Origin of the sequence: Streptomyces griseobrunneus (genome assembly GCF_046713465.1) — a bacterium.
Taxonomy (GTDB): Bacteria; Actinomycetota; Actinomycetes; order Streptomycetales; family Streptomycetaceae; genus Streptomyces; species Streptomyces microflavus.
Map to the genome: position 1 here is coordinate 6,304,983 of NZ_CP177080.1, position 225,902 is coordinate 6,530,884.

Below are 225,902 nucleotides of genomic sequence, written 5' to 3' on the forward strand. Positions count from 1 at the left end.
GACGGAGGCCAGCACGGTCCGGCCCGCGTCCAGCAGCGCGGGGATCGCGTCCACCTCCAGGTGCCGGTGGACCGCGGCCTCACGCCCGTACACCTCGCTGACGTACTCCGCGAAGGGCGCGTAGACCAGGCCCCGGATCGTGCCGTCCCCGTCCTCCGTGTATGCCCCGTACTCCAGCGCCCCGTCCCGCAGCTCGAACAGCGAGGGGGCGTCGGCGCCGAGCGCCATGCGCAGGCAGGTCATACCGCACAGATGACCTGCCCAGCGCGCGTACTCGGCGGGCGAACCCGCTCCCGACTCCGCCCAGCCGGGGTCGTCGGCCGGGTCGAGCCCGCCCTCCACGATCGCCCCCACCAGCTCGGCCGTGGCGAATTGGGTGTGGACGGGGACCGGGCAGAGGGCACAGGTCACTGGCGGTATCCGTTCAGGAAGCGGCCGATGCGGCTGATCGCCGCGTCGAGGTCGTCGGCGTACGGGAGGGTCAGGATGCGGAAGTGGTCCGGGCGCGGCCAGCTGAAGCCGGTGCCCTGCACCACCTGGATCTTCTCCCGCAGCAGCAGGTCCAGCACGAACTTCTCGTCGTCGACGATCGGGTGCACCTTCGGATCGATGCGCGGGAACGCGTACAGCGCGCCCTTCGGCTTCACGCACGAGACCCCGGGGATCTCGTTCAGCCGCTCCCAGGCCCGGTCCCGCTGCTCGTGCAGCCTGCCGCCCGGCGCCACCAGCTCCCGGATGGACTGCCGCCCGCCGAGCGCGGCCTGAATGGCGTACTGCGCGGGGGCGTTGGGGCACAGCCGCATGGAGGCCAGCATGGTGAGGCCCTCCAGATAGTTGCGGGCGTGCTGCTGCGGACCGGACACCACCAGCCAGCCGGAGCGGAACCCGGCCACCCGGTACGTCTTCGAGAGCCCGCTGAAGGTGAGGCAGACCAGGTCCGGGGCGAGGACGGCGGCGCTGTGGTGCTCGGCTCCGTCGTACAGGATCTGGTCGTAGATCTCGTCGGCGAAGACCATCAGCCCGTGCCGGCGCGCCAGGTCCAGAATTCCTTCGAGGATCTCGCGCGGATAGACCGCGCCGGTGGGGTTGTTCGGGTTGATGATCACGACGGCCCTGGTCCGGTCGGTGATCTTCGAGGCCATGTCGGCGAGGTCCGGGTTCCAGTCGGATTCCTCGTCGCAGATGTAGTGCACGGCCTTGCCGCCCGCGAGCGTGGTGACGGCTGTCCAGAGCGGGAAGTCCGGGGCCGGGATCAGCACCTCGTCGCCGTCCTCCAGCAGCGCCTGCACGGCCATGGAGATCAGCTCGGAGACCCCGTTGCCGAGGAAGATGTCGTCCACGCCGACCTCGGTGAGCCCCATGGCCTGATAGCGCTGCGCCACCGCCCGCCGCGCGGAGAGGATGCCGCGCGAATCGGTGTAGCCGTGGGCCTGGGGCAGCATCCGGATCATGTCCTGGACGATCTCCTCCGGCGCCTCGAAGCCGAAGAGCGCCGGGTTGCCCGTGTTGAGCCGGAGCACGCTGTGGCCCGCCTCCTCCAGGGCGTTGGCGTGCTCGATGACCGGGCCCCGGATCTCGTAACAGACCTCGTTGAGCTTGCTGGACTGCCGGAACTCCATGCGGTGCCTCCCCGAGCCGAACTGCGATACTTGGTTTTACCAAGCTTGAGCTTGGAAAGTCCAACAACATGTCTAGACTGCGTCGCATGCCACGTCAGCAGTCCGCCGCCCCACGCCCCGTCAGACGCCGGAGCTACGACCAGTTCTGCGCCACCGCCCGCGCCCTCGACTCCGTCGGCGACCGGTGGACACTGCTGATCGTCCGCGAACTGCTGGCCGGACCCCGCCGCTACACCGACCTCCACGCCGACCTGCCCGGCGTCTCCACCGACGTCCTGGCCTCCCGCCTCAAGGACATGGAACAGGGCGGCCTCGCCGTACGCCGCAAGCTCCCGCCCCCGGCCCCCGCCTCGGTCTACGAGCTGACCGAGCGCGGCCACGGCCTGCTCCCCGTCCTGGCCGCCCTCGCCGAGTGGGGAGCCCCCGCACTCACCGAACGCCGCCCCACCGACGCCGTGCGCGCCCACTGGTTCGCCCTGCCGCTGCTCCGCGCGCTGGCCGGGCTCACGCATGAGGGCGTCCTCGAAGTCCGGCTGGACGAGGGCGTGTTCCATGTCCGTACGGGAGGGGGAGCGGCGGCGGAGTTCGAGGGCGAGCCGTACGGGTTCGGGCCGGCGCCCCGGGCCGACGCCCGCATCACCCTCGACGCCGAACTGTGCCTGGAGCTGGGGCGCGGCGGCGTCACCCTCGCGGAGGCGGTCAAGGTCGGCCGGATCGAGGTGTCGGGCGACGGACCGCTCGCCGCCGAGCTGCGGGGCGAGTGACGCGGGGCCGCGGCTGCCGGGATGGATGATGGAGGCGTGCGACTCGAAGCGATCACCTGGGAACGGCTGGCCGACGAGCTGGCCCGGCACAGCGACGGCCTCTCCGCCGCCGACGGATCACCCCGGCTCACCCTCGGCATCGACGGCGCCCCGGCCGCCCGCACCGGCGACCTGGCCGAACGGGTGGCCCAGGAGCTGAGGTTGCGCGGCCGTTCGGTGCTGGTCGTCCCGATGGAGGGCTTCCTGCGCCCGGCGAGCCTGCGCTTCGAGTACGGCAAGGAGGACCCCGACTCGTACGCCGACAGCTGGTTCGACACCGGGGCGCTCTGGCGCGAGGTGTTCGGGCCGCTGGAGGCGGGCGGCTCCGGGCGCGTGCTGCCCGACCTGTGGGACCCGGTGACCGACCGGGCCACCCGTACGCCGTACCACCCGCTGCCGGAGGGCGGCGTGGTGATCGTGCACGGGCCGATGCTGCTCGGCCGCTGGTTCCCGTTCGCGCTGAGCGTCCATGTGCGGCTCTCGCCGGGGGCGTTGCGGCGGCGCACGGCGGAGGCGGAGCGGTGGGCGCTGCCTGCTTTCGCCCGGTACGAGGACGAGGTGGCGCCCGCCGACACGGCGGACGTGGTCGTGCGCGCGGACGACCCGCTCCACCCGGCGTGGTCGGGGCTGGGCGGTGGCCTCTAGGGGCGGTCTTCGGCGGCCTCTGAGTGCGAGGGCGGTCTTACGTGCGCGGGCGTCCGCCCACCGTCGCCACCGCCTCGGCCCCCGCCCGGCAGCCCTCCGCCGCGGCGGCCCGGTCGTCCGCCCCCGCCAGCAGCGCCGCGAGGAACCCGCCGGTGAACGCGTCACCCGCGCCCGTCGAGTCGACCGGGTCCCGGACCGGCCGGGCGCCGACCCGCCCCGTCACCACACCCCCGGCGGCCACCACCGCACCCCGCTCGCCCAGGGTGACGACGACCCGGGGGAAGAGACGGCTCAACTCGGCAGCCGCGTCCGCCGGTTCGGGCAGCCCCGTCAGCAGCCGCGCCTCGTCCGCGTTCGGCAGCAGCAGCTCGGCCCCCTCGGCGAACCCCAGGAACCGCTTCGGGCCCAGCTCCGCCAGAAACCCCGCCGACGCCGGATCCACGCTCACCGGAACGCCCCGCTCCCGGGCCGTACGTAGCGCGAGCCGTGCCGTGGCGCGGCTCGTCGCGGCGAACAGGAGATAGCCGGAGAGGTGCAGCCACCCCATGCCGTCGAGCATGGAGGGCGCGAAGTCCTCGGTGGCGAGCCGCAGCACGGCCCCGCTGTCGGTGAGGAACGTCCGCTCGGCGGTGGCGTCCACCAGGGAGATGACGGTCGCGGTCGCCACCTCCTCGTCCACCGCCAGCAGCGCCCGCACCCCCGCCCGCTCCAGCGCGTCCCGGTGCCAGTCGGCGGACTCCATCCCGGCCCTGGCCAGCAGCGCCACCTCCCGGCACCCCGAACGCACCGCCCAGCAAGCGACGTTGGCCCCCGCGCCGCCCGGCACGCTCCTGATCCGGGCCGGGGTGTCCGTGCCGTGGGCGAGCGGGGAGCCGTGGAGCGCCACGACATCGGTGACCACGTCCCCCACCACGAGTAGCCCGCTCCCCGCCGCCGGGAGGCTCACCGTACGGCTGCCGCTGCGGCGATCCGTGCCGCGAGCCGCACGTTCCCCCGTACCGCCGCCAGATTCGCCTCCAGCGACGCGCCCTCGGTCCGCCGCATCAGCTGGTCCAGCAGGAACGGGGTGACGCCCTGCCCGGTGATCCCGCGCTCGCGGCACGCGTCGAGCGCCTCCGCGAGCACCCGGTCGTGCAGCGTGGGATCCAACTGGTCCGCTTCCGGTACGGGGTTGGCGACGATCAGCGCGGCCGCAGGGCCGCCCAGCGCCTCCTTCGCCCGGACCACCTCCACCACCTCCTCGGGGCTGTGCACGGTCCAGTCGACCGGCTGCCCGGAGCTGCTCAGATAGAAGCCGGGGAAGTGGTCGGTGCCGTAACCGAGGATGCCCACCCCCAGGGTCTCCAGGCGCTGGAGTGTCGCCGGGACGTCGAGGATCGACTTCACGCCCGCGCAGACCACCGTGATCCCGGTGCGGGCCAGGAGCCGCAGATCGGCCGACTCGTCCTGGCTGTCGGCCCACTCCCGGTGTACGCCCCCGAGCCCGCCGGTGGCGAAGAAGCGCAGGCCCGCCCGCGCCGCCAGGAACGCGGTCGCGGAGACCGTCGTCGCTCCGCTCGCCCCGAGCGCGAGGGCGGGGGCGAGATCGCGGTGGCCCAGCTTCCGGACCGCCGGATCCCCGGCCACCCGCTCCAACTGGTCCTTCTCCAGGCCCACATGGGCCTGCCCGTCCAGGACGGCGATGGTGGCCGGGACCGCACCGGCGGACCGGACGATCCCTTCCAGTTCGACGGCGACGCGGAGGTTGCGGGGGCGCGGCAGCCCGTGCGCGATGATCGTCGACTCCAGGGCCACGACGGGCAGCCCGCCGGCCAGGGCCGCGCGTACCTCGGCGGAGAGGACCGGCTCGTAGGAGGTGTCGGTGTTCTGTGGCATGTCCCCATCCCTGTCGCGGGCAGGAGGGCCGCAAACCATGGGGGGACGGGTTCCGGCCGGTCCTGGTGACGGGTCGGCCGGAAGTGGTCGCTAGGGTGACCGGCCATGACGACAAATGACCAGGCCCCCGCCTCCTTCGCCGTGCACATCCCGGACGCCGAGCTCGAACCGGAACCTCTGGATCCGGCACAGATCCTCTCGGGCGAGCCCGTGGTGACGGGCAAGGTGCTGTGGGAGTCCGCCGACGGCACACAGGTGCGCGGGATCTGGCAGATCACTCCGGGAGTGGTCACCGACACCGAGGCGAACGAGCTGTTCGTGGTCGTCAGCGGGCGGGCGACCGTCGCGGTCGAGGGCGGCGCGACGCTGGAGATCGGGCCGGGGGACGCCTGCGTACTGCGCGAGGGCGACCGGACGACCTGGACGGTGCACGAGACGCTCCGCAAGGCGTACCACATCAGCCTCTGAGACTCGTGGGTCCACCGGGGTCTACGAGGTCTCCTGGGCCTGTGGGTCCGTGGGGCCCTTGAGATCCGCGGTGGGCCTCAGGCTCCGGCGCAGGGCGAGGGCGGCCACCGGCAGCAGCAGGGCGGCACCGACCGCGTTCAGTGGGCCGTACCCCCACTGGGCGACGATCACCCCGGCCGTCGCTCCGCCGATGCCTGCCGCCGCGTTCATGGTCAGGTCCGACAGACCCTGCACGGCTGCCCGGGCCTCCTGCGGTACGGAGTCGGTGAGCAGCGCCGAACCGGCGATCATCCCCGCCGACCAGCCGAGGCCGAGCACGAACAGGCCCAGGGCGGTCTGGCCGTGCCGGGGCCCCGCGGTGCCCGCGAGCAGCGCGGCGGAGCTCAGCAGACCGACCGCCAGGCCGATCACGGAGAGCCGCCCGAACCGGTCGGCCAGCCACCCCATCACCGGCGAGAACGCGTACATGCCCGCGATGTGCCCGCTGATGACCAGCCCGATCAGCTGGAGGTCCGCACCGTGCCCGCCCAGATGGACCGGGGTCATGACCATGATCGACACCATCGCGGTGTGCGACACGGTGACGGCCACCAGGGCCAGCTTGGCCATCGGCGACTCCCGGACGGCCGCGATCCCGGCGCGCAGGGACCTCTTCCGCTCGCCCTGGGGGCTCTGCGGGGCCAGGGCGCGGGCCGTGAGCAGCGGGTCGGGCCGCAGGAGTACGGCCACGACCACTCCGGCGAGCAGGAAGGCGGCGGCCGACCAGAGGTAGGGGCCCGCGGTCTCCGGCACCGGCGTCCCGCGGAACACCCGGCCCGCCGGGGCCGCGATGTTGGGGCCCACCACCGAGCCGATGGTGGTGGCCCAGATGACGGTCGAGATCGCCCGGCCCCGCCGCTCCGGCCCGACCAGGTCGGCCGCCGCGAACCTGGCCTGGAGATTGGCGGAGGACCCGGCGCCGAACGCGGCCATCCCGAGCAGCAGCAACGGGAAGCTGCGCACCACCGTGCCGAGGACGACCAGAGCGCCGCCGAGCGCACCGATCAGATAGGCGAGCACCAGACCGGGGCGGCGGCCGCGCGAGGTCATCAGGGCGGCCAGCGGCAGCGACAGCAGCGCCGTACCGGCGACGGAAGCGGTCGGGGCCAGACCGGACAGGGCCTCGGAACCGGTCACCTCGGTGGCCAGCATCGGAGCCAGGGCGATGCCGATGGCCACACCGAGGCCGCCGAGTATCTGGCTGACGACGAGCACGGCCGATGTCCGGCGCTGGAGGGCGGGCAGCCCGGCGGCCGTGACCGGCGGGACGGCGGAGCGGGGGAGGGGTGGCGTCACCGGCGAAGTGTGCCATCAGATGAACGGCGTGTTGCACCCGTACGGGTGAACCGGCCGCCGAAGCGTCCGGGAATCGCACCAGCCGCTCAGGACGCCCCCTAGAACAGCGGCTGCGGAAGCACTCCCTCCAGCGCCAGCAGCTGCCGCTTCGTCTCCAGTCCGCCCCCGAACCCCCCGAGGCCGCCGTCGCTCTCCACCACCCGGTGGCAGGGCACCACCACCGGCAGGGGGTTGGCCCCCATCGCCGCCCCCACCGCCTGTGCCCCCTCCGGCCGGCCGACCCGTGCGGCCAGCTCCCCGTACCCGACGACCGTCCCGTAGGGCACCCCGGATGCCAGCTCGCGGAGCACCTCGCGGTGGAACCCGGCCGTCAGCGACCAGTCCAGCTCAAGGCCGAAGTCCTGCCGCTCACCCGCGAAGTACGCCGAGAGCCTGCGTATCGGCTCGGCCAGCCGCACCGAGCCGGGCGCCTCCACCGGCTCCGCGCCGAGCCGGGTCCGCAGCTGTGCGAGCGCCGCGTCCCGGACGTCGGGGCGGGCATGGAAGGCCACGCTCACCAGACCGGCGGAGGTCGCGGCGAGCAGCAGCGGCCCGATACCGCTCTCCACGACGGACCACTCGACGGTCGGCTCGCCACCGAGCCCGTAGTTGTTCATGCCGACCACCGTACGACCGGCCACTGACAACGGCCCCGTTCCCTGCTCCGCCGCCCCCCACCCCACCGCGTCAGCGCGTGGCGTCGCGCACCACGTCGGGATAGTTGGTGATGATGCCGTCGACGCCGTAGGCGCGGGCCTTCGCCGCTTTCGCCGCGTCGTTGACCGTCCAGGTGTTGACCCTCAGCCGCTTGCCGTGCGGCCCCTTGAGCCGCTGCACGGCCGCCACGTACTCGGCGCCGATCGTCGCGTACGAGGGATTGATCTGGTCGGCGAACGCCGCGTACGAAGGGAGGTCCGCCACCGCCGGGGTGCCCAGGAAGCCGGTGATGATGTCGGGCCGCAGGGCGTGCACCTCCTTGATGCTGCCGGCGCCGAAGCTCTGGATGACCAGCCGGTCCCTTACGTGCGCGCGGTCCAGCCACCCCTCCTTGCGCAGTACGCGCAGGATGTCCCGCTCGATGCCCGGATAGGTGGACGGGCTCTTGATCTCCAGAAGGAGCTTCTGCCGGTTGCGCTCCAGGCGGTTCACGAACTGGGTGAGCGTCGGCACCCGGGCCCCGGCGAACTGCTTCCCGAACCAGCTTCCCGCGTCCAGCTTCGCCACCTCCGCGGCGGTGAAGTCCTTGACGGCCCACGGCGCGCGGCCGGGGAAGACCTCCTCGACGTCCGTCGTGCGCTTCAGGTCGGTGTCGTGCAGCACGACCAGCACGCCGTCCTTGGTGCGCTGGACGTCGTTCTCCACCCAGTCGACGCCGAGCGCCTTCGCGGCGTCCACGGCGGCGAGCGTGTTCTCCGGTGCGTAACCAGAGGCGCCCCGGTGGGCCACGACGACGGGGCTCGTCTGCCGGTCCGGGGTACGGGCGGCCGTCTCCTGCGGCTGGGCGGCGGGCAGCAGCAGGGCGCCGGCGCCGAGTACGGCCGCGGCGGCGGTGGAGGCGGTAGCGGTGCGTACGAACACGTGGACTCCTCGTATCGGAGTGTGCGGACACGACGAGACTGGCAGCGGCCCACCAACGCCGGGCGGGGCGGCGATGGCCACGGAATGAACGGAATCCGCGCCACCGGAGTGGCCCGGGATACACACCAGGAGGCCGGGAGCACGGTCCCGTGCCGATAAAATGTGTTCCTTACATATGCCTGTCGGACCCCGGGGGATCCCCCTCGAACCCGGGCTTTCTCGAAGGGCGTGCAGGCATGCAGGGAACGGTCGACGGATTCACCCATGGCCCGGTGATCCCGGTCCTGGCTTTCCTCGTGGCCTGTCTGGGGGCCGCCTTCGGACTCCGCTTCACCATCAGGTCTCCCCGCACGGCACGCTCCTTCAGGACCGGCCGGCTGGCACTGGGTGCGCTGTCCATCGGCTCCGGCATCTGGGCCATGCATTTCGTCGCGATGACGGGCTTCACCGTCGTGGAGGCACCGCTCTCCCACGACAAGCCCCACATCCTCGCCGGTCTGGTCGTGGCCGTCGTGATGGCCGGTGTCGGCCTCTTCATTGTCGGGTACCGGGGCGCGACCCGCATGGCGCTGATCACGGGCGGCACCCTCACCGGCCTCGGTATCGCCTCCACCCACTACCTGGGTATGGCGGGCATCCGCTTCCCGGGGCACTTCACGTACGAGACACCCCTCGTCGTCCTCTCGGTCCTGATCGCCGCGGCCGCCGCCACGGCCGCGCTCCGGTTCGCCCTGTCCTCCCGCGCCTTCCTCTCCGGCCTGGGGGCGGCCGTCATGATGGCCGCCGCGGTGACCGGGATGCACTACACCGGCATGGCCGCGCTCGGGGTGCAGCTGCACCCCGCCGTGCCCGGCCTCACCTCCCACCACCACCCGCCGGACTGACCGTCCCGCCCCCGCCCACCGCTCTTCCCGCCCGCCCCTCCGCCGGGGCGCCGGGCCGCCCGGTGACGCCGATCCGAGGCCGTTGTCAGTGGGGGGCCGTACGGTGGTTGCATGCGGCCCGTTTCCAAGATCGAACGTTCGGTGGCGCCCTTCGAGGTCGTCAGTCCCTACCAGCCCAGCGGCGACCAGCCGGCGGCCATCGCCGAGCTGGAGCGGCGCATCCGCGCAGGTGAGAAGGATGTCGTCCTGCTCGGCGCGACCGGCACCGGCAAGTCGGCGACCACCGCCTGGATGATCGAGAAGCTGCAGCGCCCCACCCTGGTGATGGCGCCGAACAAGACGCTCGCCGCCCAGCTGGCCAACGAGTTCCGCGAGCTCCTGCCGAACAACGCGGTGGAGTACTTCGTCTCGTACTACGACTACTACCAGCCCGAGGCGTACGTCCCGCAGTCGGACACCTACATCGAGAAGGACTCCTCCATCAACGAGGAGGTCGAGCGGCTGCGCCACTCGGCGACGAATTCGCTGCTCACCCGGCGCGACGTCATCGTGGTCGCCTCCGTCTCCTGCATCTACGGCCTCGGCACGCCCCAGGAGTACGTGGACCGCATGGTCCAGCTCAAGGTCGGCGAGGAGATCGACCGGGACCAGTTGCTGCGCCGGTTCGTGGAGATGCAGTACACGCGCAACGACGTCGCGTTCACCCGCGGCACCTTCCGGGTCCGCGGCGACACCATCGAGATCTTCCCGGTCTACGAGGAGCTCGCCGTCCGCATCGAGATGTTCGGCGACGAGATCGAGGCGCTCTCCACCCTCCACCCGCTGACCGGAGAGGTCATCAGCGAGGACCGGTCGCTGCACGTCTTCCCCGCCAGCCACTACGTGGCCGGACCCGAGCGGTTGCAGAAGGCCGTCCGGGGCATCGAGGAGGAGCTCCAGGAGCGGCTGGCCGAGCTGGAGAAGCAGGGCAAGATGCTGGAGGCCCAGCGGCTGCGCATGCGCACGACGTACGACATCGAGATGCTCCACCAGATCGGCAGCTGCTCCGGCGTCGAGAACTACTCGATGCACTTCGACGAGCGCGCCCCCGGCACCGCCCCCAACACCCTCCTCGACTACTTCCCCGAGGACTTCCTGCTCGTCCTCGACGAGTCGCACGTCACGGTCCCGCAGATCGGCGCTATGTACGAGGGCGACGCCTCCCGCAAGCGGACGCTCGTCGACCACGGCTTCCGGCTGCCGTCCGCCATGGACAACCGCCCGCTGAAGTGGGAGGAGTTCCTGAAGCGGATCGACCAGACGGTCTACCTCTCCGCCACCCCGGGGAAGTACGAGCTCTCGCGCGGCGACGGCTTCGTCGAGCAGATCATCCGCCCCACCGGCCTGGTCGACCCCGAGATCGTCGTCAAGCCCACCGAGGGGCAGATCGACGACCTGGTGCACGAGATCCGCAAGCGCACCGAGCGCGACGAGCGGGTCCTGGTCACCACCCTCACCAAGAAGATGTCGGAGGACCTCACCGACTACTTCCTGGAGCTCGGCATCCAGGTCAGGTATCTGCACAGCGACGTCGACACCCTGCGCCGCATCGAGCTGCTGCGCGAGCTGCGCTCCGGCGAGTACGACGTCCTGGTCGGCATCAACCTGCTGCGTGAGGGCCTCGACCTCCCCGAGGTGTCCCTCGTGGCCATCCTCGACGCCGACAAGCAGGGCTTCCTGCGCTCCGGCACCTCCCTCATCCAGACCATCGGACGCGCCGCCCGTAACGTGTCCGGCCAGGTCCACATGTACGCGGACAAGATCACCCCGGCGATGGCGCAGGCCATCGACGAGACGAACCGCCGCCGCGAGAAGCAGATCGCCTACAACACCGAGCGCGGCCTGGACCCGCAGCCGCTGCGCAAGAAGATCAACGACATCGTCGCGACCATCGCCCGCGAGGAGATCGACACCGAGCAGCTCCTCGGCAGCGGCTACCGGCAGGGCAAAGAGGCCAGGACCCCGGTGCCGACGCTCGGCGCCAAGACGGCCAAGGGCGGCGCGAAGGGCCGGGGCGCGTCGGCCGGTGCGGTCGTCAGCGACCGTCCCGCCACCGAACTGGCCGGGATCATCGAGGAGATGACCGACCGGATGCGGGCCGCCGCCGCCGACCTGCAGTTCGAGGTGGCCGCCCGGCTGCGCGACGAGGTGGGCGAGTTGAAGAAGGAGCTGCGCCAGATGAAGGAGGCGGGCCTCGCCTGACGCGACGGGCGGCGCCCGACAGGGACCACACCGGGGGCCGTCGCCCCCCGGTGTGTTGCAAGACCGACACAAAAACGGACCGAACCTGCTGCCGTCCCGGGGGGAATGCGTAGGGTGCGGGAAACCGCACACGGATGGTTGCGGGGCAATGCCGAGAGGGGACAGCGCGTGACGGTCAATATGACCAAGGGTCAGGCCATCAGCCTGCAGAAGAGCGACGGGGGGACCCTGACCGCGGTACGGATGGGGCTCGGCTGGCAGGCGGCTCCGCGCCGCGGTCTGTTCGGCTCGCGCACCCGGGAGATCGACCTCGACGCCTCGGCGGTGCTCTTCGCCGACAAGCAGCCGGTCGACGTCGTGTTCTTCCGTCACCTCGTCAGCGACGACGGCTCGGTCAAGCACACCGGTGACAACCTCGTCGGCGGTGCCGGCTCCGGCGGCGACGACGAGGCGATCCTCGTCGACCTCCAGCGCGTCCCGGTCCACATCGACCAGATCGTCTTCACGGTGAACTCCTTCACCGGACAGACGTTCCAGGAGGTCCGGCACGCCTTCTGCCGCATCGTCGACGAGACCAACGGCCAGGAGCTCGCCCGGTACACGCTGGACGGCGGCGGCCAGTACACCGCACAGATCATGGCGAAGGTGCACCGTGCGGGCAGCGGATGGCAGATGACGGCCCTCGGAAACCCGGCCAACGGCCGCACCTTCCAGGACCTGATGCCGTTCATCCTGCCCCACCTGTAGGCGGACCGGACCGGATCAGAGGCCGGCACCGGCACGTGCAGCTCCCGGAGGCATCGGCCACCGGGAGCTGCACCGCGCGGAGCCCGGCGCAGCACACATCGTCGAGGGGGACAGCGCAATGACGGCCGAACTGGTCCGGGGGCAGAACCACACCTTGCCCCAGACCCGTCTGGAGATCCGGGTGTCGGCGGGCTCACCCGTCGTGGCCGGAGCCACCCTCGGCGACCAGAACGGCACGGTGCGCGGCGTCGAGTGGATCGCCCACCCCGGTGCCCACCGGCTTCCCGGACTGGAGGTCTCCCGCCAGGCCGCGGCCGGCCACCGTCTCGCCGTCGACCTGGAGGCCCTGCCCGACGAGGTGCACCGGGTCACCGTTCTGCTCGCCCTGCCGACGGGCGTCGGCGGGCCGACCCGGTTCGGCGCCACCGCCGCGCCGTTCGTCGCCGTCACCGGGCTCGACGGCACCGAGATCGCCACCTTCACGCTCACCGGCCTGGACGCCGAGTCGGCGGTCAGCGCCCTGGAGCTCTACCGCCGCCAGGGCGCCTGGAAGGTCCGGGCCGTCGGACAGGGGTACGCGGCCGGGCTGGCCGAGATGCTCGCCGACCAGGGCCTGGCCGGGGCGGCCGAGCTGGCCGCGTCCATCCAGGAGGCGGTCGCCCGGTCCCTGGCCCGCTCGGTGGCCCCACCGCCGCCCCGCACCCCCGAGGGCGACCGCGTACGGCACGCCTCCGGACCGTCGGACCCGCACCCACCGGCCGTGCCCCAGCCCCAGCCGACAGTTCACCCACCCGCCGCGCCCCAGTCGGCAACGCAAGCCCACCCTCCGGCCGTGCCCCAGCCCCAGCCGCCCGCACACCCGTCGGCCGTGCCACAGCCCGCCGCGCCCGCACACCCGCCGACCGGCCCCGGCGCCTCCGCCACCCCCGCGGCCGGTGGCCCCATCAACTACGCGCACCCGCGCCGGCAGCACGCCGCCCCGCCGCCGCCCCCGCCCGCCGCGCCCCCCGCCGAGCCCGGACAGGCCCCGCAGCCGGTCGCCGGGGACGCGACCGGCTGGTCGATGGACGAGCGGCTCTACAACCAGATCTGGGGCATGTTCGAGGACCTGGCACGGGCCGCCGCGGCCTACCGCAGCGCCGTGGACTTCGCCGAGTCGCGGATGGGCCAGGAGCTCGACCGGTCCCTGTCCGACCCGCGCAACCGGATCGGCGGTACGGGCGACCGCGCCCGCGAGGAGGCCCGCGCCAAGCGCGACGAGCTGACCGCCCGGGCCCGTGAGGTCCTCGACCGCGACCTCGCCCAGCTGGCCGCCGAGGCGGCCGTCGTCGAGCCCGCGCTCCCCGCCGCGTACGCCGGCTGGGACAACCCCGTCTGGCACGCCCACCGCATCCCGATGGAGCTGCCGATGGCCCTGCGCATCGGTGATCTCCATCTGCCCGAGCGCACCGACCTGCGCATCCCGCTGCTCGTCCGGCTGCCGCTGGAGCGGGGGATATGGGTGGACAGCGGGCGTACGGCATCCGAGGCCGCCGCCCTCATGGACACCGACCGGCTCCGCCGCCTCGCGGTGGAGACCGCCGTCCTGCACGCGGCCCGGCTGCTCGCGGTGTACCCGCCCGGTGAGTTCTCGGTCCATGTCATCGACCCGGCGGGCTCGGCGGCCGGGTCGATGGCGCCGCTGGTCGACGCGGGCGTCCTCGCCGGGCCGCCCGCCCCCGGGCCCGGGGGAGTGGCCTCGGTCCTCGCCCACCTCACCCGGCGCGTGGACCTGGTGCAGATGGCCGTGCGGGCCGGTGCGGCCGACGCGCTCCCGCCCGACCTGGACACAGGCGAGCAGCTCCTGGTGGTCAACGACTTCCCGCACGGCTTCGACGACCGGGCCGTCACCCAGCTCCGCTACCTCGCCGACGAGGGCCCCTCGGTCGGCGTGCATCTGCTGATGGTCGCGGACCGGGAGGACGCGAGTGCGTACGGGCCGGTCCTCGACCCGCTGTGGCGTTCGCTGCTGCGGATCACCCCGGTCGCCGACAACCACCTCGCCGACCCCTGGGTCGGTCACGCCTGGACATACGAGCCGCCGGCGACACCACCGGGCAGCCGCGTCCTGGCGCAGGTCCTCGCGGCGGTCACGGCCGCTCGCAGAGCCGCCGGCCGCTGACCGTACAACGGCCCCGACCTCCTGTTTTTACGATCTCTTTATGGTTTTCTTTACCTATCCTTGGTGTACCTGTACTGTTCGGTGCACGGAGGGGAGTACTCCTTACGCGACGTTCCCGTCAGTACGGACCGTGACCGGTCCCGGGGCGTCGGCCCGGCACGCATCCCGTGTGCCAGGGTGGAAGAGACCTCCGGCAGCGACGACGCTGATCAGTAGCCGTAGCGAACTGCCGGAGGCGCAGTGGACGTTTCATGGACCCTTTGGGCTCTGACCATCTTTGGTCTGTCAGCCCTGATCGCCGTCGACTTCTTCATCGGGCGCAAGCCCCATGACGTGTCGACCAAGGAAGCCGGGATCTGGACGGTCGTCTGGATCGCCCTGGCCATCCTCTTCGGACTCGGCCTCATGGTCTTCGGCGAGAGCCAGGCCTCCGGTGAGTTCTTCGCCGGATTCATCACCGAGAAGTCGCTGAGCGTCGACAACCTCTTCGTCTTCGTCCTGATCATGGCGAAGTTCTCGGTGCCCTCGCACCTCCAGCAGCGGGTGCTGCTCATCGGTGTGCTGATCGCCCTGGTGCTCCGGGCGATCTTCATCGCCGCCGGTGCCGCCGTGATCGCGAACTTCTCGTGGGTGTTCTACATCTTCGGCGCGTTCCTGATCTACACCGCCTGGAAGCTCATCCAGGAAGCGCGGGCCGACGAGGAGGACGAGGAGTTCGAGGAGAACCGTCTCCTCAAGAAGATCGAGCAGCGCTTCGGCGTCGCCGACCAGTACCACGGCACGAAGCTCTTCATCCAGAAGAACGGCAAGCGCATCCTGACCCCGCTGATGGTGGTCATGCTCGCCATCGGTATGACGGATGTGCTGTTCGCACTGGACTCGATCCCGGCGATCTTCGGACTGACCCAGGACCCGTACATCGTCTTCACGGCCAACGCGTTCGCGCTGATGGGCCTGCGCCAGCTGTACTTCCTCATCGGCGGTCTGCTGAAGAAGCTGGTCCACCTCAGCTACGGCCTGTCGGTGATCCTCGGCTTCATCGGTGTCAAGCTGGTGCTGCACGCCCTGCACGAGTCCGGGGTGCACGTGCCCGAGATCTCCATCCCGTTCTCGCTCACCGTCATCTGCGGCGTCCTGGTGATCACCACGATCACCAGCCTGATCGCCAACAAGAAGCAGGAGGCGGCCGAGGCCGAGGCGGCCGCGAAGGCCAAGAGCGTCGACGCGGCCGACGAGGAGACCGAGAGCGTCAGCAGCTGATCCCGGGCCGCCGAGCGCGGCACAGGGACCCACCGGCAGCGGCCGGGGCGGAACGGCACAAGCCGTCCACCCCGGCCGCTGTCCGTTCACGGGAGGCGAGCCGGCCCGGGGTCACCAGCCCCGCGCACGCCACTCGGGCAGCTGCGGCCGCTCGTCGCCGAGGGTCGTGTCGTTGCCGTGGCCCGGGTAGACCCAGGTCTCGTCCGGCAGCCGGTCGAACAGCTTCGTCTCGACGTCGTGCAGCAGGCTCGCGAACGCCTCGGGGTCCTTGTGCGTGTTGCCGACCCCGCCGGGGAAGAGGCAGTCCCCGGTGAACAGGTGCGGGGCCCCGTGCGGGTCGTCGTAGACCAGTGCGATCGAGCCCGGCGTGTGGCCGGTCAGATGGCGGGCGGTCAGCTCCACCCTGCCCACGGTGATGATGTCGCCGTCCTCCACGAGCACGTCCGTGGCGACCGGGATGCCCTCGGCGTCGTACCGCCCCGCGTACGTCCGGGCGCCGGTGGCCGCGACCACCTCGGCCAGCGCCTGCCAGTGGTCGCCGTGCCGGTGGGTGGTGACGACGGACGCGATGGAGTCGTCACCGATCAGCGCCAGCAGGGTCGCGGGCTCGGCCGCCGCGTCGATCAGTAGCTGCTCGCCGGTGGCCCGGCAGCGCAGCAGATAGGCGTTGTTGTTCATTCCGCCGACGGCGGCCTTCGAGATCATCAGATCCGTCAGTTCGTGCACGCTCGCCGGTCCGCCGACCTTCACCGCTCCGCTGTACGTCATGCGGCTCACCCTAATCCGTCCCCGCCGGGGCCAGGTGGTCTCCCTGGCCCCGGCGGGCACGGGCGCCTACAGCGGCGGCAGGGCCGGCAGGCCGCCCCCGGTCACCGTCAGGGCGGAACCGTCACGGCGGCCGGCGAGCCAGCCCAGCAGACCGGCCGCCGTACCCCGCACCGACACCGGGGCGCCGTCCGACCCGCCGCCCGTGGTCCAGGTGCGGCCGGCCTCGTCGGTCAGGGTGGTGGCGGGAACCTCCGGGTGGCCGGTGAAGCGTTCGGTGAGGAAGACGATCTCCCGCTCCGTGAACCCCTCAGGCAGGTCCTCCAGCTCGTAGCCGACGCCCAGGTCGACGTGGTGGATCTCCAGCTCGATCAGCCGGCGGAAGGGGACCCGGGACGCGGAGTCCGTCACACCGTTGCGCAGGGTGACCGTACGGGACCAGTCGGCCGGTTCGGCCGCCACCGCATCGAAGCGGCCCGCGCTCTCCTCGAAGTCGGCCAGCTGCTCGGCCAGGGAGCGGGAGGCGCCGGTGGCGATGTCGGCGTCCCGGGTTTCGCTGCTCGCGTACATCGGGAGACCCCGGAGAACATTTCCGAGCGCGTCGGCGTTACGTGACAGGTGGGCCAGAACATGGCCCCGACTCCATCCGGGCAGCCGTGACGGCTCGGCGAGAGCGGTGTTGTCCCACTTGCCCGCTTCGCTGAGCAGCCGATCGGTCGCTTCGCGTACAGCTCCCAGGTCGTGCACATGATCAATCATGCGGCCGAGCCTAGCTCCGCCACTCATTCGGGTGAAGGAGTCCGAGGGCGACCGTAAATCGAATGTGCGTGCTATACGCTCGGAGGAGACAGACCTTCCCACATCGCTGTGGCGCCCCCCATAACCTGGACCGGGGGCTCAGTTCCCCCCCGTTTCCCTCTAGAAAGGTGCGGACCGGCGTGGCCGACCGTCTCATCGTCCGTGGCGCGCGCGAGCACAACCTGAAGAACGTCTCGCTCGATCTCCCCCGTGACTCCCTCATCGTCTTCACCGGGCTCTCCGGGTCGGGCAAGTCGTCCCTCGCGTTCGACACGATCTTCGCCGAGGGCCAGCGGCGCTATGTGGAGTCCCTCTCTTCGTACGCCCGGCAGTTCCTCGGCCAGATGGACAAGCCGGACGTCGATTTCATCGAGGGTCTCTCCCCTGCCGTCTCCATCGACCAGAAGTCGACCTCGCGCAACCCGCGCTCGACGGTCGGCACCATCACGGAGGTCTACGACTACCTCCGGCTGCTCTTCGCCCGGATCGGCAAGCCGCACTGTCCCGAGTGCGGCCGCCCCATCGCCCGCCAGTCGCCGCAGGCCATCGTGGACAAGGTCCTCGGCCTGCCCGAGGGCAGCCGCTTCCAGGTGCTCTCGCCGCTGGTGCGCGAGCGCAAGGGCGAGTTCGTCGACCTCTTCGCCGATCTCCAGACCAAGGGGTACAGCCGGGCCAGGGTCGACGGCACCACCATCCAGCTCTCCGAGCCGCCCACGCTCAAGAAGCAGGAGAAGCACACCATCGAGGTGGTCATCGACCGCCTCACCGTCAAGGACAGCGCCAAGCGCCGTCTCACCGACTCGGTCGAGACCGCCCTCGGCCTCTCCGGCGGCATGGTCGTGCTCGACTTCGTCGACCTCCCCGAGGACGACCCCGAGCGCGAGCGGATGTATTCGGAGCACCTCTACTGCGCGTACGACGACCTCTCCTTCGAGGAGCTGGAGCCGCGCTCCTTCTCCTTCAACTCGCCCTTCGGCGCCTGCCCCGACTGCACGGGCATCGGTACGCGCATGGAGGTAGACCCGGAGCTGATCGTTCCGGACGAGGAGAAGTCGCTCGACGAGGGGGCGATCCACCCCTGGTCGCACGGCCACACCAAGGAGTACTTCGGCCGGCTGATCGGCGCGCTCTCCGAGGCGCTCGGCTTCCGCACGGACATCCCCTGGGCCGGACTGCCGCAGCGGGCCAAGAAGGCCCTGCTGTACGGCCACAAGATCCAGACCGAGGTCCGCTACCGCAACCGTTACGGGCGCGAGCGCGCCTACACGACCCCCGCCTTCGAGGGCGCGGTCCAGTTCGTCAAGCGGCGCCACACCGAGGCCGAGAGCGACTCCAGCCGGGAGCGCTTCGAGGGCTACATGCGCGAGGTGCCCTGCCCCACCTGTGAGGGCACCCGGCTCAAGCCGATCGTGCTGGCGGTGACGGTGATGGAGAAGTCCATCGCCGAGGTCGCCGCGATGTCGATCAGCGAGTGCGCCGAGTTCCTCGGCCGCCTCAAGCTGAACGCCCGGGACAAGAAGATCGCCGAGCGGGTCCTCAAGGAGGTCAACGAGCGGCTCAAGTTCCTGGTCGACGTCGGCCTGGACTACCTCTCGCTGAACCGCGCGGCCGGCACCCTCTCCGGCGGCGAGGCCCAGCGCATCCGGCTCGCCACCCAGATCGGCTCCGGCCTGGTCGGCGTGCTGTACGTCCTGGACGAGCCGTCCATCGGCCTGCACCAGCGCGACAACCACCGCCTGATCGAGACCCTGGTCCGGCTCCGCGACATGGGCAACACGCTCATCGTCGTCGAGCACGACGAGGACACCATCAAGGTCGCCGACTGGGTCGTCGACATCGGCCCCGGCGCCGGTGAGCACGGCGGCAAGGTCGTCCACTCCGGCTCGCTCAAGGAACTGCTGGCCAACAAGGAGTCGATCACCGGCCAGTACCTGTCCGGCAAGCGGTCCATCCCGACACCGGACATCCGCCGCCCGGTCGACCCGGCCCGCAGCCTCACCGTGCACGGTGCACGGGAGAACAACCTCCACGACATCGACGTCTCCTTCCCGCTCGGTGTGCTCACCGCGGTCACCGGCGTCTCCGGTTCCGGTAAGTCGACCCTGGTCAACGACATCCTCTACACCCACCTGGCCCGCGAGCTGAACGGCGCCAAGTCGGTCCCCGGCCGCCACACCCGGGTCGACGGCGACGACCTCGTCGACAAGGTGGTCCACGTCGACCAGTCGCCGATCGGCCGGACGCCCCGGTCCAACCCGGCGACGTACACCGGAGTCTTCGACCACGTCCGCAGGCTCTTCGCCGAGACGATGGAGGCGAAGGTGCGCGGCTATCTGCCGGGCCGCTTCTCCTTCAACGTCAAGGGCGGCCGCTGCGAGAACTGCTCCGGCGACGGCACGATCAAGATCGAGATGAACTTCCTTCCCGATGTGTACGTCCCGTGCGAGGTCTGCCACGGTGCGCGCTACAACCGGGAGACCCTGGAGGTCCACTACAAGGGCAAGTCCATCGCCGAGGTCCTGGACATGCCGATCGAGGAGGGTCTGGAGTTCTTCGAGGCCGTCCCGACGATCGCCCGCCACCTCCGTACGCTCAACGAGGTGGGCCTCGGCTATGTGCGGCTCGGGCAGTCCGCGCCGACCCTCTCCGGCGGCGAGGCGCAGCGCGTCAAGCTGGCGAGCGAGCTCCAGAAGCGCTCCACCGGCCGCACGGTCTACGTCCTGGACGAACCGACCACCGGTCTCCACTTCGAGGACATCAGCAAGCTGATCACGGTCCTCTCCGGCCTGGTCGACAAGGGCAACTCGGTGATCGTCATCGAGCACAACCTTGACGTCATCAAGACCGCCGACTGGGTCATCGACATGGGCCCCGAGGGCGGCAACGGCGGCGGTCTGGTCGTCGCCGAGGGCACCCCGGAGCAGGTCGCCTCGGTCCCCGCCAGCCACACCGGGAAGTTCCTCCAGGGCATCCTGGACGCCGACCGGATCAGCGAGGCCGCGGTGCCGTCGGGGCGGGGGACGGCCCGTAAGGCCGCCGCCCGGAAGACGACCACGGCGAAGAAGGCCGTAGCGGCCAAGAAGGCGACGGCCACGAAGACGGCCGTCACCAAGGCCACGGCGGCCAAGAAGGCGACGGCCACCAAGGCCACCGCGAAGAAGGCGACGCGCGCCCGCAAGGCCTGAGCCGACGACGGTGGCCCCTTCCCGCCCGGGAGGGGGCCACCGTCGTGACCGGCCCGGCCGCAGGCCGTCCGTTCCCCGCCGGTATCGTCGGTTCCGTCACCGGCAAGGAACGGTTTTCACCGCTTCCCGGACTGCCCGGCGACGCCTGCCCCGCCCCGAACAACGATCCGTGGAGTCCGCATGCCCGGCCTGCCCGCCGCCCGCCGTACCGTGCTGAAGGGCGCCGCGCTCGCCGGTGCCGCCGGGCTGGGAGCGGCCGCCTGCTCGACCGAATCCAAGCTCGGTCACGCCAAGCAGCCCACCCCCACCGCCCCCGTCGACCTCGGTGCGGCCTCCGAGGTGCCCGTCGGCGGCGCCAAGCTCTACCGCGAGCAGCGCCTGGTCGTCAGCTGCCCGGCGAAGGGCGAGTACAAGGCGTTCAGCGCCCAGTGCACCCACGGCGGCTGCGTCCTGACCAAGGTCGAGGGCACCGAGGGCCACTGCGCCTGCCACGGCAGCCGCTTCGACACGACCACCGGCAAGGTCGTCCAGGGCCCCGCCACCGTCCCCCTGCCCGCCGTCCCGGTCACGGCCGAGGGCGGAAAGCTCGTCGCGGGCCCGGGCGCCTGACACCACCACGCGACGCCGGGGTCAGTCCCAGTCCCAGTCGATGCCGACGAGCCCCGGCCGCACCCCTTCCTCCACCACGTGGACCGTCCGGTGGCGGCCGGTGAGCGTGAGGTCCCTGCGGGCGGCGCGCGCCGCCCCGGCCGAGGCCTGCTCGAAGCGGCGGCACCGGACCGGCAGCGCGGCCTCGTCGAAGCCGACCTGGAGCACGTACTGCCCGCCGCCGAAGGTGAAGCCGCGCACGTACTCGCCGCTCGCCCCGCCCGTACCGTCCTCGAAGCCGTAGCCGAAGAGGTACGTCTCGCCCGACCGCAGCCGGGTGTCGAAGAGCAGCTCCGCGACGAGCACCCCGGCCTCCCCGTCCCAGCGCACCCGCCCGGTGCGGCAGTTATCCCCGGCCCGTACGGCGATCCGCGACGGGTCGCACCCCGGATCGCCGCGGTGGATCGCCAGATAGCGGTCGATCCCGTCCCGGTGCGCCCGTACGACATGGAGCGAGGTACGGGCCGCCAGCTCGCGCCGCGCCCCGATCCGTACCCGCTCCTGGTGGTCCACGGTGTGCAGCCCGCCGTCCACCGGTGACTCCATCGCCGCCAGCAGCCGTTCCACCGCCCCCGAGGACTCCAGCAGCGAGCGGTACGAGCGCGCCGCCGGGCGCTCCCCGTCGCCACCGGAACCGTCGCCCCGCAGCAGCCGCAGCAGCGAGTCGTCCGGCAGCGCGAGCACGTCCTCCAGGGCGCGGACGGCCCGCAGCGACTCGGGGCGGCGGGGCCGGCGTACGCCCTGCTGCCAGTAACTCAGGCTGGTCACCCCGAGCTTGACGCCCCGGTGCGCGAGGTGGTGCTGCACCCGGTGGAGCGGCAGCCCGCGCACCGACAGGGCCGTGCGCAGGGCCAGATGGAAGGGGCCGGTGTGCAGCACCCGGTCCAGTTCTCTCTCGGTGTGCCGCATGGGGGCCTCCGGTGAACGTTCACGTGGGGGAGAGGGGACACCGCCCCCGGGGGATGCGGGGGAGCAGGTGACCGGGCTGCGCCGTTCACACGGGCGTCGCGCCGTTCACACCGTGATGTCACTCCGCATTGAAGCCTGTTGACCTGCTCCGGACAACGGTCGATGCTCCTCATCAGCGTCCGGACGCGCTCCTCCGATCCCCGCCCCCCCCGCCTTGGGAGGAACGCCATGCGCAACCGAAGAATCCGGCCCCGAAGGTTCTCGTTCACAGCCCTTCTGGCCGCCGCCCTCCTCGCTGTCCCCGCGGCCACCGCCACCGCGGCCCAGTCCGCGTCCCCGTCCCAGTCCCCGTCCCAGGACGGCGGAGTCACCGTCGCCGCCGCCCAGCGCCTCAACATCACCATGCAGGCCCAGCAGAAGACCAACTGGTGCTGGGCGGCCGGCGGCAACACCATCGCCGCCTGGTTCGGCCGCAACTACTCCCAGAACCAGTTCTGCAACGCCTCCTTCAACCGCTCCCAGAACTCCGAGTGCCCCAACTCGCAGGCCACCCTCGGCAACGTCCAGACCGGACTGTCCTGGACCGGCGTCCGCCCCGGCAGCTACGTCACCGGCTGGCTGCGCTACCCGACCGTCCAGACCGAGATAGCGGCCCAACGGCCCATCGAGACCCGCATCCAGTGGTCGTCCGGCGGCGGGCACATGCACGTCATCTACGGCTACGACGACGCCAACAGCTGGGTCTACTGGGGCGACCCGTGGCCCTCCAGCGACCGCTACAACTGGGCCTCGCACTCCTGGTACGTGAACAACAACCAGTTCTCCTGGACCCACTCGCTCTACCGGATCGGGGCGTGAGGACATGACCGCGACCAGCCGGCGCCTCGCCGTCGCCACCGCACTCACCGCCACCGCCCTGTGCACCGCCGCGCTCCCGGCCACCGCCGACGAGGGGCCCGCCGCACCGCCGAAGCTGACCGCCGCCACCCTCGAAGCCGCCCACGAGGCGGCCTCCGCTCCGGCGACCCTGGACACCCTGGCCCGGTTCTTCGCGAGGGAGGGAGCGGTGGCGCGTACGGCGGCCGCACCGCGCATCGAGGCGAAGACCGTCCCCGTACGCACGCTCTCCGCGGAGTTCGTCGCCGGGAGGGCGGGGGCCGCACCGAGCACCCTGGACTACCTCGCCGCCACCGCCGTCTCCTCCGACGGACAGAAGGCCTCCCTGTGGACCGTCCCCGGGGCCGCCGGCAGCGGAAAGTGGCGGGTGGTGAACATCGCCACCGGCGACGACGAGGCCCGCTACACCGCTCAGGGGGCCCGCGCGCTCCCCGGCGGCACGGTGTTCCGCGAACCGCAGATCGACGCCTGGTACGTCCACGACGCCTCCCGGGTGCTCCCCCTGGACGAGGACGCCACGGCGGCCGTGGGCGCGAAGGGCACCAGCCTGAACGCCTACCGGGCCCGGGTGAAGGAGGCGTACGGCGACAAGCTGCAGGGCTCCGGATACGCGAAGTCCGGGAAGGCCGGAGGCTATGGCCCAGGGGCTGCCGACACCGGAGCGGCACCGGCCCCGGCACCCGCTCCCGGCGCCGACCGGGCACCGCAGGCCGCACCGGGCCCCGCGCTCGCCGACGCGACGGGTACGGGCACCCCGGACACCGCCCTGACGACCGTCTCCACGGTGGCCGGGGCCGGGGCCCTGCTCGCCCTGGCCCTCGGCGGCGCCGCCGCCGTTCGCCACCGGACCCGCACCCGGCAGAACCCCGCGCCGGACGCCTGAGCGGAGCGCTCCGGGGCCCGCACGCCCCGGAGCGACCGTCCGTGAGGCCGCGCTCCGGGGCCCGGCACCCCGGAGCGCACCGGTCACACTGAGGACGACGCGGTGTCACACCCCGCAAGTAGGGTGTGAGACATGGCAGACCCCTCCAGCTACCGCCCCAGCCCGGGGCAGATCCCCGACTCCCCGGGGGTCTACAAGTTCCGCGACGAGCACCGCCGGGTGATCTACGTCGGGAAGGCCAAGAACCTCCGCCAGCGCGTGGCCAACTACTTCCAGGACCTGGCCAATCTCCACCCGCGTACGCGCACGATGGTCACGACCGCCGCATCCGTCGAGTGGACGGTCGTCTCCACCGAGGTCGAGGCGCTCCAGCTGGAGTACACCTGGATCAAGGAGTTCGACCCCCGGTTCAACGTCAAGTACCGGGACGACAAGAGCTATCCCTACCTCGCCGTCACGCTGAACGAGGAGTTCCCCCGCGTCCAGGTGATGCGCGGCGCCAAGAAGAAGGGCGTGCGCTACTTCGGTCCGTACGGGCACGCCTGGGCGATCCGCGAGACGGTCGACCTGATGCTCCGCGTCTTCCCCGTCCGCACCTGCTCCGCCGGGGTCTTCAAGAACGCCGCCCGCACCGGCCGCCCCTGCCTGCTGGGCTACATCGACAAGTGCTCCGCCCCCTGCGTCGGCCGGGTCAGCCCCGAGGAACACCGGGAGCTGGCCGAGGACTTCTGCGACTTCATGGCCGGGCGCACGGGCACCTACATCCGCCGCCTGGAGAAGGACATGATGCAGGCGGCCGAGGAGATGGAGTACGAGCGCGCTGCCCGGCTCCGGGACGACGCCGAGGCGCTCAAGCGGGCCATGGAGAAGAGCGCCGTCGTCCTCGCGGACGCCACCGACGCCGACCTCATCGCCGTCGCCGAGGACGAGCTGGAGGCCGCCCTCCAGATCTTCCACGTGCGCGGCGGCCGGGTCCGCGGCCAGCGCGGCTGGGTCACCGACAAGGTCGAGGCGGTCGACACCTCCGGCCTCGTCGAGCACGCCCTCCAGCAGCTGTACGGGGAGGAGCGCGGCGACGCCGTCCCCAAGGAGGTCCTGGTCCCCGCCCTGCCCGAGGACACCGAGGCGGTCTCCCAGTGGCTCGCCGAGCGCCGGGGCTCCCAGGTCAGCCTGCGCATCCCGCAGCGCGGCGACAAGAAGGACCTCATGGCGACGGTCCAGCGCAACGCCCAGCAGGCGCTCGGCCTGCACAAGACCAAGCGCGCCTCCGACCTGACCACCCGCTCCCGCGCCCTGGAGGAGATCGCGGAGGCGCTCGGCCTGGACACGGCCCCGCTGCGCATCGAGTGCTACGACATCTCCCACCTCCAGGGGGACGACGTGGTGGCCTCCATGGTGGTCTTCGAGGACGGACTCGCCCGCAAGAGCGAGTACCGCCGCTTCCAGATCAAGGGCTTCGAGGGCCAGGACGACGTCCGCTCGATGCACGAGGTGATCGGCCGCCGCTTCAAGCGCTACCTCCAGGAGAAGGAGCGCACGGGGGAGTGGGAGGAGGCCCAGGAAACCGCTCCCGGGGTCACCGGCCCCGTGCCCGCCACCCCCGGAGCCCCCGGCCCCGGCCTCGTCCCCGCCACACCCGGGGTCACCGGCCCCGTCCCGGCCCCCGTGCTCACCGCCGCCTCCCCGGCCGACGAGATCGAGCCCCGGGAGGACGACGGCCGCCCCAAGCGGTTCGCCTACCCGCCGCAGCTCGTCGTGGTCGACGGCGGACAGCCCCAGGTCGCCGCCGCCAAGCGGGCCCTGGACGAGCTGGGCATCGACGACATCGCCGTCTGCGGCCTGGCCAAGCGCCTGGAGGAGGTCTGGCTCCCCGATGACGACGACCCCGTCGTCCTGCCCCGCTCCAGCGAGGGCCTCTACCTCCTCCAGCGCGTCCGCGACGAAGCACACCGCTTCGCCATCACCTACCAGCGCGCCAAGCGGGCCAAGCGCGTCCGCTCCAGCCCCCTGGACGACGTGGCGGGCCTCGGCGAGACCCGCAAGCAGGCCCTGATCAAGCATTTCGGCTCCGTGAAGAAGCTCCGGCAGGCGACAATCGAGGAGATCTGCGAGGTTCCCGGGATAGGGCGCAGGACGGCGGAATCGGTGGCGGCCGCCCTCGCCTCGACCGCTCCCGCGGCCCCTGCCGTGAACACGGCCACAGGAGAGATCATGGAAGAGGACGACGGGGGCGCGTCATGACCGGGCCCGCCCGCCGGGCCGACCGCGCGGGCGACGACGCCGGCGCGGGCCCCGACGACCAGCAGCACGCACGAACAGACCGAGCAGACGGAGCAGACGTGAGTACGAACACCACGAACGAGACGGGCGAGGCAGCGGTGCCGGCCATCCCCGAGCTGGTGATCATCTCCGGCATGTCCGGCGCCGGGCGCAGCACCGCCGCCAAGTGTCTGGAGGACCTCGGCTGGTTCGTCGTCGACAACCTGCCCCCCGCGCTGATCCCCACCATGGTGGAGCTGGGCGCCCGCTCGCAGGGCAACGTGGCGCGGATCGCCGTCGTCGTCGACGTACGCGGCCGGCGCTTCTTCGACAACCTCCGCGAATCCCTCGCGGACCTGGAGGCCAAGCACGTCACCCGGCGGATCGTCTTCCTGGAGTCCTCCGACGACGCCCTGGTGCGCCGCTTCGAGTCCGTCCGCCGCCCCCACCCCCTCCAGGGCGACGGCCGCATCGTCGACGGCATCGCGGCCGAGCGCGACCTGCTGCGCGAGCTGCGCGGCGACGCCGACCTGGTCATCGACACCTCCAGCCTCAATGTGCACGAGCTGCGGGCCAAGATGGACGCCCAGTTCGCCGGCGACAACGAGCCGGAGCTGCGCGCCACGGTGATGTCCTTCGGCTACAAGTACGGCCTGCCCGTCGACGCCGACCTGGTCGTGGACTGCCGCTTCCTGCCCAACCCGCACTGGGTCCCGGAGCTGCGCCCCTTCACCGGCGTCAACGAGGAGGTCTCCGACTACGTCTTCGACCAGCCGGGCGCCAAGGAGTTCCTCAACCAGTACACCGAGCTGCTCCAGCTGATCGCCGCGGGCTACCGCCGCGAGGGCAAGCGGTACGTGACCATCGCGGTGGGCTGTACGGGCGGCAAGCACCGCTCCGTCGCCATGTCGGAGAAGCTCTCGGCCCGCCTGGCCGCCGAAGGCATCGAGACCGTCCTCGTGCACCGGGACATGGGGCGAGAGTGACCGGACGCAATCTGCGGTTGCGGCGCCTCAGCCGCGCCACATCGGCGCTCGCGGGCCGCAAACGCGGTGGACAGCCCAAGGTCGTCGCGCTCGGCGGCGGCATGGGCCTCTCGGCGTCCCTGGCGGCGCTGCGCCGGATCACCGGCGATCTCACGGCCGTGGTCACCGTCGCCGACGACGGCGGCTCCAGCGGCCGGCTGCGCGAGGAGCTGGGCGTCCTGCCCCCCGGTGACCTGCGCAAGGCGCTCGCCGCGCTCTGCGGCGACGACGACTGGGGCCGCACCTGGTCCCGGGTCATCCAGCACCGCTTCGAGTCCAAGGGCGACCTCCACGAGCACGCGGTCGGCAATCTGCTGATCGTCGCCCTCTGGGAGCAGCTCGGCGACCACGTCCAGGCCCTGGACCTGGTCGGCAAGCTGCTGGGCGCGCACGGCCGGGTGCTGCCGATGTCCGCCGTTCCGCTGGAGCTCCAGGCGCTGGTGAAGGGCCACGACCCCGAGCTGCCCGACGCGATCGTCACCGTGCGCGGCCAGTCCACCGTCGCGCTCACCCCGGGCGAGGTGCAGTCCGTGCATGTCGTCCCGCCCGACCCGCCGGCCGTCCCGGAAGCGGTCGAAGCGGTCCTGGACGCCGACTGGGTGGTGCTCGGCCCGGGCTCCTGGTTCTCCTCCGTGATCCCGCATCTGCTGGTGCCGGAACTGCTCGACGCACTGGTCACCACGAAGGCCCGCAAGGTCCTGTCGTTGAATCTCGCACCACAGCCCGGTGAAACAGAGGGGTTCTCACCGCAGCGTCATTTGGAGGTTTTGGGACGACACGCCCCTAAACTCGCCTTGGACGTGGTGCTGGCCGACGAGGCAGCCGTGCCCGACCGCGAATCCCTCGCCGACGCCGCACAACGGCTCGGCGCCGCGGTCGAGCTGGCGCCGGTGGCATCGCCCGACGGCGTTCCGGTCCATGATCAGGAGCTGTTGGCCACCGCGTACGACCGTATTTTTCGGATGCATGGAAGGATCGGCCCATGGCGATGACGCCAGCGGTGAAGGACGAAATCTCTCGGCTTCCCGTCACCCGGACCTGCTGCAGGAAGGCAGAGGTCTCGGCGATTCTTCGGTTCGCGGGCGGGCTGCACCTGGTGAGCGGCCGGATTGTGATCGAGGCGGAGCTGGACACCGCGATGGCGGCGCGCCGGCTCAAGCGCGACATCCTCGAAATCTTCGGGCACAGCTCGGAGCTGATCGTGATGGCCCCGGGCGGGCTGCGGCGCGGTTCGCGCTATGTCGTACGGGTGGTGGCGGGCGGCGACCAGCTCGCCCGCCAGACCGGCCTGGTGGACGGCCGCGGCCGCCCCATCCGCGGTCTGCCCCCGCAGGTGGTCTCGGGGGCCACCTGCGACGCCGAGGCGGCCTGGCGCGGGGCGTTCCTCGCTCACGGCTCGCTCACCGAGCCCGGCCGCTCCTCCTCCCTGGAGGTCACCTGCCCCGGGCCCGAGGCGGCCCTGGCCCTGGTCGGGGCGGCCCGCCGGCTCTCCATCGCGGCCAAGGCCCGCGAGGTCCGCGGTGTGGACCGGGTCGTCGTCCGCGACGGCGACGCCATCGGCGCCCTGCTCACCCGGCTCGGCGCCCATGAGTCGGTGCTGGCCTGGGAGGAGCGCCGGATGCGGCGCGAGGTCCGCGCCACGGCCAACCGGCTCGCCAACTTCGACGACGCGAACCTGCGCCGCTCGGCCCGCGCGGCGGTCGCCGCCGGGGCCCGGGTGGGGCGCGCGCTGGAGATCCTCGCCGAGGAGGTCCCCGAGCACCTCGCGGCGGCCGGACGGCTGCGCATGGAGCACAAGCAGGCCTCGCTGGAGGAGCTCGGAGCACTCGCCGACCCGCCGCTGACCAAGGACGCGGTCGCCGGCCGGATCCGCCGCCTGCTGGCCATGGCCGACAAGCGGGCCCAGGATCTCGGTATCCCCGGGACGGAGGCGACGCTCAGCGAGGAGCTGGCGGACGGCCTGGTCGGCTGACCCCCCGAGGGGATGTCCGGCCGACTCGTCGGCGGGCGGGGGACGTTGGTCCCCGGCCATCGGGACCAAGGTCCTTAAGCACGAACGGAGGCCCGTGACCCTACTGGGGAGTACGGGCCTCCCGGCATGTCCCGGTGGCGCGTACGGCCCCTCTCGATGTCACCCCGGAGCCCTTGGAGAGGTAGGGTCGGAGGCGGTCGGGGACATCCCTATACAACTCGCCGGCGTCGAAAACCGGCGTACCTAACGAGGAGATCGGTTCGTGACGATCCGCGTAGGCATCAACGGCTTTGGCCGCATCGGTCGCAACTACTTCCGCGCGCTGCTGGAGCAGGGTGCGGACATCGAGATCGTGGCTGTCAACGACCTGGGTGACACTGCGACCACGGCCCACCTGCTGAAGTACGACACCATTCTGGGTCGTCTCAAGGCAGAGGTCAGCCACACCGCCGACACCATCACCGTCGACGGTCACACCATCAAGGTGCTCTCCGAGCGCAACCCGGCCGACATCCCCTGGGGTGAGCTGGGCGTCGACATCGTCATCGAGTCGACCGGCATCTTCACCAAGAAGGCCGACGCGGAGAAGCACATCGCCGGTGGCGCCAAGAAGGTCCTCATCTCGGCTCCGGCCAAGGACGAGGACATCACCATCGTGATGGGCGTCAACCAGGACAAGTACGAGGCGGCCAACCACCACGTCATCTCCAACGCCTCCTGCACCACCAACTGTGTGGCGCCGATGGCCAAGGTTCTCGACGAGAACTTCGGCATCGTCAAGGGCCTGATGACGACGGTCCACGCGTACACCAACGACCAGCGCATCCTGGACTTCCCGCACTCGGACCTGCGCCGCGCCCGCGCCGCCGCCGAGAACATCATCCCGACCACGACCGGTGCCGCCAAGGCCACCGCTCTGGTCCTCCCGCAGCTCAAGGGCAAGCTCGACGGCATCGCGATGCGCGTCCCGGTCCCGACCGGCTCCGCCACCGACCTCGTCGTCACCCTGGACCGCGAGGTCACCAAGGACGAGGTCAACGCCGCGTTCAAGAAGGCCTCCGACGACGGCGACCTCAAGGGCTTCCTGACGTACACCGAGGACCCGATCGTCTCCTCGGACATCGTCGGCGACCCGTCGTCCTGCACCTTCGACTCCTCCCTGACCATGGTCCAGGAGGGGAACACGGTGAAGATCCTCGGCTGGTACGACAACGAGTGGGGCTACTCCAACCGCCTCGTCGACCTCACGGTCTTCGTCGGCGAGCAGCTCTGACCCTCGGGTCGGCGGCATCACGATGTGACTGAGGGGCTCGACCGGCGCAATGGAGCGCCGGTCGGGCCTCTTAGCATGTTCATCCGTCCCTGCAAGGAGTAACGGAAGACCAGATGAAGACGATCGACGAACTTCTCACCGAAGGGGTCGCCGGCAGGCGGGTATTCGTCCGCGCCGACCTCAACGTGCCGCTGGACGGCACCACCATCACCGACGACGGCCGCATCCGCGCCGTCCTCCCGACGGTCGCCAGGCTCGCCGAAGCCGGCGCGCGGGTCGTCGTCGCCTCGCACCTGGGCCGTCCCAAGGGTGCCCCGGACCCGGTGTTCTCGCTGGCGCCCGCCGCCGCACGCCTCGGTGAACTCCTCGGTGCCGACGTCGCCTTCGCGACCGACACCGTCGGCGACTCGGCCCGCGCCACCGTCGCGGGCCTCACCGACGGCCAGGTCGCCGTCCTGGAGAACCTCCGCTTCAACGCCGGAGAGACCTCCAAGGACGAGGCCGAGCGCGGCGCCTTCGCCGACCGGCTCGCCGAGCTCGCGGACGTGTACGTGGGCGACGGCTTCGGTGCCGTACACCGCAAGCACGCCTCGGTCTTCGACCTCCCGGCCCGGCTGCCGCACTACGCGGGCTACCTCATCGCCACCGAGGTCGGCGTCCTGAAGAAGCTGACCACCGACGTCAAGCGGCCCTACGCCGTCGTCCTCGGCGGCGCCAAGGTCTCCGACAAGCTCGGCGTCATCGACCACCTGCTGGAGCGCGCCGACCGCATCCTGATCGGCGGCGGCATGGCGTACACCTTCCTCAAGGCCCAGGGCCACGAGGTCGGCAGCTCGCTGCTCCAGGAGGACCAGATCCCGGTCGTCCAGGAGTACCTGCGGCGCGCGGAGGAGAAGGGCGTGGAGTTCGTCCTCCCGGTCGACGTCGTCGTCGCCCCCGCCTTCCCCGACCTGAGGACCAAGGCCCCGGCCCACCCCAGCACCGTCGCCGCCGACGCCATTCCGGCCGGTCGGATGGGTCTGGACAACGGTCCGGAGACCAACAAGCTCTACGCATCGAAGCTCGCCGACGCGGCCACCGTCTTCTGGAACGGCCCGATGGGTGTCTTCGAGCACCCCGACTTCGCCGACGGCACCCGCGCGGTCGCCCAGGCGCTCCTCGACTCCCCGGCGTACACCGTCGTCGGCGGCGGCGACTCCGCCGCGGCCGTGCGCATCCTGGGCTTCGACGAGAATGCTTTCGGACATATTTCGACCGGTGGCGGCGCCAGCCTCGAATACCTCGAGGGCAAGACGCTTCCCGGCCTCGCCGCACTGGAGGACTGACCCTTAATGAGCACCCGTACCCCGCTGATGGCGGGCAACTGGAAGATGAACCTCAACCACCTCGAGGCCATCGCCCACGTCCAGAAGCTCTCCTTCGCCCTGGCCGACAAGGACTACGACGCCGTCGAGGTCGCCGTCCTGCCGCCCTTCACCGACCTGCGCTCCGTGCAGACCCTGGTGGACGGCGACAAGCTGAAGATCAAGTACGGCGCCCAGGACATCTCGGCGCACGACTCCGGTGCGTACACCGGTGAGATCTCCGGCGCGATGCTCGCCAAGCTGCGCTGCACGTACGTGGCCGTCGGCCACAGCGAGCGCCGCCAGTACCACGGCGAGAACGACGAGATCTGCAACGCCAAGGTGAAGGCCGCCTACCAGCACGGCCTGACCCCGATCCTCTGCGTCGGCGAGGGCCTGGACATCCGCAAGGCCGGTGACCAGGTCTCCTACACGCTCGCGCAGCTCGACGGCGGGCTGAAGGACATCCCGGCCGGGCAGGCCGAGTCCATCGTCATCGCCTACGAGCCGGTCTGGGCCATCGGGACCGGCGAGGTCGCCACCCCCGAGGACGCCCAGGAGGTCTGCGGTGCGATCCGCCGCCGGCTGGCCGAGCTGTACTCGCAGGAGCTGGCCGACGCCGTCCGCATCCAGTACGGCGGTTCGGTGAAGTCCGGCAACGTCGCGGCCATCATGGCGCAGCCCGACGTGGACGGTGCCCTCATCGGCGGCGCCGCGCTGGACGCCGACGAGTTCGTCAAGATCGTCCGCTTCCGCGACCAGTGAGTATGCGGTAGCGCCGATCCGTCGTACCCTTGCGGGGGCCGAGGGGGTTGCCACCCCTGAGGCCCCCGCTGTACGTACAGGCAGTAGTCAAGAATTCCGGAAAGTAGGGACCAGCCGTGGTTTTGGCGTTCCAGATCGCTCTGATCGTCTTCAGCCTGCTGCTGATGCTGCTGGTGCTCATGCACAAGGGCAAGGGCGGCGGCCTCTCCGACATGTTCGGCGGCGGAATGCAGTCGTCCGTCGGTGGCTCCTCCGTTGCCGAACGCAACCTCGACCGCATCACCGTCGTGGTCGGCCTGGTCTGGTTCGCGTGCGTCGTCGTCCTCGGTCTGCTCGTCAAGCTGGGCGACTGACCCGCGTCCGCGATTCCCGGTGAGGGTGTAACTCCTTTCACTGGACGCGCGTTGGGCCTTACGTAGACTGGGGCATCCTCGAGCACCATCACGCAGGGAGTTACGACCGTGGCAAGTGGCAACGCGATCCGGGGAAGCCGGGTCGGAGCGGGGCCGATGGGTGAGGCCGAGCGGGGCGAGTCCGCGCCGCGCCTCCGCATCTCCTTCTGGTGCTCCAACGGGCACGAGACGCAGCCGAGCTTCGCCCATGACGCGCAGGTTCCGGACACCTGGGACTGCCCGCGCTGCGGCTTCCCGGCCGGCCAGGACCGGGACAGCCCGCCGGACCCGCCCCGCACCGAGCCGTACAAGACGCACCTCGCGTACGTACGCGAGCGGCGCAGCGACGAGGACGGCGAGGCCATCCTCGCCGAGGCGCTCGCCAAGCTCCGCGGCGAGATCTAGCGCAACCCGCCCAGCTCCACGGACCCACCCAGTCGTTCACCGGCCGGACACCCCCAGGGTGTCCGGCCGGACTGCTTTACCTCCTCCTGGCCCGCGTCCGCGCCACCCCGCTCCTCGATCAATTAGGTTGGAGGGGCGGCGGGGAAGCCGAGTGACAAGAAGAAGTGGGCTGATATCCGGGATGAACGCAGCAAGCCGAACCAAGCTCAACCAGACCCCCGAGTGGACTGCTCTCGCCAAGCACCGTGAGGAGTTCGGCGCCACCCAGTTGCGCGAGCTGTTCGCGCAGCAGCCGGACCGGGGCACCGCCTCCACCCTCCGGGTCGGCGACCTCCACCTCGACTACTCCAAGCACCTGGTCACCGACGAGACGCTGCGCCTGCTGCGCGAGCTCGCCGCCGCGACCGGGGTCGCCGGGCTGCGGGACGCGATGTTCCGGGGCGAGAAGATCAACACCACCGAGGACCGGGCCGTCCTGCACACCGCGCTGCGCGCCCCGCGCGGAGCGGTGATCGAGGTCGACGGCGAGAACGTCGTACCCGCCGTGCACGCCGTCCTGGACAGGATGGCCGCCTTCGCCGAGAAGGTCCGGGCGGGTGAGTGGACCGGTCACACCGGCCGCCCCATCAAGAACATCGTCAACATCGGCATCGGCGGCTCCGACCTCGGCCCCGCCATGGCGTACGAGGTGCTGCGCTCCTTCACGGACCGCTCGCTCACCGTCCGGTTCGTCTCCAACGTCGACGGCGCCGACCTCCACGAGGCGGTCCGCGACCTGGACCCGGCCGAGACGCTGTTCATCGTCGCCTCGAAGACGTTCACCACGATCGAGACGATCACCAACGCCACCTCCGCCCGCGACTGGCTCCTCACCGAGCTGCGGGCCGGTCAGGACGCCGTCGCCAAGCACTTCGTCGCGCTGTCGACCAACGCGGAGAAGGTCGACGAGTTCGGCATCGACACGGCCAACATGTTCGAGTTCTGGGACTGGGTCGGCGGCCGCTACTCCTTCGACTCCGCTATCGGCCTCTCGCTGATGATCGCCATCGGCCCGGACCGGTTCCGCGAGATGCTGGACGGCTTCCACCTCGTCGACGAGCACTTCCGCACCGCCCCCGCCGAGGAGAACGCCCCGCTCCTCCTCGGCCTGCTCGGCGTCTGGTACGGCAACTTCTTCGACGCCCAGTCGCACGCGGTGCTGCCCTACAGCCACTACCTGTCCAAGTTCACCGCGTACCTCCAGCAGCTCGACATGGAGTCCAACGGCAAGTCCGTCGACCGCGAGGGCGACCGGGTGGAGTGGCAGACCGGCCCGGTCGTCTGGGGCACCCCCGGCACCAACGGGCAGCACGCCTATTACCAGTTGATCCACCAGGGCACCAAGCTGATCCCGGCGGACTTCATCGGCTTCGCCGCCCCGGTCCACGACCTGCTGCCCGGCCTGATCGCCCAGCACGACCTGCTGATGGCCAACTTCTTCGCCCAGACCCAGGCGCTCGCCTTCGGCAGGACGCCCGACGAGGTCCGCGCGGAGGGCGTGCCGGAGGAGCTCGTCCCGCACAAGACGTTCCGCGGCAACCACCCGACGACCACGATCCTCGCCGACCGGCTGACCCCCTCGGTCCTCGGCCAGCTCATCGCGCTCTACGAGCACAAGGTCTTCGTCCAGGGCGCCATCTGGAACATCGACTCCTTCGACCAGTGGGGCGTCGAACTCGGCAAGGTCCTCGCCAAGAAGATCGAGCCCGTCCTGACCGAGGGCACCGGGGCCGAGGAGCTCGACAGCTCCACCGCCGCCCTGGTCGCCGCCTACCGCACACTGCGGGGGCGCTGAGCCCATGCCGGCGGGGGAGGGGACGGCGGAGATATGGCTGCGGCCGCCGCGCAACACGCTGAACGAGCGGGTCGTGAGCTGGTGGCGGGTCCAGTGGCTGCTGCTGACGGCCGCGCCCGTCGTACCGCTCGCGGTCCTGGGCGCGCTGATCGAGCCCGCCCGCCTCTGGCTGCTGCTGCCCGCCGCGGTTCTCGCCGCGGCGGGTGCGGCGGCCGCCGTCCTCCTCCCGCTGTGGTGGTTCCGCACCCACCGCTGGGAGGTCACCGAGGACGCGGTGTACGTACGCACCGGGTTCTTCCGGCAGGAGTGGCGGATCGCGCCGATGTCCCGGATCCAGACCGTGGACACCGTGCGCGGCCCGCTGGAACAGCTCCACCGGCTCGCCACCGTCACGGTCACCACCGCCTCCTCCAAGGGCGCGGTACGCATCGAGGGCCTGGACCACGAGGTCGCCGCCGAACTGGCCGAGCGGCTGACCCGCATCACCCGCGACACCCCCGGCGACGCCACATGAGCACCCCGCGCGCCCCGTTCGCCCCCGAGGACGACTGGCGCCGCCTCGACCCCCGTACGGTCGTGGTCACCGCCCTCGTCGTGGCGGGCGTCGTCGCGGGTGCCGCCGTGCCCGCCACCCTCGGGCTCGTCCGCTGGCTCGGGCTCCCGGGCGCGGTGCTCTGGGTGCTCGTCGCGGCCGTCCTGGTCGTCGGGGCCGCGGCGGGCGCCGACCGGGTCCGCTGGCACCGCACCCGCTACCGGATCGGCGAGGAGCGCGTCGACCTCCACACCGGCCTCCTACTCGTCAAACGCCGCTCCCTGGCCCGTGAGCGCATCCGCACCGTCGACCTCACCGCCAACCTGCTGCTGCGCCTCCTCGGCCTGGTCACCGTCAGGATCGGCACCGGCGAGCACGGCAGCGACTCCACCCTGGAGCTGGACCCGGTCGCCCGCGCCGAGGGCGAACGCCTCCGCCGCCTCCTGCTGGAACGCACCGCGACCACACCGCCGGGCGGCCACCCCGACGGCGAACTCGCCGCCCTCGACCTGCGCTGGATCCGCTACGCACCGGTCTCCTTCGTCGCCCCCATGCTCGGCGGCGCGGCGGTCGGAGCCGTGATGCAGATCAGCGACTGGGTCGGAGCCCAGGGCGAGGTCATCGCCTGGGTCGGCGACCGCTTCCAGGAGACCCCGCTCCTCTGGGCGATCGTCACCCTGGTCGCGGCCGCGCTGGTGGCGGGCGTCGTCGGGGCGCTCGGCCTCTGGGTCGAGATGTGGTGGAACTACCGCCTGGAGCGTGAGCCGGGCGGCACCATCAGGGTCCGGCGCGGGCTGTTCACCTCCCGGTCGATCTCCGTCGAGGAGGCCCGGCTGCGCGGCGTCGACCTCGTCGAACCCCTCGGCGTACGGCTGCTCGGCGCCGCCCGGCTGGACGCCATCACCACCGGGCTCGCCCAGGACAACGAGTCGAAGAACGCCGACCACAACACGGTCCTCCCGGCGGTGCCCCGCCCCCTGGCCGACTCCGTCGCCGCCGCGATACTCCGGGAAGCGGCCACCCCGACCGGTGCCGCGCTGACCCGCCACCCGCGCGCCGCCCGGGGCCGCAGGCTGCGCTGGGCGCTCGCCACCGCCCTCGCCCCGGTCCTGCTCCTCACCGTCCTCGGGGCGCTGCTCACCCCCGTACTGCTGTGGATCGCGCTCGGCTGCGCGGTGGTGTTCCTGCCGCTCGCGGTGGCGCTGGCGCTGGACGCGTACCGGAACCTCGGCCACGCCCTCTCCGGCCGCTACCTGGTGACCCGCTCCGGCACGCTCCGCCGCTCCACCGCCGCCCTGGAGCGGGCCGGGGTGATCGGCTGGACCGTCAAGCAGTCGTACTTCCAGCGGCGGGCAGGGCTGATCGGCGTCACGGCCACCACGGCCGCCGGAGGGGGCGCGTACACCGCCTACGACACCGATGCGGCCGAGGGCCTCGCCTTCGCCGCCGAGGCCGTCCCCGGGCTGCTGGAGCCCTTCCTGGAGCGGGATGTGCGCCCCGGCCCGTGACGGACGGTCCCGGCCCGTGACCGAGGGCACAGCCGGCCGTCCGGGCGCCCGGAGCGCTGTCGGGGAGGATATCGATCATGACCTTCACCCACCGCCGTACGGTCCTCACCGCTCTGGCCACCGCCGCCGTCAGCGGCCCGCTGCTCGGCTCGCTCACCGCGACCCCCGCCCACGCCACCGACGACCTGGACGTCTACACCTCCAACACCGACCTCTACGAGAAGCTCGCCGGGCAGGAGGGCGTCGAGTTCGCCCGCCGCTACAAGAGACACGAGTACGCCGACCACTCGACGCCGCAGAGATACCCGTACAACCGGACCTCCGTCATGGCCCTGCACGGCGGCGGCATCGAGACCGGCACCTCCGAACTCTGCCTCGCCATAGCCGGGTACCACCCGGCCACGCTCGCCCCGCTCCAGGACGGCCACGGGGTGCACGACTACTGGATGTTCGAGGGGCTGCGCACCTCGGGCAACCGTGACCTGCACGTCACCGCCAAGAACTGCGACGACCACGTCGCGCTCTCCATGGCGGCGAGCAGCCTCAACGTCCTGAGCCTGCACGGCTGTACGTCGGCGCAGGCGGGCACCGTCCCGCAGGCCGTGGTGGTCGGCGGGCTGAACACCCGGTTCAAGACCCTGCTCAAGGCGGAGTTCGACGCGGTGGGCATCGCCTGGCGGGACGGGAACGAGCTGCCCGACCTGGCCGGCGTCAACCCCACCAACCCCGTCAACCGCACCATGCTGTCCAAGGGCGGTCAGCTGGAGCTCACCACGGAGCTGCGCGCCGCGATGTTCACGAACAACACCCGGGCGGGCCGGGCCGGCAGCACGACCGCGGTCTTCGACCGGTTCACCGGCGCCTGCCGGGCCGCGATCACCAAGCTGGAGCAGGGCACGGACCAGGTCATCCTCTGACGCCGGGGCGCCTCAGGCGTCGTGCGTCGTGTCGATGACGCAGAAACGGTTCCCCTCGGTGTCGGCGAGGACCACGAAGTCCGGGTCCGGCGGGTAGAGCTCCCACGCGACCCGCTCGGCGCCCAGAGCGATCAGCCGCTCCACCTCGGCCTCCTGCGTGTCGGAGTAGAGGTCGAGGTGGACCCTGGGGACCTCCTGCACGGGGGAGGCGGAGCGCCCCAGCGACACCCCCACACCCGGCCCTTCGACCGGGACCAGCACCACCCAGTCGTCCGTCCCCGGCTCGCGCTCGGTGTACGTGAGCGCGGCCTTCCAGAAGGCGGCGGCCCTCGCCACGTCCGACGCGCCCATCACCACGGTTCCGATATGCACCATGGGGCGAGCCTTTCACGCGACAGGCCCGGACCGCTCGGTAAAAGCGGTCCGGGCCCGGGATGCCTGAGATCAGGCGGACGCCGGCGGATACAGCGCGCGCGGCAGCTGCGAGGCCGCCGCCGCGTCCAGCAGCCACAGCGTCCGGCTGCGGCCGTACGCGCCCGCCGCCGGGGCCTGGATCTCCCCGGCGCCCGACAGCGCGATGGCCGCGGCCTCCGCCTTGTCCTCGCCCGCCGCCAGCAGCCACACCTCACGCGCCGCGCGGATCGCGGGCAGCGTGAGCGAGACCCGGACCGGCGGCGGCTTGGGGGCCCCGTGCACACCGACGACGGTGCGCTCGGTCTCCCGTACCGCGGGCAGCTCCGGGAAGAGCGAGGCGACATGGGTGTCCGGGCCGACGCCCAGCATCAGCACGTCGAACGCCGGTACCGGACCGTGGTCCTCTGGCCCCGCCGCCGCGGCGAGTTCGGCCGCGTACGAGGCGGCCGCCTCGTCCACGTCCTTGCCGTACGGGCCGTCGGACGCGGGCATCGCGTGCACCCGGGCAGGGTCGAGGGGCACCGCGTCCAGCAGCGCCTCACGGGCCTGGGTGACGTTCCGCTCGGGGTCGCCCTCGGGCAGGAACCGCTCGTCGCCCCACCACAGGTCCAGCCGCGCCCAGTCGACCGCGTCCCGGGCGGGCGCGGCGGCGAGCGCGGCCAGCAGGCCGTTGCCGTTGCGCCCGCCGGTCAGCACCACCGAGGCGTGGCCCCGGGCGGCCTGGGCGTCCACGATCTTCGTGATCAGCCGGGCCGCCGCGGCCTGCGCCATCAGCTCCTTGTCGCGGTGCACGACCAGCTGAGGAGGCGTCACTTGGCGGCCGCCTTCTTGGCCGGGGCCTTCTTCGCCGCGGGAGCCTTCTGCTCGGCCTCCGCAGGCTTCTCCTCGACCGGAGCGGCCTTGACCACGTCGCCCGCGTGGAGCTTGTCCACCCCGAACTTCACCGCGGACTCATAGGTGTTGTCCGGGTCCAGCCGGCGCAGCTCCTCCGCCAGCAGCTCAGCGGTCTCGCGGCGCTTGAGCGCCACCCCGCGGTCCGGCTGGCCCTGCATGGAGAGCGTGGCCAGCGAGCCGTCGGCCCGGTCGAGCACGATGACGCCGTTCTTCGTCTCCATCCGGACGGCGGTCAGCCCCGGGCCGCCGGAGTACGTGCGTTCCACCGGGACACCTAGCCGGTCCGCGAGCCACATCGCGAGCAGTTCGCAGCTCGGGTTGTCGCTCTCGCCCTCGACGGTGGCACCGATGACCTGGGCGGGCTGCTGGTCCAGCGCCGCCGCCAGCATCGAGCGCCACGGCGTGATCCGGGTCCACGCCAGGTCGGTGTCGCCGGGGCTGTACGTCGCCGCCCGCACCGCCAGCTCGTCGAGCGGGCGCTCGGCCGAGTAGGTGTCGGTGATCCGGCGCTGGGCGAGCGCGCCCAGCGGGTCCTTCGCCGCGTCGGCGGGCGCGTCCTCGGGCCACCACACCACGACCGGGGCGTCCGGCAGCAGCAGCGGGAGCACCACCGACTGGGCGTGGTTGGCCAGTTCGCCGTGGAGGCGCAGGACGACGGTCTCGCCGGTTCCCGCGTCGGAACCGACCCGGACCTCGGCGTCGAGGCGGGCGTCGCGCCGGGCCCGCGGCGAGCGGCTGACCCGCTTGATCACCGCGATGATCCGCGAGGGGTGCTCGCGGGAGGCGTCACCGGCCGACTTGAGCGCGTCGTACGCGTTCTCCTCGTCGGTGACGATGACCAGCGTGAGCACCATCCCGATGGCGGGGGTGCCGATGGCCCGGCGGGCCGAGACCAGCGCCTGGTTGATCTTGCTGGATGTGGTTTCCGTGAGATCGATCTTCATGGCCGCCTCCAGCTCCGTCCGTCACGTGCGAGCATCTCGTCGGCCTCGGCCGGGCCCCAGGTGCCGGCCGCGTACTTCGCGGGCTTGCCGTGCTTGTCCCAGTACTCCTCGATCGGGTCGAGGATGGTCCAGGAGAGCTCGACCTCCTGGTGGCGCGGGAACAGGTTGGCGTCGCCGAGCAGCACATCGAGCAGCAGCCGCTCGTACGCCTCGGGGCTGGACTCCGTGAAGGACTCGCCGTACGCGAAGTCCATCGTGACGTCCCGGACCTCCATCGAGGTGCCGGGCACCTTGGAGCCGAAGCGCACGGTGACGCCCTCGTCCGGCTGGACCCGGATGACCAGGGCGTTGCCGCCCAGCTCCTCCGTGGCACCGGACTCGAAGGGCAGGTAGGGCGCGCGCTTGAAGACGACCGCGATCTCCGTGACCCGGCGGCCGAGCCGCTTTCCGGTACGGAGGTAGAACGGCACGCCCGCCCAGCGGCGGTTGTTGATCGTCAGCTTGATCGCCGCGTAGGTGTCGGTCGTCGACTTGGGGTCGATGCCGTCCTCCTCGCAGTAGCCGAGGACCTCCTGGCCGCCCTGCCAGGCGTGCTCGTACTGGGCGCGCACGGTGTGCAGGCCGAGGTCCTCGGGCAGCTCGACGGCGGTGAGCACCTTGAGCTTTTCGGCGACCAGGGCCTTCGGGTGGAAGGAGCCGGGCTCCTCCATCGCGGTGAGCGCCAGCAGCTGGAGCAGGTGGTTCTGGATGACGTCACGGGCGGCGCCGATGCCGTCGTAGTAGCCGGCCCGGCCGCCGATGCCGATGTCCTCGGCCATCGTGATCTGGACGTGGTCGACGTAGGACCGGTTCCAGATCGGCTCCCACATCGTGTTGGCGAAGCGCAGCGCCAGGATGTTCTGGACCGTCTCCTTGCCCAGGTAGTGGTCGATCCGGAAGACCTCGTTGGGCGGGAAGACGGCGTGCACGAGCTGGTTGAGCTCCTGCGCGCTGGCCAGGTCGTGGCCGAACGGCTTCTCGATGACGGCCCGTCGCCAGGAGCCCTCCTTCTGGTCGGCCAGGCCGTGCTTCTTGAGCTGCTGGACGACCTTGGGGAAGAACTTCGGCGGCACGGACAGGTAGAAGGCGAAGTTGCCTCCGGTGCCCTGTGCCTTGTCGAGCTCCTGGATGGTCGTCTTCAGCGTCTCGAACGCCTCGTCGTCGTCGAAGTCGCCCTGGACGAAGCGCATCCCCTGGATGAGCTGCTGCCAGACCTCCTCGCGGAACGGCGTACGGGCGTGCTCCTTGACGGCGTCATGGACGACCTGGGCGAAGTCCTCGTCCTCCCAGTCGCGGCGCGCGAAGCCGATGAGCGAGAAGCCCGGTGGCAGCAGGCCGCGATTGGCCAGGTCGTAGACGGCGGGCATCAGCTTTTTACGGGACAAATCGCCCGTGACGCCAAAGATGACCAGGCCCGACGGCCCCGCGATACGCGGGAGCCGTCGGTCCTGTGCGTCACGGAGCGGGTTGGCTCCGGGAACAGCAGACAAAGTGGTCAGCCCTCCGAGGGGGCGAGGCGCGAAAGCTCCGCCTCGGTCGACTTGAGCAGGTCGTTCCAGGACGCCTCGAACTTCTCGACGCCCTCGTCCTCCAGCACCTGTACGACGTCGTCGTACGAGATGCCGAGCTTCTTGATGGCGTCCAGGTCCGCCCGCGCCTGGTCGTAGCCGCCGGCGACGGTGTTGCCGGTGATCTCGCCGTGGTCGGCCACGGCCTCCAGGGTCGCCTCCGGCATGGTGTTCACCGTGTTCGGCGCCACCAGGTCGTCGACGTACAGGGTGTCCTTGAGTGACGGGTCCTTGACGCCGGTCGAGGCCCACAGCGGACGCTGCTTGTTGGCCTGCGCCTTGTCCAGGGGGGCCCAGCGGTCGCCCGCGAAGACCTCCTCGTACGCCTCGTAGGCCAGCCGGGCGTTGGCCAGGGCGGACTTGCCCTTGGCGGCCTTGGCCTCGTCGGAGCCGATGGCGTCCAGACGCTTGTCGATCTCGGTGTCCACACGGGACACGAAGAAGGAAGCGACCGAGTGGATCTTGGAGAGGTCCAGGCCCGCGGCCTTCGCCTTCTCCAGGCCCGCCAGGTAGGCGTCCATGACCGCGCGGTAGCGCTCCAGCGAGAAGATCAGCGTCACGTTGACGCTGATGCCCCGGCCGATGGTCTCGGTGATCGCCGGGAGACCGGCCTCGGTCGCCGGGATCTTGATGAGCGTGTTCGGCCGGTCCACCAGCCAGGCAAGCTGCTTGGCCTCGGCGACGGTGGCCGTGGTGTTGTGCGCCAGGCGCGGGTCGACCTCGATGGAGACCCGGCCGTCCTGGCCGCCGGTCGCGTCGAAGACCGGACGCAGGATGTCGGCGGCGTCGCGGACGTCCGCCGTCGTGATCATGCGGAGCGCTTCCTCGACGGTGACCCTGCGGGCGGCGAGGTCGGTGAGCTGCTGCTCGTAGCCGTCGCCCGAGGAGATCGCCTTCTGGAAGATCGACGGGTTGGTGGTGACGCCGACGACATGGCTCTGGTCGATCAGCTCGGCCAGGTTGCCCGAGGTGATCCGCTTGCGCGACAGGTCGTCGAGCCAGATCGCCACGCCCGCCTCGGAGAGGCGCTTGAGTGCGTCTGTCATGGGTTGCATCTCCTACTAGTCGTATACACCGGCGTCAGCGTGTGGCGGCGGCGAGAGATTCCCGCGCGGCGGCGGCCACGTTCTCGGCGGTGAAGCCGAACTCGCGGAAGAGGACCTTCGCGTCGGCCGAGGCACCGAAGTGCTCCAGCGAGACGATCCGGCCGGCGTCCCCGACGTACCGGTACCAGGTCAGGCCGATGCCCGCCTCGACGGCGACCCGCGCCTTCACCGACGGCGGGAGCACGCTTTCCTTGTAACCCTGGTCCTGCTCCTCGAACCACTCGACGGACGGCATCGAGACCACCCGGGTCGGCACACCGGCCGCCTGGAGCTGCTCGCGCGCCTCGACGGCGACATGGACCTCGGAGCCGGTCGCGATGAGCAGCACCTGCGGCTCCGTGTTCTGCCCGGAGGGCCCCTCGGCCTCGAACAGGACGTAACCGCCCTTGGCCGCGTTCTCGTTCGCCTCGTACGTCGGCACGCCCTGCCGGGTCAGTGCCAGACCGTGCGGGGCGCCCTTGCCGAACACCTTGGTGTGGCGGCGCAGGATCTCGCGCCAGGCGATGGAGGTCTCGTTGGCGTCGGCCGGGCGCACGATGTTCAGGCCCGGGATGGCGCGCAGCGCGGCCAGGTGCTCGACCGGCTGGTGGGTCGGGCCGTCCTCGCCGAGGCCGATCGAGTCGTGCGTCCACACGTACGTCACCGGCAGGTGCATCAGCGCGGAGAGCCGCACGGCGTTGCGCATGTAGTCGGAGAACACCAGGAAGGTGCCGCCGTAGACGCGGGTGTTGCCGTGCAGCGCGATGCCGTTCATCGCGGCGGCCATCGCGTGCTCACGGATCCCGAAGTGGATCGTGCGGCCGTACGGGTCGGCCTCCGGCAGCGGGTTGCCCACCGGCAGGAACGAGGAGTTCTTGTCGATGGTGGTGTTGTTCGAACCGGCGAGGTCGGCGGAGCCGCCCCAGAGCTCGGGAACGATCTCGCCCAGCGCCTGGAGCACCTTGCCGGACGCGGCACGGGTCGCCAGGCCCTTGCCGGCCTCGAAGACCGGGAGCTTCTCCTCCCAGCCCGCGGGCAGCTCGCCCGCGGCGATCCGGTCGAAGTCGGCGGCGCGCTCCGGGTTGGCGGTGCGCCACGCGGCGAACGCCTTGTCCCACTCGGCACGCGCCTCGCGGCCGCGGTCCAGGGCCTCACGGGTGTGGCCGATGACCGCGTCGGAGACCTCGAAGGTCTGCTCCGGGTCGAAGCCGAGGACCCGCTTGGTGGCCGCGATCTCGTCGTCGCCGAGCGCCGAGCCGTGCGCGGCCTCGGTGTTCTGGGCGTTCGGGGCGGGCCAGGCGATGATCGAGCGGGCCGCGATGAACGAGGGGCGCTCCGTCTCGGCCTTGGCCGCCTGCAGCGCCGCGTACAGACCCGCCGGGTCCAGGTCACCGCTCGGCAGCTGCTCGACGCGCTGGACGTGCCAGCCGTACGCCTCGTACCGCTTCAGGGTGTCCTCGGAGACCGCGGTCTCCGTGTCGCCCTCGATGGAGATGTGGTTGTCGTCCCAGAGCAGGACCAGGTTGCCCAGCTTCTGGTGCCCGGCCAGCGAGGACGCCTCGGCCGAGATGCCCTCCTGGAGGCAGCCGTCACCGGCGATGACCCAGACCGTGTGGTCGAACGGGGAGGTGCCGGGGGCCGCCTCGGGGTCGAAGAGGCCGCGCTCGTAGCGGGCGGCCATCGCCATGCCCACCGCGTTGGCGACACCCTGGCCCAGCGGGCCGGTCGTCGTCTCGACACCGGTGGTGTGGCCGTACTCCGGGTGGCCCGGCGTCTTCGAGCCCCAGGTCCGGAACGCCTTCAGGTCGTCCAGCTCCAGGCCGTAACCGGCGAGGTAGAGCTGGATGTACAGGGTCAGGCTGGAGTGGCCCGCCGAGAGGACGAAGCGGTCGCGGCCGGTCCACTCCGCGTCCGCCGGGTCGTGCCGCATGACTTTCTGGAACAGGGTGTACGCGGCGGGAGCCAGGCTCATTGCCGTGCCCGGGTGGCCGTTTCCGACTTTCTGTACGGCGTCCGCGGCGAGGACGCGGGCGGTGTCCACGGCCCGCTGGTCCAAATCGGTCCACTGGAGGTCTGTGGTGGTCGGCTTGATGCTCACCCTGAGTCAGGGCTCCTCTCCACTGTTCGTAAGCCGGTGACTGTTACCGCACCGGGCGCTGTCGAGCCTACCCCCGCCGCGGGGGACGTTTTCCGGGCACTTTCCAGGGTGCGGGCGACGTGCGCACTTCGCCTCCCGGCGGACCGCCGCCGTACATCGCACAGTCACCCCCAACACGACCCCACCCCCGAGACGGACGGTGTACCCCCAACGTTTAGAGTGGTCGGGTTCGCGCAAGTCTTCACCGGGCCTCCTCGCCCGGAGCTTGCTGGGATTTCTCTGTCAGGGGTGTGCGTGACGGCCGTCGAGTCCCGACCCGCAGGGGTCGCCTTGACTCCCAGCCCAGGGGGCCATCGCCCGTACGGGGCCCGTGTCAAGGCATTCGTGGCGCTTACCAAGCCACGGATCATCGAGCTGTTGCTCATCACCACCGTTCCGGTGATGTTCCTCGCCGCCCAGGGCGTACCCGACCTGTGGCTCGTCCTCACGACCACCGTCGGCGGATATCTCTCCGCGGGCGGCGCCAACGCGCTGAACATGTACATCGACCGTGACATCGACGCGCTGATGGACCGCACGTCGCAGCGTCCGCTGGTCACCGGCATGGTCAGCCCCCGCGAGTGCCTCGCCTTCGGCATCGCCCTCGCGGTGATCTCCACGCTCTGGTTCGGACTGCTCGTCAACTGGCTGTCGGCCGGGCTCGCCCTCGGCGCGCTGCTCTTCTACGTCGTCGTCTACACGATGCTGCTGAAGCGCCGCACCTCCCAGAACATCATCTGGGGCGGCATCGCCGGCTGCCTGCCGGTGCTCATCGGCTGGTCCTCGGTGACGAACTCCCTCTCCTGGGCCGCCGTCATCCTCTTCGCCGTCATCTTCTTCTGGACGCCGCCGCATTACTGGCCGCTCTCCATGAAGGTGAAGGACGACTACGCCCGGGTCGGCGTCCCGATGCTCCCGGTCGTCGCCTCCAACCAGGTGGTCGCCAAGCAGATCGTCATCTACAGCTGGGTGATGGTCGGGGTCTCGCTGCTGCTCACCCCGCTGGGCTACACCGGCTGGTTCTACCTGTCGGTGGCGCTGTTGGCGGGCGGCTTCTGGCTCTGGGAGGCCCACGGGCTGCAGAACCGGGCCAGGGCCGGGGTGACCGGCGCCAAGCTCAAGGAGATGCGGCTGTTCCACTGGTCCATCACCTACGTCTCGCTGCTCTTCCTGGCCGTCGCGGTGGACCCCTTCCTCCGCTAGAGCCCTCCGTACGTACCGCCGACGGGCGGGTCACGTGGCACAGGCCACGCGACCCGCCCGTCGCCGTACGAACTACTCGTCGGTAGCATCCTGTTCATGGCAGAGACGGCATCAGACGCAGCAGACACCGGGCAGACCTCGCGGACGGACGCCAGGAAGGCGGCCCGCGCGGAGCGCAGGGCGGCGAAGCTGGCCCGTGAGATCGGGTCCTTCGCCAAGGAGCACGGCGGCGCCGAGGGGCAGCTCGCCTACATCGGCCAGGCGGGCGCCCGCATCGTCCTGGTCGGCCAGGACGGCGCCTGGGGCGACCTGGTGGCCCCGACGTACGCGGTGGCCGAGAGCGCGGCGCAGAAGTCCGGGATCACGATGCACGAGGAGTTCGACGGCGACTTCGCCCTCAAGGTCCGCACAGGCCCGTACGAGTGGTCGCGGATGGCCGGTATCCAGGTCGGCGGGCCCTCGAACGACCGCTGAGCAGGTACGACGAAGGGGCGGCGGGCACCTGCCCGCCGCCCCTTCGTCGTACCTGCTCAGACCGCCGGGGCGGACGCCGGCTGCTGCTGTTCGGCCGGGGCGGAGGGGCCCGGCAGCGCGGCCGGCTCGTCGTCGCCGCGCTCGCGCATGCTCATCACGAGGCGGATCACGGCGATCCACATGAGGGCCGAGCCGAACATATGGACGCCGACCAGGATCTCGGGGACGTCGCTGAAGTACTGCACGTACCCGATCGCGCCCTGGGCGAGCAGCACGACCAGCAGGTCGCGGGCGCGGGCCCGGGTGTCCGTCGGGGCGTCGACCACCCGCAGGGCCAGCCACATCGCGATGGCCAGGGCGCAGACCACCCAGGCGGCGATGGCGTGCACATGGGCGGCGGCCGCCCAGTCCCACGGCATGCGTGGTACGTCGCTGCTGTCGCCCGCGTGCTTGCCGGAGCCGGTCACCGAGGTGCCGAGCACGATGAGGACCACGGTGGTCGCCAGGATCGCCCAGGAGAGCCGGCGCACCGGCAGGGGGGCGCGGGGGCGCGCCGGGCCGTCGCCCTCGCCGACCCGCACCCAGGTGATCACGGTGACCGCGAGGAGCGCGTTGGCGAGCAGGAAGTGCCCGGCCACGGTCCACGGGTTCAGCCCCGCCCAGACGGTGATGCCGCCGAGGACGGCGTTGCCCAGCACGATCCAGAACTGCGACCAGGCCAGCCGGGTCACCTTGCGGCGGCGCGGCTTTGCGGAGCGGGTCGCGACGATCGCCCAGCCGACGGCCGCCGACAGGACGTACGTCAGCATCCGGTTGCCGAACTCGATCGCGCCGTGCAGACCCTGCTCGGGCGTCGCGAAGAGGCTGTCGTCGGTGCACTTGGGCCAGGTGTCGCAGCCGAGGCCCGAACCGGTCAGCCGGACGGCGCCGCCGGTCACGATGATGAAGACGCTCATCACGATGGCGGAGAGCGCGGCACGCTTCACCACCCGGGTGGACGGCGTCCAGCGCTTGGCGATGGCAGAGATGGGGGTTTCCACGCGGACCATCGTAGGACGAGGCTTGTGCATGTTTTCACGAGGGGGTGGGTTCGTGGCGGCTTGCCCTCGAAAGTCCCCGGTCGGCCTACTCCCAGCGGAAGAACTTCGCCGACGCGCCCAGCCCAAGCACCGCCCAGACCGCCAGGATCCCGGCGTCCGCCCACGGCATCGACGCGTCGTGCTGGAGGACGCCCCGCAGCCCCTCGGAGAGCGCCGAGATGGGCAGCAGCCCCAGCACCGACTGCACCGCGTCCGGGAACTTGTCCAGCGGCACGATGACCCCGCCGCCCACCAGCAGCAGCAGGAAGACGAGGTTGGCGGCGGCGAGCGTCGCCTCCGCCTTCAGCGTCCCGGCCATCAGCAGCCCGAGCCCTGAGAACGCGGCGGTCCCCAGCACCAGGAGCAGCAGCGCGGAGAGCGGGTTGCCCTGCGGCGACCAGCCGAGCGCGAGGGCGATCGCCGTCAGCAGCAGCACCTGGAGCACCTCGGTGACCAGCACCGACAGCGTCTTCGCCGTCATCAGCGCCCAGCGCGGCAGCGGAGAGGCCCCGAGCCGCTTGAGGACCCCGTAACGGCGCTCGAAGCCGGTGGCGATGGCCTGGCCGGTGAACGCCGTGGACATCACGGCGAGGGCGAGGACGCCCGGGGCCAGGAAGTCGACCGACGAGCCCGAGCCGGTGTCGACGATGTCGACCGCGCTGAACAGCACGAGCAGCAGCGTCGGGATGATCACCGTCAGCAGCAGCTGCTCCCCGTTGCGCAGCAGCATCCGGGTCTCCAGCGCGGTCTGCGCGGCGATCATCCGGGGGAGCGGGGCCGCGCCGGGGCGCGGGGTGTACGTACCGGCGCTCATGCGCGCAGCTCCTTGCCGGTCAGTTCGAGGAAGACGTCCTCCAGCGTGTGCCGCTCCACCGAGATGCCCTCGGGCATCACACCGTGCTGGGCGCACCAGGAGGTGACGGTGGCCAGCAGCTGCGGGTCGATTGTCCCGGTGATGCGGTACGTCCCCGGGAGCGGCTCGGCGGCCTCGGAGCCGTCGGGCAGCGCCTTGACCAGCGAGCCGAGGTCGAGCCCCGTACGCCCGGTGAAGCGCAGGGTGTTCTCGGCGCCGCCCCGGCAGAGCTGCTCCGGGGAGCCCTGGGCGATGACCCGGCCCGCGTCGATGATCGCGACGTCGTCGGCGAGCGCCTCGGCCTCGTCCATGAAGTGGGTGGTCAGCACCACGGAGACCCCGTCTTCGCGCAGTTCGCGCACCAGGTCCCAGGTGGAGCGGCGGGCCTGCGGGTCGAGCCCGGCCGTCGGCTCGTCCAGGAAGACCAGCTCGGGCCGGCCCACCACCGCGAGGGCCAGGGCGAGCCGCTGCTGCTGGCCGCCGGAGAGCCGCCGGTAGGTGGTGCGGCCGCACCCGCCGAGGCCGAGGCGTTCGATCAGGGCGTCCACGTCCAGCGGGTGGGCGTGGAGCCTGGCCATGTGGCGGAGCATCTCGTCGGCGCGGGCGCCGGAGTAGACGCCACCCGACTGGAGCATCACCCCGATCCGGGGGCGCAGCCGCTCCGCGTCGGCGACCGGGTCGAGCCCGAGGACCCGTACGGTTCCGGCGTCGGGGCGGCGGTAGCCCTCGCAGGTCTCGATCGTGGTGGTCTTCCCGGCGCCGTTCGGGCCGAGCACGGCCGTCACCGCGCCCGCCGCGACTTCCAGATCGAGGCCGTCCACCGCGGTCCTGGTGCCGTACCGCTTCACCAGTCCCTTGACCTGTACGACGGGCTCTTTCTCCATGGCGCGTAAGTCTAGGCAGGGGTTCCGGCGACCCCTCTCCCGGGGCCAGATTAGGTAACCCTAAGTGACGAACCACACCGTAGATCGTTCCGGGCCGTGGTTGTCATGGCCGAATGAATTACGCAACAATGGTGTTGTGAAATACGACGGTGGGACTCCTCAGGAGGAACTCGCGACCGGTGAGCGCTCGACGCGCAACCGGGTCGCGCGCTCCATCCTGGACCACGGTCCGTCCACAGCCGCCGATCTGGCCAAGCGCGTCGGTCTCACCCAGGCCGCCGTCCGCCGCCATCTGGACGCCCTCGTCTCCGACGATGTCGTCGAAGCCCGTGAACAGCGGGTCTACGGGGCGCGGACCCGCGGCAGGCCCGCCAAGGTGTTCGCCCTGACGGACTGCGGCCGGGACGCCTTCGACCAGTCCTACGACAAGCTGGCCGCGGACGCCCTGCGCTTCATCGCCGAGTCCGGCGGGGACGAGGCGGTCATCGCCTTCGCCCGCGCCCGGATGGCGTCGATGGGCGAGGCGTACCGCGCCGCGGTCGAGGCCGCGGAACCCGAACGGCGTACGGAGGCCCTCGCGAGGGCCCTGAGCGCCGACGGGTACGCTGCTACGGCGCGAAGCGCGCCGGGCCCGCAGCAGGGCGAGCAGCTGTGCCAGCACCACTGCCCGGTGGCGCATGTCGCCGAGCAGTTCCCACAGCTGTGCGAGGCGGAGACGGAATTCTTCTCCAGCCTCCTCGGGACCCATGTGCAGCGTCTGGCCACCCTCGCCCACGGCGACGGCGTGTGCACGACATACGTGCCGCGCAGCGGCCAGGCCGCACCCTCACAGACCACTCATTCAGTATCTGCAAGCACGGCCGGGAGGAACCCCGCATGACGCTCCCCACGGAGACTGCCCACCCTGAGCTCGAGGGTCTGGGTACGTACGAATTCGGCTGGGCCGACTCCGACGCGGCAGGCGCGGCGGCGAAGCGCGGCCTCTCCGAGGCTGTCGTACGCGACATCTCGGAGAAGAAGAACGAGCCCGAGTGGATGCTGAAGCTGCGGCTCAAGGGCCTCAAGCTCTTCGGCAAGAAGCCCATGCCGAACTGGGGCTCCGACCTGTCGGGCATCGACTTCGACAACATCAAGTACTTCGTGCGCTCGACGGAGAAGCAGGCGGAGTCCTGGGAGGACCTGCCCGAGGAGATCAAGAACACGTACGACCGGCTCGGCATCCCGGAGGCGGAGAAGCAGCGCCTCGTCGCCGGTGTCGCCGCGCAGTACGAGTCCGAGGTCGTCTACCACCAGATCAACGAGGAGCTGGAGGCGCAGGGTGTCATCTTCATGGACACCGACACCGCGCTGAAGGAGCACCCGGAGCTCTTCAAGGAGTACTTCGGCACCGTCATCCCCGTCGGTGACAACAAGTTCGCCTCCCTGAACTCGGCCGTGTGGTCCGGTGGCTCGTTCATCTACGTGCCCAAGGGTGTCCACGTCGAGATCCCGCTCCAGGCCTACTTCCGTATCAACACGGAGAACATGGGCCAGTTCGAGCGGACGCTGATCATCGTCGACGAGGACGCCTACGTCCACTACGTCGAGGGCTGCACCGCCCCGATCTACTCCTCGGACTCGCTGCACAGCGCCGTGGTCGAGATCATCGTGAAGAAGGGCGGCCGCTGCCGCTACACGACGATCCAGAACTGGTCGAACAACGTCTACAACCTGGTCACCAAGCGGGCCGTGGCCTACGAGGGCGCGACCATGGAGTGGGTCGACGGCAACATCGGCTCCAAGGTGACCATGAAGTACCCGGCCGTCTACCTGATGGGCGAGCACGCCAAGGGCGAGACCCTCTCCATCGCCTTCGCGGGCGAGGGCCAGCACCAGGACGCCGGCGCCAAGATGGTCCACATGGCGCCGAACACCTCCTCCAACATCGTCTCCAAGTCGGTGGCGCGAGGCGGCGGCCGTACCTCCTACCGCGGTCTGATCGAGATCGGTGAGGGCGCGCCGGGCTCGAAGTCCAACGTGCTCTGCGACGCTCTGCTCGTCGACACGATCTCGCGCTCGGACACCTACCCCTACGTCGACGTCCGCGAGGACGACGTGTCGATGGGCCACGAGGCGACCGTCTCCAAGGTCTCCGAGGACCAGCTCTTCTACCTCATGAGCCGCGGGCTCACCGAGTTCGAGGCCATGGCGATGATCGTGCGCGGCTTCGTCGAGCCGATCGCGAAGGAGCTGCCCATGGAGTACGCCCTGGAGCTCAACCGGCTGATCGAGCTGCAGATGGAGGGTTCGGTCGGCTAGGTCCTCGATCCGAGGACGACACGGGGCGGTCGCACGCGGCCGCCCCCGCCCCTACCGAACCACCCCCCTTCTTGACTGAGAAAGCGAGCACTACGACAGCCATGGCTGAGGCTCAGAACACTCCGGTGGGCTCCACCACCGCCGGCTCCATCGCGGTGGCCGCGGAGTCGACCGTCGCCACGCGCATGAGCGCGCCCCCCTCCTTCGACGTCGCGGACTTCCCCGTCCCGCACGGTCGCGAGGAGGAGTGGCGCTTCACCCCGCTGGAGCGGCTGCGCGGGCTGCACGACGGCACCGCGGTCGCCAACGGCGGCGGCGTGAAGGTCGCGATCGAGGCGCCCGAGGGCGTCACCGTGGAGACCGTCGGCCGCGACGACGCGCGGCTCGGCAAGGCCGGTACGCCGGTGGACCGGGTCGCCGCCCAGGCGTACTCCTCCTTCGAGCAGGCCTCGGTCGTCACGGTCGCCAAGGAGGCCGTGCTCACCGAGCCGGTCCGGATCACCGTGCACGGTGAGGGCGGCGTCGCCTACGGCCACCAGCTCATCGAGCTCGGTGCCTTCGCCGAGGCCGTCGTCGTCATCGACCACACCGGTGACGCGGTGCTCGCCGCCAACGTCGACTACGTCCTCGGTGACGGCGCCAAGCTGACCGTCGTCTCCGTCCAGGACTGGGACGACACGGCCGTCCACGTCGGCCAGCACAACGCGCTGATCGGCCGGGACGCCTCCTTCAAGTCGATCATCGTCACCTTCGGCGGCGACCTCGTCCGTCTGCACCCGCGGGTCGCCTACGCGGCCCCCGGCGGCGAGGCGGAGCTCTTCGGTCTGTACTTCACCGACAAGGGCCAGCACCAGGAGCACCGCCTCCTGGTCGACCACAACACCCCGCACTGCAAGTCCAACGCGGTGTACAAGGGCGCACTCCAGGGCGAGGGCGCGCACGCCGTCTGGATCGGGGACGTCCTCATCCAGGCCGCCGCCGAGGGCACCGACACCTACGAGATGAACCGGAACCTCGTCCTCACCGACGGCGCCCGGGTCGACTCCGTGCCCAACCTGGAGATCGAGACCGGCGAGATCGTCGGCGCCGGCCACGCCTCGGCGACCGGCCGCTTCGACGACGAGCAGCTCTTCTACCTCCAGTCCCGCGGCATCCCGGCCGAGGAGGCCCGCCGCCTGGTCGTGCGCGGCTTCTTCGCCGAGCTGGTGCAGCAGATCGGCCTGCCGGACGTGGAAGCGCGTCTGCTCGACAAGATCGAGACCGAGCTGAAGGCGTCCGTCTGATGACCTTCGTCAAGGCGTGCGCGCTCAGTGAGCTGGAGGACGACACCCCGAAACGGGTCGAGCTCGACGGCACACCGGTCTCCGTCGTCCGCACCGAGGGCGAGGTGTTCGCGATCAACGACATCTGCTCGCACGCGAACGTGTCGCTCTCGGAGGGCGAGGTGGAGGACTGTTCGATCGAGTGCTGGCTGCACGGCTCGTCGTTCGACCTCCGCACCGGCAAGCCGTCCGGTCTTCCCGCGACGCGCCCCGTCCCCGTATACCCCGTAAAGATCGAAGGGGACGATGTGCTCGTCTCCGTCACCCAGGAGTCCTGAGTCACCCATGGCAACGCTTGAAATCCGCGACCTGCACGTCTCCGTCGAGGCCGACAACGCCACGAAGGAGATCCTCAAGGGCGTCGACCTGACCGTGAAGCAGGGCGAGACCCACGCCATCATGGGCCCCAACGGGTCTGGCAAGTCCACCCTCGCGTACTCGCTCGCGGGTCACCCCAAGTACACGATCACGAGCGGCACAGTCACCCTCGACGGCGAGGACGTCCTGGAGATGTCCGTCGACGAGCGCGCCCGCGCTGGCCTGTTCCTGGCCATGCAGTACCCGGTCGAGATCCCCGGTGTCTCGGTCTCCAACTTCCTGCGCACCTCCGCCACCGCCGTCCGCGGCGAGGCCCCCAAGCTGCGTACGTGGGTCAAGGAGGTCCGGGAGACGATGGCCGAACTCCAGATGGACCCGTCCTTCGCCGAGCGCAACGTCAACGAGGGCTTCTCCGGCGGTGAGAAGAAGCGCCACGAGATCCTGCAGCTGGAGCTCCTCAAGCCGAAGATCGCCGTCCTGGACGAGACCGACTCCGGCCTGGACGTCGACGCGCTCAAGACCGTCTCCGAGGGTGTCAACAGGGTCCGCGCGACCGGCGAGGTCGGCACGCTGCTGATCACGCACTACACCCGCATCCTGAAGTACATCAAGCCCGACTTCGTGCACGTGTTCGCCAACGGCCGGATCGCGGCCTCCGGCGGTGCCGAACTGGCCGACCAGCTGGAGAACGAGGGCTACGAGGCATACACGAAGGGTGGCGCTTCCGCGTGACTGACGCCCGACAGGGGCTCACCGGCCTCCTCGACACCGAGGCGATCCGCAAGGACTTCCCGATCCTGGACCGCACGGTCCACGACGGCAAGAAGATCGTTTACCTGGACTCCGCAGCGACCTCGCAGAAGCCGCGCCAGGTCCTCGACGCGCTCAACACGTACTACGAGCGCCACAACGCGAACGTGCACCGCGGCGTCTACACGATCGCCGAGGAGGCCACCGCGCTGTATGAAGGCGCCCGTGACAAGGTCGCGGCCTTCATCAACGCACCGAGCCGCGACGAGGTGATCTTCACGAAGAACGCCTCGGAGTCGCTCAACCTCGTGGCCAACATGCTCGGCTGGGCGGACGAGCCCTACCGGGTGGACCGCGACACCGAGATCGTCACCACGGAGATGGAGCACCACTCCAACATCGTGCCGTGGCAGCTGCTCTCGCAGCGCACCGGCGCGAAGCTGAAGTGGTTCGGCATCACCGACGACGGCCGGCTCGACCTGTCGAACATCGACGAGATCATCACCGAGAAGACGAAGATCGTCTCCTTCACGCTGGTCTCGAACATCCTGGGTACCGTCAACCCGGTCGAGCAGATCATCCGCCGCGCCCAGCAGGTCGGCGCGCTGGTCTGCATCGACGCCTCGCAGGCCGCCCCGCACATGGTGCTGGACGTGCAGGCGCTCCAGGCCGACTTCGTGGCCTTCACCGGCCACAAGATGGTCGGCCCGACGGGCATCGGCGTGCTGTGGGGACGGCAGGAGCTCCTGGAGGACCTGCCTCCGTTCCTCGGCGGCGGCGAGATGATCGAGACCGTGTCGATGCACTCCTCGACGTACGCCCCGGCGCCGCACAAGTTCGAGGCCGGTACGCCCCCGATCGCCCAGGCCGTCGGCCTCGGTGCGGCCGTGGACTACCTCTCGGCGATCGGCATGGAGAACATCCACCGCCACGAGAAGGCGATCACCGAGTACGCGGTGAAGCGCCTCCTGGACGTCCCGGGCCTGCGGATCATCGGCCCGGCGACAGCCGAGGACCGCGGGGCGACGATCTCCTTCACGCTCGGCGACATCCACCCGCACGACGTGGGCCAGGTCCTCGACGAGATGGGTATCTGCGTCAGGGTCGGCCACCACTGCGCGCGGCCGGTCTGCCTGCGGTACGGAATTCCCGCGACGACGCGAGCGTCGTTCTATCTGTACTCCACGCCCGCCGAGGTCGACGCCTTGGTGGACGGCCTGGAGCACGTCCGGAACTTCTTCGGCTGAGGGCTGACTGGTGAAGCTTGATTCCATGTACCAGGAAGTGATCCTGGACCACTACAAGCACCCCCACGGGCGTGGCCTGCGGGACGGCGACGCCGAGGTGCATCATGTCAATCCGACCTGCGGCGACGAGATCACGCTCAGGGTGAAGTACGACGGCGAGACCATCGCCGACGTGAGCTACGAGGGCCAGGGCTGCTCCATCAGCCAGGCCAGCGCCTCCGTGCTGAACGAGCTGCTCGTCGGCAAGGAGCTGCCCGAGGCGCAGAAGATCCAGGCCGCGTTCCTGGAGCTGATGCAGTCCAAGGGGCAGCTGGAGCCGGACGAGGCGATGGAGGAGGTGCTGGAGGACGCAGTCGCGTTCGCCGGCGTCTCCAAGTACCCCGCCCGGGTCAAGTGCGCGCTGCTGAGCTGGATGGCGTGGAAGGACGCGACGGCCAAGGCGCTGTCCGAAGGGAAGACCGCATGAGCGAGAACGAGACCGCGACCATGAAGCCGGCCTCCGAGGAGGAGGTCCGCGAGGCGCTGTACGACGTCGTCGACCCCGAGCTGGGCATCGACGTCGTCAACCTGGGCCTGATCTACGGCATCCACGTCGACGACGCCAACATCGCCACCCTCGACATGACCCTGACGTCCGCGGCCTGCCCGCTGACCGACGTCATCGAGGACCAGGCGAAGTCCGCCACGGACGGCATCGTCAACGAGCTCCGGATCAACTGGGTCTGGATGCCGCCGTGGGGCCCGGACAAGATCACCGACGACGGGCGCGAGCAGCTCCGCGCGCTCGGCTTCAACGTCTGATCCCGCGCTCCCCGTACGACACCGACGGCCGTGCCCGCCAGTTCTGCTGGCGGGCACGGCCGTTCGATTGCGGGTGCGGTCGTCGTACCCGCCGGGCAGACTGTCCGGCATGGCTGTTCGCATGTACCACCTCGCCGTCGACGCCCACGACCTGCCGCTCCTGGCCCGGTTCTGGAGCGCGGTGCTCGACTGGCAGGTGCTCTTCGAGGACGAGGACGAGATCGTCATCGGCGCCCATGAGACCGCGCTGCCGGGCATGTGCTTCCTCCCCGTACCGGAGAGGAAGACCGTCAAGAACCGGCTGCACATCGACCTGACCCCCGACGACCAGGACGCCGAGGTCGAGCGCATCATCGCGCTCGGCGCCCGGCGGCTGGACGTCGGGCAGGGGCCGGACGCCACCTGGGTGGTGCTTGCAGACCCCGAGGGCAACGAGTTCTGTGTGCTGCGCCCCAAGCGGACGCTGACCGACTGAGCGGGGCCCTACACCGGGGCGGCCGGCGGGGGCCCGTACTGCTCCGGCAGGGTCTGTGCCGCCGCCTCCGCCAGGACCGGGGCCAGGTTCTCGTTGCGCATCCGGAGGTCCACGTACAGCAGTCCGGTCACCAGCGGCGGGAAGATCGACGAGAAGAGCTGGCTCACCAACCCGCTGATCATGGCCAGCACCATGAAGCCGCCGAGCAGGGCGAGGATCTCCCCGCCGCTCGGTTCGCCCGCCAGGTCCGTGTCCATGGAGCCGGGCATCATGCCGAGCGCCTGGAACGGCATCTGGATCATGTAGCCGACCACGCTCGCCAGCCCGAAGGCGAGCAGGCCGATGCCGAGGACCCGCCACCAGCTGCCGCGGACCAGCTGGGCCGAGCGGCGCAGCGCCGCGACCGGCCGCTGTCCCTCGAAGACCACGATCGTGGGGGCCAGGGAGAACTTCACCCAGAGCCAGACCGCGACCGGAGTGAGCGCCAGCCAGCCGAAGAGGGCGAGCAGGAAGAGGGGTCCCGCGGTGTCCGAGTCGCCCAGCGTGATGGCGTAGATCGCGGTCGCGACCATCGTGGCCATGACGGCCAGGAAGGGGACGGCGACGGCCAGGCCCAGCAGGAGGACCGTGCCGATCATGGCCCAGACCCGCGACCAGGCGCGGCTCCAGACGGCGCCGAAACCGATCGGGCGGCCCAGGACGGCCTCCTGGAGGACCACCGGGACCGCCGCCTGGACGACGGCCGAGGCCAGCAGGTAGGCGATGGTGCCGATGACCATCAGGACGCCGAACGCGATGCCCAGCGGGACCAGTCGCGCCGTGTCCGGTTCGCCGGGCCCCGTCAGGTCGTCCCAGTTGGCCGCCACGGTGGAGAAGGCGATGGCCAGCCCGACGCCCAGGACGGCCGTCGCCGCGCCGAAGAGCGCCAGGGCTATCCCGACCAGGGGCTTCCAGTAGCCGCCGATCGTCGCGAAGGCGCCGGTGAGCATGTCGGAGACCCTCAGCGGCGCCAGGGGTATCACCCCCGGTTTGGGCGGCGCCGCCCATCCGCCGTTCCAGCCACCCGGTCCCTGCGCTCCCCCGTGGAAGGGCCCCCCACCGTGGGGCGCGCCCCCGTACGGGGCACCGCCCCACCCTGCGTCCTGCGCCACTGCGTCTCCGCTCACATCGCCGGCCCGTGCTGCCGGGCCGTGTCATCGGTCGGGACACCGTAACGCCCCTGGTGCGGGCCGATGATATGTACAGCTGTACGCAACGATGCGTACACTTGTACACATGGGATACGCATACGGACTGCTGGCCGCGGCGATCGCGGCGGAGGTGGCCGGGACGACGGCCATGAAGTACAGCGACGGTTTCACCCGGCTCTGGCCCTCGATCGGCACGGCGGTGGGGTACCTCATCGCCTTCACCCTGCTCGCCCAGACCCTCAAGACGCTCTCCGTGGGCACCGCGTACGCGATCTGGGCCGGCGTCGGCACCGCCGCCGTGGCCCTCATCGGCATCCTGTTCCTGGGGGAGTCCAGCAGCCCGGTCAAACTCGCGGGCGTGGCCCTGATCGTCGTCGGGGTCGTCGTGCTCAATCTGGGCGGGGCGCACTGATGGCCCGCCGGTACGACCCCGAGCGGCGGACGCGGATCATCGACGCTGCGCTGCGCGTGATAGCCGCCGACGGGATAGCCGGGCTCAGCCACCGCACCGTGGCCGCCGAGGCCGATGTGCCGCTCGGCTCGACCACGTACCACTTCGGCTCGCTGGACGAACTGCTGACGGCCGCCCTGCGCCGGTCCAACGAGAACTTCGCCCAGGCGCTGCGCGACAGCGACGCCTTCGCCCGGGAGCCCGCCGCCCGGGGGACCGGCCCCGGGCTCGCCGATGAGCTGACCCGGGTGCTGGGGGAGTGGTTCGCGGGCGAGCGGGGCGCGATCGAGCTGGAGTACGAGCTGTATCTCGCCGCCCTGCGCCGCCCGGCCCTGCGGCCGGTCGCCGCCGAGTGGACCGAGTCGGCGGTCGAGGTGCTGTCCGCGCGCACCGACCCGGCCACCGCGCGGGCCCTCGTCGCGCTGATGGACGGCGTCTGCCTCCAGGTGCTGCTGACCGGCTCCGCCTTCGACGCCGCCTACACCCGCGAGATGCTGGCCCGGGTCGTCGACGGCTGCGCCTGAGCGGCCCGGGTCACCCCAGGCGGCGGACCGTCTCCAGGGCCGTGCGCACGCTCGCCTCGATGTCCGTGACCGGGTACAGCACCTGCCGGACCGTCCGCTCCCGGTCGGCCACCAGGGTCAGCCGCTTGAGCCGGCTGACCCCCGCCGCCCGGAACGTCGGCAGCCGCAGGGCGGCCGTCAGGGCCAGATCGGCGTCCGAGAGCAGCGGGAAGCGCAGCCCCTCCTTCTCCGCGAAGGCGCGCTGCTCGTCCGGGCGCTGCACGGACACCCCGTGCACGGTGGCGCCGGCGGCCGTGAACTCGGCCAGCTCGTCGCGGTACGTGCACGATTCGAGGGTGCAGCCGACGGCCCCCGGGATCCCGGCCCAGCCCGGCGGGTAGGCGTCCGCGCGGGCGTAGGCGCTGGGGAAGCAGTACAGAACGGTGTACGGGGTGTCCGCGACCGGATCGTGCGGCTCCCCGTCCGCGCCGGTCAGCACCAGCTCCGGCACCCGTGTCCCCAGCAGGGCCCCCACCCGGGCCGCCTCCTGCGAGGCCTCCGTCGTCGTCGCCATCGTCTCCCCTTCTCCCAGCACCCATGTGTCACCCCAGTCCTGGAGTGCGACGAGGACGGGCAGCAGCGCCCGGCCTCGCGGGGTGAGGCGGTACTCGTACCGGACCGGGCGGTCCTGGTACGGCTCCCGGGACAGCACCCCCGCGTCCACCAGCAGCCGCAGCCGCTCGGTGAGCACCTTCCGCGAGACGCCCAACTCCTGCTGTAGCGCGTCGAACCGGTGCACGCCGCGTGCGGTGTCCCGCACGATCAGCAGCGTCCACCAGTCACCGACGACATCGAGCGCCTGGGCGATCGAGCAGTCGGCGTCGGCCAGGCTGGTGCGCTGTGCCATGGTTCCCGCCCTCCTCCGTCGTGGTTGCCGCGCCGCCCCCGGAATGCGGTTGACCTTGATGGAACCATGCTGCCATAGTCCGTTCCCTCAGGGAACTCACTGAGAACTCACCAGGGCGACGGGGGACGGCCACCACCATGGGCATGGTGCGCGGAGTACCGCGAACGGTTCGGCTGCTGGCGCTCGGCGTGTTCGTCAACGCCGTCGTCAGCATCACCTTCGTCTTCCTCTTCGTCTATCTCGTCGGGCCACGCGGCCTCTCCGCCGCCCAGGCCGGGGTGATCAGCGGGATCGGCGGCATCGGCCTGGTCGCCGGGAACCTCACCGGCGGCTGGTTCGGCGACCGCCTGGGCCACCGCCGCGCGCTCCTGGCCGGCGCCTGCGTCAGCGGGGCGGCCCTCGTGGTCCTGCCCGCCCTGCCGGTCGCCGTGCTCTACGGGGTGCTGCCGCTCGCCCAGTACGCCGCCGGGGTCGCCCGCGCCGCCAACGCGGCCCTCGTCGCGGTCTCCGTCCCCGAAGGGGGAAGCCGCCGCCAGAGCTTCGCCCTCACCCGGTTCGCGGCCAACGGGGGCTTCGCCATCGGCCCGCCGCTCGGCGCCCTGGTCGCCACCCGGTTCTCGTACGACTGGCTCTTCGTCGCCGACGGGCTCGGCACCCTGCTCTTCGCCCTCTACGCCGCGCGCATCCTCCCCGCCCGGGGCAGCGCCCACTCCGTCCCCGCCCACGACCCCGACGCGCCGGGCCTCTGGCACGAACTGCGGGCCAGGCCCGCGGTGCTGGTGCTGCTCGCCGCGATCGTCCTCGTCGACCTGGTCTACCGCCAGCAGTACTCGACCCTGCCGGTCTTCCTCGCGGACCACGGGCACGGCCCCCAGTTCTACGGCTGGCTGCTCGCCGTCAACGGCGGCGTCATCCTCCTCCTCGAACTGCCCGCCGCCCACGTCCTGCGCGATCGTGCCCCGCTCTCCATCATCGGCGTCGGACTCCTCCTCGTCGGGCTCGGCTACGCCGTGCTCATCCCCGGCGCGGGCGTCCTCTTCGCCGTCACCATGATGGTCTCGCTGACCCTCGGCGAGATCCTCTACAAGACCCCCGCCACCGCCTACGTCGCCGACCAGGCGCCCGGCCACGCGCAGGGCCGCTTCCAGAGCCTGTACGCCGGTGCCTCGATCAGCGGCCAGGTGCTCGCGCCGCCGCTGGGGGCCTTCCTGTACGCGGCGGCTCCCGGGCTGCTCTGGCCGGTGTGCGCCCTGCTCGCGGCCGGTGCGGGGGCGGCGGTGCTGGCGGCGCGGCGGCTGCCCGGACCGGGGGAGCGGGTACGGGGGCCGGAGGGGCGAGGGGAGCGGGACCTGGCGCGGCCTGCGGGGGAGGAGCCGGAGGCTGAGACCGGTTCGCCCGAGCGGGCCCCGGCCGGTTAGGTTTCTGTCCATGACCGACACGACTTCCCAGGCCACTTCCCGTACCACCGGCGCCGTCGCCGCCGGCCTCGCCACCGTCGCCGGTGACGGCACCGTCCTCGACACCTGGTTCCCCGCCCCCGAGCTGAGCGCCGAGCCCGGCCCGGCCGGTACGCAGCGGCTCACCCCGGACGAGGCCGTCAACCGCCTCGGCGAGGGTGCGGCCAAGGCCATCGGCGTGGACGCCCGGCGCGGCGTCGAGGTCGTCGCCGTCTCCACGGTCATCTCCTCGCTCGAGGACAAGCCGCTCGACGCGCACGACGCGTACCTGCGCCTGCACCTGCTCTCGCACCGGCTCGTCCAGCCGCACGGCCAGAACCTCGACGGTCTCTTCGGCCTGCTCGCCAACGTCGCCTGGACCTCGCTCGGCCCGGTCGCCGTCGACGACCTGGAGCGGGTCCGCCTCAACGCCCGCGCCGAGGGCCTGCACCTCCAGGTGACCTCGGTCGACAAGTTCCCGCGGATGACGGACTACGTGGCCCCCAAGGGCGTACGGATCGCCGACGCCGACCGGGTCCGCCTCGGCGCGCACCTCGCCGCCGGGACCACCGTCATGCACGAGGGCTTCGTCAACTTCAACGCGGGCACGCTCGGCACCTCCATGGTCGAGGGCCGCATCTCCGCGGGTGTCGTCGTCGGCGACGGCTCCGACATCGGCGGCGGCGCCTCCACCATGGGCACCCTCTCCGGCGGCGGCAACGTCCGCATCGTCATCGGCGAGCGCTGCCTGGTCGGCGCGGAGGCCGGTGTCGGCATCGCGCTCGGCGACGAGTGCGTCGTGGAGGCCGGGCTGTACGTCACGGCCGGCACCCGCGTCACGCTGCCGGACGGCCAGGTCGTCAAGGCCCGTGAGCTCTCCGGCGCCTCCAACATCCTCTTCCGCCGCAACTCGGTCACCGGCACCGTCGAGGCCCGCCCGAACAACGCGGTGTGGGGCGGGCTGAACGAGGTCCTGCACGCCCACAACTAGCTTTTCAGGCGGCCAGGAGCTCCTCGTACGCCGCACGCAGCCCGTCGGTCGCCTCGCGCCCGGCGGGCTGCAGCGGTTCCCGGACCGGGCCCGCGTCCAGCAGGGCCTTCACGGTGACGGTGCCGGGCAGCCCGCCCGCCATCATCAGCTCGGTGAGCCGGACGGTCAGCCCGTTGAGCCGGGCCGCCTCGTCGGTGCGCCCCGCGTCGAACGCGTCCAGCGGCGCCCGCATCTGGCGCGGGGCCACATTGGCGACCGTGCTGACATAGCCCGCGCCGCCCAGCGCGTAGAGCGGGAGGTTCAGCTCCTCGCACCCCGAGTAGTACGCCAGCGAGCTCCGCGCCAGCACCTTCGTGGAGCCGAGCAGGTCGTACGCGCAGTCCTTCACCGCGACGATCCGCGGGTGGTCCGCGAGCCGCAGCAGCGTCTCCGGCTCGATCCGGACGCCGGTGCGGCCGGGGATGTCGTACAGCATCAGCGGTACGCCGGTGGCCTCGGCGACCCGCAGGAAGTAGCTCTCCACGGCGGCCTGCGGCGGGCGGCTGTAGTACGGCGGGACCACCAACAGCCCGTCGGCGCCCGCCTCTTCGGCCTCCCGGGCGAGACGCACCGCGTGCGCGGTGTCCGCGCTGCCGACGCCGGAGAGCAGCGGCACCCCGTCACCGACCTCCGTGCGGACCGCCCGCAGCAGGGCCGACTTCTCCGCGTCCGACGTGGTGGGCGACTCCCCGGTGGTGCCGCTGAGGACCAGCCCGTCGCAGCCCTCGGCCACCAGGTGCGCGGCATGCGCGCGGGCGGCGTCGAGGTCCAGCGCCCCGGTGGCGGTGAACGGGGTGATCATGGCGCAGAGCGTGCGGCCGAAGGGCCGGGGTGCGGTGGCGGTCATGTCCGAAGTGTCGGCCCCGGCAACCGTGAAGGTCCACTTAGATCTGCTTGCCCGGACCGGGAAGAGATGCTGAACAGTGTCACCGGGGCGCCTGGCTCCTGACATGATCGAACGCACGGACGACGTGCGGCCGGGGGGTCGCGGCGAGGGGTGGGCGACATGGGCGAGCGGGTGCGGATACGGGCCCGGCTGCGGAGGCCGGCCCCGGCGGCGGTCCTGCTGACGGCGGTGGCGGCCACGGTGCTGACGGGCTGCTCGGGATTCCTCGTCCCCGCCGGTGAGGGGGAGCGGAGCCCGACCCCTTCCGCCTCCGCCCCCGGCGTCCACGCCGACACACTGCCCCCGCCCTCCGCCGCCCCGGCGCCGACCGTCGGCGTACCGGCTCAGGGCCCGGACCCGTCTCCCACGTCCACCGGGGAGTGCCCCGCATCCGGTGCCGTGGTGACCATGGGGGAGGTGCAGGCCGCGATGATGAGCCGCGCGGTCGTGCTGACCCTGACCAACTGCGGCACCAAGCCCTACCGGGTCGTCGGCTACCCCTCGGTGCAGGCGCTCGGCGAGGACGGCGAACGCCTCCCGGTGAAGGTCAACCCGGCCGGCTCGATGTTCGGCCGCGACCAGGGCCCGAAGGAGGTCCTCCTGGACCCCGGCCTCACCGTGAGGTCGATGCTCGCCTGGGTCTCCACCAAGGAGGGCGGCGAGCTCGTCATGGCCGACGCCCTGGAGCTGGCCGCCGCCCCCGACGCCGGGGCGCGGGTCCACCCGCTGGAGGGCCACGACATCCGGTACATGGACGAGCTGAACGTGACGGCCTGGCGGGCCGAACTGCCCGAGTGACCCGCCCTTGACCTCAAGCGGACTTGAGGTGTGACGGCGGTGGCGACGACGCACCGACCGGTGCGCGTGAGAGGGGAACGCCACCATGACCGTGCACTTCACCGACCGCCCGGACCCGGCCCGCGCCGACGCCGGGATCGCCCTGGCCGCCACCTGGGACATCGGTACGCCGGAGCGTCGGCGGTGGACGCTCGACGCCATCCGCGAGGCGTGGGAGAGCCGGGAGTGGCCGCACCCCGGGCTGCTGTCGTACAGCGTCCACGCGGGCGAGGACGGAGCGACCCTGCTGCACTACGGAGTTCGCCGGCCCGGACCCGGCCCGGCAACGGGACTGGGTGGACACCGTGTTCGAGGCGCTCGGCGAGGACCCCCACACCCCCGCCGGTGGCATCGCCGCGCACTTCCACGTCAGCACCGACGGCACCCGGGTCCTCAACTACGCCGAGTGGGAGAGCGCCGAACACCACATCGCGGCACTCACCGCGCCCGGTGAGGGGGTCGGCTCCCCGTCGCCACTGTGGGAACGCGTCCAGAAGTACCCCGGCATGACCGGCGGCGGCGTGAACCGCCACACGCCCGCTCGCAGCATGAAGGCGGGGTGAGGAACGGGGCGGCACGCGGTGCTTCCCCTCCGCCTCGGCGGAGTTGTCCCCGTACCCCGGGTGAACGGCAGCGGTCGGTCGCCCGAACCAGCCGGCCTGCGGCGAATTGCGTCTAGGCTTGGGCGGCTGAACCGCGTACGGACTCCGTACGCCCCCGAGCACGCACCGAGGAGAACCCCCGATGTCCGCAGAGCGTCCCACCCTGCCGCCGGTGCGGCTGCACTCCGAGGCCGAACTGGCGCGGGACGCGCTCGCCGCACCGCTCTTCGTCCGCGCCGTCCGGCTCGCCCGCTGGGCGGGGCCCGACGCACGGGTCGGCGCAGGCGGCGAGCTCGTCGAGGCGCAACTGCCCGCGGCCGCCGAGCACCTCGGCCTCTCCGCCGACGACGACGGTGCCGCGTACGCCAGCGAGGCCTGGCGGCTCGCCGTGGACTCCGGGCTCCTCGACGTCACGGACCCCGAGGAGGGGGAGCTCCCGGACGGCACGGAGGGCGAGGGCGAGGGCACCGTCACCGCGGGCGAGAACCTGGAGCTGCTCACCACCGGCTCCCCGCAGGACGTCCTGGGGATCTGGCTGGAGGGCCTCGACGCCGTGCACGCCGACGCCACCGCGCCCGTCCTGGACGATTTCGCGGACCTCGTCGGCGAGGACGGCTCGATCGACTTCGACGCCCTGGACTGGGACCCGGAGGCCGAGGCGGAGTTCCTCGACGGCGTCCTCGGCAACCTCTATCTGCTCACCCTCGCCGACGGCGCGGGCGAGGGGCCGGTGCCGCTGCCCGCCCTCGCCGCGTCGATGATCGTCCCCGACGACATGGGCGAGCCCACCGACGACATCCTGGAGCAGGTGTCGGAGGCGATGATGCGCCTCGACGACCAGTTCCGGCTCCTCGAACCCATCGGGATCGTCGAGTACCAGCCGGTGGACGAGGCGCTGATGGTCGAGGAGGGGGACGCGGACCCCTCCGTCGCCGGGGCCGACGAGGAGGACGTCACCCGGTACGGCATGGTCAGGCTCACCCCTCTCGGCCTGTACGGCATCCGCGCCCGGATGCTGGAGGCCGGGGTGGACGCCCCCGCCGTCGGCGACCTCGCCGACAAGGGCGCCGACGTCCTCCTCGACGGCATCGCGTACTACCCGGAGGCCGCCGCCCGCGCCGAGATCCAGCTCTGGCTCGCCGGGCGCGGCACGCAGGGTGCGGTCCCGGCCGCGGCCGAGCTGCTGGCGGCGGCGCGCGGCACGGACGAGGGCGCGCCGCTGCGCCGCCTCCACTGCCAGCAGGCGCTCGCCCTCGCCGGCGAGGAGGCCGAACCCGCCGTACGCGCGGTCCTCGGTGACCCGGAACTCGGCGGCCTGGCCCGGGTCTGGCTCGCGGAGCGCGGCGCGGCCGACGTCCCGGCCCCGCCGGAGGCGATGATCTTCTGGCTGGCCATCGACACGATCGCCGCCCAACTGGACGCGGACGGCGAACTCGACGAGCTCCAGGGCCTGGTCGAAGGGCTCTCCGCCCAGCACAGCGGCTTCTTCGACGAGGCCTGGCGGGTCGACCACCCGGCCACCGCCGACGTGCTGGAGGCCATGGGCCGCCTGCACGGCGACAAGAAGGCCGCGAAGGAGGCCCGCAAGGCCGCGTTCAAGGCCCGGTCGCGCGCGGGGGGCTGAGGCGGGCGCGTAGCGCTTGTGCTGAGGCGGCGCAATTCACTCTGCTGAGTGCTGCTCTTACCCAGCAGATGTCGGCGGCTCCCCGAGCCCCTGCCGTTACGGCCCCGTCAGGAGGACGGGGCCGTAACAGCGGCGTGGTTGTACGCCCGTACCGTCCCCGTGCCGAGGCGGGCGTACCAGCCGGACCGGTCGGCCGCCAGGTCGCGGGTGTCCGCCGCCGCCCAACTGCGCTGCACCGCACCCCCGTTCAGGTCCAGGGCCCGGCAGACCTCGCCCGTCGCCGCGTACACCGTCCCGGCGACCGCGACCGGCGGCACCTGGGCGACGCCGTCCAGCCGGGCCGTCCAGCGCTCCTCGCCGCTGCGGAGGCCGACGCACTGGAGCTGCCCGGCCCCTGCCCAGTGGAGCAGCGCCCCGCCCGCCGTCACCGGGGCCCGGCCGCCGCCCGTGACGGCGGGCCAACTGGTGTCCAGGCCGACCGTCCGCACCGACCAGAGCGGCGCTCCGGTGGCGGGGGCGTACGCGTGGACCCGGCCTCCGGTGGCCAGCAGCACCGTGGAACCGACGGCGGCCAGCGCGCTGGAACCGGCGCTCGCCCCGCCGTCCAGGGTCGCGGTGGCGAGCCGTCCGCCGTCCCGGGCGCGGACGAAGTGCAGCGCGCCCCCGGTGGAGAGCACCGCGAAGCAGCCCGCCTCCGGGACCGCGGCGAGCGCCGCCACCGGCCCCTCGAAACCCTCGTACCTCCAGCGGATCCGACCGCTGACCGCGTCGGCGCACCGGATGTACGAGCCGTCCTCGTCGGCGAGCAGCACCGTCCGGCCCAGGACGGCGGGCGGCCGGGTGCCCGGCACGTCCTCGGTCCAGCGTTCCTCGCCCGTGGCCAGGTCGACGGCTTGCAGGGACGGCAGGCTCGCGTCCGCGTCGTAGCCGGAGATCAGTACCCCGTCCGCCACGGAGAACCAGAGCGGGACGCCCAGCCGCTCCTGGGTGTCGTGCGGCTCGCCCGTCACCAGGTCCACGGCGTCCAGCCCCAGATCGGCCGCCGCCAGCACGGAACCCGACACACCCCACTGCGTGGGCGCGGTCTCGGCGGCGCCGGTCACCCAGCGCCGCCCGGCGTCGGGGAGGCCGCGCGCGGTGACGTACCCGCGGCCGCCGCCGATGTCAGACGTGTCGAGCGTGCCGACGCCGTGCACCAGCAGGGAGTTCCCGGCCAGCCGCAGCGCGTTCACGGTCGCACCGGCGTCGGCGGGCGCGAGGGTCCAGCGCACGGCCCCCTGCCGGACGCTGCCGCGCCGCACGGCCAGCGGGTCCGCCGTCTCCTCCTTGCCCTTGCCGTCGTCCTCGCCGCCACCGCGCAGGAGCGCGTACGTGAGCAGTGACGCGACCCCGCCGCCCCCGGCCAGCAGGAGGCCGCGCCGGGTGAGCTCCCGGCGTGCGACGGACTTCGCGGAGGTGGGCGGGGGAGGGGACGGGAGTGGATGCGTACGGGGCTGGGGCGCGGGTCCGCGTTCGGTCGCCGCCGTGGGGTCCGGGTCGGCCGGTGGCCCGGGCGCCGCCGTCTCGCCCAGCACCAGGGAGCGCAGCGGTTCCGCGCGCCACCACAGCGGCGCGCCCGGGTCCGCCGTGGCGTCCAGGACCCGGGCCACCGTGGGCCGCCGCCCCGGGTCCTTCTCCAGGCAGGCCGCGGCCAGCTCACGGACCTCATCCGGTACGCCGGTGAGGTCCGGGTCCTCGTGGACGGCCCGGTAGAGCAGCACCGCGCCCGTCGCCGAGCCGAAGGGGCTCCGCCCGGTCGCCGCGAAGACCAGCACCGCGCCGAGCGCGAACACATCGGCGGCCCCGGTGACCGCGCCCCGGGTCCGCGGCGCCCCGGTGACGATGGCCCCGGTGATCTGCTCCGGGGCGATGAACCCGGGCGTGCCGATGACATCGCCCGCCCCGGTCAGCCCGTGGTCGCCGATCGCGCGCGCGATCCCGAAGTCGATGACCCGGGGCCCGTCGGCGGTGATCAGCACATTGGACGGCTTGAGGTCGCGGTGGACGAGCCCCGCGCCGTGGATGTCCGTCAGCGCCTCGGCGAGCGCCGCACCCAGGGACCGTACGGCGGGCGGCTCCAGTGGACCCGTCGCCGCCACCGCGTGGCGCAGGGTCACGCCCGGCAGATAGGCGGTGGCCAGCCAGGGCCGGGCCGACTCCGGGTCCGCGTCGAGCACCGCCGCCGTGTGCGCCCCGGTCACCGCACGGGCGGCGGCGGCCTCGCGGCGGAAGCGTTCACGGAAGTGCGGTTCGGCGGCCAGGTGTTCGTGGACCGTCTTGACCGCGACGGTCAGCCCGCCGGGCGTCCGGCCCAGATAGACCGTGCCCATGCCGCCCGCCCCGAGCCGCCCCGACAGGCGTACGGAGCCGAGCCGTTCCGGATCGCCCGGAAGCAGTGGGCCGGTCATGCGGAGTCCGGGCCGGTGAAGGTCTGCACGGTTCCGCCGGCGTACACATGGAGGAGGCCACCGCCCGCGGCGGCGCTCGGCGACCCCGTCGACTCGACGGGCATGGACCACAGCCGGCGGCCCCGGACCGCGTCCAGGGCGTGCACACCCCAGCGGGCACCCTCGCCGGCCTTCTCCCCGCTGCCCGGCTGCGGCCCCGACGCGTACAGGGTGCCGTCGGCCGCCAGCGGCGGCCCGTTCTCCTCGCCGCCGGGGAGCTGCCCGACGTCCGTGCTGCTCCAGCGGGTCCGGCCGCTCCTCGCGTCCAGCGCGTCGACCCCGCCCGGTCCCGCCGTGTGGACCAGGCCCCCGGACGCGGTGGGCGTCACCGTGGGGGTGCCGTCGAGCCTCCGGTCCCAGGCGGTGCGCCGGGTCGCCAGGTCGACGGAGACGATCCGGCCGCCGCTCGCGTAGTACCGGGTGCCGGTGGAGCCGGGGTGGGCCTGCGGGTAGGGGGCGCCGCCGGGGATCGCGGGCTCCGGTTCCGGTGCCGCGCCGGAGGTCCGCAGCACGAACAGCGGCTCCTCGACGGGTTCACCGGAGCGCGAGGGCGGGCGGAGCGCGACGGCCAGCCGCCCGCCGGCCGCGTGGACGCCGGTCACCGCGGCCCGCGTCCCCTCGTGGAACCAGAGGGCCTTTCCCGTACGGGAGTCGAAGCCGTACGCACGCCAGGGGCGGTCGCCCAGGGCCCGCTTCGCCCACAGGGAGGCGTCGGAGGCGTACGGGACCAGGACGGCCAGCGCCCCGTCGACCGCGAGGAACGCCGACTGGCCGTCGGGAGCGGTGGACCTCGTGGCGCCGATCGGCCGGGTGGGTACGGCCTTCCACCGCCGGTTGCCCGTACGGGCGTCGAGCGCGATGAGCTCCGGTGCGAAGAGGAGCCCGGAGCGCAGGACGAGCACCTGGTCGCCGTGGGGTTCGACCCCGGTGATCTGCCGCGCAGGGTAGCGCCAGCGCACCGCGCCCGTCGCCGCGTCGAGCGCGGTCACCGCGGCCGCGTCGCTGACGAGGAGCGCGCCGCCGTGGCGCAGCACCCCGGAGGTGTGGCCGGGGTCGCCCGTGGCCCGGGTCCACAGCAGGCGCCCCCGGGCCCAGCGGGTCCGGGGCGGGGGCGGAGCGGCCGGGGAGCCGGCCGGGTCGTCCTTCTCCGTGAGACCGAGCAGCGTCACGCCGCCGGCTCCGGTCCCGGCCACGAGCACGGCCCCGCCGAACGCGAGCAGCCGCCGCCTGGTCGGCCCCCGGCCGGGGACGTCGGCGTACGGGACGGTGTCCTGCGGGGCGGGAGCCTGTGGTGCGGCGTTCTGCGGGGCGGGACCCAGCGGGACGGTGTCCTGCGGGGCGGCGGTGGGCCGGGCCCGGCGCGGGGTGGCATCGGTGAGGGCTGCTGTCGACCCGGACGCGGCGGGGACGGTGTCCTCGGGCCCGGTCGGCACGGTGTCCCCGGGCCCGGCGGGGCGCGCGGGCCGTGCGGGTGGGGCGGCGATCGCGCTCCCCGCCCCGCCCGGGTCCCCCGCCAGCGCCGCCACCGCCTCCTCGCGCCTGCGGATCAGACCGGCCACCGGGTCCCGCTCCCACCACGCCCCCTCCGCCTCGGCCGACCGCTCCGAGCACCAGCGCAGCACCTCGGCCACCGTCGGACGGGCCGCCGGATCGCCCGTAAGGCAGGCGGAGAGGAAGGCGCGCCACTCCTCCGTCGGCACCCCGTCCAGGTCCGCCTCACCCCGCACCGTCCGGTACAGCACCTGGTGCGCGGGCCCCGAGCCGTAGGGGGACCGGCCCGTCGCCAGCCGGGCCAGCAGCGCCCCCAGGGCGAACACATCTGCGGCCGGGGCGGGTTCGGCGTCGGCCGTCAGCAGCTCCGGGGCGATGAACCCGGGCGAACCGATCACCTCCCCGGTGGCCGTCAGGGTCTCGTCGGCCGCCCGGCGGGCGATGCCGAAGTCCAGGACCTTCGGGCCGCCCCGGGTGAGCACCACGTTCGACGGCTTCAGGTCGCGGTGGACCAGGCCGGCCCGGTGGATGCCCGCCAGCGCCTCCGCGAGCGCCGCCCCCAGCGCGGCGAGCGGTCCCGCGCCCAGCGGCCCGAGCGCGTCGGCGGTCTCCGTGAGGGTGGGCCCGGCACAGAACTCGGTCGCCAGCCACGGCCGTACGGCGTCGGGGTCCGCGTCCAGCACCGCGGCGGTGAACGGACCGGCGACGGCCCGCGCGGCGAGCGTCTCGCGCCGGAACCGCTCCCGGAACCCCGGGTCGGCGGCGAGATGTTCATGGACCGTCTTGACCGCCACCAGCCGGCCCGACGCCGTCCGGGCCAGCTGGACCCGGCCCATGCCGCCTTCGCCGAGCAGCGCGACGAGCCGGTACTCCGCGATCTGCTCCATACCGACTCCCTCTCCCCGCGGCCCGGGCCGGTGACGATCACCCGGATCATTCTGTGCGACGCCCGCACGCCCCGGTTCGGTTGCGCACCGAAATCCCTTCGCGCCCCCGGAGGCTGTTCCCTAAGGTCATGGACATGCACCTCCCGGTGCGAAGGCGGCGGCTCCTTCCTTTCCCGAAATATGCCGCAGCCACTGTTGATCTCGGGAGGCGCGGGCGCCGGGGTGCCCGGTGCGCAGACGACGGATACTTCTGGATCCGGCGGTTGCGGGTTCGAATCCCGTCCGGCTTCGGCCGGTAGCTCAAGTGGACAGAGCACCGGACTGTTCACCGTCGTCGACCCCGGGCCGTTCGCCGGCCCCGATCTCGGGCACCCCGTTCCGCCGCCGCGCTCTTCCCCCAGGCATCAGGAACCAGAGCATCAGGAACCAGGAATTCGGGGGAATTCTCATGGCACGCTTCAACCACCGCATCACCAGGCTCCGCTCCGCCCTTCCGGGGCCCACCTCGCCCGTCACCACGACCGGTGCGCTCGCGGCCAACCATCAGGGCGGCACCGGGCACGTACGCGACGCCCGCTCCGAGCTCTTCCTCCTCGCCGTCGCCAACTTCGTCGCGCAGGAGACCTTCTACGAGGGCGGCGAGGAGCGCGACACCCGGTTCGCTGCCCTCGTGCGCCGCCTCGCCGTCGAGGACCCCGCCTGGACCGCCGGGCTCCTGCACTGGCTGCGCCGCGACGGGCAGCTGCGGACGGCCTCGCTGGTCGGCGGCGCGGAGTACGTGAAGGCTCGGCTGGACGCGGGCTGCACCGACGGCCCCGCCAACCGGCAGGTCATCGACTCCGTACTGCTGCGCGCCGACGAGCCGGGCGAACTGCTCGGCTACTGGACCTCCCGCTACGGCCGGGCCCTGCCCAAGCCCCTCAAGCGGGGCATCGCCGATGCCGTACGCCGTCTCTACACCGGCCGGGCCCTGCTGAAGTACGACACCGCCTCCAAGGGCTTCCGCTTCGGTGACGTCCTCAACCTGGTGCACGCCGCGCCCGACCCGGCCAAGCCCTGGCAGGGCGAGCTGTTCCGGTACGCGCTGGACCGCAGGCACCGGCCCGACAGCGCCTTGCCGCCCGCCGGCGACCGAACCCTGACCGCCCACCGGGCCCTCATGGAGCTGCCGCTCGCCGAGCGTCGCGCGGTCGTCACCGGGCCCGGCGGCGCCGAGCGGCTGGCGGAGGCCGGGATGACCTGGGAGTCGCTGGCGGGCTGGCTGCAGGGGCCGATGGACGCGGCGGCCTGGGAAGCGGTCATCCCCTCCATGGGGACTATGGCGCTCGTCCGGAACCTCCGGAACTTCGACGAGGCCGGGGTGAGCGACGAGGTCGCGGCCACGGCGGCGGCCCGGATCTGCGACCCGGAGGCCGTCGCCGCGTCCCGGCAGTTCCCCTTCCGCTACCTCGCCGCCCACCGGCACGCGCCCTCGCTGCGCTGGGCGTACCCGCTGGAGCAGGCGCTCGGCCACTCGCTGGGCCAGGTCCCGGCGCTGCCCGGGCGCACCCTGGTCCTGGTCGACCGCTCGGGGTCCATGTGGGCGCCTCTCTCCGAGCGCTCCCAGCTGAACCGGGCCGATGGAGCCGCCGTCTTCGGCGCCGCCCTCGCGCTGCGCGCCGCCGACGCGGACCTGGTGGAGTTCGGTACGACAAGCGCCCCGGTGGCGTACCGCACGGGTGAGTCGGTGCTCAGGGTCCTGGAGCGCTTCGGCAACCTGGGCGGCACCAACACCGTACGGGCGGTGGAGCGCCACTACCGGGGCCACGACCGGGTGCTCATCGTCACCGACGAGCAGGCCTCGTACACCTACCGTGGCGATGCCACCTGGAGCGTTCCGGACACGGTGCCGGTCTACACCTGGAACCTGGCCGGATACCGGCTCGGCCACGCCCCGTCCGGCGACGGAAACCGCCACACGTTCGGGGGGCTTTCCGACGCCGCGTTCCGTATGGTTCCGCTGCTGGAGGCGGGAGTAAGCGCTGACTGGCCCTGGTGAGCGCGGGTCACGAATCCGGCACTTCTGGGGCTCGGGCGGCAAACGGGCATGGCGTAGGGCCTTCACAGGGCGCATACTCGACTTAATGAAACAGTCAGCCGGCTCCCGGCGATACCTGCCTTCCAGTCCCTTCAACCGCCCGGCCCAGGAGGCCCCACCGGTCGAATGCTTCGATGTGGGCGACAGGGTGTCGCACGACCAGTTCGGGCTCGGCAGAATCCTTGCTGTCGAGGGCGACAACGACGCAGTCCTCATCGACTTCTCGGGGCGACAGGGGAGGATCCTGAGCCCGTACTCCAAGCTGACCAAGCTCTGAGACACCGGACGAGCACGAGCAGCGTCCGTCTTCTCCGGATCCGGGGCACCTGAATCACATCAGGTGCCCTGGATGCCGTTGTGGCCCGGCTCACCGCGCCCCGAGGGGCTACCGGGCCCCGGAGATCAGAGGGACTTGGCGGCGGGCTTCACCATGCCGCGTACGGTGCGTGACTTCACGAACTCGCCCATGGCCGTCATCTCCCACTCGCCGGTGAACTGCTTGATCAGCTTGGCCATCATGACGCCGGTCTGCGGCTCGGTGCCGGTCAGGTCGAACCTGACCAGCTCCTCGCCGGTGGCCGCGTCGATCAGGCGGCAGTAGGCCTTGGCGACCTCGTTGAACTTCTGGCCGGTGAACGAGTTCACCGTGAAGACCAGGCCCGTCGCCTCGGCCGGGATGCGGCCCAGGTCCACGACGATCACCTCGTCGTCGCCCGCGCCCTCGCCCGTGAGGTTGTCGCCGGAGTGCTTGATCGCCCCGTTCAGGATGGAGAGCTTGCCGAAGTAGCAGCTGTCCAGGTGGTTGCGGTTGGGGCCGTAGGCGATGACCGAGGCGTCCAGGTCGATGTCCTTGCCGCGGAACGCGGGCTCCCAGCCGAGGCCCATCTTGACCTGTGAGAGAAGCGGGGCGCCGCCCTTGACCAGGGAGACGGTCTGGTTCTTCTGGAGGTTCACCCGGCCCTTGTCGAGGTTGATCTTCGCCGCGGCCGCGGGCGGGGCGGCGGGCGGCGCCGGGGGAGCGGCGGGGGCCGGCGGCGCGATCCGCGGGTCGACCGGGGCGGCCACCGGAGCCACCGGAGCGGCTGCCGCCGGGACCGGCGTGGCGGCGGGCTCCTCGACCGAGACGCCGAAGTCCGTGGCGATCCCGGCCAGCCCGTTCGCGTAGCCCTGGCCGACCGCGCGGGCCTTCCAGGCGCCGTTGCGCCGGTAGATCTCGATGACCACGAGTGCCGTCTCGCCGCCCAGCTGGGGCGGGGTGAAGGTGGCCAGCGCGGTGCCGTCGTCGGCGTTGCGCACGGTGGCGGTGGGCTCGACGCCCTGGAAGGTCTGGCCTGCGGCGTCGGGGCTTGCGGTGACGACGATCTTCTCGATGCCCGGCGGGACCGCGGTGGTGTCCACCACGATGGCGTCGGGTGCGGAGCCCCCGCCGGCGCGGTAGGTCACTCCGGGGCCCGAGGGCTGGTTGTAGAAGATGAAGTCGTCGTCGGAGCGCACCTTGCCGTCGGCGGTGAGCAGCAGGCCCGAGACGTCGAGCCGCACCGGAGCGGCGACGTCCACCGCCACGCGGACGGCGGAGAGAGGGATGTTCGAGCCGGGGGTCATTGCGGTCATGCACGGGGTAACGAACGATCCCCCTTTGCCGTTCCCTTACCTTTGCGGCCGCCCGGCAGGCCGCCCTCCGAGACCCCCGCGCGCCCCTCCGAGACCGCCTGCGCGACGCTCAGCGGCGGTTGCGCGGGTGGTCGCGGGCCGTGCGTTCGTTGCCGTGCTTGTAGGCGCCGGTCCAGCGCGCCATCACCAGCTGGGCGTCGCCCGACGCCACCTCGGCCAGGAACTTCTCCGCCCGGCCGCCACGCAGGGTGCCCGCCGGACGGCCGTGGTGGGTGATGGTGACGCTCTGGCCGCCGTGCTGTTCGTACTGGAATCCGGAAGGTCTCGGCATGTCCGTATCCTGCCCGCCCGGCCGCCCCCGCGTCGCCGGGATTTCCACCGCCCGCCTCCTCGGAGGCGGGCGGCGGCCTGCGGTCCGGGCCCTGTGCGGAATTCTGGCTGTCGTTCATATGCGTGTACAGAGTTGAGGGGTGAGGTGAGTCGTCCTCAGAGGCTGCGTCCGTCTTGACCCGCCCTCCAGGGCTGCTTTAGCGTTGCGGTGTTCAGAAATATATACACGGATCAGAGTTGTGCACGCTTGAATCTGCTCAGGGAGCGCCCGTGACCTCAGCCCCCCTCGCCGCCCGGCTCAGCGAAGTCCCCGGGCCGCTCTTCTTCCCCGTGACGGCCTACGGCCCCGACGGCACCGTCGACCTCGACGTCTTCCGGGCCCATGTGCGCGCCGGGATCGACTCGGGCGCGGCCGCGGTCTTCGCCTGCTGCGGCACGGGCGAGTTCCACGCGCTGACCCGGGAGGAGTTCCGCCTCGTGGTCGCCGCGGCCGTCGAGGAGACGGCCGGGCAGGTCCCCGTCGTCGCGGGCGCCGGATACGGCACGGCCCTCGCCGTCCAGTACGCGCGGACCGCCGAGGAGGCCGGTGCGGACGGGCTCCTCGCCATGCCCCCTTACCTCGTCGTCGCCGACCAGGAAGGGCTGCTGAACCACTACGCGGCGCTCGCGGCGGCCACCGGCCTGGAGACGATCGTCTACCAGCGCGACAACGCGGTCTTCACCCCCGAGACGGTCGTCGCCCTCGCCCGGACGCCCGGGATCATCGGGCTCAAGGACGGCCACGGCGACCTCGACCTGATGCAGCGCATCGTCAGCGCGGTCCGCACCCAGCTGCCCGGTGACGCCTTCCTCTACTTCAACGGGCTGCCCACCGCCGAACTCACCGGCCTCGCCTACCGGGGCATCGGCGTCACCCTCTACTCCTCCGCCGTCTTCGCCTTCGCCCCGGACATCGCTCTCGCCTTCCACCGGGCCCTGGCCTCCGGCGACGACGCCCTGGTGAACGCGCTGCTCGACCACTTCTACCGGCCGCTCGTCGAACTGCGGGCCAAGGGGCGCGGCTACGCCGTCTCCCTGGTCAAGGCGGGCGTCCGGCTCCAGGGTCTGGACGTCGGCGAGGTGCGCACCCCGCTCACGGAACCGCCCGCCGCCCACGTCAAGGACCTCATCGAGATCGTCGCGAGCGGCCGCGCCCTGCTGGCGGAGCGGGCTTCCCAGGCGGACCCGGCGGGGGAGCGGGCATGAGGGCGAGCGCGTTCCTCTACCCGTGGGACGTGGTCGGGGACCCGGCCGCCGCCTCGCGTATCGCGGAGCTCGGCGTCCGGCAGGTCACCCTGGCCTCCGCCTACCACTCGACCCGGGCCCTGACCCCCCGCCACCCCGCCCACCGCATCGTCACCGCCGAACACGCCGCCGTCCTCTACCCGCCGGACCCGGACCGCTGGGCGGGGCGCGCCCTCACCCCGTACCGGCAGAGCTGGGTGGCGGGCGACGACCCCTATGAGGAGGCGGCCGAAGCGCTGACCGCCGCCGGTCTTGAGGTGCACAGCTGGGTCGTCCTCGCGCACAGCTCCCGCCTCGGCGCCGAGCACCCGGACACCTCGGTCCGCAACGCGTACGGGGACCGCTACCCCTGGGCCCCCTGCATCGCCCGTCCCGCAGTGCGCGCGTACCTCGTGGACCTGGCCGCGGAGGCCGCCGCCCGGCCCGGCGCGCGCGGCACCGAGCTGGAGTCCTGTGGCTGGTACGGCTTCGCCCACCTCCACGCCCACGACAAGGTCACCGGCGTCGGGCTCGGCGACGCGGCGCAGTACGCCCTGTCGCTCTGCTTCTGCGCGGAGTGCCGCCAGGGGTACGGGGAGGCGGGCGCCGACCCGGACGAACTGGCCGCCGCAGTCCGCCGCGCCCTGGAACCGGCCTGGTCCGGCAGCGGCTCCACGGAGTCCGGCTGGGACGGCGTCCACCAGCTCCTCGGCCCCGAACTCGCGGACGCCACCCTGCGCTGGCGCGGCCGGGTCGCCCGTACGTTCCAGGAGTCGGCCGTCGCCGCCGTACGGGCCGCCGCCCCGCCGGGCTTCCAGGTGCTGCTGCACGCCGACCCAGCCCCGTACCGCACGGGCGCCAACGTCGGTGTGGACCCGGGCCACATCCTCGATGTGGCGGACGGGGTGGTGTTGCCCTGTACCGGGCCCGACACCGTACGGGAAGCGGTGCTCGGGCCTTTCAAGGGCCGCACCGGCGTGGTCGCGGCCAACTTCGGCGTGGTCACCGGGATGGGCGGCAGCCCCCGCACCCTGGAGCGGGACGCGGCCCACGCCGCCTCGCTCGGGGCCGACCAACTGCGCCTGTACCACGCGGGGCTGGCCTCCGGACCGGACCTGGCGGCCGTCGCCGGCGCGCTGTCACGGATGGGGTGAGGCGGGCGGTTCAGGGAGGGGCAGCGCGGCGGCGGGCGTAGTTGCGCCCGTACGGTGCGCCTGCGCGCGCTCCACGAAGATCCGGTGCAGGTCACGGGCGGCCCGGGTCACCGAGCCCGAGCGGCTGCGCTGCACCACCAGCAGCACCGTGGTGGAGTCACCCTCCAGCGGGCGGCAGGTGATCGCGCCGGTGCGCTCCAGGGGGTCCCCGACCACGCTGTAGTCCGGGAGCACGGTGACGCCCAGCCCCTCCGCCACCATCAGCTTGCCCATCTCCGCGCCGTCGGCGGAGTACGAGAACGAGGGCACCCGGCCCTTCAGCAGCCGGTGGGTGAAGCGGTGCATCAGATAGCCGGAGCGCATCACGATCAGCGGCTCGCGCAGCAGGTCGTCCACCCCGACCGACTCCAGTGACGCCAGCGGGCTGTCGGGGCGCAGGCAGACGACCGGCCGCCCCCGGAGCAGCTCCGTGGTGTGCAGGTCGGGGGCCAGGTCGTCGCCCTCCAGATAGTTCACCAGGCCGAGGTCGACACCGCCCTCCAGCAGGGACCGGTGGATCACCGACTGCTGGGCCGCGATCACCTCCACCTCGGTGGCCGGGTGCAGCGCGTGGAACTCCCGGATCGCCGGCACGAGGAGGGGGACCGTCGCCGCGAACACCGTACCGAGCCGGACCGTACGGCTGGTGCGGTGCTGCTCGTCGGCGGCCCGGCGCAGCCGGTCGACCGCGTCCAGCACCCCGATGATGTGCGGCAGCAGCTCGCGCCCCGCATCGCTGATCGTCGCCCCCGACCGCTTCCGGTCCAGCACGGTCACCCCGAGCTCGCGCTCCAGGTTCCGTACGGTCTCGCTCAACGCGGGCTGTGACAGGTGCAGTTCCTCCGCCGCCCGGCGCAGGGACCCCAGCCGGGTGACCGCCTCGATGTACTCCAGCTGTTCGATCCGCACGGCGGCCCTTCCCTCGACCGGGCTTCGGTGAAAGGGAAACCCTATCGCTCCCTCGCCGATGCCTTCTCGACCTGGAGCGTTCCGGCACCCTACTCTGGGACCCGAAGGCGTCCCCGGATCACCGGGTGCCCGCCGCGGAACGCGAAAGGAGAGGGATGTGCGCTGCCTGACCCGTCGCCGCCACATCGACCTCGGCCGCGTTTCCAGCGCCTTCTGTTGTCGCGAAGTCTGAGGAACGCCTCCCTCCTTCGCGCTCCCGCGTACGCCGCGCACCTTTGCGTACGCCGTCGCGCCCGTGCGGTGACCACCGCACCCGGGACGCTCTCCTGCTCCCGCGCCCCTCGCCCCTGATCGGGTTTCTCGATCACCGGGGCCACCCCGCCGTGCCCAGCCCTCCGGGAGAACCGCATGTCCACTCCGCCCTCCGCCGACCCGGTCCGCTTCGCGTACTGGGTGCCCAACGTCAGCGGCGGCCTCGTCACCAGCACCATCGAGCAGCGCACCGACTGGGGGTACGACTACAACCGCGAACTCGCCGTCCTCGCCGAGAACAACGGCTTCGACTACGCGCTCAGCCAGGTCCGCTACATGGCCAGCTACGGCGCCGAGTACCAGCACGAGTCGACCTCCTTCAGCCTCGCCCTGCTGCTCGCCACCCAGCGGCTGAAGGTCATCGCCGCCGTCCACCCCGGCCTCTGGCACCCCGGCGTCCTCGCCGAACTGGGCGCCACCGCCGACCACCTGAGCAACGGGCGCTTCGCCGTCAACGTGGTCAGCGGCTGGTTCAAGGACGAGTTCACCGCACTCGGCGAACCCTGGCTGGAGCACGACGAGCGCTACCGCCGCTCCGAGGAGTTCATCCGGGCCCTGCGCGCCGTCTGGACCGAGGACCACGCCGAACTCGCCGGGGACTTCTACCGCATCCGCGACTTCACCCTGAGGCCCAAGCCGATCACCTCACCGCACCGCCCGCACCCGGAGATATTCCAGGGCGGCAACTCCACCGCAGCCCGGCAGATGGCCGGCCGCGTCTCCGACTGGTACTTCTCCAACGGCAAGGACTTCGACGGCGTCACCGAGCAGATCGACGACGTCCGCACCGCCGCCGAGAGCGCCGGACGCACCCCGCCCCGCTTCGGCCTCAACGGCTTCCTCATCGCCCGCGACACCGAGGCCGAGGCCCGCGACACCCTGCGCGAGATCGTCGCCAAGGCCGACACGGAGGCCGTCCACGGCTTCGGCTCGGCCGTCAAGCAGGCCGGGAGCTCCACCGCCGACGGCAAGGGCATGTGGCAGGACTCCTCCTTCGAGGACCTCGTCCAGTACAACGACGGCTTCCGTACGGGACTCATCGGCACCCGGAGCAGATCGCGGAGCGCATCGTCGCCTACAAGCGCCTCGGCGTCGACCTGCTGCTCCTCGGCTTCCTGCACTACCACGAGGAGGTCGAGTACTTCGGCAAGCACGTGCTGCCGCTCGTCCGCGAACTGGAGGAGAGCCAGGGCGTGTCCGGCGGATCTCGACCGGGTCCGCAGCCCGGCCCGGCGAACTTCCTGGACCCGCCCGGGTAACTCCCGGCCCCTCCCCGGCACTCCCGAACCCACCCCGTACCCCTGACCGCCTCCAGAGAAGAGGTCCCATGGCCACCGTCCTGTCGGTCTCCGGCAGCCCCTCCGCCACCTCCCGCACCGCCCGGCTGCTGCGCCACCTCGACGCCGACCTGAGCGCCCAGGGCCACGAGGTGATACCGCTCGACGTCCGTACGCTGCCCGCCGAAGCCCTCCTCGGCGCCGACTTCGCCCACCCCGAGATCGTCCGCGCCACCGAGCTGTTCGCCCGCGCCGACGGCATCGTCATCGGCACGCCCGTCTACAAGGCCGCCTACTCCGGACTGCTCAAGACCCTCCTGGACCTGCTGCCCCAGTACGCGCTCACCGGCAAGACAGTGCTCCCGCTGGCCACCGGCGGCTCCACCGCCCATGTCCTGGCGCTCGACTACGCCCTGCGCCCGGTGCTCTCGTCGATGGGGGCCGCGCACATCGTCCAGGGCTGGTTCGTCCTCGACCGGCACATCACGACCGGCGACGACGGGGGAGTGGTCCTCGACCCGGCCTCCGCCGCCCCGCTCGACCAGGTCGTCGCCCAGTTCGCCGCCGCCCTGGACCGGACCGCCCCCGCCGCGCCGGAACTGGACCGGACCGCCCCCGCCGCGCCGGAACTGGCCCGGACCGCACCCGTCCCCGCCACCCGCTGACCCCTATCCGTACCGCTCCTGGAGGCAGGCCGTGACCGCGCCGACCCGACGACCACCCATCACCGCGCGGGTGATCCGCGACGACGCCGAGGCGCTGCGCACCGCCGCCGGTCTCGCCGGGGAGTTCCGCCCAGGAGCGTCCGGGCGGGACGCCCGGCGTGAGCTGCCCCGCGCCGAACTCGACCGGCTCACCGCCACCGGCCTCCTCGCCATCACCGTCCCGGCCGAGCACGGCGGGGCCGACGTCTCCGCCGTCACCCTCGCGGAGGTCTTCCGGCTGCTCGCCTCGGCCGACGCCAGCCTGGCGCAGATCCCGCAGAGCCACTTCGCGTACGTCAACGTGCTGCGGCAGCAGGGCAGTCCGGAGCAGCGGGCCTTCTTCTTCGCCGAGGTGCTGGCCGGCCGCCGCTTCGGCAACGCCCAGTCCGAGGCCGGGACCAAGCACCTCCAGGACATCCGCACCCGGCTGGCGGACGCCGGGGACGGCTCGTACCTCCTGACCGGGGTGAAGAACTACTCCACCGGCGCCCTGTTCGCCGACTGGATCCCCGTTCTCGCCCGTGCCGAGGACGACCTGCTCCATGTCGCGTACGTCCCCGCCGACGCCCCCGGCCTCACCGTCATCGACGACTGGGACGGCATGGGGCAGCGGACCACCGCGAGCGGCACGGTCCGCCTGGAGTCCGTCCAGGTCCCCGCAGCCCACGTCGTCCCCCACCACCTCACCTTCACCGGCCCCCAACTCCATGGTGCGATCGCCCAGTTGCTGCACACCGCCATCGACGCGGGGATCGCGGCCGGGGCGCTGGCCGAGGCGGTGGATTTCGTACGGACCCGGAGCCGGCCCTGGTTCGAGAGCGGATACGGGAGCGCCGCCGAGGACCCCCTCCTCATCCAGCGTTTCGGTGAACTCGCCGTCCGCCACCGGGCCGCCGAAGCGCTGCTCGCGGCCGCCGCGCGGGCCGTGGACACCGCACGGGCCGGTCTGGACGACGACAGCGCGGCCGAGGCGTCGATCGCCGTGGCGGCGGCGAAGGCGTACGCCGGGAGCGCGGCGCTGGAGATCGCGGACGCGCTGTTCGAGGTCTCCGGGACGCGCGCCGCCCTCGACAGCCTCAACCTGCACCGGCACTGGCGCGACGCCCGCACCCACACCCTGCACGACCCGGCGCGCTGGAAGATCCAGCACATCGGGCGGTACGTCCTGAACGGCACCTGCCCGCCCCGCCACGGCCTGCTGTGACCTCTCACCCCTGTTCGGAGAAACGATGTCCCTCACCTTCCACTGGTTCCTGCCCACCAACGGCGACAGCCGCCATGTCGTCGGCGGCGGCCACGGCACCCCGGTCACCGCGGCGGGAGGCGACCGGCCGCCGACGGTCCGCTACCTCGCCCAGATAGCCCGCGCCGCCGAGGACGTCGGCTTCACCGGGGTGCTCACCCCCACCGGGGCCTGGTGCGAGGACGCCTGGCTGACCACCGCGATGGTCAGCCAGCACACCGAACGGCTGAAGTTCCTGGTCGCCTTCCGGCCCGGCTTCATCTCGCCGACGCTCGCCGCCCAGATGGCCTCCACCTACCAGCGGCAGACCGGGGGCCGGCTGCTGCTCAACGTCGTCACCGGCGGCGAGAGCCACGAGCAGCGCGCCTACGGGGACTTCCTGGACAAGGACGCCCGCTATGCCCGCACCGGCGAATTCCTGGAGATCGTCCGGCAGTTGTGGGACGGCAAGACCGTCGACCTGGACGGCGACCACCTCCACGTCGAGCAGGCCCGGCTCACCCAGCTCCCCGACCCCGTACCGGAGGTCTACTTCGGCGGCTCCTCCCCGGCCGCCGGGCGCGTCGCCGCCCGTCACTCGGACGTCTACCTCACCTGGGGCGAACCGCCCGCCCAGGTCGCGGAGAAGATCGCCTGGATCAGGTCTCTCGCCGCCGAGGAGGGCCGTACCGTACGGTTCGGCATCCGGCTGCACGTGATCACCCGGGACACCTCGCAGGCGGCCTGGGCCGAGGCGGACCGGCTGCTCGCCGGCTTCGACCCGGCGACCGTACGGTCGGTCCAGGAGGGCCTGGCGCGCAGCGAGTCCGAGGGGCAGCGGCGGATGCTGGAGCTGCACGGCGGCGGCCGGGACGGTCTGGAGATCCACCCCAACCTGTGGGCCGGCATCGGCCTCGTCCGGGGCGGCGCGGGCACCGCCCTGGTCGGCAGCCACGCGGAGGTCGCGGACCGGATCAGGGAGTACCACGCCCTGGGCATCGACGAGTTCGTGCTCTCCGGCTACCCGCACCTGGAGGAGGCGTACTGGTTCGGCGAGGGCGTGCTGCCCCGGCTGGCCGAGGCGGGACTGTGGACACACCCGGCGGGCCCGGCCCGGCCGGGCGGCGCCACGGAGATCCCGTTCGCGGGCGGGGCGCGGTAGGCGGTGCGGAGGCGGGGCGCGGTACGGCGGGTGGGGGTGGCACTCGGTGAGTCGGACGGGCCGGGGTCACCGGCCCCGTTCCACCAACCGCCTTACTTCCTCGGCCAGTTCCGCCGCCGAGGTGGTGAGCACCAGGTGGTCCGCCTCCGGCAGCCCCGCGAGGCCGGGCGGGTTCTCCAGCAGCGCCCGCAGGTCGCCCGCCGCGTCCTCCAGCTCACGCCCCCGGGTGCGGGTCATGGCGACCGTGCACCCCTCGGCCCGCATGTCGGCGGCGGCGTCGGGCGGCAGGGCGGCGGTGAGGGAGCGGTAGGCGCGGCCCAGCAGCCCCAGCCGGGCCATCAGCACCGTCGCCAGTTGCCCGACCCGCTCGGCCCGCCGCATCGAGGGCTGGAACAGCAGGTCGCACGCCTCGTCGGAGGGGTCCACGAGCACCAGCCCCGCCACCCGCGTGGGCCGGGCGGCGGCGGCCAGCCGCACCAGGGGGCCGCCCCAGCTGTGGCCGACCAGGACGTAGGGGCCCTCGGGGCCGAGGTGGTCCAGCAGACCGCCCAGGTCCCCGGCGAGCGTGTGCAGCCGGCGCGGGACCCCGGCCGGGGCGGCGGGGCTGCGGCCGAGGCCGCTGCGGTCGTACACCACCGTCGGCGCGACCTCGGTGAGCGCAGCCTGGACGGGGGCCCGGTACGAGCGCCCGGCGGCGAGCCCGCCCTCGAAGACCACGGTGGGTACGGTCCCCGCTCCGGCCGGGCCCGCCAGCCGCCGGTAGTACAGCTCCCGCCCGTCGCGGGTGCGCGCGATCCCCGGTTCGCCCTGGCTGTGGGCGGGGACGATGGCTTTGCCGCGTCCCGTCCCGTGCTCTGTCGGACCCCATTCCCGCGCCTCCCGCACACACTCGGTCGTGGACGCACCGCCGGGCGTCAAGTAAGGCAAAGTTAAACTAAGTTGGCGTGCGGGGGGCTCCTCGCTTCCCGGCAAGGCGTAACACGACGAAAACCTGAACTCCCCTCCCTGACGGAACAATCCAGCTACCCATCACCACCGGATGTCCGTCACCGAGGAGCGCCATGCCCGAACCGTCCCCGACCACCCCGGACGAGCCCACAGCCCCGGACGAGCCCACAGCCCCCGAGGCGCCAACTCCCCCTCCGGGCAGCGCCGTCGACCGCTACTTCGCCATCACCGCCCGGGGCTCCACCTTCGCGCGCGAGATACGCGGCGGGTTCGCCACCTTCTTCACGATGGCCTACGTCCTGGTGCTCAACCCGATCATCCTCGGCTCGGCCGAGGACAAGTTCGGGGCGCAGCTCTCCGGCCCCCAACTGGTCACCGCCACTGCCCTGGTGGCCGCCGTGATGACCGTCATCATGGGCGTCGGCGGCAACCTGCCGCTCGCCCTCGCCGCCGGGCTCGGCCTCAACGCCGTGGTCGCGTACCAGATCGCCCCGCTGATGAGCTGGCCCGACGCCATGGGCCTGATCGTCCTGGAAGGGCTGCTGATCTGCGTCCTGGTCGTCACCGGCCTCCGCGAGGCGGTCATGCACGCCATCCCGCCCGCACTCAAGCAGGCGATCAGCGTCGGCATCGGCCTCTTCATCGCGTTCATCGGCTTCGTCGATGCCGGATTCGCCACCCGCATCCCCGGCGAGACCGGCTCCGTCCCCGTCCAGCTCGGCGCCACCGGCCACCTCTCCGGCTGGCCGATCCTGGTCTTCTGCCTCGGGGTGCTGCTCACCGTCGCCCTGCTGGCCCGCAAGGTCCGGGGCGCGCTGCTCATCAGCATCGTCGCCATGACCGTGGTCGCGATCGTCATCAACGAGATCGCCGACATCGCCCCGGCCGCCTGGGGGCTGACCGTCCCGGCCGTACCCGCCGACCTCGTCGCCGCCCCCGACTTCGGGCTGCTCGGCGCCTTCAGCCTCTTCGGCGCGTTCCAGCAGGTCGGGATCATCACCATCGTCCTGCTCGTCTTCACCCTGATCCTCAGCGACTTCTTCGACACGATGGGCACCGTCGTCGGCGTCTCCAGCGAGGCCGGACTGCTCGACGAGAACGGCAAGGTCCCGAACCTCGGCCGGGTGCTGCTCATCGACGGGGCCGCCGCCGTCGCCGGAGGGGCGGCCTCCGCCTCCTCCAGTACCTCCTACATCGAGTCCGCCGCCGGGGTCGGGGAAGGCGCCAGGACCGGGTTCGCCTCGCTGGTCACCGGCGGACTCTTCGCCGTCGCCCTCTTCCTCACCCCGCTCGCCACCGTCGTCCCCGCCCAGGCCGCCGCCCCCGCGCTCGTCGCCGTCGGCTTCCTGCTCATGGCGCAGGTGCGGCACATCGACTGGGAGCGGTACGAGATCGCGATCCCGGCGTTCCTGACGATCGCGGTGATGCCGTTCACGTACTCGATCACCAACGGCATCGGGGCCGGGTTCCTCGCGTACGTCGTCATCCAGACCGCCCTGGGCCGGGCCCGCCGGGTCCACTGGCTGCTCTGGGGCTCCTCGGCGCTGTTCGCCCTCTACTTCGCGATCGACCCGATCGAGCAGCTGCTCGGTGTGAAGTAGCGGGACGCCGTACGGGGGCCGGTGCGCGCGGTCACCGGCCCCCGTGACCGGCTCACCGCTCCAGCGCCGCCTTCATCATCTTCTGCGCGATCGGCGCCGCCAGGCCGTTGCCGCTGACCTCGGAGCGGGCCGAGCCGGAGTCCTCGACGATCACCGCGACGGCGACCTCCTTGCCGCTGCTGTCGTCCTTCGCGTACGAGGTGAACCAGGCGTACGGGGTGTTGCTGTTGTCCACACCGTTCTGCGCGGTCCCCGTCTTTCCGCCGACCTCGGCCCCGGCGATCCTGGCGTTGGTTCCGGTGCCCTCCTCGACGACGGTCACCATCGCGCTGCGGAGCTGCTCGGCGGTCTTCTCCTCCACCACCCGCTTCGTCTCCCCGTCCCCGGTCTCCTCCAGCGCGGAGCCGTCCCCGTCGGTCACCGACGACACCATGTGCGGCGCGGCCAGCTCACCGCCGTTGGCGAGGGCCGAGGTGACCATCGCCATCTGGAGCGGGGTGGCGGTGACCTCGAACTGGCCGATGCCGGTCAGCGCCGTCTGCGCCTTGTCCATGTCGGTCGGGTAGACGCTCTTGGAGGCCCGCACGGGGACGTCCAGCTTCTCGGTGTCGAACCCGAACGCGTCCGCCATCTCCTTGACCTTGTCCTGGCCGAGGTCGGCGGCCGCCTTGGCGAAGACGTTGTTGCAGGAGTACTGGAGGGCGGTGCGCAGGGTCGCGTTCTCGCAGGGGGCGGAGGCGTTCTCGTTGCGCAGGACGGTCCGGGTGCCGGGGAGGGTGTATGGGTCGGGACTCTCGGTCGCCTCGTCGACCGACCCGTAGAGACCGTTCTCCAGCGCCGCCGCCGCGACCACCAGCTTGAACGTGGAGCCCGGCGCCAGGGGCTGCCGCAGCGCCCGGTTGACCAGCGGCTTCTCCTTGTCGTCCAGCAGCTTCTTCCAGGCGTCGCCGTTGTCCGTACCACTGATCTTCGAGGGGTCGTACGAGGGTGTGGAGACCATGCCCAGGATGCGGCCGGTCTTCGGGTCGATGGCCACGGCCGCGCCCTTGTCGTCGCCGAGCGCCTCGTAGGCCGCCTTCTGGACGCCCGGGTCGATGGTGGTGAGGACGTTGCCCGGGGAGGCCTGCCTGCCGGTGATCAGGTCCGCCGGGTTCTTCAGCCGGTCGTCCGTGCCGTCCAGGACGTCGCTGTAGATGCCTTCGAGCTGGGTCGCCCCGTACGCCTGCGAGCTGTAGCCCGTCACGGCCGCGTAGAGCTCGCCCTGCGTGTAGGTCCTCTTGTACCGGAGGTCGCCGCCACTGGTCCCCTTCGATCCGGTGACCGGCGAACCGGCCACGATGATGTCCCCGAGCGGCTGCGCGTACTGCGCGATGGTGTTCCGCCGGTTGTGCTCGTCGTCTGCGAGCGCCTTGGCCTCGTAGCCCTGCACCCACGTCGCCCGCACCAGCAGGGCGAGCACCATGAGCAGACAGAAGACCGAAGCGCGCCTGATTGTCTTGTTCATCCCGCTGGAGGGACGAGCGGGGCCGCTCCGGCCGTTCCCGGTTGTGCCGCTTCTCACCGATTTCTCACGTGGCCCACAGGGCTGTGAAGGCCGGGCCGGGGTGGGGGCCAGGGCTCAGCCCGGCGTGATGAACCCGGACTCGTACGCCGCGATGACCGCCTGCGTACGGTCCCGGGCACCGGTCTTCGCGAGGACCGCCGCCACATGGGACTTCACCGTCGCCGGACCCACCGCGAGCCGCCCCGCGATCTCCGCGTTGGTCAGCCCGGCCGCCATCAGCCGCAGCACGTCCGCCTCCCGCCCGGTCAGCCGCGCCACCCACGCCGGGGCGCGTGCCTCCCGCCGGCCGGCGTGTTCGGCGGCCAGGGTGCGTACCGCCGCCGGGTAGAGGAGCGAGTCGCCGCACGCCACCAGGCGCACCGCCCGCACCAGCTCCTCGGCCGCCGACCGCTTCAGCAGGAACCCGGCGGCTCCGGCGTGCAGGGCGTCGTACACGTACGCGTCGTTCTCGAAGGTCGTCACGACGACGATCCGCGGCGGATCCGCCAGGGTGGCGAGGATCTGCTCGGTGGCCCGGATCCCGTCGATCTCCGGCATCCGCACGTCCATCAGCACCACGTCGGGCCGCAGGGCGCGCACCACGGAGACGGCCTCCGCCCCGGTGGCGGCCTCCCCGACCACCTCGATGCCCTCCTCGGCGCCCAGGATCGCGCGCAGCGCCGTACGCACCATCTCCTCGTCGTCCGCGACCACGACCCGGACCGCCGCCCCGCTCATGACTTCCCCTCGGTCGGCGTCCCGCTCATGACCGCTCCTCGCCGCGCGCCGTCAGCGGCAGCCGGGCGGTCAGCCGCCAGCCGCCGTCGTACGGCCCCGCCTCGCTCCGGCCGCCCAGCAGGGCCGCCCGCTCCGCGATGCCGCGCAGCCCCCGCCCGCCCCCGGGACGCACCACCGCGGGCCGCTCGCCCAGTGGGTTCTCCAGCACGATCTCCAGCTCCCTCTTCCGTACCGCGATCAGCAGCCGCACGGGGGAGGTGCCGCCCCCGCCGTGCCGCAGGACGTTGCTCAGCCCTTCCTGCACGATCCGGTACGCCTCCCGGGAGACCACCGGCACCACGCTTCCCGGGTCGCCCTCGCGCTCGTACGCCACCGGCACCCCGCAGCGCTTCAGCAGCCCGTCGAGCGCGTCGAGCCCGGGCCCGTACGCCGCCCCCTCATCCCCCGTCTCCCCGCTCCCCGGCTCCCCTTCCCGGCGCAACAGCCCGACCATGGAGTCGAGTTCGCCGACCGTCCGCCGCGTCGTCTCCTCGATCGCGGTCAGCGCCCGGCGGACGAACTCCGGATCGCGGTCCAGGACCCGGCGGGCCGCCCCCGCCTGGAGGGTCACCGCGCTGAGGGCGTGGCCCACCGAGTCGTGCAGCTCCCGGGCGAGCCGGTTGCGCACGGCCAGGTCCGCCGCCCGGCGCTCGGCGGCGGCCAGCCGGTCCTCGGGCGTCGGCCCGAGCAGCACCGGCACCCACCGGGCCAGCAGCTCCCCGGCGGCGGCCACGACCAGCGCCATCGCCACCAGCATCGCGAGCCCGGCGAACGGCGCGAGGACCAGGGCCCACGGCTCCAGCAGCGGTTCGGGACCGGCCGCCCGCCAGGAGTCGCGCAGCGCCGCCGAGAAGGGGAGCCCCGTCACCGCGACGGCGAACGGCGTCAGCGCCAGCGTGATCCCGCTGATGATGCCGCCGAGCGCCAGATGCACCGTGAACCAGGCGGCGGCCCGCACCCGGGCCTGCCGGGTCCGGGCGGGCCCCTCGGCCAGCAGCGCCGGCGGGACCCCGCACAGGGCCCGGGCCGCGGCCACGGACAGCGGCCGGACGAGCGGGAAGAAGCCGCTGACCGCCACCATCGGCAGGGCGCAGGCGAACGCGGCGAACTGGGCGGGAGGGGACGAGAAGAGCTCCGCCCCGCCGCCCATCATGCTGACCAGGACCGTGCCGACCAGGAAGTACGGCATCAGCAGCGCGCCGCCGATGATCAGATGCAGCCAGCGCAGCCGCGCCCGCCGCCCGATCAGCGGGGCGAGCAGCCTCACGCGAGGGTGCCGGAGGTCTTGGGGGCCGCCGCGCGCTCCGCGAGGAGGAGCGCGACCGGCGTCGCGATGAGCGTCCCGACCAGCATCTGCACAGCGTAGATCAGCACCATCGCCGTCGTCGGCCGGTCCGCGATGTCGCCCGCACCGACCAGGGCGGCCAGGCTCAACCACCCTCCCCAGCAGGCCACTTGCGCCGATCCGGCCCAGACCAGGACGAGCGGCACCCGCAGAGGGAGCCGGCCGCCGCGCCGGAACGCGAGCAGCAGCACCCCGGCGACGGCGACGGCCACGAAGAGCGCGTTGACGGCTTCGATCACATAAAAGTCGCTGGTGCGCCCGGCCACCAGGCCCTCATTGAGCCCGGCGGTCCACCCGGAGGCCCAGAACAGATGGGCGAGGCCCGGGGCGAGGGCGACCAGGGCGGCGGCCACGGCGGTGACCCGCAGCACGGGGGAGGCCGGAGTCCAGGGAAGGTCCCGCAGCCGGCCCTGCCAGAGGTGGCCCCAGCGCTCCTTGGCGTACAGAACGAAGAGGGTGCCCAGCGCGACCCCCTGGGCGATGAAGCCGCCGTAGACGATGCCGAAGACCCACGGTTCGAGGAACGGGTCGCCACCGCCCCCGCCGTCCCCACCGGACGTCTGCCCGCCGTCGCCACCGAGGAGCCGGACGGTCATCTGCAGCGGATAGGCCGTCATGATCGGCAGCAGCAGACCGCTCGCCACCCACATCGGCACCACCAGCAGCCAGGCGGGCACCCGCAGCCCCCAGGGCCGGGTGAGCAGCAGGGCGAGGACGACGACGCAGGCGTCCATCAGGACCGTGACCCCGTTGCCGACGACCAGCAGGGCGCCGCCGTCCAGCAGCGGACTCCCGTCCGGGATGCCGACCCGACTCCCCGCCATCCAGGCGGCCTTGAGACCGACGTAGGGCACGCAGGACACGATGGCGAGAGCCCGCGCCACGGTGCGGACCCGGTCGATGCGGTACGGGGGTGGGGGCGGGGCGGAGGTCCGGTTCGCTGTCATGGTGCCCACGCTTCCGTGGAGCCCGGCCCCGCACGTCCTGCCCGGCGACGATCCGTCTCCGCCGTGCGGGGGAGAGAGGCGCTCCCTGGATGATCTGTTCCAAGGGGTCGGTGAGCGTTGCTCGTCTCCGCAGCCACCCCTTGGACCACACCACCAGGAGGAATCAGTGGCATACCCGCAACAGCTCACCCCCGAGGAGAAGCTCGCCGACGCGAAGAAGCTGTTGAGCCTCCCGCGTATCGTCGTGATCTGCGGCTCCACCCGCTTCATGACCGAGATGACCGAGGCCGATCTGCGGGAGACCGAAGCCGGAAGGATTGTCGTCAAACCGGGCTGTGACCTGAAGTCGCCGCACGAACTCTGGTCCGATCCTGTCGAGGCCGAGGCGCTGAAGGCCCGACTCGACGATCTGCACCGGGCGAAGATCCGGCTCGCCGACGAGGTGCTCGTGGTCGGCGACTACATCGGAGACAGCACCCGGGCCGAAATCGCCTACGCCCGGTCGCTGGCCAAGCCCGTGCGGTTCACGCACCCCGAAGTCGACCCTGACGCCTGACCGCATCAGGACGCCGCCGGGCACTGCGCTGATCCGCGCCCGGGGGGCGCCGAACGCGGCGCGCTTGCAGGAGCAGGGCTGACCCGCGACGTGCGGGAGCTTGCGCGCGCACGTCGGTATCCCGGTCAGAGCCTGCGCGTGGCGAGGGTGAGCCGGTCGCGGGCGTCCAGCAGGGCGTCCTTGACCGTCTGCTCGTGGCCGGGGGTGAGCCGGGCGACCGGCACCGAGCAGCTGATCGCGTCGCGGGCGGGCGTCCGGTAGGGGATCGCCACGCCGAAGCAGCGCAGGCCGAGGGTGTTCTCCTCGCGGTCCACCGCGTACCCCTGCTCGCGGACCAGGCGCAGCTCCTCGATGAGCTTCTCGCGGTCGGTGATGGTGTGTTCGGTCAGCGCGGGCAGCGTCTCGGGGAGCATCTTGCGGACCTGCTCGTCGCTGTGGGTGGCCAGCAGCGCCTTGCCGAGCGAGGTGGAGTGGGCGGGCAGCCGGCGGCCGACCCGGGTGAAGGGGCGCAGATAGTGCTGGGACTGGCGGGTGGCGAGGTAGACCACGTTCGTCCCGTCGAGCCGGGCCAGGTGGATGGTCTCCGTGGTGTCGTCGGAGAGCCGGTCCAGGGTGGGCCGGGCGGCGGCCACGACCTCGTCGCCGTCGATGTAGGAGGTGCCCACCAGCAGGGCGCGCACTCCGATCCCGTACCGGGTGCCCGTCGCGTCCGTCTCCACCCAGCCGAGCTCGACCAGGGTGCGCAGCAGCATGTAGAGGCTGGACTTGGGGTAGCCCACGGCCTCCTGGACGGCGGCGAGCGAGTGCATGCCGGGGCGCCCCGCGAAGTATTCGAGCAGCTCCACCGTCCGTACCGCGGACTTGACCTGTGCCCCACCGGACTCGGCGACCGACATCGCCCCACGCTCCTTCTTCGGCTTCTTCGGCCTTCGGCTCTGGGCCCGAAAAGCTCGCCACCATGGATTGCCAACACGGAACGCCCGGAAATAGAGTCCGAGCACATTCACGATCAGGAACTCTGTTCAGAATACCGAACGCTTGCTGATGTGCGGCCCCGCTTGCGAGGACCGCCGGAACCCGGAGGGAATCACGGTGAGTGCAGCACCAGTCTGGAGTGTCGACCCCCGAAGCGGGAACCCGCGCGAGCAGGTTGCGGTGGAGGCTACGGCCGAGGAGGTCGACCGGGCGGTCCGGGCGGCCCACTCCGTACGCGACGCCCTGGCCGACCGCACGGCACGCGCCGCGTTCCTGCGTACGGCCGCGGAGCTGCTGGAGGAGTCCGGCCCGCACATCATCGAGGCCGCCGACGCGGAGACCGCCCTGGGCCCGGCCCGGCTCACCGGAGAACTCGCGCGCACCGCAGCCCAGTTGCGGGCCTTCGCGGAGGTCGTCGACGAGGGCGCCTACCTCGACATCCACATCGACCACGAGGACGGCTCCCGCACCCCGCCCTGGCCCGACCTGCGCCGCTACAAGATCCCGCTCGGGGTCGTCGCCGTCTACGCGGCCAGCAACTTCCCGCTCGCCTTCTCCGTCCCCGGCGGCGACACCGCCAGCGCCCTCGCGGCCGGCTGCCCGGTCGTCGTCAAGGCCCACCCCGGCCACCCGGCCACCTCCGAACTCTGCGCCTCGGTGCTCCGCCGCGCCGCCGCCCGCACCGGGCTGCCCGAGGACGTGGTGACCCTGGTCCACGGGTTCGACGCGGGCGTCGAGCTGGTCCGCCACCCGCTGGTGAGCGCGGCGGGCTTCACCGGTTCCGTACGCGGCGGACGCGCCCTGTTCGACGCGGCGGCCGCCCGCCCCGCCCCCATCCCCTTCCACGGCGAACTCGGCTCGCTCAACCCGGTCGTCGTCACCGCGGCGGCCGCCGCCGAGCGGTCCGAGCAGATCGGCGCCGGGCTCGGCGCCTCCATGACCCTGGGCGTCGGCCAGTTCTGCACCAAGCCCGGCTTCGTCCTCGCCCCGTCCGGCGACGCGGGCGACCGGCTGGTGAAGGCCCTCACCGGGACGGTCAGCGACACCGGCTCCGGCGTGATGCTGGACCACCGGATGCGGGACGCCTTCGTCGCGGGCGTACGCGAACGGGCCGCCCTCCCGGACGTCGAGACCCCCGTCACCCCCGGCGCGGGCGGCGAGCACACGGTCTCCGCCGGATTCCTGACCGTACCGGCGAGCCGGCTCACCGCCGAGGGCCCGCACGACGCGCTCCTGGAGGAGTGCTTCGGCCCGGTCACCGTGATCGCCCGGTACGGCTCGAAGGACGAGGTCGCCGCCGTCCTCGCCCGGCTCCCCGGCAACCTCACCGCCACCCTCCAGACCACCACCGAAGGCGACGACCCGGAGGCGGCCGCCCTCCTCACCGCCCTCACCCCGCTCGCCGGCCGCATCCTGGTCAACGGCTGGCCGACCGGCGTCGCCGTCGCCCCCGCCCAGCACCACGGCGGGCCCTACCCGGCCACCACCTCCCCCTCCACCTCGGTCGGCGCGACGGCCATCGAGCGCTGGCTGCGCCCGGTGACGTACCAGAGCACCCCCGACCCGCTCCTCCCGCCGGAACTGCGCGAGACCAACCCCCTGGACCTGCCCCGCCGCGTGGACGGCCGCCCCGCATGACCCCGCACCTGGACGGACGCCGTACATGACCCCGCACCTGGACGGATTCCGTGTATGACCCTGCACCTGGACCAGCTCCCTTTCGCCCTGGACGCCTACGGCCCCGACGGCCGCTGGACGCACGCCGACGGCATCCTGACCGGCCGGGCCGGACCCGGCCAGGACCTCTTCGTACCGCCGTCCGCCGACACCCCGGCCCCCACCACCGACGCGCCACGCCTGCTCGGCGCGGTGGGGGACGGCGACTTCCGGCTGCTCGCCCGGGTCCGCCCCGGGCTGGCCGCCGCGGGCGACGCCGGGGCGCTCCACCTCCACCTCGGGGACCGCGACTGGGCCAAACTCTGCCTGGAGCACTCCTCGGGCCTGGCGACGGTCTGCAGCGTCGTGACCCGGGGCCACTCCGACGACGCCAACGCGTTCGTGGTGGAGGAGGACAGCTACTGGCTCCGGCTCAGCCGTACCGGCAACGCCTACGCCTTCCACGCCTCCGCCGACGGCGAGACCTGGACCTTCGTCCGCGTCTTCACCCTGGGCACGGCGTCGGAGCGGGCGGCCGCCCGGGCCGGCTTCCTGGTGCAGTCCCCCACGGGGGAGGGGTGCGGCGCGGTCTTCGACCGGATCGCGTTCACGGCCGGGGGAGTGGAGAACCTGCGCGACGGGCGGTGACGCGGGGGCCGTCGCGGAGCGGCGACCGTGACTGCCGGGTCCCGGGAATCACCTGGTCAGGTTCGGTGTTCGACCGAGTGGTCCGTCCTGCGGAGGAACATCTCCGCACCCCGTCCGCGACCCCCGCGACCCCTGGAGAGAAGAAGAGTCATGCGCGTCGAGATCTGGTCCGATATCGCTTGTCCCTGGTGCTACATCGGCAAGGCCCGCTTCGAGAAGGGCCTCGCCGAGTTCGCCCACCGGGACGAGGTCGAGGTCGTGCACCGCTCCTTCGAGCTCGACCCCGGGCGGGCCAAGGGGGAGACCGAGCAGGTCATCGACATGCTGGCCACCAAGTACGGGCGGACCCGCGAGGAGGCCGCCTCGATGGAGGCCAACGTCGCGGCCAACGCGCAGGCAGAGGGGCTCGGTTACCGCACCGAGGGCCGTGACCACGGCAACACCTTCGACATCCACCGGCTGCTGCACCTGGCGAAGGCCCGCGGCCGCCAGGACGAGCTGCTGACCCTCGCCTACCGGGCCAACTTCGCCGAGGCGCGGTCCGTCTTCGACGACGACGTGCTGCTCGCTCTCGCCGTGGAGGCCGGGCTCGACGCCGACGAGGCGCGTTCGGTGCTCGCCGACCCCGAGGCGTACGCCGACGAGGTCCGGGCGGACGAGCGCGAGGCGTCGGAGCTGGGCGCCAACGCGGTGCCGTTCTTCGTGTTCGACCGGCGGTACGGGATCTCCGGCGGTCAGCCCTCCGAGGTCTTCGTCCAGGCGCTGGAGCAGGCCTGGAAGGACCGCCCGGTCACCTCGCTGACCACCGTCGGCGGCGACGCGGCGGCCTGCGACACGGACGGGGCCTGCGAGGTCCCGAAGGGCTGAGCCCTCCTCCGCGTATAAGAAAGCCTTGGGTGTGCCCCGTGAATTCTGGCAATTGACTATGAGACCCGGGGGCTCCAGGCTGGGCGCATGACGATCTCTCCGCTCAGCCAGGCGGCCGCCGCCGAGTTCGCGCCCGAGGTCACGTACCTCAACACCTCCAGCTGGGGGCTGCTGCCCCGCCGGACCATCGCCGCCGTCAAGGCCCTCGCCGACGAGAACGCCGCCGGCCGCCGGATCGGCGCGGGCAGCTTCGACGCGGTGGAGGCGGCCCGGGTCGGGTTCGCCCGGCTCGCCGGGGTCCGGCCGGACCGGGTCGCCACCGGCAGCTCGGTCACCGTCCATGTCGGGCTGATCGCCGCCTCACTCCCGGCGGGGGCCGAAGTCCTCGCGCCCGAGGGTGAGTTCACCTCCGTCGTCAGCCCGTTCGCGCTCCGCGGCGATCTGCGCATGCGGTACGTCCCGCTCGGTGACCTCGCCGACGCCGTACGGCCCACCACCGCGCTCGTCGCCTTCTCCTCGGTCCAGTCGGCCGACGGCCGGGTCGCCGACCTCGCCGCCGTCCGCGCGGCCGCCGTCGCACACGGCGCCCGGACCCTCCTGGACGCCACCCAGTCGGCGGGCTGGTTCCCGCTGGACGCCGGGGCGTACGACTACACCGTCACCGGCGGCTTCAAGTTCCTGCTCTGCCCCCGGGGTACGTCGTTCCTCACCGTGACCGAGGAGGCGCAGGCCACCCTTCCGAACCTCTTCGCGGGCTGGGTCGCCGCAGGTGCGCCCTGGACCGGCAACTACGGCGCGCTGGAGCGCGTCGCCCCCGGCGCCCGCGGGTTCGACGAGCCGCCGGCCTTCCTCTCGTACCACGGGGCCGAACACTCCCTCGCGCTGCTCGGGGAGATCGGCACCGAGGCCCTCCACACCCACGCCACCTCCCTCGCCGCCCGGCTGCGCTCGGGGCTGACGGAGCTGGGGCACACGGTGGTTCCGGGGGAGTCGGCGATCGTCTCCGTGCCGGGGCTCGACGGCCGCGAACCGGAGCTCGCGAAGGCCGGGATCGCGGTCTCGACGCCCGCCGGGAACCTCCGGATCTCCTGCCACCTCTACAACACCGAGGCGGATGTCGACCGGGTGCTGGACGTGCTGGGCCGGAAGGTCTGAGGGCTCCCCGGGCCCTCACATCCGAGCCCCCGGCCCCTCGCTCCTGAGCCCCCAGCCCCCCAGCCCCCGCCCCCTCAGCCCCGTTCCGGGCACCCCTCCGTCTCCTGGCAGAGGTTCGCCTCCACCTTCGCCAGCAGCCGCGTCAGCTCCGTGCGCTCATCGCTCTCCAGCCCGGCGAGCGTGTGCTCCTCCAGGCTGCCCCACGCGTCCCGCACCGCCGTGTGCAGCGCGCAGCTTCTGTCCGTCGCCTCGACCAGCACGGCCCGCCGGTCGTCCGGGTCGGGGCGGCGGCGTACATGGCCGGTCTGTTCGAGGCGCTGGAGCATCTTGGTGACCGTGGACGGGTCCAGGTCCAGGGTCCTGATCAGCTCGGACTGACGGACCGGCCCCGCGTCCCACAGGTGCATCATCAGGAGCTCCTGCCCCGGGTAGAGCCCCAGCCCCTTGAGCAGCTTCCCCGCCGCGATCCGGTGCAGCCGGGCGACGCGCGAGACGGCGTGGCTCACGGGCCCGCTGAGCGCTGCTCCGGGCAGCGCGTCGGTACAGGCGGCTTCCGCGGTGGTGGCGTTGCCGGTGTTCATGTCGGGGCTCCTCGGTGCTGCTCCGGTGGGGCTTCGATGATGCCCGGCGGCTCTTGCCCACACTTTACCTTGGTCGGCCAAGTAATGAGCTACAGTGACGCCAGCGCCAATGATTGGCCGACCACATACTTCGCCGGCCGGTCGCGTACGCCTTGCCCCATATTCTTTGGAGAGCCCGCATGACCACCGCTTTCGACCCGATCGACCTGTCCGGCACCCCGCTGGCCAACCGCATCGTGATGGCCCCGATGACCCGGAGCCGGGCGGGCGAGGGCGGTACGGCCACCGAGCTCACGGCCGCCTACTACGCCCAGCGTGCCTCGGCCGGGCTCGTCATCACCGAGGGCATCCAGCCCTCCGTCGTGGGCCAGGGCTACCCGTTCACCCCCGGGCTGCACAGCGCCGAGCAGGTCGCCTCGTGGCGCAAGGTCACCGACGCGGTGCACGCCGAGGGCGGCCGGATCTTCGCCCAGATCATGCACGCGGGCCGCATCGGCCACCCCGTCCTGCTGCCCGAGGGCCTGACCCCGGTCAGCGCCTCACCGGTCAAGGCCGCGGGCCAGATCTACACCCACGAGGGGCCCAAGGACTTCGTCGAGCCGCGCGAGCTGACCGACGCCGAGATCCGGCAGACCATCGCCGACTTCGCCGCCGCCTCCCGCAACGCCATCGACGCCGGGTTCGACGGCGTGGAGCTGCACGGCGCCAACGGCTACCTCATCCACCAGTTCCTCGCGCCCAACACCAACCTGCGCACCGACGAGTGGGGCGGCTCGGAGGCCGCGCGCATCCGGTTCGCGGTGGAGGTCGTCAAAGCGGTCGCGGCCGAGATCGGCGCCGCCCGCACCGGGCTGCGCATCTCGCCCTCGAACCCGTACAACGACATCGACGAGCCCGCCCCGGACGCCGTCTACACCGCGCTGGCCCAGGAGATCGAGACGCTCGGCCTCGCCTATCTGCACATCCTGGAGGACGCCCCGATCCGCGAGCTGACCCTCGCGCTGCGGAAGGTGTTCACCGGCACCGTCCTGATCAACGTGCACTCCGACGGGCCGACCGGGCCGGACGACCACACCGTGATCGACGACGGGATCGCCGACCTGATCTCGTACGGCGTGCTCTTCCTCGCCAACCCGGACCTGCCCGCCCGGCTCAGGGCCGGGGGCCCCTTCAACACCCCCGACCCGTCGTCCTTCTTCGGCGGCGACGCCAAGGGCTACACCGACTACCCGGCGCTGGACGCCGTCTGACCGGCCCCCCGCGGCTCCCCGTTCCACTGCCACGAGGTGCGGCGCGGGTGGTCCGGCAGTGCGGTGCGGCCGGTGGCCCAGAGCAGGACGGTCCACCGGTCGCCGCCCGCCGGGGCGTCGGGGAAGAGCCGGGCCAGCACCCGGTCGCAGAGCGCGCCGGGCGGCGTCCACTCCAGCCCGAGGCCCTCGGCGAGGTCATGGGTGTGCACCAGGGTCTCCAGCACGCCCATCGCGGCGAAGCCCTCCGGGTCGGAGATGCCGAACCCGTGGTACGAGCGGACCTCGGGCGGCGTCGTCCGGGCCATCGAGGCCAGCAGCGCACCGCTCGCCTCCAGGGTCGCCAGCAGCCCGGCGGGTCCGGCGGCGCGGTCGGCGAAGATCGCGTTGTGGGGCCCGCCCTGCCTCTCGGGCACCCACCGGTAGGGGACCTCGCCGTCCAGCGGAGGCGTACGCGGGCCCAACTGGACGGCGTACGCGAACAGGTCGTCGCTCAGGTGCTCGACGGTCTCCCAGCAGGTCCACTCCAGGGTTCCGGCGGGCGCGTCCCAGCGGTCCGCCGGGGCTCCGGCCAGCACGTCCGCCGCGAGCCCGACCGCGCTGGTCACATCGTCGGCGGTCACCGGCAGCCGGCTCCCGGTCAGCGCGGCCCGCTCGGCGGCGGAGCACTCCACGCAGAACTCGTTGCCCTCGGGATCCGCCAGGGTCGCCCAGCCCCGCCCGTTCGGTTTCCGGTGGTCGCCCACCAGGGTCGCGCCGAGTGCGAGCAGCCGCTCCACCTCCTCGTCCCGGGTGCGGTCCTGCGGCTGGACATCGAGGTGGACCCGGTTCTTGGCCGTCTTCGGGTCGGGCCCCTGGACGAAGAGGATCGCCGCGCCGGGCGTTTCGAGCAGGGCTTCCGGATCGCCGGGGAAGTCGTCGTCGGCGAGCGGGGCGCCGAGCACCTGGGACCAGAAGCTGCCGAGCGCGTGGGCGTCGGCGCAGTCGACGGTGATGTGACGTACGTGGGAGGTCATGGCCGCCACCCTGTCCGGTGGCGGGTCCCGGGTCCAGCGAGTTACGCGGCGGGGTCCGGGACGGCGTACCGTCCCGGACCCATCATGCCTGCGCCTGCCGCTACTTCACCGGGGTGAAGTCCCGTGCCCCGATGAACCCGGGGCGGCGGATCGGCGCCGCGAACGGCTCCTGCGCCGCGTTCTCCACGCTGTTGAAGACGATGAAGACGTTGGAGCGCGCGTACGGGGTGATGTTGTCGCCCGAACCGTGCATGGCGTTGCAGTCGAACCAGGTCGCCGAACCGGCCTTGCCCGTGAAGAGCTTGATGCCATGGCGGTCGGCCATCTTCGTCAGCGCCTCGTCGGACGGGGTGCCGGCGTCCTGCATCTGGAGCGACTTCTTGTAGTTGTCCTTCGGCGTCTCGCCCGCACAGCCGAGGAACGACTTGTGCGAGCCGGGCATGATCATCAGCCCGCCGTTGGTGTCGAAGTTCTCGGTGAGCGCGATCGACACGGAGACGGTCCGCATGTTCGGCAGACCGTCCTCGGCGTGCCACGTCTCGAAGTCCGAGTGCCAGTAGAAGCCCGTGGCGCCGAAGCCCGGCTTCACATTGATACGGGACTGGTGGACGTACACGTCCGAGCCGAGGATCTGGCGGGCCCGGCCCACCACCCGCTCGTCGCGGACCAGCGCGGCGAAGACCTCGCTGAGCTTGTGGACCTCGAAGACGGAACGCACGTTCTGCGACTGCTTCTCGATGATCGAGCGCTCGTCGGCGCGGACCGCCGGGTCGGAGACCAGCCGGTTCAGCTCGGCCTCGTGGACGGCGACCTCGTCCGGGGTGATCAGCTGGTCGACGGTGAGAAAGCCGTCGTGCTCGTATCCCTGGAGATCCTTGGCGGCGATCGGGCCCGGCGCGCCCGGCGCGGACCAGATGACCGGGTCCTGGCGGGGAGTGGTCATCTCGGCGGCGCCGCGCGAGGGGTACAGATCGGCGCGTACTTCGGTGGTCATACGGTTCAGGCCTCCTCGGTCAGCAGTGGGTAGACACCGTTCTCGTCATGGTCCTCCCGTCCGGTGACGGGAGGGTTGAAGACGCACACGCAGCGGAAGTCGGTCTTGGGCCGCAGGGTGTGGCGCTCGTGCCCGTCCAGCAGGTACATCGTGCCCGGGGAGATCCAGTGGGTCTCGCCGGTCTCGTCGTTGGTGAGCTCGGCCTCGCCCTCGGTGCACAGGACCGCCTCGATGTGGTTCGCGTACCACATGGAGGTCTCGGTGCCCGCGTAGAGCACGGTCTCGTGGAGCGAGAAGCCCACCTTCTCCTTGGCGAGCACGATGCGCTTGCTCTCCCAGGTGCCGGACGCGGACTTCACATGCCGGTCGGTGTTCTCGATGTCACTGAACGATCGGACGATCACGGTGAGCGGTGCCTTTCTCTGGTGCTCCGCCCGGGCCTCGCGGTCCGGGCTTCTCTTCTCGCCTGCCCCGGCAGCGCCGGGTCAGGCCGTCTCGCGGACGCAGCGGGCCAGCGTGCGCAGGCCCTCGTCCAGCTCCTCGGTGGTGATGGTCAGCGGCGGCAGCAGCTTGACGACCTCGCTCTGCGGGCCCGAGGTCTCCAGCAGGAGCCCCAGCTGGAAGGCGCGGGCGCAGACCGCCGAGGCGCGTGCCGGGTCCTGGAACTCCATGCCCCAGACCAGACCGCGGCCGCGGAACTGCGCGGTCGGCTCCTCGGCGCAGATGGCCAGCAGCGCCTGCTCGACCTGCTCGCCGCGGGCCTGGGTCTGCTTCTCCATCTGCCCGTCGGCCCAGTAGGCGTCCAGCGCGGCGGCGGCCGTGACGAAGGCCGGGTTGTTGCCGCGGAACGTGCCGTTGTGCTCGCCCGGCTCCCAGATGTCCAGCTCGGGCTTGAACAGGCACAGCGACATGGGCATGCCGTAGCCGCTGATGGACTTCGAGAGCGTGACGATGTCCGGGACGATCCCGGCCTCCTCGAAGGAGAAGAAGCCACCGGTCCGGCCGCAGCCCATCTGGATGTCGTCGACGATCAGCAGCATGTCCTGGCGGTGGCACAGCTCCTGCAGCGCCCGCAGCCACTCGGCGCGGGCGACGTTGATGCCGCCCTCGCCCTGGACCGTCTCCACGATCACGGCGGCGGGCTTGTTCAGCCCGGACCCCTGGTCCTCGAGCAGCCGCTCGAACCAGAGGAAGTCGGGGACCGTGCCGTCGAAGTAGTTGTCGAACGGCATCGGAGTGCCGTGCACCAGCGGGATACCGGCCCCGGCCCGCTTGAACGCGTTGCCGGTGACGGCGAGCGAGCCCAGCGACATGCCGTGGAAGGCGTTGGTGAACGACACGACGGACTCGCGGCCCTTGACCTTGCGGGCCAGCTTCAGCGCCGACTCGACGGCGTTGGTGCCGGTCGGGCCGGGGAACATCACCTTGTACGGAAGGTCGCGCGGGCGCAGGATGACGTTCTGGAACGTCTCCAGGAAGGCGCGCTTGGCGGTGGTCGCCATGTCCAGGCCGTGGGTGATGCCGTCGCGCTCGATGTAGTCGATCAGTGCTCGTTTCAGCACCGGGTTGTTGTGGCCGTAGTTGAGCGAGCCGGCCCCGGCGAAGAAGTCCAGGTAGGAGTGGCCGTCCTCGTCGGTCAGCCGGGCGCCCTGCGCGCGGTCGAACACGGCGGGCCAGCCGCGGCAGTAGCTACGGACCTCCGACTCCAGGGTCTCGAAGACGCTCAGTGCGGGCGGGGTGATGGTCACAGCGGATCTCCTGCGTGAGGGGGTGTGACGGGCAGTGGTCGGTGCTCCCTGCCGCACGGAGGCGGCCGGGACCGCGCCGGGTGGTCGGCCGGCGCGGAAAGTCGTGGGGAAACCGGCGTACGGGTCAGGTACGCCGGGCCGTGAACGGGTGGCTCACAGGGCTGCTCAGGCGGCGAAGGGGCCTATCCGGTACAGGACCTCCGGGAGGTGCGTCCCCTCCGGGAACAGCCCCCCGTCGAAGAGCACCTCCTGCTCCAGCGGGACGTCGTGCCGCTGGGCGTAGGACGTGAACAGCCGGTCGGACGCGGTGTTGTCCGGGGTGATCGTCGTCTCGACGCAGGAGAGTCCCTGGCCGGCGGCGACGCGGGCGGTCAGCGCGTCCAGCAGGGTGGCGGCCAGTCCCTTGCCACGATGTGCCTGGTCGACGGCCACCTGCCAGACGACGAGGGTCTCGGGGCGGTCGGGCCTGATGTAGCCGGTCACGAAGGCGATCGGCTCGCCGTCCTCGCCACGGGCGACGGCGGACGTGGCGGCGAAGTCACGACACCACAGCAGGTAGCTGTACGAGGAGTTCAGGTCCAGGACCTCGGAGTCGCGGGCGATGCGCCAGATCGCGGCTCCGTCCTCCACTCGTGGCGTGTCGATACTGAGGAATTCGCTTCGGGCACGGGCAAAATCTGCTGGTGCGGCGGTCATGCGAATTGAATTTACCCAGCAAATTTCTAAATTGCATCGAGCTGAAGGGTTGGGTGGCGCGCCTCTTTGTGTTATCAGGCGTGCGTGAGAATCCCCATGAGCCGGGTGCGATTTCACGCCTTTTGTCCGGAATTTTTCGGGCATAACGTCGCCCGTGTGGAGTCGGTCACAGGGCTGTAACTCCTCTGAGACGTGTCCGAATCATGGAGTTCGAGCCCCGAAAAACTTCCGCGTTTACGGGACGGGAAAGCGGGCAGAAGAATGCGGGGAGCTGCTTTCGATAAAGCAGCTCCCCGCATTATGGATATCAGCGGCCCGGCCAGGTTTCCGCAACCGCGCGGCGGGCAGCTTCGAAGTCGACCTGCCGGCCCGTATCGGCCAGTGCCGCCCCCAGTGCCGCGAGCGAGGACAGCACCGCGTTCCGCGTCGCATCTGCCCCGTAGTGATTGACCCGGATCATCTCCTTGGAGAGCGCCCCGCCGCCCGCGATCAGCGGCAGCGAGGGCTCCAGCTCCAGCGCCCGCGCGACCAGCGCGGCGGCGTCGGTCCCCGCCGGGGCGCGCAGCGTCGTGGCCACCGGAGCGGCGTCCCGCGCCTGAAGGACGTACGGCTCCAGACCACCGCCCAGCGCCACCGCGCCCGCCCGGGTCGCCGCGGCCGCCGAGGCGTGGCGGGCCATCACGGTGTCCGGGCCGTCCGCCTCGATCCGCTCCAGACACGCCTCCAGACCCAGCATCTCCAGCTGCGCCGGGGCATGCGGCAGCACCTTGCGGCCACCGTCGATCCAGCGCTCCTTCCAGTCCAGGAGCGAGAGATACGAGCGGCGCGGGGCGGCCGGGTTGGCGGCGATCCGCTCCCAGGCCCGCTCGCTCACCGACACCGCCGACACCCCGGCGGGACCGCCCATCGCCTTCTGCGCGCCGATCACGCACAGGTCGACGCCCCAGACGTCCGGCAGCAGCGGCTCGGCGCCCACCGAGGCGACCGCGTCCACCATGAACAGCGCCCCGTGCGCACGGACCACCTCACCGATCTCCGCGACCGGGTTGGTGTTGCCGGTCGCCGCCTCGGCGTGCACCAGCGAGACGAAGTCGATCTCCGGGTGCTCGGCGAGCGCCTCGGCGACCTGGGCGGCCGTCACGGCGGTGTGGAAGGGCACCGTGAGGTCGACGACCGTGGCGCCGCAGTCCCGCAGCCAGTTGCCGAAGGTCTGCCCGTACGGTCCGGTGACCACGTTCAGCGCGGTCGAGCCGGGCCGGGCGCCGCTGCGGATGCAGCCCTCCAGCGGCAGCAGCGCCTCGCCCTGCGTGATGACGACGTCCTGCTCGGTGGCGAGGAGCGCGGCCACCCGCCGCTCGATGGCCGCGAAGTGCGCGGCGGTCAGCGGGGGGAGGTCGAGGAAGGGGTGCGTCACGGTGGGGCTCTCTCCGGGTCGGGTCGGCGGTCGGCCGGGTCTTTTCCCGGCCGGGGCGACGGGTCCTGCTGGTGGCCGACGCCTTCTCGCAGCCTACCGAGGGCCTCGTACAGTGCCGCTATGAGTGATCAGGAGGGGCAGCGGGTGCTGCGGGTGAAGGGACGGGTCCTCGTCGGCCCGGACGAGGTGCGCGACGAACTGTGGGCCGTCGACGGGCGGATCACCTACGAGCGCCCGCCCGGCGCGGACCGCGCGCAGACCGTCACGGGCTGGGCGCTGCCCGGTCTCGTCGACGCGCACTGCCATGTGGGCCTGGACCGGCACGGCCCGGTCGACGCGGCGACCGCCGAGAAGCAGGCGCTCACCGACCGGGAGGCCGGGACCCTGCTCATCCGGGACGCGGGATCGCCCTCCGACACCCGGTGGATCGACGGCCGCGAGGACCTGCCGAAGATCATCCGGGCCGGCCGCCACATCGCCAGGACCCGCCGCTACATCCGTAACTACGCCCATGAGATCGAGCCCGGCGACCTCGTCGCGTACGTCGCCCAGGAGGCCCGGCGCGGCGACGGCTGGGTCAAGCTGGTGGGGGACTGGATCGACCGGGACGCCGGGGACCTGACCGCCTGCTGGCCGCGCGGCGAGGTCGAGGCGGCCATCGCCGAGGCGCACCGGCTGGGCGCCCGGGTCACCGCGCACTGCTTCGCCGAGGAGGCGCTTCGCGATCTGGTGGAGGCGGGCATCGACTGCATCGAGCATGCGACCGGCCTCACCGAGGAGACCATTCCGCTCTTCGCCGAGCGGGGCGTGGCGATCGTGCCGACGCTGGTCAACATCGCGACCTTCCCCGACCTCGCGGCGGGCGGCGAGGCCAAGTTCCCCCGCTGGTCGGCCCATATGCGGCAGCTGTACGAACGCCGCTACGACACCGTGCGCGCCGCGTACGACGCCGGCATCCCCGTCTACGTCGGCACCGACGCGGGCGGCTCGCTCGCGCACGGCCTGGTCGCGGGGGAGGTCGCCGAGCTGGTGAAGGCGGGCATCCCGCCCCTGGAGGCACTCTCCGCCACCGCGTGGGGGGCGAGGCGGTGGCTGGGGCGGCCGGCGCTGGAGGAGGGCGCTCCGGCGGACCTGGTCGTGTACGACGAGGATCCGCGCGCGGACGTCCGGGTACTGGCGGCTCCGCGCCACATCGTGCTGAACGGGCGGGTGACCGGGTGAAGCGGTGCTGTGTTGACCGGCAGTGACGGACCCGGCCCCGGCTCGTTGATGCACTTCTGCGCACGCTCCGGCGCAGTCGTACGGCGTTCGGCTCGCACCGTGTGAAACGGGTGACGCCAGGGAACGCACGTGCCGAAAGATTCGAATATGCGCGCGGAAACCCCCCTTTGGGGTGAACTCACTTCAGGTATCCGCCAGTTCACCCTCAGTGCGTAAAGATTCACGGAGTCGAGGCCACCGGTGCACGCGATGTCCCCCATTGACGGCACCCGGTGGCTCCATGTCTCTTGTGGGGGTTCCACCATCTTGAACAGCAACACCTTCCGTCGCGCTGCCCTGGCGGCCGCCGCCGCTCCCGTCGCCCTGTTTGCCGCCGTCCCCGCGCAGGCAGCCCCGGCGACGCCCGCCACTGGCGGCGAGGGCAGGGCGAGCGCGGTCGTGCTCCGCACCGGGCTCGACGTCTCGCTCCTCAACAAGTCCGTCCACGTGCCCCTCAAGGTCACGCTCAACGAGGTGCAGGCGCCGGCCAGCGCCGAGAAGACCGCGCTCACCGTGAACCTGGACGGGGTGGCGGCCGGCCGGCCGGTCAGCGTCCTGCGCGCCGATGTGGCCACCGCGAACGCCACCGTCGACAAGAACAAGGCCGAGGGGTACACCAACCTCGCCAAGGCCCGGGTCCATGTGCCCGGACTGCCGCTGCTCTCGCTCATCGAGGTCGAGAAGGTGACCTCCAAGGCGCTCTGCGAGGTCGGCAAGCAGCCCGTGGCGGAGTCGAACGTGCTCGGCCACGTCAAGGTGCTCGGCAAGAAGGTGACGCTCTCCGCGGGCGGGCCCACCCGGGTCGCGGTGCCGGGCGTCGGTGAGGTGAGCCTCGACCTCTCCAGCACGGAGACCACCTCGCGTACGGCCGCCGCGACGGCACTCCGGCTCAAGGTCTCGGTGAACCCGCTCGACCTCAACGTGGCCGAGGTGGAGGGCGATGTCACCCTCGCCGAGGCGACCTGCGAGACCCCGAAGGAGCCGAAGACGCCCGAGAAGCCCGAGCAGCCGGGCGGCAGCGACGGCGGTTCCACCGGTGGTGACACGGGCGGCGACGCCCCCGATGTGAAGCCGCAGACCGGATCCGACGCCGGCAAGGCCCCCACCACGGCCAACCTCGCCGAGACCGGCGGCAGCTCCACCACCCCGTACCTCGCGGGCGGCGCGGCCCTGCTGCTGGCGATCGGGGCGGGCGCCACGGTGGTCGCGCGCAGGCGCGGCAGCCAGGGCTGATCCCGGCCGGCCCTAGGGGGGGGCTTGAGGAGGGGGCTTGACGGGGGCTGAGGGGGGCCTGAGGGGGGCCTCAGGGGGCGGCGTTCGTACGACGAGCGCCGCCCCGCATGGCCTCCAAGACTCCTTCAGCGTCCCGTTCGCGCGGGCAGCGCCTGGACGGCCTGGTCCAGGGCCTGCAGGAAGCGGTTGGTCGTCGCCCGGTCGCGCACGGCGAGCCGCAGCCACTGCGGCCCGAGCCCCGGGAACGTATCGCCGCGCCGGGCCGCGAAGCCCAGCAGCCGCAGCCGTTCACGGATCTCCGCCGCCCGCTCCAGCTGGACCAGGACGAACGGACCCCGGGCCTCCTCGACCGCCCGCACCTCGCTGAACTCCGCGAGCCCGGCCAGCAGATGGGCCCGGTCCACGGTGATCCGGTCCGCCGCCTCCGCCGCCTCCACCAGCGCCCTCGGCTCCATGCACGCCTCCGCGGCCGCCAGCGCCGGGGACGACACCGGCCACAGCGGCTGCGCCTCGGCGAGCAGCGCGACGGTCTCCGGGTCGGCCAGGACATAGCCGATCCGCAGCCCGGCCAGCCCCCATGTCTTGGTGAGGCTGCGCAGCACGACAAGCCCCGGGATGTCCGTCCGCCCGCACAACGCCTCGCGCTCGCCCGGCACGACGTCCATGAACGCCTCGTCGACCACCAGCGTCCGCCCCGGTCTGGCCAGCCGCTCCAGCAGGGCCGCCGGGTGTAGGACGGACGTCGGGTTGGTCGGATTGCCGACCACCACCAGATCCGCCTCGTCGGGGACCGCCGCCGGATCGAGCCGGAAGCCGTCCTCCTCCCGCAGCACCACCCGCCCCACCCCGTGCCCGGCCGCCCGCAGTGCCGCCTCGGGCTCGGTGAACTGCGGATGCACGACCACCGGACAGCGGGCCGGCAGCGCCCGCGCGATCAGGACGAACGCCTCGGCGGCACCGGCCGTCAACAGGACGCGCTCCACCGGCAGTCCGTGCCGCTCGGCGACGGCCGCCCGGGCCGATGTGCCGTCGGGATAGGCGGCCAGTGAGACCAGGGACGCCGCTATCCGCTGGCGCAGCCACTCCGGTGGTGTGTGGGTACGGACGTTCACGGCGAGATCGGTGAGGTTCTCGCCGCGCACCTCCGCGTCGCCGTGGTGGCGCAGGTCGGGCCCGGCGCTCTCGATGTTCTGCGTGGGGGGAGTCATGGCTGCCATGGTGAACGGGCGGGGGCCTTCCGTCACGAGTGGGGTGGAAGTTTTCTCGCCGGAAACAGGGAAAGGCGTGAGGACGGCCGGAAACCGGCGTGCCACCGCGCAGGTGGCGACGGCCGCCCGGCCCGTGGCGACGGACTTCGGGACCACCAGCTCGTCGGCCTCGATCAGCGCCGCCGCCTCCGCGACCGACGGCGTGCCCACCGCTCCGGCTGCCGCATCCGACGCATTCGGTACCCGCACCCCGGCCAGCGCCGCCGCCGGATACGTCACCACCGGCACCCCGAGCCGGGCGGCGGCCCCCACGATCCCCGGCTCGTCCGCCTTCACGTCGACGGTCGCCACCTCCACCACATCGGCGGTACGCAGCCCCGCCCTGTGCAGCGTCTCCTCGATCAGGCCGAGCACCTCGTCGAGCGGGGCGCCGCGCCGGGCGCCGACCCCGACGACCAGGTTCCGCGCGCCGGGCCTCGGCGCGGGGCGGGCGGCCGCTCCGGTCATGGGCGGATTCCTGCGGGCGGGATGCTCGTCATGGCGGAGCCTGCCTTTCCAGCGGCTTTCACATCAGGCGGTGGGGGGTGGAGCTGTTCCGTATACGGTCACGGATCCGGTCGTACGGGCGGGTGCGGCCGCCCCGGGTAAGGACACCCTGAGATGCGGCCGGAGGGGTCGATCGACTAGCAAGAGCCCATGGCGGTGTTCGTCGCGCTCGGCGCGTTCCTGATGACTCTGGCCGGCGGCTGGGTCGCGCAACGCGTCACTGACCGCCGCCACCTGGTGCTCGGCTTCGCGGGCGGGCTGATGCTCGGCGTGGTCGGCCTGGACCTCCTGCCGGAGGCGATGGAGGCTGCGGGCGACCCGGTGTTCGGGGTGCCGGCCGCCCTGCTGCTCTTCGTCGGCGGCTTTCTGGTGGCCCATCTGGTCGAGGGGCTGCTCGCCGTACGCCAGGTGGCACACGGGGCGAGCGGTGAACGCGTACCGCAGGTGGGGCTGACGGCGGCCGCCGCGATGGTCGCCCACAGCCTGATGGACGGCATCGCACTGGGCGCCGCCTTCCAGGTCAGCGGGGCCATGGGCCTCGCCGTCGCGCTGGCGGTGATCAGTCATGACTTCGCCGACGGATTCAACACGTACACCCTCACGAGTCTTTACGGGAACGCCCGCCGCAAGGCGCTCCTGATGCTGTTCGCGGCCGCGGTGGCGCCGGTCGTGGGCGCCGCGACGACGCTGCTGTTCACCCTTCCGGAGGAACTGCTCGGCGGCTATCTCGGATTCTTCGGCGGAGCCCTGCTCTACCTGGCCGCTGCGGAGATTCTTCCCGAGGCACACCACACCCATCCCGCCCGTTCCACCCTTCTCTGCACCATCGGGGGCGTGGGCTTCATCTGGCTGGTCGTGGGCATCGCCGAGTGAGCCCGCGTGCGCCCTCGCGTGCCTCTGTGCGCCTCACCGCGCCCGGCAGTGCTCCACGAAGCGGTGGGCCACCGAGGGGGTGGCCGCCCAGTGGGTGTGCAGATAGCTGGCGTGCACGCCCCGCTGGACATACCCCTCCACCCGCCGCTCCGGCTGATGCATCCCCCAGGCGGGCGTGGTCCCCGCCCCCGGCTCCAGCACCGTCCGGTGGAACTCATGGCCCCGAATCCGGGTCCCCGCGACCGCCAGCGCGCTGTCGGAGACCGCCACCGCCTGCCGGTAACCGAGCGTGAGCCGCTCCGACATCCGGGCCTCGGCGTCCAGCACCCCGCACATGGGCTTCCCGTCCAGCTCCCGCGCCAGATACAGCAGCCCCGCGCACTCGGCCGCCACCGGGGCGCCGCTCAGGGCCAGTTCCGTGACCGCCCGCCGCAGCGGCTCGTTGGCCGACAGCTCGGGGGCGTACATCTCCGGGAACCCGCCGCCGATCACGAGCCCCGCCGTACCCACCGGCAGCTTCTCGTCCCGCAGCGGGTCGAAGACCACGACCTCCGCACCGGCCGCCGTCAGCAGCTCGGCGTGCTCCGCGTACGCGAAGGTGAACGCCGCCCCGCCTGCCACGGCGACGACGGGCTTCATAGCGCCGGGCTTCTCGGCGGGCATGGGCTCCCACGTCTCGTCCGGCAGCGCCGGCGCGGTCCGGGCCAGCGCCATCAGCGCGTCCAGGTCGCACCCGGCCCGCACCCGTTCGCCCATCGCCCGTACGGCGTCCACCGCATCGCCCTGCCGCTCGGCCACCGGCACCAGACCCAGGTGGCGCGAGGGCGTGGCGACCTGAGGCGCCCGGCGCAGCACACCGAGCACCGGAAGCCCCGACTCGTCCAGCGCGTCCCGCAACAGCGCCTCGTGCCGGTCGGAGGCCACCTTGTTCAGGATCACCCCGCCGATCCGGACCTCCGGGTCCCAGGAGGCAAACCCGTGCACCAGGGCCGCCACCGAACGGGACTGCGAGGAGGCGTCGACCACCAGCACCACAGGGGCCTTGAGCAGCTTGGCCACCTGCGCGGTGGACGCCAGCTCGCCCTGCCCCGAGGCACCGTCGTACAGCCCCATCACGCCCTCGACCACGGCGAGATCGCACCCCGCCGACCCGTGCGCGAAGAGCGGGGCGATCAGATCCGTCCCGCACATGTACGCGTCGAGATTGCGGCCGGGGCGTCCCGTCGCCAGCGAGTGGTAGCCCGGATCGATGTAGTCCGGGCCCACCTTGTGCGGCGAGACGGCGAGCCCGCGCGCGGCGAAGGCGGCCATCAGGCCGGTGGCGACGGTGGTCTTGCCGCTGCCGGAGGCCGGAGCGGCGATGACCAGGCGGGGCACATTCACCACTCGATGCCCCTCTGGCCCTTCTGCCCCGCGTCCATCGGGTGCTTGACCTTCGACATGTCGGTCACCAGGTCGGCGGCCTCGATCAGCTTGTCGGGCGCGTTGCGGCCGGTGATCACCACGTGCTGGGTGCCGGGCCGGTTCCGCATCACCTCGACGACCTCGTCGGTGTCGATCCAGCCCCAGTGCATCGGGTAGGCGAACTCGTCCAGCACATACAGCTTGTACGTCTCGGCCGCCAGGTCGCGCTTGACCTGCTCCCAGCCCTCGCGGGCCTTCTCCTCGTTGTCGAGCTGGCCGTCGCGCTGGACCCAGGACCAGCCCTCGCCCATCTTGTGCCAGTCGACGGTGCCGCCCTCACCGCTCGCGCCCAGCACCTTCAGCGCGTTCTCCTCGCCGACCTTCCACTTCGCGGACTTCACGAACTGGAACACCCCGATCGGCCAGCCCTGGTTCCAGGCCCGCAGCGCGAGCCCGAAAGCGGCGGTCGACTTGCCCTTGCCTATGCCCGTGTGGACGAACAGGAGCGGGCGGTTGCGCCGCTGACGGGTGGTGAGCCCGTCGTCCGGCACCGATGTCGGCTGTCCCTGCGGCATTAAGCGGCCCTCCCGGCTGCGGTGACGTCCTTGACGAGCCCGGCGATCGAGTCGGCCCGCAGCTCGTCGAGCGTGACGGCGGTGCCTCCCAGTTCCCGGGCCAACTCCCCGGCGAGACCGAGGCGTACGTACCCCGACTCGCAGTCCACGACGACCGAGGCCGTCCCTTCGGCCTGGTGCAGCCGCGCCGCCCGCCCCGCGAGCGCCACCGGCTCCGGACCACCGGTCGCCCGGCCGTCCGTCACCACGACGAGCAGCGGCCGCCGCGACGGATCGCGCAGCCGCTCCACCCGCAGCACGTCATGGGCCTTGAGCAGCCCGGCGGCGAGCGGAGTGCGCCCCCCGGTCGGCAGCGACTCCAGCCGGGAGGCGGCCGCGTCCACGGACGAGGTCGGCGGCAGCGCCACCTCGGCGTCCTTGCCCCGGAAGGTGACCAGACCGACCTTGTCCCGCCGCTGGTAGGCATCGAGCAGCAGCGACAGCACGGCCCCCTTGACCGCGCTCATCCGCTGCCGGGCCGCCATCGACCCGGAGGCGTCCACGACGAACAGCACGAGGTTGCCCTCACGCCCCTCCCGGGTCGCCTGCCGCAGATCGTCCCGGCGCACCACGAGCCCCCGCCCGGAGCGCCCGCGCGCCCGCTGGTGGGGTGCGGCGGCCTGCACGGTCGCGGCCAGGTGCAGCTTGGTCAGCGACCCCTGCGGCCGCCGCGCGCCGGTGGTGCGCCCGTGCTCGGTACGGGCCCGGGAGCGCCGCCCGGCAGCCCCCTCACCGAGCCCCGGCACGCTGAGCATCTTCGTACGGAACGGCTCGGCGGACGCCACCGGCTGCTGCTCGGCCCCGGCGGACCGCCCGGGCGCGTCGGGGCTGCCTTCGGGGGCCTGTGACGACGTGTCGCCACCTTCCCCCTGGGGCGGCGTACGGTCCCCGTCGGCCTGCGGCGGCACACCACCACCACCGCCACCACCGCCGTCGTCGTTCCCGCCCCCATCAGGATCGGGATCGTCGTCGTTGTTCTGCCCCTCGTCGCTCCGCCCCTGGTCCCCGGCGGCCTCGTCCAGGGTCTGGTCCAGCTTGTCCTCGTCCAGGCCGGGCGCGTCGAACGGGTTGCGGCGGCGCCGGTGGGGGAGCGCCAGCAGAGCGGCCTGCCGTACGTCGTCGGCGGTCACCTCCTCACGTCCGGCCCAGGCGGCGAGCGCGGTCGCGGTACGGGCCATCACGATGTCGGCCCGCATCCCGTCGACCTCGAACGCGGCGCAGGTGGCGGCGATCTGGCGCAGCACGCCGTCGCCCAGGAGCACCTGGGGAAGCAGGGCGCGCGCGGTGGCGATCCGCTCCCGCAGGGCCGACTCCTCCTCGGCCCAGCGCGCGGCGAAGCCCCCGGGATCGTCGTCGTACGCGAGCCGGCGCCGCACGACCTCGACCCGCTCGTCGGTGTCCCGGGAGGCGGCCACCTCGACGGTCAGCCCGAACCGGTCGAGCAACTGCGGCCGCAGCTCGCCCTCTTCCGGGTTCATCGTCCCGACCAGCAGGAACCGTGCCGCATGCCGTACGGAGACGCCTTCGCGCTCGACGTACGAGGCACCCATGGCGGCCGCGTCCAGCAGCAGGTCCACCAGGTGGTCGTGGAGGAGGTTGACCTCGTCGACGTAGAGGATCCCGCGGTGCGCGTCGGCCAGCAGCCCCGGCTCGAACGCCTTCACGCCCTCCGAGAGCGCCCGCTCGATGTCCAGCGCCCCCACGAGCCGGTCCTCGGACGCCCCGACGGGCAGCTCCACGGTCCGCGCGGCCCGCGACACACCGGCGGCGTCCGCGTGCGGCCCATCAGGACACGCGGGATCGGGGGAGCCGGGATCACAGGAGAACCGGCACCCCGGAACGACGGAGACCTCGGGCACGAGCGCGGCCAGCGCCCGGACGGCGGTGGACTTGGCGGTCCCCTTCTCGCCCCGCACGAGCACACCACCGACGGCCGGACTGACAGCGTTCAGCAACAGCCCGAGCCGCAGGTCGTCCTGCCCGACGATCGCGGTGAAGGGATACGGCGTACTCACTTGGCCTCCTGGTCGACGTCAACAAAATCAAGCCCCTGGGAATTACGGGCTTCTCCCAGCGCCTCCGGGCGAGCCATTTCAAGCCCCTCCGGCGATTGAGGAGCGGGGCCCGGGGCAGCGCCCCGACTCTCCGCCGCACCCGGCACAGCGGGCGGCGCCCCCGGCGGCACGAACGGCAACCCCACCGGCGCACCCCCCTCGATCAACCGCCACAACGCATCCGTATCCGCATGCTCCTCCACCAGATCCCCCAGCCGGTCCAGCTGCTCCTCCCGCAACACCCCGAAACTCGTGTCCGGCGCGGGAACGAACCGCCGCCCGGCGGCCCGCGCCACCTCCACCAGGAACCGCCGCCGGAACCCGTCGCTCTCCAGCGACCCGTGCCAGTGCGTCCCCCACACCGCCCCCACCCGGCACCCGTCCAGGAACGGCTCCCCGCCCTGCACATCGGCCACCCCGTGGTGGATCTCGTACCCCTCCACCGGCTCCCCGAGCGCCGAACCCACCGGCCGCGCCAGCGTCTTGGCCCGGTCGAAGCGAACCCGCACCGGCAGCAGCCCCAACCCGTCCACGACCCCGGCCCGCGACTCCACCTCGTCCTCGATCCGCTCACCGAGCACCTGGAACCCGCCGCAGATCCCCAGCACCGGCCGGCCCTCCGCCGCCCGCCGCACCAGCGCGTCGGCGAGGCCCCGCTCCCGCAGCCAGGCCAGCGCCTTCACCGTGCCGCGCGTCCCGGGCACGATGACCAGGTCCGCGTCGGCCAGCTCGTCGGCCCGGTCCACGAACCGCACGACGACGCCCGGTTCGGCGGCCAGCGCGTCCACGTCCGTGAAGTTCGACATCAGCGGCACCGCGCAGACCGCGACCCGCAGCACGTCCTCGCCGTGCGGGGGAGCCACGGCCGACTCCCGCACCGCACCCCGCAAGGAGACCCGCAGGCCGTCCTCCTCGTCGATACCGAGCCCGTGGGCGTACGGCAGCACGCCGTACGTCCGCCGCCCGGTCAGCCCGTACAGCATGTCCAGGCCCGGCTCCAGCAGCGAGACGTCACCCCGGAACTTGTTCACCAGGTACCCCGCGACCAGCGACTGGTCCTCGGCGCTCAGCAGCGCCGTGGTCCCGAAGAACGAGGCGAAGACCCCGCCCCGGTCGATGTCCCCGACCACCAGCACGGGGAACTTCGCGGCCCGCGCGATCCCCATGTTCACGATGTCCGTGCGCCGCAGGTTGATCTCGGCCGGCGACCCGGCCCCTTCACAGATCACCGCGTCATAGCTCGACCGCAGCTGCTCCAGGCAGTCCACGACCGTCCCGAGCAGGGCCTCCTGGCGGCCGCCGTGGTAGCCCCTGGCGCTCATCTCTCCCACCGGCCTGCCCATCAGGACGACCTGGCTGGAGCGGTCGCTGCCGGGCTTGAGCAGGACCGGGTTCATCAGCGCGGTCGGCTCCACCCGGGCGGCCTGCGCCTGCATGGCCTGGGCGCGCCCGATCTCCGCGCCCTCGCGGGTGACGAAGGAGTTGAGGGACATGTTCTGCGCCTTGAAGGGCGCGACCTTCACGCCCCGGCGCACCAGCCAGCGGCAGATGCCCGCCGTGACGACGCTCTTGCCCGCGTCCGATGTGGTCCCCGCGACCAGCAGCCCGCCACCCATGCCCGCTCCCCTTCCCGTACCGCGTTCCCCGGACCCACTCATGCCCGTCCCCGCTTCCGTCCCGCGACCAGGTGCCCCACGGCCGTCCGGCCCACCACGCACACGCCGAGGGCCAGCAGACTCACCCGGCGCGACAGCCGCACCGCGCGTTCGATGTCCGCACTCCGCACATCCCGCCCGGACTCCCCGTTCAGGACCGGCCGGTGCTCGACGCGCCCCGCGTACGCCAGCGTCCCGCCGAGCCGTACGCCGAGAGCCCCGGCGAACGCGGCCTCCACCGGCCCCGCGTTCGGGCTCGGGTGGCGCCCCGCGTCCGCCTTCCAGGCGCGTACGGCCTCCGAGGGCCGCCCGCCCGCCACCACGGCCAGCGCGGCCGTCAGCCGGGCACCGGGCCACCCCGCGAGGTCGTCCAGGCGGGCCGAGGCCCAGCCGTAACGGCGGTGGCGGGGCGACTTGTGGCCGACCATCGCGTCGAGCGTGTTCACGGCCCGGAAGCCGACGAGCCCCGGCACCCCGCCGATCGCCCCCCACACCAGCGCGCCGACGACGGCGTCCGAGGTGTTCTCGGCGACCGACTCGACGACGGCGCGGGCGATCTGCGGCCCGTCCAGCGAGTGCGGATCGCGCCCGCACAGATGCGGCAGCCGCTCCCGGGCCACATCGAGGTCCCCGGCGGCCAGCGCGCCGCCGATGGCGCGGGCCTCCCGGCCCAGCGACGTACCGCCGACGACCGACCAGGTGGCGGCGGCGGTCAGCGCGACGGCGAGCACGGGGCGGCCTCGTACGGCACGGGCGGCCAGTGCGGCGGCCCCCACGGCGCCTCCGGCGCAGACGAGGGTGTGCAGCGCGCCCCGGCCGCGGTCGTCACGCCACAGCAGGGACTCCACCCGCGCGGCGGCCCGGCCGAAACCGGCTACGGGATGCCCCCGGCGCGGGTCGCCCAGCAACGCGTCGGCGATCAGCCCGGCGGTGGCGCCGTACGCGAAGACGCGATCGACACGCACGGATCAGCCCGCCGAGGGCAGAGGGGTTCCGGCATGGAGAGGAACAGGATGCGGCGCACGGCGGCCGGGCATGGCTTATGTCCTCACTCAGGGTCCGCGCCCTGGTTCGACGTGACCGGCGACGAGAGTCTCCTGGCTTCCGGATCCGCACTTCCCCCGGCCTTCCAGCCCGCGTGACGAGGGCCGTGACATCCGGTGTGGGGGAGTGCTCCCCGGTGACAGTGGCGGGACCGCGCCGGATTCGCACCGGCTTCCTCTGCTGTCGCCGTAAATGGCTCCGGCAGTCCACCACGCTGCGAGAACAGCCGTCAACCTGCTGTTGACCTGCGGAGCTCCAGTGTGCGCAGACGCACATCGGGCCGGACACACGGTGGGTGTGTCCGGCCCGGGGGAGTGCGGTGGGTGCGTCAGGCGACGATCAGATAGATGCCGTACGCGACCGCCGCGACGCACGCCGCGAAGCAGGCGTACGCGCCGGTGCGCGCCAGTGCGGCCGATCCGCCTGAGGCGCTGCCGCCGGCCGTGGCCGACAGCTTGGAGAGGGCGACGATGCCCACGGTGAAGAGGCCGACCAGCGCGACGGTGACCACGAGACTGACACCGAAGACGGAGGCGAGAGCTGCCCAGTCGATTTTCATACGGATCTGTCCTTACACCGTGGCCGAGGGCCGCGCCGTGTCGTCGGGCGAGGCGGCCGGGGCCGGGATGGTGGTCATGAGGTCGTTGGGGATGGTGCCGATGGGCGGCGTCTGGACCGCTGCCATGGCGGTGGTGACGACACCCTGGGGCTCGTCGGCACCGGCCGTCTCGTTGACGTTGGTGTGGTCGACCGGCTGGCGGCGCGAGGCCAGCCAGATGGCGAAGGAGCCCCCGACCAGCAGGGTCGCGGTGACGGCGATGCCCCAGGGGCCCTGCTTGGTGAGGAACTCGGCACCCGCGCCGACCAGGCCGGCGGCCGGGAGCGTCAGACCCCAGGCGACGAACATCCGGGTGGCGGTGGACCAGCGGACCACGCCTCCCTTGCGGCCGAGGCCCGCGCCCATGACGGCGCCGGAGCAGGACTGGGTGGTGGAGAGGGAGAAGCCGAGGTGCGAGGAGGCCAGGATGACGGTCGCCGCACTGGTCTGGGCGGCGAAGCCCTGCGGCGGCTTCAGGTCGGTCAGGCCGCTGCCCATGGTGCGGATGATGCGCCAGCCACCGAGGTAGGTGCCGAGCGCGATGGCGACACCGGCGGAGACGATGACCCACATCGGCGGGTTGGAGCCGGGGGCGAGGACGCCGCCGGTGACCAGGGCCAGGGTGATGATGCCCATCGTCTTCTGGGCGTCGTTGGTGCCGTGGGCGAGCGAGACGAGACCGGCCGAGGCGATCTGCCCCGCCCGGTAGCCCTTCGCCGTCGACTTGAGCTGGTTCGGGTCGGTGACGTTCCGGTTGATCCGGTACGTCAGCCGCGTGGCCAGCATCGCGGCGAGACCGGCGACCAGCGGGGCGGCGATCGCGGGCAGCAGCACCTTGGTGACGACGGTGCCGCCGTTGATCGAGGACCAGCCGGCCGACATGACGGCGGCGCCGATCAGGCCGCCGAACAGGGCGTGGGAGGAACTGGAGGGCAGGCCGACCAGCCAGGTCAGCAGATTCCACAGGATGGCGCCGACGAGCGCCGCGAAGATGACCTCGGTTCTGAGGCCGTTCTCGTTGACGATCCCGCCGGAGATCGTCTTGGCGACCTCCACCGACAGGAACGCGCCGATGAGGTTGAGAACGGCGGACATGGCCACCGCTGTCTTGGGCTTCAGGGCGCCGGTCGAGATGGTGGTAGCCATCGCGTTGGCGGTGTCGTGGAAACCGTTCGTGAAATCGAACACGAGAGCTGTCACGACCACAATCGCGAGCAGCAGCGTGATGTGTTCCATTTACCCAGGCAATCGTTCGACGTCAGTGGCTCGTGGACCGTAGGCAACCTGGGTGAACGGAAGATGAACTGAGCGGGGCGCTGTGGTGACCCCAATCGGGTCTGAGTGATTCCGCTTGTGTGCGGGTGGGGTTGGGGGAGGCCCGGGGGGCACCGGCTGGGCTGCCCTTTACCCCTCATTGGCGAAGTTTTTGACGGGCACATTCGGCCCCGGAAGAGATCCCGGTCACTCCGGCGGTGACGTTCCGGTTTCGGGACCCCGCGCCTACGCTCGCCCCATGAGCGAGCAGCAGCCGGAATCCGTCGTCCGGGCCTGGCGGGAGGTGGTCGACACCGCCCGCCGGAGCGCCGCCGACGGCCTGGTCGTCGGCACCTCCGGCAATGTGTCGGCCCGCGTCGGGGACCTGGTCCTGGTGACACCCAGCGGGGTGCCCTACGACCGGCTCCGGCCGGACGACGCGGTCGGGGTCGACCTGACCGGGCGGCAGGTCCTCGGAGAGCTCAGGCCGACCAGCGAACTCCCCCTCCACCTCGCGGTCTACCGGGAGACCGGCGCCGTCGCCGTGGTCCACACCCACGCCGTGCACGCCACCGCCGTCTCCACCCTCGTCACCGAGGTGCCGCTCGTGCACTACGCGGCCGCCATCCTCGGCGGCCCCGTCCGCACCGCCGCCTACGCCCGCTACGGCACCCCCGAACTGGCCGACGCCATGCTCGCCGCCCTCCGGGGCCGCACCGGCTGCCTGCTCGCCAACCACGGCACCGTCACCTACGGCGCCACCCTCGACCAGGCCTACGAGCGCACCGCCCAGCTGGAGTGGCTCTGCCGGCTCTGGCTCACCGCGAGCGCCGTCCCCGGCCACCGGCCGGCCCTGCTCACCCCCGCCCAGCTGGACGAGGTGACCGAGGCGCTCAAGGGGTACGGACAGCCGGGCTGAGGACCCGGGCCCAGGGCCCCGGCCAGGACCGCCGCCCGCCCCCGCGTCTGCTCCCCGCCCCACCGGACGGCCCCCGCCCACTGGCACCGCGCCGCCCGCCCCACGACACTGAAGCGGTGCGCCCGGCATCTGCGACGGCAACGGCCGTCACCACCCTCCTCGGCGCCGGTGCGGCAGCGGTCGCGGCCGGCCGGTACGCCAGCGACGCCGCCCTCAAGGCGGCGCCCGGACGTCCCCTCCCCACCGACCGCAGACTCACCGTGCACGCCACGGCGGTCCGGCAGATCACCCTGACCCGCTCCCTCACCGCGCTCCGCCCCGGCACGTACGGGATCGAGGGCCCCGGCGTCCACGCCGTGGTCGGCCCCGTCGTGGAAGGGGCCGAGTCCACCGCCGACACCGTCGTGCGCAGCCTGGAGCGGATCACCCACGGCATCCTGGAACCGGGCGCCAAGGTCCGCCTCACCCCCGAGCTGTACCGCGGGGACCCGGGCAGCGCCCTCGGCCTGGAGTACCGGGAGGTCGAGATCCCCGGCGAACTGGGCGGGCTGCCCGCCTGGTGGGTGCCCGGTGACCGCGACACCTGGGTCATCACCGCGCACGGCCTCGGCACCACCCGGGAACACCCCATGAACCTGATGGGCTTCCTGAGCGGACAGCAGCTCCCCGTACTGGACATCACCTACCGGGGAGACGCCGGAGCCCCCCGTTCCGCCGACGGCCTCGGCCACCTCGGCGCCTCCGAATGGCGCGACCTGGACGCCGCGATCCGCTTCGCCGTGCGCTACGGCGCCCGGAACGTCGTCCTGCACGGCTGGTCCACCGGCGCCTCCATGGCCCTGCACGCCGCCGTCAGCTCCCCGCTCCGCGACCGCATCAGCGGCCTCGTCCTGGACTCCCCGGTCCTGGACTGGCAGACCACCCTGCGCGCCCTGGCCGCCGCCCGCGGTGTCCCCGCCGCCCTGCTGCCGCTGGCAGTCCGCGCCGCCCAGGGCAGGACCGGGATGACCCCGGCCCCGCTCCTGGACACCGCCCTGCCCGACGCCCTGCCCGCCCCGACCCTGATCCTGCACGGCCCGGACGACACGATCGCCCCCTGGGGCCCGTCGCGGGAGCTCGCCGCCCGCCGCCCCGACCTCGTCAGCCTCCACGCCGTGCAGCAGGCTCCGCATGCGTCGATGTGGAACGCCGATCCCGGCCGCTACGAAGAGACCCTCAGGCGCTTCCTCACGCCCCTGATGTGAGGTGATGCGGGGATCGGTCCCTTTGGTCACCGGGGTGCGGGAAACGGCGCGGGTACCGGTGAAACGCCTTCCGTTTGGGCTTTCGGGCCGTCAGAGGCAAGACTGCTCCCGTGACGTCCCGTACCCCGCGCGACTCCAGGCTGCGACTTGTCCGCCCGCGACCCCTTGCCACCGCCCGCAGGGCCGTGTCCACCCGGCGTACCAGGCCGGCCCCCCGCCCCCCCGAGGGCACCCCGCCCCGCACGGAACTGGCCCGCCAGGCCCGGGCGGTCCTCGCCGACGCCGTGCGCATCGCCCACTGGGCGGCCGGCGCCCCCGCCCCCGGGAGCGCGGCACCGCTCGCCACCCAGGCGCTCGAACGGGCCGCGACGGCCCTGGAACTCTCCCCGGCACAGGTGCGTGCGGGCTGGGACCGGGCCCGGCTGGCCGGCCTGATCGAGCTGCACGGCGACACCGCCCGCCCGGGCTGGCGGCTGCGGGCCTGGGACCGGGACGACTCGGCCGTGCTGCGCGGCTGGGTGGCGCTCTTCGACGCCTGGTCGCTCGTCCACGCCGCGCCCGAGGGCATCGAGACCGGTGCGGTCGCCGAAGCCGTCGAGGCCGTACCCCAGGTGCTCTCCCTCCTCCAGCTCTCCGCGGGCCCGGTCTCCGTACCCGCCCTCCTGGACCTCCTCGGCCAGCGCATCGCCGAGCTCCACGAGGAGCGTTGCGAAGTGCCGTACGGCGCGGGCAGGACCGCCGGTGACAGCGATCGGGCCGCCGGACGCCCCGCACCCGCCCCGGACCGCGGCGCCGACCTCGACGCCCTCCTGCTCGACTGGGCCCTGGAGGGCCTCGCCGCGGTCGGTGCGCTGACCCTCGGCAACGGGCACGCCACCCTCACCCCGCTCGGCAACTGGGCGGTCTGGGTCAAGCTGGAACAGATCTGCGTCGCCGCCCAGAGCCCGGCCGGGAACATCGAGCAGTCCGCCGCCGACATGCTGCTCGGCTGCGCCCGGCTCACCCCCGGACCGGCCCGCGACGAGTACCGGGCCTGGCTCGCCGCCCGTACGGTCGGCAGCGCCGTCGCCGAACTGCTCGCCGTCGCCCGGGGCGAGGACGCGCTGCTGCGGGGACTGGCCTTCGAGGCGCTGCGGGTCGTCGGAGCCCCCGCCGAACCCGAGGTCCGCGCCGTGGTCACCAGCCCGTCGCTGCGGCCCTACGCGCTGCTCTGGCTCGCCGAGTACGAGGGAGCCGACCCGGACGACGCACAGGAGATCCTCAGCCGCGAGGAGGCCACCTGGCTCTGGGTCGACACCGCGGCCGCCGTCGCCGACCACGGCGAGACCGGGCTGCTCGTCCGCCACCTCGACTCCGCCGTCCAGGGCACCGTCCCGGCCCTGCTCGACGAGGTCAGAGCCGTCGGCCACCCGCGCACCGTGCAGGTCCTGGTCGCGCTGGCCGCCGCGCACCCCGACCCGGCCCTGGCCAAGGCGGTCCGCCGGGCCGCGTTCCAGGTCCACACCGGCGGAGCCTGACACCCGCGCCCCCGGGGTCCGCCGCTCAGCCGGCGGACCCCGGGGCGTATGTCCCGAAGCTCCACACGTTGCCCTCGGCGTCCCGCGCCATGTAGTCCCGCGAGCCGTAGTCCTGGTCCGTCGGCTCCATCAGGATCTCCACGCCGAACTCCCGGGCGCGGGCGCAGTGCTCGTCCACCCGCTCCACCACCACGTACACCCCCGCCGGGCCCGCACCGGCCATCGCCCGGGCGAACACACCCTCCCCGCCCTTGGAACCGAGCATCACCCTGCCGTTGCCGCAGGACAGCTCGGCGTGCAGCACACTGCCGTTCTCGCCCTCGTAGACCGCTTCCTCGGTGAAGCCGAAGCCCTCCGTCAGCGTCCTGATCGCCGCCCTCGCGTCGTCGTAGAGGACCGTCGGATACATCGTCGGAACGCCCTTGGCCGCGCCTGCCATCGCACTCACCTCTCCTGACCCCCGTACTGACGGTTGTGATCTGCGTCTCAGTCTTCCACCGGGCACTGACAACGCCCTCCGGAGCGCGTTCCCGCAGGCCGGAGGAGACCGGCTCAGGCGAAGGTGTCGCACTGCCCCATGTCGCCGCTCCGGAACCCGGTGGAGAACCACTGCTGGCGCTGCGCGGACGAGCCGTGGGTCCAGGACTCCGGCGTCACCCGGCCCTGGAACCGCTCCTGGATCCGGTCGTCCCCGACCGCCGCCGCCGCGTCCAGCCCGTCCCGGATGTCCGCCCGGGTCAGCTCCGTGATCAGCGGCCGGCCCGTCGACTCGTCCGGCGTCGTCGTCGCGTGGTGCGCCCAGACCCCGGCGTAGCAGTCGGCCTGCAGCTCCACCTTCACCGCGTTGCTGTCCGCGCCCTGCCGCCCGTCCTGCGACCGGCCCAGCGTGCCCACCTGGTTCTGCACGTGGTGGCCGTACTCGTGCGCCACCACGTACGCCTGGGCGAACGGCCCGCCGCTGGAGCCGAACTTCGTCCGCAGCTCGTCGAAGAAGCCGAGGTCCAGATAGACCTTCCGGTCACCGGGGCAGTAGAAGGGCCCCACCGCCGAGGTCGCCGCCCCGCAGGCGGTGCCCACCCGCTCGCTGAACAGGACCGTCGGCGCGGCCGCGTACCGACCGCCCCGCCGCTGGAACTCCTGACGCCAGAAGTCCTGCACGCTGTTGACCACCGCCACCGTCCGGCAGTCGTCCCGGCTGTCGGCGTCCTGGCCCTTCAGGCAGCTCTCCTGCACCCGCGCCGCCGACGAGGAGGTGGCCCCGGGTTCCGTATCGCCGGACGAGAGGCCGAGCTGGTCCGGGCCGACACCGAACAGCAGCCCCAGGATCAGGGCGATCACGCCCACGATGCCGCCCCCCACGGTGGCCCGCCCGCCCGGGATCCGGCTACCCCGCACATCCTGGACCTCGGACGTGTCCAGATCGGCGTCGTCGTCGAACTGCACGGGCGCACCACCCTCGGCTCGGGGCGGGCGGCGCGGCACCGCCCTGCGCCGAGTATCGGACGGTTCGTCCCGACGGGCACGCGGAAAAGCAGTTGCACACCGCCAGTAGAATGGGGGCCATGGCCATTCTCCTTGCGCATTAGCGGCGTCGAGAGACCTCCGCCCTCGTCCCTCCGCCGTCCATCCTGCCCTGGAGTTTTTCCGTGATCACCGCTTCCGGCATCGAGCTGCGTGCCGGCGCCCGCATCCTCATCGAGTCCGCCTCCTTCCGTATCGCCAAGGGTGACCGCATCGGCCTGGTCGGCCGCAACGGGGCGGGCAAGACCACCCTCACCAAGTGCCTCGCGGGCGAGGGCACCCCCGCGGGCGGCACCATCACCCGGTCCGGCGAGGTCGGCTACCTCCCGCAGGACCCGCGCACCGGCGACCTGGAGATCCTCGCCCGCGACCGCATCCTCTCCGCCCGGGGTCTCGACGAGATCCTGCGCAAGATGCGCGAGAACGAGGAGCGGATGGCGAACGGCAAGGGCGCCACCCGCGAGAAGGCGATGAAGAAGTACGAGCGCCTGGAGACGGAGTTCCTCACCAAGGGCGGGTACGCCGCCGAGGCCGAGGCCGCCACTATCGCCGCCGCGCTCAGCCTGCCCGACCGGGTGCTCGGCCAGCCCCTGCACACCCTCTCCGGCGGTCAGCGCCGCCGTGTCGAGCTGGCGCGGATCCTCTTCTCGGACGCCGACACCCTGCTCCTCGACGAGCCCACGAACCACCTCGACGCGGACTCGATCGTCTGGCTGCGCGACTACCTGAAGAGCTACCGCGGCGGCTTCATCGTGATCTCCCACGACGTCGACCTCGTCGAGACCGTCGTCAACAAGGTCTTCTACCTGGACGCCAACCGCTCGCAGATCGACGTCTACAACATGGGCTGGAAGCTCTACCAGCAGCAGCGCGAGGCCGACGAGAAGCGCCGCAAGCGCGAGCGCCAGAACGCCGAGAAGAAGGCCGCGACCCTCAACGCGCAGGCCGACAAGATGCGCGCCAAGGCCACCAAGACCGTCGCCGCCCAGAACATGGCCAAGCGCGCCGACCGGCTGCTCTCGGGCCTGGAGGCCGTGCGGGTCTCCGACAAGGTCGCCAAGCTGCGCTTCCCCGACCCCTCCCCGTGCGGCAAGACCCCGCTGATGGCCGAAGGCCTCTCCAAGTCGTACGGCTCGCTGGAGATCTTCACCGACGTCGACCTCGCCATCGACAAGGGCTCCCGCGTCGTCATCCTCGGCCTCAACGGCGCGGGGAAGACCACGCTGCTGCGCCTGCTCGGCGGCGCCGAGAAGCCCGACACCGGCGAGATCATCGAGGGCCACGGCCTCAAGCTCGGCTACTACGCCCAGGAGCACGAGACCCTCGACCCGGACCGCACGGTCCTGGAGAACATGCGCTCCGCCGCGCCCGACCTCGACCTCGTCGCGGTTCGCAAGACGCTGGGCTCGTTCCTCTTCTCCGGCGACGACGTCGACAAGCCGGCCGGTGTGCTCTCCGGCGGCGAGAAGACCCGGCTCGCCCTCGCGACCCTGGTCGTCTCCTCCGCCAACGTGCTCCTGCTCGACGAGCCGACGAACAACCTCGACCCGGCCAGCCGCGAGGAGATCCTCGGCGCGCTGCGCACCTACAAGGGCGCCGTCGTCCTCGTCACCCACGACGAGGGCGCGGTCGAGGCGCTCCAGCCGGAGCGCATCATCCTGCTCCCGGACGGCGTCGAGGACCTCTGGGGTGCCGACTACCGGGACCTCGTCGCCCTCGCCTGATCCCCTCCCCGGAGTGCGTCGGCCCTCTCCGGACGGATCACCGATCCCCCTCCGGATAGATCATTCGGCCTACGCGTGATCCACCATCTGTGTGAGGACGTCTCGTACCCCGGTACTGCGCCCGGCGCTCACCCGCCGCGCGCCCCTTTCCGGAGCCTCACTCCCTGTACGGCTCTGACCTGCCGGTTCTTTCGCCGGTAGGCGCCGTACGCCCTTGTGGCCCCGCGGAATCAGGGGTTCCGCTTCTGTCGGAGCGCCCTCCGGTCCGGAATCCGGTCGTACCGACCTTGCCGAATGGGTGGCCAGGAAGCGCGGGAGGGGTGATCATGAGAGTCCAGAGCGCACTTCCCATAGAGGAGGCACGGGTGGCCGAGACTCTGAAGAAGGGCAGCCGGGTGACCGGCGCCGCGCGTGACAAGCTCGCGGCAGACCTGAAGAAGAAGTACGACTCCGGTGCGAGCATCAGGGCGCTGGCCGAGGAAACCGGCCGCTCCTACGGGTTCGTCCACCGGATGCTCAGTGAGTCCGGAGTGACGCTGCGAGGCCGCGGCGGAGCCACACGAGGCAAGAAGGCCGCTTCGGCCTGAGTGCCCCGGAGGCATGCAGGGCTCATCGGAATTCGGGGTGGCCACCCGGCTGACCGTGAGGTCGTCCGGGTGGTTACTGTTCAGTCACTTAGTTTCTGAGTGCTGACTGCACCCGATCCGGAGGCGCCCCATGACCTCGCTCGACCCTGTGCTCGACAAGGACGGCGTACGGCTCACCGTCGAAGACGCGGTCGCCACGGTGACACTCACCAACCCGGCCAAGCGCAACGCCCAGTCTCCCGCTCTGTGGCGGGCGTTGACCGAGGCCGGACGGGTGCTGCCCGGCGATGTCCGGGTCGTGGTGCTCCGCGGCGAGGGCAAGTCCTTCTCCGCGGGCCTCGACCGGCAGGCGTTCACCCCCGAGGGGTTCGACGGCGAGCCGTCCTTCCTCGACATGGCGCGCGGCCCGGAGGCCGAACTCGACGCGACCATCGCCGAGTACCAGGAGGCGTTCACCTGGTGGCGCCGCAACGACCTCGTGTCGATCGCGACCGTCCAGGGCCACGCGATCGGCGCCGGCTTCCAGCTCGCCCTCGCCTGCGACCTGCGGATCGTCGCCGACGACGTGCAGTTCGCCATGCGCGAGACCAGCCTCGGTCTCGTCCCCGACCTCACGGGCACCCACCCCCTGGTGAGCCTCGTGGGGTACGCCCGCGCGCTCGAAATCTGCGCCACCGGGCGGTTCGTGCACGCCGAGGAGGCCGAGCGCACCGGCCTCGCCAACCTCGTGGTCCCCGCCGACCAGCTCGACGCGGCGGCCCGCGACCTGGCCGCCGCGCTGATCTCCGCCCCCCGCGACGCCGTCGTGGAGACCAAGGCCCTCCTGAACGGCGCGTCCTCGCGTACGTACGAGGAGCAGCGCATCGCCGAGCGGGCCGCCCAGGGCCGCAGGCTGCGCGACCTGGCGGGCATCACCGACTAAGGCGTGCCGGCGGATCATGAGCGGCGGGCCGCGACGTCCGGCACGCCCTAGCCGGACCGCGCCTCACCGGGCGCCTCCACCACGTCGGTGACCAGCACGGCCACCGGCAGCCGGTCCGCCGTTGCCGCCGACACCGCCGTACGCACCGACCGGGCCACATCCAGGGCCCGGTGGTCCGCGGCCGTCGCCACCTCGATCCGGATGTGGTCCTCGGCGGTGTGCACCGCACTGCCCAGCACCCGGGTCAGCGAGACGACACCCGGCACCGCGGCGGCGGCCACCGCGGCCGGCCCCTCCGCCTTCGCCACCGGGACCGAGGGGGAGCCGGAGGGCGGGGCCGTCACCTGATCGGGTGCATCGTCGTCGAGCAATGCCGTCACCCGCAGGTCCACCTCCGCGACCTCCAGGCCCAGCCGGGCGGCGGCCGCCGTGACGAGCGCCGCGCGCAGGGCGGCCGCCGCGTCGGGCAGCGGGCGGTCTCCGGCCGCCCGGAACTCAGCCTCGATCCGCAGCGGCCCGGGCGGCAGGGCGCTCGGCGGCGCCGGTGGCGCGGCCGGGCCCGCCCCGGCCGCGCCATCCGGCTCCGCCCGGGCAGCCGCATCGACGGCCGCCGTGGCCGGCCCGATCCTCAGCGTCCCCAGCACCGCGCCCGGCACGCTCGCCCCGCGCAGCACCGAGGCCGCCGCCGTCTCCGCGATCCAGGCGCCCTCCACGGCACCACCCAGTGGGAGCAGCCGGCCGAGGCCCAGCCGTTGCCGTACCGCAGCTGTCCATCCGTCGGCCCTCTGCGGGCTCTGCTCCGTCGTCATCACCCCAGCCTGCCGTATCCACGGCGCGGGACCGGGCAAGCGCACTTAACGTGGGCAAGGAAGTCCCCACCCCGCCTCGAAGGGAAGAGCGGCGATGACTGAGACCCCCCAGCGGAACAGCCCCGACAGCGGTTCCGGCAAGACCCTGAGCAAGCGCGGCGGCGGCGATCCCGGCACCCGCGGCCGCACCACCATCGCCGACGGCGTGGTCGAGAAGATCGCCGGAATGGCCGCACGCGATGTGGTCGGCGTCCACGCGATGGGCAGCGGCCTGTCCCGGACCTTCGGCGCGGTCCGCGACCGCGTCCCCGGCGGCACCAAGTCCGTCACCCGCGGTGTGAAGGCCGAGGTCGGCGAGTCCCAGGCCGCCCTCGACCTGGAGATCGTCGTCGACTACGGCGTGGCGATCTCCGACGTCGCCCGCGATGTACGCGAGAACGTCGTCGCGGCGGTCGAGCGCATGACCGGCCTCGAAGTCGTCGAGGTCAACATCGCGGTCAGCGACGTCAAGCTGCCCGACGAGGACGACGACGAGGACGACGGCGATCAGCAGCGTGTCCAGTAGGTTCCGGGTTCCCCGCCGCAAGGCAGTTGAGGAGAGACGATGAGCATGGCTGTGGCCGGTCTGCTGGCCGGCATGGCACTCGGGTTCGCCGGGTATTTCGGCGGGTTCGGAGCCTTCGTACTGGTGGCCGCTCTGGGCGCGATCGGCTTCATCGCCGGCCGCTTCCTGGACGGCGACCTGGAACCCGGCGACTTCTTCCGGAGTCGCGAGCGCGGCGACCGGCGACGGTGACCGCGGTGGCCGGGCGGGTCGCCGCCGGCGAACGCGGCGAGACCCGGATCGCCGACCGGGTCGTCGCCAAGATCGCCGCGCAGGCGGCGAAGGAAGCCGTCGTCGATCCGCCCGAGAACGGGGCCTCCCCGCGCGCCACGGTCACCGTGCACCGTGACGCCGCCCGTGTGCGGGTCAGCCTGGAGCTCGGCTACCCCTGCGACATCGGCCGCCAGTGCGGAGCCGTACGCAGCCGGGTCGCCCAGCGGGTGAAATCCCTGGCGGGCATGGAGGTCCCGGAAGTGGCCGTCCAGGTCGAACGGCTGCACCCGGCGTCGAGCGGAACACAGGGGAGGATCCGATGACCGAACCCGGCGACCCCACCGGCTCCACCCGGCGGATGCCCACGGTGGACCGGGCCGGCGGCGACCCGCACACCCCCGGCCCCGCCACGTCCTCCGCCCACGATCCGGTTCCCACCCTGGAGCAGGGCGGCGGCCGGGCCGGCCGGTTCTGGTCCGCGCGCCGGGTACCGGCCGCGCTGCTGGCCCTGGTGCTCCTGGGCGCCGCCGGGCTGCTGCTGTACGACATCGCCGCCGTACGGGCCGGGCACCCGGCCATGCAGTGGCGGCGCTCGCTCGCCGACGGCCTCGCCGAACGCCACCTCGACGACGTCGCGGTGCTCGTCGGGGCGGGGATCGCGGCGGCCGTCGGCCTCTGGCTGCTCCTGCTCGCCCTCACCCCGGGGCTCCGGGAACTGCTGCCGATGCGCCGCGACCGGGCCGGCGTGCGCGCCGGACTCGACCGCACCGCCGCCGCGCTGGTCCTGCGGGACCGGGCCGTGGAGGTGCCCGGGGTGCAGTCCGTCCGGGTCCGGATGGGCCGGAAGAAGGCGAAGGTCCGGGCCCTCTCGCACTTCCGGGAGCTCGACGACGTACGGAACGATGTGGATGCCGTACTGGCCACGGCCGTCCGGGAACTGGGCCTGGCGAAGCCGCCAGGTCTCTCCGTCCAGGTGCACCGTCCGGCGAAGAAGGGATGAGCGGCATGCGCTCCACCGTCAACCGGGTCCTGCTGGCCCTGGCCGGGCTCCTGCTGATCGTCGTGGGCGGAGCGGTGCTCGCCGTCGGCCTCGGCGCCTCCCTGCCGTCCTGGTGGCCCTGGGACGGCAGGAACGATGTGCTGCTCAGCACGGCGGACCGGGGCCGCTGGCGCGACGAGGGCTGGTGGTGGCCGGTCGTGATCGCCGTCCTCGCGGTGCTGGTCGTCCTCGCCCTGTGGTGGTTCCTCGCCCAGCTCCGGCGCGGCCGCCTCGCCGAGCTGCTGGTGGACAGCGGCGACGGCGAGGGGGCGAGGGTGCGCGGCCGGGCGCTGGAGGGCGTGCTCGCCGAGGAGGCGGGCGAGGTGGACGGAGTGGCCCGGGCCCAGGCGGCCCTGACCGGCCGCCGGACCGCGCCGCAGGCCCGGATCCGGCTGCTGATGGAGCCGCACGCCGCCCCCGGGCAGGCGCTGAACGCGGTGGCCGACGGGGCGCTGGCCCACGCCCGCGAGTCGGCCGGTCTGGACGAGCTCCCCGCCGAGGTAAGGCTGCGGGCCGTCAAGCACCGCGCGGAGCGGGTGTCCTGACGGCCCGTGGGCGAGACCCGTGGAGCCCAAGCGCCTCAGAACCCGCGCCGCGACCCGCCGTCGACCGGCACCATGATCCCCGTCAGATACGAGGCGGCGGGGGAGAGCAGGAAGGCCGCGGTCTTCCCGAACTCCTCCGGCGTCCCGTAGCGCCGCAGCGGGATCCGCGCCTCGTTCGCCGTACGGGCCGCCTCGGCGTCGCCCGACAGCGCGTCCAGCTCGCGGACCCGGTCGGTGTCGATCCGGGCGGGCAGCACCCCGACGACCCGGATGCCGCGCGGCCCCAGCTCGTCGGCGAGCGACTTGGCGAAACCGGCGAGACCGGGGCGCAGCCCGTTGGAGATGGTCAGTCCGGCGATCGGCTCGTGCACCGACCCGGAGAGGACGAAGCCGATGACGCCGCCCTCGCCCAGCGCCGCAGCGGCCGTCCGGGCGAGCCGGACCGCTCCCAGGAACACCGACTCGAAAGCCGTCTGCCACTGGTCGTCGGTGTTGTCGGCGACGAAGCCGGGCGCGGGCCCGCCGACGCTGATGAGAATGCCGTCGAGCCGCCCGAAACGCTCCCGTGCCGTGTCCACCAGCCGCTGGGCGGCGCTCGGGTCGGCGTTGTCGGCGGCGAGACCGACGGCGTCCGGCCCCAGCTCGGCGGCGGCCTCCTCGGCGCCCTTCGCGTCCCGGCCCGTGACGATCACCTTGGCGCCGTCGGCGGCCAGCGCCCGCGCCGTGGCGTTGCCGAGGCCCCGGGTCGCTCCCGTGACGATGTACACGCGGTCCTTCAGTCCAAGATCCATGGCCCTATCCTGCCGGGTCCTCCCCGGCGAGGTCGACCGCGGAGTTGACCAGTCCGATATGGCTGAACGCCTGGGGGAAGTTGCCCAGCTGCCGGCCGGCCGTCACGTCGTACTCCTCGGCCAGCAGCCCCACGTCGTTGCCGAGCGACAGCAGGTGCTCGAACAGCTCCCGCGCCTCGCCGGGCCTGCCGATCCGCTGCAAGGCGTCCACCAGCCAGAACGAGCAGGCGAGGAACGCCCCCTCGTCGCCGGGCAGTCCGTCGACGGAGGCGCCCTCGGTGCTGTAGCGGCGGACCAGCCCGTCGCTGCCCAGTTCGGCGCGGACCGCGTCGACCGTGCCGATGACCCGGGGGTCGTCCGGCGGCAGGAACCCGGTCCGCACGATGAGCAGCGTCGCGGCGTCCAGCTCCCGCGACCCGTAGGACTGGGTGAAGGTGTTCCGGACGGGGTCGTACCCCTTCTCGCACACCTCGGCGTGCACGGCGTCCCGCATCGCCCGCCACCGGTCCGCGTCACCGGGCAGTTCGGGGTTCTCCTCCAGCGAGCACACCGCCCGGTCGGCGGCGACCCAGGCCATCACCTTGGAGTGCACGAAGTGGCGCCGCGCGCCGCGGATCTCCCACAGCCCCTCGTCCGGCTCGCGCCAGCTCGACTCCAGGAAGCCGAGCAGGCTGAGCTGGAGGTTCCAGGCGTGCGGCTTGTCGTCCAGACCGGCGACGCGGGCGAGCCGGAGCGCGTCGATGACCTCGCCGTACACATCGAGCTGGCGCTGGCGGACCGCCGCGTTGCCGGTGCGCACCGGGCGGGAGTTCTCGTACCCGGAGAGCCAGGGCAGCTCCATCTCGGGGAGCCGGCGCTCGCCCGCCAGCCCGTACATGATCTGGAGGTCAGCCGGATCCCCGGCCACGGCCCGCAGCAGCCAGTCGCGCCAGGCCGCCGCCTCCTCCAGATAGCCGGCCGAGACCATCGCCCCGAGGGTCAGGGTGGCGTCCCGCAGCCAGCAGAAGCGGTAGTCCCAGTTCCGTACGCCGCCGATCTCCTCCGGCAAGGAGGTGGTCGGGGCTGCCACGATGCCGCCCGTCGGGGCGTACGTCAGCGCCTTCAGCGTGACCAGCGAGCGCATCACGGCTTCGCGGTACGGGCCCTGGTAGGTGCACCGGTCGGTCCACTTCGCCCAGTCCTGCAGCGTGTGCTTCAGCGCCTTGTGCGGGTCGATCAGCTGCGGCCGCTGCGAGTGCGAGGGGTGCCAGGTGAGGACGAAGGCCACGCTCTCGCCCTCGGTGACAGTGAACGAGGAGCAGGTGCTGAACTGCTGGCCCCACGTCTTGACCGGTGGTTCGCTGCGCAGCCAGACGGAGTCGGGACCGGCGACCGCGACCCGGTGGCCGTGCGAGCGGCGCACCCAGGGCACCACGGATCCGAAGTCGAAGCGCAGCCGCAGGACGGAGCTCATGTCGACGGTGCCGCTGACGCCCTCGACGATCCGCATCACATCGGGCGACTTGTCGCGCTGCGGCATGAAGTCGGTGACCTTGACCGTGCCGGTCCGGGTCTCCCAGTACGTCTCCAGGACCAGGGAATCACCCGCGTAGCCCCGCCGGGTGCAGGTGTCCGTGGGCCCGGCGCCCTGCGGGGCGATGCGCCAGTGGCCGTTCTCCTCGGTGCCGAGCAGTGCCGCGAAACAGGCGCCGGAGTCGAAGCGGGGCAGGCAGAGCCAGTCGATCGAACCGTTCCTGCCGACGAGCGCGGCGGTCTGGAGATCGCCGATCAGGGCGTAGTCCTCGATGCGTGGGGTCACGCTCTGGCGTGTTCCCGAACCGGCCCCTCGTCAACCAGCCCACCGGTGTGCCGGAGCTCTCAGGGCCTCTGGGCCGAGGGCGCTCAGGCGCTCGCGGGTTCCGGCTGCTCGGCGGTGTCGGCCGGCTCGCCCTTCGCGGCGGCCTCCTCACGGTCGCGCTTCTCCCGCCGTACGAGGATGATCCAGCCGACCGGAACGGCGGCGACGAACAGCCACCACTGGACGGCGTACGCCATGTGCGCGCCGATCGAGCTGTCGTCGGGGGAGGCGATCTGCTCGGGCAGTCCGCCCGAGGGCTCCGGGGCGGTCTGCTCGATGTAACCGCCGAGGACCTCCCGGGACAGCAGATGGGACTGCTGCTCGCTGTTGATCAGCATCACCTGCCGGTCCGGCAGCCCCGCCAGGTCCTTGATGCCGCTGCTGCCGGTCGTCTCGTCCGCCTTGAGCCGCCCGGTGACGGCCACTTCGCCCCGGGGGGCGGGCGGCACGTCCGGGTACGCCGTCTGGTTCGGCGCGGCGGGGACCCAGCCCCGGTTGACCAGGACGGTGGAGCCGTCCTTCAGGTCCAGCGGGGTCAGCACATGGACGCCGATCCGGTCGTCGTCCGAGGTGCGGCGCCGGACCACCACCTCGTGCTCGGTGTCGAACGTGCCCGTCGCGGTCACCGCCCGCCAGTAGTCGGCGCGCGGGACGGTGTGACCGGGGGAGGTGAGGTCGGTGACCGGGAGCGGCTCCGCCTCGAGGTTCCGCGAGATCAGCTCGTTCTGCGCGACCCGGTGCTGATGCCGGTGCAACTGCCAGAAACCCAGCTCGACCATCGTCGGCATCAGTACGAGAGCGAGGAGGGTGAGGATCACCCACTGCCGGGTCAACAGGAAGCGGTACACCCCATGACCGTACAACCGGGGGCATGGGGTGCAGCACTCAGGGGTGCTCCCGGGACGGCCCGGCAGCGGAACGATCCGTCACACTTTGTCCACGATGCCCGCCTTCCCTTCGGCGCGGGCGCAGTGGGCGCCGCAGTACCAGTGCCCCTCCACCTCGACGCCCTGCCCGATCACCTGGACCCGGCAGTGCTCGCAGATCGGCGCCATGCGGTGGATGGCGCAGGAGAAGCAGTCGAAGACGTGCACCGCGCCCTGCGCGTGCACCTCGAACGACATGCCGTAGTCGTTTCCGCAAACCTCACAACGTGCCATGCGCCACAGGGTGGGACGCACGGCGGCGACGGGCGAGCGGACGCCGGGCGAGTCGCGCCCGGTTCACTCCGATGACGGCGGGAGCGCCTGGTGCGGCAGCACGGCCCCGTCGGCGGGCGCCACATCGCGCAGCAGATGGGTGAAGGCGCTCTCCTCCAAAATCGGCGTCCCGAACGCCTTCGCCTTCTGCGTCTTGGACGTCGCCGCGTCCGGGTCGTTGGTCACCAGCAGACTGGTCAGCCGCGACACGCTGGTCGCCACATGCAGCCCCGCCTCCACCGCCCGGTCCTCCAGCAGCTCCCGGTCGATCGAGGTGTCCCCGGAGAACGCCACCCGCATCCCCTGCTTCAGCGGCCTCTCCTTCTCGTACCGCCCCGGGTTGGGATACGGGCAGGCCGGCCGCTTGCGTGAGGGCCGCCAGCTGTTCGGCTGCCGCGAGGGCTGATACCCGACGCGTGGGGTGACGGGGGAGTCGGACCACTCGGTCAGCGGCCGGCACTCCAGCAACGGAAGCCGCACCCCGCCCCGGGCCGCCGCGTGCAGACTCGGCCGGAACGCCTCGGCCAGCACCCGGGCGTCGTCCAGGGCGTGGTGGGCGTGCTGCTGTACGACGCCGAAGTGGGCGGCGAGCGAGGCCAGCTTGTGGTTGGGCAGCGGCAGCCGCAGCTCCTTGGCGAGCGCGATCGTGCAGAGCCGCTGCTCGACCGGGGCGACCACCGAGGCGCGGGCGTACTCCCGGGCGATCATCGACCAGTCGAACGCCGCGTTGTGCGCGACGAGCACCCGGTCCGCGAGCCGCGCCGACAGCTCGGCGGCGACCTCGGGGAAGAGCGGCGCGCCTTCCAGCACATCGCTGGTCAGCCCGTGGATCCAGACGGGGCCGGGGTCCCGCTCCGGGTTCACCAGGGTGTACCAGTGGTCCTCGACATTGCCCAGGGCGTCGAGCCGGTAGACGGCGGCGGAGATTATCCGGTCGTCGCGGGCGAGGCCGGTGGTCTCCACGTCGACGACCGCGTACCCCTGGGGGTAGGCGGTCGGCCATGGTGCGGCTGTCTGGCGGTCGTCGAGCATGGTCACAGAGAATACGGGCCGCGACTGACAGTCCCCTATTCGGCCGGGCGCGGGCTCAGTGGATACGGACGATGCGCTCGGGTGGGAAGTGCTCGGTTCCGGTGACCTTGGTGCCGTAGCCCAGTTGGACCGTCAGGTTCGCGCAGCCGGCGAGGGGGGTGAGGTCGAAGGGTTCCCCGCCGTAGAGGGCGAGCGTTTCGAGGGACGGGAGCTCGGTGAGCGGGGAGAGGTCGGGGGCCGTGTCGCCCGGGAGCAGGAGGAGTTCCCGCAGTGCGGTCAGCGGCGCTGTCAGCCGCAGATCGAGGTCGGGTATGGCGAAGAAGCGCAGGGTCTCCAGTCCGTGCAGGGCCGGCATGCCGTTGAGCTGTCGCAGATGGGTCGCGCCGTACAGGGCCAGCGCCCGCAGGCTCGTCCAGCGCTCCAGGCCCTCCAGACTCATGTACCGGGTCTCGCTCATCAGATCGAGTCCGGTCACCTGATCGCAGACGGGCAGTGCGCCGATGTTCTCCACGAGGAAGGGGTGGCCGAGCCCCAGGTACCGCAGATCCGGCATGTCCGTGAGGGGCGATGGGTCGAGCGACGGGTGGAGTTCGGCCAGGGAGAGCCACTCCAGTCCCGGCCGTGCCAGCGGTGCGATGCTCCGGATCTGCGGGCAGTTGCTCAGGCCGATCTTGCGCAGCCGCTCCATCGCGGCGAGCGGGGCCACGTCCGTGATCCGCCTGTTGCCGGAGACGAAGAGCTGTTCCACCTCCGCCCGGGAGGTCACCCGCGACAGATCGTGGTGATCGCCCGTCAGGTGCACGTTGTGCAGACGCGGGATGTGGCGCAGCGCGGAGAGCTGGGCGTCGGTCTTCACCAGCGCGTGCGCGGTGTCCCAGGTGCGGACGGACATCATCTCCTGTGCGTAGAGCTCCGCGTCGAAGCTCTCCCAGGCCGTCGACACCGCGTTCGCGACCCAGCCCCGGTCGTCGTCGCGGAACTGTTTGACCAGCTCGTACGCGGCGTCGCCGCCCACGGCGGCCGCCGTCCGCACCACGGCCGAAGCGTGCGGTTCCGTCAGTCCCTCGACCATCGACGACAGCAGTTCCAGGGCGAGTTCGCCCACCTCGGCCAGTTCGTGGATGCTCCGGTCGCTGTCCGGCGGCAGGAGCCATGCCGTCCGCGCCTCCACCCTCGTCCGTACCCCCGGGTCCAGCTCCGGCGCATGGGCCAGGCTCGCCGCCGCCAGCAGGATCAGCCGGTGTCCGTGCTCCGGCTCCGCGTCCGCCCGCCTCAGCAAGGACGTCAGCAGCGACGCCCGCTCGTCCAGCCGCGCGTGTCCCACCGCCATCTGCACCACGTCGTCCCACTGGTCCTCGTGCGCGTGGCGGACCAGGACGCCGAAGTCGCGGGCCTCCACCGCGGCCTTCGCGCCCAGGTAGTCCTGGAACGTCCGGTGGACGAACCCCACCGCGCCCGGGGCGGGTTCGCGGAGGAGGCCGCTGCGGTTGAGGAGATGGGCGAAGACCTGGCCGGGGGTGCCCCGGACCTGGGACATGGCGTGCATCCAGTCGGCGACCAGGTCCACCACCTCGTCCTGCCGGGCCTCCGCCAGGTCGTTGCGGATCAGCCAGTACGCGAGGCGCTGCAGGAGGGCCGTCTGCTCCTCGCGGGTCAGGTCGACGCCCTCCACCCCGACGATCTCGCGCTCCGAGTCGCGCCGCACCAGCAGCATGTCGAGCGCCGCGTCGTACAGCTCCTTGCGCGCCCGCGGCAGCTGCATCCGGCGGTCCCGGTTCAGCGCGCAGAGCAGGGCGCACATCAGCGGGTTCGTCGCCAGTACCCCCAGGTCCCGGCGGGTCCCGACGGCGCGGCGCAGCGCGTTCTCGAAACGGTCGAGCTCGGCGCGCTCCTCGTCGGACCGGCACTCCGAGCGGGCCGCCCGGTGCCAGTGGCCGAGGAAGGAGCGGACGTCCTCCTGGCTCATCGCCAGCAGGGTGTGCGGCGCGAACCCGGAGCCCGAGAGCCAGCTCTCCGGGACCGCCGAGGGGCGGGTCGTCACCACGTACCTGGCCCGGGGGTAGGCGGCGATCAGGTCCTTCAGCCAGCGCTCGGTGCGCTTGCGCAGCCGGTCCGGGACCTCGTCGACCCCGTCGACCAGGACCAGCGCCCGGCCCTCCAGCAGCAGCCGGTCGGCCCAGCCTGCCGGGGCCGAGCCGTGCAGCGGGACTCCGGCCGCGCGCAGGAACTCCGCTGGGGAGGGCAGCGACTCGTGGGCCGTGAAGGCGCGCAGCCGCAGGACGAAGGGGACGCACCGGTTCCAGTCCGCCAGCTCACTGCCGAACGTCTGCCGGGCGGCGTTCAGCGCCAGCCACTGCACCAGCGTGCTCTTGCCGGAACCGGCCGGACCGCGCAGCAGCAGCCGGTCCCGCTCACCGAGGGCCTGCTCGACCCCGACCGTGGTCCGGACCGGGTGATCCAGACCGCGCCGGTCGGTCATCTCGTAACCACCGCTGACCGAGAGGCTGATGTAGGCCGTCTCCAGCGGCCACTCGCCCGCCGACCTGCCGAGCGTCAGCCCGAAGAGGCCCATCCGGCTGTTGGCCGTCGCCACGAACTCCGCGTACCGCCGCTCGAACTCCAGGTCCGCCGCGTCCGGGCGCGGGCCGACCCGGTCCCGTATGTCCTCCACCAGCTCCCGCGTCCGCCCCGCCGCCCGGACCTGCTCCACCGCCGCCCGCGCCGCGAACGACGGGTGGGCGGTCAGCTGCTCGACCAGATGTTCGCAGCAGCGGCCGAGGAGGTCCCCGTACAGCTCGCACGCACGCTCCGAGAGCCCGGCGGCGGGGGCCGACAGCTCCGCGCGCAGCCGGCCGGGGTCCAGCTCCAGGGCGAACAGCCGCTCGGCGGCCAGGTCGCCCGCCGCCGCGAACGTGTCCTGTACGGAGGTGAGCGCGGCGAGCCGCTCATGCTCGGGCAGGTCCGCGTAGGAGCCGTTCATGCGCCCCGCGAGCGCCCTCGCCAGCCGGTCCGGCTTCGCGGGGCGGGGGAGCGGGCGGACCGGGTCCGGGACCAGGCCCGCACCCGGCCTGGGGGTCAGTAACGCCTTGGTGGCCGCTCCGAGCACCGTCGTGGCCAGCCGAATCAGGGCAACTTCCGTACCGGACACGAGCGTTCCTCCCCCTCGACGACGCGCGCTGCGTAAATCCTACGGCCCGGTCCTTTGGCAGAAGGTGCCAAAGACTGCTGACAACAGATCTCGCATACTTGTGGGTAACAACGTCTAGCCCTCACCGACCGGCGGCCCTACGGTGCTCGCATGGAGCCGAACCTGCCCGATGTCGTGCTGTGGTCAATACCGGCCTTCGTGCTGCTCACCGTGATCGAGATGGTCAGCTACCGCTTCCACCCGGACGAGGACGCCGCCGGGTACGACACCAAGGACGCCGCGACCAGCCTCACCATGGGGCTCGGCAGCCTCGGTTTCGACCTGCTGTGGAAGATCCCCATCCTCGCCGTCTACATGGGGGTCTACGAGCTGACGCCGCTGCGGGTGCCCGTGCTGTGGTGGACCGTCCTGCTGATGCTCCTGGCCCAGGACTTCTTCTACTACTGGTCCCACCGCGGCCACCACGTCATCCGGATCCTGTGGGCCTGCCACGTGGTCCACCACTCCAGCCGCAAGTTCAACCTCACCACCGCGCTGCGCCAGCCCTGGACCTCCGCCACCGTCTGGCCCTTCTACCTCCCGCTGATCGCCTGCGGTGTGCACCCGGCGGCGCTCGCCTTCTGCCAGTCTGCCAACCTCGTCTACCAGTTCTGGGTGCACACCGAACGTGTCGGCAAGCTCCCGCGCCCCTTCGAGTACGTCCTGAACACGCCCTCCCACCACCGCGTCCACCACGCCTCGCAGGGCGGCTACCTGGACCGCAACTACGGCGGGATCCTGATCATCTGGGACCGGATGTTCGGGTCCTTCGCGGCCGAGACCGAGCGGCCCGTCTACGGACTCACCAAGAACATCGCCACCCACAACCCGCTGCGCGTGGCCACCCACGAGTACGCCGCCATCGCCCGGGACGTCCGGGCCGCCGGGAGCTGGAGCGAGCGCGCCGGGCGGGTCTTCCGGGGGCCGGGCTGGCAGCCCGCGCCGAGGCCGGGGGCCGAAGCCGCCGTACCCGTGCCCGCTCCCGTATCGGTCGAGGCCGCCGCCGGGCCCGCTTCCGTACGTGTCGACGTGCCCGCGCCCGTACGCGCCGAAGCCCCCGCCTCCGTTCCCGCTGCGGCCCACGCCCCCGCCCCGGAGCACACCCGATGAGCGCCACGGCGTCCCGCCCCGTCAGGCCGGAAGGCCCCGGAGGGCCGGAGACGGCAGGGGGCGGGCGGTTCGCCCGGCCCCTGCTCGTCGCCTTCCTCCTCGCGGCCGCCGTCGACCTGGCCGGGCTCCTCGGCGGACTCGACACCGTCCACCTGGTGGCCAAGCCGCTGCTGATGCCGCTGCTCGCCGCGTACGCCGCGGTCCGGGGCGGGCCCCGGCTGCTCATCGCCGCCCTGCTGTTCGGGTGGGGCGGGGACGTGTTCCTGCTCGCCGACAACGACCTGGCGTTCCTCCTCGGGATGGGCTCCTTCGCCGTCGGCCATGTCTGCTACCTGACGCTGTTCGGGCGGGGACGGGCCCGGGCGCCCCTGGCCACCGGGGCCGCGTACGCCGTCGTGCTCGTCGTCTTCCTCGTCCTGATCTGGCCGGACCTCCCGGCCGAGCTGCGCGCCCCGCTGACCGGCTACAGCCTGCTGCTCACCGCGACGGCCTGGCGGGCCGGTGTCCTCGGCCGGTACGCGGCGGCGGGCGGGGCGCTCTTCCTGCTCTCCGACGCCCTCATCGCCACCGGCATCGCCGAGTGGCCCCGGCTGCCGGTGCCCGACTTCTGGGTGATGTCCACCTACATCGCCGCCCAGTTCCTGCTGGCCCTCGGGGTGCTCACGGCGGGGGCGAGGGGCACAACCGTGCGAACCGGGGCGTACCGTGAGCGGGGTATCAGCACCTGAGACCGGCAAGGACCTCCCCGTATGCGAGCCACCGTGATCCACGCTCCCCACGACATCCGGGTCGAGGAGGTGCCGGATCCGGCGATCCGGCAGCCCACCGACGCGGTGGTGCGGGTCCTCAGGGCCTGTATCTGCGGCAGCGACCTGTGGGCGTACCGGGGAGAGTCCGCCCGGCAGCCCGGTCAGCGCATCGGCCACGAATTCCTCGGTGTGGTCGAGGAGACCGGTGCCGGGGTCGACGGCTTCGCCGTCGGCGACCTGGTCGTCGCCCCGTTCGTCTGGTCCGACGGCACCTGCGCCTACTGCGCCGAGGGCCTCACCACCTCCTGCCCCGAGGGCGGCTTCTGGGGGTCGGTCGGCTCGGACGGCGGGCAGGGCGAGGCCGTCCGTGTCCCGTACGCCGACGGCACCCTGGTGAAGCTCCCCGCGGCCGCCGCATCCGACGACCGGCTGCTCACCGCCCTGCTGGCCCTCTCCGACGTGCTGGGCACCGGCCACCACGCCGCCCTCGGCGCGGGCGTCACCAAGGGCTCCACCGTCGCGGTCGTCGGGGACGGCGCGGTCGGCCTGTGCGGGGTGATCGCCGCCGAGCGGCTCGGCGCCGAGCGCATCATCGCGCTGGGCCGGCACACCGCGCGCACCGACATCGCCCGCCGCTTCGGTGCCACCGACGTGGTCGCCGAGCGGGGCGAGGCCGCCCTCGCCGCCGTACGGGAGCTGACCCGCGGCGAAGGCGCCCACAGTGTCATCGAGGCGGTCGGCACCGAGCAGTCGATGCGCACCGCGCTCGACATCGTCCGCGACGGCGGCGCCATCGGGTACGTCGGCGTCCCGCACGGCAGCGCCTCCGGCGTGGACCTCGGGGTGATGTTCGACCGGAACATCGCCCTGCGCGGCGGCGTCGCCCCGGTGCGTACGTACATCCCGGAGCTGCTCCCCGACGTGCTGGACGGCACGATCGACCCCTCTCCCGTCTTCGACCTGTCGATCGGCCTGGACGAGGTGCCCGCCGGCTACCGGGCGATGGACGGGCGGACCGCGTTGAAGGTGCTCATCACGCCGTAGCGCGCGGGTTCTTCACGGCGAGGGCCCGGGGGCGTGTTCTCCCCCCGGGCCCTCGCCGACTGTGCGGTCAGCCGCTTACCAGCGGACCGCGTCCAGCGCGTCGACCACTCCGGCCCCGTAGAAGCCGTTGTAGCTCTTGCCGCCCTCGCAGACCGCGTCGATGACTCCGTCACCGTTGTAGTCGTACGGTGCGCCGCACGCCTTCGCGTCCGCCTGGAGGCCCAGCAGCACCTTCACCGCGGCCGGCGAGGCGTAGGTGTGGCGGGACTTGATCAGGGCCACGACGCCCGCGACGTGCGGGGACGCCATCGAGGTGCCCCCCTTGTAGCCGAACTTGCCGCCCGGCAGCGTGGAGAGGATCAGCCCGCTGACGGCCGGCGGCTCGGGGGTCTGGTAGATCGTCGAGTCACCGCCGGGAGCGGCGACGTCGATGACGCCCTTGCCGTAGTTCGAGTACGAGGACTTGAGGCCCTTGGCACCCGTCGCGGAGACCGTCACGACGCCCGGCAGCATGGTCGGGATGTCGGGGCAGACCCGCGGGTCGATCGTCCGGGTCACCGGCTCGGTGTCGTTCGGGCTGGTCCGGTCCTCGATCGCGTCGGAGGACAGGTCGTGGCGGGCGTTGCCCGCGGCGGCCACGTTGACCGTGCCCTTGCGCTCGGCGTACTTGACGGCGCGGGTGAGGGACTCGACCAGGGCGCCCTGGTCCGGGTCGTTCTTGCAGTTGAACAGCCACGGGTCGGTGTAGTAGCTGTTGTTCGTCACCTCGACGCCCTGTTCGGCCGCCCAGAGGAAGCCGCAGACGACGGCCTCGGTGTAGAAGAAGCCGTCCGGGGTGGAGACCTTGATGCCGGAGACCTTCACACCCGGCGCCACACCGGTGACGCCGAAGCCGTTCTTCGCCGCGGCGATGGTGCCCGCCACGTGCGTGCCGTGGTCGCTCTCGCCCGCCGCCGGTCGCCAGGAGCCGGCGGTGGTGTCCGGAGCGCCCGTGACGCAGTTGGCGGAGGCTGCCCGGTCGAAGTTGGGCGCCAGGTCCGGGTGGGTGTCGTCGACGCCCGTGTCGATGACGGCGACCGTCACCCGCTCCGAGCCGAGCGACTTCTGGTGCGCCTTGTCCGCCTTGATCGCGGGCAGCGCCCACTGCAGCGGCTCCAGCGGGTCCTCCCCGGCCGTGGCCTGCTCAGCCGCTGCCGCCGCCTGGGCCTCGGTCAGCGGCTGCGCTATCGCGCCGACGTCCTTGGTGGCCTGCGGCACGATCGGGTTGGTCCGGGTCGCACCCGCCGACTCCACGCCCCGTACGCGCCGGATCGTTTCCCCGAAGGCCGGGTTCTGCGAGTGGGCGACGACGACGCCGATCTGCTCATAGGCGATGACGACCGTGCCGCCGGCCTGCGTGATGGCCTTCTTCACCTGCTGGACGGTGGAGCGGCCGCCGCCGGTGTTGACGACGTAACTCAGCTTCGGCCCGTCGGTCCGCGGGGTCGCGGTGGCCGGTGCGCCGGTGGGCGCCGCCGTGGCCGTCGCCGCCGGGAGGAAGCCGAGCGAGGCGACGAGCGCGAGTCCGACGGGCAGCGCGAGCGCGCGGGTCCGTCTCGATGCCAGATGAGCCATGGGTTCTCCACATCATCCGTGCCGATCGACCGGACACCTGGCGTGTTCGGTCGCGTACATGACGAGTGAAGCTATCGCTGATCTTCCCGGCGCATCAACGATTTGGGGCAAGTGAGTTCGAAGAGTGCACCTGCGCGGCCGAATGCGTATGGGTGACTTCAGGCCACGGGGATGATCTTCCGGTCACCCGGGATGAGGCCGAGAAGGCGAAAGATCCGGTGAACCGCTCCGTCGCGCCCTCCGTGCCGTTGTCCAGGAGGCACACCACCGTCCCCCGGTATCGAGGCCTCCGCATGTCACCCACCGTCCCCCAGATCACCGCACCCGCGTCGCGAGGAGATTCCGTGGCTACCGATGCACCGCCGCCCGAGGGCCATTCCGACACCAGCCCGGCCCAGCCCACCACCGAAGCGTTCAACGCGGTGGCGGCGAGTGCCGAGTTCGCCGACCTGCGCCGCTCGTTCCGCTCCTTCGCCTTCCCGCTCACCGTCGCCTTCGTCACCTGGTACCTGCTCTACGTCCTGCTCTGCAACTACGCGGGCGGCTTCATGAGCACCAAGGTCGTCGGCAACATCAACGTGGCGCTCGTCCTCGGCCTCGCCCAGTTCGCCACCACCTTCCTCATCGCGTGGCTCTACTCCCGGCACGCCGCCACCAAGCTCGACCCGAAGGCCGAAGCGATCAAGTCCCGTATGGAGGCCGACGTATGAGCGCCGCCCACACCCTCTACCCGGCCGTCCAGCTCGCCGCCACCGAAGGCGCGAGCGAACACCGGCCGCTGATCATCACCCTGTTCGCCGTCTTCGTCGTCGCGACCCTCGTCATCACCGTGTGGGCGGGCCGCCAGACCAAGAGCGCCTCCGACTTCTACGCGGGCGGCCGCCAGTTCACCGGATTCCAGAACGGGCTCGCGGTCTCCGGCGACTACATGTCCGCGGCGTCCTTCCTCGGCATCGCGGGCGCCATCGCCCTCTTCGGATACGACGGCTTCCTCTACTCCATCGGCTTCCTCGTCGCCTGGCTCGTCGCCCTGCTCCTGGTCGCCGAACCGCTGCGCAACTCCGGTCGCTACACCATGGGCGACGTCCTCGCCTACCGGATGCGCCAGCGCCCCGTGCGTACCGCCGCCGGTACCTCCACGATCGTCGTCTCGATCTTCTACCTGCTGGCCCAGATGGCCGGTGCCGGTGTCCTCGTCTCGCTGCTGCTCGGCATCACCAGTGACTTCGGGAAGATCGTCATCGTCGCCCTGGTCGGCTTGCTCATGATCCTCTACGTCACCATCGGCGGCATGAAGGGCACCACCTGGGTGCAGATGGTCAAGGCCGTCCTGCTCATCGCGGGCACCCTGCTCATCACCTTCCTGATCCTGCTGAAGTTCAACTTCAACATCTCCGACCTGCTCGGCACCGCCGCCAGCAACAGCGGCAAGGGCTCGGCGTTCCTGGAGCCCGGCCTGAAGTACGGCGCCACCGGCGTCTCGAAGCTGGACTTCATCTCCCTCGGCATCGCCCTGGTCCTCGGCACCGCGGGTCTGCCGCACATCCTGATCCGCTTCTACACCGTGCCCACCGCCAAGGCCGCCCGTAAGTCCGTGAACTGGGCGATCGGCATCATCGGCGCCTTCTACCTGATGACGATCGTGCTCGGCTTCGGTGCCGCCGCGATCCTCAAGCCCGGCGACATCATCGCCTCCAACAAGGCGGGCAACACGGCGGCACCACTCGCCGCCCTGGAGATCGGCGGCGGCTCCGGATCCACCGGCGGCGCCATCCTCCTCGCGGTGATCTCCGCCGTCGCCTTCGCCACCATCCTCGCCGTCGTCGCCGGACTCACCCTCGCCTCCTCCTCGTCCTTCGCGCACGACATCTACGCCAACGTGATCCGCAAGGGGAAGGCCACCGAGAAGGAGGAGGTCCGCGCCGCACGCTGGGCCACCGTCGCCATCGGCATCGTCTCCATCGCGCTGGGCGCCCTCGCCCGCGACCTCAACGTGGCCGGCCTGGTGGCCCTCGCCTTCGCGGTCGCCGCATCCGCCAACCTGCCGACGATCCTCTACAGCCTCTTCTGGAAGCGGTTCACCACCCAGGGGGCCCTCTGGTCCATCTACGGCGGACTCGCCTCCTCCGTCCTGCTGGTGCTCTTCTCGCCGGTCGTCTCCTCCAAGCCGACCTCGATGTTCCCGAGCGTCGACTTCGCCTGGTTCCCGCTGGAGAACCCCGGCCTGATCTCGATCCCGCTCGGCTTCCTGCTCGGCTGGCTCGGCTCGGTGATCGGCAAGGAGAAGCCCGACACCGACAAGTACGCCGAGCTGGAGGTCAAGTCCCTCACCGGCACCGGAGCGCACTGAGAGAAGGAATTCACCGAGCCGTTCGGTGCATCACCCACCCCGTGGTCCGGGCCGCGTCGTAGAGTCCTACGACGCGGCCCGGCCGCACCTCGTGGCAAACGGGCCCCCGCGATGTCACCGGTCTCACGTAGGCTCGGAGAAGAGCGTCCGCACCGACGGCACCACCGGGGGAGGAGAGCCACCATGCTCATCGACACCTTTGACAGGGTCGCCACCGACCTGCGCGTGTCACTGACCGACAAGTGCAATCTCCGCTGCACCTACTGCATGCCGGAAGAGGGGCTGCAGTGGCTCGGCAAGAGCGAACTGCTCTCCGACGACGAGATCGTGCGCCTGATCCGCATCGCGGTCACCAGCCTCGGCATCACCGAGGTCCGCTTCACCGGCGGGGAGCCCCTGCTCCGCCCCGGCCTCGTCTCCATCGTCGAGCAGTGCGCCGCGCTCACCCCGCGACCCCGCATGTCGCTCACGACCAACGGCATCGGGCTCAAGCGGACCGCCGCCGCCCTCCAGGCCGCGGGACTCGACCGGGTCAACGTCTCGCTGGACACCCTGCGCCCCGACGTCTTCAAGACCCTCACCCGCCGGGACCGCCACAAGGACGTGCTGGAAGGCCTGGAGGCCGCCCGCGAGGCCGGCCTCACCCCGGTGAAGGTCAACTCCGTCCTGATGCCGGGACTCAACGACGACGAGGCCCCCGAGCTCCTGGCCTGGGCCGTGGCCAACGATTACGAGCTCCGCTTCATCGAGCAGATGCCCCTGGACGCCCAGCACGGCTGGAAGCGCGACGGCATGATCACCGCCGGTGACATCCTCACCTCGCTGCGCACCCGCTTCACCCTCACCGCCGAGGACGACGAAGCCCGCGGCTCCGCTCCCGCCGAGCGCTGGACCGTCGACGGCGGCCCGCACCGCGTCGGAGTGATCGCCTCGGTCACCCGTCCGTTCTGCGGCGCCTGCGACCGCACCCGGCTCACCGCCGACGGCCAGATCCGCACCTGCCTCTTCGCCCAGGAGGAGACGGACCTGCGCTCCGCCCTGCGCTCGGACGCACCGGACGCGGAGATCGCCCAGCTCTGGAAGGTCGCCATGTGGGGCAAGAAGGCGGGCTCCGGACTGGACGACCCGTCGTTCCTGCAGCCCGACCGACCGATGTCCGCGATCGGCGGCTGATGCTCAGCCCGTGCCGGACCCTGACGTTCAGCCCGTGCCGGACCCGGACTCCCAGTCGGCGAGCGCCACGACATCCTTGAGGAATCCTCGTACGCCCAGGAACTGCGACAGGTGCTCCCGGTGCTCCTCGCAGGCCAGCCACGTCTTGCGACGGTCGGGGGTGTGCAGCTTGGGATTGTTCCAGGCGAGCACCCAGACCGCGTCGGCCCGGCAGCCCTTGGCGGAACAGATCGGGGCACCGGCGGCACTCTCGGCGGACGTCTCGGGGAAGATCACGGGACCCAGCCTAAGTCAGGTGCTCCACACACCGGACGACGCATCCCCTGCCGGAGAAACGGCGACGCCGAGCAGCCACGGGGGGAGCTGCCCGGCGTCGGTCCATCGCTCCGACGGGGGATACGGAGCGCCTCTGAAGTATGTCACGGGCACCGGGGTGCGGTGCACCGGAACGTCATGATTGATCTGAGCTTTTCTTGAGCTTCGCGGGACACGCGGGCTCAGCTGTGCTCCTGTGACGGCGGCACCCGGCCGGCCCGCCCGTCAGGGCCTCCTGACTCGGCGGAACCGGTGGCCGGAGCCGCCTCCACGGCGGGCCGTACCGGTGCCGTGAGATAGGTCGACGGCAGCGAAGGGGCGTTCTCCCGGCCCGCGTTGGCGATGACCACCGCCACGTACGGCAGTAGCACCCCCAGGGCGAGTCCCACGATCGCGACATGCCGCTCCACGTTCCACAGCACCGCGGCCAGCACCACCGAGACCGTACGCACCGACATCGAGATCACGTACCGCCGCTGCCTGCCCCGCACATCGTCGGCCAGCCCCTGACGGGCCTCCGTGATCCGGAAGACCTCCACCTCGTCGCTCTTCCGCAGCATGTGTTCCACCACCAGATCTCTGTGCCGGACGCTCCCGGACCGGGCCACGTCCACGGTACGCCGGGCACCCGCCGAAGCGGAGACCGGGGCGCTCCCCGGTGGCGTCCGCAAGGCGGCCCCGCGGACGCCACCACTCGGACACCCCCACTCGGACGGCCCCGCCCGGAGTGCGGCCCGCCGGCCGCCGCCCAAGACTGGGCTGACGCGCACTCCGCGCCGCACGAGGAGGCGAAATGAGCTGGTTGTGGGCAATCATCGTGGGCCTGGTGCTCGGTGTGATCGCACGGGCGATCCTGCCGGGCAAGCAGGACATCCCACTCTGGCTGACGGCCGTGTTCGGCATTCTCGGCTCCATCCTCGGTAATGCCGTGGCCGGCTGGATCGGCGTCGAGGACACCAAGGGCATCGACTGGATCCGCCATCTGCTCCAGCTGATCGGTGCCGTGGCCGTCGTCGGTGTCGGCGACATGGCCTGGCAGTCCATCCGGGGCAACAAGCGCAGAACCTGACCCGGGGGCCGGACACCACAGCGCCGCGGCCGGACACGCGAGGAAAAGCGTGTCCGGCCGCGGCGCTGTTCAGTGGCAGGGGGTGCTTCAGCCGACCGGGACGACCTCCACCGCCGCCAGGTTCTTCTTGCCCCGGCGCAGTACCAGCCAGCGCCCGTGCAGCAACTCCCCGGCGGCCGGCGCGACCTCGCCGTCGGCGACCTTCACGTTGTTCACGTACGCGCCGCCCTCCTTCACCGTGCGGCGGGCACCCGACTTGCTCGGCGCCAGACCGACCTCCACCAGGAGGTCCACCAGCGGACCCAGCTCGGCGACCCGGGCGTGCGGCACCTCGGAGAGGGCCGCGCTCAGCGTCGCCTCGTCCAGCTCCGCCAGGTCGCCCTGGCCGAACAGCGCCTTCGACGCCGCGATGACCGCCGCGCACTGCGCACCGCCGTGCACCAGCGTGGTCAGCTCCTCGGCCAGCGCGCGCTGCGCGGAACGGGCCTGCGGCCGCTCCTCCGTCAGCTTCTCCAGCTCTTCGAGCTCCTCACGGCTCTTGAAGCTGAGGATGCGCAGGTAGCGCGAGATGTCCCGGTCGTCCACGTTCAGCCAGAACTGGTAGAACGCGTACGGCGTGGTCATCTCGGGGTCGAGCCAGACGGCACCGCTCTCGGACTTGCCGAACTTGGTCCCGTCCGCCTTCACCATCAGTGGCGTCGCCAGCGCGTGCACGGTGGCACCCGGCTCAAGACGGTGGATCAGGTCGATACCCGCGGTGAGATTGCCCCACTGGTCGCTGCCGCCCTGCTGGAGGACGCAGCCGTAGCGGCGGTACAGCTCCAGGAAGTCCATCCCCTGGAGGAGCTGGTAGCTGAACTCCGTGTAACTGATGCCTTCCTGCGACTCCAGCCGGCGCGCGACCGAGTCCTTGGTGAGCATCTTGTTGACCCGGAAGTGCTTGCCGATGTCCCGCAGGAACTCGATCGCGGACATCCCCGCGGTCCAGTCCAGGTTGTTGACCATCGTCGCCGCGTTCGGGCCCTCGAAGGTGAGGAAGGGCTCGATCTGCTCCCGCAGCCGCTGCACCCAGGCCGCGACGGTCTCCGGGTCGTTCAGCGTGCGCTCGGCGGTCGGGCGCGGGTCACCGATCTGACCGGTGGCCCCGCCGACCAGGGCGAGCGGACGGTGCCCCGCCTGCTGGAGCCGGCGCACGGTGAGGACCTGCACGAGGTGCCCCACGTGCAGGCTCGCCGCGGTCGGGTCGAAGCCGCAATAGAAGGTGACGGGACCGTCCGCGAGAGCCTTGCGCAATGCGTCCTCGTCAGTGGACTGGGCGAACAGCCCGCGCCACTTCAGCTCGTCGACGATGTCCGTCACGGTTCCGGTGCTCCTTATGACTGCATGGCTGGTAGGGATGTACGGGTCAGTCTAGGCGGGTCACACGCCCTGACTCACCGAGCTCATGTTGAAGTCCGGGATGCGCAGCGCGGGCATCGCGGCCCGGGTGAACCAGTCGCCCCACTCGCGCGGCAGCGTCTTCTCCGTACGCCCCGCCTCCGACGCCCGGGACAGCAGGTCCACCGGCGACTCGTTGAACCGGAAGTTGTTCACCTCGCCGACCACCTCACCGTCCTCCACCAGGTAGACGCCGTCCCGGGTCAGCCCGGTCAGCAGCAGCGTCGCCGGGTCCACCTCCCGGATGTACCAGAGGCAGGTCAGCAGGAGCGCCCGCCCGGTCGTCGCGGCCACCATCTCCTCCAGCGACCGCTCACCGCCCCCGTCCAGCACCAGGTTGTCGATGGCCGGGGAGACCGGCAGCCCGGTGAGGGCGGCCGTGTGCCGGGTCGTCGTCAGCCGCTCCAGCTTCCCCTCCCGCACCCAGTCCGTCGGCGCGAGCGGCAGCCCGTTGTCGAAGACGGAAGCGCTGTCGCCGGAGGAGTGGGCGATCACGAACGGGGACGACTCCAGCCCCGGCGCGTGCGGGTCGCTGCGCAGGGTCAGCGGCAGCGGGGCCAGCGTCTCGCCGAGCCGCGTTCCACCGCCCGGCTTGGAGAAGACCGTCCGGCCCTCCACGGCGTCCCGCGCGGTGGACGACCAGAGCTGGTAGATCAGCAGGTCCGCGACGGCGGTCGGCGGCAGCAGCGTCTCGTACCGGCCGGCGGGCAGCTCGATCCGCCGCTCCGCCCAACGCAGCCGCTGTGCGAGCTCCGCGTCCAGGGCCGCCGGGTCGACGTCCTTGAAGTCCCGTGTCGACCGGCCCGCCCACGCGGAGCGGGTCCGGTCGGGGGACTTGGCGTTCAGCTCCAGCGTCCCGGTCGGCTGGTCGTGGCGCAGCCGCAGCCCCGTCGACGTCCCCAGGTAGGTGGAGGTCAGCTCGTGGTTCGCGAACCCGTAGAGCTCGCGGCCGCCGGCGCGGGCCCGGGCGAAGGCGTCACCGAGCGCCGGGGCGAAGTCGGCGAAGACCTCGGAGCCCGTCTCGGCCGGCGCGTCCGTGAAGTCGGGCGACGAGGGGACCCCGCTCATCAGCGGCTGCGCGTCCTCGGCGGGACCGGCGCCCCGGGCGGCGGCCTCGGCGGCCCGCACCAGCGGCTCCAGGTCGTCGGCGGTCACGGCGGACCGGGACACCACACCGGACGCGGTGCCCTTCGCCCCGTCCACGGTCGCGATGACGGTGAGGGTCCGCCCCCGGGTCACCCCGTTCGTGGTGAGCGCGTTGCCCGCCCAGCGCAGATTGGCGGAGGAGTGCTCGTCGGCGATGACCACCAGACCGTCCGTGGTGGACAGCTCCAGCGCCCGCTCGACGATCTCGTACGGCTTGCTGACGCGGCTCATCGTCCGGCCTCCTGCGTCGTGTTGAGGATGTTCACGCCTCGGAAGAGGGCGGAGGGGCAGCCGTGCGAGACCGCCGCGACCTGGCCCGGCTGAGCCTTGCCGCAGTTGAACGCGCCGCCGAGCACGTACGTCTGCGGGCCGCCGACCTTCTCCATCGAGCCCCAGAAGTCCGTGGTCGTCGCCTGGTACGCCACATCGCGCAGCTGCCCGGCGAGCTTCCCGTTCTCGATCCGGAAGAACCGCTGCCCGGTGAACTGGAAGTTGTAGCGCTGCATGTCGATCGACCAGGACCGGTCGCCCACGACATAGATCCCGCGCTCGACGCCGCCGATCAGATCCTCCGTCGACAGCCCTCCCGGGTCCGGCTTGAGCGACACGTTCGCCATGCGCTGTACGGGGACATGGCCAGGCGAGTCCGCGAACGCGCACCCGTTGGACCGGCCCAGACCCGTGAGCTTCGCGATCCGGCGGTCCAGCTGGTAGCCGACCAGGGTGCCGTCCTTGACCAGGTCCCAGGACTGCGCCTCGACGCCCTCGTCGTCGTACCCGACGGTCGCGAGCCCGTGCTCGGCCGTGCGGTCACCGGTCACGTTCATGACCGGGGAGCCGTACGCCAGCTTGCCCAGCTGGTCGAAGGTGGCGAACGAGGTCCCGGCGTACGCCGCCTCGTACCCCAGGGCCCGGTCCAGCTCCGTGGCGTGGCCGATCGACTCGTGGATGGTCAGCCAGAGGTTCGACGGGTCGACGACCAGGTCGTACGTCCCCGCCTCGACGCTCGGCGCGCGCATCTTCTCCGCCAGCAGCCCCGGGATCTGCTCCAGCTCGGCGTCCCAGTCCCAGCCGGTCCCGGTCAGGTACTCCCAGCCGCGCCCGGCCGGCGGCGCGATGGTCCGCATCGAATCGAACTCACCGGTCGTGGAGTCCACCGCCACGGCCGTGAACTGCGGCTGGATGCGCACCCGCTGCTGCGTGGTGACGGTCCCCGCCGTGTCCGCGTAGAACTTGTTCTCATGGACGGTCATCAGGGACGCGTCCACATGCGCCACCCCGTCCGCGCCCAGCAGCCGCCCGCTCCACTCCGCGAGCAGCGCCGCCTTCTCCTCGTCCGGTACGGAGAACGGGTCGACGTCGTACGCCGAGACCCAGGTCCGCTCGCCGTGCACCGGCTCGTCCGCCAGCTCGACGCGCTCGTCGGACCCGGCGGCGGCGATCACCTTCGCCGACAGCTTGGCCATTGCGACGGCCTGCGAGGCCACCTTCGCGGCCGCGTCCATCGTCAGGTCGACGCCCGAGGCGAACCCCCAGGCCCCGCCGTGCACCACCCGCACCGCGTACCCGAGGTCCGTACTGTCCGAGGCCCCGGCGGGCCGCGCGTCCCGCAGCCGCCAGGAGGCGCTGCGCACCCGCTCCAGCCGGAAGTCGGCGTGCGTGGCGCCGAGCGCCCGCGCCCGCGCGAGCGCCGCGTCGGCCAGCGCGCGCGACGGCAGGGCCAGGAACGACTGATCTACCTGGTGGGCCACAGGGAATTCCCTTCTCGATACACGACGGCAGTGAACCATGCGGAAGGCGGGGAAAGCCGGGGATATCGCGGACACGTGTGCCGGGCACGCAACCACACCGACTGTAGGAACCCCACAGCACCCCGCACGAGCCACTGTCAGGGCCCGATTCCTCGATCGGCGCACGGTACCGATAGGTTTTCGACGTACCAGACCGCCATGGACTACGCACCACACCGCCAAGGAAAGGGTGATCCGTTGAGCCGCTCGGTTCTCGTCACCGGAGGAAACCGGGGCATCGGCCTCGCCATCGCCCGCGCCTTTGCCGACAACGGCGACCAGGTAGCGATCACCTACCGCTCCGGCGAGCCGCCCCAGGCCCTCACCGAGGCCGGTGTCCTCGCGGTCCGCTGCGACATCACCGACGCCGAGCAGGTGGAGCAGGCCTACAAGGAGATCGAGGAGAAGCACGGTCCTGTGGAGGTGCTGGTCGCCAACGCCGGTATCACCAAGGACCAGTTGCTGATGCGGATGTCCGAGGAGGACTTCACGTCCGTCGTCGACACCAACCTCACCGGCACCTTCCGGGTCGTCAAGCGCGCCAACCGCGGCATGCTGCGCGCCAAGAAGGGCCGCGTCGTCCTGATCTCCTCCGTCGTCGGCCTCCTCGGCTCCGCGGGCCAGGCGAACTACGCCGCCTCCAAGGCCGGACTGGTCGGGTTCGCCCGGTCGCTGGCCCGTGAGCTCGGCTCGCGGAACATCACCTTCAACGTCGTCGCCCCCGGTTTTGTCGACACCGACATGACCCAGGTGCTCACCGAGGAGCAGCGCAAGGGCATCGTGGCCCAGGTGCCGCTGGGCCGCTACGCGCAGCCCGAGGAGATCGCCGCCGCGGTGCGCTTCCTCGCCTCCGACGACGCGTCGTACATCACTGGAGCCGTCATCCCCGTTGACGGCGGATTGGGCATGGGTCACTGATCACCATGAGCGGAATTCTCGACGGCAAGCGCATCCTCATCACCGGGGTGCTGATGGAGTCGTCCATCGCGTTCCACACCGCGAAGGTGGCCCAGGAGCAGGGCGCCGAGGTCATCCTCACGGCCTTCCCCCGCCCCACCCTGACCGAGCGCATCGCCAAGAAGCTGCCGAAGCCCGCCAAGGTCATCGAGCTCGACGTGACCAACGACGAGCACCTGGACCGCCTGGCCGGCCTGGTGCGCGACGAGCTCGGTTCGCTCGACGGCGTCGTCCACTCCATCGGCTTCGCGCCGCAGGACGCGCTCGGCGGCAACTTCCTCAACACCCCGTTCGAGTCCGTCGCCACCGCGATGCACGTCTCGGCGTTCTCCCTGAAGTCGCTGGCCATGGCGTGCAAGCCGCTGATGAGCGAGGGCGGCTCGATCGTCGGCCTCACCTTCGACGCCCAGTACGCCTGGCCGCAGTACGACTGGATGGGCCCGGCGAAGGCCGCCCTGGAGGCCACCTCCCGCTACCTCGCCCGCGACCTGGGCAAGGACGGCCTGCGCTGCAACCTGATCTCGGCCGGCCCGATCGGCTCCATGGCCGCCAAGTCCATCCCGGGCTTCTCGGAGCTGGCCGACGTCTGGAACCACCGCTCCCCGCTCGCCTGGGACATGTCCGACCCGGAGCCGGCCGGCCGCGGTGTCGTGGCGCTGCTCTCCGACTTCTTCCCGAAGACGACGGGCGAGATCATCCACGTCGACGGCGGCGTGCACATGATGGGCGCCTGACCGCGCACCACCCCCGCTGAACGGCCCTCCGGTCGAAAAGTCGGCCCTTCCACCGCAGAATGTGGAGGAACCGGACTTCTTGTCAGGCTGCGGGAGGGAGATCGCCGTGCGCCCCACGCGTCGCCGCACCCGTCTCCTGCTGGCCGCCTCGGTGGCCGTCGCCGCACTCGCCGTACCCCTGGGGGTCCACGCGGCCAGGGGGGCCGACTCCGGAACGGGAGCGGCGCCCCCGAAGCCCGAACCCGCCGGCTCCGAGTGCCGCACGACGGTCGAGGCCTCCCGGGTCGTCGCGTACTGCCACAACCCCTACCCCTCCACCGACCTGGTCCAGCTCCACACCGAGTGCGCCCGCTGGTGGGACGTCGACGCGGACGGCGCGGCGGTGGCGGTGGCACCGGGGCGGACCGTGCGGCTGGAGGACCGCTGCTGGAAGGAGATCGCGACCGCCTGGGTCAGCCACCGTCCCGCGCCGCTGTGAGCACTGCCGGCAGCCCTGCTACACCCGGTCCGCCAGGCAGTTCAGTGCGTGGCCCGATGCCTCTGCCGCCGCCGTCTCCGCGTCCCCGGCCCGGATCGCCTCCACCAGCCGTGCGTGGTCCATATGGTTCTCCGGCCGCAGCTCGGGGCCCACGTCACCGCGCAGGTAGTCGCGCAGCAGGTCCCCGAGGTCCGCGTAGAGCTCGGTGAGGACGTCGTTGTGCGAGGCGGCGACCACCGCCAGGTGCAGCGTCGCGTCGGCCGCGACGAACGCCTCCGCGTCACCTGAGGCCCAGGCCTCCTCCCGCCGCGCCATCAGGGTGTCGAGCTGCCGCAGATCGCGCTCGGTGCGCCGTACGGCGGCCAGCCGCGCGGCCGACGACTCCAGAGTCGCCCGCAGCTCCGCGATATGGCGCGGGTCGGCGGCGGCGAAGCGCCGGTGCATCACCCCGGCCAGCTCGCTCGTGGCGATCACATAGGTGCCCGAGCCCTGCCGGATGTCCAGCAGTCCGTTGTGCGCCAGGGCCCGCACCGCCTCACGCACGGTGTTGCGGGCCACGCCGAGCTGCTCGACCAGCTCCGGCTCGGTCGGAATCCGCGAGCCGACCGGCCACTCGCCCGAGGTGATCTGGTTCCGCAGTTGTGCGATCACCTGGTCGGCGAGTGCCGAACGCCGTGGAGACGTCAGCGCCATGGTGCTCCTTGCTCGTGGGCTGTGAGGTCCGGGGCGGATTCTCTCAGGGGAACCGGGGCTCCGGGGGTTCCGGGGGTTTCAGGGGTTTCAGGGGATTGGACAATCAATCATCCCATGATTCTATGATGGCCTCATGCCGGACGACGAGACCCAGACCCAGACCCTGAACCGCGGCGGCGCCGCGCGCACCCCCGCCGGCCCTCCGCCCCCGCAACTCCGCGGTGCGGCCGAGGCCCCCGCGCCCTGGCTGCTGCGTCTGATCGCCGTCGGACTCGTCCTGGCCGCCCTCAACCTCCGCCCCGCCATCACCAGCCTCGGCGCCCTCCTCGAAGAGGTCCGCGAGGGGCTGCACATGAGCGGCAGCGTGGCGGGGGTCCTCACCTCCGTGCCGCCGCTCTGCTTCGCGGTCTTCGGGGTCATGGCGCCCCGCCTGGCCCGCCGCTTCGGCGCGGGGGCCGTCGTCTGCGCGGGCATGGCGGCCATCGCCGCCGGCCTGGTGATCCGCCCGTACATCGGCTCCACCGCCGGATTCCTGGCCGCCAGCGCGCTGGCCCTGATGGGCATCGCCGTCAGCAACATCCTGATGCCGGTGATCGTCAAGCGCTGGTTCCCCGACCGCGTCGGCACCATGACCGGGCTCTACTCCATGGCCCTGGCCCTCGGCACCGCCCTCGCCGCGGCCGTCACCGTTCCCCTGACCGGTGCGATGGGCGGGAACTGGCAGTCCGGGCTCGCCGTCTGGGCCGGGCTCGCCGCCCTCGCGGTGCTGCCCTGGATCGTCCTCGTAAGGGACCGCACCCCGGCGCCCGGACAGCCCGCCCCTGCCCGGTCCGCGGCCGCTTCCGGCCCCGCCGCCTCCAGCCCCGCTGAGGCCCCCGCGCTCCGGATCACCCGCAGCCGGACCGCCTGGGGGCTCGCCTGCTTCTTCGGGCTCCAGGCGACCGCCGCGTACATCACCATGGGCTGGATGCCGCAGATCTTCCGCGACGCCGGGGTCTCCGCCGGTACGGCGGGCGTCCTGCTCGCGGTCACCATGGCGATGGGCGTACCGCTCGCCTTCGTCATCCCCCGGGTCGCTGCCCGGCTCAAGCAGCAGGGCCCCATCGTCGTCGTCCTCGGACTCTGCGGCCTGATCGGCTACAGCGGCCTCTACCTGGCCCCGGCCGCCGGTGCGTGGGCCTGGGCGCTGCTGCTCGGCGTGGCCAACTGCGCCTTCCCGCTCGCCCTCACCATGATCGGCATGCGGACGCGGACCGGGGCCGGCGTGGTCCGGCTCTCCGCCTTCGCCCAGTCCACCGGCTATCTGCTCTCGATCCCGGGCCCGCTGCTCGTCGGCGTGCTCTACCAGCACAGCGGCGGCTGGGGGCTGCCGATCGCCCTGATGGCGGGCCTGATGATCCCGCAGATGGTCGCCGGGGTGCTGGCGGGGCGGGACCGGACCATCGAGGACGAGTGCTGAGATGCGAGACTGGCCCCATGCCAGTGCTCGATCCTCACCCCAAGAACGGTCAGAAGAAGCTCCTCCTCGTCTTCGGGGCGATGCTTCTCGTCACGGTGGTCATCGGTGTGATCGCCACGATCGCCTCCCCCTGACGCCCGCCGCCCCCTGCTGATCCTCGTGGGGGTGGGGCTGGCCCCCCTGTCCCCTAGGGGGCCAGGGCCAGGGTGAAGTGGGTGGATCACCGGATGGGACAGGCGCCGCCCGTTCCGTAGGTTCTTCGGTAACGAACCGAATACCCCACGGAGGCGGACATGACTGTCCCCGCGCACCCCAGGTCCCGCCGACCGGCACCCTCCCGCCGACCGGCCCTCCCGCACCGGCCGACCGCCGACCGTATCGAGATACGGCTGCCGTGGTGGGCCGTGGCGCTCCCGGCCGTCGCGTTCGCCGCTCTGCTGCTCATGATCATGAGCCCGGGGCAGGCGCAGGCCGCCACCGCCGATCCGGCGCTCGGACAGCTGATCGAGCGCACGCTCCACCTGCTCTCCCGCTGAGGTACGCGGCGACGAACACACCCCGGACCAGCACGTCAACCTTCCGGATGAGCCCGTCAACACCCTGCGCCAGAGGCCGCGTTTCATGCGAAGCTGAGGTGTATGAGCGTCGAGACACCTCGCAGGATCGTCCTTCTCAGGCATGCCAAGGCGGAATGGTCGCAGTCCTCCGATCATGAGCGGCCCCTGGCCGAGCGCGGCCGCAAGGACGCGCCCGTGGCCGGCCGCAGGCTCGCCGACTCCGGCATCGACTTCGATCTGGCCCTGTGCTCCAGCGCCGTCAGGACCCGGGAGACCTGGAAGCTGGCGGTCCACGAGTTCGCCCACCGCCCCAGGACTGTTTACGAGGAGAGGCTGTACGAGGCCTCCCTCGGCGAACTGATCGCCCTGTTCAACGAGACCCCGGACGAGGTCCGCAACCTCCTGGTCATCGGCCACAACCCGGGGATGCACGGAGCCGCCGACGCCCTCTCCGGCTCGGCCGAGGGCGACACCCTGGCCCGGATGACGCGGGACGGCTTCCCGACGGCGTCCTACGCCGTGGTGGAGTTCCCCGGCTCCTGGAAGAGCGTGGAGCACGGGGCCGGCCGGCTCGTCGATTACTGGACGCCGAACGGCTGAGTGCACCTCGCCCCTGCCCGGGTACGGCCGAACACATGAACGCGCAGGGCCCCGGCACATCACCCGTGCCGGGGCCCTCTTCCGTACGCTGCCGAGACCGTCAGTCGACGAGACCGTCCGCCGCCTCGACCTCTTCACGGGTGATGCCGAGCAGATAGAGCACGGTGTCCAGGAACGGCACGTTCACCGCGGTGTGCGCCGCCTCGCGGACCACGGGCTTGGCGTTGAAGGCGACCCCGAGCCCCGCCGTGTTCAGCATGTCCAGGTCGTTCGCCCCGTCCCCGATGGCCACCGTCTGCGCCAGCGGCACCCCCGCCTGCTCGGCGAAGCTCCGCAGCAGCCGGGCCTTGCCCGCCCGGTCCACCACATCGCCGACGACCCGGCCGGTGAACTTGCCGTCCACCACCTCCAGGGTGTTGGCGGAGGCGAAGTCGAGGCCGAGACGTTCCTTCAGATCGTCCGTGACCTGGGTGAAACCGCCCGAGACGACGCCCACCTGGTACCCCAGGCGCTTCAGCGTACGGATCAAGGTGCGGGCCCCCGGCGTGAGCCGCACCTCGGCGCGCACCTTGTCCACCACCGAGGCGTCCAGCCCCGCCAGCAGGGCGACCCGGGCGTGCAGCGACTGCTCGAAGTCCAGCTCGCCGCGCATCGCCCGCTCGGTGACCTCGGCGACCTCGTCCTCACAGCCCGCGTGGGCCGCGAAGAGCTCGATCACCTCGTCCTGGATGAGCGTGGAGTCCACGTCCATGACGACCAGGCGCTGGGCCCGCCTGCTCAGCCCGGCCGAGACCACCGCGACGTCCACGCCGATCTCCGCGGCCTCGGTCGCCAGCGCGGTGCGCAGCTCCTCGGTCCCGGTCCCCGACACCGCGAACTCGACTGCGGTGACCGGGTACTTCGCCAGCCGGAAGATACGGTCGATGTTCCCGCCCGTCGAGGTGATCGTGGCCGCTATGGCGGCGGTCGACTCCGCGGTGAGCGGGTGGCCCAGCACGGTCACATGGGAACGGCCGTAACCGCGGGGCCGGTTGTCACCGGTGCCCGAGATGATCTCGGCCTGCAGCTTCAGGGAGTCGGCCCAGCTGTGCACGGTCGCCCGCAGATCGCCCGCGGTCGTACCGCCCGCGGTGGGCGAGGTGACCAGGGCGCACAGCACGATGCGGCCCCGGGTGACGACCTGCTCGATGTCCACGACGTCGACGGAGTACGCGGCGAGGGTGTCGAACAGGCCGGCGGTGATGCCGGGGCGGTCCTTGCCGAAGATCTTGACGAGAAGGGTGGGCGTGTTGTCCACGAGAGAAGGGGAATCGTCGCTGTCCCGGGCGGGCTCGCCGCCGGTCCGAGGGGAATCGGGGAGCTCGGGGGAGGGGGGAGGCTGAGGTGGCTGAGATGCGCTCATGGTGTTCCCACCGTATCGGTCCCGCGGCCGGGTCCGGCTGCCCGTCCCGAGTGCCGGACGGAGGACGCAGGGCTTTCCGCCGGCTGTCCCCTTTGTTCCGGGATCGCACTACTTCTTCGCTTCGGGGCCCGTCTTCACCGGCCCGACTTTCGGATAAGGGACTGCTCCTGGAATAGTTCCCCACGATGTTCAGCATCCCTAGACTCCCTGCGACGGGGGAAAATCGGGGGACAACAAGTGGGGCGCGGAGTGCCGGAACTCGTACTGGAATTGAATGGCAGCACCTGGACGCTCGATCCGTCCAGGCCGTACACCCTGGGGCGTGACCCGCAGGGGGACCTGACGATCGACGACGCCAGAGTCTCGTGGCGGCACGCCACGATCAGCTGGAGTGGCCGGAGTTGGTTCATCGAGGACCACGGCTCCACCAACGGCACGTATGTGCAGGGGCAGCGGGTCCAGCGGGCGGAGATCGGGCCCGGCACCGGCGTACGCCTGGGCAATGCGACCGACGGCCCGCGGCTGGATCTCACCGCCGCCGCCCACCAGGCTCCCGCGCAGCAGCAGCAGCAGCAGCAGCACCAACAACAACCGCAGCAGCAGCATGCGCAGCCGGGCGCCGCCTGGCCCGGACAGCAGGCACCCGCCCAGCACCAGGCGCCGGTGCACCAGGGCCAGCACCAGGCCCCGCAGCACCAGGCTCCCCAGCACCAGGCCCCGCAGCACCAGGCTCCCCAGCACCAGGCCCCGCCCCAGCAGGCGTGGCAGCAGCAGGCAGCGGAGCCTCAGCAGCAGGCCCCGTACCAGCAGGTGCCCCACCAGCAGGGCCCGGCCCAGCCGGCCGCCCCGGCCCACGGCGGCGGACCGGTCTACGGCGACCGCAGCCCGACCACGTTCCACCAGCTGGCGCTCGGCCGGGTCATGCGCATCGGCCGTGCGCTGGAGAACGAGCTGGTCGTCTCCGACCTCCAGGTCTCCCGCAACCACGCCGAGTTCCACGCGACGCCCGACAGCCGGTTCGAGATCCGTGACCTGGGCTCCCACAACGGCACGTACGTCAACGGTCTGCCGCTCCAGAAGTCCGGCTCGGCGCTCATCGGCCCGAACGACATCGTCGGCGTCGGCCACTCGACGTTCCGCCTGGTCGGCGACCGGCTCGAAGAGTTCGTCGACACCGGGCAGGTCTCCTTCTCCGCCCGCCACCTCACGGTGACGGTCGACGGCGGCAAGCAGATCCTCAAGGACGTCTCCTTCGGCGTCCCGGAGAAGTCCCTGGTAGCGGTCATCGGCCCCTCCGGCTCCGGGAAGTCCACCCTGCTCAAGGCGCTCACCGGTTACCGGCCCGCCAACGAGGGTGACGTCCTCTACGACAACCGGAACCTGTACAAGCAGTTCGCCGAGCTGCGCCAGCGCATCGGTCTGGTCCCGCAGGACGACATCCTGCACAAGGAACTGACCGTCACCAAGGCCCTCAAGTACGCGGCCAGGCTCCGCTTCCCCGCGGACACCACCGAGGCCGAGCGCCAGGCCCGGATCACCGAGGTCCTCGCCGAGCTCAAGCTCGACATCCACAAGGACAAGAAGATCACCTCGCTCTCCGGCGGCCAGCGCAAGCGCGTCTCGGTCGCCCTGGAGCTGCTGACCAAGCCGTCGCTGATCTTCCTGGACGAGCCGACCTCCGGCCTCGACCCGGGCATGGACCGTGACGTCATGCAGCTGCTGCGCGGCCTCGCCGACGACGGCCGCACCGTGCTCGTCGTCACGCACTCCGTCGCCGAGCTGGCCATCTGCGACAAGCTGCTCGTGATGGCGCCCGGCGGTGCCGTCGCCTACTTCGGCCCGCCGGAGGAGGCGCTCAACTTCTTCGGCTACGGCTCCTGGGCCGATGTCTTCTCCGCCTTCGAGAACTACCGCGACTACGACTGGGCGGGCCGCTGGCGCGGTTCGCAGCACTATCAGCTCTACGCCGCCGACATCGACGCCGTCGCCGCGCAGTCCGTCCACATGCCGCCGCCCCAGCAGATGCGGCCCCCGAAGCCGCAGAGCTGGGGTACGCAGCTGTGGACCCTGGTGCGCAGATACACCTCCGTCATCGCCTCCGACAAGGCCTTCCTCGGCCTGATGGTGGCGCTGCCCGCGGTGATCGGTGTGCTGGCCGCGGTCATTCCGGCGGACTTCGGACTGGCCCCGCCCACCCCGCCGACCCAGTTCAACGGGAAAGCCGGAATGATCCTGCTGATCCTCGCGGTCGGCATCTGCCTGGCCGGGTCGGCCAGCTCCGTACGAGAACTGATCAAGGAACGCGTCATCTACGAACGGGAACGGGCCACCGGCCTCTCCCGCTCGGCCTACCTGGTGTCCAAGGTGATCGTGCTCGGCGTGATCACGGCCTTCCAGAGCGTCATCCTCTGCGGTATCTGCTTCGCCGTCCGTGACCTGCCGGCCGAGGGGCTCTTCATGCCTCCGGCCGTCGAGATCTGCATCTCCATCGTGGCCCTCGGGTTCACCTCGATGATGTTCGGCCTGATGATCTCCGCGCTGGTCAAGACGTCCGAGATGACCATGCCGCTGCTGGTCATGTTCGCGATCGTCCAGCTGGTCTTCACCGGAGTCCTCTTCCAGGTGTACGGGACGCCCGGCCTGGAGCAGCTCACCTGGCTGATGCCGTCCCGCTGGGGCGTGGCCGCGGCCGGCACCACACTGGACCTGGCCCACCTGATGCCGCCGTGGGACCCGAAGAACCCGACCGATCTGGACCCGCTCTGGGAGGCTACGGCGACCCAGTGGGGGATCAACATCTTCGTGCTGCTGGTGATCGGCCTCGGCTGTGCCGTCGCGGTCGCCCGGCTGCTGCGCCGCCACGAGCCCGAGGTCATGCGCAAGTAGGGCCGTACGGAACGACGCCGGAGGCCGGCACCCCCCACGGGGTGCCGGCCTCCGGCGTCTGTACGGCTGTGCTCAGCTGTGCGGCCGGGCTCAGTACGCGCTGTCGACGTTGTCCATCGAGCCGTAGCGGTCGGCCGCGTAGTTGCAGGCGGCGACGATGTTGGCGACGGGGTCGTACAGGTCCTTCTTGGTGCCCTTGACGTGGTACCGGTCGAAGGTCGGCTGGATCACCTGGAGAAGGCCCTTGGAAGGGATGCCGTTCTGGGCGTTGATGTCCCAGTTGTTGATCGCCCAGCGGTTGCCGCTGGACTCCCGGATGATGTTGCGGTGGATGCCGCTGTAGGAACCGGGGATGCCTTCCTTCTTCATGATCGACATCGCCTCGCGGATCCAGCCGTCCAGGTTGTTGGCGTAGACGGGCTTGCGCGCGGTGGAGCGGTTGGCGGCCTCGGAGCCGCGCTTCTTCGCGTCGGCCTTGGCCTTGGCGGCCTTCTCGGCCTTGTCCTTCGCGTCGGCGTCGGCCTTGGCCTTCGCCGCCTTCGCCTTGGCCTCGGCGGCAGCCTTCGCCTTCGCGGCGTCGGCGGCCTTCACCAGCTTCTCGGCGGTGGAGTGCTGCTCGATGAGGCTGTCCTGCACGGTCTTGGCCTGCGCGGAGCCCGCTGCGTCGGTGAACGCCACGGGCGCGGCAGCGCCGGCTGCCTGCGGGGCGACCTCGGCCTCGGCGTTCGACGGGACGAGCGAGAAGGTCAGGGAGGCGACGGCCAGGGCCGACACACCGGCCACGGAGATCTTCTGGACCTTGTTCAGACGACGGACACGGCTGGGAATGCGAGTCGCAGACATGTAGGGCTACCTCTTCGAATGCTCAGGTGTCCTCACGGAGGACGAGACCGGAGGCGGCGATGCGCACCTCCGTCGGGGACGAGAGCAATTCTTAGCGGCAGCAAAATCGTGTGGCAAAGGTGTGACGTACGAAGCTGGGTAGTGGAACAGGGTCCTGTTCGTCCGAAATGAACCCTGCTCATGCCCGACTAAATCGCCCTTTTAGCTCCACTAGGTGCGTTCGTAAGTGACGTGCGTCCTATGCCTGGGCTCACATCGGCGAGGTAACAGGCTCACCATTCGTTGCTGGAGCAATCCGGAGCGTTACGTTCCTCATCCGGCAGGATGAGGTGGACGTCCCCGAACTCGTGCCAGAGGTAGCGCCGCTCCAGCGCCGCCTCGTACCCACGACGCAGCGCCTCGCGCCCCGCCACCGCCTCCAGCATCAGCAGGTGCGACGCCTCCGGTTCGTGCAGCCCGGTCAGCAGCCCGTCCACCACCCGCACGCCCCGCCGCGGCGTCACCACCAGATCCGTCCAGCCCGCCGCGGGACGCACCACGCCGTCCGCGTCCGCCGCCGACTCCAGCGCCCGCACCGCCGTCGTACCGACCGCGACCACCCGGCCACCCGCCGTCCGCGCCGCGTTCACCAGCCATGCCGTCGAGGACGGCACCGCGAACCGCTCCGGGTACGGGGGCTCGTGCGCCTCCGCCGACGCCACTCCCGTATCCAGCGACAGCGGAGCGAACTGCACCCCGCGGCTCACCAGCTCCGCCACCAGGGCGGCCGTGAAGGGCCGGGCCGCACTCGGCATCTCCGCCGAACCGCTCCCGTCCGGCGCCCGGACCGCGAACACCGTCTGATAGGCCGAGAGCGGCTGGTCCCGTTCCGTGTACGCGTACCGGATCGGCCGCCCGTACCGCCGCAAGAGCTCCGGCACCCGCTCCGGCGCCCGCGCCCACCACAGCCGCGCCCCCGCCGCGGGCCCCGGGGAATGTCCTGCCGGGCTCGCGGGATCCGGCCCGACCGACCAGCCACCGCCCAGCGGCTCCTCCAGCACCAGCTCCCGCCCGCCCGGCAGCCGCACCACGCAACCGGCCGGCCCGCCCGGACGCGTCACACTGGCCCCCGAAGCGCCGGGCGCCCGCAGCTCCACCGCCCACCGCCCGTCCTCACCCCGCGTCGAGAAGTGCACGACGACCCGCTCGCCGCCCACCCGCCCGTTCACCGCGGCCGGCAGCGTCGCCGACGTGTTCACCACCAGCACGTCCCCGGCCCGCAGCTGCCCGGCCAGCTCCCGGAAGGCGTGGTGCGAGACGGCCGCCCCCCCGGGTCACCAGCAGCCGTACGTCGTCCCGCCCCGCCCCCCGCTGCTCCGCCGGCACCCGGGCCGAGAGCTCCGCGGGCACCCGCAACCCCTCCAGGAGGGAACCGCCTCCCGCGGCCGAGGGGCCCGCCACCGGAACACCACCGCCCCCGTCCCGCCTCGCCGCCCCCACCGCTCTCATCGCGCACCCCCGTCCGCCGCCACCGGCTCCTCCAGCAGCGCCGGAGCGGCGAACCGCCCACTGGCCGGCCGCTCCCGCACCAGCCGCAGGAACGCGGGCACCACGCTCGCGGGCGAGGGCCGCGTCTCCCCGCCATCGTTCGGCACCGCGGCCTCGTACAGATCCGTGTCCATGTCCCCCGGATCGACCGCCCACACCCGCAGCCCGGGCTCCTCCACACCCAGCACCGCCGCCAGCTGGTCCAGCGCCGCCTTCGACGCCCCGTAACCGCCCCACCTCCCGTACGGCTCCGCCGCCGCGTCCGAGCTGACCGTCACCACAGCCCCCGCGGCCGACCCCCGCAGCAGCGGCAACGCCTCCTGTACGAGGCCGAGCGCGGCCACCACATTGGTCTCCAGCGCCTGCCGCAACCCCTCCAGCGACTGCGCCTCCAGCCGGACCAGCGGCTCGGCGCCCAGCACGCTCGCATTGCTCACCAGCAGATCGAGCCCGCCCAGCTCCCCGGCGGCCGCGACCAGCTCCGCCCGGTGCGCCGCGTCCGTGACATCCCCCGGCGCGGCCACCACCCGCGTCCCGTACCGCTCCCGCACCTCCTTCGCCGTCGCCTCCAGCACCCCGGAGGTCCGGGCGTCCAGCACCAGATCCCACCCCTGCCGGGCCAGCGCCTCGGCCAGAGCGCGCCCCAGCCCCTTCGAACCACCCGTGATCAACGCAACCGGCATCGTGACCGTCTCCTCGCACCACCGGCGCCCACCGGGCCGATCCCGGCTGACGCGGAACATCGGCGCCCACCGGACGATCCCGACGACGCGGAACCGGGGCGGCCCCGGCGACTCCAACGTAGGAAGCCGCCCTCGCACCGCGCCTCGCCCAGGAGCCGCACCCGCACCCGGCACTTCGTCCTAGGACCGGAGCGGTCCTAGGACCTGCGACCGGCCACGGGCCGCGACCGGCCTAGGTCCACGGCCCGCCGGCCGCCGTCCTCGGCCCGATACGGCCGCCGTAGCCCCGCCGGTACGGTGATCCCATGAGTCATCGCCCACCGTCGGCCCTCGCCGCGGTGAGTGCCGCGCTGCTCGCCATGAGCCGGCACCTCGAAGTAGGAGACGTCCTCAAGACGATCGTCGCCTCCGCCCGTGAACTGCTCGACGCCCAGTACGCGGCCCTCGGCGTCCCGGACGACCACGGCGGCTTCGCCCAGTTCGTGGTCGACGGCGTCAGCGACGAACAGTGGAAGGCGATCGGCCCGCTGCCACGCCAGCACGGCATCCTCGCCGCGATGCTGCACCAGGCGAAGCCCGAGCGGCTCGCCGACGTCCGCAAGGACCCCCGCTTCGAGGGGTGGCCCGACGCCCACCCCGACATGTCCGACTTCCTCGGCCTGCCCATCACGGACGGCGACGAGATCATCGGCGCCCTCTTCCTCGCCAACAAGCAGTGCCCCAAGCCCGACGGCGGCTGCGGCTTCACAGCGGAGGACGAGGAACTGCTCTCGATCCTCGCCCAGCACGCCGCGATCGCCCTCACCAACGCCCGCCTCTACGAGCGCAGCCGCGAGCTGACCATCGCCGAGGAACGCTCCCGCCTCGCCCACGAGCTGCACGACGCGGTCAGCCAGAAGCTCTTCTCGCTCCGGCTCACCGCCCAGGCCGCCGCCGCCCTCGTCGACCGCGACCCGGCCCGCGCCAAGGGGGAGCTCCAGCAGGTCGCCGCCCTCGCCGCCGAAGCGGTCGACGAGCTGCGGGCCGCCGTCGTGGAGCTGCGCCCGGCCGCCCTCGACGAGGACGGCCTGATCGCCACCCTCCGTACCCAGATCCAGGTCCTGGACCGGGCCCACGCGGCCGCGGTCACCTTCGGGAGCAGCGGGGTACGCGCCCTGCCCGCCGCCCAGGAGGAGGCGCTGCTCCGGGTCGCCCAGGAGGCCCTGCACAACGCCCTGCGCCACTCCGGCGCGGAGAGCGTGGACGTCACCCTGACCCGGCGCGCGGCCGCGACCGTCCTGCGCATCACCGACGACGGCACCGGGTTCGACCCCACCGCAGTCCGGCGCGCGGGCCGCCACCTGGGGCTCGTCTCCATGCGCCACCGGGCCAAGAGCGTCGGCGGCCGACTCACCGTTGTTTCGGAGCCCGGAAAGGGCGCCACGATCGAGATGGAGGTCCCCGGTGGCTGACAAGATCATCAGGGTGCTGCTGGTCGACGACCACCAGGTGGTCCGCCGCGGACTGCGCACCTTCCTGGAGATCCAGGACGACATAGAAGTGGTCGGCGAGGCGTCCGACGGCGCGGAGGGCGTGGCCCGTACCGAGGAGCTCCGTCCCGACGTCGTCCTCATGGACATCAAGATGCCCGGCACCGACGGAATCGAGGCGCTGCGCAGGCTCAGCCAGCTCGACAACCCGGCGAAGGTCCTCATCGTCACCAGCTTCACCGAACAGCGCACGGTGGTTCCCGCCCTGCGCGCCGGAGCCTCCGGTTACGTCTACAAGGACGTCGACCCGGACGCCCTGGCCGGCGCCATCCGCTCGGTCCACGCCGGACACGTCCTGCTCCAGCCGGAGGTCGCCGGCGCGCTCCTCGCCCAGGACGACGCGGGCAGCGGTACGGGCCGGGGGAGCACCCTGACAGAACGCGAGCGGGAAGTGCTCGGCCTCATCGCCGACGGCCGGTCCAACCGGGAGATCGCCCGCGCCCTCGTCCTCTCCGAGAAGACGGTCAAGACCCATGTGTCGAACATCTTGATGAAGCTCGATCTGGCGGACCGCACCCAGGCCGCGCTGTGGGCGGTACGGAACGGGGCCGCAGGCTGACGCGGGCTGAGATTCATACTGTCGGGTGTATGTCACCCGAACGGCGCATCCTTCCGGGCCGTACGGCGTTCTCCAGGACATGCTGCGGCGGCTTGCCGCAGCCTCTCTAGGAGGAACCTGAAGTGAAGAACCTGAAGAAGGCCGCCGCCGTCACCATGATCGCCGGCGGGCTCATCGCCGCCGGTGCCGGCGCGGCCTCCGCGACCGGCCACAGCGGCGCCGACGCCCACGGCGTGGCCGCCCACTCCCCGGGCGTCGCCAGCGGCAACCTGGTCCAGGTCCCGGTCCACATCCCGGTGAACGCGGTCGGCAACACGGTCAACGTGATCGGCCTGCTCAACCCGGCCTTCGGCAACCTCGGCCTGAACCACTGACACCGGGCCCCAAAGCCGGACGGCCCCCCGTTCCCCGGGCCCGTCCGGCTTTTCCCGTTCCCTGCTCCCAGCCCGCGCCCGGCTCACCCTCTCCCAGCCCGTCCGCCGACCCCCACCCACTTCCAGCCCGTCCGGCGTTTGAGGACGGACCCCTCGCGAAGGGGACCTCGCACCAGAACAGGCCCCCCGGCCAGGGGCACCCCCCAGCCCGTCCGGCGCTTGAGGACAAAGGCCCGCGGGCCTACCGTCGAACCTCCTCGCCCTCCACATACGCGTTGTAGGCCGCCACCTGAGCCCGCCGAGCCACCCGCTCCACCGGCCGCAACGCGGCCCCCCGCGCCGCGATCTCCGACGCGCTCACAGCACCCCCGTGCCCTGATCCGTACGCCACCGAGACCAGCAGCCCCACCCGCTGCGCCAGCTCCAGCACCCGCACCGCCCGCGGCGGATACCCGGGCGCCAGCACCTCGCGCCCGCGGCCCCCCTCCGCCCGCGCCCGGTACGCGTCCACCGCCGCTTCCGCCACCGGACCGGAACCGGCCACGTCCAGCCGGGACAGCACCGCCGTCGCATCCCGCAACGCCTCCGCCAGCTCCCGCTCCGCCTCGCTCAGCGACGGCACGTCCGCCGGCGGCGCCTCCCGCACCGGCAGCACCCGCCACACCACCTCGACGTGCAGATCTCCCTCAGGACCGGCCTCGCTCACCTCCGGGACCAGCCCGTACGGCACCCCCGAGACCACCACCGCCTCCTCGGCCTCCAGCGCCCGCGCGTTGAAGTCGGGCGGACCGCTCAGCCCCAGCGGATGCCCCGGCACCGGCAGCGCGACCCGGAAACCGGTCGCCCCCAGCCCCCGCAGCCGGCCGAGCGCCAGCGTGAGCCCGACCGGCCCCGCCTCACCCGGCAGCCCCTCGACGCGGTGCAGCGCGTCCTCCCCGACAATCGCGAGAGCCGCGTCGTCCGGCGGGACAAGTCCCGCCAGAAGCGCGTTCCCCCAGGCGGCCAACAACCCTGAACGTGGTTCCACAAGCATGGAGACAGCCTAGGGAACGGACCTCACGGCCGGAGCACTCGCACGGTGGCGTAGGTTTTCCCTGGGACTGTGCCCACAGGCACGCGACGATCTCGACGAGACTGCATGGGGAGACAACGCGCTCATGAGCGATGTACTGGAGCTGGTGGACGTATCCGTGGTCCGCGACGGACGCGCTCTGGTGGACGACGTCTCCTGGTCGGTCAAGGAGGGGGAGCGCTGGGTCATCCTGGGCCCCAACGGCGCCGGCAAGACGACGCTCCTCAACCTCGCGTCCAGCTACCTCTTCCCGAGCAAGGGAACGGCCACGATCCTCGGCGAGCAGTTGGGCGGCGTCGGCACCGACGTCTTCGAGCTCCGCCCTCGGGTCGGCATGGCGGGCGTGGCGATGGCCGACAAGCTGCCCAAGCGGCAGACCGTCCTGCAGACGGTGCTCACGGCCGCGTACGGCATGACCGCCACCTGGCACGAGAACTACGAGGCCGTCGACGAGGAGCGCGCCCGCGCCTTCCTGGACCGCCTCGGCATGACCGAGTACCTGGACCGCAAGTTCGGCACGCTCTCCGAAGGAGAGCGCAAGCGCACCCTGATCGCCCGCGCGATGATGACCGACCCCGAACTGCTGCTCCTCGACGAGCCGGCGGCCGGGCTCGACCTCGGTGGGCGTGAGGACCTGGTCCGCCGCCTGGGCCGGCTCGCCCGCGACCCGTACGCCCCCTCCATGATTATGGTCACCCACCATGTCGAGGAGATCGCGCCCGGGTTCACCCACGTCCTGATGATCCGCCAGGGCAAGATCCTCGCGGCCGGACCCATGGAGACCGAGCTCAGCTCCCGTAACCTCTCGCTCTGCTTCGGCCTGCCGCTGATCGTCGAGCACACCGGCGACCGCTACACCGCCCACGGCCTGCCGCTCTCCTGACCGGACGCCCACCCGCACCCGCCCCGGCGGCCGGTATGGCGCAATCCGCCAAGTAATCAGCGCAGTTGACCACCCCTGCGCCCTGTCGGTGACGCACCGACGGTCCTACGATGACCATGTGGACATCGACGCATGGGTGTGGTGGCTGATCGTCGCGGCGGGGCTGGGCATTCCCCTCGTCCTGACCGCGATGCCCGAGTTGGGAATGTTCGCCGTCGGGGCGCTGGCCGCATCGGTCGTCGCCGCGCTCGGCGGCGGCATCGTGGCCCAGGTGCTGGTCTTCGTCGGGGTGTCGGTGGCGTTGCTCGTCGTCGTCCGCCCGATCGCCGCCAGACACCGGGCCGGACAGACGGGGCACGCCAGCGGTATCGACGCCCTGAAGGGCCGTCAGGCGGTCGTCCTGGAACGGGTGAGCGCCGACGGCGGCGGCCGTATCAAGCTCGCCGGTGAGGTCTGGTCGGCGCGCTCGCTGGACGAGGACCAGGTCTTCGAGCCCGGCCGGCAGGTCGATGTCGTGGACATCGACGGAGCGACGGCCGTCGTCATGTGAGCGAACCGTGCACGAGGCGGGTCCAGTTCTGCGAGACTCGAAGTCGATCATGTCGATCATCATGAGATCCGTCGGCAACCGAAGGGCACGAGAGACACGATGCAACCGATCATCATCGTCCTGATCATTCTGGTGGTGCTCGTCTTCATCGCCCTGATCAAGACGATCCAGGTCATCCCGCAGGCCAGCGCCGCCATCGTGGAGCGCTTCGGCCGCTACACGCGCACCCTGAACGCGGGCCTGAACATCGTCGTCCCGTTCATCGACTCGATCCGCAACCGGATCGACCTCCGCGAACAGGTCGTGCCCTTCCCCCCGCAGCCGGTGATCACCCAGGACAACCTGGTCGTCAACATCGACACCGTCATCTACTACCAGGTGACCGACGCCCGGGCCGCGACCTACGAAGTCGCCAGCTACATCCAGGCGATCGAGCAGCTCACCGTCACCACCCTCCGCAACATCATCGGAGGCATGGACCTGGAGCGCACCCTCACCTCCCGCGAGGAGATCAACGCGGCCCTGCGCGGTGTCCTCGACGAGGCGACCGGCAAGTGGGGCATCCGCGTCAACCGCGTCGAGCTCAAGGCGATCGAACCGCCCACCTCCATCCAGGACTCGATGGAGAAGCAGATGCGCGCCGACCGCGACAAGCGCGCCGCGATCCTCACCGCCGAGGGCATCCGGCAGTCCCAGATCCTCACCGCCGAAGGCGAGAAGCAGTCCGCGATCCTGCGCGCCGAGGGCGAGTCGAAGGCAGCGGCCCTCAGGGCCGAGGGTGAGGCCCAGGCCGTCCGCACGGTCTTCGAGGCCATCCACGCCGGAGACCCGGACCAGAAGCTGCTCTCGTACCAGTACCTCCAGATGCTCCCGAAGATCGCCGAGGGCGACGCCAACAAGCTCTGGATCGTGCCCAGCGAGATCGGCGACGCCCTCAAGGGCCTCAGCGGAGCCTTCGGCAACCTCGGCGGCGGTGGAGGCCCGGGCTTCAACACCGGCGGCAACGGCAATGGCAATGGCGGCAACGGCGGTAATGGAGGCAACGGCGGCAACAGTGGCAACCCCAACGGGGGAAACTCCGGTGGCACCGCCGTCGAACGGCGCGAAGAACCCCCGGTCTACTGACCCCCACCCCCTTCGTGCATGATCAGTGAGGCCCCTCGACCTTCATGGCGGGGAGGCATCACTGACCATCGAAGGAGATGGCCTTGTCCATCTGGGAAATACTCGCCGTCTTCGCGGCGGGAGTCGGTGCGGGCACGATCAACACGATCGTCGGCTCAGGCACCCTGATCACCTTCCCCGTCCTGCTCGCCACCGGCCTCCCGCCGGTCACCGCCACCGTCTCCAACGCGCTCGGCCTCATCCCCGGCTCCATCAGCGGAGCCATCGGTTACCGCAAGGAGCTCGCCGGCCAACGCCGCCGCATCCTCAGACTGAGCGTCGGAGCGGCCATCGGCGGCCTCACCGGAGCCACCCTCCTGCTCGCCCTGCCCTCCACGGCGTTCGAGACGATCGTCCCGGTCCTGGTCGCCCTGGCCCTCGTCCTGGTGATCCTGCAACCACGCATCAGCAAAGCCGTCCAGCGCCGCCGCGAGCGCACCGGCACCCCGGCCCGCCCCGACGGCGGCCCGCTCCTCTTCGCCGGCCTGACGCTCGCCAGCATCTACGGGGGCTACTTCACCGCCGCCCAGGGGATCATCTACCTCTCCCTGATGGGCATGCTGGTCGACGACACGATCCAGCGTCTCAACGCGGTGAAGAACGTCCTGGCCGCCGTGGTCAACAGCATCGCCGCGCTGTTCTTCCTCTTCGTCGCGGACTTCGACTGGACTGCGGTCGTCCTGATCGCGGTCGGCTCGGCCATCGGCGGCCAGATAGGGGCCAAGGTCGGCCGTCGCCTCAGCCCCACCCTCCTGCGCGCCCTGATCGTCGTCGTCGGCACCGCGGCCATCGTCCAGCTGCTGCTCCGCTGACACACGTGGGCCCGCCCCTCGGAGGGACGGGCCCACGGATACAGCATCAGGCGTACGTCGACTGCGCCACCGTTCTAGGCCGCAGCGGCCCGGTCCAGCCACTCCGGCAGCGCCGACCGGTCGCCCGCCCCCATCGCCAGCAGCATCGCCTCGGCGGGGGAGGGGACGAACGGCTGCTTCAGCAACGGCATCCCCGCCTGCTCCGGCGTCCGGGCCGCCTTGCGGTGGTTGTCCTCGGCGCAGGAGGCCACCGTGTTCAGCCAGGTGTCCTGACCTCCCTGGGCCCGCGGCACCACGTGGTCGACGGTGGACGCCCGCCGCCCGCAGTACGCACACCGGTGCTGGTCCCGGATCAGCACGCCCCTTCTGGACCACGGCGCCTGTCTTCGGAACGGCACCCGTACGTACCGGCAGAGCCTGATGACCCGGGGCACCGGAATGTCCACGGCGGCACCGCGCATACGGAGCTCGGGATGCGACTGCTCGACGACGGCCTTGTCCGTCAGGATCAGGACCACCGCACGGTTGAGCGTCACTGTCGACAGCGGCTCGAAGCTCGCGTTGAGAACCAGCGTGTCACGCATCCTGCCCACCTCCCGTGTGCCGCCCGCCCCCTGGCAGGCCCGGATCAACTCTGGCTGGGCAGGCCGCGATGGACAACGCAATAAAAAATGCCCTGCTCTGGTCTCTCCAAGACCAGAGCAGGGCAAACAACAGGCGAACTAATCGCCGGCGGGAGCCTCGTACTCACCGATCAGCTGAGCCCGCCCCAGCGTGTGGAACCGGAGGTTGAACCCGACCACCGCGGGCGAGGAGTCACTGTCGATGCCGAGCTTCTCGGTGTCCACCGCGTACACGGTGAACACATAGCGGTGGTTCTCCCCGGCGGGCGGCGCGGCCCCGCCGAACTCCTTCGACCCGTAGTCGTTACGGGCCTGGACGGCACCCTCGGGCAGCCCGTCGAACGCACCGCTGCCCGCACCGGCCGGCAGCTCGGTCACCGACGCCGGGATGTCGAAGACCACCCAGTGCCAGAAACCGCTCCCCGTCGGGGCGTCCGGGTCGAAACACGTCACGGCGAAGCTCTTGGCCTCCGCCGGGAAACCCTCCCACCGCAGGTGCGGCGAAGTGTTCCCGGACGCAAGCACCTGGGCCTCACCCAGCACGGCCCCCGGCGCGAGGTCCTTGCTCGTCACGGTGAACGCATGGACCTCCGGATGGAAGTCGTGCGGCAGCGGGGCCCTCTTCGGCTCGGTCACGTCTGGCACCTCTCCTGCTCGGTTCGTCTGCCTTCCCACCCGACCCTAGAGCCAGTTGCGCTGGCCGCCGACCTGGGCCAGCCACTGGTTGAGGTAGGCCGCCCAGTCGGTCTGGTGGAAGTCTTCGAGACCGACCTTGAACGCGCGGTAGGAGTCGCTGCCCTCGCTGAACAGCCCCGGCTTCTTGTCCATCTCCAGGATCACGTCCATCTCACGGTCGTCCGCGACGAACGTCAGCTCGACCTGGTGAAGCCCGCGGTACTGCTGCGGCGGTACGAACTCGATCTCCTGGTAGAAGGGCAGCCGCTGACGCGAGCCGCGGATGTGACCGCGCTCCATGTCCGCACTACGGAAGCGGAAGCCCAGCTGCCCGAAGGCGTCCAGGATGGCCTGCTGTGCCGGCAGCGGGTGCACGTTGATGGGGTCCAGGTCACCGGAGTCCAGCGCGCGGGCGATCTCCAGCTCGGTGGTCACCCCGATGTCCATCCCGCGGAGGTGCTGACCGGCGAGCATCGTGACCGGCGTCTCCCAGGGGATCTCCAGCCCGAACGGCACCACGTGCACCGCCCCCGCCTGCACCTCGAAAGCACCACCGAGCCGCACCTTGGCGAACTCGATGTTCTGCTTGGTCTCCTGGTCACCGCCCTCGACCTCGACCCGTGCCTGCAGACCGACGGAGAGCCCCTCGATCTGCTGGGCCACCGATCCGCCCTGGATCCGCACCTCGCCCTGGACGACCCCACCGGGGACGACGTTCACCTCGGTGAGCTCGGTCTCCACCGAGGCACCACCGGCACCCATGCTCGCGAGCAGCCGCTTGAAGCCCATGTTCACTCCTTCTTGGTCCTGACCCCTAGATACGCGCCATGACCGTAGCCGGTTCCCGCGCTCGCCCTCCCAGTACCCTCGGACGCCATGACCAAGGGCTCCGACCGCACACCGCTCACCCGCGACTTCTTCGACCGCTCCGTCCTGGAGGTCGCCCCCGATCTCCTGGGCCGCACCCTCGTCCGCCGCAGCGACGAGGGCACGATCGAAGTACGCCTCACCGAGGTGGAGGCGTACGCCGGTGAGGTCGACCCCGGCTCGCACGCGTTCCGGGGCCGCACGGCCCGCAACAGCGTGATGTTCGGCCCGCCCGGCCATACGTACGTCTACTTCACCTACGGGATGTGGCACTGCCTCAACCTGGTCTGCGGCCCGGAAGACCACGCGAGCGGAGTGCTGCTCCGGGCCGGCGAGATCAATGTGGGCGCAGGCCTGGCCCGCGTACGACGGGTCTCGGCCCGCAGTGACAAGGAACTGGCCAAAGGCCCGGCCCGCCTCGCCACCGCCCTCGACGTCGACCGCACGCTGAACGGCAGCGACCTCTTCGCCGGCCCCACGCCGGCGCTGTCCGTGCTCCACGGCACCGCGCCCCCGCGTGACCAGGTACGCAGCGGCCCCCGCACGGGAGTCGGCGGCGACGGGGCGCACCAGCCATGGCGCTTCTGGATCGAGAACGACCCCACGGTGAGTCCGTACCGTGCCCACGCTCCCCGCCGCCGCCCGGCGAAGTGACGGGCCATGAGCGACTTGACGGGCCCTGGGTGGACGCCTAATGTAGTCCGAGCCACTTGACACGGGTACAGCTGTCGGCACGGTCCATCGGACCGGACCGAGCAACCCGAAGAGGCCAAACCACTACCTACGACTCACCCTGGCGGGTGCGAATTCGGCATGCCCGTAATTCGCTCGACAGGCTCGATTATGAGCTGCCAAGGGAATGGGCTAACGTAGTGAACACGCCGAAAGGCAAGGCCACTCCACAGGCCACCGGAAATCGAATTCGGACCGGAAACGGAACGAAAAGAGTCTGGTAAAGTTGGAACCGCTGGAAAGGGAAAACGCGAAAGCGAAGAACCTCGAAAGCACCCCGCTTCGACCGGGAATCGGACACGAAAGAGTCTGATAGAGTCGGAAACGCAAGAACGAAGGGAAGCGCCCGGAGGGCCCCGGTGAAACGGGACCGAAGGAAGCGTCCGTTCCTTGAGAACTCAACAGCGTGCCAAAAGTCAACGCCAGATATGTTGATACCCCGGCCTGCTTCGGCAGGTTGGTGGTTCCTTTGAAAAGTCCTGCACGGATCACTTCGGTGACACCGGGCAGGCAATTACACAGCGAGGACGCTGAGAGCAACGGGTCTTATTCCGACCGGTTGTTCCGCTCTCGTGATGTGTGCACCCGATTACGGGTAAACATTCACGGAGAGTTTGATCCTGGCTCAGGACGAACGCTGGCGGCGTGCTTAACACATGCAAGTCGAACGATGAAGCCTTTCGGGGTGGATTAGTGGCGAACGGGTGAGTAACACGTGGGCAATCTGCCCTTCACTCTGGGACAAGCCCTGGAAACGGGGTCTAATACCGGATAACACTCTGTCCTGCATGGGACGGGGTTAAAAGCTCCGGCGGTGAAGGATGAGCCCGCGGCCTATCAGCTTGTTGGTGGGGTAATGGCCTACCAAGGCGACGACGGGTAGCCGGCCTGAGAGGGCGACCGGCCACACTGGGACTGAGACACGGCCCAGACTCCTACGGGAGGCAGCAGTGGGGAATATTGCACAATGGGCGAAAGCCTGATGCAGCGACGCCGCGTGAGGGATGACGGCCTTCGGGTTGTAAACCTCTTTCAGCAGGGAAGAAGCGAAAGTGACGGTACCTGCAGAAGAAGCGCCGGCTAACTACGTGCCAGCAGCCGCGGTAATACGTAGGGCGCAAGCGTTGTCCGGAATTATTGGGCGTAAAGAGCTCGTAGGCGGCTTGTCACGTCGGATGTGAAAGCCCGGGGCTTAACCCCGGGTCTGCATTCGATACGGGCTAGCTAGAGTGTGGTAGGGGAGATCGGAATTCCTGGTGTAGCGGTGAAATGCGCAGATATCAGGAGGAACACCGGTGGCGAAGGCGGATCTCTGGGCCATTACTGACGCTGAGGAGCGAAAGCGTGGGGAGCGAACAGGATTAGATACCCTGGTAGTCCACGCCGTAAACGTTGGGAACTAGGTGTTGGCGACATTCCACGTCGTCGGTGCCGCAGCTAACGCATTAAGTTCCCCGCCTGGGGAGTACGGCCGCAAGGCTAAAACTCAAAGGAATTGACGGGGGCCCGCACAAGCAGCGGAGCATGTGGCTTAATTCGACGCAACGCGAAGAACCTTACCAAGGCTTGACATATACCGGAAAGCATCAGAGATGGTGCCCCCCTTGTGGTCGGTATACAGGTGGTGCATGGCTGTCGTCAGCTCGTGTCGTGAGATGTTGGGTTAAGTCCCGCAACGAGCGCAACCCTTGTTCTGTGTTGCCAGCATGCCCTTCGGGGTGATGGGGACTCACAGGAGACTGCCGGGGTCAACTCGGAGGAAGGTGGGGACGACGTCAAGTCATCATGCCCCTTATGTCTTGGGCTGCACACGTGCTACAATGGCCGGTACAATGAGCTGCGATGCCGCGAGGCGGAGCGAATCTCAAAAAGCCGGTCTCAGTTCGGATTGGGGTCTGCAACTCGACCCCATGAAGTCGGAGTTGCTAGTAATCGCAGATCAGCATTGCTGCGGTGAATACGTTCCCGGGCCTTGTACACACCGCCCGTCACGTCACGAAAGTCGGTAACACCCGAAGCCGGTGGCCCAACCCCTTGTGGGAGGGAGCTGTCGAAGGTGGGACTGGCGATTGGGACGAAGTCGTAACAAGGTAGCCGTACCGGAAGGTGCGGCTGGATCACCTCCTTTCTAAGGAGCATCTAGATTCCGCAAGGAATCGAGAGCCACTACGTCGACAAATGTTCGACGGTGGTCAGCTCATGGGTGGAACGTTGACTATTCGGCGCGACAGGTTGATCACTGCTAGTACTGCTCCTCGGAGCGTGGAATGTGGTGGTGGATCGGTCGGGCCGGGCACGTTGTTGGGTATCTGAGGGTACGGGCTCGTTTGAGTCTGTCCTTCGGTTGCCGGCCCCAGTGAACTCGTCCTAGGACGGGGTGATGGGTGGCTGGTCGTTGTTTGAGAACTGCACAGTGGACGCGAGCATCTGTGGCCAAGTTTTTAAGGGCGCACGGTGGATGCCTTGGCACCAGGAACCGATGAAGGACGTGGGAGGCCACGATAGTCCCCGGGGAGCTGTCAACCAAGCTTTGATCCGGGGGTTTCCGAATGGGGAAACCCGGCAGTCGTCATGGGCTGTCACCCGCTGCTGAACACATAGGCAGTGTGGAGGGAACGAGGGGAAGTGAAACATCTCAGTACCCTCAGGAAGAGAAAACAACCGTGATTCCGGGAGTAGTGGCGAGCGAAACTGGATGAGGCCAAACCGTATGTGTGTGATACCCGGCAGGGGTTGCGCATGCGGGGTTGTGGGATCTCTTTTTCATAGTCTGCCGACTGTGAGACGAGTCAGAAACCGTTGATGTAGGCGAAGGACATGCGAAAGGTCCGGCGTAGAGGGTAAGACCCCCGTAGCTGAAACATCAACGGCTCGTTTAAGAGACACCCAAGTAGCACGGGGCCCGAGAAATCCCGTGTGAATCTGGCGGGACCACCCGCTAAGCCTAAATATTCCCTGGTGACCGATAGCGGATAGTACCGTGAGGGAATGGTGAAAAGTACCGCGGGAGCGGAGTGAAATAGTACCTGAAACCGTGTGCCTACAAGCCGTGGGAGCGTCGCTGTATGTGCTTGCACATGCAGTCGTGACTGCGTGCCTTTTGAAGAATGAGCCTGCGAGTTAGCGGTGTGTAGCGAGGTTAACCCGTGTGGGGAAGCCGTAGCGAAAGCGAGTCCGAATAGGGCGATTGAGTTGCACGCTCTAGACCCGAAGCGGAGTGATCTAGCCATGGGCAGGTTGAAGCGGAGGTAAGACTTCGTGGAGGACCGAACCCACCAGGGTTGAAAACCTGGGGGATGACCTGTGGTTAGGGGTGAAAGGCCAATCAAACTCCGTGATAGCTGGTTCTCCCCGAAATGCATTTAGGTGCAGCGTCGTGTGTTTCTTGCCGGAGGTAGAGCACTGGATAGGCGATGGGCCCTACCGGGTTACTGACCTTAGCCAAACTCCGAATGCCGGTAAGTGAGAGCACGGCAGTGAGACTGTGGGGGATAAGCTCCATGGTCGAGAGGGAAACAGCCCAGAGCATCGACTAAGGCCCCTAAGCGTACGCTAAGTGGGAAAGGATGTGGAGTCGCAGAGACAACCAGGAGGTTGGCTTAGAAGCAGCCACCCTTGAAAGAGTGCGTAATAGCTCACTGGTCAAGTGATTCCGCGCCGACAATGTAGCGGGGCTCAAGCGTACCGCCGAAGTCGTGTCATTCATACACATAGGGCCAACGCCCGTATGGATGGGTAGGGGAGCGTCGTGTGCCGGGTGAAGCAGCCGCGGAAGCGAGTTGTGGACGGTTCACGAGTGAGAATGCAGGCATGAGTAGCGATACACACGTGAGAAACGTGTGCGCCGATTGACTAAGGGTTCCTGGGTCAAGCTGATCTGCCCAGGGTAAGTCGGGACCTAAGGCGAGGCCGACAGGCGTAGTCGATGGACAACCGGTTGATATTCCGGTACCCGCTTTGAAACGCCCAGTACTGAATCAGGCGATGCTAAGTCCGTGAAGCCGGCCCGATCTCTTCGGAGTTGAGGGTAGTGGTGGAGCCGATGAACCAGACTTGTAGTAGGTAAGCGATGGGGTGACGCAGGAAGGTAGTCCAGCCCGGGCGGTGGTTGTCCCGGGGTAAGGGTGTAGCCCGTGTGGTAGGTAAATCCGTCACACGTTAAGGGTGAGACCTGATGCCGAGCCGATTGTGGTGAAGTGGATGATCCTATGCTGTCGAGAAAAGCCTCTAGCGAGTTTCATGGCGGCCCGTACCCTAAACCGACTCAGGTGGTCAGGTAGAGAATACCGAGGCGTTCGGGTGAACTATGGTTAAGGAACTCGGCAAAATGCCCCCGTAACTTCGGGAGAAGGGGGGCCATCACTGGTGATTGGATTTACTCCATGAGCTGGGGGTGGCCGCAGAGACCAGCGAGAAGCGACTGTTTACTAAAAACACAGGTCCGTGCGAAGCCGTAAGGCGATGTATACGGACTGACGCCTGCCCGGTGCTGGAACGTTAAGGGGACCGGTTAGTGCACTTTCGGGTGTGCGAAGCTGAGAACTTAAGCGCCAGTAAACGGCGGTGGTAACTATAACCATCCTAAGGTAGCGAAATTCCTTGTCGGGTAAGTTCCGACCTGCACGAATGGCGTAACGACTTCTCGACTGTCTCAACCATAGGCCCGGTGAAATTGCACTACGAGTAAAGATGCTCGTTTCGCGCAGCAGGACGGAAAGACCCCGGGACCTTTACTATAGTTTGATATTGGTGTTCGGTTCGGCTTGTGTAGGATAGGTGGGAGACTTTGAAGCGGCCACGCCAGTGGTTGTGGAGTCGTCGTTGAAATACCACTCTGGTCGTGCTGGATGTCTAACCTGGGTCCGTGATCCGGATCAGGGACAGTGTCTGATGGGTAGTTTAACTGGGGCGGTTGCCTCCTAAAGAGTAACGGAGGCGCCCAAAGGTTCCCTCAGCCTGGTTGGCAATCAGGTGTTGAGTGTAAGTGCACAAGGGAGCTTGACTGTGAGACCGACGGGTCGAGCAGGGACGAAAGTCGGGACTAGTGATCCGGCAGTGGCTTGTGGAAGCGCTGTCGCTCAACGGATAAAAGGTACCCCGGGGATAACAGGCTGATCTTCCCCAAGAGTCCATATCGACGGGATGGTTTGGCACCTCGATGTCGGCTCGTCGCATCCTGGGGCTGGAGTCGGTCCCAAGGGTTGGGCTGTTCGCCCATTAAAGCGGTACGCGAGCTGGGTTTAGAACGTCGTGAGACAGTTCGGTCCCTATCCGCTGCGCGCGCAGGAATATTGAGAAGGGCTGTCCCTAGTACGAGAGGACCGGGACGGACGAACCTCTGGTGTGCCAGTTGTCCTGCCAAGGGCATGGCTGGTTGGCTACGTTCGGAAAGGATAACCGCTGAAAGCATCTAAGCGGGAAGCCTGCTTCGAGATGAGTATTCCCACCCCCTTTGAGGGGTTAAGGCTCCCAGTAGACGACTGGGTTGATAGGCCAGATGTGGAAGCCCGGTAACGGGTGGAGCTGACTGGTACTAATAGGCCGAGGGCTTGTCCTCAGTTGCTCGCGTCCACTGTGTTGTTCCCGGGTTGCGAACAGTTATCGCACCGGTTGAACAGTTTCACTACTTAATTGAAGAGTGTGCTTGTTCGCTAGAACCCGATAGGGTTTCGGTGGTCATTGCGTTAGGGAAACGCCCGGTTACATTCCGAACCCGGAAGCTAAGCCTTTCAGCGCCGATGGTACTGCAGGGGGGACCCTGTGGGAGAGTAGGACGCCGCCGAACAATCTTTCAAGGACCCCTGGTCCCAGCGTTCACGCTGGGACCAGGGGTCCTTTTGTTTTTGTCGAAGCGCGTCGGACGGTCGGCTGCGCGAGAATGTCTGTGGTACCCGAAGACAGGAGTCACACCCATGTCCACCAACTCTCCCGACGATCGTCCGGAGCGCGAGCCGCGTCGCCGGGACGGTGGTGACCGGGGCGGTTTCCGCGGTGGTCGTGACGACCGGTCCGGTTCCCCAGCTCCTCGCCGTGACAACGACCGCGGCCCTCGCCGCGATGACAGCCGGCCGACCGGCGGTGGCGCCGGTGGCGGCTTCCGCCGCGATGACCGGGATCGTGACCGGGACCGCGGGCCGCGTCGTGATGACAACCGGGGCGGTAGTTCCGGCGGCGGTTTCCGCCGTGACGACAACCGGGCCGGTAGCACCGGTGGTGGGTTCCGTCGTGACGACAACCGTGGCGGCAGCACCGGCGGTGGCTTCCGTCGCGACGATGATCGTGGCGGTCGCCCCAGTGGTGGCGGGTTCGAGCGTCGTGACGACCGGCCCCGTGGGCCGCGTCGCGACGACGACCGCCCCAGCGGCGGCGGCTTCCCCCGTGACGACCGTGCCGGCAAGGCCGGTGGTGGCTTCCGCCGCGATGACAACCGTGGCGGCGGCTCCGGCGGCGGTTTCCGCCGTGACGATCGTGGTGGTCGGCCCGCTGGTGGTGGGTTCGAGCGTCGTGACGACCGGCCGCGTGGGCCGCGTCGCGACGACGACCGCCCCAGCGGCGGTGGCTTCCGTCGTGACGACAACCGTGGCGGTAACACCGGTGGTGGGTTCCGTCGTGACGATGATCGTGGCGGCAGCACCGGTGGTGGGTTCCGTCGTGACGATGATCGTGGCGGTCGCCCCAGTGGTGGCGGGTTCGAGCGTCGTGACGACCGGCCGCGTGGGCCGCGTCGCGACGATGACCGCCCCAGCGGTGGTGGCTTCCGTCGTGACGACAACCGTGGCGGCAGCACCGGTGGTGGGTTCCGTCGTGACGATGATCGTGGCGGTCGCCCCAGTGGTGGCGGGTTCGAGCGTCGTGACGACCGGCCGCGTGGGCCGCGTCGCGACGATGACCGCCCCAGCGGTGGTGGCTTCCGTCGTGACGACAACCGTGGCGGCAGCACCGGTGGTGGGTTCCGTCGTGACGACAACCGCGGTGGCAGCACCGGCGGTGGCGGCTTCCGCCGTGACGACCGGGACCGTGATCAGGCCCGTGGGCCTCGTCGCGATGACGACCGTGGTGGTTACCGCGGTGGTCAGCAGCGTGACGACAGCCGTGGCGGCCGTCCCAGTGGTGGTGGGTTCGAGCGTCGTGACGACCGGCCGCGTGGGCCGCGTCGCGACGACGACCGCCCCAGCGGCGGTGGCTTCCGCCGTGACGACAACCGTGGCGGTGGCTCCGGTGGCGGTTTCCGCCGTGACGATCGTGGTGGTCGGCCCGCTGGTGGCCAGCGGGCCGACCGTGACCGTGGCGGATTCCGTGGCCGGGACGACCGGGACCGGGACCGGGACCGTGAGCCGATCAAGCGGCTGCCCATTCCCGACGACGTCACCGGTCAGGAGATCGACAAGGACGTACGCCAGGAGCTCATGAGCCTGCCGAAGACCCTTGCCGAGGATGTCGCGCGCAACCTCGTCATGGTGGCCCGGCTGCTCGACGAGGACCCGGAGGAGGCGTACGCGTACGCCCGTATCGCTCTGCGGCTGGCCTCGCGCGTCGCCGCCGTCCGGGAAGCGGCCGGGTTCGCGGCCTACGCGACGCAGAGGTACGCAGAGGCGCTCGCCGAGTTCCGGGCGTCCCGGCGGATGACCGGGTCCGTGGACCTGTGGCCCGTCATGGCGGACTGTGAGCGTGGCCTCGGCCGGCCCGAGCGGGCGATGGCCATGGCCGGCGAGCCCGAGGTGCAGAAGCTGGACAAGGCCGGCCAGGTCGAGATGCGGCTGGTGGCCGCCGGAGCCCGTCGTGACATGGGGCAGATCGATGCCGCCATCGTCACGCTGCAGGGCCCCGAGCTCGCCTCCAGCTCCGTCCAGCCGTGGACACCGCGTCTTCGCTACGCCTACGCGGACGCGCTGCTCGAGGCGGGGCGCGAGGACGAGGCCCGTGAGTGGTTCGGCAAGGCACTGGAGGCCGACAAGGACGGCTCGACCGACGCGTCGGACCGGCTGGCCGAGCTGGACGGTGTGGAGTTCGTCGATGCCCTGGGTGACGACGAGGTCGTGGAGTCCGCCGAAGCCGCTGAGGCCGTCGGCACTGTTCCGTCCGTCGACGACGCGCCCGAGGGCGACGACGAGGGCCACGCGGACGACGAGGACGGGGACGGGGACGAGCGTGGCGACGAGGCTGCCAAGGCCTAGTCGCTGAATCGGAAAGGGGCGGTACTCCCTCGGGAGTGCCGCCCCTTTCTGTTTGTCCCTCGGCCTCGTCAGTCGGTGGTCAGGCTGCGCATGACCAGGCCCGTCGCCGGCTTCGGGCCGAAGGATGTCGACTTACGGGGCATGGTGACGCCCTGCCTGGCCAGGTCCCGGACGACCTCTTCGCGTACCGGGTGCATCAGCACCGCCGTGGCGCCGAGGCGCTCGGCCTGCTCGACGGCCGCCTCGGTGTCGTGGATGTAGCCGATGTGCTCGGGGGCGTCGGGGATCTGCCAGACGTCGTCCAGCAGCGCCGAGTGGAGGACCGTCGCGTCCAGGGTGCGCCACGCCTCGGGGCGGTCCGTCCGGATCGTGCGGGCCAGCAGGGCCGGGTCCGGGCGGTCCACCAGGTGGAAGCCGCCGTCGCCGGCGAGGAGGAACGCGTTGCCCTCCGCCGCCGCGCCGGCCAGGGCGTCGAGCGCGCGGGGGAGCGGGCCCTCGACCGTACGGACCCGGAAGAGGTCCGCGAGTCCTTCGAGGGCCCGGGCAGCCGGCAGGCCGCGCAGCAGCCGGTGGATCGCGCGGACCTGGAGCGGGTGGCGGGTCGTGTCGACGAGGAGGACGAGGCCGAAGTCCCAGGGGCCCGGCGCGGTCTGTTCCCGCTGGAGCCGGAGGTAGGTGGCCCAGCGGTGGTGGCCGTCGGCGATCAGCGCCTGGTGCCGGGCCAGGTCCGTCTCGATCTCGGTGCGCTCGGCCGGGTCCGTGACGGCCCAGAGGCGGTGGTGGAACCCGTCCTCCGTCGTGGTGGAGAGCAGCGGGGGGCGCTCGGCCGTGCGCTCGATGACCGCCGCGGCGCCTTCCTCGGCCCCGTCGCTGCGGTAGGTCAGCAGCAGCGGTTCCAGGTGGGCCTGCATCGTGCGCATCAGCTCCGCGCGGTCCGCGACGATGTCGTCCATGACGTCCTCGTGCGGCAGCACGATCCCGTCGGCGGCGGGGGAGAGGACCAGGGCGCCGATCAGGCCGCGCTGGAGGATCTCGTCGTTGCGCTGCTCGTAGACGTACAGGGTGGGTGCCGGGTCCGGGGCGATGACGCCTTCGGCCAGCCAGCGCTCCAGTGTCCTCGCCGCCTGCCGGTGCCGGTCCTCGGCGGTGTCCGCCTGGGGGAGGATGAGGCGCACGATGTTGTGAGGGTCCGCCGATTCCAGGTGGTGCAGACCGTCCGGTCTGACGACCACGTCGTACGGCGGCGAGGTCACCGCGGCAAGGCTGCCGACCCGCTCGGGGACATAGCGCAGTCCGCGGAACGGGATCAGCCGCAGCCCCTGCTCGTCGGGACCTGAAGTGTTCATTTGAGCATCGTATGTGTGCATGGGGCATGCGCGATGATCGGGGGAGAGGCACGAATGAGGAGCAGAGTCATATGAGCCAGCAGCACGACAGGTACCGGCCGTCGGGGAGCAGTACGGCGCTGAGCGAGGCGTACGACACGGCTCTCCTCGACCTGGACGGGGTGGTGTACGCGGGCGGGGAGGCGATCGTCCACGCCGTCGCGTCGCTGTCCACCGCGCGGGACGGCGGGATGCACCTCGCGTACGTCACCAACAACGCGCTGCGCACGCCGGACGCGGTGGCGGAGCACCTGACGGAGCTGGGCGTGCCCGCCGAGGCCGCCGACGTGATCACCTCGGCCCAGGCGGTCTCCCGGCTGATGGCCGATCAGCTGCCCGCCGGGTCCCGGGTGCTGGTCATCGGTGGCGAAGGGCTGCGGGTCGCCCTGCGGGAGCGCGGTCTGGTGCCGGTGGAGTCGGCGGACGACGACCCGGTGGCCGTGGTCCAGGGGTACGGGGGGCCGGATCTGGCGTGGGGGCGGTTCGCCGAGGCGAGCTACGCCGTCGCGCGCGGGCTGCCGTGGTACGCGTCCAACACGGACCTGACCATTCCGGGCGCCCGGGGCATCGCGCCGGGCAACGGCGCCGCCGTGGAGGTCGTACGGATCGCCACCGGGGCCGAACCGCAGGTCGCGGGGAAGCCGTTGCCGCCGATGCACCGGGAGACCGTGCTGCGGACCGGGGCGAAGCGGCCGCTCGTCGTCGGGGACCGGCTGGACACGGACATCGAGGGCGCGTTCAACGGGGGCGTGGACTCGCTGCTGGTCCTGACCGGGGTGACGGACGCGGCCCAGCTGCTCGCCGCGCCTCCGCAGCACCGCCCGACGTACGTGGACCGGGACCTGCGGGGGCTGCTGACCGGGCAGCCCGAGGTCACGTCGGAGGGGGCGGAGGGCGATCCGGCCCCCGTGTTCCGCTGCGGGGGGTGGACCGCGTTCGTACGCGACGGGGAGACCCTGGTCCTGGAGGGCGAGGGAGATCCGCTCCACGGGCTGCGGGCGCTCTGCGGCGCCGCGTGGACCTTCGCCGGGGACGGGGCGTGCGGGCTGGACGCCGAGAAGGCCGTCACCGGGCTCGCGCTGTAACGGTAGAGGCAGCGGTAGCCGGGGCTCTCCGGGGGGCCGGCCGGTGGTCCGGGACGAGGGGCGCCAGGAGGAAGATAGGCTAACCTAACTTGGTGTTGATCGGTGGCCTGTCCGGCCCTGATCCGCCGGACACCCCCTGCCTCCGGGAGTACGACCATGCAGCGCCTCACTGCGGAATCGGTGACCCTCGGCTACGACCAGCGGGTCATCGCCGAGGATCTCTCGGTCGAGATACCCGACAACTCCTTCACGGTGATCGTCGGGCCCAACGCCTGCGGCAAGTCGACCCTGTTGCGTTCGCTCGCCCGGATGCTGAAGCCGAGCCGGGGGCAGGTGCTGCTGGACGGGCAGATCATCCACCAGCTGCCCGCGAAGAAGGTCGCGCGCACGCTGGGGCTGCTGCCGCAGTCCTCCACCGCCCCCGACGGCATCACCGTCGCCGACCTCGTCGCCCGGGGCCGCTACCCCCACCAGGGGCTGCTGCGGCAGTGGTCGCCGGAGGACGAGCGGGTGGTCCAGGAGTCCATGGACTCGACCGGGGTGGCCGAGCTGGCCGACCGCTATGTCGACGAACTGTCCGGCGGGCAGCGGCAGCGGGTCTGGATCGCCATGGCGCTGGCCCAGCAGACGCCGCTGCTGCTGCTCGACGAGCCGACGACGTTCCTCGACATCCAGCACCAGATCGATGTCCTCGACCTGTGTGCGGAGCTGCACGAGACGCAGGGGCGCACGCTGGTCGCCGTACTCCACGATCTGAACCATGCCGCGCGGTACGCCACGCACCTCATCGCGATGCGGGACGGCGCGATCGTCGCGGAGGGGGCGCCTTCGGACGTGGTCGACGCGGAGTTGGTGGAGCGGGTGTTCGGGATGCGGTGCCAGGTGATCGACGATCCCGAGACCGGGACGCCGCTTGTCGTGCCTGCGGCCCGTAAGGCGCGGAAGGTCGCTGCCTGAGGGCGGGTGGGCGGGCGTACGGCGGCGGGCGCGGGTGGCGCCCCGGTCAGCGCTTTGTCCTCAATCGCCGGACGGGCTTGAACCGACTGCCGTCCGGGCTACAGCAGCGATCTCAGTTTCAGCAGGTCCCTGAAGCCGGCCTCCAGGCGTACGCGGCCCGATGCCCACGCCTTCGCGAAGTTCAGGTCGCCGTCGACCAGGGCCACCAGGTCGTCGCCCGTCATCGCCAGCCTGATCTCCGCCTTCTCGCGGGGCGGGCCCTCGACCGTGTCCTGGACCTGGATCCGGCCGTCGGTCAGGCGGCCGGTGAACGTGATGTCGAGGTCCTTGATGTGACAGCTCAGCGAGCGGTCGAGCGCGGCGGCGCCGCGTACGTCGCCGTCGGTCGCCGCGAGGTTGTCCGAAAGTCTTCTCAGTGCGCTGCGGCACTCCGCCATGGTCGCCATCGTGCTCGACGGTACACCGGCCCGTCGCGGTAGCGTTTCGGCATGAGCGACTTGATGCCGGAGGCGGGAACACCGCCCATGAGCATGCCCGAGGAGCCCGCGCCCCTGGGCGTCGAGCGCACCCCCACCGGCCGGGCCGAGGTCGACGGGCTGCTGGGGCGGCTGGCGGATGCGGACCGCCTCCCGGCGGACGGGCACGCCGAGGTGTACGAGGATGTACACCGTGGGCTCAAGTCCGCGCTGACCTCGCTGGACGCCCGTCCGGCCGCCGCACCCGGGCCCGGTCCCGTACCGGCGCCTTCGTACGACACGCACAACAACAGGAGCTGAACCGAACGTGGCAGGAGTGGCACGTCGCCGCCTCGACGCCGAGCTGGTACGCCGCAAGCTCGCCCGATCGCGCGAGCACGCGAGTCAGCTGATCGCCGCTGGGCGGGTCACCGTCGGCCGGACCACCGCGACCAAACCCGCCACCCAGGTCGAGACGGCCGCCGCGATCGTCGTCACCCAGGACGACGGCGACCCCGACTACGTCTCGCGCGGCGGGCACAAGCTGGCCGGGGCGCTCGCCGCCTTCGTCCCGCTCGGGCTGGCCGTGGAGGGGCGCCGGGCGCTGGACGCCGGGGCCTCGACCGGCGGGTTCACCGATGTCCTGCTGCGGGCCGGGGCCCGGCAGGTCGTCGCCGTCGACGTCGGCTACGGGCAGCTCGCCTGGTCGCTCCGGTCCGATGAACGCGTCGTCGTCAAGGACCGTACCAACGTGCGGGAGTTGACGTTGGAGGCCATCGACGGGGAGGCGGTCGACCTGGTGGTGGGGGATCTGTCCTTCATTCCGCTCGGGCTCGTGCTGCCCGCTCTCGCCCGGTGCGCCACGCCCGACGCGGACCTGGTCCTCATGGTCAAGCCGCAGTTCGAGGTCGGCAAGGAGCGGCTCGGCAGCGGAGGGGTGGTGCGCAGCCCCGAGCTGCGCGCCGAAGCGGTACGTGAGGTGGCGCGCCGGGCCTGGGGACTGGGCCTCGGCGTACGGGGGGTGACGGCCAGTCCGTTGCCCGGGCCGTCCGGGAACGTCGAGTACTTTCTGTGGCTGCGGGCCGGTGCACCTGAGCTGGATCCCGCGGATGTCGACCGTGCAGTGGCGGAGGGGCCTCGTTGACGACGAATGCGGCACGAACAGTCTTTCTTTTGGCGCACACCGGCCGTCCGGCCGCGATCCGCAGCGCGGAGCTCGTGGTGCAGGGGCTGCTGCGCAACGGGCTCGGCGTGCGGGTCCTGGCGACCGAGGCGGCCGATCTGCCGCTCCCGGACACCGTGGAGACCGTCACCGACACCTCACCCGCCGCCGTGGACGGCTGCGAGCTGCTGATCGTCCTGGGGGGTGACGGGACGCTGCTGCGCGGCGCGGAGTTCTCCCGCGCCTCCGGGGTGCCGATGCTCGGCGTCAACCTGGGCCGCGTCGGCTTCCTCGCCGAGGCCGAGCGCGACGACCTCGACAAGGTGGTCTCCCGGGTCGTCACCCGCGACTACGACGTCGAGGAGCGCATGACGATCGATGTCATCGTGCACAGCAACGGTGACATCGTGCACACCGACTGGGCGCTCAACGAGGCGGCCGTGCAGAAGGTGTCGCCCGAGCGGATGCTGGAGGTCGTGCTGGAGATCGACGGCCGTCCGGTCACCGGGTTCGGCTGCGACGGGATCGTCTGTGCGACCCCGACCGGTTCGACGGCGTACGCCTTCTCGGCGGGCGGGCCGGTCGTCTGGCCCGAGGTGGAGGCGCTGCTGATGGTCCCGATCAGCGCCCACGCCCTGTTCGCCAAGCCGCTGGTGACCTCCCCGACCTCGGTGCTCGCCGTCGAGGTCCAGCCGCACACCCCGCACGGGGTGCTCTGGTGCGACGGGCGGCGGACCGTGGAGCTGCCCGCAGGCGCGCGGGTCGAGGTACGGCGCGGCGCGGTGCCCGTACGGCTGGCGCGGCTGCACCAGGCCTCGTTCACGGACCGGCTGGTGGCGAAGTTCGCGCTGCCCGTCTCGGGGTGGCGGGGCGCGCCCCACTGACCGTCGCCGGGGTTGCTTCACGGCCTCCGTGACCCTCGGGAACGCTCGGGAGAGTGAATCCGGGAGCGGGGGCCGTCGCGCGTCCGGCCCGGGACCTCGTAAGGTCATGTCCGTGCTGGAGGAGATGCGGATACGGTCGCTCGGAGTCATCGACGACGCGGTGGTGGAGCTGTCACCCGGTTTCACCGCGGTGACGGGTGAGACCGGCGCGGGCAAGACCATGGTCGTCACGAGCCTCGGGCTGCTGCTCGGCGGGCGCGCCGACCCCGCCCTCGTACGGGTCGGGGCCAAGGCCGCGGTCGTCGAGGGCAGGATCACGGTGTCCGAGGGCGACGCGGCGGCGCTGCGGGCCGAGGAGGCCGGGGCGGAACTCGACGACGGTGCGCTGCTCATCAGCCGTACCATTTCGGCGGAAGGACGCTCACGGGCCCATCTCGGCGGCAGATCCGTGCCGGTGGGGGTCCTCACCGAGCTGGCGGACGAGCTGGTCGCCGTGCACGGGCAGACGGACCAGCAGGGCCTGCTCAAGCCCGCGCGGCAGCGGCAGGCGCTGGACCGGTACGCCGGGGACGGCGTGGAGGTCCCGCACACGAAGTACGCGGCGGCCTACCGGCGGCTGCGGACCGTCGCCGCCACCTTGGACGAGCTGACCACCCGGGCCCGGGAGCGGGCCCAGGAGGCGGATCTGCTGCGCTTCGGGCTGAACGAGGTCGCCGCCGTCGAGCCGTTGCCGGGGGAGGACACCGAGCTGGCCGCCGAGGCGGAGCGGCTCGGGCACGCGGAGGCCCTCGCCTCCGCCGCCTCCCTCGCGCACACCGCGCTGGCGGGGAACCCCGAGGATCCGGAGGGCGTCGACGCGACGACCGTGGTCGCCGCCGCCGGGCAGGCCCTGGACGCGGTCCGGGCCCACGACCCGGCGCTTGCCGCGCTGGCCGACCGCATCGGCGAGATCTCCATCCTGATCGCCGATGTCTCCGGCGAGCTGGCCGGGTACGCCGACCAGCTGGAGGCCGACCCGCTGCGGCTGGCCGCCGTCGAGGAGCGCCGGGCCGCGCTGACCACCCTGACCCGCAAGTACGGCGAGGACATCGCGGCGGTGCTCGCCTGGGCGCAGGAGGGCGCGGGCCGGCTCACCGAGCTGGAGGGCGACGACGAGCGGATCGGCGAGCTGACGGCCGAGCGCGACGCGTTGCGCGCCGAACTCTCCTCGCTGGGGCAGGCGTTGACCGATGCCCGGACGGAGGCCGCCGCCCGGTTCGCGGAGGCGGTGACGGAGGAGCTGGCCTCGCTCGCCATGCCGCACGCCCGGGTCTCCTTCGCCATCCGGCAGACCGAGGCGGCCGACGAGGCGTCCGGTATCGACATCGGCGGGCGGAGCGTCGTGTACGGCCCTTCGGGCGCCGACGAGGTGGAACTGCTGCTCGCCCCGCACCCCGGGGCCCAGCCCCGGCCGATCGCCAAGGGTGCATCGGGCGGTGAGCTGTCCCGGGTGATGCTGGCGGTCGAGGTCGTCTTCGCGGGCTCCGACCCGGTGCCCACGTATCTCTTCGACGAGGTCGACGCGGGTGTCGGCGGCAAGGCGGCGGTCGAGGTCGGGCGGCGTCTGGCCAAGCTCGCCCGGTCCGCGCAGGTGGTCGTCGTGACGCACCTCCCGCAGGTGGCGGCCTTCGCCGACCGGCAGCTGCTGGTCGAGAAGACGGTGGACGGCTCGGTCACCCGGAGCGGGGTCACGGTCCTGGAGGGCGAGGACCGGGTCCGGGAGCTGTCCCGGATGCTGGCGGGCCAGGAGGACTCCGAAACGGCCCGCGCCCACGCCGAGGAGCTGCTGGCCACGGCCCGCAAGGACGGCTGACGCGGTGTACGGGGCCGGGCGGGGGTTTCCCCGCCCGGCCCCGTGCCGCTCTCTACGCTTCCCCCCATGGGTGAGTACGTGAGCAGAGCCGCCGCCGGCCTTGTCGGTGCGGGAGTGGGCGCAGGGGTCGCCGCCGGGGTGTACGCGGTGCTGAGCCGCCGTACGGACGCCTCCTGGCGGCGGACCAACCACGCAGGCCGGACCGTCACCCTGTACGCCGGACCCGCGGCCGCGCTCGGTGCGGCCGCCGGGATCGCCGCTGCCCCGGGACCGGCCCGGGACCGTGCGGCCGGGGTGCTCGCGGTGCTGGCCGCCGCGGGCTGCGGGGCGTACGACGACCTCGTGGGGGCCGACGACCCGCGCCGGGGGTTCCGGGCCCATCTGGGGGCCCTGCGCGGGGGCGAGGTCACCAGCGGGGCCGTGAAGCTCTTCGGGATCGGGGCGGCGGGGGTGCTCGCCGGGCTGCTGATCGAGGAACGCGTGGTGGACGGGGTGCTGACCGGTGTGGTGATCGCCGGTACCGTCCATCTCGTGAACCTTGTCGACGTGGGGCCGGGGGCGGCGGTGGGTTCCGTGGTGCTGCTGCCGGGCTGCCGGGCTGCCGGGGGCCGTCGGGCCGATGGCTGCCGCGGCGGTGCTCGCCCCCGCCGATCTGGGGGGACGCGCCATGCTCGGGGACACCGGGGCCCATGGGCTCGGGGCCGGGCTGGGAGTCGCCCTGGCCCGTCGCTGTGGCCGCTTCGGTGGACGTACGGGGCGGGCCGCCCTGGCCGCCGGGCTCGTGGCGGCCGCGGCGAACGGGGAGCGGATCAGCTCGGTCGCCCGGTGTGCCTCGGGGGTGCTGAGGCGCGCGGCAGGGGTGGCGGGGGTTCCGGGGCGCTGAGCGGGAGCGCTGACGGTGGCAACTTCGCGCCTTCGAATTCACCCGTGAGAGTGGTGCCGTGTGGTCGGTTGTCGCCGCGAGCCCGGCAGCAACGTTCCGGCAGTGCCGGAACGTGCGTACGGACTGGCATCCTTGCCGCTGTACCTACCGCCGACTCGGGGACCCCGGGAGCCAATCAACGTGTCACAGCTGCGTACGGTCCAAGTCCTGGGCGGCGGCAGTGCGGGCAGCAGCGCGCACGTCAGTTCGCTGGCCGCGGGGCTGGTGGCGCGCGGGGTGCAGGTCACCGTCTGCGCCCCGCCCGCGGTGGACCACGCCTACGACTTCACGGCGATCGGGGCCCGGTTCCTGCCGGTGCCCCGGCGCAGCGACCCGGCCGCCGTCGCCGCGCTGCGCTCCGCCTGCGCGGGGGCCGACGTGGTCCACGCCCACGGGCTGCACGCCGCCTCCCGCACCGCCCTCGCCCTCAGCGGGCGGACCGTGCCGCTGGTGATGACCTGGCACACCCGCCGGTACGCCGAGGGTGCCCGCCGCCAGATCCTGCACCTGCTGGAGCGGAGGGCCGTGCGGGCGGCGGCCGTTGTCCTCGCCCCCTCCTCCGACCTGGTGGACCGGGCGCGGGGCCGAGGAGCCCGCGACGCGCGGCTCGCCCCGGCCGCCGCCCCGGTCCCGCGACTGGCCGGTGCCCTGCACGACGGCAAGGCGCGGGCCGAACTGGGCGCGGTCGAGCGGCCGTTGCTGATGGCAGTCGGCAGCCTGGTCCCGCACCACGGCTTCGACACCCTGCTCGACGCCGCCCGCATCTGGCGCGGGCTCGATCCCGTACCCCTGCTCGTCATCGCGGGTGAGGGGCGGGACCGGGCGGCCCTCCAGCAGCGCATCGGGGACGAGGAGCTGCCCGTCCGGCTGATCGGATCCCGGGACGATGTGGGGGAGTTGCTCGCCGTCGCCGACCTGGCCGTCCTGCCCAGCCGGTGGGTGGGCTGCTCGCTGCTGGCGCAGGAGGCGCTGCGGCTGGGGGTGCCGCTGGTGGCGACCGAGGTCGGCGGGGTGCCCGAACTGGTCGGTGAGGCCGCCGAACTGGTGCCGTTCGGCAACGCGGAGGCGCTCGCCCGTACCGTCGCCCGGCTGCTGGGCGACCCGGAGCGGTGCGCACGGCTGGCCGAGGCCGGACGCGCGCAGGCGGCGGGCTGGCCCACCGAGGACGACACCATCGCCCATGTGCTCAGCGTGTACGACGAGTTGGCACAGCCGCCTGCCCCGGGGCGCGGGCGCTGAGGAGACCTACGGGGTGAGGCGGCGGCCCCCAGCATCGCCGGCTCAGGTCGTGAGGCGGCGGGCCCGCAGCGCCAGGCTGAGGGCCAGGACCGTCTGCGGGTCGTCCAGGTCCGTGCCCAGCAGCTCACCGATCCGGGCGAGCCGGTTGTAGAGCGTCTGCCGGTTGAGGTGCAGCTCGCGTGCGGTCTCCGCCTTGCGGCCCGCGTGCGCCAGATACGCCTGGAGCGTCGGCAGCAGCGGCGGGCGCGAGGTGCGGTCGTGCTCGCGCAGCGGACCGATCGCCCGGTTCACGAACGCCGCCAGGTCGGGATGGTCCCGCAGCCGCCACAGCAGCAGATCGATGTCGAGCCGCCTGGCGTCGTACCAGGGCCGGTCGTCCAGGCCCTGTGCCGCCGTGGCGGTCTCCGAGGCGTGCCGCAGCCCGGCACCCGCCCCGGCCCAGCCGCCCGCGACCCCGACCACGACCACCGGGGGCTGCGATCCGGCGCGGTCGAGACCGGCCCGTCCCACGCCCGCCCGCAGCGCTGCCGCCACCCGGTCCGCGACCGCCGTGCGCTCGCCCTCCGAGCGCAGCCCCAGCAGCAGCGGAACCCGCCCCTCCACGGGCCGTACGCCCAGCAGCACCGGTACGCCGACCGAGGCCAGCTCCTCCAGCACCGCGCGGGCCAGCAGCGCCCAGTTGCCCGACGGGGACAGCTCGGGGGCCAGCCGCATCACGACCGGGAGCAGCTGGGCGTCCCCGGGCCGGAAGCCGAGCACCCGGGCCTGGGCCGGGGCGTCCTCCGGGGTGATCCGGCCCTCCGCGAGGTCGGTGAGGAAGTCGCCGCGGCCCCGGGCCGCCAGCTCCTCCTCCTGACGGGCCTGCATCAGGACGACCGCGAGGAGGCCCGCCGCCCGCTCGGCCGCCATCCGGTGCACGGTGGCCAGCGGGCCCGAGACGGCGAGCAGCACCAGCCGGGCCCGTACGGCACCGGTGTCCGGACCGCCGCCCGGCACATCCACCAGGACCGCGCCCACCGGCGGGACCTCCCGGGCCGCCCGGTCGCCGCGCATGCCCTCCCAGACCTGGAGCGGGTCCGCGCCCACCGGGCCCGTGCCCGTGGACGCCGCGTACAGGAGCTGACCGTCCGGCGTCTCCAGGAAGACCGGGTTGGCGGTGAAGTCGGCGAGGATACCGAGGACCTGCGGCACCCCGCCGCCGTCGAGGAGGGCCCGGGTGGCGCGCCGGTGCACCTCCTCCGCCTGCTGGAGCAGGGCATAGTGCCCGTTCACGATCTCGGTGTGCACCTCCTCGGTCACCGCGACGAAGGGCACCTCGCGGTGGAGCTGTACCAGGGGAAGACCAGCCGCGCGGGCGGCGTCCACGATGGAGGCGGGCAGCCTGCTGAAGCGCGGGCCGAGCTCCACCACCAAGGCGGAGATCCCCCGGTCGGCGAGGCGGCGGACGAACGCGCGCTGCTCGGCGGGGCGAGTGCCGAGGCCAAGGCCGGTGGTGAGGAGCAGCTCGCCGCCCTTGAGGAGGGAGGCGATGTTGGGCACCTCGCCCGCGTGCACCCAGCGCACGGTGCGGCTCAGCCGGTCCGCGCCGGCCACCACCTCCGGGAGCCCTGCGCGCAGCCCCGGCAGCTCCAGTGCCCGCTGCACGGTGATTCCGCTGTGGCTCTCCACGTACCCGGCCCGCTTTCCCTTTGTTCCGCACCCGTCCACCGGGCGGTCGTCCTGCTCAGGACGCTACCGCCCGGGGTGCGGGGTGCGCATGGCAGGGGAGGCGCGAGGACCGTGCCCAGGGAGCCGAAGACCGTGCTCAGGCGGCCGTGGAGGCTCCGGACGGGATGCCGAAGGAGGGATCGGGGACCTCCTCGGGGGAGATGAGCGTGGAGGAGCGGCCGTCCACGCCCACCGGCACGTCCCCGTCGATGGTGACGCGGCGGAGCTTGCGCTCGTGGGCGTCGGAGTCGTCGACGCCGTAGTGCTGGGTGGCCCGGTTGTCCCAGATCGCCACGTCGCCCACCTGCCACTGCCGGCGCACGGTGTTCTCCGGGCGCTCGATGTGCGACTGGAACAGATCCAGGAGCGTACGGGAGTCCCTGCCGGTCAGCCCGGCGATCCGCTGCACGAAGTTGCCCAGCAGCAGGGTGCGCTCACCGGTCTCGGGGCGGACGCGCACCACCGGGTGCTCGGTGAGGAACTTCGTCGAGGTGAACACCTTCGTGTACTGCTCCAGCGCCTCGGGCAGGGCCTGCGGGCGCAGTGCCGCGTAGTCGTAGTCGTTGGAGTGGACCGCGCGCAGGGAGTCGGCCAGGACCCGCAGCGGCTCGGGGAGCCCGTCGTACGCGGTGGCGGTGTTGGCCCACAGGGTGTTGCCGCCGTACGGCGGGATGACGACCGCGCGCAGGATGGAGAAGGCCGGGTAGGCGGGGACGAAGGTGACGTCGGTGTGCCACTGGTTGGCCCGGCCGCCGTGGTCGGAGTCGATGCCGAGGGAGTAACGGCCGTCGGCGGACGGCACGGCACGGCACGGTGGGCGACCGGCGTGCCGAGGAGTTTCTTCCTCCTCCTCTCCACCGTCGGCCCCCGCTTCACCCCTGGTTCTCCAGCGGGGGCGGTTGCTCCTCCGGCCGCGCAGGCCCGCCCGCTGAGCAAAACCGCTGACGCACAACACCCCAGGGAATCAGCCCTGTTCGGGATGTTCGGCGGCCACGTCAACATCACCGACGGCCGGTACGTCTACATGCGGGCCTGCCACGACGACACCAACCAGCCGCTGTACGAGCACACGCTGATGCCCACCCGCATCCGAGGCCGCTTCACCCCCGAGGAGCTGACCGGGCTGACCCTGGCCGAACCGTTCCCCTTCACCAAGGGCGTGCCCACCCTCCGTATCCCCGCCCACCCCTCACCGCTCCTGGGGCCGCAGCGCTTCGGCACGCTCCTCTTCGACCTGGCGGCCGACCCGCTCCAGGAGAAGCCGGTCAGCGACACCGCCGTCGAGCTGCGGATGGCCCGGCTGCTGGTGGAGCGGCTGCGCGCCAACGATGCCCCTGCCGACCAGTACACCCGCCTCGGCCTCCCGTACGCCCCCGAGGACGTCACCGGGGCCCACCTGCTGGTCGACGCCCAGCGGGAGCGGGCCGAGGCCGGGTGCCAACCCGCCACCCGCTCGGACAAGTTCACCGAGGGCGCGCTCAGCCTCCGTACCCCCCTGGCCGATCTGCTCGCCGAGCCCGCGGCGGCCGACGCGGTCCGCCGGATCGTCCCCGGCCTGCTCGACACCGAGCTGCTCACCCTCCGGGGCGGCTCCACCCTGCTCCGGATCGCCGCCTTCACCGGCCACCCGGCACGGACCCGACTCGCCGCGCTCGCCGACGAACTGGCCCGCCTGTTCCCCGCACCAGACCACCCCCCAGCCACGACGGAGAGCCCAGCCGATGACCACCGACCCCACCCGCCGCGACCCCTACGACGACTTCCCCGGCCGGATCGGCCGCACCTTCGCAGAGTCGGAGCCGTCCTGGCCGCCGCGCACGGCCCCCGGCGAGAAGGCCCCCAACATCGTGGTCGTCCTCGTCGACGACATGGGCTACAGCGACATCGGCCCGTTCGGCTCCGAGATCGCCACGCCGACGCTCGACACCCTGGCCGACGAGGGCGTACGGCTCACCAACTACCACACCATGCCGCTCTGCTCCCCGGCGCGCGCGGCCCTGCTCACCGGCCTCGACCCGCACCGCGCCGGCTACTCCACGGTCGCCAACTCCGATCCCGGCTTCCCCGGTTACGGCATGGAGATCGCCGATGACATCCCCACCGTCGCCGAGCTGCTCCACGACACCGGCTACGCCACCTACGCCGTCGGCAAGTGGCACCTGGTCCGCGACTCCGCGTCCAACGCCGCCGACGACCGGGACAACTGGCCGCTGAACAAGGGCTTCGACCAGTACTACGGCGTCCTGGAAGGGCTCACCAGCCTCTTCCACCCGCACCAGCTGGTCCGCGACAACAGCCCCTTGGACATCGACGAGTTCGCGGACGACTACTACTACACCGACGACATCACCGATCAGGCGATCTCCATGGTGAAGTCGCTGCGCGCCCACGACCCCGACAAGCCGTTCTTCCTCTACCTGGCCCACAACGCCGTCCACGGCCCCCTCCAGGCCAAGGCCGAGGACATCGCCCGTCACAAGGGCCGCTACGACGAGGGCCGGGACGTCCTGCGCGAGAAGCGCTTCGCCGCCCAGCTCGCCGCCGGACTCCTCCCGCCCGGCACCGAACTGCCCGAACGCAACAGTGAGGCCGGGCTCGACGTCCCCGCCTGGGACAGCCTCACCGAGGAGCAACAGAGGCTCTACGCCCGGTACATGGAGGTGTACGCGGAGCTCGTCGACAACATCGACCGAACCTGGCCCGGCTCACCGACACCCTCGAAGCGCTCGGCGAACTCGACAACACCATCATCGTCTTCACCTCCGACAACGGCGGCACCGGCGAGGGCGGCGCCGAAGGCACCCGCTCCTACTTCAGCCGCTTCGTCCACCACCCCGCCCTCCCCGGCGACTGGACCCCCGACGTCGACCGCGACCCGGAACTCATCGGCGGCCGGCGCAGCCTGGTCCACTACCCGCGCGGCTGGGGCATGGCCTCCAACACCCCCTTCCGGCTCTACAAGGGGCACACGTACGCCGGCCTGGAGCGCCCGGCCGAGCGGCGCGGGGTCACCCTCCAGGAGCCGGACGGCATCAGCTTCACCCCCGTGCTCGCCGACCCCGGCCACGCCTCCACCCACCCCGAGCAGTACTGCGAAAGGAGTTGTCGGAGGCCTGGGAGGCGGCCGCCCGGCGCAACGGGGTCTTCGCGCTCCCCGACGGCAGCGGCGCGCTCGCCCGCCGCAACCCCTGCGAGCGACGGCTGACCCGCCCGCTGACCCTGCTGCCCGGCACACCGGAGCTGGAGCGCTACCGCTCCTCCCGGCTGGTCTCCCTGCGCTCCTTCGAGATCACCGTCGTCATCGACGGGACGGGGGAGGGGGTGCTCGTCTCCCACGGCGACCAGGGTGGCGGCTACAGCCTGTACGTCGAGGAGGGGCGGCTGCACCTCGCGTACAACGAGTACGGCGTCCTGCACGAGACGGACGCGGGCCCGCTCGCACCGGGCGAGCATGTCGTCGTCCTCGCCGCCGAGGCGGAGAAGGGCCTGCGCTGGTCGTTCACGGTCAGCGTCGACGGCGAGGTGCGGGCCACCCCGCCCAGCGTCCACCAGCTCATCGGCATGGCCCCGTTCCAGGGCATCAGCGTCGGCGTCGACCGCAACTCCCCGGTCTCCTGGCCGCTGTTCGAACGCCATCGCTCGTTCCGCTACGGAGGCGTCCTGCGCTCGGTCACCTATACCCCCGGGGAGCCCGGCCCCGACACACCGGAGGCGGTGGCCGCCGCGCTCAAGCAGGCGGCAGCGGCCTTCGACTGACGCATCCCCGGCCCCCGGCACAACAGCCGGGGGCCCTCGTCACCCTTCCCTCAGCAACCCCACCAACGCCCCCCGGCTGGCCCGCAACGCGTCGATCTGCCCGTTCATCACCGCCAGCTCCCCGGCCAGGATCTCCCGCAGCTCCGCACACCAGTCGAACCCCGGCTGCTCACCCCGGGCGCACGGCAGCACCTCCCGGATCACCTCGGTGGACAGACCGGCCCGCAGCAGCGCCCGGATCTTCGCCACGGAGAGGACCGCCCCCTCGTCGTAGGCGCGATAGCCGTTCTCCCCGCGCCCGGCCTCCAGCAGCCCCTGCGCCTCGTAGTACCGCAACGACCGCGCACTGACGCCCGTCCGCCGGGACAACTCCCCGATCAGCATGTCTCCCCCGTCCGTCCGCGCTTGACCTTGTCACCGGTGTCAAGCCTTAACGTCCCGTCCATGAGCGAAGATTCCCCGTCCCTCGTCCACTTGAACGGCCGCGAGGCGACCACCGACGGTCTCACCCCGCTCGCCTTCGCGGGCCACGCCCACTTCACCGCGATGCAGGTCCGCGGCGGCCGGATCCGCGGCCTGGACCTCCACCTGGAGCGGCTGCGGTCCGCGTCGGTGGAGCTCTTCGGCCGGGCCCTGCCCGAGGACCTGGTCCGCTCCCACCTGCGTACCGCGCTCCGCGAAGGACCGGCCGACCTTTTGCTGACAGCCACGGTGTACTCACCGGCCGGAGAATTCACCGCGGCCGACGCGGAACCCGGACTCCTCGTACGCACCGGACCGCCGTCCGCCGGCCCCGGCGGCCCGCTGGCGCTGGCGGCGACGGAACACGAACGGTTCCTGCCGCACGTCAAGCACGTCGGCGAGGTGGCCAAGACGCACCTCCTCCGCCGGGCCGTGGCCGAGGGCTACGACGACGCCGCCTTCCTGGACCGGGAGGGCCGGTTCAGCGAGGCGACGATCTGGAACCTGGTGTTCTGGGACGGCGATTCGGTGGTGTGGCCCGAGGCCCGGATCCTGACCGGAACGACGCTGGGCATCGTCCGCCGGCAGCTGGCCGCCCTCGGAATCGACCAGCGGGTCGCGCCGGTCACCCCCGACGGCCTGCCCGCCCTCGCCGGCGCGGCCGTCATGAACTCCTGGACCCCGGGCGTGCCCGTCCACCGCATCGGCACCACCGAGCTGCCCGTCGCACCACGCTTCCTGGAACTGCTCCACCGCGCGTACGAGGCCGAAGTGCCCACGGCACCCTGAGTCCACCGCACCCTGAAACGCACGGTGGCCGCCCCGGAAGAATCCGGGGCGGCCACCGACACGACGAACCAGGCCTCAGCCCACGTACGCGCCGCTCGCCGTCAGCCGCAGCGCCGTGTCGATCAGCGGGACGTGGCTGAACGCCTGCGGGAAGTTCCCCACCTGGCGCTGCAGGTTGGAGTCCCACTCCTCGGCGAGCAGGCCCAGGTCGTTGCGGAGCGCCAGCAGCCTCTCGAACAGCTGGCGCGCCTCGTCGACCCGGCCGATCATCGCGAGGTCGTCGGCCATCCAGAACGAGCAGGCCAGGAACGCCCCCTCGTCGCCCGCCAGACCGTCGACGCCCGCCTGCTCGCCCTCGGTGGGGTAGCGGAGGATGAAGCCGTCCTCCGTGGACAGCTCCCGCTGGATCGCCTCGATCGTGCCGATGACCCGCTTGTCGTCCGGCGGCAGGAAGCCCATCTGCGGGATGAGCAGCAGGGAGGCGTCCAGCTCCTTCGACCCGTAGGACTGGGTGAAGGTGTTGCGTTCCTTGTCGTAGCCGCGCTCGCAGACGTCCCGGTGGATGTCGTCGCGGAGCTCGTACCACCGCTCCAGCGGGCCTTCTACGTCCCCGGACTCGACCAGCTTGATCGTCCGGTCGACCGCGACCCACGCCATCACCTTGGAGTGGACGAAGTGCCGGCGCGGCCCGCGCACCTCCCAGATGCCCTCGTCCGGCTCCTCCCAGTGCTTCTCCAGGTACTCGATCAGCTTGAGCTGGAGGCCCATCGCGTAGTCGTTGCGGGTCAGCCCCGTCATGTGCGCCAGGTGCAGAGCCTCGGTGACCTCGCCGTAGACGTCGAGCTGGAGCTGGTTGGCGGCGCCGTTGCCGACCCGGACCGGGCCGGAGTTCTCGTAACCCGGCAGCCAGTCCAGCTCCGCCTCGCCGAGTTCGCGCTCGCCGGCGATGCCGTACATGATCTGGAGGTTCTCCGGGTCGCCCGCCACCGCCCGCAGCAGCCACTCGCGCCACGCCCGGGCCTCTTCGCGGTAGCCGGTGCGCAGCAGCGAGGAGAGGGTGATGGCGGCGTCCCGCAGCCAGGTGTAGCGGTAGTCCCAGTTCCGTACGCCCCCGATCTCCTCGGGGAGCGAGGTGGTCGGCGCGGCGACGATGCCGCCGGTCGGGGCGTACGTCAGCGCCTTCAGGGTGATCAGCGAGCGGACGACGGCCTCCCGGTAGGGACCGTGGTACGTGCACTGATCGACCCATTCGCGCCAGAACAGCTCGGTCGCCTCCAGGGACCCCTCCGGGTCGGGGAGGGCGGGCGGCCCGTGGTGCGAGGGCTGCCAGCTGATGGTGAAGGCCACCCGGTCGCCGGGGCCGACGGTGAAGTCGGAGTAGGTCGTCAGGTTCTTGCCGTAGGTGTCCGCCTCGGTGTCCAGCCAGACGGAGTCCGGCCCGGCGACGGCGACCGTGCGGTTGTCGACCTTGTGCACCCACGGCGTCACCCGGCCGTAGCTGAACCGCATACGCAGCTCCGAGCGCATCGGCACCCGGCCGCTGACGCCCTCCACGATCCGGATGAGCTGCGGTGCCCCGTCTCGCGGAGGCATGAAGTCGGTCACCCGTACGGTGCCGCGCGGCGTGTCCCACTCCGATTCCAGGATGAGGGAGTCACCCCGGTAGCGGCGCCGGTCCGCGGGGAGCGGCTCGGTTCCCTCCGCCCGCGCGGGAGCCAGCCGCCAGAAGCCGTGCTCCTCGGTGCCCAGCAGTCCCGCGAAGACGGCGTGCGAATCGAAGCGGGGAAGGCACAGCCAGTCCGCCGTGCCGTCCCGGCAGACCAGGGCAGCGGTCTGCATGTCTCCGATGAGTGCGTAATCCTCGATGCGCCCGGCCACGTGCGTCTCCAGTCGAACGGCCATGTCGCCCCGTCCGGGGCGCTTACTGGGGTATGGGGTCGTTGGGTCGTAGGGTCTTTCACCCTGGAGGAACCGACGAGTTCCTGTACCGGTAGCGGGCCCAATTGGTGCCGCCGCCCGGCCGTCTCGGCAGCGAGTGTCCGAGCAGGATACGACGCGGTACGAAGATCCGCGCGACGGTCCCCGCAACATCTCTGAGCTGATCGGGTGGGACGTGAAACGACTGGGGTGATGGTGTGACGCCCCTGTGCAGGGTGTGGCCGGAAGCAGCCTCCCCTCGTCGCTGTTACCCTGGTAGCCCGTGGACCGGTGGTCGTTCGCGAGAGCGGACGAGGCCCCCGAACCGCAGCGACGGCGCCCCCGGAGTCTCCGGTTCGGCGGCCGGTACGCACCTCACAACCGCGACCACGGGAGCCCCCTTTGGCTATGCAGCCCACATCCACGACGACCAAGCACATCTTCGTCACCGGGGGTGTCGCCTCCTCCCTCGGCAAGGGTCTGACTGCCTCCAGCCTGGGTGCCCTGCTGAAGGCACGGGGCCTGCGGGTCACCATGCAGAAGCTCGACCCCTACCTCAACGTCGACCCCGGCACGATGAACCCCTTCCAGCACGGTGAGGTGTTCGTCACCAACGACGGCGCCGAGACCGACCTGGACATCGGCCACTACGAGCGCTTCCTCGACGTCGACCTCGACGGCTCCGCCAACGTGACGACCGGCCAGGTCTACTCGCAGGTCATCGCCAAGGAGCGGCGCGGCGAGTACCTGGGCGACACCGTCCAGGTCATCCCGCACATCACCAACGAGATCAAGCACCGCATCCGCCGCATGGCCACCGACGACGTGGACGTCGTCATCACCGAGGTCGGCGGCACGGTCGGCGACATCGAGTCGCTGCCGTTCCTGGAGACCGTCCGCCAGGTCCGCCACGAGGTCGGCCGCGACAACGTCTTCGTCGTGCACATCTCGCTGCTGCCCTACATCGGCCCCTCCGGCGAGCTGAAGACCAAGCCGACCCAGCACTCGGTCGCCGCTCTGCGCAACATCGGTATTCAGCCGGATGCGATCGTGCTCCGCGCCGACCGTGAGGTCCCGACCTCCATCAAGCGCAAGATCTCGCTGATGTGCGATGTCGACGAGGCCGCGGTCGTCGCCGCGATCGACGCCAAGTCGATCTACGACATCCCCAAGGTGCTCCACACCGAGGGCCTGGACGCCTATGTCGTCCGCAAGCTCGACCTGCCCTTCCGGGACGTCGACTGGACCACCTGGGACGACCTCCTGGACCGCGTCCACAACCCCGACCACGAGGTCACCGTCGCCCTGGTCGGCAAGTACATCGACCTGCCCGACGCCTACCTCTCGGTCATCGAGGCCATCCGCGCCGGCGGTTTCGCCAACAAGGCCCGGGTCACGATCAAGTGGGTCACGTCCGACGACTGCCGCACCGCGGCCGGTGCCGCCGAGCACCTGGGCGACGTCGACGCGATCTGCATCCCCGGCGGCTTCGGTGAGCGCGGTGTCGACGGCAAGGTCGGCGCCATCCGCTACGCCCGCGAGAACAAGGTCCCGCTGCTGGGCCTCTGCCTCGGCCTCCAGTGCATCGTGATCGAGGCGGCCCGCTCGCTGGCCGAGATCCCCGACGCCAACTCCACCGAGTTCGACGCCGCCACCTCCCACCCGGTCATCTCGACCATGGAGGAGCAGCTCGCCTACGTCGAGGGCGCGGGCGACCTCGGCGGCACCATGCGGCTCGGCCTCTACCCGGCCAAGCTCGCCGAGGGCTCCCTCGTGCGCGAGGCGTACGCCGGTGAGCCGTACGTCGAGGAGCGCCACCGCCACCGCTACGAGGTCAACAACGCCTACCGCGGTGAGCTGGAGAAGAAGGCCGGACTGGTCTTCTCCGGCACCTCCCCGGACAACAAGCTCGTCGAGTACGTGGAGTACCCGCGCGAGGTCCACCCCTACCTGGTCGCCACCCAGGCCCACCCCGAGCTCCGCTCCCGCCCGACCCGCCCGCACCCGCTCTTCGCGGGTCTGGTGAAGGCGGCCGTCGCGCGCAAGGTCGGCGCGGCCGAGTAGTTCCGAGGCATTACGGTTGACCGGGGTACGGATCCTCACGGACACGTGCCCCGGTTTCTCGTTTTGTACGTGGTACGTGGGAGGACGCACATGGGTATCCAGGACACGCCCGAGGAGTGGCAGGTCACCGCGACCGTCACCCCCTTCACCGGCAACAAGACCAGCGTCCGCACCGACCAGGTGGTGATGCCCGACGGCTCCGTCCACGGCCGTGACTACCAGGTCCACCCCGGCTCCGTCGCGATTCTCGCGGTCGACGAGGACGACCAGGTCCTCGTCGTACGCCAGTACCGCCACCCGGTCCGCCAGCGGCTCTGGGAGATCCCCGCCGGACTGCTCGACGTCCCCGGCGAGAACCCCCTGCACGCCGCCCAGCGCGAGCTGTACGAGGAGGCGCACGTCAAGGCCGAGGAGTGGCGGGTGCTGACCGACGTCTACACCACGCCCGGCGGCTGCGACGAGGCCGTACGCATCTTCCTCGCCCGCGGTCTCTCCGACGTGGAGGGCGAGCGGTTCGCGGTCTCCGAGGAGGAGGCCGACATGGAGCAGGCCCGTATTCCGCTGCCCGAGCTGGTGCGCTCGGTGCTGGCGGGGGACCTGCACAACAACTGCCTGGTCGTGGGCGCCCTCGCGCTCACCGCCGTCCTCGCGGACGACGGCGTCGACTCGCTCCGCCCGGCCGAGGCGCCCTGGCCGGCCCGGCCGTTCGAGGCCTGACGGCCCGTCCGCTCTCTCCACCCCTCCTCCGGTCGGACGATCGTAAGAAATGCTGATCCGATCGGGGGGTGTTCCCCCGTGCCCCGCCCCGCTCCGCAGTGATCCACACCACCGCTGAACTACGCTCGAAAGGCCCCGACCGGAGTTCCGGCGGGCACCGCGTGCAGCGAAGTGGAGCGTGGCCCGTGACCGATCAGGCGGTGGACACCAGCGGCCCGGCCGAAGCTGCGGGGACCGAGGAGCCGCCCGGCGCCGCCCCGCCCCGATTCTTCGGCAGGGAACGCGAGTTGAAGGACCTGCGGGCGGACATCGAACGGGCCGGCCTGGACACCCTGGCCGGCCGCAAGACCCCCCGCGCCCGGGTCCTGCTCATCGCGGGCCGCCCCGGCTCCGGCCGCAGCGCACTCGCCGCCGAACTCGCGGGCGCCCTCACCGGTACGGGCACGGCCCCGGCCGACGCCTCGGGACCGGAATCCGGAACGGGCGCGCTGCCCTGGGCCGTTCCCGGTACGGGCTCCGGCGACTACCCCGACGGGGTGCTCCGGGTCGGCCTCACCGAACCCGGCGGCGAACCCGTCCCCACCGAACGCACCGCCGGCGAGATCCTCTCCCTGCTCGGTGTCGCCGTCCCGCCCGGCGCCGACCAGGACGAACTCTCCGAGATGGTCCGCGAGGCCCTCGCCGTGCGCCGGCTGGTGCTGCTGCTCGACGACGCGGCCGAGGCCGAACAGGTCGACCCGCTGCTCCCGGAGAACCCGGACTGCCTGGTCGTCGCCGTCGCGACCGGCCCGCTGACCGGAATCCCGGACGTGCGGCCCTGCACCATCGGCGGTCTTGAGGCGGGCGCCGCCGTCCAGCTGCTCGCCCGCGCCATCGGCCAGGTCCGTATCACCGTCGACCCGCGCACCGCCGAGAGCCTCTCCGAGGAGTGCGGGGGACAGCCCGCCGCGCTGGCCCTGATCGGCGGCTGGCTCGCCGCCCACCCCACGGCCTCCGTCGCCGACGTCACCAAGCAGCTCCACGAACTCCCCGACTCCGGCGAGCAGCAGCCCACCGGGGCCCGCCCGCTGGCCCGCGCCCTCCGGCTCGTCCACGACTCCCTGCCGCAGGCCGCCGCCCGGATACTGCGCCTCCTCGCCCTCGCGCCCGCCGGGCTCGCCGACGCCCACGCCGCCTCCGCGCTGGCCGGCTGCTCGGTCTCGGCCGCCCAGTCGACGCTGGACGACTTCGTGCAGCTCGGGCTGTTGCGGACGGACGGCGCCTCCCACCCCCAGTACGGAATCCCCGGCTGCCTCGCCCCGATGCTGCGGGCCCTCCTGGAGGACCGGGACCGGCCCGCCGAGATCCAGCTGGCCCGCGCCCGGATGCTGGAGCGGACCGTGCGCCGGCTCCAGGCCTGCCGGGCGGTCACCGAGGCCGACGGCTCCACCGCCCATCGCAAGCTCGCCGGACTGCCGCGCGCCCTGCGCTTCCCCAGCGCGGAGGAGGCGGGCGTCTGGCTGCTGCTGCGCCAGCCCGCCCTGCTCGCCTCGGCCCGGCTCGCGGTGGCCGACGGCGAGCTCGACACCCTGGCCCGGCGGCTGGTCGCCGCCCTGGTGCGGGCGCTGGCCGTGCACCGGGGCACCGAGGCCGCCGCCCCCGAGCTGTACGGGCTGCACGGCCTGGTCCTGGACGTGGCCGTCCGCCGCGATCTGCCCCGCGAACAGGCGGCGGCGCTGCTGAACCTCGCCGACCTTGACGCCCGCACCGGCCGCCCCCGGGACGCCCTGACCCGCTACCGGGCCGCGCTGGACGCCGGACGGGCCGCCGGGGACCTGTACGCGACGGGCCGCGCGATGGAATCCGTAGGCAGTACGTACGCCGAGCTCGGCGACTACCACCGGGCCTCCGACTGGTACGGCCGGGCGCTCGCCCAGCGCCTCACCCAGGGGGAGCGGGCGGACGAGGCACGCCTCTACGGACGGCTCGGCGCGGTCCACAGCTACGCCGGGCGGTACGGCGAGGCGCTGCGGAACTGGCGGGCCGCCGCGGCGGGCCACCGCAGGCTCGGCGACCTGGCGGCCCAGGCGCGGGCGCTCAGCGAGGCCGCCCGGGTGCAGGAGTACGCGGGGCGGCCGCACGACTCGCTGCACACCTGCCGGGAGGCGGCCGAGCTGGCCCGTCGCGCCGATGACGTGCGGCTTCAGGCGGCGCTGCAGCTCCGGCTGGCCGACACCCTGGACCGGCTCGGCGATCCGGCGGCGGCCCGGCTGCACAGGTCCGCTGCCGACAGATTGCTGGGCGAGGAGGGTTCTGCCTACGAAATCCGCAGTGCTTCGACAGAAAGTTAATGCTTTGTAAGGCTAGACAGCGCGAAGTCCTTCATTAGACTGGCTCTGCCGCGCTCGTTCGTGGCGTCTCCATTTATGATGTGTATGTCCGGGTGTGTACTGCCGTGCCCGGATTACCCTCCGAGCCAAGGACCGTGATCGACGTGAAGGTCGGCATCCCCCGCGAAGTCAAGAACAACGAGTTCCGGGTGGCGATCACCCCCGCCGGAGTGCATGAGCTCGTCCGCCACGGCCACCAGGTCGTCATCGAGAAGGACGCCGGCGTCGGCTCGTCCATCCCGGACCAGGAGTACGTCGCCGCCGGCGCGCAGATCCTGGACACCGCCGACGAGGTCTGGGCCACCGCCGACCTGCTGCTCAAGGTCAAGGAGCCGGTCGCCGAGGAGTACCACCGCCTCCGCAAGGACCAGACCCTCTTCACGTACCTGCACCTCGCCGCCTCCCGCGAGTGCACCGACGCGCTGCTGGCCTCCGGCACCACCGCCATCGCCTACGAGACGGTCGAGACCGCGGGCCGCGCGCTCCCGCTGCTCGCCCCGATGTCCGAGGTCGCGGGCCGCCTCGCCCCGCAGGTCGGCGCGTACCACCTGATGCGCTCGGTCGGCGGCCGCGGCGTGCTCCCCGGCGGCGTCCCCGGCACCCACGCCGGCCGTGCCGTCGTCATCGGCGGCGGAGTCTCCGGCTGGAACGCCACGCAGATCGCCGTGGGCCTCGGCTTCCACGTCACGCTGCTCGACCGCGACATCAACAAGCTGCGCGAGGCCGACAGGATCTTCGGCACCAAGGTGCAGACGGTCGTCTCCAACGCCTTCGAGCTGGAGAAGGCCGTCGTCGAGGCCGACCTCGTCATCGGTGCCGTTCTGATCCCCGGAGCCAAGGCCCCGAAGCTGGTCACCAACGAGCTCGTCGCCAAGATGAAGCCCGGAAGTGTACTTGTCGACATTGCAATCGATCAGGGCGGTTGCTTCGAGGACTCGCACCCGACCACCCACGCCGAGCCGACCTTCCAGGTCCACGAGTCGGTCTTCTACTGCGTCGCCAACATGCCCGGCGCGGTGCCGAACACCTCCACCTACGCGCTCACCAACGCCACGCTGCCGTACATCGTGGAGCTGGCGAACCGCGGCTGGGCCGACGCCCTGCGCCGCGACGCCGCACTGGCCAAGGGCCTCAACACCCATGAGGGCCAGGTCGTTTACCGTGAGGTGGCCGAGGCGCACGGCCTCCCGCACGTCGAGCTGAGTGCTCTCCTCGGCTGACGGGTCAACACCTCCCGTCAACATCGGGACTCCGGCCGGACCTTGCCGAGCAAGGTCCGGCCGGAGGTGTATCGGGCCCCGTGGGGCCCTTGCGCAACTCGCCTCGAACGTAACCCTTTACCCGATTCGTGCAGCGGCGAAATGTGCGGCTTGGTCGCTGTGCACCCTTGACAGCAAGGCGTTCGATTGCCGACACATCGGGCCGGGTCCGGCGGATTGTGTTGCTGCGGACGGGTGGCACGCCATAGAGTCGCCAATCGTCGGCATGGTGCCACGCTGACCTATCGATAAGTTTCCTGGTCACGTCCAAGGAGGTAAGACGACTTGTGAATGAGTCGACAATTACTCCCGGGGGTGGTCAACCAGGGATGCCTGCACGGGGTCTGAGCCCGATCGGGCTCGAAGCTGTCGGCTCCGTCGCTGTCCGCACCTTCGCCACCAAACAGCACATGACGACAGCCCCCCAGATGATGGACGGCCTACACGTGAACGCCACGGCCGGCAACGAGAGTGGCCGGAACACCGACCGCTTCGCCGACTTCGCCGAGGTGCCCGAGGGGCACTTCTACGACCCCGACGCCGAGTACGAGCCCGATCCGGAGTACGCGGCCACGCTCGCGCCCGACGCCGCACGCCAGCGCCGCGAGCGCATCGGCCCCACCGGACGGCCCCTGCCGTACTTCCCGATCCCGGGCCCCCTGACCGACCACGGCCCCGCGAAGATCATCGCGATGTGCAACCAGAAGGGCGGCGTCGGGAAGACCACGTCGACCATCAACCTGGGTGCCGCGCTCGCCGAGTACGGACGCCGCGTCCTGCTCGTCGACTTCGACCCGCAGGGCGCCCTCTCGGTCGGCCTCGGGGTCAACCCGATGGAGCTCGACCTCACCGTCTACAACCTGCTCATGGAGCGGGGCATGGCGGCCGACGAGGTCCTGCTGAAGACCGCCGTCCCCAACATGGACCTGCTGCCGAGCAACATCGACCTCTCGGCCGCCGAGGTGCAGCTCGTCAGCGAGGTGGCCCGCGAGTCCACGCTCCAGCGCGCCCTGAAGCCGCTGATGGCCGACTACGACTACATCGTGATCGACTGTCAGCCCTCGCTCGGCCTGCTCACCGTGAACGCCCTGACGGCCGCTCACAAGGTCATAGTGCCGCTGGAGTGCGAGTTCTTCGCGCTGCGCGGGGTGGCGCTGCTCACCGAGACCATCGAGAAGGTCCAGGAGCGGCTCAACCCGGAGCTGGAGCTCGACGGCATCCTCGCCACCATGTACGACTCCCGTACGGTGCACAGCCGCGAGGTCCTGGCGCGCGTCGTCGAGGCCTTCGACGAGCACGTCTACCACACGGTCATCGGGCGCACGGTCCGCTTCCCGGAGACCACGGTCGCCGGTGAGCCCATCACCACGTACGCCTCCAACTCGGTCGGCGCCGCCGCCTATCGCCAGCTCGCCAGGGAGGTGCTCGCCCGGTGTCCCGCCGAGTGAGTCTGCCGGGGGCCGACGAACTGTTCCGCACCACCGGGGGAGGGATGGGCCTCCAGTCCTCCTCCCCGGCGGACCGGCGACGCAAGGCGAACGGCGAACCACGGGTGCCCGCACCCGCGGGGGAGAGCGACCCCTCCGGCCAGGCGCCCGGCGCGGGCGGTCAGGGCGCGGCCCCCGCCGACCGGGCCGAGAGCCGTGAGGAGCACGCCTCCGCCGACACCGACGACTCGCGCGGCCGCGAGGGCGACCGCCGGGCCGCCGCTCCCGCCCCGTCCGGCGACCGGTCCGCGACCGCCGCCCAGGGTGAGCAGCCCCAGGCCGTCCAGCAGCAGCGCAGGCGCGGCGGCGGACGAGGCGCGAACCGGCGCCCCAGCGGCCGCGAACGCCACGACGAGAAGATCACGGTCTACGTTTCCGCCGAGGAGCTGATGGACCTGGAACACGCCCGGCTCGTCCTGCGCGGCGAACACGGCCTCGCCGTCGACCGCGGCCGCATCGTCCGTGAGGCGGTGGCGGTGGTCCTCGCCGACCTGGAGTCCCGGGGCGACGCGAGCATCCTCGTACGGCGGCTGCGCGGCCGCTGACCGGCGCAGCGCCGGTAGCCTGCCGGATGGACCCCGCCGACCTGCGGGGCCCGTCCGCGCCGCCGCCCCACCCCTGGACCGCCATGCCCATGCCCGACGACCCCGCCACCCCGCGCCGCCGTGCCCTGGGGCGGGGACCGGGGGCGATGGCGCCGCCGGCGGAGGCGGAGGAGGCGGCCCCGGAGCCCGTACAGCAGCCGGAGCCCGTACAAGAGCCGGAAGCCGTTCCCGTGCCGGACGCCCTTCCCGTACCGGAAGCGGCTCCGGAGCCGGAGCCCGTACCGGATCCGGACCCCGTGCAGCAGCCGGATGCGGACGACACGCGCTTCACCGTCCGGCTGGTGAACTTCGAGGGCCCCTTCGACCTCCTCCTCCAGCTGATCACCCAGCACAAGCTGGACGTGACCGAGGTCGCGCTCTCGAAGGTCACCGACGAGTTCATGGCGTACATCCGCGCCATGGGCCCGGACTGGGACCTCGACCAGACCACCGAGTTCCTCGTCGTCGCCGCCACCCTGCTGGACCTGAAGGCCGCCCGGCTGCTGCCCGCCGCCGAGGTGGAGGACGAGGCGGACCTGGCGCTCCTGGAGGCGCGGGACCTGCTCTTCGCGCGGCTGCTCCAGTACCGGGCGTACAAGCGGATCGCCGAGATCTTCAGCAGTCGCCTGGAGTCCGAGTCCCGCCGCCACCCCCGTACCGTCGGCCTTGAAGATCACCACGCCGAGCTGCTGCCCGAGGTCGTCATCAGCATCGGGCCCGAGGGGTTCGCGAAGCTCGCGGTGAAGGCGATGCAGCCCAGGCCCAGGCCGCAGGTGTACGTCGACCACATCCACGCCCCGCTGGTCAGCGTTCGGGAACAGGCGGGCATCGTGGTGGAGCGGCTGCGCGAGGCCGGGGCGGCGGTGAGCTTCCGGGTGCTCACCGAGGACGCCCAGGACACCCTCACCGTGGTCGCCCGCTTCCTGGCCCTGCTGGAGCTGTACCGGGAGAAGGCCGTCACCCTGGACCAGGACGAGGCGCTGGGCGACCTGCTGGTCTCCTGGTGCGGCGGGACGGACACGGAACCGGTGGTGACGGACGAGTTCGACCAGGAGGCAGCCGTATCGGCGCAGGAGCAGGAGGACGTACGGGAATGAGCGCGCAGCCCACCGCACAGGACGGGAGCCCCGACGAGGACACGGTCGCCTCGCTCGATCTGAAGCCCGCCCTGGAGGCGGTCCTCATGGTCGTCGACGAGCCCGCCACCGTCGACCAGCTGGCCAAGGTCCTCCAGCGGCCACGCAGAGCCGTGGCGGCCGCGCTGCGGGAGCTGGCCGACGAGTACACCGTCCAGCGCCGGGGCTTCGACCTGCGGTTCGTCGCGGGCGGCTGGCGTTTCTCCACCCGCCCCGAGTACGCGGCGGCCGTCGAGGGCTTCGTCCTGGACGGCCAGCACGCCCGGCTGACCCAGGCCGCTCTGGAGACCCTGGCGGTGGTCGCCTACCGGCAGCCGGTGAGCCGATCGAGGGTCTCGGCGGTGCGCGGAGTCAACTGCGACGGCGTCATGCGGACCCTCCTCCAGAGGGGCCTGGTGGCCGAGGCGGGCGCGGAACCCGAAACAGGTGCGATCCTGTACAGGACGACGAACTACTTTCTGGAGCGAATGGGCCTGCGAGGCCTGGACGAGCTCCCGGAACTCGCGCCCTTCCTCCCCGAGGCGGACGCGATCGAGGCTGAGACGCTAGAGGGTGTGCCGTCGTTCGATCCGGACGCACCGGACACCCCGGATACTCACGCAGACGACAAGACGGAATTTTGATGCGAAGCAGTGGCAGGAACAGCGGAAGCGGCAGCGGCGGCAGCGGCCGGAGTGGCGGAGGCGCGGGCAGCGGCGGCCGCAGTGGCGGCGGCTCCTCCCGCCAGGGTCAGGGCGGCGGCGGCCAGGGAGGCCGTCCCGGCGGCCAGGGCGGCGGCGGACGCGGCGGCAGCAGCCAGGGCGGGCGGCCCGGAGCCCCGGGCGGCCGTCCCTCCGGTCAGGGTGGCCGTCCCTCCGCTCAGGGCGGGCGCGGCGGCAGCCAGGGTGGCCGTCCCGGCGGCCAGGGCGGACGCCCCACCGGCCAGGGCGGGCGTCCTGGCTCCCAGGGCGGACGCCCGGGTTCCCAGGACGGGCGTTCGAGCTACCAGGACGGACGCCCGAGCTACCAGGGCGCTCGTGACGAGGAGCAGCGCCCCCGCCGCCCCCGCCCGGAGGAGCGCCGCTACGACGTGGGCAACGACGCCCCCGGCGTCCGGGCCGAGCAGGAAGGCCCCCGTAAGGGCCGTGGCTCGGCGGCGCGCGGCGGTGCCAAGGGCGGCCCGAAGCCCGCACAGGGCGGCAGCGGCCGCACTGGCGGTTTCCGCCGCGCGGCCCCCTCGCGCCCGCGTGAGCTGGACGCCAAGATCGAGCAGCGCAACCGCGACCGGTACGCGAACAAGCCCGTGATCAACCTTCCCAAGACCCACCCGGGTGCCGAGGAGGAGGGCGAGCGGCTGCAGAAGGTCCTCGCCCGGGCCGGCATGGGCTCGCGCCGCGCGTGCGAGGAGCTGATCGAGCAGTCCCGCGTCGAGGTCAATGGCGAGATCGTCGTCGAGCAGGGCAAGCGCGTCGATGTACACAAGGACGAGATCAAGGTCGACGGTCTGACCGTCGCCGCCCAGTCCTTCCTGTTCTTCGCGCTGAACAAGCCCGCGGGCGTCGTCTCCTCGATGGAGGACCCGGACGGCCGTCAGTGCCTCGGCGACTACGTGACCAACCGCGAGACGCGGCTGTTCCACGTCGGCCGGCTGGACACCGAGACGGAGGGCATCATCATGCTCACCAACCACGGTGAGCTGGCCCACCGCCTCACGCACCCCAAGTACGGCGTGAAGAAGACCTACCTGGCCGCCATCCAGGGCCCTCTGCCGCGCGACCTCGGCAAGCGGCTCAAGGACGGCATCCAGCTGGAGGACGGCTACGCCCGCGCCGACCACTTCCGCGTGGTCGAGAACACCGGCAAGAACTACCTGGTCGAGGTGACCCTCCACGAGGGCCGCAAGCACATCGTGCGCCGGATGCTGGCCGAGGCCGGCTTCCCGGTCGAGCGCCTCGTGCGGACGTCCTTCGGGCCGATCCCGCTCGGCGACCAGAAGTCCGGCTGGCTGCGCCGCCTCACCAACACCGAGGTCGGCATGCTGATGCGCGAGGTCGGCCTCTAGGGCGTGTCCGGCGGATCTTGACCGGGCCCGCGGCCGGTTCTGTTCAGATTTTCGAACAGAACCGGCCGCGGGCCTTTTCCCATCCCCTCCCAGCCTTTATAGTCACAGTGACTATAAAGAAGGAGGCGGGCGTGAGTCTCGCGGACATACTCGATCCCCTGCAGCAGCCCCTGGTGACGGTCCTGGACACCCCGGTCAGCTGGACCGAGGTTCTGGGCTTCGGCAGCGGGGCGCTCTGCGTCTGGCTCGTGGCCCGCCAGCACCTCGCCAACTGGCCGATCGGCATCGCCAACAACGTCTTCTTCATCCTGCTGTTCGCCCAGTCCGGCCTGTACGCCGACGCCGGCCTCCAGATCGTCTTCATCACCCTCGCCGCGTACGGCTGGTGGACCTGGACCCACGGGGGTGGACCAGGGACCTCGGTCCTGCCGGTGCGCAGAACGACCCGCACCGAATGGACCTGGCTGCTCGCGGCGGGGGTGGTGGGGACCCTGGGGATCACCCTGCTGCTGTCCCGGGCCACCGACTCCACCGTCCCGTTCTGGGACGCGCTGACGACCTCCCTGTCGCTGATGGCCACGTACGGGCAGTGCCGGAAGCGGCTGGAGTCCTGGTGGCTGTGGATCGCGGCCGACGTCGTCTACATCCCGCTGTACGCGCACAAGGGGCTCTACCTGACCTCGCTGCTGTACGCCGGGTTCCTCGCCCTCTGCCTCGTCGGCCTGCGCAACTGGCACCGCGACCTGACCGCCCGTGACGCACGGCCCCTGGAGGTGGCCGCCGCATGAAGCGCTACGAACACGGCCTGGTCCTCGGCAAGTTCTACCCGCCGCACGCCGGCCACCACCACCTCGTCGAGACCGCCCGGGACCACTGCGAGCGGCTGACCGTGCTGGTCTGCGCCGCCTCCGTGGAGTCGGTCCCGCTCGCGGACCGGGTGGCCTGGATGCGCGAGGTGCACCCGGACGTCACGGTGGTGGGCGCGGTCGACGACACGCACATGGACGTGCACGACCCCGCGGTCTGGGACGCGCACATGGCGGTCTTCACCGCCGCGGTGCCCGAGCGGGTCGACGCGGTCTTCACCTCGGAGGCGTACGGGGAGGAGCTCGGCCGCCGCTTCGGTGCCGCGTCCGTCCTCGTCGACCCCGACCGTACCCTCCTCCCGGTCTCCGGCACCGCAGTGCGCAAGGACCCGGTCGGCTGCTGGGACTTCCTCCGGCCGCCGGTCCGGGCCGCCCTCGCCCGCCGGGTCGTCGTGCTCGGCGCCGAGTCCACGGGCACCACCACCCTGGCGCGGGCACTCGCCGGCCACTACCGGGCCCGGGGCGGGGTCTGGGCCCGGACGGCGTACGTCGCGGAGTACGGGCGCGAGTACAGCGAACAGAAGCTCGCCGCCCTGCGCGAGCGGTGGCCCGGGGCCGCCTGGGAGGACGTCACCTTCACCACCGAGGACTTCCCGCTCATCGCGCGGACCCAGAACGGCCGGGAGGAGGCCGCCGCCCGCATCGGGTCCCCGGTGCTCTTCTGCGACACGGACTCCTTCGCCACCACCGTCTGGCACGAGCGGTACGTCGGCGGACGCAACCCGCTCGTCGAGGAGATCGCGGACCGGGCCGCCCACCACCTGTGGCTGCTCACCGACCACGAGGGCGTCGCCTTCGAGGACGACGGGCTGCGGGACGGCGAGGAGCTGCGGCCCTGGATGACCGACCGCTTCCGCGCCGAACTCACCCGAACGGGCCGCCGGTTCATCGAGATCGCCGGCCCGCCAGAGGTCCGTCTCGCCGCAGCCGTCGCCGCCGTGGACGAACTCCTCGCCACCGGCTGGGACTTCGCCGCCCCGCTCCAGGAGAAGCGGTGAGCACCGGCGTACCCGAGGGGTACGACCCGCACGCCTTCTGGCCGTTCGCGGTCACCGTCGACCTCGCGGTCTTCACCGTCCGGGACGCGGCGCTCCACGTGCTGCTGGTCGAACGCGGCCAGGACCCCTTCCGGGGCCGCTGGGCGCTGCCGGGCGGCTTCGTCCTGCCCCGCGAGTCCGCCGACGAGGCGGCCCGCCGTGAGCTGGCCGAGGAGACCGGACTCGGCCCGGACGCGGTGGGCGCCTTCCACCTGGAACAGCTGCGCACCTACACCGACCCGGACCGCGACCCGAGGATGCGTGTCGTCTCGGTCGCGTACGCCGCACTCCTGCCGGACCTGCCCGAACCGCGTGGCGGCGGGGACGCGGCGAGCGCCCGGTGGTGGGGCGCGGGCTCCACCGGGCCGCTGGCCTTCGACCACGACCGGATCCTGGCCGACGCCCACGACCGGATCGGCGCCAAGCTCGAATACACCTGCCTGGCCACCGAGTTCTGTCCGGCGGAGTTCACGCTCGGCGAGCTCCAGCAGGTCTACGAGACGGTCTGGGGCGTCGAGCTGGACCGCCCCAACTTCCGGCGCAAGGTCCTGAACGCGCCCGGCTTCGTCCAGCCGGTCGAGGGCCCGCCGCGCCGTACCGGCGGCCGGGGCAAACCGGCCGCGCTTTACCGGGCGGGCGGAGCCACGGCCCTGCACCCGCCCCTGCTGCGCCCGCCGCCCACCGAACCCTCCCTCTCGCGCCCGGAAGGACGAACGCCATGACCATCGCCACCCGAACCCTCACCAAGCAGGCGGCCACCGGATCGCTCACCGGGCTCGCGCTCGGTGACGCGCTGGGCTTCCCAACCGAGTTCAACGACGTCCCCGCCATCCTCACCAAATGCGGCCCCTGGCGGCAGATGGCCCTGCCGACCCCCGCGATCGTCACCGACGACACCCAGATGACGATCGCCCTGGGCCGGGGCATCCGGACCGCCATGGACAGCGGACTGCTCACCCCGGACCGGCTGGTGGACCCGGTGCGAAGGGAGTTCATCGCCTGGTACCACTCGCCGGACAACAACCGGGCCCCCGGCAACACCTGCCTCACCGCCTGCCGCATGCTCCAGAGCACCCGCGTCTGGCAGGAGGCGAGCCAGACGCGCTCCAAGGGGTGCGGCGCCAACATGCGGGTCGCGCCCGTCGGTCTCGTCCCCGGGCTCAGCGACGAGCAGCGCGCCGGCGCCGCCCAGCTCCAGGCCGCCCTCACCCACGGCCACCCCACCGCGCTGGCCGCCTCCGACCTGACCGCCCGCGCCGTCTTCCTGCTCGCCCAGGGCGCCGAACCCCTCGGCCTGATCGGCCAGTTGCGCAGCTACGCCTACGAGAACAGCGGCCGCTACCTGACCCGCTGGCTCGGCGACCTGTGGCGCTACGCCGGGGACGCCTCGCCCGAGGCGTTCATCACCCGCGGCTGGGACGAGTGCCAGAGCGCGCTGGCCGCCGTCCAGGAGGCCCTGCGCGACCCGTCGCCCGAGACGGACCCGTGCGAGCGGACCGGGGACGGCTGGGTCGCCGAGGAGGCCCTCGCCACCGCCCTGCACTGCTTCCTCCTCTTCCCCGAGGACCCGCTCACCGCCCTGCGCCGGGCCGCCTGCACCCGGGGCGACTCCGACTCGATCGCCTGCCTGGCGGGGGCCTTCGCCGGGGCCCACCTGGGCGCGGGGGCCTGGCCCAAGGAGTGGTCGGAGCGGATCGAGTACCGGAGCGACCTGCTGTCGCTGGCGGCGCTCTGGGACGCTTGATCCATGAGCACCCCACCCCTCACCCTGGCGCGGGCCGGTCTGCCGGTCGCCGACCTGCGCCCCGATCTGGCCGAGGCCCCGGGTCCGCTGGTCTTCGCCACGGTCTCCGGCGCCCATCTCTACGGCTTCCCCTCCCGGGACTCGGACGTGGACCTGCGGGGGGTCCACGTCCTGCCCGCCGAGGACCTGGTGGGGCTGCACGAGCCGGAGGAGACCCGGACCCGGATGTGGGAGCGGGACGGGATCGAGATGGACCTCGTCACCCACGACCTGCGCAAGTTCGTCCGCCTGATGCTCCGGCCCAACGGCTACGTCCTGGAGCAGCTGCTCTCCCCGCTGGTGGTGCACACGAGCGGCCTCCATGCCGAACTGGCCGCCCTCGTCCCCGGCGTACTGACCCGCAACCACGCCCACCACTACCGGGGCTTCGCCGGTACGCAGTGGCGGCTGTACGCGAAGACGGGCGAACTCAAACCGCTGCTCTACACCTTCCGGGCACTGCTCACCGGCATCCACCTGATGCGCGGCGGGGAGCTGCAGGCCCACCTGCCCACGCTGCTCGACGAGGTCGACGCCCCCGCGTTTCTGCCCGGCCTGATCGAGGCGAAGGCGGAGGCCGAGCACGCGGCGGCGACGGGCCTGGACGGGGGAGCGGTGGCCCGGGACATCGAGGAGCTGCACCGCGTCCTGGACGAGGCGCAGGAGCGCTCCCGGCTGCCGGAGGCCGCGACGGCCCTCCAGGACCTGCACGACCTCGTCGTACGCGCCAGGCTGGCGCCCTGACGCCCGGTTCCTAGGCCGACGCCCGCCGGGTCCGGACCAGGAAGTCCTCCACCGCCGCCCGGTCCGGCCCGGGCGGCAGTGGGGAGGCGTGCGCCGCCTCGTCGTTCTCCTCGGCCAGGCGGTTCATCCGGCGCTCCACCTCCGGCCAGGGCACCTCGCCCCGCTTCACCGTCAGCAGCTCCTCGCGCGCGTCGCCGACGTCGATGCGCAGCTCGCCGGTGCGCAGCAGGTCCCGGCCGCTCGCCAGCAGCCGCAGCAGGTGCATCGCGTGCTTCCAGCGGGGCTCGCCGTACTGCCGTACGTCGGCCTCCAGCTTCTTCCGCTGGCCCATGGCGTAGCGGACGAACGTGGAGTGCGCGAGGCGGGAGAGGAACGCGGCCCTCAGCGCGATCAGTTCGCGGCCGGTGTCGTCGACGTACTCCACCAGCGGTGAGTGCAGGCACTCCAGCACGTTCGGGTTGGCCCGCAGCGCCAGCTCGCAGAAGCGCTCCAGCTCCCACGAGAACTGTTCGGGTCCGGGGCCCTCGATATGCGCCGGGGGCTTGTCGAAGCGCCAGAACAGGGGGGTGGGGGCGACATACACGCCCCGCCGGTCGGTGTCGCTGTCCTCCGTCGCCAGGCCGAACGCGCGCGAACCCATGACACACGCGTAGACCGTGTGGTGGCGTACGAGCGTCTCGTCGGCAGGAGTGATCATGGCGGCGAGGGTACGTGGACGGCGGCCCGCCGCGCCCCCGGATTCCGGCGCCCCGCTCCCGGGATTCCGCTGCCCCGACCCCGGATTCCGGCTGTCGTCCTCAGCCCAGCAGGATCTCCCCGCCCGAGACGGTGATCTGCTCGGCCGGCAGCGGACGGGTCGCCGGGCCGGCCTCGACCGCCGCGTCCGTGACGGAGAACTTGGAGCCGTGGCAGGGGCAGTTGATGGTGCCGTCGGTGACCGTCGAGACGAGGCAGCTCGCATGGGTGCAGACGGCGGAGAACGCCTTGAACTCGCCCTCCTCCGGCTGGGTCACCACGACTTTCCGGTCCTTGAAGATCGTGCCGCCGCCGACCGGGATGTCACCGGTCGCGGCGAGCCGCTCACCGCCCGGCGAGGCGCCGGGCGACGCCGCGTCCGATGGATCGCCCGACGCCGTCGGCGTACCGCTCGCGTCCTCGGCGCCGTCCGCGTCGCCGGACGATCCGCAGCCGGTCACCAGGGCGGCGGCGCCCGCCGCGCCCGCGGTCAGAACCGTCCTTCGCCGTGCGTTCATGGGCTCTCCAGTTGTCGAGGCGTGATCCGTGCTGGTCATGGTGGTGCCAGGGAGCGCACAGGTGAAGCAACCGGGCGGGCCGGGGATACTTCCTGTACGGTCGTCCAGGAAATCGCCCATGGGAGGCCCACCGTCATGCACACCGCAGCTCAGGTCCTGGTCGCGCTCGTCGCGCTGATCCACGTCTACTTCCTGGTCCTGGAGATGTTCCTCTGGGACACCGACCGCGGCCGCACGGCCTTCGGCACGACCGCCGAGTTCTCCCGTGAGAGCGCCACCCTCGCCGCCAACCAGGGCCTCTACAACGGCTTCATGGCCGCCGGACTGATCTGGAGCCTCCTCGCCGCCGACCCGGTCTCCTACCAGGCGCAGATCTTCTTCCTGAGCTGCCTGGTCGTCGCCGGGGTCTACGGGGCCGTCACAGTGAGCCGGAAGATCCTCTTCGTCCAGGCGGTGCCGTCCGCACTCGCCCTCGGCGCCGTCCTGCTCGCGGGCTGAGATCCTGGGCCGATGACACCCGCAGTCACGGCCGGCAGCGCCGACCCGCGCACCGCACGCACCCGTGCCAAGCTCCGGGCGGCCCTGCTCGCCGCCTGCGAGCACCGGCCACTCGAACAGGTCAGCGTCGCGCAGGTGGTCCGCGGGGCCGGGGTCGGCCGCGCCACCTTCTACCTCCACTACGACGACCTGCACGCCCTCGCGGTGGACGCCTGCGCCGAGGTCGTCACCGAGGCCGTCGACGCCCTGCACGCCTGGGACGGCGCGCCGCCCGGCCCGGACGCGCCCCCGGCCCCGCTCGCCGCCCTCCTCGCGTCCATCCACACCCGGGCACCCGTCTACCGCAGCCTGCTGCGCGAGGGCGGCGGCCCGCTCGGCGAGCTGCTCCACCGGGAGCTGCGGCAGCGCAGCCTCGACGAGCTGCGCGCCCGCCGCCCGGCGGACACCGGACACGACCTCACCGCGAGCGCGGTCGCCGGGATCTTCACCGGGGTGCTCGCCGACTGGGTGCACGGGCGGATCACCGCGACGCCCGGGGAGCTCGCCGGCCGGATCTGGCGCATGCTCCTCGCGGTCCACGCCGCCGCCCGTCTCACGGAGAGAGCGCGGTGACCGGGGCGGACGCCTCCCCTCTAGGGTGATCGGGAGCAGCGCGGAAGTGAACGAGCGAGGAGTACGACGTGGCGGTACGAGCGGTCCGAGGAGCCGTCCAGCTGGAGCGGGACGAGGCCGGGCACATGGACGAGCGGGTCGGTGAGCTGCTCACGGCCGTCCTGGAACGCAACGAGCTGGTCGCCGACGATCTGATCAGCATCTGGTTCACCGCCACCCCGGACCTGCACAGCGACTTCCCGGCCGCCGCCGCGCGCGGCCTGGGGATCGTCGACGTACCCCTGATCTGCGCACAGGAGCTGGACATCGAGGGGGCCATGCCCCGCGTCGTCCGCCTCCTCGCCCACGTCGAGACCTACCTCTCGCGCGCGGAGATCCAGCACGTCTACCTCGGCGCCACCGCCGCCCTGCGCAAGGACATCGCCCAGTGAGAACCGCCCTCGTCATCGGAACCGGGCTCGTCGGCACCTCCGCCGCCCTGGCCCTGGCCGGCCGTGGCATCCACGTCCACCTCGTCGACCACGACCCCGAGTCGGCCCGCACCGCGGCCGCCCTCGGCGCCGGCACCGAGGAGCCGCCGGAGGGCCGGGTCGACCTGGCCGTCGTCGCCGTGCCGCCCGCCCACACCGCCACCGTCCTGGCCGCGGCCATGCGCGCCGGAGCCGCCCGCGGCTATCTGGACGTCGCCAGCGTCAAGGGCGGCCCGCGCCGCGAGCTGGAGGCGCTCGGCATCGACCTCACCCCGTACATCGGTACGCACCCGATGGCGGGCAAGGAGCGTTCGGGGCCGCTCGCCGCCACCGCCGACCTCTTCGAGGGCCGCCCCTGGGTCCTCACCCCGACCCGGGACACCGACACCGAGGTACTCAACCTCGCCCTGGAGCTCGTCGCGCTCTGCCGGGCCGTCCCCGTCGTCATGGACGCCGACGCGCACGACCGGGCCGTCGCCCTCGTCTCCCACACCCCGCAGCTGATCTCCTCCATGGTCGCCGCGCGGCTGGAGGAGGCCGACGAGACCGCCGTACGCCTGTGCGGCCAGGGCATCCGCGACGTGACCCGGATCGCTGCGTCCGACCCCCGGATGTGGGTGGAGATCCTCTCCGCCAACCCCGGACCGGTCGCCGACGTGCTCGCCGGGGTCGCCGCCGACCTGGAGGAGACCGTGACCGCGCTGCGCGGCCTGCACTCCGCCGACGAGGAGAAGCGGCGCGCGGGCACCGAGGCCATCCAGGACGTCCTGCGCCGGGGCAACGCCGGCCGCGTCCGGGTCCCCGGCAAGCACGGCGCCGCCCCCGCCGCCTACGAGACCGTGGCCGTCCTCATCGGCGACAAGCCGGGCGAGCTGGCCGCGATCTTCGCCGACGCGGGCCGGGCCGGGGTCAACATCGAGGACGTCCGCATCGAGCACGCCACCGGACAGCAGGCGGGCCTGGTCCAGCTCATGGTCGAACCGAGCGCCGCCCCCGCGCTCGGCGCGGCCCTCACCGAGCGCGGCTGGTCGATCCGCAGCTGAGACCGGCACGGGGGTGGCCCCCGGCGCCACCCCCGTACGGGGACGGAGGCTCCCCCGTACGGGGTACAAGGGCGCGCCCGGCACTCGGTAACCTGGTACGAGGCCGCCCGCAGGCGCGTCCGTCCCCACCCCGTGTACCAGGAAGGTGTCCACCGCCGTGGAAACCGCAAGCTCCGCAGTGATCGTCGCCATCGACGGGCCCTCGGGCACCGGCAAGTCGAGCACCTCCAGGGCCGTCGCCGCCAAGCTCGGCCTGAGCTACCTGGACACGGGCGCGCAGTACCGGGCCATCACCTGGTGGATGCTGAACAACGGCATCGACGTGACCAGCCCGGCGGAGATCGCGACGGCGGCCGCCAAGCCCGTGATCATCTCCGGCACCGACCCGACCGGCCCGACGATCACCGTCGACGGCGAGGACGCCTCGGGCCCGATCCGCACCCAGGAGGTCACCTCCAAGGTCAGCGCCGTCAGCGCCGTCCCCGAGGTGCGCACGATCATCACCGAGCTCCAGCGCTCCATCGCCGCCGGGGCCGAGGGCGGCATCGTCGTCGAGGGCCGGGACATCGGCACCACCGTGCTGCCCGACGCCGACCTCAAGATCTTCCTCACCGCCTCCCCGGAGGCCCGCGCCGCCCGCCGCAGCGGTGAGGTCAAGGGCTCCGACCTCGCTGCCACCCGCGAGGCCCTCATCAAGCGGGACGCCGCCGACTCCGGCCGCAAGACCTCCCCCCTCGCCAAGGCGGACGACGCCGTCGAGGTGGACACCACCGAGCTGACCCTCCAGCAGGTCATCGAGTGCGTCGTCACCCTCGTCGAGGAGAAGCGGACCACCGCGTGAGCGACGCCACGGGGGCGCCCACACTGCGCGGAGCCGCGGTCGGGCGAACGATCGGCATCGGCCTGATGTACGGGCTCTGGAAGCCCCGGGTGCTCGGCGCGTGGCGCGTGCCCGCCGCCGGACCCGTCATACTCGCGGTGAACCACTCCCACAACATCGACGGACCGATGCTGATGGGGACCGCACCCCGGCCGGTGCACTTCCTGATCAAGAAAGAGGCGTTCGTCGGCCCCCTCGACCCGTTCCTGCACGGGATCGGACAGATCGAGGTGGACCGTACGACCGTCGACCGCACCGCCATCGGCCACGCGCTGGGCGTCCTGGCGGACGGCGGGGCGCTCGGGATCTTCCCGGAGGGCACCCGGGGCGAGGGCGACTTCGCCTCGCTGCGGGCCGGACTCGCGTACTTCGCGGTACGCGGCGGGGCGCCGATCGTCCCCGTCGCCGTTCTGGGAAGCACGGAGCGCCGCGGACGGTTGATACGGGGGCTGCCCCCGCTGCGCAGCCGGGTCGACGTCGTCTTCGGTGACGCCTTCGACGCGAGCGCCGGCGACGGGCGGCGTACGCGCAAGGCGCTGGACGAGGCGACCCTGCGGATCCAGGCGAAGCTCACCGCCCACCTGGAAAGTGCCAAGCGCCTCACCGGGCGATGGGCCAGACTTGACCGGACTTGAGTAGTGGACGGCGCTGATCGCGGTCCATCGATGATGATGCAAAGAGGAACGGACTTCATGAACGACCAGATTCACTCCGACGGCTCGGACCACGAGCACGGAGAACTTGGCGATGCCGAGTACGCGGAGTTCATGGAGCTCGCCGCGCAGGAAGGCTTCGACCCCGAAGAGGTCGAGGGCGCCCTCGGTGAGGCCGGTCACGGCCCGCTCCCCGTGCTCGCCGTCGTCGGCCGCCCCAATGTCGGCAAGTCGACTCTGGTGAACCGGATCATCGGCCGCCGTGAGGCCGTCGTGCAGGACAAGCCCGGCGTCACCCGCGACCGCGTCAGCTACGAGGCCGAGTGGGCGGGCCGCCGCTTCAAGGTCATGGACACCGGCGGCTGGGAGCAGGACGTGCTGGGCCTCGACGCCTCCGTCGCCGCCCAGGCCGAGTACGCCATTCAGACGGCCGACGCCGTCGTCTTCGTGGTCGACGCGACCGTCGGCGCCACCGACACCGACGAGGCCGTCGTCAAGCTGCTGCGCCGTGCGGGCAAGCCCGTCGTGCTCTGCGCCAACAAGGTCGACGGCCAGAGCGGCGAGGCCGACGCCACAGCCCTGTGGTCGCTCGGCCTCGGTGAGCCCTACCCGGTCTCCTCGCTGCACGGCCGCGGCACCGGCGACATGCTGGACGCCGTCCTCGAAGCCCTCCCCGATGCCCCCGAGCAGAAGTTCGGCACCGCGCTCGGCGGCCCCCGCCGCATCGCGCTGATCGGCCGTCCGAACGTCGGCAAGTCCTCCCTGCTGAACAAGGTCGCGGGAGAGGACCGGGTCGTCGTCAACGAGCAGGCCGGCACGACCCGGGACCCGGTCGACGAGCTGATCAAGCTGGGCGGCATCACCTGGAAGTTCATCGACACGGCCGGCATCCGCCGCCGCGTCCACCTCCAGGAGGGCGCGGACTACTACGCCTCGCTCCGTACGGCAGCCGCCGTGGAGAAGGCGGAGGTCGCCGTCATCCTGATCGACTCCAGCGAGTCCGTCAGCGTCCAGGACCAGCGGATCATCACCATGGCCGTGGACGCCGGGCGCGCCATCGTCGTCGCCTTCAACAAGTGGGACACCCTCGACGAGGAGCGCCGCTACTACCTGGAGCGCGAGATCGAGACGGAGCTCGCGCAGATCGCCTGGGCCCCCCGTGTCAACGTCTCGGCCCTCACCGGCCGGCACATGGAGAAGCTCGTCCCGGCGATCGAGACCGCGATCGAGGGCTGGGAGACCCGCATCCCCACCGGCCGGCTCAACGCCTTCCTCGGTGAGATCGTCGCCTCCCACCCGCACCCGATCCGCGGTGGCAAGCAGCCGCGCATCCTGTTCGGCACCCAGGCGGGCACCAAGCCGCCGCGGTTCGTGCTGTTCGCCTCCGGCTTCCTGGAGCACGGCTACCGCCGCTTCGTCGAGCGCCGGCTGCGCGAGGAGTTCGGCTTCGAGGGCACCCCGATCCACATCTCGGTCCGGGTCCGCGAGAAGCGCGGCCGCAACAAGTAGCACCCACGCGTACGGGAGAGCCCCGGCCGTCCCCCACGCGGGGGGACGGCCGGGGCTCTCCCGTACGCGGACTCAGGACTCCCGGGACCCCGGCGGAAGCGCCGCGGGCCGGGGACGCCCGGCATGGCGTCCCACCCGCTGCCAGGAGCCGAGCGTCCCGGTGTGCTGGCTCTGGCTGCTGCCGGTCCCGGAGTGCCGGTCCTGCCCGGCCGGGGCCGAGTGGCCGAGCGGGGCCCGGGAGGCGAAGAGCCCGGCGCCGAAGGCCGGGAAGCGGAGGTTCTCCTCACCGCTCCGGTCACCCGGCAGCGCCCGGAACGAGCGCCGGTACTCGGAGTACAGCGCGTCGTAGATCGGGGTGGCGGACATGCCCACCGATGGTTCCTGCGAGGGACGCATGGCAGGAATCTGGCTCTGGTGCTGGCGGGAGGGGTCGTATGAGTGCACGTAGGTGCCAACGACCTCACCGCCCGTCGGATGCGGTCCCGCCGGAGAAAACGCTGTTCGGCGGGGGTGCCCGAGCGGGGCGGACATGATCAGGTCCCGGCCAGCGGCATCGAGGCGGCGACCAGCGCCCCGTTGACCGCGGCCTTCTCCAGGGCGTCCCGGAGCAGGTCCTCGCGCGGCTGCTGGCCGATGGTGCCGGCCGGTGCGGCGAAGACGAGGACCGTCTGCGACTTGTTGACCGCGGCCCGCCAGCCGTCGGTCACCTGGAGCGGCTGGTGGGCCTGCCACCAGGCGACCGGGTTGCCCCCGCCGGAACCGGGCTGCAGCACGGCGTGCAGCTGGCCCACTGCGAGCAGCACCGACCAGCCGGGCAGCCGCGCCGGCAGTGCGGTCAGGTCGGGGGCCGGGTGGAAGCCCTGCTCCAGGAGCAGCTGGAGGAACTCGTCGCCCCCGCTGCCGTCGGTGCCGGGCCGGGCGACCGGCCCCGTCGGTTCGACGACCAGGGCCGGTCGGACATCGTCCTCGATGAGAACGAGACCGCTGGTGATGCCGAGTACGGCCTGTTCGGGCATGCGCCCCTCCGTATTCTTCTGCTCGCTGCCGGTGATGCTGCGCACCGCGCCCTGGAGCTGGTCCTCCGCGACCTTGACGACCTGCGAGGGGATGCACGTCGCGTGGGCGAACGCGAGCACGGCGGTCTCGTCCCCGATGAACAGCACCGTGCTGGTGCGTTCCTGGTCGGAGTCGCCGGGGGTGCGGCAGGAGGTGCAGTCGTAACTGCCGGGGGTGTCGTCGCCGACGAGCAGCCGGTCGGCTTCGTCGTCGCCGATCTCGGCGCGTACGTCCTGGCTGACGTCGAGCATGCGCGGCACGGGTGGCTCCTCGAACTCGGTGCGTGGGCCGGGGGGTTCCCGGCTCATGAAGAGACAACGCGGGATCCGTGGCCGGGGTCACGCACCGGCAGGGACGGAAGTGAGGACCGGGTCGACACATCGCTACGTCGAGGAGTCGATCCATGGGCCCCGGGAGCGGTTGTGCCGCGGTGCGGAGAGTCTCCGGAGTTTTTGCCCGGACGCAGGCAACCTTTCCGTCGAGTTCTCCGTCAAGCACGGGAGTAATACGCTGCCGGAACGGGCGGCGGGCAGGCGTCCGGAGGATGTACCGAACGCCACCGAATCGTGCGCCGGACAGCGGGTGCCGACGGTGATCCGGATTCAGCGATTCCGGGAACCTGCTGGTCAACCACGGTGCCGGCTCCGCAGCGAGGAGCCGGATAACGCGATGCATTCACCTGCGGAATCCGTCCGGATTCCGGACGTATTCCGGACGGATTTCGGGTGGTAAACCGCCTGGACGTAGAGTCGCAACAGACCGGCCAGGCCAGGGGGAAACGACATCATGCATATTTCATTTCTTCTGCACAATGCGTACGGTATCGGGGGAACGATTCGCACGACCTTCACACTCGCCCGCACTCTCGCCGAACAGCACGACGTCGAGATCGTCTCCGTCTTCCGGCACCGCGACGCGCCCGTGCTCGGCGCGCCCGAGGGCGTGACGATGCGCCACCTCGTCGATCTGCGGAAGAAGAGCGCGACGTTCGACGGCGACGCCGCCCAACACGCCCGGCCCGCCACGGTGTTCCCGCACGGCGACAGTCGGCACAAGCAGTACAGCAGGCTCACCGACGCCCGGATCGCCGCCCATCTCCAGGCGCTCGAAGCCGACGTCGTCGTCGGCACCCGCCCCGGACTGAACGTGCACATCACCCGGCAGACCCGCCGGGGCCCGGTGCGCGTGGGGCAGGAGCACCTCACGCTGGACAACCACGGCTACCGTCTGCGGCGCGAGATCGCCCACCGGTACACCCTGCTCGACGCCCTCACCACCGTCACCCGCGCCGACGCCGAGGACTACCGCAGGCGGATGAAGCTGCCGGGCGTGCGGATCGAGGCCATCCCCAA

208 protein-coding genes, 3 rRNA genes, 5 pseudogenes and 1 riboswitch (2 of these 217 cut by a window edge) are annotated in these 225,902 nt (G+C 71.7%); of the genes and pseudogenes, 133 read left to right on the forward strand and 83 right to left on the reverse strand.

Annotated elements, in window-relative coordinates; translation table 11 throughout:
- Together ACK8N7_RS28665 and ACK8N7_RS28670 are read right to left on the reverse strand one after the other, a co-directional pair.
- A protein-coding gene (locus tag ACK8N7_RS28665) for a cysteine peptidase family C39 domain-containing protein (protein ID WP_500444485.1) crosses the window boundary here: on the reverse strand, window positions 1-411 show its 5' portion. 198 nt of this gene lie to the left of the window's left edge; the window shows 411 of its 609 coding nt (coding positions 1-411); it begins with the start codon at window positions 409-411; its stop codon lies beyond the left edge, outside the window.
- The gene (locus ACK8N7_RS28670) at window positions 408-1,619 is read right to left on the reverse strand and encodes a pyridoxal phosphate-dependent aminotransferase (protein ID WP_015607874.1); all 1,212 of its coding nucleotides are present in this window, start codon (window positions 1,617-1,619) and stop codon (window positions 408-410) included. Before ACK8N7_RS28670 ends, ACK8N7_RS28665 begins: the two co-directional genes overlap by 4 nt.
- A gap of 86 nt (window positions 1,620-1,705) precedes the next feature.
- On the opposite strand from ACK8N7_RS28670, the gene ACK8N7_RS28675 reads away from it, so the two are divergent.
- The gene (locus ACK8N7_RS28675; protein WP_500444486.1) at window positions 1,706-2,383 is read left to right on the forward strand and encodes a winged helix-turn-helix transcriptional regulator; all 678 of its coding nucleotides are present in this window, start codon (window positions 1,706-1,708) and stop codon (window positions 2,381-2,383) included.
- 36 nt (window positions 2,384-2,419) lie between these two features.
- Window positions 2,420-3,067: a nucleoside/nucleotide kinase family protein gene (locus ACK8N7_RS28680; RefSeq protein WP_500444487.1), complete on the forward strand. Its 648-nt coding sequence runs from the start codon at window positions 2,420-2,422 to the stop codon at window positions 3,065-3,067.
- Between the two features lie 37 nt (window positions 3,068-3,104).
- Here the strand turns inward: ACK8N7_RS28680 and ACK8N7_RS28685 are convergent, their stop codons facing one another.
- A complete protein-coding gene (locus ACK8N7_RS28685) occupies window positions 3,105-4,013 on the reverse strand; it encodes a carbohydrate kinase family protein (protein ID WP_500444488.1) in 909 nt (302 codons plus the stop codon).
- The gene (locus ACK8N7_RS28690) at window positions 4,010-4,942 is read right to left on the reverse strand and encodes a pseudouridine-5'-phosphate glycosidase (protein WP_500444489.1); all 933 of its coding nucleotides are present in this window, start codon (window positions 4,940-4,942) and stop codon (window positions 4,010-4,012) included. Before ACK8N7_RS28690 ends, ACK8N7_RS28685 begins: the two co-directional genes overlap by 4 nt.
- Window positions 4,943-5,047: 105 nt before the next feature.
- On the opposite strand from ACK8N7_RS28690, the gene ACK8N7_RS28695 reads away from it, so the two are divergent.
- On the forward strand, window positions 5,048-5,410 hold the full coding sequence (locus ACK8N7_RS28695) for a cupin domain-containing protein (RefSeq protein WP_403217931.1): 363 nt from the start codon (window positions 5,048-5,050) through the stop codon (window positions 5,408-5,410).
- 21 nt (window positions 5,411-5,431) lie between these two features.
- On the opposite strand, the gene ACK8N7_RS28700 is transcribed toward ACK8N7_RS28695, so the two are convergent.
- The 3 genes from ACK8N7_RS28700 to ACK8N7_RS28710 form a co-directional block, all read right to left on the reverse strand.
- Window positions 5,432-6,664 carry an MFS transporter gene (locus ACK8N7_RS28700; protein WP_403217975.1) on the reverse strand — a complete coding sequence of 411 codons (1,233 nt, stop codon included), beginning with the start codon at window positions 6,662-6,664 and terminating at the stop codon, window positions 5,432-5,434.
- A gap of 179 nt (window positions 6,665-6,843) precedes the next feature.
- The gene (locus tag ACK8N7_RS28705; protein WP_500444490.1) at window positions 6,844-7,401 is read right to left on the reverse strand and encodes a methylated-DNA--[protein]-cysteine S-methyltransferase; all 558 of its coding nucleotides are present in this window, start codon (window positions 7,399-7,401) and stop codon (window positions 6,844-6,846) included.
- Window positions 7,402-7,471: 70 nt separating this feature from the next.
- Window positions 7,472-8,362, reverse strand: a complete 891-nt coding sequence (locus ACK8N7_RS28710; protein WP_403217933.1) for a glycerophosphodiester phosphodiesterase family protein — start codon at window positions 8,360-8,362, stop codon at window positions 7,472-7,474.
- A 236-nt stretch (window positions 8,363-8,598) separates the two neighbouring features.
- Here ACK8N7_RS28710 and ACK8N7_RS28715 point away from each other — a divergent pair, with 236 nt between their 5' ends.
- From ACK8N7_RS28715 to ACK8N7_RS28735, 5 genes are all read left to right on the forward strand, one after another.
- Entirely contained in the window at window positions 8,599-9,246 is a 648-nt protein-coding gene (locus tag ACK8N7_RS28715; protein WP_403217934.1) for an MHYT domain-containing protein, read from the forward strand.
- Window positions 9,247-9,357: 111 nt separating this feature from the next.
- Complete coding sequence (uvrB, locus tag ACK8N7_RS28720) at window positions 9,358-11,487, forward strand: excinuclease ABC subunit UvrB (RefSeq protein ID WP_403217935.1); 2,130 nt, start codon at window positions 9,358-9,360, stop codon at window positions 11,485-11,487.
- A gap of 168 nt (window positions 11,488-11,655) precedes the next feature.
- On the forward strand, window positions 11,656-12,234 hold the full coding sequence (locus ACK8N7_RS28725; RefSeq protein ID WP_403217936.1) for a TerD family protein: 579 nt from the start codon (window positions 11,656-11,658) through the stop codon (window positions 12,232-12,234).
- A gap of 118 nt (window positions 12,235-12,352) precedes the next feature.
- A complete protein-coding gene (locus ACK8N7_RS28730) occupies window positions 12,353-14,395 on the forward strand; it encodes a TerD family protein (RefSeq protein WP_500444491.1) in 2,043 nt (680 codons plus the stop codon).
- A 240-nt stretch (window positions 14,396-14,635) separates the two neighbouring features.
- Complete coding sequence (locus ACK8N7_RS28735; RefSeq protein WP_015607861.1) at window positions 14,636-15,655, forward strand: TerC family protein; 1,020 nt, start codon at window positions 14,636-14,638, stop codon at window positions 15,653-15,655.
- Between the two features lie 111 nt (window positions 15,656-15,766).
- Here the strand turns inward: ACK8N7_RS28735 and ACK8N7_RS28740 are convergent, their stop codons facing one another.
- Together ACK8N7_RS28740 and ACK8N7_RS28745 are read right to left on the reverse strand one after the other, a co-directional pair.
- Window positions 15,767-16,423 carry an MBL fold metallo-hydrolase gene (locus ACK8N7_RS28740; RefSeq protein ID WP_403217938.1) on the reverse strand — a complete coding sequence of 219 codons (657 nt, stop codon included), beginning with the start codon at window positions 16,421-16,423 and terminating at the stop codon, window positions 15,767-15,769.
- Window positions 16,424-16,489: 66 nt separating this feature from the next.
- Entirely contained in the window at window positions 16,490-17,179 is a 690-nt protein-coding gene (locus ACK8N7_RS28745; RefSeq protein ID WP_403217939.1) for a maleylpyruvate isomerase family mycothiol-dependent enzyme, read from the reverse strand.
- 179 nt (window positions 17,180-17,358) lie between these two features.
- On the opposite strand from ACK8N7_RS28745, the gene uvrA reads away from it, so the two are divergent.
- Complete coding sequence (uvrA, locus tag ACK8N7_RS28750; protein WP_403217940.1) at window positions 17,359-20,403, forward strand: excinuclease ABC subunit UvrA; 3,045 nt, start codon at window positions 17,359-17,361, stop codon at window positions 20,401-20,403.
- A gap of 180 nt (window positions 20,404-20,583) precedes the next feature.
- Window positions 20,584-21,012 carry a Rieske (2Fe-2S) protein gene (locus ACK8N7_RS28755; RefSeq protein ID WP_031125601.1) on the forward strand — a complete coding sequence of 143 codons (429 nt, stop codon included), beginning with the start codon at window positions 20,584-20,586 and terminating at the stop codon, window positions 21,010-21,012.
- Between the two features lie 21 nt (window positions 21,013-21,033).
- On the opposite strand, the gene ACK8N7_RS28760 is transcribed toward ACK8N7_RS28755, so the two are convergent.
- Window positions 21,034-21,960, reverse strand: coding sequence for a hypothetical protein (locus ACK8N7_RS28760; protein ID WP_403217941.1), 927 nt, complete (start codon window positions 21,958-21,960; stop codon window positions 21,034-21,036).
- Between the two features lie 228 nt (window positions 21,961-22,188).
- Here ACK8N7_RS28760 and ACK8N7_RS28765 point away from each other — a divergent pair, with 228 nt between their 5' ends.
- The 15 genes from ACK8N7_RS28765 (at window position 22,189) to ACK8N7_RS28835 (ending at window position 37,965) form a co-directional block, all read left to right on the forward strand.
- On the forward strand, window positions 22,189-22,818 hold the full coding sequence (locus tag ACK8N7_RS28765; protein WP_403217942.1) for a papain-like cysteine protease family protein: 630 nt from the start codon (window positions 22,189-22,191) through the stop codon (window positions 22,816-22,818).
- Between the two features lie 4 nt (window positions 22,819-22,822).
- Window positions 22,823-23,740, forward strand: coding sequence for a hypothetical protein (locus ACK8N7_RS28770; protein ID WP_500444492.1), 918 nt, complete (start codon window positions 22,823-22,825; stop codon window positions 23,738-23,740).
- A 132-nt stretch (window positions 23,741-23,872) separates the two neighbouring features.
- On the forward strand, window positions 23,873-25,981 hold the full coding sequence (gene uvrC / locus ACK8N7_RS28775) for an excinuclease ABC subunit UvrC (RefSeq protein ID WP_403217944.1): 2,109 nt from the start codon (window positions 23,873-23,875) through the stop codon (window positions 25,979-25,981).
- The gene (rapZ, locus tag ACK8N7_RS28780) at window positions 25,978-26,985 is read left to right on the forward strand and encodes an RNase adapter RapZ (RefSeq protein WP_403217945.1); all 1,008 of its coding nucleotides are present in this window, start codon (window positions 25,978-25,980) and stop codon (window positions 26,983-26,985) included. The genes uvrC and rapZ overlap by 4 nt, the downstream gene beginning before the upstream one ends.
- Window positions 26,982-28,016, forward strand: a complete 1,035-nt coding sequence (locus tag ACK8N7_RS28785) for a gluconeogenesis factor YvcK family protein (RefSeq protein WP_403217946.1) — start codon at window positions 26,982-26,984, stop codon at window positions 28,014-28,016. The genes rapZ and ACK8N7_RS28785 overlap by 4 nt, the downstream gene beginning before the upstream one ends.
- Complete coding sequence (whiA, locus tag ACK8N7_RS28790) at window positions 28,007-28,996, forward strand: DNA-binding protein WhiA (RefSeq protein ID WP_015607850.1); 990 nt, start codon at window positions 28,007-28,009, stop codon at window positions 28,994-28,996. The genes ACK8N7_RS28785 and whiA overlap by 10 nt, the downstream gene beginning before the upstream one ends.
- Window positions 28,997-29,258: 262 nt before the next feature.
- Window positions 29,259-30,269: a type I glyceraldehyde-3-phosphate dehydrogenase gene (gap, locus tag ACK8N7_RS28795; RefSeq protein WP_403217947.1), complete on the forward strand. Its 1,011-nt coding sequence runs from the start codon at window positions 29,259-29,261 to the stop codon at window positions 30,267-30,269.
- 113 nt (window positions 30,270-30,382) lie between these two features.
- Entirely contained in the window at window positions 30,383-31,594 is a 1,212-nt protein-coding gene (locus ACK8N7_RS28800; protein ID WP_500444493.1) for a phosphoglycerate kinase, read from the forward strand.
- Window positions 31,595-31,600: 6 nt separating this feature from the next.
- Window positions 31,601-32,377 carry a triose-phosphate isomerase gene (gene tpiA / locus ACK8N7_RS28805; protein ID WP_500444494.1) on the forward strand — a complete coding sequence of 259 codons (777 nt, stop codon included), beginning with the start codon at window positions 31,601-31,603 and terminating at the stop codon, window positions 32,375-32,377.
- Between the two features lie 116 nt (window positions 32,378-32,493).
- Window positions 32,494-32,730: a preprotein translocase subunit SecG gene (gene secG / locus ACK8N7_RS28810; RefSeq protein WP_015607846.1), complete on the forward strand. Its 237-nt coding sequence runs from the start codon at window positions 32,494-32,496 to the stop codon at window positions 32,728-32,730.
- Between the two features lie 108 nt (window positions 32,731-32,838).
- Window positions 32,839-33,174, forward strand: a complete 336-nt coding sequence (locus ACK8N7_RS28815; protein WP_073880172.1) for an RNA polymerase-binding protein RbpA — start codon at window positions 32,839-32,841, stop codon at window positions 33,172-33,174.
- 181 nt (window positions 33,175-33,355) lie between these two features.
- Window positions 33,356-35,008: a glucose-6-phosphate isomerase gene (gene pgi / locus ACK8N7_RS28820; protein ID WP_403217950.1), complete on the forward strand. Its 1,653-nt coding sequence runs from the start codon at window positions 33,356-33,358 to the stop codon at window positions 35,006-35,008.
- A gap of 4 nt (window positions 35,009-35,012) precedes the next feature.
- Complete coding sequence (locus ACK8N7_RS28825) at window positions 35,013-35,522, forward strand: PH domain-containing protein (protein WP_500444495.1); 510 nt, start codon at window positions 35,013-35,015, stop codon at window positions 35,520-35,522.
- Complete coding sequence (locus tag ACK8N7_RS28830) at window positions 35,519-37,048, forward strand: PH domain-containing protein (protein ID WP_500444496.1); 1,530 nt, start codon at window positions 35,519-35,521, stop codon at window positions 37,046-37,048. The genes ACK8N7_RS28825 and ACK8N7_RS28830 overlap by 4 nt, the downstream gene beginning before the upstream one ends.
- Before the next feature lie 77 nt (window positions 37,049-37,125).
- Window positions 37,126-37,965: a poly-gamma-glutamate hydrolase family protein gene (locus ACK8N7_RS28835; RefSeq protein ID WP_403217953.1), complete on the forward strand. Its 840-nt coding sequence runs from the start codon at window positions 37,126-37,128 to the stop codon at window positions 37,963-37,965.
- Window positions 37,966-37,977: 12 nt separating this feature from the next.
- Here the strand turns inward: ACK8N7_RS28835 and ACK8N7_RS28840 are convergent, their stop codons facing one another.
- From ACK8N7_RS28840 to tkt, 6 genes are all read right to left on the reverse strand, one after another.
- Entirely contained in the window at window positions 37,978-38,340 is a 363-nt protein-coding gene (locus ACK8N7_RS28840) for a VOC family protein (RefSeq protein ID WP_403217954.1), read from the reverse strand.
- A gap of 69 nt (window positions 38,341-38,409) precedes the next feature.
- Window positions 38,410-39,192 (reverse strand): 6-phosphogluconolactonase, encoded by a 783-nt coding sequence (gene pgl, locus ACK8N7_RS28845; protein WP_403217955.1) that lies wholly within the window; start codon window positions 39,190-39,192, stop codon window positions 38,410-38,412.
- Complete coding sequence (gene opcA, locus ACK8N7_RS28850) at window positions 39,189-40,217, reverse strand: glucose-6-phosphate dehydrogenase assembly protein OpcA (protein WP_403217956.1); 1,029 nt, start codon at window positions 40,215-40,217, stop codon at window positions 39,189-39,191. Before opcA ends, pgl begins: the two co-directional genes overlap by 4 nt.
- Entirely contained in the window at window positions 40,214-41,746 is a 1,533-nt protein-coding gene (gene zwf / locus ACK8N7_RS28855) for a glucose-6-phosphate dehydrogenase (RefSeq protein ID WP_403217957.1), read from the reverse strand. The genes opcA and zwf overlap by 4 nt, the downstream gene beginning before the upstream one ends.
- 5 nt (window positions 41,747-41,751) lie before the next feature.
- Entirely contained in the window at window positions 41,752-42,870 is a 1,119-nt protein-coding gene (tal, locus tag ACK8N7_RS28860) for a transaldolase (protein ID WP_403217958.1), read from the reverse strand.
- 34 nt (window positions 42,871-42,904) lie between these two features.
- Complete coding sequence (gene tkt, locus ACK8N7_RS28865) at window positions 42,905-45,007, reverse strand: transketolase (protein ID WP_500440796.1); 2,103 nt, start codon at window positions 45,005-45,007, stop codon at window positions 42,905-42,907.
- Window positions 45,008-45,295: 288 nt separating this feature from the next.
- Between tkt and ACK8N7_RS28870 the strand changes: the two genes are divergently transcribed.
- The gene (locus tag ACK8N7_RS28870; protein WP_403217960.1) at window positions 45,296-46,249 is read left to right on the forward strand and encodes a heme o synthase; all 954 of its coding nucleotides are present in this window, start codon (window positions 45,296-45,298) and stop codon (window positions 46,247-46,249) included.
- A 96-nt stretch (window positions 46,250-46,345) separates the two neighbouring features.
- Complete coding sequence (locus ACK8N7_RS28875) at window positions 46,346-46,723, forward strand: hypothetical protein (RefSeq protein WP_500444497.1); 378 nt, start codon at window positions 46,346-46,348, stop codon at window positions 46,721-46,723.
- 56 nt (window positions 46,724-46,779) lie between these two features.
- On the opposite strand, the gene ACK8N7_RS28880 is transcribed toward ACK8N7_RS28875, so the two are convergent.
- The 3 genes from ACK8N7_RS28880 to ACK8N7_RS28890 all read right to left on the reverse strand — a co-directional run bounded on the left by ACK8N7_RS28880 (window position 46,780) and on the right by ACK8N7_RS28890 (window position 49,539).
- Window positions 46,780-47,772 (reverse strand): COX15/CtaA family protein, encoded by a 993-nt coding sequence (locus ACK8N7_RS28880; RefSeq protein ID WP_403217962.1) that lies wholly within the window; start codon window positions 47,770-47,772, stop codon window positions 46,780-46,782.
- A gap of 76 nt (window positions 47,773-47,848) precedes the next feature.
- Complete coding sequence (locus tag ACK8N7_RS28885; RefSeq protein WP_500444498.1) at window positions 47,849-48,616, reverse strand: ABC transporter permease; 768 nt, start codon at window positions 48,614-48,616, stop codon at window positions 47,849-47,851.
- Window positions 48,613-49,539, reverse strand: a complete 927-nt coding sequence (locus ACK8N7_RS28890; RefSeq protein WP_403217964.1) for an ABC transporter ATP-binding protein — start codon at window positions 49,537-49,539, stop codon at window positions 48,613-48,615. Before ACK8N7_RS28890 ends, ACK8N7_RS28885 begins: the two co-directional genes overlap by 4 nt.
- 136 nt (window positions 49,540-49,675) lie before the next feature.
- Here ACK8N7_RS28890 and ACK8N7_RS28895 point away from each other — a divergent pair, with 136 nt between their 5' ends.
- From ACK8N7_RS28895 to ACK8N7_RS28935, 9 genes are all read left to right on the forward strand, one after another.
- Window positions 49,676-50,419 (forward strand): helix-turn-helix transcriptional regulator, encoded by a 744-nt coding sequence (locus ACK8N7_RS28895; RefSeq protein ID WP_500444499.1) that lies wholly within the window; start codon window positions 49,676-49,678, stop codon window positions 50,417-50,419.
- Complete coding sequence (sufB, locus tag ACK8N7_RS28900) at window positions 50,416-51,837, forward strand: Fe-S cluster assembly protein SufB (protein WP_015607828.1); 1,422 nt, start codon at window positions 50,416-50,418, stop codon at window positions 51,835-51,837. The genes ACK8N7_RS28895 and sufB overlap by 4 nt, the downstream gene beginning before the upstream one ends.
- Before the next feature lie 101 nt (window positions 51,838-51,938).
- On the forward strand, window positions 51,939-53,120 hold the full coding sequence (sufD, locus tag ACK8N7_RS28905) for a Fe-S cluster assembly protein SufD (RefSeq protein ID WP_403217965.1): 1,182 nt from the start codon (window positions 51,939-51,941) through the stop codon (window positions 53,118-53,120).
- Window positions 53,120-53,437 carry a bifunctional 3-phenylpropionate/cinnamic acid dioxygenase ferredoxin subunit gene (locus ACK8N7_RS28910; RefSeq protein ID WP_015607826.1) on the forward strand — a complete coding sequence of 106 codons (318 nt, stop codon included), beginning with the start codon at window positions 53,120-53,122 and terminating at the stop codon, window positions 53,435-53,437. The genes sufD and ACK8N7_RS28910 overlap by 1 nt, the downstream gene beginning before the upstream one ends.
- A 7-nt stretch (window positions 53,438-53,444) precedes the next feature.
- Window positions 53,445-54,209, forward strand: coding sequence for a Fe-S cluster assembly ATPase SufC (gene sufC, locus ACK8N7_RS28915; RefSeq protein ID WP_403217966.1), 765 nt, complete (start codon window positions 53,445-53,447; stop codon window positions 54,207-54,209).
- Window positions 54,206-55,474, forward strand: a complete 1,269-nt coding sequence (locus ACK8N7_RS28920; protein ID WP_403217967.1) for a cysteine desulfurase — start codon at window positions 54,206-54,208, stop codon at window positions 55,472-55,474. The genes sufC and ACK8N7_RS28920 overlap by 4 nt, the downstream gene beginning before the upstream one ends.
- A gap of 10 nt (window positions 55,475-55,484) precedes the next feature.
- On the forward strand, window positions 55,485-55,940 hold the full coding sequence (gene sufU, locus ACK8N7_RS28925; protein WP_031125575.1) for a Fe-S cluster assembly sulfur transfer protein SufU: 456 nt from the start codon (window positions 55,485-55,487) through the stop codon (window positions 55,938-55,940).
- A complete protein-coding gene (locus tag ACK8N7_RS28930; protein ID WP_015607822.1) occupies window positions 55,937-56,275 on the forward strand; it encodes a metal-sulfur cluster assembly factor in 339 nt (112 codons plus the stop codon). Before sufU ends, ACK8N7_RS28930 begins: the two co-directional genes overlap by 4 nt.
- A 109-nt stretch (window positions 56,276-56,384) precedes the next feature.
- On the forward strand, window positions 56,385-56,750 hold the full coding sequence (locus ACK8N7_RS28935; RefSeq protein ID WP_015607821.1) for a VOC family protein: 366 nt from the start codon (window positions 56,385-56,387) through the stop codon (window positions 56,748-56,750).
- A gap of 8 nt (window positions 56,751-56,758) precedes the next feature.
- Here the strand turns inward: ACK8N7_RS28935 and ACK8N7_RS28940 are convergent, their stop codons facing one another.
- Entirely contained in the window at window positions 56,759-57,739 is a 981-nt protein-coding gene (locus ACK8N7_RS28940; protein ID WP_500444500.1) for a DUF7847 domain-containing protein, read from the reverse strand.
- A 286-nt stretch (window positions 57,740-58,025) separates the two neighbouring features.
- Between ACK8N7_RS28940 and ACK8N7_RS28945 the strand changes: the two genes are divergently transcribed.
- Together ACK8N7_RS28945 and ACK8N7_RS28950 are read left to right on the forward strand one after the other, a co-directional pair.
- On the forward strand, window positions 58,026-58,352 hold the full coding sequence (locus ACK8N7_RS28945; RefSeq protein WP_031125573.1) for a DMT family transporter: 327 nt from the start codon (window positions 58,026-58,028) through the stop codon (window positions 58,350-58,352).
- Window positions 58,352-58,915 (forward strand): TetR/AcrR family transcriptional regulator, encoded by a 564-nt coding sequence (locus ACK8N7_RS28950; RefSeq protein WP_500444501.1) that lies wholly within the window; start codon window positions 58,352-58,354, stop codon window positions 58,913-58,915. Before ACK8N7_RS28945 ends, ACK8N7_RS28950 begins: the two co-directional genes overlap by 1 nt.
- A 10-nt stretch (window positions 58,916-58,925) precedes the next feature.
- Here ACK8N7_RS28950 and ACK8N7_RS28955 read toward each other — a convergent pair whose 3' ends face one another.
- Window positions 58,926-59,801, reverse strand: a complete 876-nt coding sequence (locus ACK8N7_RS28955) for a winged helix-turn-helix transcriptional regulator (RefSeq protein WP_500444502.1) — start codon at window positions 59,799-59,801, stop codon at window positions 58,926-58,928.
- 137 nt (window positions 59,802-59,938) lie between these two features.
- On the opposite strand from ACK8N7_RS28955, the gene ACK8N7_RS28960 reads away from it, so the two are divergent.
- The gene (locus ACK8N7_RS28960) at window positions 59,939-61,219 is read left to right on the forward strand and encodes an MFS transporter (RefSeq protein WP_500444503.1); all 1,281 of its coding nucleotides are present in this window, start codon (window positions 59,939-59,941) and stop codon (window positions 61,217-61,219) included.
- A gap of 10 nt (window positions 61,220-61,229) precedes the next feature.
- A complete protein-coding gene (gene dapD, locus ACK8N7_RS28965; RefSeq protein WP_403217306.1) occupies window positions 61,230-62,228 on the forward strand; it encodes a 2,3,4,5-tetrahydropyridine-2,6-dicarboxylate N-succinyltransferase in 999 nt (332 codons plus the stop codon).
- Between the two features lie 4 nt (window positions 62,229-62,232).
- Here dapD and dapA read toward each other — a convergent pair whose 3' ends face one another.
- Window positions 62,233-63,114, reverse strand: a complete 882-nt coding sequence (dapA, locus tag ACK8N7_RS28970; RefSeq protein ID WP_500444504.1) for a 4-hydroxy-tetrahydrodipicolinate synthase — start codon at window positions 63,112-63,114, stop codon at window positions 62,233-62,235.
- Between the two features lie 159 nt (window positions 63,115-63,273).
- Here dapA and ACK8N7_RS28975 point away from each other — a divergent pair, with 159 nt between their 5' ends.
- The 3 genes and pseudogenes from ACK8N7_RS28975 (at window position 63,274) to ACK8N7_RS28985 (ending at window position 66,216) form a co-directional block, all read left to right on the forward strand.
- The gene (locus tag ACK8N7_RS28975; RefSeq protein ID WP_500444505.1) at window positions 63,274-63,951 is read left to right on the forward strand and encodes a DUF4232 domain-containing protein; all 678 of its coding nucleotides are present in this window, start codon (window positions 63,274-63,276) and stop codon (window positions 63,949-63,951) included.
- An 85-nt stretch (window positions 63,952-64,036) separates the two neighbouring features.
- Window positions 64,037-64,553: pseudogene (locus ACK8N7_RS28980) on the forward strand (antibiotic biosynthesis monooxygenase).
- 181 nt (window positions 64,554-64,734) lie between these two features.
- Window positions 64,735-66,216 (forward strand): hypothetical protein, encoded by a 1,482-nt coding sequence (locus ACK8N7_RS28985; RefSeq protein WP_403217312.1) that lies wholly within the window; start codon window positions 64,735-64,737, stop codon window positions 66,214-66,216.
- 107 nt (window positions 66,217-66,323) lie between these two features.
- Here the strand turns inward: ACK8N7_RS28985 and ACK8N7_RS28990 are convergent, their stop codons facing one another.
- The gene (locus ACK8N7_RS28990) at window positions 66,324-68,663 is read right to left on the reverse strand and encodes a serine/threonine-protein kinase (protein ID WP_403217314.1); all 2,340 of its coding nucleotides are present in this window, start codon (window positions 68,661-68,663) and stop codon (window positions 66,324-66,326) included.
- The gene (locus tag ACK8N7_RS28995) at window positions 68,660-71,080 is read right to left on the reverse strand and encodes a protein kinase domain-containing protein (RefSeq protein WP_500444506.1); all 2,421 of its coding nucleotides are present in this window, start codon (window positions 71,078-71,080) and stop codon (window positions 68,660-68,662) included. The genes ACK8N7_RS28990 and ACK8N7_RS28995 overlap by 4 nt, the downstream gene beginning before the upstream one ends.
- Before the next feature lie 448 nt (window positions 71,081-71,528).
- Here ACK8N7_RS28995 and ACK8N7_RS29000 point away from each other — a divergent pair, with 448 nt between their 5' ends.
- Entirely contained in the window at window positions 71,529-73,118 is a 1,590-nt protein-coding gene (locus ACK8N7_RS29000) for a TROVE domain-containing protein (protein ID WP_500444507.1), read from the forward strand.
- An 85-nt stretch (window positions 73,119-73,203) separates the two neighbouring features.
- Entirely contained in the window at window positions 73,204-73,434 is a 231-nt protein-coding gene (locus ACK8N7_RS29005; protein ID WP_015607807.1) for a hypothetical protein, read from the forward strand.
- A gap of 125 nt (window positions 73,435-73,559) precedes the next feature.
- Here ACK8N7_RS29005 and ACK8N7_RS29010 read toward each other — a convergent pair whose 3' ends face one another.
- Window positions 73,560-74,768, reverse strand: a complete 1,209-nt coding sequence (locus ACK8N7_RS29010; protein WP_403217320.1) for a TerD family protein — start codon at window positions 74,766-74,768, stop codon at window positions 73,560-73,562.
- Between the two features lie 109 nt (window positions 74,769-74,877).
- Window positions 74,878-75,099, reverse strand: coding sequence for a hypothetical protein (locus ACK8N7_RS29015; protein ID WP_015607805.1), 222 nt, complete (start codon window positions 75,097-75,099; stop codon window positions 74,878-74,880).
- A gap of 269 nt (window positions 75,100-75,368) precedes the next feature.
- On the opposite strand from ACK8N7_RS29015, the gene ACK8N7_RS29020 reads away from it, so the two are divergent.
- Together ACK8N7_RS29020 and ACK8N7_RS29025 are read left to right on the forward strand one after the other, a co-directional pair.
- Window positions 75,369-76,343 carry a 5-dehydro-4-deoxyglucarate dehydratase gene (locus tag ACK8N7_RS29020; RefSeq protein WP_500444508.1) on the forward strand — a complete coding sequence of 325 codons (975 nt, stop codon included), beginning with the start codon at window positions 75,369-75,371 and terminating at the stop codon, window positions 76,341-76,343.
- Window positions 76,340-77,515, forward strand: coding sequence for a hypothetical protein (locus tag ACK8N7_RS29025; protein ID WP_500444509.1), 1,176 nt, complete (start codon window positions 76,340-76,342; stop codon window positions 77,513-77,515). Before ACK8N7_RS29020 ends, ACK8N7_RS29025 begins: the two co-directional genes overlap by 4 nt.
- On the opposite strand, the gene ACK8N7_RS29030 is transcribed toward ACK8N7_RS29025, so the two are convergent.
- Window positions 77,501-78,463, reverse strand: a complete 963-nt coding sequence (locus ACK8N7_RS29030; RefSeq protein WP_403217328.1) for a LysR family transcriptional regulator — start codon at window positions 78,461-78,463, stop codon at window positions 77,501-77,503. The two genes, ACK8N7_RS29025 and ACK8N7_RS29030, sit on opposite strands and share 15 nt — an antisense overlap.
- Window positions 78,464-78,521: 58 nt before the next feature.
- Here ACK8N7_RS29030 and ACK8N7_RS29035 point away from each other — a divergent pair, with 58 nt between their 5' ends.
- From ACK8N7_RS29035 to ACK8N7_RS29055, 5 genes and pseudogenes are all read left to right on the forward strand, one after another.
- A complete protein-coding gene (locus ACK8N7_RS29035) occupies window positions 78,522-78,695 on the forward strand; it encodes a putative leader peptide (protein ID WP_356411238.1) in 174 nt (57 codons plus the stop codon).
- Window positions 78,696-78,871: 176 nt separating this feature from the next.
- Window positions 78,872-80,034: pseudogene (gene sfnG / locus ACK8N7_RS29040) on the forward strand (dimethylsulfone monooxygenase SfnG).
- A gap of 68 nt (window positions 80,035-80,102) precedes the next feature.
- Window positions 80,103-80,717 (forward strand): NADPH-dependent FMN reductase, encoded by a 615-nt coding sequence (gene ssuE / locus ACK8N7_RS29045; RefSeq protein WP_500444510.1) that lies wholly within the window; start codon window positions 80,103-80,105, stop codon window positions 80,715-80,717.
- A gap of 70 nt (window positions 80,718-80,787) precedes the next feature.
- Window positions 80,788-81,960 (forward strand): SfnB family sulfur acquisition oxidoreductase, encoded by a 1,173-nt coding sequence (locus tag ACK8N7_RS29050; RefSeq protein ID WP_403217479.1) that lies wholly within the window; start codon window positions 80,788-80,790, stop codon window positions 81,958-81,960.
- A gap of 25 nt (window positions 81,961-81,985) precedes the next feature.
- Window positions 81,986-83,140 (forward strand): LLM class flavin-dependent oxidoreductase, encoded by a 1,155-nt coding sequence (locus tag ACK8N7_RS29055; protein ID WP_403217332.1) that lies wholly within the window; start codon window positions 81,986-81,988, stop codon window positions 83,138-83,140.
- Window positions 83,141-83,206: 66 nt separating this feature from the next.
- Here the strand turns inward: ACK8N7_RS29055 and ACK8N7_RS29060 are convergent, their stop codons facing one another.
- Window positions 83,207-84,025 carry an alpha/beta fold hydrolase gene (locus ACK8N7_RS29060; protein WP_500444511.1) on the reverse strand — a complete coding sequence of 273 codons (819 nt, stop codon included), beginning with the start codon at window positions 84,023-84,025 and terminating at the stop codon, window positions 83,207-83,209.
- Window positions 84,026-84,201: 176 nt separating this feature from the next.
- On the opposite strand from ACK8N7_RS29060, the gene ACK8N7_RS29065 reads away from it, so the two are divergent.
- Window positions 84,202-85,689 carry an NCS2 family permease gene (locus ACK8N7_RS29065; RefSeq protein WP_500444512.1) on the forward strand — a complete coding sequence of 496 codons (1,488 nt, stop codon included), beginning with the start codon at window positions 84,202-84,204 and terminating at the stop codon, window positions 85,687-85,689.
- Window positions 85,690-85,741: 52 nt separating this feature from the next.
- On the opposite strand, the gene ACK8N7_RS29070 is transcribed toward ACK8N7_RS29065, so the two are convergent.
- From ACK8N7_RS29070 to ACK8N7_RS29085, 4 genes are all read right to left on the reverse strand, one after another.
- The gene (locus ACK8N7_RS29070; protein WP_403217338.1) at window positions 85,742-87,193 is read right to left on the reverse strand and encodes a peptidoglycan D,D-transpeptidase FtsI family protein; all 1,452 of its coding nucleotides are present in this window, start codon (window positions 87,191-87,193) and stop codon (window positions 85,742-85,744) included.
- A 114-nt stretch (window positions 87,194-87,307) separates the two neighbouring features.
- The gene (locus tag ACK8N7_RS29075) at window positions 87,308-87,970 is read right to left on the reverse strand and encodes a response regulator transcription factor (protein WP_403217340.1); all 663 of its coding nucleotides are present in this window, start codon (window positions 87,968-87,970) and stop codon (window positions 87,308-87,310) included.
- 25 nt (window positions 87,971-87,995) lie between these two features.
- A complete protein-coding gene (locus ACK8N7_RS29080; RefSeq protein ID WP_403217342.1) occupies window positions 87,996-89,276 on the reverse strand; it encodes a sensor histidine kinase in 1,281 nt (426 codons plus the stop codon).
- Window positions 89,273-90,301, reverse strand: coding sequence for a hypothetical protein (locus ACK8N7_RS29085; protein WP_500444513.1), 1,029 nt, complete (start codon window positions 90,299-90,301; stop codon window positions 89,273-89,275). Before ACK8N7_RS29085 ends, ACK8N7_RS29080 begins: the two co-directional genes overlap by 4 nt.
- Window positions 90,302-90,467: 166 nt before the next feature.
- On the opposite strand from ACK8N7_RS29085, the gene ACK8N7_RS29090 reads away from it, so the two are divergent.
- Window positions 90,468-90,857, forward strand: a complete 390-nt coding sequence (locus ACK8N7_RS29090; protein ID WP_403217346.1) for a hypothetical protein — start codon at window positions 90,468-90,470, stop codon at window positions 90,855-90,857.
- Window positions 90,858-90,982: 125 nt separating this feature from the next.
- Here ACK8N7_RS29090 and ACK8N7_RS29095 read toward each other — a convergent pair whose 3' ends face one another.
- Window positions 90,983-91,753 carry an IclR family transcriptional regulator gene (locus tag ACK8N7_RS29095; RefSeq protein WP_031125548.1) on the reverse strand — a complete coding sequence of 257 codons (771 nt, stop codon included), beginning with the start codon at window positions 91,751-91,753 and terminating at the stop codon, window positions 90,983-90,985.
- Window positions 91,754-91,949: 196 nt separating this feature from the next.
- Between ACK8N7_RS29095 and ACK8N7_RS29100 the strand changes: the two genes are divergently transcribed.
- From ACK8N7_RS29100 to ACK8N7_RS29115, 4 genes are all read left to right on the forward strand, one after another.
- Window positions 91,950-93,470 (forward strand): aldehyde dehydrogenase (NADP(+)), encoded by a 1,521-nt coding sequence (locus tag ACK8N7_RS29100; RefSeq protein WP_403217348.1) that lies wholly within the window; start codon window positions 91,950-91,952, stop codon window positions 93,468-93,470.
- A 54-nt stretch (window positions 93,471-93,524) separates the two neighbouring features.
- Entirely contained in the window at window positions 93,525-94,136 is a 612-nt protein-coding gene (locus tag ACK8N7_RS29105) for a DUF1349 domain-containing protein (RefSeq protein WP_403217350.1), read from the forward strand.
- Between the two features lie 150 nt (window positions 94,137-94,286).
- Window positions 94,287-95,003, forward strand: a complete 717-nt coding sequence (locus ACK8N7_RS29110; protein ID WP_500444514.1) for a DsbA family oxidoreductase — start codon at window positions 94,287-94,289, stop codon at window positions 95,001-95,003.
- Window positions 95,004-95,090: 87 nt separating this feature from the next.
- A complete protein-coding gene (locus ACK8N7_RS29115) occupies window positions 95,091-96,158 on the forward strand; it encodes an aminotransferase class V-fold PLP-dependent enzyme (RefSeq protein ID WP_500444515.1) in 1,068 nt (355 codons plus the stop codon).
- A gap of 74 nt (window positions 96,159-96,232) precedes the next feature.
- Here ACK8N7_RS29115 and ACK8N7_RS29120 read toward each other — a convergent pair whose 3' ends face one another.
- Window positions 96,233-96,739, reverse strand: a complete 507-nt coding sequence (locus ACK8N7_RS29120; protein ID WP_403217356.1) for a MarR family winged helix-turn-helix transcriptional regulator — start codon at window positions 96,737-96,739, stop codon at window positions 96,233-96,235.
- 179 nt (window positions 96,740-96,918) lie between these two features.
- Between ACK8N7_RS29120 and ACK8N7_RS29125 the strand changes: the two genes are divergently transcribed.
- The gene (locus tag ACK8N7_RS29125; protein WP_403217358.1) at window positions 96,919-97,989 is read left to right on the forward strand and encodes an alkene reductase; all 1,071 of its coding nucleotides are present in this window, start codon (window positions 96,919-96,921) and stop codon (window positions 97,987-97,989) included.
- On the opposite strand, the gene ACK8N7_RS29130 is transcribed toward ACK8N7_RS29125, so the two are convergent.
- The 6 genes from ACK8N7_RS29130 to ACK8N7_RS29155 all read right to left on the reverse strand — a co-directional run bounded on the left by ACK8N7_RS29130 (window position 97,965) and on the right by ACK8N7_RS29155 (window position 103,854).
- Window positions 97,965-99,002 (reverse strand): VOC family protein, encoded by a 1,038-nt coding sequence (locus tag ACK8N7_RS29130; protein WP_403217360.1) that lies wholly within the window; start codon window positions 99,000-99,002, stop codon window positions 97,965-97,967. The two genes, ACK8N7_RS29125 and ACK8N7_RS29130, sit on opposite strands and share 25 nt — an antisense overlap.
- A 100-nt stretch (window positions 99,003-99,102) precedes the next feature.
- Complete coding sequence (thpD, locus tag ACK8N7_RS29135; RefSeq protein ID WP_500444516.1) at window positions 99,103-99,996, reverse strand: ectoine hydroxylase; 894 nt, start codon at window positions 99,994-99,996, stop codon at window positions 99,103-99,105.
- A 5-nt stretch (window positions 99,997-100,001) separates the two neighbouring features.
- Window positions 100,002-100,400 carry an ectoine synthase gene (locus ACK8N7_RS29140; protein ID WP_015607780.1) on the reverse strand — a complete coding sequence of 133 codons (399 nt, stop codon included), beginning with the start codon at window positions 100,398-100,400 and terminating at the stop codon, window positions 100,002-100,004.
- Between the two features lie 81 nt (window positions 100,401-100,481).
- Entirely contained in the window at window positions 100,482-101,744 is a 1,263-nt protein-coding gene (ectB, locus tag ACK8N7_RS29145) for a diaminobutyrate--2-oxoglutarate transaminase (RefSeq protein ID WP_403217364.1), read from the reverse strand.
- Between the two features lie 165 nt (window positions 101,745-101,909).
- The gene (gene ectA, locus ACK8N7_RS29150; protein ID WP_403217366.1) at window positions 101,910-102,440 is read right to left on the reverse strand and encodes a diaminobutyrate acetyltransferase; all 531 of its coding nucleotides are present in this window, start codon (window positions 102,438-102,440) and stop codon (window positions 101,910-101,912) included.
- Window positions 102,441-102,747: 307 nt separating this feature from the next.
- The gene (locus ACK8N7_RS29155) at window positions 102,748-103,854 is read right to left on the reverse strand and encodes a pyridoxal-phosphate-dependent aminotransferase family protein (protein WP_403217368.1); all 1,107 of its coding nucleotides are present in this window, start codon (window positions 103,852-103,854) and stop codon (window positions 102,748-102,750) included.
- A gap of 120 nt (window positions 103,855-103,974) precedes the next feature.
- Between ACK8N7_RS29155 and ACK8N7_RS29160 the strand changes: the two genes are divergently transcribed.
- Together ACK8N7_RS29160 and ACK8N7_RS29165 are read left to right on the forward strand one after the other, a co-directional pair.
- A complete protein-coding gene (locus tag ACK8N7_RS29160; protein WP_500444517.1) occupies window positions 103,975-105,075 on the forward strand; it encodes an amidohydrolase family protein in 1,101 nt (366 codons plus the stop codon).
- Between the two features lie 306 nt (window positions 105,076-105,381).
- On the forward strand, window positions 105,382-106,347 hold the full coding sequence (locus ACK8N7_RS29165; protein WP_403217372.1) for an SCO1860 family LAETG-anchored protein: 966 nt from the start codon (window positions 105,382-105,384) through the stop codon (window positions 106,345-106,347).
- A gap of 125 nt (window positions 106,348-106,472) precedes the next feature.
- Here the strand turns inward: ACK8N7_RS29165 and cobC are convergent, their stop codons facing one another.
- Window positions 106,473-108,062: an Rv2231c family histidinol phosphate aminotransferase CobC gene (gene cobC, locus ACK8N7_RS29170; protein ID WP_403217374.1), complete on the reverse strand. Its 1,590-nt coding sequence runs from the start codon at window positions 108,060-108,062 to the stop codon at window positions 106,473-106,475.
- A gap of 189 nt (window positions 108,063-108,251) precedes the next feature.
- Between cobC and ACK8N7_RS29175 the strand changes: the two genes are divergently transcribed.
- The gene (locus tag ACK8N7_RS29175) at window positions 108,252-108,974 is read left to right on the forward strand and encodes a ZIP family metal transporter (protein ID WP_356411278.1); all 723 of its coding nucleotides are present in this window, start codon (window positions 108,252-108,254) and stop codon (window positions 108,972-108,974) included.
- A 33-nt stretch (window positions 108,975-109,007) separates the two neighbouring features.
- Here the strand turns inward: ACK8N7_RS29175 and ACK8N7_RS29180 are convergent, their stop codons facing one another.
- From ACK8N7_RS29180 to ACK8N7_RS29210, 7 genes are all read right to left on the reverse strand, one after another.
- A complete protein-coding gene (locus ACK8N7_RS29180) occupies window positions 109,008-110,360 on the reverse strand; it encodes a cobyrinic acid a,c-diamide synthase CobB (RefSeq protein ID WP_500444518.1) in 1,353 nt (450 codons plus the stop codon).
- Window positions 110,354-110,953: a cob(I)yrinic acid a,c-diamide adenosyltransferase gene (gene cobO / locus ACK8N7_RS29185; RefSeq protein ID WP_015607771.1), complete on the reverse strand. Its 600-nt coding sequence runs from the start codon at window positions 110,951-110,953 to the stop codon at window positions 110,354-110,356. The genes ACK8N7_RS29180 and cobO overlap by 7 nt, the downstream gene beginning before the upstream one ends.
- Window positions 110,953-113,007: a putative cobaltochelatase gene (locus ACK8N7_RS29190; protein ID WP_500444519.1), complete on the reverse strand. Its 2,055-nt coding sequence runs from the start codon at window positions 113,005-113,007 to the stop codon at window positions 110,953-110,955. The genes cobO and ACK8N7_RS29190 overlap by 1 nt, the downstream gene beginning before the upstream one ends.
- Window positions 113,004-114,662, reverse strand: coding sequence for a cobyric acid synthase (locus ACK8N7_RS29195; protein ID WP_500444520.1), 1,659 nt, complete (start codon window positions 114,660-114,662; stop codon window positions 113,004-113,006). The genes ACK8N7_RS29190 and ACK8N7_RS29195 overlap by 4 nt, the downstream gene beginning before the upstream one ends.
- A 38-nt stretch (window positions 114,663-114,700) precedes the next feature.
- Window positions 114,701-115,666: a cobalamin biosynthesis protein gene (locus ACK8N7_RS29200; RefSeq protein ID WP_403217382.1), complete on the reverse strand. Its 966-nt coding sequence runs from the start codon at window positions 115,664-115,666 to the stop codon at window positions 114,701-114,703.
- Window positions 115,667-115,791: 125 nt separating this feature from the next.
- Window positions 115,792-115,923, reverse strand: a riboswitch (cobalamin riboswitch).
- Window positions 115,924-116,073: 150 nt separating this feature from the next.
- The gene (locus ACK8N7_RS29205) at window positions 116,074-116,304 is read right to left on the reverse strand and encodes a hypothetical protein (RefSeq protein WP_031125530.1); all 231 of its coding nucleotides are present in this window, start codon (window positions 116,302-116,304) and stop codon (window positions 116,074-116,076) included.
- 12 nt (window positions 116,305-116,316) lie between these two features.
- Window positions 116,317-117,579 carry an inorganic phosphate transporter gene (locus tag ACK8N7_RS29210; RefSeq protein ID WP_403217384.1) on the reverse strand — a complete coding sequence of 421 codons (1,263 nt, stop codon included), beginning with the start codon at window positions 117,577-117,579 and terminating at the stop codon, window positions 116,317-116,319.
- A gap of 277 nt (window positions 117,580-117,856) precedes the next feature.
- Here ACK8N7_RS29210 and ACK8N7_RS29215 point away from each other — a divergent pair, with 277 nt between their 5' ends.
- The 3 genes from ACK8N7_RS29215 to ACK8N7_RS29225 all read left to right on the forward strand — a co-directional run bounded on the left by ACK8N7_RS29215 (window position 117,857) and on the right by ACK8N7_RS29225 (window position 121,277).
- Entirely contained in the window at window positions 117,857-118,516 is a 660-nt protein-coding gene (locus ACK8N7_RS29215) for a class II aldolase/adducin family protein (RefSeq protein ID WP_500444521.1), read from the forward strand.
- A 116-nt stretch (window positions 118,517-118,632) separates the two neighbouring features.
- Window positions 118,633-119,760 carry an alpha/beta hydrolase gene (locus tag ACK8N7_RS29220; RefSeq protein ID WP_500444522.1) on the forward strand — a complete coding sequence of 376 codons (1,128 nt, stop codon included), beginning with the start codon at window positions 118,633-118,635 and terminating at the stop codon, window positions 119,758-119,760.
- Window positions 119,761-119,945: 185 nt separating this feature from the next.
- A complete protein-coding gene (locus ACK8N7_RS29225) occupies window positions 119,946-121,277 on the forward strand; it encodes a hypothetical protein (protein ID WP_403217481.1) in 1,332 nt (443 codons plus the stop codon).
- Between the two features lie 25 nt (window positions 121,278-121,302).
- Here the strand turns inward: ACK8N7_RS29225 and ACK8N7_RS29230 are convergent, their stop codons facing one another.
- Window positions 121,303-121,716, reverse strand: coding sequence for a VOC family protein (locus ACK8N7_RS29230; protein ID WP_015607762.1), 414 nt, complete (start codon window positions 121,714-121,716; stop codon window positions 121,303-121,305).
- A 113-nt stretch (window positions 121,717-121,829) separates the two neighbouring features.
- Window positions 121,830-122,720, reverse strand: coding sequence for a KPN_02809 family neutral zinc metallopeptidase (gene ypfJ, locus ACK8N7_RS29235; protein WP_403217390.1), 891 nt, complete (start codon window positions 122,718-122,720; stop codon window positions 121,830-121,832).
- Window positions 122,721-122,923: 203 nt separating this feature from the next.
- Here ypfJ and ACK8N7_RS29240 point away from each other — a divergent pair, with 203 nt between their 5' ends.
- The 3 genes from ACK8N7_RS29240 (at window position 122,924) to ACK8N7_RS29250 (ending at window position 126,031) form a co-directional block, all read left to right on the forward strand.
- Window positions 122,924-124,522, forward strand: a complete 1,599-nt coding sequence (locus ACK8N7_RS29240) for an ABC-F family ATP-binding cassette domain-containing protein (RefSeq protein WP_031125524.1) — start codon at window positions 122,924-122,926, stop codon at window positions 124,520-124,522.
- A gap of 365 nt (window positions 124,523-124,887) precedes the next feature.
- Window positions 124,888-125,109: a helix-turn-helix domain-containing protein gene (locus tag ACK8N7_RS29245; protein WP_006123601.1), complete on the forward strand. Its 222-nt coding sequence runs from the start codon at window positions 124,888-124,890 to the stop codon at window positions 125,107-125,109.
- A 130-nt stretch (window positions 125,110-125,239) separates the two neighbouring features.
- Window positions 125,240-126,031 (forward strand): enoyl-CoA hydratase/isomerase family protein, encoded by a 792-nt coding sequence (locus ACK8N7_RS29250; protein ID WP_500444523.1) that lies wholly within the window; start codon window positions 125,240-125,242, stop codon window positions 126,029-126,031.
- 47 nt (window positions 126,032-126,078) lie between these two features.
- Here ACK8N7_RS29250 and ACK8N7_RS29255 read toward each other — a convergent pair whose 3' ends face one another.
- Window positions 126,079-126,840, reverse strand: coding sequence for a hypothetical protein (locus ACK8N7_RS29255; RefSeq protein WP_500444524.1), 762 nt, complete (start codon window positions 126,838-126,840; stop codon window positions 126,079-126,081).
- Window positions 126,841-126,934: 94 nt separating this feature from the next.
- On the opposite strand from ACK8N7_RS29255, the gene ACK8N7_RS29260 reads away from it, so the two are divergent.
- From ACK8N7_RS29260 to amaP, 5 genes are read left to right on the forward strand one after another with little or no spacing between them, the layout of a single operon-like run.
- On the forward strand, window positions 126,935-127,405 hold the full coding sequence (locus tag ACK8N7_RS29260; RefSeq protein WP_403217396.1) for an Asp23/Gls24 family envelope stress response protein: 471 nt from the start codon (window positions 126,935-126,937) through the stop codon (window positions 127,403-127,405).
- Between the two features lie 39 nt (window positions 127,406-127,444).
- Entirely contained in the window at window positions 127,445-127,636 is a 192-nt protein-coding gene (locus ACK8N7_RS29265; protein ID WP_006123598.1) for a hypothetical protein, read from the forward strand.
- Window positions 127,633-127,980 carry an Asp23/Gls24 family envelope stress response protein gene (locus ACK8N7_RS29270; protein ID WP_403217398.1) on the forward strand — a complete coding sequence of 116 codons (348 nt, stop codon included), beginning with the start codon at window positions 127,633-127,635 and terminating at the stop codon, window positions 127,978-127,980. The genes ACK8N7_RS29265 and ACK8N7_RS29270 overlap by 4 nt, the downstream gene beginning before the upstream one ends.
- On the forward strand, window positions 127,977-128,657 hold the full coding sequence (locus tag ACK8N7_RS29275) for a DUF6286 domain-containing protein (RefSeq protein ID WP_403217400.1): 681 nt from the start codon (window positions 127,977-127,979) through the stop codon (window positions 128,655-128,657). The genes ACK8N7_RS29270 and ACK8N7_RS29275 overlap by 4 nt, the downstream gene beginning before the upstream one ends.
- A 5-nt stretch (window positions 128,658-128,662) precedes the next feature.
- Window positions 128,663-129,241, forward strand: coding sequence for an alkaline shock response membrane anchor protein AmaP (gene amaP, locus ACK8N7_RS29280; RefSeq protein WP_403217402.1), 579 nt, complete (start codon window positions 128,663-128,665; stop codon window positions 129,239-129,241).
- Between the two features lie 35 nt (window positions 129,242-129,276).
- On the opposite strand, the gene ACK8N7_RS29285 is transcribed toward amaP, so the two are convergent.
- The 6 genes from ACK8N7_RS29285 to ACK8N7_RS29310 form a co-directional block, all read right to left on the reverse strand.
- Complete coding sequence (locus tag ACK8N7_RS29285; RefSeq protein WP_403217404.1) at window positions 129,277-130,032, reverse strand: SDR family oxidoreductase; 756 nt, start codon at window positions 130,030-130,032, stop codon at window positions 129,277-129,279.
- A gap of 4 nt (window positions 130,033-130,036) precedes the next feature.
- A complete protein-coding gene (locus ACK8N7_RS29290; protein ID WP_403217406.1) occupies window positions 130,037-131,830 on the reverse strand; it encodes a glycoside hydrolase family 15 protein in 1,794 nt (597 codons plus the stop codon).
- A gap of 83 nt (window positions 131,831-131,913) precedes the next feature.
- Entirely contained in the window at window positions 131,914-132,717 is an 804-nt protein-coding gene (locus ACK8N7_RS29295; RefSeq protein ID WP_403217408.1) for an SURF1 family cytochrome oxidase biogenesis protein, read from the reverse strand.
- Between the two features lie 78 nt (window positions 132,718-132,795).
- A complete protein-coding gene (locus ACK8N7_RS29300) occupies window positions 132,796-133,029 on the reverse strand; it encodes a metallothionein (protein ID WP_078618651.1) in 234 nt (77 codons plus the stop codon).
- Window positions 133,030-133,092: 63 nt separating this feature from the next.
- A complete protein-coding gene (locus ACK8N7_RS29305; RefSeq protein WP_403217410.1) occupies window positions 133,093-134,106 on the reverse strand; it encodes a DEDDh family exonuclease in 1,014 nt (337 codons plus the stop codon).
- Window positions 134,107-134,155: 49 nt separating this feature from the next.
- Window positions 134,156-137,248, reverse strand: coding sequence for an NACHT domain-containing protein (locus ACK8N7_RS29310; RefSeq protein ID WP_500444525.1), 3,093 nt, complete (start codon window positions 137,246-137,248; stop codon window positions 134,156-134,158).
- A gap of 150 nt (window positions 137,249-137,398) precedes the next feature.
- On the opposite strand from ACK8N7_RS29310, the gene ACK8N7_RS29315 reads away from it, so the two are divergent.
- Genes ACK8N7_RS29315 through ACK8N7_RS29325 form a run of 3 tightly spaced genes read left to right on the forward strand, consistent with a single transcriptional unit; the run spans window position 137,399 to window position 140,190 of the window.
- Entirely contained in the window at window positions 137,399-138,397 is a 999-nt protein-coding gene (locus tag ACK8N7_RS29315) for a sterol desaturase family protein (protein WP_403217414.1), read from the forward strand.
- Entirely contained in the window at window positions 138,394-139,125 is a 732-nt protein-coding gene (locus tag ACK8N7_RS29320; protein WP_500444526.1) for a lysoplasmalogenase, read from the forward strand. The genes ACK8N7_RS29315 and ACK8N7_RS29320 overlap by 4 nt, the downstream gene beginning before the upstream one ends.
- 21 nt (window positions 139,126-139,146) lie before the next feature.
- A complete protein-coding gene (locus ACK8N7_RS29325) occupies window positions 139,147-140,190 on the forward strand; it encodes a zinc-dependent alcohol dehydrogenase family protein (RefSeq protein WP_403217418.1) in 1,044 nt (347 codons plus the stop codon).
- 75 nt (window positions 140,191-140,265) lie between these two features.
- Here the strand turns inward: ACK8N7_RS29325 and ACK8N7_RS29330 are convergent, their stop codons facing one another.
- A complete protein-coding gene (locus ACK8N7_RS29330; protein WP_403217420.1) occupies window positions 140,266-141,804 on the reverse strand; it encodes a S8 family peptidase in 1,539 nt (512 codons plus the stop codon).
- 344 nt (window positions 141,805-142,148) lie between these two features.
- Between ACK8N7_RS29330 and ACK8N7_RS29335 the strand changes: the two genes are divergently transcribed.
- The 3 genes from ACK8N7_RS29335 (at window position 142,149) to moaA (ending at window position 145,327) form a co-directional block, all read left to right on the forward strand.
- Window positions 142,149-142,514, forward strand: coding sequence for a DUF485 domain-containing protein (locus ACK8N7_RS29335; RefSeq protein ID WP_403217422.1), 366 nt, complete (start codon window positions 142,149-142,151; stop codon window positions 142,512-142,514).
- Window positions 142,511-144,154, forward strand: coding sequence for a monocarboxylic acid transporter (locus tag ACK8N7_RS29340; protein WP_403217424.1), 1,644 nt, complete (start codon window positions 142,511-142,513; stop codon window positions 144,152-144,154). Before ACK8N7_RS29335 ends, ACK8N7_RS29340 begins: the two co-directional genes overlap by 4 nt.
- Before the next feature lie 183 nt (window positions 144,155-144,337).
- Complete coding sequence (gene moaA, locus ACK8N7_RS29345) at window positions 144,338-145,327, forward strand: GTP 3',8-cyclase MoaA (RefSeq protein ID WP_403217426.1); 990 nt, start codon at window positions 144,338-144,340, stop codon at window positions 145,325-145,327.
- A 27-nt stretch (window positions 145,328-145,354) separates the two neighbouring features.
- Here moaA and ACK8N7_RS29350 read toward each other — a convergent pair whose 3' ends face one another.
- Both ACK8N7_RS29350 and ACK8N7_RS29355 read right to left on the reverse strand, forming a co-directional pair.
- On the reverse strand, window positions 145,355-145,603 hold the full coding sequence (locus ACK8N7_RS29350) for a hypothetical protein (RefSeq protein WP_500444527.1): 249 nt from the start codon (window positions 145,601-145,603) through the stop codon (window positions 145,355-145,357).
- Between the two features lie 221 nt (window positions 145,604-145,824).
- Complete coding sequence (locus ACK8N7_RS29355; RefSeq protein WP_403217430.1) at window positions 145,825-146,202, reverse strand: DUF3099 domain-containing protein; 378 nt, start codon at window positions 146,200-146,202, stop codon at window positions 145,825-145,827.
- Window positions 146,203-146,435: 233 nt separating this feature from the next.
- On the opposite strand from ACK8N7_RS29355, the gene ACK8N7_RS29360 reads away from it, so the two are divergent.
- Window positions 146,436-146,711, forward strand: a complete 276-nt coding sequence (locus ACK8N7_RS29360) for a GlsB/YeaQ/YmgE family stress response membrane protein (protein ID WP_151510349.1) — start codon at window positions 146,436-146,438, stop codon at window positions 146,709-146,711.
- 87 nt (window positions 146,712-146,798) lie between these two features.
- Here the strand turns inward: ACK8N7_RS29360 and tyrS are convergent, their stop codons facing one another.
- Genes tyrS through ACK8N7_RS29375 form a run of 3 tightly spaced genes read right to left on the reverse strand, consistent with a single transcriptional unit; the run spans window position 146,799 to window position 151,045 of the window.
- A complete protein-coding gene (gene tyrS, locus ACK8N7_RS29365; protein WP_403217433.1) occupies window positions 146,799-148,070 on the reverse strand; it encodes a tyrosine--tRNA ligase in 1,272 nt (423 codons plus the stop codon).
- A gap of 60 nt (window positions 148,071-148,130) precedes the next feature.
- On the reverse strand, window positions 148,131-149,525 hold the full coding sequence (locus ACK8N7_RS29370; RefSeq protein WP_500444528.1) for a metallopeptidase TldD-related protein: 1,395 nt from the start codon (window positions 149,523-149,525) through the stop codon (window positions 148,131-148,133).
- Window positions 149,522-151,045 (reverse strand): TldD/PmbA family protein, encoded by a 1,524-nt coding sequence (locus tag ACK8N7_RS29375; protein ID WP_403217437.1) that lies wholly within the window; start codon window positions 151,043-151,045, stop codon window positions 149,522-149,524. Before ACK8N7_RS29375 ends, ACK8N7_RS29370 begins: the two co-directional genes overlap by 4 nt.
- A 237-nt stretch (window positions 151,046-151,282) precedes the next feature.
- On the opposite strand from ACK8N7_RS29375, the gene fabG reads away from it, so the two are divergent.
- The 3 genes from fabG (at window position 151,283) to ACK8N7_RS29390 (ending at window position 153,253) form a co-directional block, all read left to right on the forward strand.
- Window positions 151,283-152,002 (forward strand): 3-oxoacyl-[acyl-carrier-protein] reductase, encoded by a 720-nt coding sequence (fabG, locus tag ACK8N7_RS29380; protein ID WP_355081710.1) that lies wholly within the window; start codon window positions 151,283-151,285, stop codon window positions 152,000-152,002.
- Window positions 152,003-152,007: 5 nt separating this feature from the next.
- Window positions 152,008-152,775, forward strand: coding sequence for an enoyl-ACP reductase FabI (fabI, locus tag ACK8N7_RS29385; protein ID WP_015607732.1), 768 nt, complete (start codon window positions 152,008-152,010; stop codon window positions 152,773-152,775).
- A 106-nt stretch (window positions 152,776-152,881) separates the two neighbouring features.
- Window positions 152,882-153,253 (forward strand): hypothetical protein, encoded by a 372-nt coding sequence (locus ACK8N7_RS29390; RefSeq protein ID WP_403217439.1) that lies wholly within the window; start codon window positions 152,882-152,884, stop codon window positions 153,251-153,253.
- Window positions 153,254-153,271: 18 nt separating this feature from the next.
- On the opposite strand, the gene ACK8N7_RS29395 is transcribed toward ACK8N7_RS29390, so the two are convergent.
- Window positions 153,272-153,946 carry a FadR/GntR family transcriptional regulator gene (locus ACK8N7_RS29395; protein WP_015607730.1) on the reverse strand — a complete coding sequence of 225 codons (675 nt, stop codon included), beginning with the start codon at window positions 153,944-153,946 and terminating at the stop codon, window positions 153,272-153,274.
- Window positions 153,947-154,079: 133 nt separating this feature from the next.
- Here ACK8N7_RS29395 and ACK8N7_RS29400 point away from each other — a divergent pair, with 133 nt between their 5' ends.
- The 4 genes from ACK8N7_RS29400 to ACK8N7_RS29415 all read left to right on the forward strand — a co-directional run bounded on the left by ACK8N7_RS29400 (window position 154,080) and on the right by ACK8N7_RS29415 (window position 156,562).
- Window positions 154,080-155,405: a CynX/NimT family MFS transporter gene (locus ACK8N7_RS29400; RefSeq protein WP_500444529.1), complete on the forward strand. Its 1,326-nt coding sequence runs from the start codon at window positions 154,080-154,082 to the stop codon at window positions 155,403-155,405.
- Between the two features lie 17 nt (window positions 155,406-155,422).
- On the forward strand, window positions 155,423-155,539 hold the full coding sequence (locus tag ACK8N7_RS29405) for an SGM_5486 family transporter-associated protein (RefSeq protein ID WP_015607728.1): 117 nt from the start codon (window positions 155,423-155,425) through the stop codon (window positions 155,537-155,539).
- A 159-nt stretch (window positions 155,540-155,698) separates the two neighbouring features.
- Complete coding sequence (locus tag ACK8N7_RS29410) at window positions 155,699-155,941, forward strand: hypothetical protein (protein WP_403217447.1); 243 nt, start codon at window positions 155,699-155,701, stop codon at window positions 155,939-155,941.
- A 102-nt stretch (window positions 155,942-156,043) separates the two neighbouring features.
- Entirely contained in the window at window positions 156,044-156,562 is a 519-nt protein-coding gene (locus tag ACK8N7_RS29415; RefSeq protein ID WP_500444530.1) for a SixA phosphatase family protein, read from the forward strand.
- Window positions 156,563-156,662: 100 nt separating this feature from the next.
- On the opposite strand, the gene serB is transcribed toward ACK8N7_RS29415, so the two are convergent.
- On the reverse strand, window positions 156,663-157,964 hold the full coding sequence (gene serB, locus ACK8N7_RS29420; protein WP_500444531.1) for a phosphoserine phosphatase SerB: 1,302 nt from the start codon (window positions 157,962-157,964) through the stop codon (window positions 156,663-156,665).
- 237 nt (window positions 157,965-158,201) lie between these two features.
- Between serB and ACK8N7_RS29425 the strand changes: the two genes are divergently transcribed.
- Window positions 158,202-160,850: an FHA domain-containing protein gene (locus tag ACK8N7_RS29425; RefSeq protein ID WP_500444532.1), complete on the forward strand. Its 2,649-nt coding sequence runs from the start codon at window positions 158,202-158,204 to the stop codon at window positions 160,848-160,850.
- Window positions 160,851-160,940: 90 nt separating this feature from the next.
- Here ACK8N7_RS29425 and ACK8N7_RS29430 read toward each other — a convergent pair whose 3' ends face one another.
- From ACK8N7_RS29430 to ACK8N7_RS29440, 3 genes and pseudogenes are all read right to left on the reverse strand, one after another.
- Window positions 160,941-161,693: a transglycosylase SLT domain-containing protein gene (locus ACK8N7_RS29430; RefSeq protein WP_500444533.1), complete on the reverse strand. Its 753-nt coding sequence runs from the start codon at window positions 161,691-161,693 to the stop codon at window positions 160,941-160,943.
- Between the two features lie 272 nt (window positions 161,694-161,965).
- Window positions 161,966-163,181: pseudogene (locus ACK8N7_RS29435) on the reverse strand (S-adenosylmethionine:tRNA ribosyltransferase-isomerase).
- Window positions 163,178-163,903, reverse strand: a complete 726-nt coding sequence (locus ACK8N7_RS29440) for an SDR family NAD(P)-dependent oxidoreductase (protein WP_403217457.1) — start codon at window positions 163,901-163,903, stop codon at window positions 163,178-163,180. The pseudogene ACK8N7_RS29435 and the gene ACK8N7_RS29440 overlap by 4 nt, the downstream one beginning before the upstream one ends.
- 305 nt (window positions 163,904-164,208) lie before the next feature.
- Between ACK8N7_RS29440 and ACK8N7_RS29445 the strand changes: the two genes are divergently transcribed.
- The 3 genes from ACK8N7_RS29445 to ACK8N7_RS29455 all read left to right on the forward strand — a co-directional run bounded on the left by ACK8N7_RS29445 (window position 164,209) and on the right by ACK8N7_RS29455 (window position 166,365).
- Window positions 164,209-165,354, forward strand: a complete 1,146-nt coding sequence (locus ACK8N7_RS29445; protein WP_403217459.1) for a GAF domain-containing sensor histidine kinase — start codon at window positions 164,209-164,211, stop codon at window positions 165,352-165,354.
- Window positions 165,347-165,991 carry a response regulator gene (locus tag ACK8N7_RS29450; protein WP_031125490.1) on the forward strand — a complete coding sequence of 215 codons (645 nt, stop codon included), beginning with the start codon at window positions 165,347-165,349 and terminating at the stop codon, window positions 165,989-165,991. The genes ACK8N7_RS29445 and ACK8N7_RS29450 overlap by 8 nt, the downstream gene beginning before the upstream one ends.
- A gap of 122 nt (window positions 165,992-166,113) precedes the next feature.
- Entirely contained in the window at window positions 166,114-166,365 is a 252-nt protein-coding gene (locus ACK8N7_RS29455) for a chaplin (RefSeq protein WP_403217461.1), read from the forward strand.
- A gap of 241 nt (window positions 166,366-166,606) precedes the next feature.
- On the opposite strand, the gene ACK8N7_RS29460 is transcribed toward ACK8N7_RS29455, so the two are convergent.
- Window positions 166,607-167,398, reverse strand: coding sequence for an Rv1486c family protein (locus ACK8N7_RS29460; RefSeq protein WP_403217463.1), 792 nt, complete (start codon window positions 167,396-167,398; stop codon window positions 166,607-166,609).
- Between the two features lie 124 nt (window positions 167,399-167,522).
- Between ACK8N7_RS29460 and ACK8N7_RS29465 the strand changes: the two genes are divergently transcribed.
- The 4 genes from ACK8N7_RS29465 (at window position 167,523) to ACK8N7_RS29480 (ending at window position 170,846) form a co-directional block, all read left to right on the forward strand.
- Window positions 167,523-168,320: an ABC transporter ATP-binding protein gene (locus ACK8N7_RS29465; RefSeq protein ID WP_403217465.1), complete on the forward strand. Its 798-nt coding sequence runs from the start codon at window positions 167,523-167,525 to the stop codon at window positions 168,318-168,320.
- Window positions 168,321-168,438: 118 nt separating this feature from the next.
- Window positions 168,439-168,870, forward strand: coding sequence for an NfeD family protein (locus ACK8N7_RS29470; RefSeq protein ID WP_018512269.1), 432 nt, complete (start codon window positions 168,439-168,441; stop codon window positions 168,868-168,870).
- Between the two features lie 99 nt (window positions 168,871-168,969).
- Entirely contained in the window at window positions 168,970-169,995 is a 1,026-nt protein-coding gene (locus tag ACK8N7_RS29475; RefSeq protein WP_403217467.1) for an SPFH domain-containing protein, read from the forward strand.
- Between the two features lie 77 nt (window positions 169,996-170,072).
- Window positions 170,073-170,846: a sulfite exporter TauE/SafE family protein gene (locus ACK8N7_RS29480; RefSeq protein WP_403217469.1), complete on the forward strand. Its 774-nt coding sequence runs from the start codon at window positions 170,073-170,075 to the stop codon at window positions 170,844-170,846.
- Window positions 170,847-170,920: 74 nt separating this feature from the next.
- On the opposite strand, the gene ACK8N7_RS29485 is transcribed toward ACK8N7_RS29480, so the two are convergent.
- The 3 genes from ACK8N7_RS29485 to ACK8N7_RS29495 form a co-directional block, all read right to left on the reverse strand.
- Window positions 170,921-171,430: an HNH endonuclease gene (locus tag ACK8N7_RS29485; RefSeq protein WP_015607712.1), complete on the reverse strand. Its 510-nt coding sequence runs from the start codon at window positions 171,428-171,430 to the stop codon at window positions 170,921-170,923.
- Window positions 171,431-171,568: 138 nt separating this feature from the next.
- Window positions 171,569-172,105: a YbhB/YbcL family Raf kinase inhibitor-like protein gene (locus tag ACK8N7_RS29490; protein ID WP_403217471.1), complete on the reverse strand. Its 537-nt coding sequence runs from the start codon at window positions 172,103-172,105 to the stop codon at window positions 171,569-171,571.
- A gap of 45 nt (window positions 172,106-172,150) precedes the next feature.
- Window positions 172,151-172,933 (reverse strand): sporulation protein, encoded by a 783-nt coding sequence (locus tag ACK8N7_RS29495; RefSeq protein WP_403217473.1) that lies wholly within the window; start codon window positions 172,931-172,933, stop codon window positions 172,151-172,153.
- An 87-nt stretch (window positions 172,934-173,020) separates the two neighbouring features.
- Between ACK8N7_RS29495 and ACK8N7_RS29500 the strand changes: the two genes are divergently transcribed.
- The 6 genes from ACK8N7_RS29500 to ACK8N7_RS29525 all read left to right on the forward strand — a co-directional run bounded on the left by ACK8N7_RS29500 (window position 173,021) and on the right by ACK8N7_RS29525 (window position 181,917).
- Entirely contained in the window at window positions 173,021-173,665 is a 645-nt protein-coding gene (locus ACK8N7_RS29500; protein WP_403217475.1) for a DNA-3-methyladenine glycosylase, read from the forward strand.
- A 680-nt stretch (window positions 173,666-174,345) separates the two neighbouring features.
- Window positions 174,346-175,871 (forward strand): 16S ribosomal RNA (locus tag ACK8N7_RS29505).
- Window positions 175,872-176,174: 303 nt separating this feature from the next.
- Window positions 176,175-179,300, forward strand: a 23S ribosomal RNA gene (locus ACK8N7_RS29510).
- Between the two features lie 111 nt (window positions 179,301-179,411).
- Window positions 179,412-179,528 (forward strand): 5S ribosomal RNA (rrf, locus tag ACK8N7_RS29515).
- Together the 16S, 23S and 5S rRNA genes form the textbook arrangement of a ribosomal RNA operon.
- Before the next feature lie 206 nt (window positions 179,529-179,734).
- A complete protein-coding gene (locus ACK8N7_RS29520; RefSeq protein WP_500444534.1) occupies window positions 179,735-181,153 on the forward strand; it encodes a hypothetical protein in 1,419 nt (472 codons plus the stop codon).
- Entirely contained in the window at window positions 181,150-181,917 is a 768-nt protein-coding gene (locus ACK8N7_RS29525) for a tetratricopeptide repeat protein (RefSeq protein WP_500444535.1), read from the forward strand. The genes ACK8N7_RS29520 and ACK8N7_RS29525 overlap by 4 nt, the downstream gene beginning before the upstream one ends.
- Before the next feature lie 68 nt (window positions 181,918-181,985).
- On the opposite strand, the gene ACK8N7_RS29530 is transcribed toward ACK8N7_RS29525, so the two are convergent.
- Entirely contained in the window at window positions 181,986-183,263 is a 1,278-nt protein-coding gene (locus ACK8N7_RS29530) for a DUF1015 family protein (RefSeq protein WP_500444536.1), read from the reverse strand.
- A gap of 71 nt (window positions 183,264-183,334) precedes the next feature.
- Here ACK8N7_RS29530 and ACK8N7_RS29535 point away from each other — a divergent pair, with 71 nt between their 5' ends.
- Both ACK8N7_RS29535 and ACK8N7_RS29540 read left to right on the forward strand, forming a co-directional pair.
- Window positions 183,335-184,387, forward strand: a complete 1,053-nt coding sequence (locus ACK8N7_RS29535; protein ID WP_403211646.1) for an HAD-IIA family hydrolase — start codon at window positions 183,335-183,337, stop codon at window positions 184,385-184,387.
- A gap of 156 nt (window positions 184,388-184,543) precedes the next feature.
- The gene (locus tag ACK8N7_RS29540; RefSeq protein ID WP_403211648.1) at window positions 184,544-185,344 is read left to right on the forward strand and encodes an ABC transporter ATP-binding protein; all 801 of its coding nucleotides are present in this window, start codon (window positions 184,544-184,546) and stop codon (window positions 185,342-185,344) included.
- A gap of 98 nt (window positions 185,345-185,442) precedes the next feature.
- On the opposite strand, the gene ACK8N7_RS29545 is transcribed toward ACK8N7_RS29540, so the two are convergent.
- On the reverse strand, window positions 185,443-185,790 hold the full coding sequence (locus ACK8N7_RS29545) for an SCP2 sterol-binding domain-containing protein (protein WP_403211650.1): 348 nt from the start codon (window positions 185,788-185,790) through the stop codon (window positions 185,443-185,445).
- Window positions 185,791-185,832: 42 nt separating this feature from the next.
- Between ACK8N7_RS29545 and ACK8N7_RS29550 the strand changes: the two genes are divergently transcribed.
- The 6 genes from ACK8N7_RS29550 to ACK8N7_RS29575 all read left to right on the forward strand — a co-directional run bounded on the left by ACK8N7_RS29550 (window position 185,833) and on the right by ACK8N7_RS29575 (window position 191,858).
- Window positions 185,833-186,120, forward strand: coding sequence for a hypothetical protein (locus tag ACK8N7_RS29550; RefSeq protein ID WP_403211652.1), 288 nt, complete (start codon window positions 185,833-185,835; stop codon window positions 186,118-186,120).
- 7 nt (window positions 186,121-186,127) lie between these two features.
- Window positions 186,128-186,943 (forward strand): TlyA family RNA methyltransferase, encoded by an 816-nt coding sequence (locus tag ACK8N7_RS29555; protein ID WP_500444537.1) that lies wholly within the window; start codon window positions 186,128-186,130, stop codon window positions 186,941-186,943.
- On the forward strand, window positions 186,940-187,845 hold the full coding sequence (locus ACK8N7_RS29560; RefSeq protein WP_403211656.1) for an NAD kinase: 906 nt from the start codon (window positions 186,940-186,942) through the stop codon (window positions 187,843-187,845). Before ACK8N7_RS29555 ends, ACK8N7_RS29560 begins: the two co-directional genes overlap by 4 nt.
- Window positions 187,846-187,951: 106 nt before the next feature.
- Window positions 187,952-189,697 carry a DNA repair protein RecN gene (recN, locus tag ACK8N7_RS29565; protein WP_403211658.1) on the forward strand — a complete coding sequence of 582 codons (1,746 nt, stop codon included), beginning with the start codon at window positions 187,952-187,954 and terminating at the stop codon, window positions 189,695-189,697.
- A 619-nt stretch (window positions 189,698-190,316) separates the two neighbouring features.
- Window positions 190,317-190,580 (forward strand): hypothetical protein, encoded by a 264-nt coding sequence (locus tag ACK8N7_RS29570; protein ID WP_403211660.1) that lies wholly within the window; start codon window positions 190,317-190,319, stop codon window positions 190,578-190,580.
- 180 nt (window positions 190,581-190,760) lie between these two features.
- Window positions 190,761-191,858: a glycosyltransferase family 4 protein gene (locus tag ACK8N7_RS29575; protein ID WP_500444538.1), complete on the forward strand. Its 1,098-nt coding sequence runs from the start codon at window positions 190,761-190,763 to the stop codon at window positions 191,856-191,858.
- A 42-nt stretch (window positions 191,859-191,900) separates the two neighbouring features.
- On the opposite strand, the gene ACK8N7_RS29580 is transcribed toward ACK8N7_RS29575, so the two are convergent.
- The 3 genes and pseudogenes from ACK8N7_RS29580 to ACK8N7_RS29590 all read right to left on the reverse strand — a co-directional run bounded on the left by ACK8N7_RS29580 (window position 191,901) and on the right by ACK8N7_RS29590 (window position 195,303).
- Window positions 191,901-193,526, reverse strand: a complete 1,626-nt coding sequence (locus ACK8N7_RS29580; protein WP_032758234.1) for a PucR family transcriptional regulator — start codon at window positions 193,524-193,526, stop codon at window positions 191,901-191,903.
- Window positions 193,527-193,662: 136 nt separating this feature from the next.
- Window positions 193,663-194,405 (reverse strand): annotated as a pseudogene (locus ACK8N7_RS29585) (TauD/TfdA dioxygenase family protein); the annotation flags it as partial.
- Between the two features lie 349 nt (window positions 194,406-194,754).
- On the reverse strand, window positions 194,755-195,303 hold the full coding sequence (locus ACK8N7_RS29590) for a hypothetical protein (RefSeq protein ID WP_500444539.1): 549 nt from the start codon (window positions 195,301-195,303) through the stop codon (window positions 194,755-194,757).
- Here ACK8N7_RS29590 and ACK8N7_RS29595 point away from each other — a divergent pair.
- A pseudogene (locus ACK8N7_RS29595) lies at window positions 195,287-197,321 on the forward strand (sulfatase-like hydrolase/transferase). The gene ACK8N7_RS29590 and the pseudogene ACK8N7_RS29595 overlap by 17 nt on opposite strands.
- A gap of 39 nt (window positions 197,322-197,360) precedes the next feature.
- Here the strand turns inward: ACK8N7_RS29595 and ACK8N7_RS29600 are convergent.
- Entirely contained in the window at window positions 197,361-197,705 is a 345-nt protein-coding gene (locus ACK8N7_RS29600; protein WP_500444540.1) for a MerR family transcriptional regulator, read from the reverse strand.
- Between the two features lie 60 nt (window positions 197,706-197,765).
- Here ACK8N7_RS29600 and ACK8N7_RS29605 point away from each other — a divergent pair, with 60 nt between their 5' ends.
- A complete protein-coding gene (locus tag ACK8N7_RS29605) occupies window positions 197,766-198,572 on the forward strand; it encodes an aminotransferase class IV family protein (protein WP_500444541.1) in 807 nt (268 codons plus the stop codon).
- Between the two features lie 75 nt (window positions 198,573-198,647).
- Here ACK8N7_RS29605 and ACK8N7_RS29610 read toward each other — a convergent pair whose 3' ends face one another.
- Window positions 198,648-200,450 carry a glycoside hydrolase family 15 protein gene (locus ACK8N7_RS29610; RefSeq protein ID WP_403212239.1) on the reverse strand — a complete coding sequence of 601 codons (1,803 nt, stop codon included), beginning with the start codon at window positions 200,448-200,450 and terminating at the stop codon, window positions 198,648-198,650.
- 447 nt (window positions 200,451-200,897) lie between these two features.
- Here ACK8N7_RS29610 and pyrG point away from each other — a divergent pair, with 447 nt between their 5' ends.
- From pyrG to ACK8N7_RS29680, 14 genes are all read left to right on the forward strand, one after another.
- Complete coding sequence (gene pyrG, locus ACK8N7_RS29615; RefSeq protein WP_403211670.1) at window positions 200,898-202,553, forward strand: CTP synthase; 1,656 nt, start codon at window positions 200,898-200,900, stop codon at window positions 202,551-202,553.
- Between the two features lie 90 nt (window positions 202,554-202,643).
- Window positions 202,644-203,270, forward strand: coding sequence for an NUDIX domain-containing protein (locus tag ACK8N7_RS29620; protein ID WP_403211672.1), 627 nt, complete (start codon window positions 202,644-202,646; stop codon window positions 203,268-203,270).
- Between the two features lie 185 nt (window positions 203,271-203,455).
- Window positions 203,456-205,600, forward strand: coding sequence for a tetratricopeptide repeat protein (locus ACK8N7_RS29625; protein WP_500444542.1), 2,145 nt, complete (start codon window positions 203,456-203,458; stop codon window positions 205,598-205,600).
- A 143-nt stretch (window positions 205,601-205,743) separates the two neighbouring features.
- Window positions 205,744-206,859 carry an alanine dehydrogenase gene (ald, locus tag ACK8N7_RS29630; RefSeq protein ID WP_403212241.1) on the forward strand — a complete coding sequence of 372 codons (1,116 nt, stop codon included), beginning with the start codon at window positions 205,744-205,746 and terminating at the stop codon, window positions 206,857-206,859.
- Between the two features lie 368 nt (window positions 206,860-207,227).
- Window positions 207,228-208,346, forward strand: a complete 1,119-nt coding sequence (locus tag ACK8N7_RS29635; RefSeq protein WP_015607673.1) for a ParA family protein — start codon at window positions 207,228-207,230, stop codon at window positions 208,344-208,346.
- Window positions 208,343-208,930: a hypothetical protein gene (locus tag ACK8N7_RS29640; protein ID WP_500445865.1), complete on the forward strand. Its 588-nt coding sequence runs from the start codon at window positions 208,343-208,345 to the stop codon at window positions 208,928-208,930. The genes ACK8N7_RS29635 and ACK8N7_RS29640 overlap by 4 nt, the downstream gene beginning before the upstream one ends.
- 83 nt (window positions 208,931-209,013) lie before the next feature.
- On the forward strand, window positions 209,014-210,066 hold the full coding sequence (locus ACK8N7_RS29645; RefSeq protein ID WP_500445867.1) for a segregation and condensation protein A: 1,053 nt from the start codon (window positions 209,014-209,016) through the stop codon (window positions 210,064-210,066).
- Window positions 210,063-210,728: an SMC-Scp complex subunit ScpB gene (gene scpB / locus ACK8N7_RS29650; protein WP_403211676.1), complete on the forward strand. Its 666-nt coding sequence runs from the start codon at window positions 210,063-210,065 to the stop codon at window positions 210,726-210,728. Before ACK8N7_RS29645 ends, scpB begins: the two co-directional genes overlap by 4 nt.
- Entirely contained in the window at window positions 210,728-212,146 is a 1,419-nt protein-coding gene (locus tag ACK8N7_RS29655) for a pseudouridine synthase (RefSeq protein ID WP_403211678.1), read from the forward strand. The genes scpB and ACK8N7_RS29655 overlap by 1 nt, the downstream gene beginning before the upstream one ends.
- 131 nt (window positions 212,147-212,277) lie before the next feature.
- Entirely contained in the window at window positions 212,278-212,934 is a 657-nt protein-coding gene (gene pnuC, locus ACK8N7_RS29660) for a nicotinamide riboside transporter PnuC (RefSeq protein ID WP_055561281.1), read from the forward strand.
- On the forward strand, window positions 212,931-214,010 hold the full coding sequence (locus ACK8N7_RS29665; protein WP_500444543.1) for an AAA family ATPase: 1,080 nt from the start codon (window positions 212,931-212,933) through the stop codon (window positions 214,008-214,010). The genes pnuC and ACK8N7_RS29665 overlap by 4 nt, the downstream gene beginning before the upstream one ends.
- Complete coding sequence (locus ACK8N7_RS29670; RefSeq protein ID WP_403211682.1) at window positions 214,007-214,771, forward strand: NUDIX hydrolase; 765 nt, start codon at window positions 214,007-214,009, stop codon at window positions 214,769-214,771. Before ACK8N7_RS29665 ends, ACK8N7_RS29670 begins: the two co-directional genes overlap by 4 nt.
- Window positions 214,768-215,793, forward strand: a complete 1,026-nt coding sequence (locus ACK8N7_RS29675) for an ADP-ribosylglycohydrolase family protein (protein ID WP_403211684.1) — start codon at window positions 214,768-214,770, stop codon at window positions 215,791-215,793. The genes ACK8N7_RS29670 and ACK8N7_RS29675 overlap by 4 nt, the downstream gene beginning before the upstream one ends.
- Window positions 215,794-215,796: 3 nt before the next feature.
- Window positions 215,797-216,576 (forward strand): nucleotidyltransferase domain-containing protein, encoded by a 780-nt coding sequence (locus ACK8N7_RS29680; protein WP_500444544.1) that lies wholly within the window; start codon window positions 215,797-215,799, stop codon window positions 216,574-216,576.
- A 10-nt stretch (window positions 216,577-216,586) separates the two neighbouring features.
- Here the strand turns inward: ACK8N7_RS29680 and ACK8N7_RS29685 are convergent, their stop codons facing one another.
- Window positions 216,587-217,273 carry a nucleotidyltransferase domain-containing protein gene (locus ACK8N7_RS29685; RefSeq protein WP_403211688.1) on the reverse strand — a complete coding sequence of 229 codons (687 nt, stop codon included), beginning with the start codon at window positions 217,271-217,273 and terminating at the stop codon, window positions 216,587-216,589.
- 100 nt (window positions 217,274-217,373) lie between these two features.
- A complete protein-coding gene (locus ACK8N7_RS29690) occupies window positions 217,374-217,829 on the reverse strand; it encodes a Rieske (2Fe-2S) protein (protein ID WP_500444545.1) in 456 nt (151 codons plus the stop codon).
- A gap of 135 nt (window positions 217,830-217,964) precedes the next feature.
- Between ACK8N7_RS29690 and ACK8N7_RS29695 the strand changes: the two genes are divergently transcribed.
- The 7 genes from ACK8N7_RS29695 to der all read left to right on the forward strand — a co-directional run bounded on the left by ACK8N7_RS29695 (window position 217,965) and on the right by der (window position 223,494).
- Window positions 217,965-218,327, forward strand: coding sequence for a DUF1304 domain-containing protein (locus ACK8N7_RS29695; protein ID WP_403211692.1), 363 nt, complete (start codon window positions 217,965-217,967; stop codon window positions 218,325-218,327).
- 12 nt (window positions 218,328-218,339) lie between these two features.
- On the forward strand, window positions 218,340-218,939 hold the full coding sequence (locus ACK8N7_RS29700) for a TetR/AcrR family transcriptional regulator (RefSeq protein WP_403211694.1): 600 nt from the start codon (window positions 218,340-218,342) through the stop codon (window positions 218,937-218,939).
- Window positions 218,940-219,007: 68 nt separating this feature from the next.
- Complete coding sequence (gene aroH, locus ACK8N7_RS29705; protein ID WP_015607659.1) at window positions 219,008-219,370, forward strand: chorismate mutase; 363 nt, start codon at window positions 219,008-219,010, stop codon at window positions 219,368-219,370.
- The gene (locus ACK8N7_RS29710) at window positions 219,367-220,452 is read left to right on the forward strand and encodes a prephenate dehydrogenase (protein ID WP_403211696.1); all 1,086 of its coding nucleotides are present in this window, start codon (window positions 219,367-219,369) and stop codon (window positions 220,450-220,452) included. The genes aroH and ACK8N7_RS29710 overlap by 4 nt, the downstream gene beginning before the upstream one ends.
- Before the next feature lie 145 nt (window positions 220,453-220,597).
- Window positions 220,598-221,293 (forward strand): (d)CMP kinase, encoded by a 696-nt coding sequence (gene cmk / locus ACK8N7_RS29715; RefSeq protein WP_403211698.1) that lies wholly within the window; start codon window positions 220,598-220,600, stop codon window positions 221,291-221,293.
- Window positions 221,290-221,967: a lysophospholipid acyltransferase family protein gene (locus tag ACK8N7_RS29720; RefSeq protein ID WP_403211700.1), complete on the forward strand. Its 678-nt coding sequence runs from the start codon at window positions 221,290-221,292 to the stop codon at window positions 221,965-221,967. Before cmk ends, ACK8N7_RS29720 begins: the two co-directional genes overlap by 4 nt.
- 57 nt (window positions 221,968-222,024) lie before the next feature.
- The gene (der, locus tag ACK8N7_RS29725) at window positions 222,025-223,494 is read left to right on the forward strand and encodes a ribosome biogenesis GTPase Der (protein WP_032758264.1); all 1,470 of its coding nucleotides are present in this window, start codon (window positions 222,025-222,027) and stop codon (window positions 223,492-223,494) included.
- A 72-nt stretch (window positions 223,495-223,566) separates the two neighbouring features.
- Here der and ACK8N7_RS29730 read toward each other — a convergent pair whose 3' ends face one another.
- A complete protein-coding gene (locus ACK8N7_RS29730) occupies window positions 223,567-223,890 on the reverse strand; it encodes a hypothetical protein (protein ID WP_402207995.1) in 324 nt (107 codons plus the stop codon).
- A 137-nt stretch (window positions 223,891-224,027) separates the two neighbouring features.
- Window positions 224,028-224,810, reverse strand: a complete 783-nt coding sequence (locus ACK8N7_RS29735; RefSeq protein WP_403211702.1) for a DUF8842 C-terminal domain-containing protein — start codon at window positions 224,808-224,810, stop codon at window positions 224,028-224,030.
- 526 nt (window positions 224,811-225,336) lie between these two features.
- On the opposite strand from ACK8N7_RS29735, the gene ACK8N7_RS29740 reads away from it, so the two are divergent.
- Window positions 225,337-225,902, forward strand: partial view of a glycosyltransferase family 4 protein gene (locus tag ACK8N7_RS29740; protein WP_403211704.1) — the 5' portion only. Its footprint extends 718 nt past the window's final position; the window shows 566 of its 1,284 coding nt (coding positions 1-566); the start codon lies at window positions 225,337-225,339; its stop codon lies beyond the right edge, outside the window.

Excerpts from the sequence above, each read along its gene's own strand:
- ACK8N7_RS28670 (WP_015607874.1), bottom strand. The coding sequence starts at position 1,619 with ATGGAGTTCCGGCAGTCCAGCAAGCTCAACGAGGTCTGTTACGAGATC.
- ACK8N7_RS28675 (WP_500444486.1), top strand. The coding sequence starts at position 1,706 with ATGCCACGTCAGCAGTCCGCCGCCCCACGCCCCGTCAGACGCCGGAGC.
- ACK8N7_RS28690 (WP_500444489.1), bottom strand. The coding sequence starts at position 4,942 with ATGCCACAGAACACCGACACCTCCTACGAGCCGGTCCTCTCCGCCGAG.
- ACK8N7_RS28695 (WP_403217931.1), top strand. The coding sequence starts at position 5,048 with ATGACGACAAATGACCAGGCCCCCGCCTCCTTCGCCGTGCACATCCCG.
- ACK8N7_RS28705 (WP_500444490.1), bottom strand. The coding sequence starts at position 7,401 with ATGAACAACTACGGGCTCGGTGGCGAGCCGACCGTCGAGTGGTCCGTC.
- ACK8N7_RS28715 (WP_403217934.1), top strand. The coding sequence starts at position 8,599 with ATGCAGGGAACGGTCGACGGATTCACCCATGGCCCGGTGATCCCGGTC.
- uvrB (WP_403217935.1), top strand. The coding sequence starts at position 9,358 with ATGCGGCCCGTTTCCAAGATCGAACGTTCGGTGGCGCCCTTCGAGGTC.
- ACK8N7_RS28730 (WP_500444491.1), top strand. The coding sequence starts at position 12,353 with ATGACGGCCGAACTGGTCCGGGGGCAGAACCACACCTTGCCCCAGACC.
- ACK8N7_RS28740 (WP_403217938.1), bottom strand. The coding sequence starts at position 16,423 with ATGACGTACAGCGGAGCGGTGAAGGTCGGCGGACCGGCGAGCGTGCAC.
- ACK8N7_RS28745 (WP_403217939.1), bottom strand. The coding sequence starts at position 17,179 with ATGATTGATCATGTGCACGACCTGGGAGCTGTACGCGAAGCGACCGAT.
- ACK8N7_RS28755 (WP_031125601.1), top strand. The coding sequence starts at position 20,584 with ATGCCCGGCCTGCCCGCCGCCCGCCGTACCGTGCTGAAGGGCGCCGCG.
- ACK8N7_RS28760 (WP_403217941.1), bottom strand. The coding sequence starts at position 21,960 with ATGCGGCACACCGAGAGAGAACTGGACCGGGTGCTGCACACCGGCCCC.
- ACK8N7_RS28765 (WP_403217942.1), top strand. The coding sequence starts at position 22,189 with ATGCGCAACCGAAGAATCCGGCCCCGAAGGTTCTCGTTCACAGCCCTT.
- ACK8N7_RS28770 (WP_500444492.1), top strand. The coding sequence starts at position 22,823 with ATGACCGCGACCAGCCGGCGCCTCGCCGTCGCCACCGCACTCACCGCC.
- uvrC (WP_403217944.1), top strand. The coding sequence starts at position 23,873 with ATGGCAGACCCCTCCAGCTACCGCCCCAGCCCGGGGCAGATCCCCGAC.
- rapZ (WP_403217945.1), top strand. The coding sequence starts at position 25,978 with ATGACCGGGCCCGCCCGCCGGGCCGACCGCGCGGGCGACGACGCCGGC.
- whiA (WP_015607850.1), top strand. The coding sequence starts at position 28,007 with ATGGCGATGACGCCAGCGGTGAAGGACGAAATCTCTCGGCTTCCCGTC.
- ACK8N7_RS28800 (WP_500444493.1), top strand. The coding sequence starts at position 30,383 with ATGAAGACGATCGACGAACTTCTCACCGAAGGGGTCGCCGGCAGGCGG.
- tpiA (WP_500444494.1), top strand. The coding sequence starts at position 31,601 with ATGAGCACCCGTACCCCGCTGATGGCGGGCAACTGGAAGATGAACCTC.
- pgi (WP_403217950.1), top strand. The coding sequence starts at position 33,356 with ATGAACGCAGCAAGCCGAACCAAGCTCAACCAGACCCCCGAGTGGACT.
- ACK8N7_RS28825 (WP_500444495.1), top strand. The coding sequence starts at position 35,013 with ATGCCGGCGGGGGAGGGGACGGCGGAGATATGGCTGCGGCCGCCGCGC.
- ACK8N7_RS28830 (WP_500444496.1), top strand. The coding sequence starts at position 35,519 with ATGAGCACCCCGCGCGCCCCGTTCGCCCCCGAGGACGACTGGCGCCGC.
- ACK8N7_RS28835 (WP_403217953.1), top strand. The coding sequence starts at position 37,126 with ATGACCTTCACCCACCGCCGTACGGTCCTCACCGCTCTGGCCACCGCC.
- ACK8N7_RS28840 (WP_403217954.1), bottom strand. The coding sequence starts at position 38,340 with ATGGTGCATATCGGAACCGTGGTGATGGGCGCGTCGGACGTGGCGAGG.
- opcA (WP_403217956.1), bottom strand. The coding sequence starts at position 40,217 with ATGAAGATCGATCTCACGGAAACCACATCCAGCAAGATCAACCAGGCG.
- tal (WP_403217958.1), bottom strand. The coding sequence starts at position 42,870 with ATGACAGACGCACTCAAGCGCCTCTCCGAGGCGGGCGTGGCGATCTGG.
- ACK8N7_RS28875 (WP_500444497.1), top strand. The coding sequence starts at position 46,346 with ATGGCAGAGACGGCATCAGACGCAGCAGACACCGGGCAGACCTCGCGG.
- ACK8N7_RS28880 (WP_403217962.1), bottom strand. The coding sequence starts at position 47,772 with ATGGTCCGCGTGGAAACCCCCATCTCTGCCATCGCCAAGCGCTGGACG.
- ACK8N7_RS28885 (WP_500444498.1), bottom strand. The coding sequence starts at position 48,616 with ATGAGCGCCGGTACGTACACCCCGCGCCCCGGCGCGGCCCCGCTCCCC.
- ACK8N7_RS28890 (WP_403217964.1), bottom strand. The coding sequence starts at position 49,539 with ATGGAGAAAGAGCCCGTCGTACAGGTCAAGGGACTGGTGAAGCGGTAC.
- sufB (WP_015607828.1), top strand. The coding sequence starts at position 50,416 with ATGACGCTCCCCACGGAGACTGCCCACCCTGAGCTCGAGGGTCTGGGT.
- sufD (WP_403217965.1), top strand. The coding sequence starts at position 51,939 with ATGGCTGAGGCTCAGAACACTCCGGTGGGCTCCACCACCGCCGGCTCC.
- ACK8N7_RS28910 (WP_015607826.1), top strand. The coding sequence starts at position 53,120 with ATGACCTTCGTCAAGGCGTGCGCGCTCAGTGAGCTGGAGGACGACACC.
- sufC (WP_403217966.1), top strand. The coding sequence starts at position 53,445 with ATGGCAACGCTTGAAATCCGCGACCTGCACGTCTCCGTCGAGGCCGAC.
- ACK8N7_RS28930 (WP_015607822.1), top strand. The coding sequence starts at position 55,937 with ATGAGCGAGAACGAGACCGCGACCATGAAGCCGGCCTCCGAGGAGGAG.
- ACK8N7_RS28935 (WP_015607821.1), top strand. The coding sequence starts at position 56,385 with ATGGCTGTTCGCATGTACCACCTCGCCGTCGACGCCCACGACCTGCCG.
- ACK8N7_RS28940 (WP_500444500.1), bottom strand. The coding sequence starts at position 57,739 with ATGCTCACCGGCGCCTTCGCGACGATCGGCGGCTACTGGAAGCCCCTG.
- ACK8N7_RS28945 (WP_031125573.1), top strand. The coding sequence starts at position 58,026 with ATGGGATACGCATACGGACTGCTGGCCGCGGCGATCGCGGCGGAGGTG.
- ACK8N7_RS28950 (WP_500444501.1), top strand. The coding sequence starts at position 58,352 with ATGGCCCGCCGGTACGACCCCGAGCGGCGGACGCGGATCATCGACGCT.
- ACK8N7_RS28955 (WP_500444502.1), bottom strand. The coding sequence starts at position 59,801 with ATGGCACAGCGCACCAGCCTGGCCGACGCCGACTGCTCGATCGCCCAG.
- ACK8N7_RS28960 (WP_500444503.1), top strand. The coding sequence starts at position 59,939 with ATGGGCATGGTGCGCGGAGTACCGCGAACGGTTCGGCTGCTGGCGCTC.
- dapD (WP_403217306.1), top strand. The coding sequence starts at position 61,230 with ATGACCGACACGACTTCCCAGGCCACTTCCCGTACCACCGGCGCCGTC.
- dapA (WP_500444504.1), bottom strand. The coding sequence starts at position 63,114 with ATGACCGCCACCGCACCCCGGCCCTTCGGCCGCACGCTCTGCGCCATG.
- ACK8N7_RS28975 (WP_500444505.1), top strand. The coding sequence starts at position 63,274 with ATGGGCGAGCGGGTGCGGATACGGGCCCGGCTGCGGAGGCCGGCCCCG.
- ACK8N7_RS28985 (WP_403217312.1), top strand. The coding sequence starts at position 64,735 with ATGTCCGCAGAGCGTCCCACCCTGCCGCCGGTGCGGCTGCACTCCGAG.
- ACK8N7_RS28990 (WP_403217314.1), bottom strand. The coding sequence starts at position 68,663 with ATGACCGGCCCACTGCTTCCGGGCGATCCGGAACGGCTCGGCTCCGTA.
- ACK8N7_RS28995 (WP_500444506.1), bottom strand. The coding sequence starts at position 71,080 with ATGGAGCAGATCGCGGAGTACCGGCTCGTCGCGCTGCTCGGCGAAGGC.
- ACK8N7_RS29000 (WP_500444507.1), top strand. The coding sequence starts at position 71,529 with ATGGCACGCTTCAACCACCGCATCACCAGGCTCCGCTCCGCCCTTCCG.
- ACK8N7_RS29005 (WP_015607807.1), top strand. The coding sequence starts at position 73,204 with ATGAAACAGTCAGCCGGCTCCCGGCGATACCTGCCTTCCAGTCCCTTC.
- ACK8N7_RS29010 (WP_403217320.1), bottom strand. The coding sequence starts at position 74,768 with ATGACCGCAATGACCCCCGGCTCGAACATCCCTCTCTCCGCCGTCCGC.
- ACK8N7_RS29015 (WP_015607805.1), bottom strand. The coding sequence starts at position 75,099 with ATGCCGAGACCTTCCGGATTCCAGTACGAACAGCACGGCGGCCAGAGC.
- ACK8N7_RS29025 (WP_500444509.1), top strand. The coding sequence starts at position 76,340 with ATGAGGGCGAGCGCGTTCCTCTACCCGTGGGACGTGGTCGGGGACCCG.
- ACK8N7_RS29035 (WP_356411238.1), top strand. The coding sequence starts at position 78,522 with ATGCCTTCTCGACCTGGAGCGTTCCGGCACCCTACTCTGGGACCCGAA.
- ssuE (WP_500444510.1), top strand. The coding sequence starts at position 80,103 with ATGGCCACCGTCCTGTCGGTCTCCGGCAGCCCCTCCGCCACCTCCCGC.
- ACK8N7_RS29055 (WP_403217332.1), top strand. The coding sequence starts at position 81,986 with ATGTCCCTCACCTTCCACTGGTTCCTGCCCACCAACGGCGACAGCCGC.
- ACK8N7_RS29065 (WP_500444512.1), top strand. The coding sequence starts at position 84,202 with ATGCCCGAACCGTCCCCGACCACCCCGGACGAGCCCACAGCCCCGGAC.
- ACK8N7_RS29070 (WP_403217338.1), bottom strand. The coding sequence starts at position 87,193 with ATGAACAAGACAATCAGGCGCGCTTCGGTCTTCTGTCTGCTCATGGTG.
- ACK8N7_RS29075 (WP_403217340.1), bottom strand. The coding sequence starts at position 87,970 with ATGAGCGGGGCGGCGGTCCGGGTCGTGGTCGCGGACGACGAGGAGATG.
- ACK8N7_RS29085 (WP_500444513.1), bottom strand. The coding sequence starts at position 90,301 with ATGACAGCGAACCGGACCTCCGCCCCGCCCCCACCCCCGTACCGCATC.
- ACK8N7_RS29095 (WP_031125548.1), bottom strand. The coding sequence starts at position 91,753 with ATGTCGGTCGCCGAGTCCGGTGGGGCACAGGTCAAGTCCGCGGTACGG.
- ACK8N7_RS29105 (WP_403217350.1), top strand. The coding sequence starts at position 93,525 with ATGACCCTGCACCTGGACCAGCTCCCTTTCGCCCTGGACGCCTACGGC.
- ACK8N7_RS29110 (WP_500444514.1), top strand. The coding sequence starts at position 94,287 with ATGCGCGTCGAGATCTGGTCCGATATCGCTTGTCCCTGGTGCTACATC.
- ACK8N7_RS29115 (WP_500444515.1), top strand. The coding sequence starts at position 95,091 with ATGACGATCTCTCCGCTCAGCCAGGCGGCCGCCGCCGAGTTCGCGCCC.
- ACK8N7_RS29120 (WP_403217356.1), bottom strand. The coding sequence starts at position 96,739 with ATGAACACCGGCAACGCCACCACCGCGGAAGCCGCCTGTACCGACGCG.
- ACK8N7_RS29125 (WP_403217358.1), top strand. The coding sequence starts at position 96,919 with ATGACCACCGCTTTCGACCCGATCGACCTGTCCGGCACCCCGCTGGCC.
- ACK8N7_RS29130 (WP_403217360.1), bottom strand. The coding sequence starts at position 99,002 with ATGACCTCCCACGTACGTCACATCACCGTCGACTGCGCCGACGCCCAC.
- thpD (WP_500444516.1), bottom strand. The coding sequence starts at position 99,996 with ATGACCACCGAAGTACGCGCCGATCTGTACCCCTCGCGCGGCGCCGCC.
- ectA (WP_403217366.1), bottom strand. The coding sequence starts at position 102,440 with ATGACCGCCGCACCAGCAGATTTTGCCCGTGCCCGAAGCGAATTCCTC.
- ACK8N7_RS29160 (WP_500444517.1), top strand. The coding sequence starts at position 103,975 with ATGAGTGATCAGGAGGGGCAGCGGGTGCTGCGGGTGAAGGGACGGGTC.
- cobC (WP_403217374.1), bottom strand. The coding sequence starts at position 108,062 with ATGACCGGAGCGGCCGCCCGCCCCGCGCCGAGGCCCGGCGCGCGGAAC.
- ACK8N7_RS29175 (WP_356411278.1), top strand. The coding sequence starts at position 108,252 with ATGGCGGTGTTCGTCGCGCTCGGCGCGTTCCTGATGACTCTGGCCGGC.
- cobO (WP_015607771.1), bottom strand. The coding sequence starts at position 110,953 with ATGCCGCAGGGACAGCCGACATCGGTGCCGGACGACGGGCTCACCACC.
- ACK8N7_RS29195 (WP_500444520.1), bottom strand. The coding sequence starts at position 114,662 with ATGGGTGGCGGGCTGCTGGTCGCGGGGACCACATCGGACGCGGGCAAG.
- ACK8N7_RS29205 (WP_031125530.1), bottom strand. The coding sequence starts at position 116,304 with ATGAAAATCGACTGGGCAGCTCTCGCCTCCGTCTTCGGTGTCAGTCTC.
- ACK8N7_RS29210 (WP_403217384.1), bottom strand. The coding sequence starts at position 117,579 with ATGGAACACATCACGCTGCTGCTCGCGATTGTGGTCGTGACAGCTCTC.
- ACK8N7_RS29215 (WP_500444521.1), top strand. The coding sequence starts at position 117,857 with ATGAGCGAGCAGCAGCCGGAATCCGTCGTCCGGGCCTGGCGGGAGGTG.
- ACK8N7_RS29230 (WP_015607762.1), bottom strand. The coding sequence starts at position 121,716 with ATGGCAGGCGCGGCCAAGGGCGTTCCGACGATGTATCCGACGGTCCTC.
- ACK8N7_RS29250 (WP_500444523.1), top strand. The coding sequence starts at position 125,240 with ATGACCTCGCTCGACCCTGTGCTCGACAAGGACGGCGTACGGCTCACC.
- ACK8N7_RS29255 (WP_500444524.1), bottom strand. The coding sequence starts at position 126,840 with ATGACGACGGAGCAGAGCCCGCAGAGGGCCGACGGATGGACAGCTGCG.
- ACK8N7_RS29260 (WP_403217396.1), top strand. The coding sequence starts at position 126,935 with ATGACTGAGACCCCCCAGCGGAACAGCCCCGACAGCGGTTCCGGCAAG.
- ACK8N7_RS29265 (WP_006123598.1), top strand. The coding sequence starts at position 127,445 with ATGAGCATGGCTGTGGCCGGTCTGCTGGCCGGCATGGCACTCGGGTTC.
- ACK8N7_RS29275 (WP_403217400.1), top strand. The coding sequence starts at position 127,977 with ATGACCGAACCCGGCGACCCCACCGGCTCCACCCGGCGGATGCCCACG.
- amaP (WP_403217402.1), top strand. The coding sequence starts at position 128,663 with ATGCGCTCCACCGTCAACCGGGTCCTGCTGGCCCTGGCCGGGCTCCTG.
- ACK8N7_RS29285 (WP_403217404.1), bottom strand. The coding sequence starts at position 130,032 with ATGGATCTTGGACTGAAGGACCGCGTGTACATCGTCACGGGAGCGACC.
- ACK8N7_RS29300 (WP_078618651.1), bottom strand. The coding sequence starts at position 133,029 with ATGGCACGTTGTGAGGTTTGCGGAAACGACTACGGCATGTCGTTCGAG.
- ACK8N7_RS29315 (WP_403217414.1), top strand. The coding sequence starts at position 137,399 with ATGGAGCCGAACCTGCCCGATGTCGTGCTGTGGTCAATACCGGCCTTC.
- ACK8N7_RS29320 (WP_500444526.1), top strand. The coding sequence starts at position 138,394 with ATGAGCGCCACGGCGTCCCGCCCCGTCAGGCCGGAAGGCCCCGGAGGG.
- ACK8N7_RS29325 (WP_403217418.1), top strand. The coding sequence starts at position 139,147 with ATGCGAGCCACCGTGATCCACGCTCCCCACGACATCCGGGTCGAGGAG.
- ACK8N7_RS29330 (WP_403217420.1), bottom strand. The coding sequence starts at position 141,804 with ATGGCTCATCTGGCATCGAGACGGACCCGCGCGCTCGCGCTGCCCGTC.
- ACK8N7_RS29340 (WP_403217424.1), top strand. The coding sequence starts at position 142,511 with ATGAGCGCCGCCCACACCCTCTACCCGGCCGTCCAGCTCGCCGCCACC.
- moaA (WP_403217426.1), top strand. The coding sequence starts at position 144,338 with ATGCTCATCGACACCTTTGACAGGGTCGCCACCGACCTGCGCGTGTCA.
- ACK8N7_RS29355 (WP_403217430.1), bottom strand. The coding sequence starts at position 146,202 with ATGCTGCGGAAGAGCGACGAGGTGGAGGTCTTCCGGATCACGGAGGCC.
- ACK8N7_RS29360 (WP_151510349.1), top strand. The coding sequence starts at position 146,436 with ATGAGCTGGTTGTGGGCAATCATCGTGGGCCTGGTGCTCGGTGTGATC.
- ACK8N7_RS29370 (WP_500444528.1), bottom strand. The coding sequence starts at position 149,525 with ATGAGCCGCGTCAGCAAGCCGTACGAGATCGTCGAGCGGGCGCTGGAG.
- fabI (WP_015607732.1), top strand. The coding sequence starts at position 152,008 with ATGAGCGGAATTCTCGACGGCAAGCGCATCCTCATCACCGGGGTGCTG.
- ACK8N7_RS29395 (WP_015607730.1), bottom strand. The coding sequence starts at position 153,946 with ATGGCGCTGACGTCTCCACGGCGTTCGGCACTCGCCGACCAGGTGATC.
- ACK8N7_RS29400 (WP_500444529.1), top strand. The coding sequence starts at position 154,080 with ATGCCGGACGACGAGACCCAGACCCAGACCCTGAACCGCGGCGGCGCC.
- ACK8N7_RS29405 (WP_015607728.1), top strand. The coding sequence starts at position 155,423 with ATGCCAGTGCTCGATCCTCACCCCAAGAACGGTCAGAAGAAGCTCCTC.
- ACK8N7_RS29410 (WP_403217447.1), top strand. The coding sequence starts at position 155,699 with ATGACTGTCCCCGCGCACCCCAGGTCCCGCCGACCGGCACCCTCCCGC.
- ACK8N7_RS29415 (WP_500444530.1), top strand. The coding sequence starts at position 156,044 with ATGAGCGTCGAGACACCTCGCAGGATCGTCCTTCTCAGGCATGCCAAG.
- serB (WP_500444531.1), bottom strand. The coding sequence starts at position 157,964 with ATGAGCGCATCTCAGCCACCTCAGCCTCCCCCCTCCCCCGAGCTCCCC.
- ACK8N7_RS29430 (WP_500444533.1), bottom strand. The coding sequence starts at position 161,693 with ATGTCTGCGACTCGCATTCCCAGCCGTGTCCGTCGTCTGAACAAGGTC.
- ACK8N7_RS29440 (WP_403217457.1), bottom strand. The coding sequence starts at position 163,903 with ATGCCGGTTGCGTTGATCACGGGTGGTTCGAAGGGGCTGGGGCGCGCT.
- ACK8N7_RS29445 (WP_403217459.1), top strand. The coding sequence starts at position 164,209 with ATGAGTCATCGCCCACCGTCGGCCCTCGCCGCGGTGAGTGCCGCGCTG.
- ACK8N7_RS29460 (WP_403217463.1), bottom strand. The coding sequence starts at position 167,398 with ATGCTTGTGGAACCACGTTCAGGGTTGTTGGCCGCCTGGGGGAACGCG.
- ACK8N7_RS29465 (WP_403217465.1), top strand. The coding sequence starts at position 167,523 with ATGAGCGATGTACTGGAGCTGGTGGACGTATCCGTGGTCCGCGACGGA.
- ACK8N7_RS29475 (WP_403217467.1), top strand. The coding sequence starts at position 168,970 with ATGCAACCGATCATCATCGTCCTGATCATTCTGGTGGTGCTCGTCTTC.
- ACK8N7_RS29480 (WP_403217469.1), top strand. The coding sequence starts at position 170,073 with ATGGCCTTGTCCATCTGGGAAATACTCGCCGTCTTCGCGGCGGGAGTC.
- ACK8N7_RS29485 (WP_015607712.1), bottom strand. The coding sequence starts at position 171,430 with ATGCGTGACACGCTGGTTCTCAACGCGAGCTTCGAGCCGCTGTCGACA.
- ACK8N7_RS29495 (WP_403217473.1), bottom strand. The coding sequence starts at position 172,933 with ATGGGCTTCAAGCGGCTGCTCGCGAGCATGGGTGCCGGTGGTGCCTCG.
- ACK8N7_RS29500 (WP_403217475.1), top strand. The coding sequence starts at position 173,021 with ATGACCAAGGGCTCCGACCGCACACCGCTCACCCGCGACTTCTTCGAC.
- ACK8N7_RS29525 (WP_500444535.1), top strand. The coding sequence starts at position 181,150 with ATGAGCCTGCCGAAGACCCTTGCCGAGGATGTCGCGCGCAACCTCGTC.
- ACK8N7_RS29530 (WP_500444536.1), bottom strand. The coding sequence starts at position 183,263 with ATGAACACTTCAGGTCCCGACGAGCAGGGGCTGCGGCTGATCCCGTTC.
- ACK8N7_RS29535 (WP_403211646.1), top strand. The coding sequence starts at position 183,335 with ATGAGCCAGCAGCACGACAGGTACCGGCCGTCGGGGAGCAGTACGGCG.
- ACK8N7_RS29540 (WP_403211648.1), top strand. The coding sequence starts at position 184,544 with ATGCAGCGCCTCACTGCGGAATCGGTGACCCTCGGCTACGACCAGCGG.
- ACK8N7_RS29545 (WP_403211650.1), bottom strand. The coding sequence starts at position 185,790 with ATGGCGACCATGGCGGAGTGCCGCAGCGCACTGAGAAGACTTTCGGAC.
- ACK8N7_RS29550 (WP_403211652.1), top strand. The coding sequence starts at position 185,833 with ATGAGCGACTTGATGCCGGAGGCGGGAACACCGCCCATGAGCATGCCC.
- recN (WP_403211658.1), top strand. The coding sequence starts at position 187,952 with ATGTCCGTGCTGGAGGAGATGCGGATACGGTCGCTCGGAGTCATCGAC.
- ACK8N7_RS29570 (WP_403211660.1), top strand. The coding sequence starts at position 190,317 with ATGGCTGCCGCGGCGGTGCTCGCCCCCGCCGATCTGGGGGGACGCGCC.
- ACK8N7_RS29600 (WP_500444540.1), bottom strand. The coding sequence starts at position 197,705 with ATGCTGATCGGGGAGTTGTCCCGGCGGACGGGCGTCAGTGCGCGGTCG.
- ACK8N7_RS29605 (WP_500444541.1), top strand. The coding sequence starts at position 197,766 with ATGAGCGAAGATTCCCCGTCCCTCGTCCACTTGAACGGCCGCGAGGCG.
- pyrG (WP_403211670.1), top strand. The coding sequence starts at position 200,898 with ATGCAGCCCACATCCACGACGACCAAGCACATCTTCGTCACCGGGGGT.
- ACK8N7_RS29620 (WP_403211672.1), top strand. The coding sequence starts at position 202,644 with ATGGGTATCCAGGACACGCCCGAGGAGTGGCAGGTCACCGCGACCGTC.
- ACK8N7_RS29635 (WP_015607673.1), top strand. The coding sequence starts at position 207,228 with ATGCCTGCACGGGGTCTGAGCCCGATCGGGCTCGAAGCTGTCGGCTCC.
- ACK8N7_RS29645 (WP_500445867.1), top strand. The coding sequence starts at position 209,014 with ATGCCCATGCCCGACGACCCCGCCACCCCGCGCCGCCGTGCCCTGGGG.
- scpB (WP_403211676.1), top strand. The coding sequence starts at position 210,063 with ATGAGCGCGCAGCCCACCGCACAGGACGGGAGCCCCGACGAGGACACG.
- ACK8N7_RS29655 (WP_403211678.1), top strand. The coding sequence starts at position 210,728 with ATGCGAAGCAGTGGCAGGAACAGCGGAAGCGGCAGCGGCGGCAGCGGC.
- ACK8N7_RS29665 (WP_500444543.1), top strand. The coding sequence starts at position 212,931 with ATGAAGCGCTACGAACACGGCCTGGTCCTCGGCAAGTTCTACCCGCCG.
- ACK8N7_RS29675 (WP_403211684.1), top strand. The coding sequence starts at position 214,768 with ATGACCATCGCCACCCGAACCCTCACCAAGCAGGCGGCCACCGGATCG.
- ACK8N7_RS29680 (WP_500444544.1), top strand. The coding sequence starts at position 215,797 with ATGAGCACCCCACCCCTCACCCTGGCGCGGGCCGGTCTGCCGGTCGCC.
- ACK8N7_RS29685 (WP_403211688.1), bottom strand. The coding sequence starts at position 217,273 with ATGATCACTCCTGCCGACGAGACGCTCGTACGCCACCACACGGTCTAC.
- ACK8N7_RS29690 (WP_500444545.1), bottom strand. The coding sequence starts at position 217,829 with ATGAACGCACGGCGAAGGACGGTTCTGACCGCGGGCGCGGCGGGCGCC.
- ACK8N7_RS29695 (WP_403211692.1), top strand. The coding sequence starts at position 217,965 with ATGCACACCGCAGCTCAGGTCCTGGTCGCGCTCGTCGCGCTGATCCAC.
- ACK8N7_RS29700 (WP_403211694.1), top strand. The coding sequence starts at position 218,340 with ATGACACCCGCAGTCACGGCCGGCAGCGCCGACCCGCGCACCGCACGC.
- der (WP_032758264.1), top strand. The coding sequence starts at position 222,025 with ATGAACGACCAGATTCACTCCGACGGCTCGGACCACGAGCACGGAGAA.
- ACK8N7_RS29730 (WP_402207995.1), bottom strand. The coding sequence starts at position 223,890 with ATGCGTCCCTCGCAGGAACCATCGGTGGGCATGTCCGCCACCCCGATC.